Here is a 230,686-nt window from a genome sequence, read left to right on the forward strand (position 1 = left end):
AACTTGTGTCAGGGTCAACAAAGTCTCTATTATAGAGATTGAATTTTTCAAGTCCTATCATTCCGAGGAGAACCGTCCATGTCAGGTAGTACCGGCGAACGTCCTTTTGGCGATATCGTTACCAGTATTCGTTACTGGATTATCCATAGCATCACCATCCCCATGCTCTTTATCGCAGGTTGGTTATTCGTGAGTACCGGTTTAGCTTACGATGTTTTTGGCACTCCCCGTCCCGATGAGTATTACACTCAAGAGCGTCAAGAATTACCAATCATTAATGATCGCTTTGAGGCCAAAAATCAAATCGAGCAGTTTAATCAGTAGTTTACTTTAATTAAGGATAAAAACATGGCTAGTGGTAATCCCAATCAACCCATTTCTTACCCCATTTTCACCGTTCGCTGGTTGGCAGTTCATACCTTAGCGGTCCCCACTGTCTTCTTTATCGGTGCAATTGCGGCAATGCAGTTTATTCAACGCTAGGAGAACAATTATGGAAAGAACACCTAATCCGAATCGGCAAGCCGTCGAGTTAAATCGTACTTCTCTTTACCTAGGTTTACTCCTAGTTGCTGTCCTGGGAATTTTATTTTCCAGCTATTTCTTTAACTAATTAGTCCCGATTTATTGTCATCGCAATTAGAGAGGTGTTATTCATGTTCGCAGAAGGTCGTATTCCTTTGTGGTTAGTCGCCACCATCGCCGGTCTGGGCGTTATCGCCGTGCTTGGTCTTTTCTTCTACGGAGCTTACGCCGGTTTAGGTTCCTCTATGTAATTCCATATACGGGTAATTTCCCCGGGCAAAAAACCGTTAGTTATAGAAATAACTAGCGGTTTTTTCACTATTCGGTTTAAAGTAAAGCTCGATCGAACTTTAAAAACCCACACCCTACACCCCACTTTCCTATACCTTTTAAACAGGATTTAGTCTCACGTTTGCAGGAGAACTAATAATCAACAAAAAAAAGGAGTCAAAGACTTGACTCCTTTAGTTATATAGATGATTTAGCTAAAACTAAACTTCTTGTTTACGAGTGCTAAGATCACCCAATTTTTGGAATAAACCGAATTCCACTTGTTCTTCCAGATCTGGATCGACCCCGGCGAATACGTCGCGGTAGATGGTACGAGAACCGTGCCAGATGTGACCGAAGAAGAATAGTAAAGCAAAGACAGCATGACCGAAAGTAAACCAACCTCTCGGAGAAGTACGGAATACCCCGTCAGACTTCAGGGTTTCGGTGTCAAACTCGAAAGCTTCACCGAGTTGCGCTCTACGGGCAAATTTCTTCACATCAGCAGGATCGCTGAACACCTGACCATCGAGAGCGCCACCGTAGAAAGAAACGGTAACACCACTTTGTTCAATACTCAGTTTCGATTCCGCACGACGGAAAGGAATATCAGCGCGAACGATACCTTCCGAGTCAGTCAGGACAACGGGGAAGGTTTCAAAGAAGTTAGGCATCCGACGCACGCTCAGGACGCGACCTTCGCCATCTTTGAACACAGGGTGTCCTAACCAAGATTTAGCGATACCGTCACCGCTATCCATGGCACCAGTACGGAATAAACCACCTTTAGCGGGGCTATTACCGACATAATCATAGAAAGCCAGTTTTTCGGGAATTGCTTGGTAAGCTTCAGCGATGGTAGCCCCATTGGCAATGCTGGCCTCGACGCGACGCTCAATTTCTTCTTGGAAATAACCCTTATCCCATTGGTAACGGGTCGGGCCAAAGAGTTCGATCGGCGTGGTAGCATTACCGTACCACATGGTTCCAGCCACGACGAAAGCGGCAAAGAAAACGGCGGCGATACTGCTAGAAAGCACCGTTTCGATATTACCCATTCTCAGGGCTTTATAGAGTCTTTCGGGGGGACGAACGGTTAAATGGAATAAACCGGCGATAATCCCGACGATACCCGCGGCAATGTGGTGAGCTACCACACCCCCGGGGTTAAAGGGGTTAAAACCAGCAGGTCCCCATTCGGGAGCTACGGGTTGCACATGACCGGTTAAACCGTAGGCATCGGAAACCCACATACCGGGACCCCAAAGGCCTGTTTGATGGAAAGCACCGAAACCAAAGCAAAGTAAACCGGATAAGAACAGGTGAATACCGAACATTTTTGGCAAATCGAGGGCAGATTCGCCCGTGCGGGGATCGACGAATAATTCTAAATCCCAGAAAACCCAATGCCAAACCGCCGCTAGGAATAGCAGACCGGATAAGACGATATGAGCAGCGGCAACGCCTTCAAAAGACCAGAAACCGGGGTCAACACCGGTTTCGCCGGTGACGCTCCAGCCACCCCATGAACCAGTGACACCTAAACGGGCCATGAAGGGCAGCACGAACATTCCTTGCCGCCACATCGGGTTTAATACGGGGTCACTGGGGTCGAAAATAGCCAGCTCATAGAGGGCCATGGAGCCAGCCCAACCCGCTACCAGTGCGGTGTGCATCAGGTGAACGGAAATTAAACGGCCCGGGTCGTTGAGAACGACTGTGTGTACTCGATACCAAGGTAGTCCCATTGACTACGCTCCTCCTATTGACAATTTAGTGTCCACTTAGACGCTTTTTATATTCAGGGTCAAATATAAGCCCAACAATCTCGACGGTTAAGTGCAAGAGTTAGCTAACCTACATTATCCCTTGAAAAGTGTATCTATTCTAAAGAAGTGTAACTATTGTTAGAACAGATTTCAAGTCTTTGCGATCGGTCTTCGGCCAGAATAGTCCAAATTAAGGAAGCACCAGAGTGGGAAGCGGAAATTATGAATTATAAATTATCAATTATAAATTGGGGTGTGGGCTTCGGCCGTGAACTCAGCGTTCGATCGAGCGTTTGACAAAAGCTCACGCCGTTCGACTGAGCTCAGCTGAACCGCCGAACCACCGAACGGCAAAGGGGAATAAATAATCAGTTTTTAATAACCGGACTTAGTCTCAGACAAGCTACTAACCCCCAGACAGAACCCTGATTCCGTCGTTTTTACTTGCACATCGCGTCATATATGTTTTTTAGGAGGTTATTCGCTCCTCTGTACAAGGAAGCTCAACCACTAACATGAGCGTCCGTGTCTTTTTTATACCGCTCACGGGAGTTTTAACTTCAAGGAGGTTACCTTTGGTATGCTAACGTTCTAGTCTATTTACAATGCCATAGCAAGGCTATCTTACAACTGCGACTTTCCGAAGAGCAACTAGAAAAACTAAAATGGTATGCTCAACAAAAACAAATCTCTGCGGCAGAATTTGTTAGAGATTGGATAAAAAAGTTAAAGTAATCAACCCTACCCTCCACTCCGCTCAATGGCAGAGTTTTAAAGCCAAATTTTCAATAACCGCAAACAGTGGGCCTTTTCCTCCGTCGATCATCAAACACACAAATAAGCAAAAGTGTCTGTATATTTGGTTGCTAAATTAGGACAGGTTTGCCCTAGATGCAGCCCGAGGAAAAGCCAGTCAAAAACTAACCCATCAGGATCACCGTATCGATGACGTGGATCACACCATTATCCGCCTCGATATTACCCGCAACCACCGTGGCATTTTTCACCTCAAAACCTTCGCTACAATCGACGGGAATCGGTGAACCCTCTAGAGAAGTCACCACAGCCAATTTTGCCAAATCTTCCTGCATATATTTGCCCGCAACGACGTGATAGGTGAGAATTCGGGTTAATTGGGGGATATTCTGCACTAGGGTTGTAATCGTCCCAGGGGGCAATTTGGCAAAAGCTTCATCGGTGGGGGCAAAAACCGTGAAGGGGCCAGGACTTTTTAGGGCATCCACAAGATTAGCCGCTTGTACCGCCGTCACTAGAGTTTTAAAATTATCGGCACTGACCGCAATATCGACAATATCTGCCATAAACTTGACTCGATCCTGAAAAAAATCATCTATTTCAGATTTTAAACTTAATCTTGTCCCAAAGATCACTCTAGGGAAGTGGGAAGTGGGGAAGTGGGAAGTGGGGAAGTGGGGAAATTTCAACTAAAACCCTAACACCCCAACACCCCAAAACCCTATCACCCTATCACCCGACTCCTGACTTCTAACCCAATTTTGGACAAAGATAAGCAAAAGTTATTTATTGACTCCACAAACTTGAGAATATTTAAATTAACATTTTGCAATATTTACAAATTCTTAAGAATTAATTAAGAAAAATTTTTATTTAACAACGATGTTATGAAGGTTACAGCGATTTGATAAAATTTCATAGTGGGTTATTTTGTGCTTTTTTGAGCAGCAATGGTTAAAACCCTTGCTACATCTAGAAGGTAATCCTAATTAAGACGGGTAAATTAGTCAATTTCACCCATAACGATGATCTTTTTTTTGTGTAGTTTTATTGCAAAAAAAAAGTTTTTTTGACAAAAAGCACAAAGTATGATGTGGACGCTGTTGTATTTCTGGCTGCCAGTAGTTATTGCAGAGTTAGGTCAAAATCAGAAGATTTTCTGTTTTCAAGTGATGAAATACAGAAAAGCAGCAATTCGATCGAGAAATCGATAAAAACAGCCTAGACTAGAAAAAGAATCATCTATCCTGACAGCTATCCTGTGGAGATTACTTTTTTAGGAACCAGTTCTGGGGTTCCCACTCGGTCTCGTAATGTCTCTAGTATCGCCCTTCGTTTACCGCAAAGGGCGGAAGTATGGCTGTTTGACTGTGGAGAAGGAACTCAACACCAGTTACTGCGTAGCGACCTGAAAAGTTCCCAAATCCGACGCATTTTTATCACCCATATGCACGGGGATCATATCTTTGGTTTAATGGGACTGTTAGCCAGTATTGGATTAGCCGGTTCTGCTCAGGATATTGATATCTACGGCCCCCCCGGACTAGGGGACTATCTGCGTGCTTGTGCTAAGTATTCCTATACTAATTTAGCCAATCGGGTGCGTGTCCATGCCATTGCCCCCGGCATAATCTACGAAGATGAAGAATTTACCGTCTCCTGTCAGCTATTGAAACATCGTATTCCCGCCCACGGTTATCGTATCGCCGAAAAAGACCGCCCTGGACGTTTTGATGTGGAAAAAGCCAACGCTTTAGGTATTCCCCCCGGACCAATTTACGGCAAGCTGAAGAAGGGGGAAACTGTCACCCTCCCCGATGGCAGCAAAATTCGCGGTCAGTCCCTCTGCGGAGAAACGGAAATCGGCCGTAAAATAGCCTATTGTACTGATACTATTTTCTGTGAAGGATCGATCGAATTGGCACAGGATGCAGATGTATTAATTCATGAGGCGACTTTTGCACACCAAGATGCCGGATTAGCCTTTGAAAGTGTTCACTCCACTTCGACGATGGCAGCCCAGGTGGCCTTGGCAGCCCAGGTAAAATTGTTATTAATGACCCATTTTAGTCCCCGTTATCTACCGGGGAATTCTCTGGATATTTCCAATCTGTTAGAGGAAGCGCGGGCAATTTTTCCTAACACTAAATTAGCCTACGATTTCCTCACCTACGAAGTCCCCCGCAACCGTCAAGAAATGGTCTTAGGAGTTAAGTAATTATGCCAGCAGCAGTGGAAGAAAAAAGCATGGTTCCCACGGTTTTAGTGGGTATTGGTGGTACAGGTAACGAAATTTTATCGCGATTGCGTCGTTTAATCGAGGAAAGTTATGGCAGTTTGAGTAATTTTCCGATTGTCAGTTTTTTGGTGGTTGACACGGATAAGGATTATAAAATCAGTAATCCTGAAGCTGCCGGCAGTGCTTTTAAAGATAACGAAAAACACTGGGCTCGGGTGAGTGGAAAACAGGTACAGGAGATGGTATCTGACATGGATAGATATCCCTGGATTAATAGTTGGTTTCCCCCGGAATTAGAGAGAAATATTACTTCCCTGGAAGCGGGAGCGGGACAAATTCGCGCCTGCGGTCGTTTTGCTTTATTTTGTAATTATCATGATATCCAAAGAAAATTTCTAGATGCGGTGAGACGGGTAAAGGGACAAGAAAACTTTATGCTTGATCGCTATGGAATTAAAGTAAGTAATAGTGCTATTAATGTCTTTACCACGGGGTCTTTAAACGGTGGTACGGGTAGCGGAATGTTAATCGATCTAGGTTACTGTATTCGTAATTGGTTACGAGGAGAAAGTAGTCCTTTGAGTACGGCAATTGTTCCCACTCCTGAAGCATTTGCGGGGATTAGTGTCGGCGATCGAGTTTTGGCTAATGGTTACGCTGCCTTGATGGAATTAAATTATTTTTCTGACTACAGAACCGAATATCATCAACAGTTTAGCAGCGGTTTAGTCGATGAAGTGGTTAGTAAGTTACCCCCCTTTGATTTTACCTATTTAGTGGGGACAAAAAATGGCGAAGGTGATTTTAAACTCGGTCAAATTCGGGAAATGATCGCCCAAAATATTTTCCTAGATATGACCTCTGATTTTGCACCCCATAAGCGTTCCATTAGAGATAATATTAAGGGTTCTTGGGCGCAGGCTGACCCAGGTGGTCGCGGTTATCCTAAGCAATTTATGAGTTTTGGACTATCAACTATTGAAATTCCTATTGCCCAAATTCGTGCTTCCTTATCGGAACGTTTAGCCAAAGATTTAATTAATTGGTGGCTGAATGATTCCGTGATTTTACCCGCTCAAATGTTGGATTTAGTCAGAGGTGATATCCTCAAAAAAATGCGCTTGAGCGAAGGGGAATTAATTATGGATTTATGTGCTGACAAGGATCGCTCTTTAATTGCCATAATCTCCCAATGGACTAACGAAACTCGTCAGGAAATCAATCAAGATAATTGGCTATCTTGTACCAAACAGGGTGTTAATATTTTAGGCAATGAACAGGGTAAAATTCTGCAATTTATTAATGATTATTTGACACCAAGAGTCGAGGAATTTAAACGCAATCATTTACTAGAATTGAGTCCCGATGAACGGCTGCACGGCGATTACCTGAAAAAGATTTATAGTAACCGGGATGAAATTATTCAACGGGGTAAAAAATCCCTAGAAATGGAGTTTTATCATATCCTTGAAGATCGAAACCGTGGGGTAAAATTTGCCGAGAGTTTTATTCTTTTAGTACGACAAATCTTTACCGACATAGGAGAAAAATTCCGTCGCGATCAAGAACAGGTTTGGAGTCAAAACGAAAGTAAACGTCAACGGGAATACGACACAGCCTTAGCAGAAATTAATGATCTGAAAGATAAACTTCATATCTCAAAAAAAGATAAGATGGAAGAATATTGTGAACAAGCTTTAACGGGATTGGAAGGCTATTTAATGGCCAATATTCAACGAAAAACCAGAGGTGCAGGAGTAGAGGTTATTAATCGTTTACTGGAACATCTTAATCAATTAGAAAGCCGTTTTAATCGCTTTCGTCAGAAGTTAATTCAAAGTCGCGATATATTTAATCTCCAGTCTAATCAACAGATTGATAGTGCCGATGCTTTGTTAATTAATGGGATTAAATTATTTGACAGACAAGAATTAAATGGTCTTTATCAAGACTTTATCGAACAATTTGCTTCGGGGATTGCTGGTAACAAAAATGCCTACGATACGGGTATGGATAACCTTTGTTTACCCCTCTCAGAAGAGATTTTAAAGCAATCTAGTCCCCTCTGGAAAGAAACGCGCCGTGCCGACGAAAATATGCGTTTATTTGACATCACCGAGATTGCCGATATTCGTCAAGGAGATTTTCAAAAAGTTATCCTAAACCAAGCTAATCAACTACTACAAAATGCTCCCGCTAGTAGTCGCATTCAGAAGGAATTAGCCGCTTGTGATCGCTTGTTAAAAATTTATAACAACGATACTGATATTATCAATAATCTTCGCATTGCCTACCAAAAATCGCGACCCCTAATTATGCTCAATCCTGCGGTTTTGCGAGGAAAAGATGCGGGTTTTACACCCCAATTAAATCAAAATGTTGCCCTGATTGGGGGAAGAAACACCAGTAACCCGGCAGGTCAAAAAATTATTCCGAAACTGCGGGAATTTATTGCCAACGAAGACGATATTAAACCCTTGGGAGACGTGGAAAAATATCGTCTTGTCTTCGTGCAGGAAATTGGCGGTTTTTCCCTACGCTGTCTGGAGGGAATGCGAGATTTGCGGCAATCCTATCAGGACTGGAAAGGAGAATTTATTCTCGCTAAACGCGCCCAACAAATGGGGGAAAATCGCGATTTACCCATCCCCGTACATATCCAAAAGGAACCGCCTTTCTGGGATGTTTTTCCCGAAGATCCGAGTATTTATCAATTGGTGGTGACAGCCCGAGCTTTGAAAGTGCTTTTTCCAGAAGTCAATCGAGTCACTAATGAGAAAACGATTCGCTATGAAATTAAAACCGCAACGGGATTAAAAAAAGTCGATATCGCCACCAGTTGGGAAGATGCGGTACAGGTGTTAGAAGTAAAAGCTTGTCGCGAAGATAAGGAAAAAATTCAAAGTCAGGTGACAGCTAAGTTACAGGCTGCAGCCACTCTGGAGAAAAAACAAGCTTTGTATCGGACTTTCATTGAATATTTACAACAACGTTCCGATGAGTTAACAGGAGGAAAAGATAATACAGAATATAAACGGGAAGATGCAATTATTTTGCAGTTAATCCATAACTATAAGTTGGATAGCGGTGGAGAAATTCCTCTTTCTCCGGTGACGGAAGTGGTTAACCCAGCTTTAATTATCTGTGGTAATTGTGGACATAGAAATCCGCCCTCGTCTAATTTTTGTTCTAAGTGTGGGGCAAAATTAGTTAAGTAGAAATTAGATTTTGGGTTTGATCCCCCCTGCCCCCCCTTGATAAGCTATCCATTAGTCACATCTTTCTTAACATAAAATTTGACAAAAAGAGAAAAGTGTGCAAGATGGCTCAAGGGGTTTCTATGGGGGGACTAATTTGATGAGATAGTTTCCAAGTCTGGCTGATATCATGTAACCTTCGCAGTCCCAACCAAATAGTTTTAACACCAGGTTCACCGTTAACCCGTTCGGCAAAAGCTCACGGCCGAAGCCTGAGAGAAGCCGAAGGGTCGCCTTTTCTACCTAAAAACCCCCCAAGAGAAGCAATCATTCTGACCGCTTCCCTAAAGGAGGGCTGCTTTTCAGGTGGCGGACTCTTTTTATGAATAGTGGCACACAAAGATTGCCATTCATGTTCTTCCAAAAAACTTTCACAACTCTCCTCTCCGTGTAATACCAATTTTCAATAGTTGTGACTCACACCTGAAAGGGCAATCCCGCTCTGAGAGAGGAATTGCGTTTTGGAATGATCAACTAAGTCTGTCATTACTTTTGAAAAATGATATAAGCGTGCTTGATAAGTTAACCAGAGTAATCTCCAGGCTACAATTGAATAGGTAGCTAAAGCTATCTCAATTCTCCGACCCGTTTCTAATTGCAGTTTTTCTAGTCCACAACCACTTTTTAAAACAAAATGATAGCGTTCTATTAACCAGCGATAACTATACCAGCGCACACAGGTTATCGCTGATTCAAAGCTACTAATGTCTAGGCTAGTTAAGAGGAGCCAACTGATAGGATTAACTCCGGTATGCGGATTTTCTTCTTCAGCTAAAATTACCTATAATTTTACCGGTTGACGAGGGGTCGCTTTCGAGTGATGCTTAGGTACTTGTATTTCAAAACTGGCAAATCTAACTGTTAGTTTAGCTAGTCTAGCCTCGTGATTAGGATTGCGTTTTACTTGCACATCTAGGCTACCACAGGCTTTTATTTCTCTGATGGATTGATGTAAATATTTAGTCTCTGGATGCCCTGACCTTTGCTTATCTTCGAGATAGTTAACTTTTCGGTTATGAGTTCCTCGGATTAGTAAATGAGAGTTAGGACTTCTTGATTGGGCAAATAAATCAAATATGTCTGCCTCACAATCTCCGATTGTTACTAACTGAAATAATCTCAGATCTAGATTCTGGCATAAGGCTCCTCGAATGACCCGTTTGTTTATGGTTTTCTCGATTGGTTCTCGGACAAACTTATAGCGGAAATAAAAAGGCTTATATATATTTCGGCACGGATTCCCATCATACTAAAAAGTATAAGTCAAATCGAGGGATTTTGTCAAGTCTTTTTTGCCATTAATCTATAGAATTTTCGGGTTGCTTACCAGTCATCGTCCTGAAAAAAATTAGGTTCTTCGGTTTGTCAAACAAGCATATATGCAGCGGTTAACCGAGACAGCACAAGAGCCTCTCTTATTCTTTGTGTGATCTCGCGTAGCGAGCGCGTTGCGACCAGTTTAACTTATATAGAACCGATCAATCTTTGTGTTCTTTGTGTCTTTGTGGTTCGTTCCAGTCGCTCGCTGGCGGGAATATATCTTATAAAATACATTTTACCCACCAAACCCAAGAGAGCCGACAGGAGACAAAAACGAGTTATTGAACAGAAAGAGGCGATGGGATGTTATTATTTAAAATCGATTCCCCGGAAGCAGCCGAATCGATCATCGGGCAGCATCCCCTGATTGAAAATGGCTGTGTGGAGTATGAACTGCACGAATGGCGAATAGTAGTGGAATAGGCTATTAAAGGAGTGAACCCTGTGCAAATATTCACAACAATCCCCGGTTTACGCACTTTTTTGGCTGATTATCGCCATGATCATAGTATTGCTCTCGTGCCAACCATGGGCGCTCTCCATAAAGGTCATGCTAGTCTAATTCGACGCGCAGTAACGGAAGCGGAGGTAACTGTGGTCAGTATTTTTGTCAATCCTCTACAATTTGGCCCTACAGAGGATTTTTCTCGCTATCCCCGCACCTTTGACAGCGATCGCCAGTTGTGTGAATCCTTGGGAGTTGATGCTATTTTTGCTCCTAGCGTGGAAACTTTAGGAATTGGTGATTCTGACAGCATAACCGCAGTTTTTCCCCCGATTTCTCTGACTAGCGGTTTATGTGGTGCTTTTCGTCCTGGACATTTTCAGGGAGTAGCCACAATTGTCACGCGGTTGTTTAATATTATTGCACCGACGACCGCCTATTTTGGTGAAAAGGATGCCCAACAGTTAGCGATTATCCGGCAATTAGTCAGGGATTTAAATTTAGCGATCGAGATTCGCGCTTGTGCGACAGTGAGAGAAACATCGGGATTAGCATTTAGTTCTCGCAATCAGTATCTATCGCCCACAGAAAGGGAAAAAGCGACAATTATCCCCCAAAGTTTGCAATTAGCTCTCGAAAGTTTTCGTTTAGGGGAAAGACAAAGGGAAAAACTACTAGCTATTGTCCAAAAAAATCTCGACAGAGTACCAGATTTTCGCCCTCAGTATCTGGATTTAGTTCATCCCCAGAGTTTACAACCGATCGAGCAGATCGAAACAAGGGGCTTATTAGCGATCGCTGGCTCGATCGGTCAAACCCGTTTAATTGATAATATTATCTTGTGTCAACGTCGGGCAGTTATCGCTATTGATGGGCCTGCTGGAGCGGGAAAATCCACAGTAACGCGCTTAGTAGCGGAAAAATTGGGGTTAACCTATCTCGATACCGGTGCGATGTATCGTGCGGTGACATGGTTAGTGGTGAATTCCAGTCTGGATTTGTCCGCAGAAGCGGCCATCGCCGAGTTATTATCTTTAGCAAAGATAGAAATAATTCCAGCCGATAGTCCCGAAAATGTGACTATAGTGAAGATTAATGGGCAGGATGTGACTTTAGAGATTCGCTCTCCCGCAATTACCGCGCAGGTGTCCCGGATTGCCGCTCAAAAAGCGGTGCGACAACAGTTAGTCACCCTGCAAAGACAACTGGGAATGTCGGGGGGAATAGTTGTGGAAGGTCGAGATATTGGTACTAATGTTTTCCCAGAAGCGGAATTAAAGATTTTCTTGACAGCAACACCCCAAGAAAGAGCGAGAAGGAGATTAAAAGACTTAGAAGCGCAGGGAAATGGTGTTATTAGTCTTGCAGAATTAATCCAAGAGATTGAAAAAAGGGATTATTTGGATAGTAATCGCTCCCTAGCACCCCTGCGAAAAGCTGCCGATGCGATCGAAGTTAATAGCGATCATCTCAGTATTACAGAAGTCACGGAAAAAATCATTGCTCTTTATCATCAAGGAGAAGAAAATCAATGGAGAAGCCTCTAGTTTTTTTAGATACTGATGTTTTGATTTCTTATCTACGAGGAGATCTTGCCAGTGTGCATTTATTTGATCGAGAAATACTCGATCGCGTTTGTCTTGCTATTAATGCGATCGTTTTACAAGAGTTATTATTTTTGGCAGAAGTTCGTAATCATCCTGAAATAGTCGATCGGATTCAAGAAAAGGTGACTATCTTGGATTTTGATTTAGTAAAACTTGATCAATATTGGCAAAATGCTAGAGATATTCGCAATATTTTGGTACACTCGAATGATGTTTTAATTTTAAGTAGTGCCGCTAATTGTGATTATTTAGTTACCTATGATCAAAAACTTAAAAAAGCCTCTAGTTATCTATATAACTCTAAACCGATGGTAGTAACAACTGAAGAATTATTAGAGGTTATCTATCAAGAAAATATAGTCTCTTCCAGCCTCTCTTGCCAAGGATATAAATCGTCAAATTTTCCCTTAACTCAGGTAATTTAGGGGGATAATTATGAAGTTAAATTACCTGACTTTCTCATCTATCTGTTTAACGGTAACTTCCTTGATAATTCTTAGCAGTCCAGCTATATCTTTAGCCGATCATAGATCACCAATAACTTTAGCTTCTCGGTATTTATCAAACCAGCAACAGGGACGAACAATTATTCTTAATGGTCGTTCTTTGCCCGTTTTTTGGCGACAGTGGACAACAGCAAATAGTACCAGAATCGCCATGGGTGATACGGGAGCAAGACAATTATTCGGCATGGATTTTCTTAGCACAAATGATCCAAAAAAGCAACCGATCAACTGGTTTAATTTACAAACTTTATCAGCTAATTTGATCAATTCCGATCGCTGGCTAGATGTCACGGATATTTTACTAAAAATGGGGGCAACAACCAGTATTAATGGCGATAGTTTAACTATTAACTTTCCTGCTCCCCAGATTCAAGATATTCAGCTAGAAAATTATGGAGCAGTACAAAGGATTATTATTCAACTCGATCGCCCGACCTTTTGGCAAGTTAGTCAGGCAAAAAATCAAGCAGTGATTACCCTAGAAGGAAATGCCCAGCAATCGCTTATCTCTAGGTTTCAACCCAAAACTGTTAGTAACAGTAACCAAAATAACGATGAAGATGATCTAGGCAACTCCAATAATAACTTAGCCACTCAGATCACTTCCTTAGAAAATAATGGGGTGATCAGTCGTTTAAAAGTTAACCTTCCCACTGCCTACGGATTACAGATCAGCAGTGTGGATAATCCTCCCCGAATTATCATTGATTCTCGTCCCGATGCTATGGATGAAAAGCGCATTGTTTGGCAACCCGGGTTAATCTGGCATCAAAAATATATCCAGTTAGATCAAGATTGGTTCCCCGTGACTTGGTTAGAAATTGATCCTAGAAATCCTCAGATAACTATTAAACCAATCACCGCTAATTCCACCTCAATGCGCGGCACTAATCCCCTGATCACGATTAATAGCGAAAGTAACGCAGTAGCGATGATTAATGGTGGCTTTTTTAATCGTAATAATCAGTTACCTTTGGGGGCAATTCGTGTGGATGGCAAATGGTTATCCGGACCTATTTTAAACCGAGGAGCGATCGCATGGGATAATCGTGGTAAAATCAGAATTGATCGCCTCAGTTTAGAGGAAACTCTCATTACTGCTACCGGACAACGTTTTCCCCTAACCCAGTTAAATAGTGCCTTTGTAGCAGCCGGCTGCAGTCGTTATACTCGTGATTGGGGAAATAATTATCATCCCCTCACCGAGCGCGAAACCGGGTTAGTCGTGCAAGGCGATCGCATAACGGAGAAATTAAATAATCTTTTGCCACAGGATAGTATAGACATACCGGAAAATGGCTATTTAGTCATCTGCCGAAAGACAGATATTAATTTAAATATTGGTGAGACAGTCAACCTCGATAGCGTCACCCTACCGGGAGATTTTGCTAATTATCCCCAGATTTTAGGCGCTGGTCCCCTATTATTGCAGAATGGGCGCTTAGTTTTAGATGGAAATGCCGAAAAATTTAGTCCTGCATTCCAAAATCAACAAGCTTCCCGCAGTGCGATCGCAGTTAGCCAAGAAGGAAAAATTTTGCTAGTTGCTATCCATAATCGCGTCGGGGGAAGGGGGGCAACTTTAGGCGAATTAGCCCGAATTTTGCTGTTAATGGCGGCAAAAGACGGTTTAAACCTAGATGGGGGTAGTTCCACTGGAATAACCTTAGGGGGTTATCTGCTCGATCGCTCTGCCGTTACCGCTGCAAAAGTCCATAATGGAATAGGAATATTTTTATCCCCGTCTCCTTGAAAGGTGTGAAAACAATGGATAATAGCGACTGGATTAAACAATTGCTGCTGATGGGTATTGGCACTACTTCCATGGTGGCAGAAAAAATCAAAGAAGTGAGCGACGAATTAGTCAAAGACGGTAAAATCAATTCCGATCAGGCTAAAAACTTTGTTGATGATCTGATGACACAGATGAAGTCTGAACAGGGGAGCTTCGAGAATAACTTAGAACGCTATATTCGCCAGATTTTGCAGGATTTAGGGGTTCCCCGACAATCGGAAATGGACGAACTGCGGGGAAGGATTGATAGATTAGAACGACAGGTGAGAGACTTAGAGAATAAACTCTGGCGTTAGGGAACTATGAAATCAATGCGCGAAATCTTGCTCAGTTTTGCTATCATTGCGGTTTGTGGCTTATTTTTAATCGTTGCTTCCCTCTTTGGTGGGGGGGAAAAAACCAATGCGATCGCCGCAGAAATCGATCCACCCCCTATCACTCAAACTATCAGTAAGGAAATCATCTCTATGGATTTAGATCAAGCAGTTATCACCGATTCGGGACTAAAATACATCGATATAGTGGAAGGAACCGGAGAAAGTCCCGAAAAAGGTCAAAAAGTGACTGTTCACTACACGGGAACCCTGACAGACGGCAAAAAATTCGATAGTTCCAAGGATCGCAATCAACCTTTTACCTTTACCATTGGAGTGGGTCAAGTGATCAAAGGATGGGATGAGGGAGTCGCATCGATGAAAGTCGGTGGGCAGCGTACCTTAATTATCCCCCCAGAATTAGGTTATGGTGCACGGGGTGCTGGTGGGGTGATTCCTCCCAACGCGACTTTACTTTTCGATGTGGAATTGTTGGGAGTCAAATAAATAGGTTTTTCCTCTGATTTTTCACCTCTACCCGCATCGCTCCTGAATGCGGGTTTTTTGACAGATTGCTGGAAGCTAAGGGCAAAATCAGGAGGATTTAGTAAATTCTAGACCGTTTTCGCTGCCGTAACGCTCCATAAAACGCATAAAACGATCCCACTCTGCGGGAGAATTAAAAACCACCGTAGCTTCGATCGCCATGGGTTTACCGTTGATAAATTTGCCTTTTACTTCCCTGGTGACGATTTCTCCTTCCTCATCGATGAGATACATCCCGGTGATTTCCTCGGTTTGTTGATCTCCGAGGATAGTCGGTTGATCAAAATAAAATTTTGCCGATCCCTTCTCTCCCGTTTTCGTGCGACTTAAGCGGATATCGGGAACAACTGATTCTTTTAACCCCCTGGAAAACTGAATTTCTGCCATTACTTTTCTTTATCCTTCTCATAAAATAGACATTTCTAGATCATCTCACACCAAGTCGCAAGTAAAAAGCAGATGGGACAGCATAAACTCAAAATATCAATACCAGTACCATTTTTCCTGATTCGTAGCCGGCCTATCCATTGGTAACATCTTTCTTAACATAAAATTTGACAAACAGACAAAAGTGTGTAATCTGGCTCAAGTTGGTTCTCTGAGGGAACTAATTTGATGGAATGGTTTCGGGGTTGTCGTTGGTTGTTAATTTCCATGCCCTCTATAGTACATCCCCTGTCGGGGTTCTGGGTTTTGTCCCTTTTTAATAAAAACTTTTTATTGCGTGTGTTTTAGCTTACTTGTGTCCTTAAATACTTCCTTAGCTGCTTGAAATCACACCAGTCTTTCCATGAAGGCTGTAGCATCATAGTCAAAGTAAATCACATTTTTGCTATTGCTTACCGCTTCTCATCCACCCTGTGATGGGATTTGTCAAAGCTAATTGCAATAGTGTTTTTTTACTGCCAATAGTTTTTAAGTCTGTTAGCACGCTATGTCTAGTGTAAGTAAACAAGAACTTAAGCTAGAAACGCTCAACCTGGGCCAAAAACGTCCAAAAACGGCTTTCTAGGAGAAATTTTGGCTGTGAGTATAGTGAACCATCTCTGCCATTACTTTTAAAAGATGGTGTCACGTAGGAAATGCAGTTTACAGCCTTCTAATCCTTGCGGGTTAATCAAGTATTTTTGCTGCAAGAACAGAACTCATCTATCTGAGAAACGCTGTAACTTGAACAAATTATGAATAGATATGCAAACTATAACTTGAAAAAAATTGCCAGCTGCCTATCATGAAAAAACTGACCTATTCATTGCTCCCCCTGGGGATTGCTGTTGGACTTTGCCTAAATATTGCCCCTGCATCCGCTGGTTTGCTGGTACAAGAACTCATTCCCAACGCTGCCCTTTCTATTGACGGTTTTGGAAGTACCACTAATAGTGGAGTTATTCAAGCCAATATACCAGCAGGTTCTACGATTCAGAGGGCTTATCTCTATGCCACTTCCGTCTGGGATTTAAGTCCAGTTTACGGAGTAACTTTTAATGGGAATACACTTTCCCTAGGTTCAGCAACTACTCTTGGTCCCAATAGCAACCCAGCTACTACCGTCCGTTGGGATGTCACCAGTATCATCGCTTCTTCTTTTACGGGAGGACTCCAAAACTTTAATATCGTTGAGAATGGACCGGTCCCAACTAACGATGGTGCCGCTCTTGTTGTTGCCTACAGTAATCCTTCTACCCAAGGTTTTACCTCAGTTATCTTAGACGGCGAACTTTCTACGACGGGAGACACAGTTCAATTTGATTTTGCTAGTCCTTACAGTGGGGGAGATTTTCTGGTTTCCCTTGCCGCTAGTTTTAGTCTTCAGCCAGTCTTAGGGGGGTCGGGGCAGCAAGTTACTGTAATTGATGTAACTACTAACTCAACCAATAATCGACGTTTGACTACAAGTGCAGGGGGAGCGGATGACCGTACTACTGGTCAAACATCGGCAAATGGAAATTTGATAACTGTTGGGGGGATAGGCGATAATCCGGCCAATCCAAATCCGACGATTCAGCCTAATCCCTTTGGGGTTGGGAATCCAGACGACGAATACTATAACCTTGCTCTTGGCAATAGTGCTAGTGCCACTCCTTTTATCCAGCCTGGAGATACTTTCCTGCGCTTAACAACAAGGAACCCAAGTAATGATGATAATATTTTCGGACTGTTTATCACCAGTGCATTTCAGATCAGTTCCGCTAATATCACTTCTACCTCCATCCCCGAACCATCGATAACACTGGGTATTTTCGGTATCGGTACTATCGGTGCCTTACTATCTCGTCGTGACAAAAAACGTAACAGAGAATGAGCCTGGCAATTTAAGGCTGTAAATTGCGGTAAAAAGCGATAAAATGCTCGATTATAGTTTTTTATTGTCTTTTTTACCGCAAAATCACATTTACCTAGTTACAGGTTTTGATCGTTCCCAAATAAATTTTAGGGTTCAAACCTCAATCACCCCTTCAGGACTCTCGGAGTGCAATCAGTGGCAAAATCAAGGCATGATCGATCACTGATAACCAATAACTGAGATGAGATGGTTTTATTAGAAGCAACGGTTCATTCTTCTCTACGCGCTTTTTTACGGGAACAAGGGCGCTTTTACTGGCCTCATCATCTCACTATGGGGCGACTGGTGGCTAGAGCTTTACGCCTAAAACGTTCCTCTCTCATACAAACTGGAACTACTCTCACCCGTTATTGTCTCAGTTATCTCACCCCGGCTCTTTTAGGTGATACACCAGTTCTAATTGTTGCCCCCGAGTCAGAACTAAACCTACTGTTAGAAGTGGAAATCCCCCGTCTGCAAACATGGTTACAAACTCAGCGAGATATCCTCAAAAGCGATCGCTTTCCCGCTAATTTTACCGGTTTACTCCTCACCACACCCCAACAATGGTTAGAGGATAAATTAGGCAATCTCGGTCATTTTCCCCAGAATATCGCCACTATAATCGATCGAGCCGAAGATTTAGAAACTTGTCTAGTAGATTATCTCACCGTCACCATTACTCCCGAACAATGGTCTGTTTTAGGGTCAGCATATCCCCGGCATAGAGAGTATATAGACTTAATTAAAGCACAACTTAGCCAAAGTATTCTTGGTCATCCAATTAATCCCTATAATTGCTATCTTATTGATGCCAAGGAAAAAGAATATATAATTGCTCTACTGCAACGCTTGGATCAAGACTTAACCACTGACTCTGTTTGGCAACTTTTAGCGGCAAAAATCCCCGAGCTTAATTATCTCCTCTGGACATCAGTAGATCGAGAGCGAGAAGAATTTACCCTAAAAATCAGTCCTTTGGAGGTGGCTAGTTTTTTCAAACTGATTTGGCAGCAGCAACCCTTTGTTTTAATTGGCAGTTTTTTAGATAGCGAAAAATCCGCTAATTTATACCGTCAAAATCAGGGTATCGGAGATATTTTAACTTTAAAGTTTGCAGCCGATCGCGAAAGTGAATATATTCATTTATATCTACCCGATCGCATCAGCGCCCCCAATACCCCCGAATTTCAACCGATGTTATTAAAGCAAGTGCGCGAATTAGTTAGTGCTAATCATACCAGTGAACAACCGATAGTAATTCTGATTGAAGATGTTCCCCTCAAGGCACAAATTGCCACCCAAATCGCAGCCGATTACGGTTCGCGAGTGCAAGTGGAAAAAACCGAGATTAATAATAATACTATTCTGGTTTCTGGTTGGCAATTCTGGCAAACCCATCAAGAAAAATTTCTCACCCCCAGTTTATTAATTATCGCAACTTTACCCTTACCCTCCCCCGAAAATCCTCTCGTTGCTGGCAAAATTGCTTACTACAAACGACAACATCTCGACTGGTTTCGTGCCTATCTTTTACCCACAGCAGTGAGGGAAATTCAGCAATCTGTTCAGTCTCTCCGGGAGTGTCAGGGTTGTGTGGCTGTCCTCGATAATCGTGTCAATGCTCGCAGTTATGGCCGACAAATTCTCTCCGCTTTAGAACCCTATGCTAAAGTCAATTATCTCGATCAACAATTTTTTCAAGATAAAGATTAAATCAGTTATCAGTTATCAGTTATCAGTTATCAGTTTACTGATAAAATCTCCCCCAGAGCCATATTTCCAACTATCTAGATAACGATGATAAAGATATTTTTGCTTGTCGGGTAACTTTTCTAAAACAGGTTGTAAGTTGGCTGCCAAGGGATATAAACCACTATACAAAGCTAAATTAAAATAATGTCCCGTCCAATCGATAAAAGGACTGATACCCACTTGTGGAATCATCGGTAAAACCAATTGAGGATTAACCAACGGCAAAGTTTTCGAGAGAGAAGAAAACTGCACCACATCCTGTAAAAACGGTTTTAATACCTCATCTCCCAACTTGTCCATTACCCGAAAAACTCCACTCATTAAGTCATTAATTTGATTGGGATTAGGGTTAGCAGACATGGCGACACTCATGGTTTTTTGAAATAGCCACGTTACCGATATATTTGGTTGATAGGGTTGTAAAAGTGCTAAATCTTCTCGGTTTAAAGCATCAATTTGTAAAGCTTCCTCGATGGCGAAAGTTAGCCTTTTTAAATGCCTAACCATTGCCCCAAAACCACCAAAACTGACCGGAGATTGACTACCGCTACTATCTCCCACTGCCAGAATTCTTGACCAGGGCATCTTTAAAGGACTTTGACGATAGGCTGGGAAAAAACCCGCTAGAAAACGCTGAAACTTTACTGCTTCTAAATCCACCTTTTGATACTCCGGCAGTAATCTTAAATACTCCTCCATCAAAAATTCTAAACTAAAGCGATCGGGATGGGTATCAAGATAGGTAAATAAATAAGTTGTCCGACCATCTCTAGCGGGAAATGCTTCCCAAAAGTATTGACATTGGTGCAAGATTGGGGTAAAAGAATAAATCAAATCACCAGTTTCATTACTGGGAAAACCCTGACCGCAACTACCCACCACTAAACAAACTCCATCGGGTTTTTCTCCTTTTCTGGCCTGTTTTGCAATTGGCGAAAAATGACCCATGGCATCGATTAATAAACGGGTTTTTAAAGTTACTTCTCCCGTTTTAACCATTACCCCGTCAGGATGAATAATCCCCCCGCTAAACCCGGAATTTTCTAGTAACTTTCCTCCCGCTTGCAAAAACTTAGTTTTTAAAGTCTCTAGCAAATAAATTGGATCAACACCAATATTTAAAATATCTCTAACCCAAAGCTCATAACCTTGATAAAATCCCACCCTCCCAGGATTATATTCTGTCGCTATTGCTTGATTTAATTCTGCTTCGGTCAATAAATCTAACTCTAAAAAACTGCTTAGTTCTAAACGGGAAATATTCCACTCCTGTTCACGACCGCGCAGAATGCCTCTTTCTAATAATGCCACACGCCAGCCCCTAGTTTGCAAAGCAGCCCCGATAAAAATTCCCAAAGTTCCCCCCGCAATAACTAGATCAAAATCCGTCTCTCCTAAAGATTCTTGACTTTGATTAATTACCGTAGTAATAAGCGGATTTTCTAGACGCAAAGCTTGCCAAGTTCGATCGCTGGCTCGCAATTGTTGTAAACTCTGAGAAGATACTCGATCGAGTAAAGATGCAACTAAAGACATAATCTTATATCAGTTATCAGTTATCAGTTGTCAGTTGTCAGTTATCACCATATCCAGAGGAGAAAACTACTTAGATTGGAAAAACTTTTTCCCTTCTTCAATGAGTTTATTAATATCCTTGAGAGAAACTCCAAAAATCGCTAAAACTCCCGTAAAGACTAATAAAAAACCGATAAAACTATTCCGATCATAGAGAAACAAACCCACCAAAACGATAAAATAGGGAGAGAGAATTTTACTAATATTTTCAACTACAGTAACCACCTCTGGAGTAGGAGTCTCAACAAGATTAATATCAGCTTTATCCTGATCCGGTTCGAGATTTTGCTTAATCGAAAACATCACCTCCTGTAGGTCTTTTACCTCCGGTGGGTTCGGTTCCTTCGCTGGTTTGCCAAACATTGTTAAATCCCTCGCCAGTTTATCTATACCCTCTATGGTAGCCAAAAAAAGGGCAAGCCGGAAAAGCGCGAGCAAGTCGAGAAATTCTCAGGGCAATTTTCCTTAACAACCCCCTCGGCCTCGGCTGCTATAATCAGAGGAACAACTCCCAAGTTCGTTAACGGTACAAAAAAACTATGAATACCAGTCCAGACCGTGTGATTATCTTCGATACCACCCTTCGAGATGGGGAACAGTCCCCGGGTGCCGCTTTAAATGTGGATGAGAAGCTAACCATAGCCCGCGCACTGGCACGACTGGGAGTTGATGTCATTGAAGCAGGTTTTCCCCACGCTAGTCCGGGGGACTTTGAAGCTGTACAGAAAATTGCCGCCAGCGTCGGCAGCGAAGCTGATAGCCCGATTATTTGCGGATTAGCCCGCACTACCCAAAAAGATATCAAATCAGCCGCCGATGCGCTCAGATCCGCCGCCAAGCCCAGAATTCACACATTCCTAGCCACATCTGATATCCACCTCCAATACAAACTTAAGAAGACTCGTCAGGAAGTTCTTGAGATTGTGCCAGAAATGGTGGCCTATGCCAAATCCTTCCTTAATGATGTGGAATTTTCCCCCGAAGATGCCGGCCGCAGCGATCCGGAATTTCTCTATCAAGTCCTCGAAAGAGCGATCGCCGCAGGAGCTACCACCGTTAATATTCCCGATACCGTCGGTTACACCACCCCCAGCGAATTTGGGGCTTTAATCCGTGGTATTAAGGAAAATGTACCCAATATCGACCAAGCGATTATCTCCGTCCATGGTCACGATGATTTAGGGTTAGCGGTGGCTAATTTCCTCGAAGCAGTTAAAAATGGCGCTCGACAGTTGGAATGTACTATTAACGGTATCGGTGAGCGTGCCGGTAATGCTTCCCTAGAAGAATTGGTGATGGCCCTTCATGTCCGGCGCTCCTATTTTAATCCTTTCCTCGGTCGTCCCCCAGAGTCCACGGAACCTTTAACCAAGATCAACACCAAGGAAATCTATCGCACTTCTCGCCTAGTTTCTAATCTTACCGGCATGATCGTGCAACCGAATAAGGCGATCGTCGGTGCTAACGCTTTCGCACACGAGTCGGGAATCCATCAGGACGGGGTGTTAAAACATAAACTCACCTATGAGATTATGGACGCAGAATCGATCGGTTTGACTAATAATCAGATCGTTCTCGGTAAACTCTCCGGCCGCAACGCTTTTCGCTCTCGGTTACAGGAATTGGGTTTTGAGCTTTCGGAAACGGAACTTAATAACGCTTTCATCCAGTTTAAGGAAATGGCTGATCGCAAAAAGGAAATCACCGATCGCGATCTAGAAGCGATTGTTAACGATGAAATCGATACGGTTCCCGATCACTTCCGCCTTGAGTTAGTACAAGTGTCCTGTGGAAATAGTGCCAGACCCACGGCCACGGTAACGATTCGCACTCCCGACGGTAGCGAGTTATCCGATGCAGCCATTGGTACAGGTCCCGTAGATGCTCTCTGCAAAGCGATCAATCGAGTGGTGCAGATTCCTAACGAATTAATCTCTTTCTCGGTGCGAGAAGTAACCGAGGGAATCGATGCTTTAGGAGAAGTGACCATCCGTCTCCGTTACGCAGGACGCACCTATTCTGCTCGCGCAGCCGATACCGATATTATTGTCGCCTCCGCTCGTGCCTACGTCAGCGCCTTAAACCGTCTCCACGTCGCACTGCAGCAGAAGGAAAAAACCCCAGAAATGCTACAAGTCTAGATAGGGTGTTGGGGTGTTAGGGTTTTAGGGTTTTAGGGTTTTAGTTGAAATTTCCTCACACCCCACTTCCCCACTTCCCCACTTCCCCACTTCCCCACTTCCCCACTTCCCCACTTCCCCACTTCCCCACTTCATAATTGATAATTCATAATTCATAATTCCCACGTCGCTGTTGGAGAAAATCTTAAATTTGTCTCGCAAATTTCTAAAATGTTGCTAAGTTAATATTATGAGCTTGCGCTCTAACAATTTTAATACAAGTGTATTAAAATTGGATTCGCGTAAAAGCAATGAGGGATGAAATTTATCCGCAAGAATCCGATCAAATTCAATACAATGGCTAAGGACTAGAAAGAATTAGCAAAGGCATCTAGGGATGCTGTTCCCCTTGCTTAGTGGCAACAGTTAACCCGTGCGATAATTCCTTTGATCGTTAGCTATCTGGTCAACACCGCAGACAAACCGGCGATCGGATTCCAGTCCTCCAGCCATTTATCCAATTTTTGCAGGAGCCAGATTATGAGTTGACCGAGCTAAAACAGCATTCCGTGTCGCTAAAATCGCATCGACACAAGGGAATTTAAGCAAAAATCTTCTCCCATTTGTTGTAATTAAAGCTACAATCGGAAAAGTCTTTCCCCGTCTCGGATTTGAGACACAAATTTGTTCAGTATCACCTAGATTGAGATTCGATCTTCTAGTTTTGCACAGAAGGAGCAAGAGGAAAACGGCATGATGCAGGCCCACGATGTACTAACCCTTACCGAGCCGCCATTGGATTTAGATTTGATTGACCTAGACGAAGACTTCGATGATGAGGATATCGAGTTAGAGCTAGAAGAAACCAGCGATAGCAACGATGGCAAAAAAACCCGCCGCCTTGCCAGCGCTCGTCGTCGCGACGCCGCTAGAAAAAAACCCTATACAGAAGATTCGATTCGGATTTATCTGCAAGAAATCGGCAGGATTCGGTTATTGAGAGCGGAGGAGGAGATCGAATTAGCGAGAAAAATCGCCGATCTACTGAAATTAGAACGCATTCGCGAAGATTTTTGCCTCTATAGCGATGCTGAATGGGGAAAACAGGTTTTCCTGTTCGAGCGCATCGAAAAAATTATCGTTGAAAAATCGGAAAAAGAACCGAAACTATCGGATATTAAGGCTTATTTAGGTAAGACGGAGCTAACGGCTCCCCTGCTGGAAGAATGGCTGGCGAAATCAAAGGAATACTTATCGGCCTTTAAGCGTCGTTTGTACCATGGTCGTCGCGCTAAGGAAAAAATGGTACAATCGAACCTGCGTTTAGTGGTTTCGATCGCCAAGAAATACATGAATCGCGGTCTTTCCTTCCAAGATTTAATTCAAGAAGGTTCCCTCGGTTTGATCCGCGCCGCCGAAAAATTCGACCACGAAAAGGGTTATAAATTCTCCACCTATGCCACTTGGTGGATTCGTCAAGCCATCACCCGTGCGATCGCCGATCAATCCCGCACCATTCGTCTTCCCGTCCACCTCTACGAAACCATCTCCCGGATCAAAAAAACCACCAAGATTCTTTCTCAGGAAATGCGTCGCAAACCCACCGAGGAAGAAATCGCCACCAAGATGGAGATGACCATCGAGAAACTGCGTTTTATCGCCAAATCTGCCCAATTACCGATTTCTCTAGAGACTCCCATCGGTAAAGAAGAAGATTCCCGTTTAGGAGACTTTATCGAAGCGGATGGGGAAACCCCAGAAGATGAAGTTTCTAAAAATTTATTACGCGAGGATTTAGAAAATGTCCTCGATACCCTTAGTCCTCGCGAACGCGATGTGCTGCGGCTGCGCTACGGTTTAGATGACGGCCGGATGAAAACACTCGAAGAAATCGGCCAGATTTTCAACGTCACTCGCGAGCGCATTCGTCAAATAGAAGCCAAGGCCCTGCGGAAACTGCGTCACCCTAACCGTAATAGTATCCTCAAAGAGTACATTCGTTAACTTCCCGCCCTTAAAAACTCGAAACTGAGTCTCATCGAGGCTCAGTTTTGTTGTAATCTGCACTACCTTGATCGAATTGATCATTATACTAAATCCGTTGAGCATAGGCTACTTATAAGGAGAGGCAAAAGGCAAAGGGGGAATAAATAATCAGTTTTTAATAACCGAATTTACTATTAATCATCAAGATTCTCAGAGAAGGACAGCGGGGGGAGGTGGCAAATGGGGAGAAAAAGTCTGACGACTGAGGACGATGACTGATAACTGAGTGACTAAAGTTGAGAATTCCCTTAAGATAAAGTAAATAAGTGTAAAGAAACTGAAAGTTAGCCTACACCCTTACTTAAAAAATTCTCATTGTCTGCAAGTGCTATGCTCAATCGTTTTTGCCGAGGAATCTCGATCGCTCTTGTCATTGGTGTCATTAGCTGTCTGGGTTGGATTATCTGCCCAAATCAAGCTCTAGCGGTAAATAATCCCGAATTACTGCCCAATCAAGCCACTCCGATCGTTGATTTAGCCAATTATCTACCCGCAAAACAGGAAGAGGCATTAATCCGAGATATCGAGACATTTCAGGGGGAAACTGGCTGGAAAATGCGAGTTTTAACCCAATATGACCGCAGCCCTGGCCGAGCAGTGATTAATTTCTGGGGATTGGATGATAAAAGTATTCTCCTAGTGGCCGATGGTCGCGGCGGTAATCTACTATCTTTTAGTATTGGTGATGCCGTCTATGAATTTTTACCCCGCACTTTTTGGATCGAATTACAGGCCCGTTTCGGTAATATGTATTTTGTCCGGGAAAATGGCGAAAATAACGCGATTGTACAATCTTTGGATACGGTAAAAGGCTGTTTAGTTAAAGGTGGTTGTGCGGTAGTCCCCGGTTTACCGAGGGAACAGTGGATTTTAACTTTAATTACGTCAATTGTCGGCGGTTTAGTCTTCGGTTTTGCCGGTATTCCCCGCAAAGAAGGACAGGTTTTCGCTTGGCAATGGGTTTTAATTGTCTCTCCCCTCTGGTTTATTCTCTTTGTTGCTTTTGGCATCGGACCGGTGGTTACTCGCACCAGTGAATTACTGCCCCTTTTCCGCAATTTAATCGGTTTTGCCCTTGGAATTTTAGTCGCCTATCTTTCCCCTCGTTTTAATTCCCTCAACGCCTCAAAAACCTAAAAATTAGCGGCTTTTCAGGGATCAGTGATCAGTAATCAGTGAAAAGAAAGTAGCGAAGTTTTTACCTATAACTGATAGCTGACGGCAGCCCCTCATGGTTCGATCGATCTAGCTCTGTTACAATTAGAAACATTGTGGAGTGAGTGAGATAACGTTTATGTGGGTCAATACTCAAAGTGAGATTATTAGTAAGGTTTTGCCGCCAGCAGTACGTCTGTTCTTAAGAACGCAAGTAGAACAGATAGAAGATTTAGAAATGCAGCTGCAAGGTCATGATCGGCAAATTTTGCGCGGTTATATTCCCGGGGTATTTTTAGCCGTAGGAAAGGCGATTTATCAGGGTTTACATCTGGGTAAAGCGCAATTAAGAGGGGAAAATATTCGTCTTAATATCGGGCAGGTTTTGCGAGGGAAACCCCTAAAAATTTTGGAACCTATTCGGGTTAGCGGTGAAGTGGAAATTAACGAGCAGGATTTAAATAATTCGATCGCCTCGACTATTTTAATTAATGCTTTTGCCGATTTACTAATTTTTTCCCTAGAAAATAACGGAGTTGTTAACGCCAGAGAAATTATCTCACAACAGCAGTTTAACTGGAAAAATGTTCTCCTAAATCAGGGTTATTTCTCTCTTCTCGGCCACAGAGAAACAGGTGCAGAAGTAATTTTTAGCGCTGATATTACCCTAGAAGATGACCGCACTTTAGGGATTAATCCCCGACAATGGCAAGGTTTAGCCCCAGATTTATCTATTGATTTGCAACCTTTTACTGTCGATTTAGGCAAAGATGTGGAGATTAAATCTTTTATTCTTGACGATCAAACTCTTTTCTGTCAGGGAAGTTTTTTGATTTTACCTTAACAATAAACGGGATAATTCCGGTGGGTTAACTTAGTTTAACCCACCTAATTATTACGCCGGATTCTGTGCAATTAAAATAATTGTTTGTATTAGTCCAACTAGAAGACCGAGAATACCACCAAGATTAACAATTCCCTGTAATTCTTGTTTAACAATTCCTTGAATAGCATTTTCCAGATCAGCAGGGGAAGTGGCATTCACCCGATCGCGGATTACCTGATCGATGTTGAGAATTGGGATCATTTGGGCGACTAATTTCTCTAAATCTTCCTCTAGATAACGCTCTAAAATTAACGCTAACTCTTGACTAATTACCCCTAATGATGTAGTCATTGACCCCGAAGATTGCAGACGGTTAATAATTAAATTAGCGATTTGATCCCAGTCGATCGTTTGTCCAAAATCTTGCAGAAATTGTTCGCCACTTTCTTGAATATAAATTCGCACCGTGTCTCTAGTGGTTTTACGCAATTGTCTGACGGTGGAGATAGGTAAATTTTGTAAAGAGATACTTTGTAACCAGTTTTTCAGACGATTACGCATCTCTAAAGATAGTAATAATTCTTTGATTCTGGTATTAGCTAAATCCTTTTCATCAAGGCAAAAAGTGCGTAAGCGAGCCAGGGCATTGCGTAAACCGAATAAATTGGCTACTACCCAATAGGTTCCACTGGTTTTTTCCCGAAATCCTTCATCGATAACTTGAATATTGCGATCGGTTAAAAAATCGATTAAAGCTAGACGGATAACATCAGCAGGTAAGACGGTTTCTAATAGCCAATCGGAGAATTGTCGCGCCTGTTGTTCACTGAGAGAAAATTCTAAGACTAGGCGATCAAAAATTTGATTGATCTGTTTTTCTAAAAAGTCCTGTCGTCGGGCTAAAACTTTGAGTAATTTCGCTAAAGATTCCCCGAATAAATCGTGAAGAATCGCCGCCAAAATCTCGGCGGTTTTTGCTTGCCGATCGCCTTTGATTTGTTTTAAAGCTAATTGTAACAGCCAGAGTATCGCCCCCTGTACCCTTTCCGTGTCGAGGAGTCGTTTAGCCAGTTTTTGTAGTTCCGCGGGGGTTAACAGGGAACCCATGATCGTATCCGATACCCGGACAGCTAATCGATCTTGATTGCGAGGAATTAGTCCCGGTGTGAAGGGAAGAGGATGCTTACCGATATAAATCGCCTTGTAGGGACGAAATAGCATTTTTATGGCTACATCGTTGGTAAAATAGCCAATAATTGCCCCCGCGATCGGCGGTAATATCCATGTCCAAAGAGTAGGGAGATTCAATTTAGCAGCTAAAAATAAACAGAAATGTCAGTAGGTTATTTCTTCAAGACTAACACTCCCATCAGTCCTGCTAGGAGTGGATAGTGAACAGCGCTGGAAAATCCCGACTGATAGCCTAATTTTACCTGTTCTCGGCCCTGGGGAAAGCGATCGATACTGGGACTAATATAAGCGTACTGGTCAGTGAGACCATAACGCTCGGCAGCGGGAACGACGATATGATCGAGATACCAGTTTTGGAATAATTTGGCGATGGTTTCGGTGGGTTGATGGAAGTCCAGAATCGCCGCTTTAGCGCCCGGTTTCAAGACTCGGTATAATTCCCCCAGACATTGGGCAATATCGACCACATTGCGTAATCCATAGCCAATAGTGGCACAATCAAAGCTAGAATCGGCAAAGGGTAAATTGAGGGCATCCCCTTCCATCCAGTTAATATTAGTGGAGCTAAAACGTTGACGGGCGATTTTTAATTGTTGTGGGGAAAAATCTAGTCCGATCACTTGGCCGGTTTTACCCACTTGTTTTGATAATAGGTTAGTTAGGTCGCCGCTACCACAACAGATATCGAGGGCAAAATCCCCTTTTTCGGGTTGACACCACTTGACTGTCATTAATTTCCAGACGCGGTGTAATCCTAAACTTAATTCTTGATTAAGTCGGTCATATTTGGGAGCGATCTGATCAAAAATTGCTTGTATTTCTGTGGAGTTAGGTGAGGATTGATTGGACATTTCGATAATATAGCACCAGAGAAAATCCCAGATGAAGTTACACCATTCTATCCTATCTCCGCTCACGGGGATAAGCTGTTGACCATCTATCGGAGAACTTCTGGCTGCAGTTCGATCGAGAGGCCTTCCTGGGCGAGAATAGTTGCAGGGAAAATCTTTCTTGCCTCTTCCCCAATGCAATCGAGAAAATCGTCATTATGGGCGGGATTGTGATGAAATAGAACTAACTGCTTAACTTGCGCTGCCCTAGCGATTTTGACTGCCTGCTGCCAAGTGGAATGACCCCAACCCACCTTAGAATACTTAGGATCGTTGTATTCCTCATCGGTGTAGGTAGCATCAATAATCATCACATCCGCTTGCCGAGCTAAAGCCAAAACGTTATCATCAAGGCGATCGAGAAAATGTTCAGTATCGGTGATATAAGCTGCCGATAAACCCTGCCAATTTACCCGATAACCCACCGCTTCCCCTGGATGATTTAAAGGACGAGTTTCGACGGTGACATCCCCACAGTGGACGGTTTCGCCCATTTCTAGATTATAAAATTCTAAATCGGCCTCCATAATCTGCAAAGACACAGGAAAATTAGGATGTGACATCTGATCGTCTAATCTTTGCTTTAAGGTTGCCCCGTTGGGGGAAGGAACCGCGTAGATATTAAAAGTATTGCCCCTGATAAAAGCGGGGATAAAAAAAGGAAAACCCTGAATATGATCCCAATGGAAGTGACTGAAAAATAAATGGGCTTTCGCTGGACTTTCTGCCATCAAGGACTGTCCTAGGATGCGTAACCCTGTACCACCGTCAAAAATTAATCTTTCTCTACCGACTTGCATCTCCACACAGGAAGTATTACCACCATAACGAACGGTTTCCGAACCTGGACAGGGAATACTCCCCCGTACTCCCCAAAATTTGATCTGGAAGCAGTTGTAGGGCATATCAGAAGTTCCTCTACTGGTGCTAATGGGCTAATAGATCAGATTAGCACTCTTCCAAAATCGAGGCAGTGACTTCATCCCGAAGATAACGATCTATGATTAAGGGGTGAGGATCGTCACTTTTGCAAGAGCCAAGGTATGGATTTACAGAAATTCTTAGAAAAACTGCCCCAACAGTATCAGGATTGGGGATCGCCTCTAATGTCGCCTATTTCCGAGCAATTAACCCTTTTAAGCGAAAAAACCGCCTCCTATCCCGATCGCAATCTCTTTCCCCTGCTCAATCTAGCCGTTGACTGTCTGCAACCGGACGAGGTTTACTGTCAAATTGGTTGTTTTCGTCGCGGTAGTTTAGTCGCCGCTTTTTGCAATAATAGCGATCGCTGCGGTTATGGCGTAGAAGCTTTTTTTAAATACGATCCATCGGGAGAAAAACTAACTATATTATCTGAGGATTTGGAGGATTTTCAACTATCAGAACAGATATTTTTAAGCGATCAAGAAACGGAAAACTTTTTCGATGATCTGGAAGAACTAAACAGTGAAGAAAAGCTGGGAGTTTATTACTACGATGCCGCCGAAGACTATCGATCACTCTTGATCTCCCTACTTTTAGCCAAAAACTTCTGGTCTGATTCCGCTTTAATTATCATCAATAAATGTCAGCATCCCGCGCTCCAACAGGCCATAAAAGATTTTACTAAAACCCATCCCCAAGCTCAGATAATTTTAGATTATCAAGTCGCTGATCACGGTTTGCTTGGTTTCAAAAATATTTGTTTATTAGCTTGGAATGCTCCCCCAGGTATAACAGCGCTAAAATCCCCGAAAAAACTGGTTTTAAATGTGGGTTGTGGTCCCTATAATCCCGAAGCTCTACCCCAACTATTCCGCGATGGCAATTGGCAAGAAATTCGCCTCGATATTAATACCGCTGTTAACCCCGATATTTTAGGAACGATTACCGATTTAAGTGCCGTTCCCGATAACTGCGTTGATGGGGTTTTTTCTAGTCATAATCTAGAACATATTTATCATTACGAAGTTCCCATCGCACTGGAGGAATTTAAACGCATTCTTAAACCCGAAGGCTTTTTGATGATCGTAGTTCCCGATATGCAAACTGCCGCCGAATTTGTCGCTAGAGGCGATATGGAAAATGAACCTTTATATATTTCTCCCGGTGGTCCGGTGCGAGCTTTATGGATGTTTTACGGTATGGGAACAGAAGTCCCCGGAATGCCCTATATGGCTCATAAAACTGGTTTTACCTCCCAAAATCTCAACCAGAAATTACAAGAGGCAAATTTTGCCAGGGTCGAGGTAATTCGCACGGAATTTGAGTTAGTTGCTTTTGGGTATAAATCAGAGATTGGGGATAGGGAAATGGGGGGATAGGGAAATGGGGAAATGGGGAAATGGGGGGATAGGGAAATGGGGGGATAGGGAAATGGGGAAATTTTAACTAATCCCTCAAAACTCCAAAACCCTAAAACCCCAAAACCCCAAAACCCTAAAACCCAACACACAACACTCATGTTTACTTCACGGAAGCAGAGGAAAGATTAGCAAAAATTGCCCGCACTTGTGGGGAAATTCTTTCCCTTTGATTGATTAAATAAATACTAACGAGGGTTAAAGATACCCCCACCCACTGCAATACACTTAACATCTCACCGAGGAATAAATTCCCGAAACTGAGGGCAAAAACCGGAGTTAAAAAAGTTAAAGAACTTAAACTGGTTAAATTGCCCTTGGCAGCTAAATAAAAGAATACTCCGTATGCGATCGCACTCCCAAAAACCGTGGCATAACTTAAAGCTAACCAACCATTTAAATCTATATTTTGCCATTGATGGGATTCGGTGAAACCTGAAGCTAAAAATAGCGGCAATCCTCCTAAAATCATGTGCCATCCTGTAGCGCTGACGGGATCCGCATGACGACAGACAAACCGGATTAACACTGTTCCCACCGCCATGGATAGGGAAGCCAAAAGCATGAGCATTTCGCCGCTATTTAGTAATTCCTGCCAGCTAAATTCAATATTTAACGCTTTTTGTCCAAAAAAGTCATAAAACCATTGATCGGGCAAGCCAATTAAACTAATTCCCCCAATCCCTAAACCCAATCCCAACCATCCCCAGACACCGATAACTTCTTTAAATAGCCAACTGGACATTAAAGCCACCGCTAGGGGTTGCGAGTCAATAATTACCGATCCTAACCCTGCCCCGGTGCGATTTAATCCCAATGCCAGAAAACCTTGAAAAAGAGTGCCATCCATGAGAGCAAAAAGGGCAATCCATAGCCATGCTTGCAGGGTTTTGGGCTGAGGACGACCTAAAAACCAAGCTACCATTAAAACTAACATTCCGGCGGGAACAAGGCGAATTGCCGCCATAAATAGGGGGGTGGTGTGGGGGATAACACCTTTCATCGCTACCATCGCTGTTCCCCAGAGAAAAAACGGTGAGATAAGTAAGAGGGGCGAGGATTTCTTTAAATCTAAGTTTTCCATAGGTAGCGATCGAGTTTTGTAGATAACAAATTTCCCTAATTGTATAGTAGAGACTGGGGATCAGCCCTTAATTCTCCTGACTTTCTCCTAACTGATTTTCCTCTAAATCTGTTATTGGTTTTTCTTCACTCGATCCGATCCAGATCGCAATCATTCCAGCAATAGGAATGGAGAGAAAAATACCTAATAATCCCGCAATTCTTTCGCCGATAAAGAGGGATAAAAATAAAATTACTGGGTTTAATTCTAGGGCATTGCCCATAACTTTAGGGCGAATAATATTATCTTGAATTTGTACCAAGACAACACAGACAATAAAAGCTTTAACGGCAATTGTTAGTCCCTGGGAGGTAAAAGTCAAGATAGTTACCAACAAAATGCCCAGGGTTGCCCCGATACCCGGGATAGCATCGATAACACCAAGAACACCCGCCAAAACTAGCCCATATTGAATTCCCAATAGGGAAAAACTTAAGAAACTCGTCACCGATAAAAAGAGCATTAATAACAGTTGTCCGCGAATAAATCCCAGAAAACTTTGTCGAAAAGACGTGGCAAAACGCTCCCGGTATGCTAGGGGGAGAAGTTGCAAAAAACCTCGCCAAAGTTTATCACCGTCGATGAGCATATAAACACTGATCACCGCTCCGAAAACGCCGGTAAAGACACTGGAAAAAACTCCTTGTACGACTGATAAACCCGTGGCTAAACCGGTTTGTAAGGTTCCCACCATTTTATTCAAATCTAATCGATCGAGAAAGTCTTGAAAGGGTAAAAAATCTTTTTGACCCAGGGCATCGGTAAGATTGAATAGTAGTCCTTTCCCCTGACTAATTGCTTCTAACCCTATGCCTGTGACTAATCTAAATAGGAGGATAAAAGCTACTAAGGTGGTAATAGCAATGGCTAATCCTCTCGGTAGATAACGGGATAACCAAACCACAGGATAATTTAATAGGGCAGCCAGGATTGCTGAACCAGTAAAAATAGCGATCGTCCCGTAGAAATAGTTAATTAAGACAATCAGACTCCAGCCACAGCCAAATAATAATAGATAGCGCACTAGAATCGAGTTATTCAGAGTTTTCCAAAAGGAGCTAGAAGGGGGCATAAATCAAGCCAGAAATAGGATTTTAGCATTTAGAATTGTTTTAACAAAGCTTCCCTCATGACCGAGACGGGGACGGGTTGACCTAACCAGATTTCTAGTGCGATCGCTCCCTGATTAACTAACATTTCTAACCCATCAATAATTCTTATCCCTCTAGTCTGGGCCAACCGGAGAAATTTGGTCGGCCGGGGATTATAAATCAGATCGTAGGCGATCGCAGATGGTGGTAAAAGGTCTAATAATTCTAACTCAACTGGGGATTGTTCGCCCTGGGGAGACATTCCGATGGGGGTAGAATTAATCAGGAGTTCTGTGGTGCATAGCAGCCCCTCTAATTCGTCCCAGCTATGCACTTCTAGGAGGTCATAGAGGCTTGTATTCGCCCAACTTTCTTTAAAAGGATCTAATTTCTTTTGATTGCGTCCTACCACATGAATTTCGCCACAGCCCAACTGGGCGCAAGCCACCACTACCGCCCGGGCAGCGCCGCCATTGCCTAAAATAACTGGATTCACCTGACTCCAATCTTTGTCAAGGGATTTCAAGGGTGCGAGAAAGCCATCCACATCGGTATTCGTTCCCTGCCAGCCGGTTTCCGTGCGCCAGACGGTATTAACTGCGCCCACTAGCCTTGCTTTCTCCGTAATTTGCGATAATAAGGGAATAATTGCTAATTTATGGGGAATTGTGACGCTAAAACCCTGTAGATCGATGGCGGACAAGCCAGCGATCGCCGTTGTTAAATTTTCCGACGCGATCGGGAGGGGAAGATAAACATAATTTAGCCCCAAGGCATCGATAGCGGCATTGTGCATGGGGGGAGAAAGAGTATGGCCGATGGGATCGCCGATTACGCCTAATAACTTGGTTTTTCCGTTAATAATGGTCATAAAAAAGGTGGGCTTTCCCCACCAAAGTTTAATCTCAAGGGTAGCCAATGCTCACCTTACTATACTATTTCTTGATTTCGCGGGCCATTTTCAGGAAAGGATTGATATTGTCATCGTTAGCGCGACGAACGTTATCATTAGCATCGTTAGCCTTACTATTAGCCTCGGAAGTGGCCGATTTTGCCACAATACCGTTATCGGTGACTTTGCTGACTTCCATAGAAGAAATCTGTTTAATCGATTCGCCACCCTTTTTATTTGAGGCAGTTTTCGGGAAAGTACGTCGGATCGTGATCGGTGTCCGCATAAAGTCGATATTACCGAGAGTTTTAGCGTCATCGGGTTCCAAGTAAAAAGCCTCTTTCGGTTCCGGTGCGCTCATATCCATTGGTTCATCGACGTATTTCGTCTTATTGCCAAACAGGCCAAAGAATCCAGCCATTTTCTTGCTCTCCTAAATAAATATATCTACCATAAATTGCTGCTGATTGTTAAATAATATCAATATTTATGACAAAAAGCTAGGTAGGGTTGGCTGAATAATCGTAAAACCCTTTAAAAATAAAGCTTTTGACCTGTTAAAATCCGATGTTCATGCTGCGAAAATCGGATTGGGACTCTCAAAAACCTTGCATTATCCTTCTTGTAGTATATAAGTTAGTACAAAAAGAGAGGGCAACAAAGGCAAGGGGGGGGGTTAGATATGTGTAATTAATTTTGCTTAGGTACTTAATAATTTAAGAGTTACTAATAATTGCTGATTGTCGGTATTTCTGCAAATGTGAGATTCACTCCTGAGATTTCTGTCTTAGAATGGATTGGTGTCACCTTACCGCCGCAGGATTGCTGATGATGAAAAGAGGGTTTTGGTTTGTCGTCGGGTTAGTAGTAACAATAATTCTGCTTCCTTCCCTAGTTCTTTCTAATTCCATCGGTGAACAGGGAATTTATGCCGATCGCTTGCGGGCAGAACCCTATAATTTATTAGGGAGAAAAATTGCCATCGGTCAAGTGGAAATCGGCCGACCGGCTCAGTTCGGTTATGATAAAGTGGCAGCTTGGCAGCCTCCCTATAAATTAGCCGGTGTTTTTTTTCGCGATCAAATTGCCAAACCCAACACCTATCTAGATAATCACGCCGCTATGGTGGCAACGATGATGGTAAGTGATGATAAAAAAATCCCCGGAGTGGCCCCGAACGCGAGATTATATTCGGGGGCGGTGGGTTCTTTGCGACGCGGCGGACAACCAGAAGAATGTCTTACCAGTCAAAATATTGCCCGACAAAATAGCGGTGATGTCCGCGCAATTAACTTTAGTTTTGGGGAATCTTTGCAAAGAGATCAGCGACAGGAACCAAAATTAGATGGTCAAGCTTTATTAACTCAATGTGTTGATTGGTCATCGCGAGTTGATGATGTTCTTTATGTAATTGCCGGTAATCAAGGGAAGGGAGGAATTCCCATTCCCACCGATCATTTTAACGGCATTACTACCGCTTATACAGCCCAAAGAGAAGGAAAATTCACTAAAGTTGATTTTGCTAATATTAGTGCTTTGCCAGTGGGTATTGGCCGCAGTTTAATTAAACGGGAAATTAATGATGGTTCGCGGCGATCAATTAATTTAGTTGCCCCCGGTAATAAAATAGAGCTTTATGACCTCAAAGGTAAATTAAATACTGTTAGTGGCACCAGTTTCGCCGCTCCCCATATTACAGCATCCGTGGCACTTTTACAAGAATACGGCGATCAACAAATTAATCAAAAAAATCCCCATTGGAGTCTCGATTCTCGTCATCATCAAGTGATGAAGGCAATCATACTTAATTCTGCCGATAAAATTAAAGATAAGGGCGATGGGTTAAGGTTAGGGATGAGACGGACGGTTTTAACTAAAGACCAAAAAACTTGGTTAGACTCCGATGCGTATAAAGACCCGAAAATTCCTTTAGATATGCAGATGGGGACGGGCCATCTTAACACTTTTCGCGCCTACACACAGTTTAGTAATGGTCAATGGTCAGCCACAGAATCTATTCCTGCCATTGGTTGGGATTACGGTGCAGTTAACGCTAATGGTTATCAAGATTATGCCCTAGAGAAGCCATTAAAAGCTAATAGTTTTGTTTCGATAACTTTAGCTTGGGATCGTTTGGTAGAACTAATTGATACTAATCGCAATAATCTCTATGATCTCGATGAAAGTTTCCGAGATCGTGGACTGAATAATTTAGATGTTTATCTTTTACCTGTCCAAGAGGATAATAATGATAAATACACTTGTTCTTCCCTAAGTGATAGTGATAGTTTAGAGCATATTTTTTGTTCTATTCCCATCTCTGGAAAGTATAAAATTCGGGTTCAATATCGTCAACAAGTTAACAGTAAAGAACAACCTTTTGCTCTCGCTTGGTGGACGGTTCCCGAATAATAAATAATGATAGTAAGTAGGTAGGGTTTGCAGCAAAAAGTTTATTGGTGGGGTTAGGCTTCGGCCTCTTGCCTCTCCTCATAACTAGCCTGTACTCAACGGATTTAGTATTAGAATAACAGAATGACCTCGTACACCGGGAAGCGGAACCCTTTGTAATCGCCTCTGGAAAGTGCAAGGTTTTTGAGTCCCTCGGATCGATTTTTCAACCTTTATTTTTTGCACTTTTTTGGCTAAAAAAGTGCAAAACCTTTTTCTAGCAAAGCTTTCAATGATATTTAGTCAACCCTACTTACTTAATAAAGCTGACAGAAACGGCTAAAAATATTTCTGAGCTTATTTGAATTAATAGCAACTATAAATGATGAATTTAAATTACTGGCTAATGAAATCCGAACCCGATGTCTATAGTATCGAGGATTTAAAAAAAGATCGTCAAACTATTTGGGATGGAGTGCGAAATTATCAAGCGCGCAATTTTCTCCGTCAGATGAAACGGGGTGATTTAGCCTTTTTCTATCATTCTAATACAACCCCGCCGGGGATTGTCGGTTTAATGCGCGTAGTGGAAACCGATATGATCGATCCCACACAATTCGATCGCAATAGTCCCTACTATGATTCTAAATCCTCTCCAGATTCTCCGCGCTGGTGGACGGTTAAAGTTGAGTTCGATCGCCTTTTTCCCCAACTGCTGCCCCTGGGAATTTTAAAACAAAATTTTACCGCCGATGAATTATTATTAGTAAGGACAGGAAATCGTCTGTCAGTGATGCCTGTTAATCAAGCGATCGCAACAAAAATTCTCGCTTTAGTCGCTCGTCAAGGAGTATAAACTGTGAACCAGAAAGATGCTATTAATTTACTTTCCCTGATTGGGGGATTATTGGTCACTATTGTCATTTTAGCGGCCTTTAATGCCTATGTGATCATCACCCCTGGACAAGCGGGGGTTTTAAGTGTTTTAGGAAAGGCTAAAGATGGGGTTTTATTAGAGGGATTACACTTTAAACCTCCCTTTGTCTCTAGTGTCGATATCTACGATCTTACGGTGCAAAAATTTGAAGTTCCTGCCCAAAGTTCCACTAAAGATTTACAGGATCTATCCGCTAGTTTTGCAATTAATTTTCGTCTCGATCCAACTCAAGTAGTGGCCATTAGAAGAACCCAAGGAACCTTACAAAATATTGTTGCTAAAATTATTGCCCCTCAAACCCAAGAATCCTTTAAAATTGCCGCCGCTAAAAGAACCGTAGAGGAAGCAATTACCCGACGCAGTGAATTAAAAGAAGACTTTGATAATGCCCTATCAACTCGGTTAGAAAAGTATGGTATTCTAGTTTTAGATACCAGTGTGGTAGATTTGAATTTTTCTCCGGAATTTGCTCGGGCCGTTGAAGATAAACAAATCGCAGAACAACGCGCCCAAAGAGCCGTTTATATTACCCAAGAAGCAGAACAACAGGCCCAGGCAGAAATTAATCGCGCTAAAGGGAAAGCTGAGGCACAAAGACTATTAGCAGAAACTTTAAAGGAACAGGGAGGAGGATTAGTTTTACAGAAAGAAGCGATCGAAGCTTGGCGCGAAGGTGGAGCGCAAATGCCCCGGGTTTTAGTTATGGATGGAGCGGGAAAAAATAGCGTACCATTTTTATTTAATTATAGTGATTCTTTTTCAGAAAATACCCCCTAAATTCCGGTCTATTTAGCTGTATTATTTTCTCAAGATACAGTCTTTCCCATCAAGAGCAAGTGTAACCTTAATTTGGTATCGACGACCAGCGATCGGCTCCCGAAAACGAAAACTTTGTACCTCACCATTAAGATAACTGTTATCAGTTTTGTTGAGAAATGTGTAGAGTTGGAGCCGACCCTTGACTGGAACCCAAGCTCTCGTGATAACTTGTAAAGGAGTTATCGACAAGACACCATCAGCTAGACAACCCTCCCAGTTTCTCTATGTTTCATCCTAACCAATCGGAAACCCGTGAAGATATCCGCGAGTATGTAGCTCAACTACAACTTCACATGGCTTTACAAGCTCGTAATCTCGTCCCCAGTCTGACTAATACTAGCGATAGTCGCGAGAAACTGCTGCAGGATACCCAAGCAACCATCGAAAAAATCGTTTCCCGTCATTTCTAGTTAACCGATTTTACCCCAGTCACTTTTTTTATCATTTTAAAATTGAAAATTAACAGGGATAGGAAAGCCTTGTAAACGCACGATCATGGCTAAAATTGTCGGTGTTCATGGTATCGCGCAAGAATTTAGGGGTAGCCACACGATTTCTGCTGAGTGGTTGCCAAGTCTCAAGGATGGATTGAAGCTCGCGGGAACCGAGTTAGAGTCCGATACTGATTTTCGTTGCGCGTTTTACGGAGATATTTTTCGGGGAAAATCGAAAGCGATCGGTATCGCGAACTACGATGTTAATGATATCGATTCCGATTGGGAAAAAGAATTACTCCAGTCGTGGTGGCAAGAAACGGAACGAGTGGAAAATAATCATCCCAATGCAGATAGCCTTTTGAGAGAAAAATCTACCCCAAAAATTATCCAGAGAGCTTTGTCGGGGTTAAGTGAATCTCGGTTTTTCGGTAGCATTGCCGAGAAATTGGTTATTTTTTATCTTAAGCAAGTGGGGAGCTATTTACACGATCAAAAGCTAAAACAGCAGATTCAAAAGCGAGTGATAGAATCTATCGATGAAGATACGCGGGTACTTGTAGCTCATTCTCTCGGTTCGATCGTCTGTTACGAAACTTTATGTCAGCATCCAGAATGGCCGATTAAAGTCTTTGTCACCCTCGGTTCTCCTTTGGGGATAAGACAATTAATTTTCGATCGACTGCAACCATCCCCCCACAATAACCTGGGGTGCTGGCCCGGAAATGTGGAAAGATGGGTGAATATCGCGGACGATGGCGATGTGGTGGCGTTGACAAAGGAACTCAACCCTTTATTTGAGGGAACTGTCGAGGATAAGCTAGTTTATAATGGTAGCGAGGCTCATGATGCTAAAAGGTATCTGACGGCGGTTGAAACCGGCGAAGCGATTCGATCGGGGTTAATCGATTGATGGGTAATGGTATGGATGAAGAAATCAAGTATTATCTAATCGCTTGTGGGACAAAGGATTACAAGAACTTAGACCCTGACAAGCAATTACCCAGCGTCGAGACGGATTTAGAATTGGTAGTCGATCTGTTTACTCGTGATTTTGGATACCAGCGAGTGTTAACCGATTTAGATATTAATCCGAAAAAAGACGAAATTCCTCTCAAATTTGCTCAATGGCTTCAACAAAATTGCCGTGAAACCGATATTGTCATTTTTTATTATTCCGGTCACGGCGAGTATATACTGGGGGATAGACATTATCTTTTACTGGAGGATACCGATCCTAAACTAATTGGACAAACGGCTCTATCGACCGAAGATTTAGTTCGTCCTCTCAATAATGATGGGGTTCGGATAGCGCAGATACTGTATATTATCGATACCTGTTGCTCGCAAATGGGAGCGGTGGAAGTTACAAAATTCGCTGCTGGCTCGATCGGGATATATCGATCGAGCAAAGAAAAAAATATTGCCGTTCACACGATCGCCGCTTGTCGTGCCAAACAAGAGGCTAAAGAGAGTGTATTCTCTACCGTTTTGGCAGCAGTTTTGAAAGATTTTTGTCAACAGTCTCGTAATCGATATATTTCCCCCGGTGAAATTGTAGGCAAAGTTAATGAAAAAATTCCCGACTCAATGCCACAAGACGTTGTACATAACCTCACGGGATCTGAAACGGTTGCAAAATTTTTTCCAGTTATTCCTAAAACGATACGAACTTGGGAAGAAAAACGCCTTGAATTGACAGAAGAATTATTGAATGAATTTAAAAAACATTTATCAAAAAATTTACTTTTTATCAATTCATTTTTATTAAATAGTAAATTTTTAGAAGAGTTTATTCTGAACGATCTAGAACTTAAAGAACAATTAAAAAAATTATCAAACAAGCCGGTTATAGAGGGTATCTGTCCTCTCATAGCTTGTTCCGATTGGTGTCGAACTAGGTTATTAGAAGAAGATAGGATTAACCCGTCGATTGATGCTATCGAAGCTTGGCAGTCTAGGGTTATTAAGTATCGAGAAAATGCGGATTTAGATAAAATACAAAATGAAGTCAGGCAGTCCTGGGAAAAATTCAAGGAACGTATTAATCGAGAAGAGCTGAGACTTCAAATTGAAATAGAACAGGATCTCGATAAAGATAATAATACTGGAAGGGTGTTCAACTCATTTCACTTAAGAATGAATCTTTGGATTAAAAGTCAACATCGCCCCTTAGGAAGATTTGCTGAAAACGAAAAAATTGAATTAAATAGCGAAATAGAATCTTGTCCAGAAAGTCAGACATTTCTCGCTAATTTAATTCGCAAAGCTCGTTATAGTTTGCCGAACAAAGTAAAGCTAAATCTCGAAATTTTTCTGCCAATAAAAGTTTTAAAATACCCTCTGGAAGAATTTCAATTTAAGCGGGGTACAATGTGGAGATCCCTAGGATACGAGTATCCTGTTTTTATTAACTCCTTCGATCGCTATTTCGATGAAGATTTCCGAGAGATACGCGACGAGATCGAGGAGATCAAGAGAGCTTTATGGGAAAATAATAGCGATCTTGACTGGGAACATTACTACATCGGAACGGAACCATCGATCGACGATCTGGAATATATCGTGGAATCCCTGCCGATCGCCGTCTGGAGTCGAAACGCCAACCAACCGATGACAGATAACGATCTAAAACCCTCGGAATGGAGAAACTGGCCTGATAAGACCAAAGAATTACGCAGAAACAAGCGAAAAATCGCCCTTTTCTGGGACGATCTATACCCCAAACCCTCCCCGAGACCGAGACCTCTAAACACGAGAGTGGTGGAATCCAATGGCCAATAAACCAGTTACCAAACCAGAAGACCTTCGCATCTATCGGGGTTTGACCCTGAGTGCCGATAGTTTACCCACACCCAAAGAACAAAGAAAACACCTCGATCGCATCCCACCGCCACCTCCTTGGCGCAGTTTTAGCCTGTCCCCGGAAGAATGGACAAAAGCGGCGAAATCGCAGGAAATACCGCCCGAACAGGGAAAAATCGACCCTAGGGCTTTAGGATTCGTCGCGGATAGGAAAGCGGTGGAATTGGTAAACGCTGCCCTCTGTTTGCGTCGTCCCCTACTGATTGAGGGCAACCCCGGCGCCGGCAAGACTTCCCTGGCCTACGCAGTGGCGCGGGAATTGGGATTACCCGGCCCCTACCGTTGGTCGATCGTTTCTCGCACCACCCTTAAAGAGGGTCTTTATGCCTACGATGCGATCGGACGGTTACAGGAAGCTTCCCTACAAAGACAGAAAGTGGGAGAGGGGGGAGAGTACGAGGAACCAGATATCGGCAGCTATCTAAGATTAGGTCCCATGGGGATGGCTTTTAAACAATCCCTTCCCGGACGACCGGCGGTGCTGCTAATTGATGAGATCGATAAAAGCGACATCGATATGCCTAACGATCTCCTCCATATTTTCGAGGAGGGATTTTTTGAGATCCCAGAATTGACACGATTAAAAACCGGCGACCAATCGGTTCTTCCCTATCGCGGTCAACAGGAGGACAGCGAGGAAAAAATCCCGATCGATCGAGGTTGTGTGTCTTGTCAGGAGTTCCCCCTAGTATTCATGACCAGTAACGAGGCCCGGGAGTTTCCCCCCGCTTTCCTGCGTCGATGTTTGCGTTTAAGACTAGAACAACCCGATAACGAGGATGATTTCTATCGGATACTAGAGCAACGTTTCCCCCCGGAGAGCCTAAATCAATTGGACGAACCGGCCAGAAAACTAATCCGGGAATTTCTCGATCGAATCAAACGCAAAGACAAACTAGCCACCGATCAACTGCTCAACGCGGTCTATCTGTTACTACAGGGAAACGACCTCACCGCCACCGATCGCCAATCGCTGCTAGACACCCTCTTTAAATCCTTGCAAGGGTAGGGGGAGAGATGGAAGGGAAAAAAGCCATCTGGTGGGAAGACGAGAGGGAAATGGCAGAACTGATCTGGTGCGCTGCTTACCTCGATCGAATTATCGCGCCTTGGTCGATCGAGCAGTCTGAACATTCGGAAGCAACCTCATCTAATGATAAGGAAGATAACCGGTCATCCGGCAGCGGTGAAGAAACCCCTCCCCCCGGAGCGATCGAGTCAACGATTCCCGTTGTCCATCCCGAAAACATCGATCGCTCGATGCAGACCTCCCAGAAGCGCGATTCGGTCGAGAGCGATCGTTCTTCTCCCGTTCGCGTCCCCGATCCCTTTCCGATACCCGAACCCACCGCCATCAGTAAGGCAATTCTCCCCCTAGCGCGTCGCGTGCCTGGATTACGGGCCGACGAGTTGGATATCGAGGTTACAGTGGAACGGACGGCCGAAGCGGGGGGATTACCGATGCTCGTTTTCCGACCCCCCCTAGAACGTTGGTTAGAGGTTCACCTGTTGATCGATCGCTCTCCCCCGATGGAATTTTGGGGAGATCTAGCGGGGGGAATGACCACCCTCTTCCGTTGGCAAGGCTTTTTTAGGGATGTGCGGGTTTGGTGGTTCCAGACGGGTGAAAATGAAGCTCGTTTGCTTTCCGGTGCGGGGCAAATCGAACGGAACCCTCGCAGTCTGGTTGCACCCTCTGGAAACCGACTTTTTATCGTCCTAACCGATACTTTGGGGAAAGCTTGGCGATCGGGGTCTGCCTTTGCCACCCTAGCGGATCTGGGCAAAGAACACCCCGTCACCATTGCTCACATTTTCCCGCAGGAGCTATGGCAACGAACCGCTTTAGAGGGGGCGATCCTTCGGCCTTTGATTGCACCGGGGCCCGCTTCTGCCAATGCAATACTGCAAGTGGGGGAAAAACTCCGCACGAAGCAGATTCTCTATCGGTTCCCCATTTTCAATCTATCCCCTGCTCACTTTGCAACCTGGGCGAAATTTATCGCTGGGAGCGGTGGTAACTCGATTCAGGGGGTTTTAATGGGAGCAACCACTGCGGGGGTGAATATGGGTGAAACCGGAGAAGAAGAAGCAGCCGCTCCGGAAGCGGAATCCCCGGAAGAGTTATTGAGAGGCTTTTTAATCGATGCCAGTCCCTTGGCCCGAGAACTGGCTAAAGTGCTGGCGGCCGTTCCTCTGATTCCTCCGGTGATGCGATTGGCACAGCGGCGATTTTTACCCGATAGTAAACATTGGCATCTAGCGGAGGTCTTTTTTAGCGGACTGGTCGAAAAATCTACCTTTAGTCCGGAGGGAGCGACGGTTCCGGATGCTTGGTACGATTTTTACCCCGGCATTCGTCAGCTACTGTTGGCAGATAGTGCCGCTAGACGCACGATCGATATTTGGCGCGGCATCGGCGATTATATTCGCGACCATTACGGCGAATTTCGCGATTTTTCGGCTCTAATCCCCAATCCACAGGGTTCTCTAGCGGATGCAGTCAGCGATCGCTCTCTCTATTTCGCTGAGGTGGACGCGGCTGTTCTCCGCACTTGGGGGGGAGAGTACGCCGATATCGCCCAAAACATCGAGGAGAGAGTGAGGCAGCGAAAACAGGAAATCTTGACCCCGGAAAAACTCCTAAAATTCGCCTTCGAGACCCTATACGTCGATAAACGGGGAGAAATTACCAAAAGAGAATCCCGGGAGGCCTACTACTACCAAGAACCCCTAGGGGAGGGCATCGAACCCCTGACCATGGTTGCTATCCCGGGGGGAACTTTCCTGATGGGTTCACTGGGAGAAAAGTACGATTTGAAGTCTGAAAAACCCCAACACCTCGTGAGCGTCAGTGCTTTCTACCTGAGCCAGACTCTGATTACGCGGGCGCAATGGCGGTTCGTGGCCACCCTACCGAGGGAGGGAAAAGACCTCGATCCAGACCCCGCGCGCTTTAAGGAAAGTGATAACAACCCCGTCGAGTGCGTGAGTTGGTACGATGCGATCGAATTCTGCGCCCGTCTGTCCCGTCACACGGGAAAAAATTACCGTTTACCGAGCGAGGCCGAGTGGGAATACGCTTGTAGAGCGGGAACAACCACCCCCTTCCACTTTGGCGAGACGATCACGGCAGAACTGGCGAATTACAATAGTTCAGAGGTCTATCAACAAGAAAAGGCGAAAAAATCCCCAAAGAAAACCACCCCCGTCCGCTCCTATCCCCCCAACGCCTTTGGGCTGTACGATATGCACGGGAATGTTTGGGAGTGGTGTTTAGATCCGTGGCACGGTGATTATCAAGGCGCACCGCCTACAGACGGGAGCGTTTGGGACGAAAAAAATATTGATAATCGTTATCAAAATTTATTAAATAGTATAAATAAACTCTTGACGGATAACCGAGCTTCTGTATTGCGGGGCGGTTCTTGGTTCGACAATCCACCTTACTGCCGTTCTGCTTTCCGCCTCATCAGCAGCCGCCGCGTCAGCAACGTCGTTTTTCGGGTGGTGTGCGGTGCTGGGAGGACCCTGTAACCCTTTTCTCTTTTTTCCCTTTTTTCCCTCATTCCCTTTTCTGGAATTTTTTTGGGCAGGCTATGGTACAAGTGTATTAGTTTAGGGGTGGTTAATTATCTAGGGTTTGCTGTTCCCGGGTCCTGTAGTAACGCACAGAAAACGGGTTTCTCCGAGAAACCCGTTTTCTACTCATGCACTCATGCAAAAAGGGGAATAAATAATCAGTCTTTAATAACTGGATTTAAGTAGCTGGTTATAATTAAATTAAAAATGGATTTTAGGTTCGATCCCCCCTTAGGGACTTGCGTGGGAATAATATCCCAATCGATCGGAGGGCGCAAGCTTTGCTCTCGTAACTGTTTTACCGTCTCTTTTAGCCATTGATTATAATCAGTTTCGTAGGCAGTTGACGACATAATTTAACTCTCCATAGAAAATTACTTAAATGGCTCTCTAAGTAGGTAGGTGTTAAAAGTTCTCAGAAACCCCCCTTATCAAGGGGGGCAGGGGGGATCGAACCCACAATCCATCTTTAATTTAATTATAACCAGCTACTTATCTAGGGTTGGCTGAATAAATCTACTTTTCTTGCACAGGAGAATGACGGTCAGGAAATTCTAGCCAATATACTCTATCCCCGTCTATTAAGAAATATCACAAGAAACATGGGTAGATTAAGAAAGGTTAATCGGTGTATCCATTGATAGATAGGGGTTTTCGGCTTTAATAGTATATATATAATAAGTACCTAAGCAAAATTAATTACACATATCTAACCACCTCTTGCCTCTTGCCTCTTGCCTCTTGCCTATCTTCACTAGGAAATTAATTTTGCACGACTACTTAAGTGAATTCAGATATATATAAAAAACTGGCGATTACGATTCACGACGGTTTTAGTAATGTATAATGTAATGTATATACTTCAACCAGCTATGGTCAGCAAAATCCGCAAGCAAATTTATATCGAAGCCGAGCAGAATAATTTACTGAAAGAGAAAGCCCGACAGACGGGACTGAGTGAGGCCGAGATCATCCGACAGGCGATTGACCAACACATAATTTCCCTCAACGTTGACCCTGAGCGAAGCCGAAGGGTCAACTCTCCCACCCCGAATTTGAGCGCTTGGGAGCGAGAAAAGGCCTTTATCGCCAGTCTCGAAAACCGCCCATCACAACCGGGAAAAAGGGATTGGCGAAGGGAGGATCTCTATGAGCGATAGAGTCCTGCTCGATACCCGACACCCTGCCCCCACGAAAAACTTTTTGCCGCAAACCCTATCTAGGAGAAGCCGAATTTTGTTCAAAAGTTAACTCCTCTAAGACTTCCGCAACCAACTTGCCGTTGGCTAAACGCTTTAAACTTCTAATCTGAATATTTACTTGGGGAGTTTCTTCTAACTGTTGGATCAAAAAATCTGCATATTTGATTATTGCCTCACGCGCCGCATTTTTTTTAGTCCAAACTTGCGCCATTTCTAACATATTAGTAACTCCAATAAAGAATCACCCTCAAGATAACAAATCGAGCGCAATTGTCGATGATAGCTGAGATTCTATCACTTGATGACCGAGACTAACCGGCCGAGCATTTCCCTCTACTGGGGCGCAATAACGGGGAATTGGGCTAGAAACGAGGCTAATATGACGGTCACTCACCGCTAATCCATGGGTAGGATCATAACCTTTCCAGCCGCCCCCCGGCAAATACACCTCTACCCAAGCGTGTAAATGTCTTTCTTCTTGGTCTAAATCCCCTTCTTGATAGCCACTGACAAAACGGGAAGCCAATCCCACACAGCGACACACATCCATAAATAAAACCACAAAATCGCGACAGGAACCCTGCTTATTTTTCCAAGTGTTTCCGGGTAGGTAGGGTTCCCCGGTAAGACGAATAATTTGCTGACAATTTCGGTAAATTTTGTCATTGAGATTAAACAGGAAAGATAGCACCTGTCCCTCAGTTTCCTGCATAATTTCTTGGGCTAATGCTGCCATATCAGGGTCATTATTTAACCCATAAAATTGTCTATAGGGTTGTAATTGACTGTGGAGAGAAATGGGATAATCAAAGGGTAAACAGGTCGCCCAAGGTTCTAACAAATACTGGAAAGGATTAACCCCATGGGTTTCTACTTCACTGACCACATCAATCAATAATTCTTCCGTCGGTTGATTAAACCAAATTTGTAAACAAGAATTGCCATCGAGGTCGATAATATTAGTTATTGTTAAAGGTTCTGGGTTAATCTTGAGGGTAAACTCTCGCAAAGTTTGCCCACCATCGGATTTTGGTCGCAAGCGCAGCAGATGGGGCGATAAAATCACGGGTTGATTATAGAAATAGTTGGTTTGATGCCGAATGTGATAACGCATTAAGTTGTTAATTGGGATTGATATTGAAAGTTATTTACTGGCAGAGGTGGGGCAAGTTCGGGATTAAAAACAAAGAAAGTTTCTGTCATTTTTATTCCCACATCATTAACTCTTTTTTGAATATGGTCGAGGAATTCATGTAATCCCATTTCAATAATATCCTCGATAGTTAGATAACTCATTTCCGCACAAAGTCGCCCTAAACTTCTTTCTACGGAATTACCCCAAGTTCCTATGGGAGTCCCAGTAACTTGATGCAAACAGTGGTCTAATTCCCGCAGACAAAAGTGAATTGAACGAGGAAATTCTCGATTAAGAATTAAAAATTCGGCCACGTCACTAGGAGTAATCCGTCGTTGACATTTACGATACATTTCGTAGGCACTTACGGACCGCAGTAAAGCAATCCATTGAATTTGGTCTAGAGAAGTTCCCACCCATTGAGCGGAAGGCAAGAGATAATAGTATTTAACATCAAGAATTCTGGCGGTTTTATCGGCGCGTTCCTGTAATCTTCCCATAACGCCAAAATGCCAACCTTCATTATGAGTCATCGTCGCATCCATCACCCCCGCAAAACGGTGACTAGCCAATTTAACTTGAGTAAAAAAGTTAGGTAAAGTAGTTTGAGGATGGTAAGAGGAAGCATCTTTTACCATCAAGAAAAAACCATTAACCTGTTCCCACATTTCCGAAGAAATAATCTCGCGAACTGACCGAGCATTTTCTCGCGCCCAGCGCAAACAAGAGATAATTGAATTACTATATTCCGTGTCAAATGTCAAGAAATTGATCACATTTTCTGCGGTGGCTGTGCCGTAACGTTCCTTGAATTGTTCTAAATCTCCCGTGGTTAAAACCAAAGGTTCCCACTGTTGCAAAACACTGGTGGGAATATCTAACATTAAATTAAGATTAACATCCATAAACCTGGCGACATTTTCCGCCCGTTCAATATAGCGATTTAACCAATAAATTGAATCAGCAACTCTACTAAGCATAATTAACTGGGAAAAAGTGAAAAGGTAAGGGTGGGTTACTAACCCACCAAAATTTTGATTATTGTCCTTATTACCTGGTTAAAACCCAAGTGTCTTTACTGCCACCACCTTGAGAAGAATTAACCACTAAAGAACCCTTTTTCAAAGCTACGCGAGTTAACCCCCCGGGATGCACGTAAATTTCATCGCCACGATGGAGAATATAGGGACGTAAATCCACATGACGACCTTCAATCTCCGTGTCAATTAAAGTGGGAACCCTAGAAAGACTTAACACCGGTTGAGCGATATAATTGCGGGGATTAGCGGCAATGCGTGGGGCAAATTCTTCTCGTTCTTTCGAGGTAGCTTGGGAACCGACTAACATTCCATAACCTCCCGATTCATTGGCAGCTTTCACAACTAATTTATCGAGATTATTTAAGACATAATCTAAGTCCTTTTCTCGCCAACAAAGATAGGTAGGAACGTTATTTAAAATCGCTTCTTCTCCCAGATAATAACGAATCATATCGGGGACAAAAGCATAAATAACCTTATCATCAGCGACTCCCGTACCAGGGGCATTAGCTAAAGCGACGCGGCCTTCCTGAAAAACTTTTAATAATCCGGGTACACCTAACATCGAATCGGGACGAAAAACCGCCGGATCTAAAAAGTCATCATCGAGGCGACGATAGACCACATCTACCCGTCTTAATCCCTTGGTGGTTTTCATTTGTAGATAACCATCAAAGACGACTAAATCACGCCCTTCCACTAATTCTACCCCCATTTGTTGGGCGATAAAAGAATGTTCAAAGTAGGCAGAATTATAGGTTCCGGGGGTCAAAACCACCACGGTGGGATTAGGTAATTGGAGCGGGGCTAAATTAAGGAGAGTTTCCAACAGATGGGAAGGATAATCATCTACTGGTTTAACATTCATGGTCTGGAAAATATCGGGGAAAGTGCTTTTCATTACCCGACGATTTTCGAGGACATAGGAAATACCGGAAGGAACCCGCAAATTATCCTCTAAAACGTACCATCGACCATCTTTATCGCGGACTAAATCGGTTCCCGTGATGTGACACCAGATACCTCCAGCCGGTTTCAGTCCCAGACAGGGTTTCAGAAATCCCGTCGCCGAGGCGATTAATTCGGGGGGAATAATGCCATCTTTAATGATTAACTGGTCATTGTAGATATCGGAGAGAAAAAGATTGAGAGCTTTGATGCGTTGTTTCAGGCCTCTTTCTAAATAATCCCAGTCCTCAGCCGAGACAATTCGGGGAATAATATCAAAAGGAAAGATTTTTTCTACCCCTTGATTGTCGCTATAGACATTGAAAGTCACCCCCAATTCAAACAGGGCCGACTGGGCGGTTTCCCGGTGTTGTTGAAGTTCTTGGGGTGGCAGATTCTGCAACCATTTGATTAAAGGGGACGAGTGGGGACGAGGTTGACCATCATCTAAGAATAGTTCGTCGTAGAAGCCTTCGGGATCGTAGGTATTTAATAGCACGCTGACCTCATTTCATACCTTACCTATTCCCAGTGTCGGACAATTGGCCTGATTTTTTGTAGTCTAGGAGACATTTTAAGGGAAATTTTAGGAAGTTACGTTTTTTGAGGCTGGCGATCGCCGATTGATCCCCACCGGTGGAGAAACCTGACAAGAGCGAGAATTAGCCCTGAAAACTGTGTTACATTTTTTAAAGGTCACACCTTAAATCTTTCATTTTTCTTACTGGTTACGCGATGTTTACCAAACAAGTAACGGATTCTAAAGCCTATCAATGGTTTGAGGAACGCTTAGAAATTCAAGGGATCGCTGATGATATCAGCACCAAATACGTTCCCCCCCACGTTAATATCTTCTACTGTCTGGGTGGTATCACCCTTGTGTGCTTCGTGATCCAGTTTGCCACTGGTTTCGCCATGACCTTCTACTACAAACCCACCGTAGCAGAGGCCCTCTCCTCCGTACAGTACATCATGAACGAAGTTAACTTTGGCTGGTTAATTCGTTCTATCCATCGCTGGTCCGCCAGTATGATGGTCTTAATGATGATCCTGCACGTTTTCCGCGTCTATCTGACCGGTGGCTTCAAAAAACCGCGTGAATTAACCTGGGTGACAGGGGTTGTCTTGGCCGTGATCACCGTTAGCTTCGGTGTCACCGGTTACTCCTTACCCTGGGATCAGGTGGGTTACTGGGCGGTTAAAATTGTTTCCGGTGTACCTGCTGCTATTCCCGTCGTCGGTGATCAACTCGTCACCCTGATGCGCGGTAGCGAAAGCGTCGGTCAAGCAACTTTAACCCGTTTCTACAGCTTACATACTTTTGTACTACCTTGGTCGATCGCGGTCTTCATGTTGCTACATTTCTTGATGATCCGTAAACAAGGCATTTCTGGGCCTCTATAATTCAGAAAAATATCTCTGTCGATCCGAAATCATTTTTAGGAGACATTATCCATGTCCACATTAAAAAAGCCCGATCTCAGCGATCCCGCTCTCCGCGCTAAGTTGGCTAAAGGTATGGGTCACAACTACTACGGTGAACCCGCTTGGCCTAACGATCTGCTCTATGTCTTCCCGGTGGTTATCTTCGGTACGATCGGACTCTGCACTGGTTTAGCGATTATGGATCCCACCATGATTGGTGAACCTGCCGATCCTTTCGCTACTCCCCTAGAAATTCTGCCGGAGTGGTATCTTTATCCCGTTTTCCAAATTCTCCGTATTCTTCCTAACAAACTCTTAGGTATTGCTTGCATGGCTGGCGTTCCCCTAGGCTTGATGTTAGTTCCTTTTATTGAAAGCGTCAATAAATTCCAAAATCCTTTCCGTCGTCCCGTCGCTACCGCTATCTTCCTATTTGGTACTGTGGTCACGATTTGGTTAGGTATTGGTGCCACTTTCCCCATCGATACATCTTTAACTCTCGGTTTGTTCTAAGTTACTGAACTCTGGCAGTTTTTTGCCCACGCTTGTGATTCCTGACTTTGGAAGAGCGATCGTGGGCAATTTTAGTTTTGATTTGTTCTATCGGGTAATTTGTTGTACCAAAGCGATAACATCACTGCGACTGAGTTTTTCCTTACCTAATGCTAGGACTTCGAGAGTGCCATGGGCTAAAGCGAGGGGAATCTTACAAAAATCGAGTGCTGGCCCTTTCGGCAGCGATTGAGTGTAATAATCGGCTAATTTCAGATTACGACGGGCATAACTATGAATATCACTCATTGTCCAACCCTGGGGCAGAAAACTTACCCCCCGGCGCCGATCCTCCCCGTGGTTGCGAGCAATATTGACCGCTTGTAAACCCCGACCAAAACCGATGGCATAACTACGATTAGTTTCGGTCCCGTCGTACCAATTCCAGAGGTCAGACAGCAATAAACCCACAGCACCAGCCACACTAAAGGTATATTGATCTAATTGCACTTCTGTGCGAATATCCCAGTTATTGCTGGCCCAGTAGGCCATGCGATCGGCCATGGCCGCCGTGGCATCCCAAACCCGGGGGGCGATCGAATCCGGTGCTAACAGGGCCCATTCGCCAATTCTCAGGGTTACTTCTGGCAAAATCTCCCGATGGACTAAGCCAAAAGTAAAATCCTCTTCGGTAGAGTTTTCAGTACCTGCTTGTAAATTCAGGCTAATTTGTCTTAATATCTGAGATTTACTGAAGTTATCTAGGTCGGGATGGTCTTCTACTTCATCGATCGCCCTCATACAGAGATAAGCTGAGGCTACTGCCTCAAGCAGACGATCTGGTAAACGACTTATGGGAATATAAAAAGTTCGACTCGTTTCTTGCAGAATCGTTAAAGCATTATCGCGCAAATTCATTCAGTCCTCTCCTCACGCCAACTTAGGTAACTACGAGTTAAACCAATCAGATAGATCGGTTTAGGTGATCCCGATGTTCCTAAGACCAAGTTGCTGTCCATTGTAGTATGATTATTCAAAATTTCCCGATTATTCTCGAAAAAATCAACCTTTAGGGTCTTCTTGAGAATTTTTTGTTCTGGGATAGCTGAGGAACAATCACAGCAATTTTTCGAGATTACAAGCTTAAAAAGCTTTTTTTGCCCGTTTTTCAACAGTATTTTGCGTCTTCATGGCAGAGATTGAAAGGAGATCACTTGTAAAATTGGCCCGATCATGGCCAGAGTCATCACATCCGAGCGAATTTGACCTATAACTGTTACTTTTGCTTTTTTTTGAATTAATTCGGCGGGAGGTTCCATTAATTCGTAGGTTTGACCGTTATCGGCAATTAATGCCCAAGTTCCCGTACCTATTTCGATTCTTTTCACCTGACCGGTTACACTAATACTCATGCTTTAATTTCCTTGATCGAGGCGATCGCAGTTGCTGCCCCTGTCACAAGCATTCTATCGATATCTTTCCTCGGCATTGATTGTCAATTTTGGCAGAATTTAACCCCATAAATCAGTTTTTTTTATCTAAAAAGCGATTGACAGTTCCGCTACCACCGCTAAGAGGGAGGCCACAGCCGCTAAAATTATTATTTCTCGATCGGATTGTCTCATGGCTATCTGAGTATAAATTACTAATCCTAGTTTATAGCACAGCTAACCTAGAGTTAAATTGATATAAGCTATTTTATCCATAGATAAAAAGCTATAAAAGTGATCATTGCCCGGCAAAAAAGGCGAAATCTTTGTCCGGATTGCCCTGTATTATTTATTCAGCAAACCCTAATTATAGCAATTTCCCTAGTTGTGAGGTACAAAGTCTTAGGTTTTGAGGAGTCAGGAGTTAAGATTTGGGTGTACCTCATGAGATTGGAAAACGCTATAAGTCTAACTGTTAATAGCGTAATGATAGGCGCTACCATTAGATTCCATCGGTGTCAACCATTGGGAGATAGTTTCTAGTTGTTGACGGATTTGATCGAGATGATCCTGCACGGGTTGCAGGAAAGTTTCGTACTGTTGTACCTGGGTTTTTAAACGTACTAATGCCAGATTAGCATCGTGCCATTGTCGCTCCTGTTCTTCAAATTCACGAGTTTTTTGCTCTAAATCCGACCATTGAGCATCAATACTATCACTGTCTTTTTGTAAATCCTCTTGTAGTTGCTTGATTTCTGCTGCTAAAAGTTGACTTTCTTGAAGATTATTTTGATAATTATCGGCCAAGAGCATTAACAATGGTTCAAAGCCAGATTTTTGAGGATCTTCTGGGGATAAAATCCCCTGTCTCCGTTGCAGAATTTTCCGATGTTGAGAGCTAATAGCTTGCCTTTCCTGGAGATTCCGTCTTTGTCCGAACAAAGTTTCTGCCAGCATTCCTTTTTTTTCCTGTTCCTCGGTTAACTCCGCTTCTAAATTAGCTCGCTCAGATTGATCTATTGTGGCTATTCTTGCTTCTAATTCTGCCACGGTTTGAGATTGGAGGGTTAATTCTTCTTCTTGATCGTTGACAAAAATTTCCCAGCGATCGAGGTCTGTTTGTAAGTTGTTAACTAAACTCTCCAATTCTTCTAAAGGCATTTGTTCAAGAGATTCTAGGTCGATTTTACCATCAAAATCTAGTTCTTCCCCTCCGAGGAGACGAAGGAGCATTTGTCGAGTAGAATCAGTGGTTTGTAGGGTGAGATTCAGGCGCTCGAATAATTGCTGTTTTTGACTCAGAACAGTCTCTTGTATTTGTAGTTGTATTTTAGCTCCTTGCAAAGTACTGCGAATTGTCTGTAATTCCCTAGCTCTTTGTTCGAGATGATCGAGCATTTCATTGTTGGCAACTTGAAGATTTTCTACAGACTTTTTCTGCTCGTCTAAACTCTGCCAACAACTATTTAAAATAGTCTGTTGTCCCTGTACAGATTCAAGAGTGAAATGGAGAATGTTTGAGGGGGAATTGCCCCGATCATGATTATTAGCTAAACGCTCCATTAGAGAGCGAATAAATTGTTGTTGTTCTGGGGAAAGATTGGGGTAGGAGTTGTAATTTATTTGTCCTTCTTCCAGTTGTCGCTGTTGCTCGTTTAACTGTTGTTTTAGGGTTTTCAGTTCTTGTCTTTTCCGCTCTAAATAATCGAATTCTGCCTCTATTTGTTCCACTTGCTCGATTCTTGCCTCCATTTCCATTTTCTGGCGATTGAGAATCTCGCTTTGATAGGTGAGAGATTGTTTCCACTGCTCGATTTTCTCTTGATCTTTCTTGCTGCGCTCCATCAAACGGGAAATCTTTTGCAGTTGTCGCACCATCTCCAGTCCTGCTAATTCCGGGTTTCCTTGCAGTTGACGATTATTGCCCAAATTCACCAAGAGAAGCGCACCTTCACCCAGGGAGTTAGTTTCGTCATAGGTGAATATATCTTCCCCCGCTATGGAGCTCCACGTCTGATCTTTATGCTGACAGGCCAATAGTTTCAATTCGGTTTTGTAACCGCCGATAAAACCTCTAGTCTGTTTTTTTACTTCTGCAAGGTATAGCACGAGTAGTCGTCCTCTATAATAAAGGTTTTTGTCATCGGTTTTAGAGAGAGTTGGCGATCAAGGCTAGGAGCAGCCTGTCTATGGTTTCAGTGTAACCATCCGATCCCAAAAATTTTTTAATTTCTATCATTCGAGTTTTTCTTTTTTATCTATACATCTGTTCTCAATTTTTCCCCTTACCCACTAGAAAATTTGATGTTTTTTTGGTGCAAACGTACTGTTATAACCTCCAAATGATCGGTTAAGACGGCATGGGAGCGACAAGCCAAGACAGGAAGCTAGACCTTTTGTACTAAAAATCTCCAAGGCTAATTTCAATACAGTAAAGCTTACTGAAAAATATGTTACATAATTAGCTTATCAGATTTATTATTAGTGACAAGAGGAGGGAAAAGCGCGTTTCTGATCGAGAGGGAGTGGGACGAGATTGGGCATCATCTCTAAATCGCCAGTGATGGGTTGTTTCTCTGGTGCGCCGCAGCTGCGGCGCTCTGCAGTACCTCCATACCTGATCACACAGGATTTAATAAAGTAGGGGGAATTTCCACTAAAACCCTAAAACCCAACACCCTAAAACCTGACAACCAACCTCTAAACCGGCAAAAAAATCCTTGGCCAGTGGTTTTAACGTTGCAATTGGGAACTATAGAGATGAAACCTGAAAGGGTGAATCAAGTCCTTGTTTAGAGGGAAACTCCTGATAAATTTCAGATTGCATTGGGGGCAAAAATGGGAGCAATTTGGGAGCATCGGGGACTATTATCGGACATATTTTTCTATTGTTGTTCTTGGCAGCCTAGCTAGGAAGGGAGTTATGAGCGAAATATTGCTGGTAGAAGACAGCCAAACGCAACGGGAACTAATCTGTGATCTACTCCGCAATAGCGGCATTAAGGTCACAAGCGCCAAGGATGGGGTAGAAGCTCTCGAACATATTCAGAGAGCCAATCCCGATCTCGTCGTCCTCGATATTGTTATGCCCCGCATGAATGGTTATGAGGTGTGTCGTCGTCTTAAGTCGGATCCAAAAACCAAAAATCTACCGGTGGTTATCTGTTCCTCAAAAGGGGAAGTCTTTGATCGCTATTGGGCCATGAAAATTGGAGCCGATGCCTACATTGTCAAACCTTTTGAACCAATTGAGTTCATTTATACCATTAAACAACTGTTGCGCCAATAAAATTGTCCTCACCGGAGACAGTCTAGTTATGGTATTGGTGGAGACGGCTAAAAACACCGCCCGAATTATTAGTTGCAAGAGAACTAAACTCATGCTTAACAGCGCTGATTTTTTTACTGGTAAGGCTCCAAATAGCGCCCCTGACAATCAGGAATTACAAACTCCCGTCGGTGAACTCTACTTGCGGTTTTATCTACCCTCTGAGGACGAGTTTGCCCTTAGTGCCGTGGGCATTCGCGAGGTGATGCAGCAACCAATTGATCGCATTACTCCCATTCCCAATGCTTCACCCCTGCTCCTCGGCACAATCAATCTCCGGGGTCAAGTGATCTGGGTGGCGGATCTGGGGCAATTGTTGGGGGATAGCAGCCGCTTAAACACTAATCGAGCCGAAATTCCCGTGATTGTGATCGAAGAACAGGAAACCATCCTCGGTTTAGCGGTGGAAAGTTTGGGAGATATGGAATGGCTCGACCCGGATAAACTGGGTAATGCCGCCACTATTCCCGATCAGATCTCCCCATACGTGCAGGGAGAGTGGATTCTGGGCCAAGAATCAAAACAAACCTTAAGACTACTCGATCATCTGGCCATACTCCGTTCTAGCCGTTGGGCGGCTTAAAACCTGAAAAAAATAGCAAAATAGGATTTATAGCAATTATTTCTTGAAACTACTAACTACTTCACCACTTCGTCTTTACTAAGGGAGGGGCAAATGCCGTCAGGGACAGAATACGCAAAACTCTATGGAAAGGCTAACACTGCCTATTTCCAGGGCAACCTTGAGGATGCAGCCGTGATTGTCAAAGAGATGATCAGCAAGTATCCCGAGGATGCCAATGTCATGCTGTTACAGGGTCATATTTATCTAGGACTACAACAATACAGATTGGCCGAGGAAAATTACGAAAAAGTGCTACAATTGGCTAAAAATTCTCCCAATCACTCCGAGCTAGTCGATTATGCCCAACGAGGTCTTGATCAGATTCGGCAATTGTGTTTTGAAACCGAGGAGGCAGACTTTACGATCGCTGCTACGGAAAGCATTGCCTACAGCGAGGCAGCTTTCGATACAGGTCGAGGTTTGAGCAAGTCTCGGTCTAGGAATTCCCAAGGGACTGAACCTGATGAGCAAAATAAAGGCATGGATTGGAATAGTAGTCTTTTCAATGAGGAGGATGCCGGAGAGCTGACGTTAACTAAAGTCCATTCCCAGGAAGATGATTTTGAGGAATCGGAGGAAACTGGCTTTAGTCCCGTTACCCTGCCAAGTCCTGGCTATCACGGTTCCCAGTGGTCTGGCGATTCGGAGGAGGGGGAAACCCCTTTCCCCTTTGTAGAAGCATCAGAAATTGACTCGCTGCAGGAAGAATGGGGCGGTGGGTTAGGGTCAACGGGAGAAGCCACTTTTATGGTTTCCTCTGACTCTAGGGAAAATCACCTCACCGGTGGAGATGAGGAGTTATCCTATAGCGATTCTCTAGAAGAAAGCACTTTTGCTATTGACCCGGAATCGACCCACCCACAAGGGGCAAAAATTGGCCTTAATCAGGGTGAAGTCACTGAAGACAAGGACGAGGACGAAGACACTGGGGATTTTAGAAAACCAGAACTCAATGATGAGGATTTGGAGGGTTTTTCCCGACTGGCTCTGACGGATACGGTTCAAGGACTGGGGTACTCAGAGCTATTTACTCGTTCGGAGGGGGAAGCTTTAGGTGGTGGTTTTCTCCCCGGGCCGGGTGCGCGCCTTAATGCCAGTTCTGGTGCGGGAGAACCTAGTTTTCATACTTCTCGTCTAAACATCGCCAATGACAAAATAGATAGTCATCTTGCCCATGTTCCGGAGAGCTTACTCAAGCCAGTGGTGGAAGTCAATCCGGGCAAATTAGCCTTTTTTGTCAATGCTTCTTTAGGCAAAAAACAACTAATCTTAGCGACTTTAGCGGGTATTACTCCGGTGGTGTTAATTTTTGCTGTTAGTACCGCCTCTTGGCTATTTTCTCTATCGGCTGCCAAACTAGACCCAAATAGCAAGGAAAAAACCGAAAAGGTTGCCCCGAAACCAGCCTCCGCTAGTCTTTCTCCTTTCAGTCAACCGGCACTAACTATGATGTTATTAAGCGGGGTGGGAACCCTTGCCCTGACTTGGCTAGGTTTACAGTTGCTCATTAGTGAGATTAAGCGCAGTCTCAAGGATCTGCACAACCAATTCGAGCATCTCTCGGAAGGTGATTTTAACGCTCAAGCAACGATCTACTCGGAAGATGAATTCGGTCAACTGGCCAATCATTTCAATCAGATGGCCCGGGTGGTGTTAACTACCACCACGGAAGCCCAACGCCACGCCGCCGAAACGGAACGGGAACGGCAAAACCTACAACGGCAAGTGATTCGACTTCTCGATGATGTGGAAGGAGTGGCTCGGGGGGATCTCACTGTGGAAGCGGAGGTAAGTGCCGATGTTTTAGGGGCGGTGGCCGATGCTTTTAATTTGACGATCCAAAACCTGCGGGAAATTGTCCGACAGGTGAAAAAAGCGGCAAAACAGGTGAATCAGGGCAGTACCAATAGTGAATCGTTTGCCCGCAATCAGTCTAGCGATGCCCTGCGGATGGCCGAGGAATTGGCCGTCACCCTTAATTCGGTACAGATGATGACCGACTCAATTCAACGGGTGGCAGAAAACGCCAGAGAAGCCGAAGAAGTCGCCCGCACTTCCTCGATTACTGCCCTGAAGGGGGGAGATTCCGTGGAAAGAACCGTGGCGGGAATTCTACAAATCCGGGACGCAGTATCAGAAACGGCGCGAAAAGTCAAGCGTTTGGCGGAAGCTTCCCAAGAAATCTCGAAAATTGTCGCGGTGGTCTCTCAGATTGCCTCGCGGACTAATTTATTGGCTCTTAATGCCTCGATTCAAGCGGCGCGAGCAGGAGAGGCGGGCCGCGGTTTTGCGGTGGTGGCCGATGAGGTGCGTCAGTTGGCCGATAGGGCTGCTAAATCTCTTAAGGAAATTGAACAGATCGTTTTACAGATTCAATCAGAAACGAATTCGGTAATGACAGCGATGGAGGAGGGGATTCAACAGGTTATCGATGTCACCGAGCGCTCGGAACAGGCGAAGAAGTCCCTAGAAGATATTATCCAAGTTTCTAACCGCATTGATACGCTGGTGCGATCGATTACCGCCGATACGGTCAAACAAAGGGAAAATTCTCTCAATGTCGCCCAGGTTATGCAGTCGGTGGAGTTAACCGCGCAGGAAACTTCCCAAGAATCTCAACGGGTGGCGGGTTCTTTGCAAAAATTAGTGAGTATCTCTCGGGAGCTGCTTTCTTCGGTAGAAAGGTTTAAGATAGATTCGGAAGATAATTAATAATCGATGACTGGTAATCAGTGGGTTATTGATTAGCTGCTATTGCTCAAGATTAACCGCTAAAGTTAGTAAATTTCTACTAAGTGTGGTTATTAAAAACTGATTATTTATTCTTCCCTTTGCCTTTTGTCTGTTTTGATATGTAGCCTATACTCAACGGATTTAGTATTATGCCTAAACTTAGTCTCTGCATGATTGTCAAAAATGAAGCTGAAAATCTCCGGCGCTGTTTAGATAGCGTTAAAGAGGTGGTGGATGAGATGATCGTTATGGATACGGGTTCGACCGATGATACGATTGCTATTGCTCAAAGCTACGGTGCTATAGTTCCTAGTTACGATTGGCAGGGTAATTTTTCTGATGCCAGAAATGAGGCTTTAAAATATGTTACTGGCGATTGGGTTTTAGTCCTTGATGCTGATGAGGAATTAAATCTGTCCATCGTACCAAAAATGCGTCGAGCAATGGAAAAAGAGGAAAATTTGGTTATTAATTTAATTCGCCATGAAATCGGAGCCGTACAATCACCTTATTCTCTAATTTCGCGGCTATTTCGCCGACATCCTCAAGTCACTTTTACCCGTCCCTATCACTCAATTATTGATGATAATGTGGCTATTTTATTAAAAAAAGAGCCTAATTGGAAAATAGTTGAACTGCCAGAAATCGCTATCTTTCACTACGGTTACACCGTGGATAAAATAGCCAGCTTAGATAAGTTTGAACGGGCAAGAAAAGCGATGGAGGGTTTTTATCAGCAACATCCCCACGATCCCTATGTGTGTAGTAAATTGGGGGGATTATATCTCAATATTGGCAGGGATAAAGAGGGTTTTAAGCTGCTCAAACATGGTTTAAAATGCCATGGCTCTAATCCACATATTTTATACGAGTTATATTATCATCTCGCTAATTATTATTATTCAGTGGAGGAATTTAAGCAATCAGCCGATAATTTTATTAAAGCGATTAAGCAGCCAATTTTAGATAAATTAAAACTTGGTGCTTATAATAATTTAGGTGGGTTACTATACGAAGCAGAAAAATACGAAACTGCCTTATCTATCTTTGAGAAAACCATAGAAATTGATCCTAGCTATGCCGATGGTTACTATAATTTAGGACTGGTTCTCAAACAACTGCACCGGCTACCAGAATCGATTAAAGCTTATAAAAAAGCTCTCAAGTTAAACCCCGATAATCCCACTATTTACCAAAATCTAGGGGTTGCTTATATAGTTTTCGGTAGTTATAATGAGGCGATCGAGATTTGGCAAAAAGGCCTACAATTATTGAAAGATCAGGGTAATTTCTCTCGTGCTGAAATGCTACAAGAAACCTTAAAAGCTTTGGGAGCAAGTGTATTGAAGGATGAACAGTAACTGTTCAGAGTTGTTGGCAAGATTGGGAGCAGCCACTGTACTAAAATTGCCAATAGGCAGTTTAAATGCAGTACATCTGATTACCAAAACCCAGTCTAGTCAACTCCTGTGAGGATTTTTCCGAATTAATTGTTAATAGGATTATCGAGGATTTAGACGCTGAAGACTCAGGGGTTTTGATAGAAATTATCAACTATACTTTTGCAGTTTTTACTGTTTGCGAATAAGTAAGTACCTAAGCAAAATTAATTACACATATCTAACCCCCTCTTGCCTTTTGCCTCTTGCCTTTTGCCTATCTTTACTAGGAAATTAATTTTGCACTACTACTTAATAACTCACCGTTCGCTTAAATAAAAAAGCGATCGAGGACAAAAAAGGTTAAAATCCTTGTGTAGTAAAGGGTTTGGTTGAAGGAGTTAAGAAAATTCCCACACAGATAAAGTCAGAACGAATAGATGATCTCCCGGTGATTATTCATTGGTTAAAACAAATGAAAGTGGCAGAGATGATAGACGAGAATCTGGAAAAGCCTCACGGAAATCGCACAGGATTAAGCTATGGGGAACTAGCAGTATGATTACTGACCTATATCATCAGCGAAGGAGATCATAGAATGTGTTGTCTAGAAACGTGGGTAAATGAACATCAAAGAAGTCTGGAAGGGATAACGGGATGGAAAATAGGAGAAAAAGAAGCAACGGACGACCGTTGTGGAGAGTTATGAAGAACATTGGGTTCATCAGACAGTTTAGACCAGATAGAGAGAGAATTATGTCAATATCTGGTCAAAGCTTACGAATTACCGACCGAAAAAGCTCGCAGTGACACAACGAGTTTCTCAGTGCATCATCAAATTATAGAAGAGCAAAAAGAATCATCACTCTTAAAATTCGGATATAGTAAAGACAAACGACCAGCAATTCTCATTTTGAAACGATTTTGCGTTGTTTCAGCGATCTAGAGATTCGTTAAGAATTATGGTTCTTCGTTACTTGGTATGGTTCGATAGGGGGGCATAAATCGACTAAATCCTTATCTGGCAAGAGACTTAATTGATTAGTTCGCTCTAGAGCAAAAACAATTGACAAAAATCGCCAAATGTCTTTCTATATAAGGGTTCCATCTCTTATAACCTCCATTCATTGCATAACACAAACCGAAGAGCCAGAATTATTAACCCCTCTGGGTGCAAGGGTTTTAATGTCATGAAACCTTAAAATGAGAATTGCTGACAAACGACCCGATTTAAGGCAATATCGTCAAATGTTGGCTACATTAGACCAGGTAGGACTTCCCTTACTAGGAATGACTCTGGCAGGAAATGGAACAGATGAGAAGGATTATGTACCCACATGGCGAAAAATGACAGAAATACTCGGAAAAAAAGATTTCTTATATTTAGCCGACTCAAAAGCCTCAAGTTATGAGAATCGGGCAAAAATCCAAGCAGAAGGAGGAAATTACTGTTTTCCCTTGGCCATGAGTCAACCTCGCCCTAAACTGTTAGCTGATTGGCTAAGTAATCCCCCCAATGAAATGATTAAAATCGTGGAAACTGAAGTGGGATTAGGAGAGAAAGAAATCGGCTCTGGTTTTGAAGTTCCGTTGGGAAGTATATGGGTTGACCCAGAAAGTAAAAAACGTTATCAGTGGAATGAAAGATGGTTAGTAGTGAAATCAAATGCCTTAGCCTCCCGTCAGATAAAAGGCTTAGGAAGTCGTTTAATTAAAGGAGAAGAAAAATTATTATCTCTGTAAAAAAGACCTGGTAAGGATGAGAAAGTTTTAGAGCAAAAGGTACGAGAAGCTCTGCAAAAACTAGGATTAACTAGGTATATCACATACTCAATTGAGAAAACGCAGGCTCTTCGTTACCCTTTATGCTAAATCAACAAACAAGATGCCAAGATAACATACTTCTAACCCAAAAATTCCGAAAGTTTCTAAAGCCATAGCCTCTCCGTTTTATTAGTTTAAGTTTATTGTTGATTCCCTCGACCACCCCATTTGTTGTCCTTTGCTCGAAATAACTAATTATTTCTCCAAACCAGTTTCGGATTGTTTGACAACTCTTAGTAAAAACACTGGAGGATTTTGCCAACCATTCCGAGATGGATAGCATTCCCTCTGTCGGATTCTCTGAGGTTTCATAAATCTTTCTAAATTCTTCCTTTAATTCCTGCATCTTTTTCAAATTTGGAAAATTTTCTTTGATAGCTTCTAGTTTAATTTTTTGGGTTTCCGTTAAATCTTTTTCATTTTTTAACAAGCTATATTTACTTCGCTTTAAAACTTCTAGCTTCGCTTCTTTTTCCGCTTTCTGTTTTTTATTTTTCTGCGCTTCTACGGCTCTTTTTTCTGCTTTTCTCTGTTCGTCTAACTCTTGATTAATTTGTTTCATTACATGGAATCTATCGGCGACTACCTCGGCCGATGGCATCAATTCTTTCACCAAATTTTTATAGGGCAACCAAAGGTCTATGCTGACTTCTTCAATTTGCTCTAACACCTCTTTTCCCCACCCTGTAAGCGTTTCCCTCAACTCCTCTTGTGTTCGCTTCTCTAGAATAGCTATTAGTTTTCCCGTATCTAAATTTACTAAAACCGCACAGTAATTTTTTTGTCCTTTGACTAGAGCGATTTCATCAATTCCTAGTCTTTTTAATTTCGATAGGTCTGTCTCTGTAATTTCTTCAGCTATGTCCTCTATCATTCTTTGAATCTCTTCTTCCGTTACGTCATTTCTTCGGCTAACATTTAAAATATCTCCTTCTTTTAATTGTTCGAGTATATTCTCGGCTAGTCTTTTCGTATAGGTTCGTTTCTTGGCGACAAAATCTAACTCTTCGCTAAAGGGTTTCTGACAATTACCGCACTTAAATTGACGACGATTAACTTGTAGGTACACTGGTTGTCCTGAGATTGGTAAATCTTTGACTAAATGTCGATGATTTTGGTGGAGTTTATCGCTCTCTAACCCACAACGAGGACAGATTGCTTTTTGATTTTTCGATTCGACTGGTCAAACTATACCGATATTTTCTAGGTGTAGATAGCCTTGAATAGAGGTTCCTTCTAGGTTCAAAAATTTGTCAAGTATCATAAGTAAAATACTCTGGTTTTTGGCTATTATATCAAATCTTAACTCGATTGTCTATCTTTTTGTATTAACCAGTTTGTGCCTTAAACCTTTTCCTGTATGGGTTTCAGCTATTTTTGGGCGTAGGCTCTCTCATCGAATTTTATTTTAAGTTAATTATTTGCATAACAGTTACCGAAGAGCCATTAATTCTTAGTTACACTCGTTTAAACGCAGAAATTGAGGCTTTTAAGACGATAGTGGGTTGGCGTTTATATGTCACAAATACTAACAAAGAACAATTATCTTTGACAGAAGCGGTATCAGCTTATCAAGAACAATGGCAACCAGAAAGGGGATTTCATCGTTTAAAAAAAGGTCGCTTATCTGCCTTACCCATTTATTTTCGAGACGAAGATAAGATTAAGGGGTTGATGTTTTTGTTAACGATTGCTTTAAGGGTTTTTACTTTGATGGAATTTGTGGTGCGTCGTCAATTACGTCAATCTCAATCTAGTTTGGCTGGACTCTATGACGGAAACCCTAAACGCAGCACTGACCGTCCTACGGCTGAACAGATGTTAAAAGCGTGGCTCTTCTGGTTTCTGTGTGGAAACGGGGTCTATACTGATAGTTTCTTCAGCAAAATAGTCCTAAAAGTCTTTCCAGGTAAATATTTCACGATTCTATAAGCAAAAATTATCACACAAAGTCGAGAAGAGCCAAAGCGTTTAGAAATCTCACTTTATATATTGAGCGAGATGGAAAGACGGAAATCTCTTGTCTTAATGAGGTACAACAACAAATCTTGCGGTTAATGAATATTCCAGAATCCATTTATACGACTGACTTCTTTGCTGATGGATAAAAATGGGTCAGTAACGTTCGCTCAATCCTTTACGGGGTCAGCTTTTCAGCCATATTTTCGTTACCTGACCTCAAAAAATAAGCGAACGGTGAGTAATAATACTCATGGCATGACTTGATACGATAGCTGTATTTTATTCTTTGGAACGCTCTAATGATAAAGTAGGCTGTGGCTTCCTTTCGTTGAGTATTCTCAGTATGCAACAGTTTATTCCTCTAGAATTAATCAGCTATTTTTTGATGTTTCAGACCCATTTCTCAAAACCGAATTTCATTTATTTTCAAGGGTATTTATGGGGGCTGTTGCTGACTGGGGGACGAAAAACTATGAACAATATTGCTCACTGTTGTTTCTGGATTGACCGAAATTTATGTAGTTGGGAACGCTTTTTATCTGATAATTTATGGGACGTTAATGCAGTTAGAAATACTTTGGTTCAGATCCTAGTTCAGAAGTTAGAGTATAAATTAAAATTTCACGGTGCTTATTTGGCTTGTGTGTATACTTTATTAATTGCCAAAAATGGAACTAGAATGTTAGGAGTTCAGAAGTGGCATGATCACAGTGGAAATGCTGATAGAGGAGAAGAACTTAAAGGACACCACTGGGCAATTCTTGGGTTAATTAGTTATGAGAAAACCAGTCAGCGCTATTGGTGTTGGGTGACTAAATTGAGGTTGATATCTGGTAATTTAAATCCCTTCCAATTCATTGTTAACGAGGACGGAGTAACCCGTAGAGCCAATTTCTGGGATGGAGTTATCCCTTTGATTCTCGAATTAAAAAAGACACTTGGTTTAAATTCCTTGCGGGTTGTTGTAGATGCTTATTTTAGTAAAGCTCCTTTCTTATCTCCCTTAGTTAATAAACTAATTAATGTCATTACTCCTATGAGAAAAGATGCTGTTGCCTGGGATAATAGAATTGAAAATAAATCGAAGAAGTCTTTCATTTTGGATGGAAAATGGAAACTTGCACATCTACTTAAAGAGTTCAAACCTCAATCACTCTCAGTTAAAATTTATGGAAAATTTACCCAAGTCGAAGCTGTGGAGCGAGAAGTTTATATTCGTGGATTTCAACCAAAAGTCAAAGTTGTGGTAATGAAAGGAGCTAAAGAACCGATTATTTTAATGTCAACTGATATCACTTTAACTGCTATTCAAATTATTGAAATTTATGGCTCCCGTTTCTCTATTGAATTAGCCATTAGAGATTTAAAACAGCACTTTGGTTTGGGTGATTATCAGTGCTATTTAGGAATAGCTATTGACCGTTTTGTTCAATTAGCTTGCGTTGCTTATTGTTTATTCCGTTTATTTCAAATCAAAGAAATAGAACAAAGTTGGATGCCAAAAGTTTCGCCTTCATGTTCACTTTTCAGTTTTTTCCGCCTTCGTAGAGGACTTCAACACTTTGCCATTACCCAAGTGCTTTCTCAAAAGTCCGCTCCTGAAGCGGACTTGCCGTCACGCTCCCGTGAGTTAGACCAGATTCTTCGTTTGGCGGCTTAGTCCACCAGTTGCAACTTTTTATGGTTAGCCCAGGAGTTTTATTTCTGGGTCAATTTCTGCAAAAGTACAGAAAGGAATATGATTTTTCAAAAGGAAAACGAGGGGCGCTCATTTCCTCTACGGGAAAAACACGCATTACCATTTATCTAGATGATGAGATTCTAGCTTATTTTCGAGAACAGACTGAAACCGCAGGAATGGGTTATCAAACCCTAATTAATGAGGCTTTAAAACAATATATCCAATCTCCTTCTGAGCGATCACTCACTCAGTCCGATTTACGCCGTATTCTTCGGGAAGAATTATCAGCCCTCCAATAATGTTGCTTGTGATAGTTAAAAGTTAGGCGATCGCTGTGTTGTTCTGAGGAATAGCGATCGCTTTTTAATTTTTTCTGGTCAAAGTTTAGTTAAACGGTAAGAGGCGTAATTTTGTAAAGATGTGCTAAATGGGAAGCTTTTTGTAGATCACCTTGACGAAGGGCTTCCCGGACATCATCTAATTTTTGAGCGTCTTCTAATGATAAATAGGGCGACCATCCTTCGGGAGTCTCAATCAGTTCGACTTCCACTTCAGCCATGTACTCTCCAATGTGGATGAGTTTAATGTGAGACTTTTTTGTCATAGTTTTCTCCTTGTAAAATCACTTGACCAACGTGCTGGATCAGGTCTATAGGCAGTGACTAGAACAGCAGGCGATTCGGTATTCTTGGCTATACCCCAAACCACATGAACGGGTTTACCCTGACTATCTTTCTGTAAGACTAGCACACAACGCCCTTTAGGATATTCCGGGTAATCTTCGAGAATGTCAGCTTCTCTAATACCCGTTATCACATCCCTTACCAGAATACCGTCATTTGCTAGTTCATCGTAGCCATGGGCTGATATTTTGACTTGCCCACGGGAAAGTAAAGCCAGAACTAATTGGAAGGTTATACTCATCATCTAATCATAGCATCTCTTTATTCAAGGAAGAAGGCGATCGCTGTCTGTTTTCAAGAATTGCGATCACTTTTTTATGCTTTCTTTTCATTCTTTGAAAACGCTACCAATCAATTGATTGGGTTAAACTTGATATGACACTTTATAAAGCTTAACGAATGGAAGCAATTGAATTTAAGACGATTCTCCATCATGGTACAGTTGTCATTTCCCCTGAATATTCCTCTGAGTGGGAAGGTAAGTATATTTGTGTAGAAGATGCTAATGTCCGATAGGATTTTTCTCAATACGAATATCTTAATCCATGGATATTCTCAGGATGAGCCAGATAACCCAATCAACAAACCTCTTTATTAATTTTAGGCTAAGGAATAACTTCAAAAGATAGCTTGCCTTGAAATCGGTAGATATAGAAATCTGTATCTAAAGTAAAAATCAGCCTTTGATTAAGAGCTTCTGCTGCCGCTACTAAGGAAGCATCTGCTAAATCCATTGGTACATCTCGATATTGTTCCATCAAGAAACGCATTCTTTGAATGTCTGATGATTCAAAAGAATATAATGATAAATCTTGATTTTCTAAATAACTCCATAAAGCCTTTTGTCCGAGCCAACCCACATCCCTTCCCAGTAAATACATCCCTTCGACAAAGCATGGCCATGTGGTCATCAGAGGAGGTTGTAAAAAGGGTAAAACAGCAACACAGCGTTGATGGTTATTGTCGCTTCGACTTAGTAAGGCAATAAGCGCAGAAGCATCACACAAAATCAAGACAAGTCCCCTCTTTTTAGCTGTTTTTCCTGCATTAAATCGGCAAATTTTTCTCCTGTGTGGGTAGAAAGGTCTGGGGAAACCCCTTCAATGATACCCACTTTTCCCTTAAGGACTTCAGCGAGGGAGTTACTAGAGGGTATCTTTTCTTCGTCTGATACAGAATCAAGTACAGTTAGCCTAACTCTTCGCCCTTTTAATTCAGAAGCATAGGCGGCAATTTCTTCCCAAGTTCCTTCGTAAATTGATTGTGCCATGAGAATGATACTTGTTTAAACAGTAATACTCATCATCTAATCATAGCATTTCTTTATTCAAGGAAGAAGGCGATCGCTGTCTGTTTTCAAGAATTGCGATTGCTTTTTTGAGGCCTTCTTTTCATCCCCTAAAACCGCTACAAATCAGAGGGTAAAAGGGTTTTGATGATTTTAGTCGCCCGATTAATTCATTAGTTCTACTTTCAGGGATGAGGGAGTCATACCATAAAGTGACCCTTTAAATCTAATACAAATCTAATATATAGCGGTTCTCGCATCTGTGCGGCACACTTAAACCTTTGCTGATTAAGCTGTTCACAATCGTGAATGTACCTCTTGTAAATCAGAAACGCTATAAATATCATATAAAAGTTAATATTCTACTCAAAAAAACCTATTAGAAAAGTATTAATTTTAGAGATTGCCATTACCACAAATAAAACTTATTCTGGTATCAAAGGTGATTAAACAAATCACTTTTGACCCAAAAGACAAGACATTTTGCTTAAGGCACTATGGCTAATCTAAAAAATTCAGAAATGGATTTTTGAGAGTGTTTTAGCGGTGTAGAGACAAAAGACGGAAGTTGATTGATCATTAATTCAACTTAGAAGTCTAAAATTGTTTCTAAAAAATGAACTACCCCGCCGCAAGCGGACGGGGTATCAGAATCAAAATAGACTCAATTGTAGATTTTGGTGTAGCTGCAGGTATTCTTTATCTTGTTCTTTTACATATCTCGCTATCATACCTTCATCCCCATGCTTTCCTACCGTACTTGCGTAATATCCATCACTCCAAAACTCTCCTCCCCACAACTGCTTTTTCACTTGATGACACTTTTTGAAAATTTCTCTCGCCGTTATACTTTTAATCATTGTCACTATCCTTGTCACACTATACGTCGGTACTGATTGCACCAGAAAATCCACATGATCTTTATCCACTCCCATTTCTACAAACTTTATCTCGTATCGTTTTTCCATCTCTAGACAGACTTCTTTTAATAAGCTATCTACCTGTTCGTCGAAAACGGCTTTACGATATTTGGCTGGGAACACTAAATGATATAGCAAAACACTTACATTATGGCTCTTATGGATGTATTCACTCATTTTTCTATTGTACGCCGCGAGCGGCGGGGAATTAGACCCGAAGAGATTAAAACAAGCAGGCGTTTACTAATGCCAGAAAAGGCATAAAAGCCGTGTAATAAATTATTGCCAAACCTATGAAGTTATAAATACTTCTACTCTTTCTCTTCTAGGTTTGGTTTACTGTCCCAATTTACCCAGTTTCTTGAACCATACATTCTAGCTTCTCAATAGAAGTTAAAAAGCAAGAAGCCGAATCTAAAAGCTAAGACCATAGACTATCAATCATTTTGAACTGTAAATTAGGAGTAATTATGCGTGTCGTCACTTGGAATATGCAAGGAGCAACGGGAGGCGGTGAAAGTAAATGGAATGCAGATGTTAAACGACTCTTTCTGCAAGCAGGAGTTAACGTAGCTTGCTTACAAGAGTCTGGCAATCCTCCACCATCGGCTGTACCAGCAGCAGCACCAGGTTAGTTGCCCGGTTTTGCGCCCCCAGTCGGTTTGAACGGAGCTTATCTTTTGTGGAATCTTGGCACTTCTAGCCGACCTTTTAATGTCTATATTATCTGGATTGAAACAGATGCTACAGGACATCGAAATAATGTAGCTGTTGCCTCTGTATTGCCCCCTTTGAATTTAATCTATATTCCCAATCCACTGGGGGGTAGACCAGCCATTGGGATGCGCCTTTTGTATGGTCCAGCAGGAAACGCAGACATTTTTAGTCTTCACGCCTTTTCAGGTAATGGCAATGATGGACCTGGACTACTTGCTAATATAAATCTTACAGGTGGCTCTTGGTTTGCGGCTGGAGATTATAATTGTGACCCAACCCAATGGGGTCTGCCTGGAAGTGGCTCTCCTAAAATTGTTCCTCCTGGAACAGCTTATTGTCCTCATAATCCAGTTCCTACTCAGCAATTCTCATTTTGAAATAAATAGAGCATTAACCCCGATTTTGGCAGGGAAAATATAGTACGAAGCAACTATTTTCTAGAAGAGGCGAACAATAAAAAAAACAATTGGCTGGACAAATTAAGTATAAATACTCAAGCAATCAAAGAGGTTGGCTGAGAACGAACAGGGTTAAATCAGGAAGATAGTTCTGTTTTTAGAATAGAGAATTCAAGGGAAATAAAAATTTATAATTATTGTCAGCTAAGGTAAAATAGGTGAGATAGAAATCCACCAGCACGTCAAATTATTCCAAGATGGCTCAAAAAGCGGCAACCCTAGAAATTTCGGAATTAATGCAATTTTTACATCAAGAATTAGATGATTTACCCGATGAGAGGAAACCTGGAAATAATAGAAAATATGAGATAAAAGATGCCGTGATGGCTGCATTTTCAGTCTTTTTTACTCAGTCGCCGTCTTTTTTAGACCATCAACGTTTAATGAAAAGCAATAAGGGAAAAGATAATGCTGAAAGTTTATTTTCAATTAAAAAAATTCCTGGGGATAAGCTAAAACGCACTTAAACCACCTAAAATAGAAATAGTAACTTGAGAAAAATCCTACTTATGCCAGCCAAAGATTTCCTAGACTTAGAAGAAAAGAAAAACGGCTCTTCGGTAACTGTTATGCAAATAATTAACTTAAAATAAAATTCGATGAGAGAGCCTACGCCCAAAAATAGCTGAAACCCATACAGGAAAAGGTTTAAGGCACAAACTGGTTAATACAAAAAGATAGACAATCGAGTTAAGATTTGATATAATAGCCAAAAACCAGAGTATTTTACTTATGATACTTGACAAATTTTTGAACCTAGAAGGAACCTCTATTCAAGGCTATCTACACCTAGAAAATATCGGTATAGTTTGACCAGTCGAATCGAAAAATAAAAAAGCAGTCTGTCCTCGTTGTGGGTTAGAGAGCGATAAACTCCACCAAAATCATCGACATTTAGTCAAAGATTTACCGCTCTCAGGTCAACCAGTGTACCTACAAGTTAATCGTCGTCAATTTAAGTGCGGTAATTGTCAGAAACCCTTTAGCGAAGAGTTAGATTTTGTCGCCAAGAAACGAACCTATACGAAAAGACTAGCCGAGAATATACTCGAACAATTAAAATCAGGAGATATTTTAAATGTTAGCCGAAGAAATGACGTAACGGAAGAAGAGATTCAAAGAATGATAGAGGACATAGCTGAAGAAATTACAGAGACAGACCTATCGAAATTAAAAAGACTAGGAATTGACGAAATCGCTCTAGTCAAAGGACAAAAAAATTACTGTGCAGTTTTAGTAAATTTAGATACGAGAAAACTAATAGCTATTCTAGAGAAGCGAACACAAGAAGAATTGAGGGAAACGCTTACAGGGTGGGGAAAAGAGGTATTAGAGCAAATTGAAGAAGTCAGCATAGACCTTTGGTTGCCCTATAAAAATTTGGTGAAAGAATTGATGCCATCGGCCGAGGTAGTCGCCGATAGATTCCATGTAATGAAACAAATTAATCAAGAGTTAGACGAACAGAGAAAAGCAGAAAAAAGAGCGGTAGAAGCGCAGAAAAATAAAAAACAGAAAGCGGAAAAAGAAGCAAAGCTAGAAGTTTTAAAGCGAAGTAAATATAGCTTGTTAAAAAATGAAAAAGATTTAACGGAAACCCAAAAAATTAAACTAGAAGCTATCAAAGAAAATTTTCCAAATTTGAAAAAGATGCAGGAATTAAAGGAAGAATTTAGAAAGATTTATGAAACCTCAGAGAATCCGACAGAGGGAATGCTATCCATCTCGGAATGGTTGGCAAAATCCTCCAGTGTTTTTACTAAGAGTTGTCAAACAATCCGAAACTGGTTTGGAGAAATAATTAGTTATTTCGAGCAAAGGACAACAAATGGGGTGGTCGAGGGAATCAACAATAAACTTAAACTAATAAAACGGAGAGGCTATGGCTTTAGAAACTTTCGGAATTTTTGGGTTAGAAGTATGTTGTCTTGGCATCTTGTCTGTTGATTCAGCATAAAGGGTAACGAAGAGCCAGAAAAACTTACAAAAAGCTCTTAAAGAAGAAGAAAGAGCAGAGGTTAGGGAAAGAATTTTAATGTTTCTCTTGCTGAACGACGGAAAAACTCAACGTCTCGACTTCGCGGTTCGGCTGAGCTCACCGTCGAAGCCTCGACGTTGACCCGTTCGGCTGAGCTCACGGCCGAAGCCTGAGCGAAGCCGAAGGGTCAACGAGAAATAGCTGATTTTATTGGCTGTTCACTCAAAACGGTCGCCCATTGGTGTGTTCAGGGCGATCCTAACAATTTAGAAAGTCTAGAAGATGGGAGAAAAAATGGAAATCATAAAAAAGCCACAGAGGAATATATTAATTTACTATTGAAAATAGTTGATGAAGACCCGAAGGAATTTGGATATGAATTCGGGAGATGGACAGCGGCAAGATTAGCAGAGCATCTAGAAAAGGAAACAGGAATTAAACTGAGTGGCTCGCAAGTGAGAAGAATATTGAGAAGAAAAAAGTATGTGTATATCTGGGCGAAATATAGTCTGGAAGATAAGCAAGACAAGAAATTAAGAAAAGCATTTAAAGAAAAATTAGATGAATATTTAAAGTTGGCCAAAGAAAAGCCAGAGTCAATCCAGGTATGGTTTTGGGACGGGGCTTTCAAGGTGGCGACGCAGGTTCGCCACACAGCCCCTCATGAATGTGGATTTAGTTTGAGAGTAATAAGAAGGAGAGCTTGGACAAAAAAAGGAAAGCGAAAAAAAGTGAATGGACAAAGAAAAAGAGGAAGGGTGAATGTGATGGGAGCCTTAAGATATAATGACAAAAAACGAGTCTGTTTTATGATCAAAAAAGGAAATTCAGAAACTTTCCATGAACAATTAAAGAAACTTCATGAAGAGATTCGTCAAGAATGGATAAACTTGGGAAATCTGCCCGAAGATTTTCGAGAAAAGGGACCTAAGATTATCATTATATTAGACAATGCTAGTTATCACAAAAAGAAAGATGTTATTGAGCAGGTGGAAAAAGAGTTGCCCAATATTAGGCTAGAGTTTTTACCAGCTTATAGTCCAGATTACAACCTAATAGAATTAGTGTGGCATTCCGCTAAAGAATACATAGCTAATCGAGAATTTGAAAATAAAGAAGAACTGGAAAAAGTAGTCAATCAGCTTTTAAATGAAGGGGGATTGATTATTAAATGGAGTAGAAAACTTAAAAATAAGGGTAATGCTGTCAATGTAACTTAAATGCGTAAAAGCTTAATCAAATAAGAAATTTGTTAGATCCAGTGCCAGCATCTAATATCTCTAGGACTTTTCAAAAAGTCTATGAATGGTTAAAAGAAAAGGGAGTTTTGAAAAAGTTTCTCTACTTAGATGGAGAAATATTAGTGGCGTTAGATGGCACAGAATATTTCTCATCAAAGAAAATTAATTGCCCTCATTGTAACTGTCGTAATCATCGAAATGGAACTACAACTTATTTTCATGGCTGTGTCACACCGATAGTAGTTTCTCCTAAGCAAAAACAAGTAATTAATTTAGAGCCAGAATTCATTAAAAAACAAGATGGACATCAAAAACAAGACTGTGAAAATGCGGCCGTTAAAAGATGGTTAAATAGGAATCATAAAAATAAGTATGGTTATCCTGTAACTCTTTTAGGAGACGACTTATATTCTCACGAACCTGTTTGTAAATTAGCGGTAAAACAAGGTTATAATTTTATTTTTGTTTGTTTGGAAACGTCGCATAAAACTTTATATGAATGGCTAGAATTTTTAGAAAAAAGTGGCGAAGTTAGGACCGTTGAAAAGAAACAATGGGATGGACGAAAAAATCTAATTTATCGTTATCGTTATGCTTCTAGAGTTCCCTTAAGAGAGGGGGACTCAAGTCTCGAAGTTAATTGGTGTGAAGTGACTGTTATTAATGAAAAAACCCAGAAAACTATCTACCAAAATAATTGGATAACTAATCATAAAATCACGGAAAATAATGTCGAAGAAATTGTCAAAGCTGGACGTAGCAGATGGAAAGTTGAAAATGAAGGCAATAACGTTCTTAAAAATCACGGTTATAATTTAGAGCATAACTTTGGTCATGGTCAGAATCATTTGTGCGAGTTCTTATTGTCTTTGAATTTACTAGCTTTTTTATTTCATACCGTGTTGGATTTAGTTAATTACACCTATCAAAAGATTCGTGAGCTATTAGTAACTAGGACTTCTTTCTTTAATGATATTCGTACCCTATTAAAATTTATTTGGTTTAAGAATTGGTCGGAATTTTTCTCATTTATTCTAACCGAATATGTCCCATTTAAAAAAGTAAATTCTAGTTAAAAATGTCAGAACTCTTGAAGAAAAAAAAGAAAGTTGTTCATAAAAAAAACTAAAAATTTTGTTAGAATTTCATCCAGATTTATGAGTTGAAATCGATTTTTTGTGGACAAAGTTCTTAAAACCTGTCTATCTCCAGCTTTGGATGATAATTATCTGTCAAAAAATCATGCTTCTACACAAGTTCTCTATTTAAATAAGAGAATTTTATCTGATTTTTTTCAAAATGAGAATTGCTGGCCAAATACTAATTCACTTTTTCATGCGGTTCTATATAAACTCTATGTGATTATACATTTCTTCCGGTTCAAGAATTTCCCAGATTAAGAGTAGTCCTCGAATTATTTGACCAATAGATTTACTTTGTTGGGGACAGTAAGCAATTCCTGCATGAGTTATAGATGATTGATTGATTCTTAAAAAATCAGTATCTTGAGTAAAAATCACGCGACCATTGGCTAAAGCAAATTGCAATTGTATTTCATCAGATACCCCCAATAAATTTTCTTCTGGAGTGGTAGTAACATCAAGGCCTCGCTGGCGCAATCCAAGAGCAATGCTATAGCTTACATTTTCATCAAGGTGAAATTTAATTTTATTGCCCATTCATTTTTTTTAGTTTTTCTTGGACTAGAGAAGGTGTTTTAGCTTGCATTTCCTTGGCAAAGGTATCATCATCTGTGATTTGTTGTCTAATTTCTTCAAGGTGATCGTGATAGTAAGAAAGGGCCGCGTAAACATCAGCTAAAGTAATGCTGGGATAATGATAAACAATTTCATCGGGTGACATTCCCAGGCGTTCGTGCCAAATAACGACATCTTGGACTTTGATGCGATGACCTGCGATGCGCGGTTTACCGCCACAGGTTTCTGGGGTAATTTCAATGTGATTGATTAAAGTTGTTGTCATTGATAATAACGAATTTGTCCGATTATAGGGTCACAAGGAATCTGCGCCCAAATGTTATATATATTATATCACGTCAAGGTTTATAGAATAATTTTATTATGACAACTCTTATAAACTTGAAGCTAATTGAGGCGCGACAATAGTTTCGAGGGAAAAAGCATTCAGAGCCGTTAAGCTTCTGGCCTGTTCCAAGGTGATTGCACAAATGTTCCCATTTTTATCAAGATCTACCAAGGTATTTTCATTGATTTCTTGAGTCTCGACAATAGGATTGTTATTGAACTCTAAATATAGAGTGTCCGTATCTTGAAAGTAGGTGATTTTCATGGCTTAAAATTCCTCTACTTTAAATAAGTTGTAAGTCATCTTTTTCTAAGTCGTTAAGAGATTGATTCGTGATGAGAGAATAAAGAACATCGGGGTCTAAATCAGCCCCATTTTCCCAATAAATTGTTCCCCAATCAGGATTAATTTTGACAGTTTTAAAAAAGTCTAAGTCTTTGAGCGGTTGAAAAATGCCAACAAACTCGATAATTTCTTCAAGATTAATAATCCCCTCTTGATTATCTTCAAATTTAAGATAAAGTTGATAATTATTTAGAGGTTTCACTTCAATAATATCTTTTAGCATGGTTTATCCGTTTATTCTATTTAACTGGTTCTCAATCTGGCGAAATATTAGGGGAAGTAACGATAGAATTCTCGACGATGAAGAACACGAGCAAATGTAATTGTATCTTCTTCAATAAAAAAACCAATTCTATAGTCACCAATTCGGATACGATAGGCATTATATTCTCCTTTTAATTTTTTAAGGTTGTTAATTTCGCTTAGCTGCTTAACTGCTAAAATATCAGTAAAGACAAGGTTTTTTATGACTGAGTAAGGGGAGGTACTTTTTAAATCTTTAAGATCCTTGATAAAAGTAGGAAGATAGTTGATTTTCATTCTTTTTCTAATTCAATTAATGCTTCCTCAAGACTTAAGGGAGTTTCATCTTTAACGTCTATCATGGCGCGATAGAGTCCAGTATCTTCATAGGTTTCTATTATTTGTTGATAATCTTCAAAATTAATGATAACTTGCTGTATCTGACCTTGATTATCTGTAATCAAGTCTTGAGCAAAGGGATAATCTTTGATGTTCATAATTAATTGTTCCTCATTTTGTGGACGGTTTGCATTATTCACACTCCTTTGTTTCCAATTCTAATAGGATGGGAATTAAGTCTTTGGCAATATCAATGACGGCATCTATGGTATCAGCTTCAGTGACAAGTCCTTGTATATCGGGACTGGTGGCGACATAGTAATCTTGTCCGTTTTCTTGCAAGCGTTCAATAGTGAGGTTAATTGGGTTTTGCATGGGGAATCCATAGAGTTTATAGAATAATTTTATTATGACAACTCTTATAAACTTGAAGCTAATTCAGGCGCGACAATAGTTTCTAGGGAAAAAGCATTCAGATCCGTTAAGCTTCTGGCGTGTTCTAAGGTAATTGCACAAATGTTCCCATTTTTATCAAGATCGACTAAGGTATTTTCATTGATTTCTTGAGTCTCGACAATAGGATTGTTATTGAACTCTAAATATAGAGTATCCGTATCTTGAAAGTAGGTGATTTTCATGGCTTAAAATTCCTATCAAAAAAAGCATTGTGAACTGTGATACCATCTTCGAGTAAGACAACTCTCAACGCCTTGTTGTCTATTTCCTCAATTAATGCCCAGCGGCGAATTCGTCCATCATTTTGGTGAACTTCCAGAATAGGATTATTGATTGTGTATTCAATCCATTCCATTTTGATATTGGCTCGATCTGGTCGTTTTCTGGTGGCTAAAAAGTATTGAGTAAATTTCATTGAGGCGATTGAATTGTTTGCTTATAAGTATCAATGAAGTTAATTTTCATAGTTTTGCTTAATGGGAGTTAAGGATAATTTTATAGATTGTCTGCTACATCCCCCTGAATTTGCCCTAACAATTCCTCACACTCTTTAACCAAGGGAATACCCAATTCTTGGCATAATTTAAGTGCTTGTTGGCAATGCCTGAGGGCAAGTTCAGGGTGATTAGTTTGGTGGGCAATTTTCGCAAGGACTCTTAAACTATAGGCGATTAAATATTTATAACCAATAGCTTGAGAAATTACTAAGGATGCTTGAATTTTTCTTTCTGCTTCGCTGTAGTTTTCTAGTTTGAGCAATATACTCCCTATAGTATGTAGAGAAAATGCTACCCCTTGCCGATCGCCCATTGCTTCACTGATGTCGAGAGATTGCTGGTGATAGGCGATCGCTTTTTCATACTGTCCCAAGGAAAAATAACAATTGCTTAGATTACCGAAAGAAATTGCCACCCCTTGCCGAAAGCTGATTTTTTTACTGATGTCGTGATATTGCTGGTAGAGGTCGATCGCTTTTTCATACTGTACTAGGTCATAATAACAATTGCCTAAATTCCCGAGAGAAATTGCCACCCCTTGCCGATAGCCGATTTCTTCACTGATTTCGAGAGATTGCTGGTGATAGGCGATCGCTTTTTCATACTGTCCCAAGCAATTATAACAATTGCCTAAATTCCCGAGAGAAATTGCCACCTCTTGCCGATAGCCGATTTCTTCACTGATTTCGAGAGATTGCTGATGATAGGCGATCGCTTTTTCATACTGTCCCAAGCAATTATAACAATTGCCTAAATTCGCGAGAGAAATTGCCACCCCTTGCCGATAGCCGATTTCTTTACTGATTTCGAGAGATTGCTGGTGATAGGCGATCGCTTTTTCATACTGTCCCAAGCAATTATAACAATTGCCTAAATTCCCGAGAGAAATTGCCACCTCTTGCTGATCGCCCATTGCTTCACTGATTTCGAGAGATTGCTGGTGATAGGCGATCGCTTTTTCATACTGCCCCAAGGAATCATAGCAAAGGGCTAGACGGTTTAACGAGTTACGATAACAATCTTGTTGCCGTTGACTCCCTGCAATCACCTGTTCATAATGATCTGCTTGCTTACGATAAAATCCTTGTAAATCTAAAAAACTATGAACTGATTTATTTTTCCCTTCTCCACCTCGATCCTCATTCAAAATATTGTATGCTAACTGCCATTCTCCCAATGCTCCTGCATGGTAAAACGCCTCTAAATATTCCTTCAAATCTTCCAAGGATTCCCAGGGAGGGACAGGTAAATGAGCTAAATAATAATCTAAGGCTAATTGATGGGCGGATCGCAATGTTTCAGGATTTGCTTGATCTTGCACCACCATTGATATTAAAGGCAAAAACTCAAACCGTCGCGGTTTTCTCGCTTTGGGTTCGGGGGGAAATTCTTGTAATAAAGACAAACGAGCAAAATGTCGTAAATCTTGGTCAGTTATTTCTGGGGTTAATCCCTGCGCTAACCCTAAATCAAAACTCTCGCGCAATACCGATAACCGCGTTAAACTCTCCCTAAACTCTTTCGATAATCGCGCTAAACTGGCGGTAATCACTTCTCTGACACAGGTTTCCGTGTCGCGGTGATACCCTTCCACATCAAACAGATTTAAGCCCAAATTTTGCGACTCGGTGACAGAAACCCCTTTCCCAAACTTATCTTTCATCAAACTACAAACCAATTCCATTAAGAGGGGATGACCTCCCATTTTATCGACAAATTGGGCTAATTCTTCATCGCTTCCCGTTAAGCCGTGATCTTCGGTGACATAACGCATCGCATCCGCTTCTTTTAACCCTTTTAAAGGCCAAGAATAATAATAATCTTGCAAATTGACGGGGAATTTTAGCTGTTCTCGACTGGTGACTAATAGCTTACTGCTGCTTTCTGTGTTTAACCATTTTTGCAAGAATTGCTGATAAACCAAATTTACTGGGGCAGTTAGTACCGTTTCCAAATTATTCAACACTAATAAACAGGGTTTAGCGGTTAACCCTTTGCTGATTGCGTCTATTAATTGCCCATCATTCCATTTTTCATCATAATTTTGTTTTAACTCCTCTAATAACCACCGTCCGAACTGTGCCAAAGGGTAAGGCTGGTTAAAATTAACCCATAATACCGGCCAATCAGCAGTTAATTGATCTGTAAACTTTCTCGCCAGAGCAGTTTTACCATAACCTCCGGCGGCGGTAATCTCGATTAACCTTAGATGGTCATTCCCTAACGCTGTTTGGAGTTCTTGCAATTCTTCCCGTCGTCCTTGCCATCTACGCACGGGTGGGAGTTGCGTATCCACTAACCCAGAGGTGGTCAGGGGTTGGACCGCTTTTTTAGAGGGTTCAGACTGTTTTTTTTTAGATTCTTCAATCAGCGATCGCAATTTATCCTCAACGGATACGAAAACTTTTTCATATTCTGATTTCTTTAGATCACAGAGAGGATTGCTGGGAGAATTATTGCTAGGAGACTGAAATTGATGTAAGTAAAATCTTTGTTCTATTCCCTCTTCATTAGTGTATTTAAAAGAAACACTTTTCACAGTAGAATGTCTAAGAAATATAGGAATTATAACGACTCCTTCTTCTTCACGTCTTTTCAAAAGACGGGGTAATTCTTCATTCTTCACATAACGAGAATTAAGCAGGTCTTGGCTAACCAATACCATCGCAATTGTTACTTGTGATAAACTGTCTTTAATTTTTTCATCCCAAATATCCCCCGGTTGTATGTCCAGATCTGACCAGACTATTTCTTCCTCATCATTCAGAGGTTCGAGAAATTTTAACAGTCTGTCTCTCCATCCTTTGTCTTGGTGGGAATAACAAATAAAAATTGATGGCATATCTCTTTCCTCTGACATAACCACTTTTCTGTTATACCACATCTAACCCAGAAAACGGGTTTCTTTAAGAAACCCGTTTTCTAACTTAAGATTGGTCGATTTCAATCCTGGCTACTTCTTTCAAACATTTTGTAAATGGCACTGTTTGAAGCCCATCACGTTCCGCTCTATTTAAAAGCAGAACAGATCTTGATCATGGATAATTATACTTGTCTCCATTCTCGCCAATCCTACATTGATCCCAATCGCTCTCTTGAACGGGTAATGTTCGATGTTCCCTAACGGGAAATCGGGGTTAACTACTAGCTTTATAAGTAATGGCGGGAAGCGGATTTGAACCACTGACCTTCGGGTTATGAGCCCGACGAGCTACCAGACTGCTCTATCCCGCGTTGCTTTATTTAGTATAGAACTAAATCTCGGTAAATGCCAAGGAGTTTGTAAAATTACTTTACATTTACCGTCCGACCAGAGGTTAATACTTACGTTCCACGGGGGTGAAATCCTGAATCACTACGGGCATATAGTCGATATCGATGCCGGAGGGGGAATAATAGGCGAGGGTATGCTGAAGGAAATTTTGGTCATCCCGTTGGGGAAAATCCTCGCGGGAGTGGGCCCCTCGGCTTTCTTGACGATTGAGGGCAGAGGTGAGGATAATTTCCCCCACCACCATGAGACTTTGTAATTCCCAGGCCTCGATTAGTTCCGTATTCCAGCAATCCCCCCTATCATCCAGGTAAATCTGCTCGTATTTGCGCTTTAATTCGCCGATTTGTTTAATTCCCTCACGCATGGTCGCTTCGGTGCGAAAAACGCCGCAATGTTGGGTCATACAGTCTTGGAATTGCTGACGTAGTTGACCGATGCGAATCGTGCCTTTTTTGGTCAATAAAGCGGTGATTTCCTCTTTGGCATCCTGAAGGTAAATATCGGGATTAAATACGGGAAAAGCGCGTTTTTCGACGTATTTAGCGATCGATTTGCCGGTTCTTCTCCCATAGACCACACATTCTAACAGGGAATTACTGCCCAAACGATTGGCCCCGTGGACAGAGACACAGGAACATTCCCCGGCGGAGAAAAAGCCCTCGCTGAGGGTATCGGCACTTAAGCGAACGCGACCATCGGTATTAACGGGAATGCCGCCCATACAATAGTGAACCGTAGGACGTACAGGCATCGGTTCTTCTACCGCATCGACACCGACGAGACGGTGGGCCTCCTCCCAACAGAAGGGAATGCGACTCATAATTTTTTCCCGACCTAAATGGCGTAAATCCAGATAGACAAAGGGACCCCCGGCGCTACCGTCCAGATTTACCCCCCGGCCGGCGCGAATTTCTAGGGTAATGGCCCGGGAAGTGATGTCCCGGGGTGCCAATTCCATGCGCGAGGGGGCGTAGTCTTCCATAAAACGACGACCTTCGCTATTGATTAAATAAGCGCCTTCACCCCGGACTGCTTCTGAGATTAAAACACCGACGGGATAGAGTCCCGTGGGGTGAAATTGGACAAATTCCATGTCTTCTAGGGGAATACCCGCTTTTGCCGATAAAGCTAAACCGTCCCCCGTACAGGCGAAATCGTTGGAGGTGGTGTTATAAACGCGACCATAGCCCCCCGTCCCGAACATAATTGCTTTTGCCCGGAGGATTTCTAACTGTCCGGTGGCGATTTGGTACATAACCACGCCTTTGGCCGTACCTTCTTCGAGGATAAGGCGTAAAACGTACCATTCATCGTAGATTTTTACCTGATTACGGCGTAAATTGCTGACTAATTCGTGCAGCATGGCGTGACCGGTTTTATCGGCGGCGTAACAGGCCCGGTTATGGCTGTGACCGCCAAAGGCTCTTTGAGCAATGCGTCCATCTTCGAGACGGGAGAATAACACGCCTAGATGTTCCAATTCGATGATAACTTCGGGGGCTTCTTGGGTGAGGATATCCACCGCATCCTGGTCAGCTAGAAAATCGGAACCTTTGACGGTATCGTAGGCGTGGGCCTTGGGATTATCTTTGGGGTCAACGTTTTGCAGGGCGGCGGCGATACCTCCCTGGGCAGCGACGGAGTGGGAACGAATCGGGTGGGTTTTGGCAACGACAGCAACATCGATAGTCGGGTTGAGGCGTTTGATTTCTAAGGCGGCGCGGCATCCTGCTAACCCACCGCCCACTATAACGACATCGTGTTCTTTCATGGCTGATTTTCCTACGGGCTTCTGTTTCTATGGTGGGGTGAGAATTGCTCAGAGGTGAGTTTTTGTAACCGAGACTTTATATTTCACGAGACAGGAGAAGGGAGAAGGGAGAAGGGAGCAGAAGATTATTTTTATTGATTCTTCCCAATTCATAATTCATAATTCATAATTCATAATTCATAATTCCCAAAAAACAACCCGCGGCAGTTAACCGCGAGTTATTTTTGCTTAAAATCGGATCATTACTGAACGGTAATCGTTCCGACCATACCAGCACCGCGATGGGGTTCACAGTAGTAGGTGTAAGTACCCGGTTCGCTGAAAGTGCTTTCAAAGGACTCCCCGGCGGAAAAAGCCAGACCCTTGTGGGATAATTTGCTGGCTTGGGCTTCGGGAACTTTGGCACTATCGAAAACGATGTTATGGGGAGAAAGTTTGTTATTAACCCATTTCACCGTATCTCCTGCTTTAATGGTGAGGGTGGGGGGATCAAATTGTAGTGTGCCTGCATCACCGCCCATCTTAACCGTGAAGGTTTCCGCAGCAGCGGAGGCAGTGTTGAAGAAGAAGCTAGAGACGACTAGCGCCACGGTAGCGACCAATAAACCTAATTTTTTCATGCTTGTTAATCCTTTACACGAGGGGAGATGACAAGTTTGACAGCCTGTCTTTTGACAAAAAAGTAAAAGTTTGCTTTTAACTGTCCCATGAATTAATTCTACACGAAGTTTGACAGCTTGTCTTTTGACAAGAAAACCGTTTTTTTCTGACGATGGTTGGGGAATTTCTTAAGAAATAGAGGAGAACTTATCGTGAAAAGATTATTAATTTCCCTGTGCTTGCTCTTGGCCGTGGTTACTTTCGGTATGGCTCGTCCCGCTTTAGCTGATGGGGCTTCGATTTTCAGTGCTAACTGCGCTTCCTGCCACATGGGCGGTAAAAACGTGGTTAATGCCGCTAAAACCCTGAAAAAAGAAGATTTAGTGAAATACGGCAAAGATTCCGTTGAAGCTATCGTTACCCAAGTTACCAAAGGTATGGGTGCGATGCCCGCTTTCGGTGGTCGTCTCAGCGCTGAAGATATCGAAACTGTAGCTAACTATGTCCTCGCTCAAGCGGAAAAAGGCTGGTAAAAGTTAGTTAGGGTTTGCTGAAAAAATCTAAAAACCTTGTCGGGTAGAACTTTGAGACCTTTTGTCAATCAAAAAGTACCAGATATGGGAGTGATCGGGGCAAAATTTCAGGTACTTTTTCCCTGAAAATTAGGTAATTGACCCCCTTAAAATCGGTAAAACCCTACACCCCAGAGCCGTTTAGACCTCGGCGTGAGACTTCGGACGTTCGCTAAACGGAGTCAGGAGTCAGTAGCCGGTCGTCGGGAGGGGTATTTGTCTTATTTTTTAGTCATCAAAAAGAGGCTGTAAGGAAGGTTTAAACGCCTTCCTTTTTGTTAGCTAGGGGGCGATATGGTCTTATACTAAATCCGTTGAGTAACCCATAGAAAACGGGTTTATCGGAGAAGCCCGGGCTCTTCTAGGTTCTGTGTGATAAGTTTAACTTACATTATGATCGATCAATCTTTGTGTCCTTTGTGTCTTTGTGGTTCGTTCCACCCCCTCGCCAAGAAGACTGTATCTTAGAACACATTTTACCCACCAAACCCAAGAGAGCCAAGCCCGTTTTCTGCTCATGCAAAAGGTTTTGAAATTCCCAATCCTATTTTCTTGCACTAACATCGGACTTTAACAGGTCAAAAGCCTTATTTTAAAAGGGTTTTACCATTATTTAGCAAGCCCTATTTTAGACTAAATCCTGTTTAATAAGATATGGCAAATTGCCGAGCATCGGAGCAGGGAGAAACAATCCATAAGTAGTCGTGCAAAATTAATTTTCTAGTGAAGAAAGGCGAAAGGCAAAAGGCAAGAGGCAAGAGGTGGTTAGATGTATGTAATTAATTTTGCTTAGGTACTTATCTATTTCTGGCTGCTGATGGGTTATCCAATCAGAACTGAAAACTTTTAGGTTTTGGATTGTTTGTACCCGTTCTCTAATATCTTAAAAGTGGTTTGTGTTAACTAGATTTAGTATTGAGTATCAGCATAAATTTTAGGTTTAACTTACTCTCGATCGCTTTTTACCTGACTGATGCGACGAACGTTTAAAATATCGCTCATCAGCTTAATTTGACTAACACAGCGTTCAAATTGTTGCAGGTCTTTTACTTCAATTTTCAGGGAAATTAAAGCGGGTTTGCCGAAATTAGTCTTAACTCCGGCATTGCGAACGTTAATATTTTGGTCACTTAAACGAGAGAGAATATCTTTAAAAACCCCGACGCGATCAATCACTTCAATCTGAATATTTACCGGATAAGTTGGATAACGTCCCTGGTCATCTATGGGGTTCCAACTAACAGGAATTAACCGTTCAGCTTCGGCTCTTTCCACATTCGAGCAGCCTTGACGGTGAATAACAATACCTTCCCCCGCATGGGCAACTATGCCGGTAATATTTTCCCCCGGTAAAGGACAACAACAACCGGCCAAACGATAGACTAATCCCTCCACACCGGTGATCGGTGATTTACTGACGGGTAAAGCCCTTTGAACGGGAGAAGGTGGTAGAATCAATTGGGAATCAGTCAGGACATCGGGCGGATTTTTAACCGTTAAAATTTCCTGTTGATTTTTAACTGTTTCTTGCAGACGATTAACCACATTTTTTAGGGTAACTTCGCCGTAACCCAAAGCTGCCAATAAATCATCTACTGCCACATAATTGCACTGTTTAGCCACCGATTGCATTCGTTCCGATTTTAGCAGGGCATCGAAGCCAGTTTTACCCAATTCTTTCTCTAATAAATCACGACCCCGGCTAATATTTTCTTCTCGGCGCGATTTTTTGTACCATTGCCGGATGCGATTTCTGGCGCTAGGAGTAACGACAAAATTTAACCAATCTAAACTAGGGTGACTATTTTTGCTGGTGAGAATTTCCACCAGATCACCATTTTGCAAGGGAGCATCAAGAACTGACCATTTACCGTTAATTCTTGCCCCTTTCATCTGATTACCTACTTCGCTATGAATATGATAGGCAAAATCTACCGGTGTTGCACCTTGGGCTAGGGCCACCACATCACCTTTGGGGGTGAAAACATAGATATCTTCTTCAAAGAAATTATTTTTTAGGCCATCCATGTATTCTTGGCCATCTTTAAGGTCTTTTTGCCAGTCAAGCAGATTACGCAGCCAAGCAAATTTTTCATCCGCAGCGGTTAAAGTTGTCTGACTAGAACCGGTTTCTTTATACTTCCAATGGGCTGCAATACCGTATTCAGCAACATGGTGCATTTCTAGGGTGCGAATCTGCACTTCTAGGGGGCGGGCATTTAAACCGACAACGGTGGTATGGAGGGATTGATAACGGTTAGCTTTTGGTAAACCGATATAGTCTTTAAAACGGTTGGGAATCGGGGTAAATTGGTCGTGAACTACGGCTAAACAACGATAACATTCCTCTTTAGTTTCGACGATAATGCGGACGGCTGCGATATCATAAATCTGCTCGAATTCTTTACCCTGATTGTGCATTTTATGATAAATGCCGTAGAGATGTTTGGGGCGACCTTGTAAATCAAGAACTTTTATGCCAATTTCTTGCAATTTTTCCCGCAATGTGTTAGTAACGGTTTCGATGCGGGACTCTCGATCGATGCGTTTTTCCGATACCAATAACTGTACGGTGCGATAGGCATCGGGTTCGAGGTATTTAAAGCATAAATCCTCTAATTCCCATTTAAATCGCCCAATCCCTAAACGGTTAGCCAGAGGAGCAAAGATTTCTCTAGTTTCGAGGGCGATGCGTTGCTGCTGTTGCGGGTTGAGGTGTTCGAGGGTTTGCATATTGTGCAGGCGATCGGCTAATTTTACCACGATGACCCGGATATCTTGAGCCATCGCCAGGAACATTCGGCGAAAATTCTCCGCTTGCCTTTCAGTTTTGCTAGAAAAGTTGAATTTGGAGAGTTTTGTCACCGCTTCCACCAAATTACGCACCTCAACACCGAATCTATCCTCGATTTCTTCGGGGGTGACTTCCGTATCTTCCACCACATCGTGAAGGAATCCGGCCGCGATCATTGCCCCATCACCCCCCAGATCCCGCAGTAATCCCGCTACAGCTATAGGATGGGCGATATAGGGTTCCCCAGATTTGCGATACTGTCCCTCGTGGAGTTTATGGGCGAAATTAAAAGCCTGACAGATTAAATCGCTATCAGGATTTTGGGGGTCGTTTTCGTAGGTAATTAGGCATTCTTTCAGCCAATCGGGTAAAACTAAGGGTTTTTTCGGTTCCGTAGCCCGGGGAGGGGCAGTGAGGGTTTCCGGTTGGGTGGCAGTGATGGCGTTCATGGTTGGATCGGGGGGATAATAGGGGTGGTGGGGAGGGATAATCTAGAAAATTATTAGGCCGAAGGGATGCCAGATTACTTAATTCTCTAACACTGGAATCGGACTCATCGGCGAAAAGGACGCGATTCTTTTAAGTTTTTGTCTCTGGTTGGGAGGAGAGAGGACTTGCAACCGTGACGACAAATCGTTAATCTTATGTAACAAATTCTAACGCGCTTTGTATTGGATGCTACCGACAAATTACCATCAAGCCTACAAATCTTTGTTAAGAAAACTGGAGGATTTCAGTCTTACCCTTCTGGATGGGGATTCCTCCACGGGATCAAAATCTTTTCAAGCTTTACAAACCTGTCTAGAAGGGGAGATATTGTCACTAAATGATGACAATTGCAGCCCAGAGGTGGCTAATCGTTGGCGCACGGTCCAGACGGAACTATATCGATCCTGGCGATTGCTGGAGACGGATTGGTTATTTTTGGCCTCAGCGCGGCAAGGACGGGAGAAACGTTTACGGATAATTAGCGAGCGAGTGGCGACTTTAAAGGGGTATTGTCGGGTTTTGTTAGGGGAAGTTGTCGGTTAAGTAATTAAATGCTCGATCGCCGTTTGTGTGGCATACTTGACCCTAAGTCCTAACTTTTATCGTTACCGATCGCCTCATGTTGGAAATTAAAAACCTAAAAATTGCCTACCCGACCGAATTAAGTTCTCCCTCTTGGGCGATCAACGGGGTATCTTTTAGTATAGGCAAAGGGGAAACTCTGGGATTAGTGGGTGAATCCGGTTGTGGAAAATCGACTATCGGTAAGGCTATTTTAAGGTTATTACCCAATCACACTCACGTGGAAGGTGAGATTAACTTTGAAGGGCGATCGCTTTTATCTTTATCTAACAAACAATTAGAAAAGTTTCGCGGGGAAGCGGTGGGATTAGTCTTTCAAGATCCGATGACGCGACTAGATCCGCTGATGACTATTGGCGATCATTGTGTGGAAACTTTGCAAGCTCATCGAGGAAATTTAACCTATCGTCAAGCTAAAAGTCAAGCTTGTACTGTCCTAGAAAAAGTGAAAATTCCCGCTAATCGTTGGTCCCAATATCCTCACGAATTTAGCGGAGGAATGCGGCAAAGAGTGGCTATTGCTTTAGCTTTATTATTAAACCCTAAGTTAATTATTGCCGATGAACCCACCACCAGTTTAGATGTGACGGTTTCAGCGGAAATTCTGCGGGAATTAAAGCGTTTATGTAGCGAGGAACAGATGGGATTATTGTTAATTTCCCATGATTTAGCGCTGGTGGGAGAATATTGCGATCAATTAGCGGTGATGAAGGGGGGCAAAATTGTCGAATCGGGAGCGGTAAAAACAGTTTTTAATACACCTCAACACCCCTACACCCGTTCTCTTTTAGCCGCAGCTTTACACCTACAGTTACGGGAGGAAAAATCAACAGCAATTCAAGGCAAAGAAACGGTGTTAAAGGTGGATAATTTAAAACAGTATTATACCCTAGAAGGTAACTTTTTAGATAGTTTTTTCAAAAAAGAAAAGAAATTTATTAAAGCAGTGGATGAAGTCAATTTTGAACTGTATCGAGGGGAAATATTCGGTTTAGTTGGGGAGTCGGGGTGTGGGAAAAGTACCCTATCGCGAACCCTATTACAGTTAATTAAACCCACTGGGGGAAAAGTGGAATTTTTAGGAGAAGATTTAACCCCTTTATCGGGGGAAAAAATGCGTCCAAAACGGCGCTTAATGCAGATGATTTTTCAGGATCCCCTCGCTTGTCTCAATCCTTTAATGACGGTGGGAGAAAGTATCGCTGATCCGCTTTTGATCCATCAAAAAATTAATCTAGAAACGGCTAAAAAACAGGTTTTGGAAATGTTAGATCGAGTCGGTTTAACACCAACAGAGGAGTTTTATCGACGCTATCCTAGGGAGTTATCGGGAGGACAACAGCAAAGGGTAGCCATTGCTCGCGCTTTAATTACTCGTCCGGAATTAGTTATTTGTGATGAACCGGTTAGTATGCTCGATGCTAGTGTCCAGACACAGGTTTTAGAGTTAATGTTAGAGTTACAAAAGTTATTTAATCTCACTTATTTATTTATAACTCATGATCTTTGGTTAGCGAGATTCCTCTGCGATCGAATTGCGGTGATGACTGCGGGTAAAATAGTTGAAATGGGTGACACTGAACAGATTTTTAGCCATCCCCAACACCCCTACACCCAAAAATTAATCGCCGCAGCCCCGAGAATTTATCCCGACAGCAACTAAAATCGCTCTAGGGGTTTATAATTGTTATTGTCTAGATATGGTTAGGAAAGACAAAATGGCCAGACAACTTCAGATAACTCTCCCTGAAGATACCATGCAACTTCTTGATCGATGGTTGGCGAGTAGTGATTATCCTGAAAAAGAATATGATAATTTAATTAATGAAGCGATTAAATTATATATTATGGAACAACCGAGAAACTACCTCAAGTAACAATTAAAAGAAGGAGCTATTGTTAGAGCAGAAAGAGATTTAAATTTAGCACAAGATTGGTTTTCTCTAGAGGAGTATTTATGGTAATAATGATTATTTTCAAAGTTAAAAAACTGCTCAAAAAATTTGTCTTTAGTCTCCAGGAGGAAGGATGGAAACCAGCACTCAAAAAGACGAAACGAAAAATTATTAAAATTCTCACAGGAAAGAGTTCCTCTGAATTTGAAGAACAGGTGATCGAAAGTGCTAAACTAGCTGAACCGCGACCCCTAGAAATTGCCAGTAGTGATGATCCTTTCGTCTCGATTATTATTCCTGTTTATAACCAATTTGCCTACACCTTTAACTGTTTGGAATCCTTGAGTGTTAACTTAAGTTCTGATTTAGCTTATGAAGTAATCATTGTTAATGATGCTTCCACTGATGAAACTTTAGAACAATTAGCCACTTTAGTCACAGGAATTAAAGTATTAACTAATGCAGAAAACTCTGGTTTTATTCGTTCCTGTAATTATGGAGCTAGTCAAGCAAAAGGTCAATACCTATATTTTCTCAATAACGACACTAGAATTCTAGAAAATTGTCTAGAAAGTTTATTAAAATTAATCGTCAATAATCCCCAAGTTGGTGCGGTAGGTTCCAAGTTAATTTATGCTAATAGTAAACAACAAGAAGCGGGGGGAATTATCTGGAATTCTGCCGATGGTTGGAATTATGGACGTTTAGATAGTCCCGATGAACCGGAATATAATTATGTGCGTCCCGTGGACTATTGTTCGGGAGCAAGTTTATTAGTTCCTACGGACTTATTTAAGCAGTTAGGTGGTTTTTCTCAAGACTTTATCCCCGCATATTACGAAGATACAGACTTATGTTTTGCCATCCGAGAATTGGGTTATCAAGTCCTCTATCAACCCCAATCTAACGTTATTCACTACGAAGGAATCACCTCGGGAACAGACCTTTCCAGTGGGATTAAACAATATCAAGTTATTAATCAAACTAAGTTTCGAGAAAAATGGTCAAAGGTACTAACTAAACACCTAGATAACGATCCTAATAATGTACCGAAAGCTGCCCGACGTTTACAAGGAAAACCGACAATTTTAGTCATTGACTCCTACGTTCCACTATACGATCGAGAATCCGGCTGTGTGCGTTTATTAAATATTCTTAAGCTACTGCTCAATTTAGGCTATTCAGTGATTTTCTTTCCCGATAATGGCTATCCTGAACAACCCTATACTTCCGTCCTGCAACAGCTGGGAATTGAAGTTATTTATGGCACAGCGCAAAGATATAATCTAGAAGAAAAATTAATCAAATATTTACCCCTGATCGATGGAGTTTGGTTGTGTCGTCCTGAATTGTGCGATAAGTATATGGACTTAATTCGCTTAAAAACAAAAGCACCAATTATTTATGATACAATTGACCTGCATTTTCTGCGTTTAAAACGGCAAAAAGACTATCTCGATCCCAGTTACCAAAATACTAGCTGGAGTTGGGAAACCTATCAGAAATTAGAGTTAAACTATGCTAATCAAGCGGAAGCAACCGTGGTAGTAACGGAAGACGAAAAGCAGGTTTTATCCTCTTTAGGAGTGAAAAATGTTTGGGTAATCCCCAATATCCATGAAGAAATTTCCCTGTCAGAAAAAGTTGCTTTTGACCAGCGATCGGGTTTAGTATTTATTGGTAGCTACAATCACCCTCCTAATATTGATGCAGTTAAGTGGTTATGTTTAGAAATTATGCCCTTAGTTTGGGTATCCCGTCCTGACATTACTGTTAATTTATTAGGAAGTAACCTCAAGGATGAAGTAAAAGAATTGGCCAATGATCAAGTGATTGTCACCGGTTATGTACCCGAAGTAGAACCCTATTTTCAAAAGAGTCGGATTTTTGTTGCTCCCCTGCGATTTGGTGCGGGAATGAAGGGTAAAATTGGTCAAAGTCTTTCCCTCGGATTACCCACTATTACCACAAAAATTGGTGCGGAAGGTATGGGATTAATTGACCATCAGGATGTTTTAATTGCCGATACTGCCGAGGAATTTGCCCAAGCAGTGATCGAACTCTATGATAATATGCAATTGTGGCAAAAACTGGCCGATAATTCCCTAGAAACTATTAAGAGATATCAACCAGCTACTGTGCAAACTAATCTACAAACTTTGTTATCAAATTTAGGAATTATTGCTAAAGATAGTTAACAAGAAAAAAGCTCACTTCTCCTACAGGTCTATTTTATGTCACCGAAATCAACTCTAGAATCCGCAATTTTTCAGAATTAAAAACCTATTGAGAAAGTCGGAGTTTTCTAGAAGTAGTTCCTGACTACAACCCCCTCATTTCTCTCGAAAAAGTTGGCAAGAAAATCTAAAAAACTTGGCAATTAATACCAGTTTATTTCTGATTAACCTTTCCCCTTTCTCCTTGAAAAAATATGCCAAGTTATCCTGATATCTCCAGTCAAGCTTTTAAACATCCCCTAGATCAGCAAGCTGAACAAGCATTAAGATCAGTTCCGGGGTTTGACTTATTAGCGAAAAGTTTTTCCGAATATCTCTATGAACGTCCCCAGCAAATTTTATTAATGGGCAATGATCTAAAAGTCGGCCCGCGTCAATACACCACTTTATACGGTATATATCGCCAATGTCTGCGGGATTTAGATATGTCCCCAGAACCGAATCTTTATGTCAGTCAAAACCCCTTAGCTAATGCCTATTCTTTGGGTTCAGAACATCCCTATATAGTCTTTAATACTGCTCTTTTAGACCTCTTAGATGAAGAAGAAATTAGAGTAATTCTTGCCCACGAATTAGGTCATTTAAAATGCGAGCATAGTATTTTAATTCAACTTTCTTTTTGGGTGATGGGGGCGGCTAATTTGCTTGGGGACATCACTTTAGGACTAGGAAAAGCCATTACTACCGGTCTAGTTTATGCCTTTTATGAATGGCGCAGAAAAGCCGAATTATCAGCAGACAGAGCGGCTTTATTAGTAACCGATGATTTAAATTTAGTCCTGAGAACTCTAATGAAATGTGCAGGAGGAAGTCAAAAATATCTGAATGAATGCAACTTAGAAGAATTTATTCGCCAAGGGGAAGCCTACCGAAAATTAGATCAAGATAACCTAAACCAGATTTATAAATTTATCATTTATAATGGCGGTAATGGTTCCTTTTTAACCCATCCTTTTTCCGTAGAAAGAGTACATTATTTACAGGAATGGTTTAACTCGGAATCCTATCGTCAAATTCGCCGAGGAAACTATGCCAAAACAGGGGTAAAAAGCTCAATTAATGTTGATGTTAATGATAGCGAAAGCGCAAGATTACAGCGACAAATAGCAGAACTACAGGCAGAAATTGAACGGGCAAAAAGACAAAGAAACTATGAATAGTCTATAACAGCCTATAACTCAGCCAAATTAGCAAAAAAAAGTCGATTTTGGTGGGGTAGCAGTCCATAAGCCACCAAAATTACTAATGGGACTGGCTGAATAAATCTAAAACCCTTGTTGGCTAAGACTTTTAGACTTTTTACCCATCACATGGTATTTAAGTTAACTCGCAGGGAAAAATTTCTAATGTAGTATAATACACGGACAGTTAAAGCAAATTCCTGTACAAGTGTAAAGGACAACCGATTCGATCGAGCGATCATGCAAACTCTTTCTCGTTTACCTACTAAAGACAAAGCTCTAATCATGACCCATCCCCTCAAAATCGTCGCTTTAGGTGATAGCCTTGTGTATGGCTATGGCGACCCCGTAGGTGGTGGTTGGGCCGAGCGCTTACGTCGTTTGTGGATGGAAAGTGCCGGTCATGCCCTCTATAATTTGGGTATTCGCGGCGATCGAGTAGTACAAGTGTCCGAACGTTTAGAACAAGAATTTCGTCTCAGGGGTGAAATTCGCAATCGTCTCCCTGACCTGATTCTTCTCTCCGTCGGTGTTAATGATACAGCCCGTTTGGGCCGGCCCGATGGTCGCACCTACACCGATCACGATCTTTTTCAAACTCAAATCGAACATTTACTTGACCGGTCCCGTTCTCTTTGCCCGGTTTTGTTTATAGGTATGATTCCCGTGGATGAGCGAAAAATGCCCTTTTTAGACTGCTTTTACTTCAACCATGGCGATCAGTATCGTTTTAAGGAAACCACTAAACAAGCTTGTCTAGAGCAAAATATTCCCTATCTCGACTTATTTGATCTCTGGATCGACCGGGGTGATCTGTGGTGCCAAGAAAGATTAATGGAAGATGGACTTCATCCCAATGTGCAGGGCTATCAATCAATTTTAGAGGATATTTTAAACTGGTCGCCCCTCACTTCTTTTGTCGGTGTGGATGGTTTTATCCAACCCTTTACAGGAATTGCAGAAAAGTAATCTACTCCTGTTAAGCTGACGCTTTAACGGGAGCTTTCTGTTACCCTGAATCTATCGGACAAGACAATCAATGGTGAAACAGAAGACCCAGATAATTTCCTCTAATTAAAAAGAATACACGGCTGTTTTGATATTTTGGTAGTTATTATCTAGGTCTGATTCTAGGAGAATAATCGCAGTAATTCTCCTAGTCATCTCGCTTACTTCCTGCACTTCTGCGATAGTTAATCCCCGTCCTAATAATTTTTCCTCGCGATAACTTAGCCATTTTTTAATGACTTGATAACCCCCGATGGTATATTCCCACACTCGGACTGGTATATTTTGCCAATAGGCTCGATCATTGAGATAAATATCATAGGTTGTCGTTCCTAATAATTTTCGCATTTCTGGGCTAATTACGCTCATTTCTGCGGTTGTATATTGTCTGGCGATCGCTTTTCCTTTACCCGGCATTGTCACGCCATTTTTACCCCCATGTCCCCAACCGACGTTAATAATTAAATCCCCCTTATCTGGGTTTAAATTTCCCCCATCAGTGCAGGAAATCAAGGCGATTTTTTGCAGTGCAGGGGTCGGTTTTTTGGTGACTCCTATAACGGGGTTTTCTGTGTCTAAAAGAGAGGCGATCGCTTGTCCTAGTTCAGCAGATTTAATTAATAATTCTTGGCTATTGGAAAGGGGAATCCTTGGGAAGTCTTGACGAATACCGTCGGCATTTTCCCGAAGATACAAGGGAGAGTATCCAATCGCTAACGAGTGCAGCCAAATTAAGGAGGCATTCTCGATATTTTCATCAAGATTATTAATACCCAGTTGATTTAAGTATTGACGAGATTTTTCCGAGAGATTAGCTTTTATTGAAGGACTATTAAAGTTACTGGAATCGAATAATTTTCCTTGAGTATTATCTTCTGTATTCACCTTCTCTAAATTTTGACGTAATCGTATAGGAAAGTGATAAGCATGACCTCTAATAAAGTCAAAGTCTCCTAAACAGTTAGTAAAATAAAATGGTATTCCTTCGGGAGAGGCAACACCAGCAGGACGACTGACTAAAAAGGAATTACCTTGAAATTGATGAATAAATAGCGAAGGTCTAGACTCATTCCAAAGGGGTCTGATTTGAGTATAATAACACCATTTAACCTCATAGGGTCTGAGCAGATAAGGTAACAGCATTTTAGGATTAAATTTTTTGCGTAACTTTAAGACTTTATCTCTGGCTTTTTTGGCATCAAATCGAGCTGCATCTTTAGTTAAACCTGTATTAAGTGATGCTAATTCTTCCCATGAAACATTTTGATCAAAGTATTTACTTATTCTTTCCGAAAGAATAGTTTTATCACTATCAATAAAACTATAGCCGCGATTCTCTTTATAACCTGTAATTGGAGCTTCATCAGATAAATCTGTTAACTTTGGCCATGCTAAATAGTGAGAGGAAACATCGGAGGGACGGAAAGAATAACGATTAGATGTTTCTGGGTTAGAGACTTGATACAAAGAATCAAAATCTTGATTATTTAAGCTTTCTAAAAGTTGTGACCTTCTTTCAACTGCTTTAGCTGCATCAATATCATCTCGAAATAAGACTTTAGTTCCTTGCTGAGAACTATTTTTCAACCAAAGAGAAATCACCACTCCCTGTTGAATTCCTGCTGAGAATCCGGGTATTGAGAAAATTGTCTCACTGGTTCTACCATCGGGTGCATATTCAGAAATTTTGCGATTTCCGTGCATATTTTCGATCCAAAACTTATTGAAATTCTTTAATAGATTTTGTCTCAAGACAACAAAAGAAGGTTCACTAACCCAAGAATAGTTAGAAATATAACAAACAACCCCTTTACCGGTATTTTCTGAAATACATCTTTCTGCTAAACGAAAAAAGCGCACATATAACTCATCCAAATTAAACTTTTTAATCCCCCAATCGGAGATTAAACCCTGTTTATACAATTCCACTAAACCTGCTTCTTCTGCGGGACTGGTTCCAGCAAAAGCATTGTAGGGAGGATTACCGAGAATAACTAAAATCGGTTTACCGCGCTTAACTTCATCAGCTGCCTCTCGTTCCTTATTTAACTCTGGAAAACTCAATTGTAGCTGTTGAATTTTCTGTTTACTTTCCTCATCGGGAGGTTGCCAACCGGTTAAAGCATTAGTCAGATAAATCCCCACCCGTTCACTATCTTCTATTAAAGGTACACCCAAACTTTGCAGGAATAAACCTAATTGTAGATGAGCGACGACAAAAGGAGCGGTTAAAATCTCGAAACCGAAAATTCTTTCTATGGCTGCCTTTTTCACCAAAGCCATGGCTAAAGCACCCGCGCCATTTTCATGTAAAGTATCGGTAATATAGCGCAAAACCTCGACTAAATAAGCACCAGTGCCACAGCAAGGATCGAGAATATAAACATCGGGATTAGCTAAACCGTCCTCGATATTTAATTCTTCTCGTAAAACTCGATCGACTCGCGCTACCATATAGCGAACAATTTCCGGAGGAGTGTACCAAACTCCCAATTCTTTGCGTAAATCCGGATCAAAAGCTTGCAAAAATGGTTCATAGAAATACTGTACCGCTTGTCCCTCATCGAATTGACGAAAAAATTCCTCTCGTCGCACTCGATTTAGAGCTGCACCGGTCCAGTTCAAAACTTCTACTAATCCCAAAGATTTTAACTTACTCGGTGCGGCGATCTGCTCGAATAGGATCGCTAACATGGGAACATGGAGATGGTGGGCTGCGGATTTCCAATCGAAGTTATCCTCGCGATTGAGGTTTTCCTTGTGCCATAATACCCAAGCGGAGAATAAACCATAAAAGAGGGTTTGCACGAGGGTAGAACGAAAAAATTTATTTCCCTGTTCCCGTTCAAATTTGATACCGAGGGCATTTTCTAAAGCTTGACGAATATTGGCCAGAGCGGGAAGATCGGAATGATGTTCTAAGCGTGCTTTTGCGTCCCGCGCATAGGAAGCAAGAAACCAAGCAACATCGGCCGGTGAGGTGATAGGAGCCGCCTGTAAAAGCACTCTCTTTAGGTATTCTAAGAGGCTATCACCCTGTTCGGCGGCAAATTTGGATGGATTTGAGGTTTTTAGCCAAAACTCGGCTTCTGACGGGGCTAAACTATAGGCTTCTAATTCTACCAGTTGACCTTGGCCATTGCGACCAATGAGCAGAAAATCGCGATAATTGCTGACTAATACTTGACCGTATTTTTGCCAGTATTTTTGTACTTGTTCGCTGGCGGCGATTTTTTTGACATCTTCTTTGGTCCCCTTAATCTCGATCGCGCCTCTTTCGGGAAAAATCGCCGTAAAAGGTTCTAATTCTTGATTTTTGGGGAATTGATCGACGTTAAAAAGTCCCCCGTCCGGCAATCCCGCACCCTGATTTCTGAGGTTGATAATGCAGCGCACTCGCGGTTTTAGGGTTTTACCGATTTCGTTGAGGAGAGTTTCAAGAGTGCCGTAGTAGGAGGTTTCTTTTACCGCTGCTTGGGAGGAGTGGATTTCTTGCAGATTGCGAAAATAATTGACGAGGGGATTCATAAAAGTGGCAGGAACATCACCCAGTTAAGAATAATTACCCAGTTACGAACAGAGTGCTGAATATCTAATACATAGATTGCAAAGTTCTGTAATAATTGCTTTGATTTAATCCATAGATTTTTCGAAAAGATTTATGAATATAAAAACTATCTAATCCAGGAATCAACTTAACCCATACATATCCTTTTTCGATTAACAAGTTATGCAGAAATTCACTCGGCCTCTCGATAGTCATACTATTAAAAATATACTTGTTGAAGGGGAAATCTGCGAGAATTCTAGTTTCAGCACCTTCTACATCTATAGACAGGTAATCGATCACCTCAGGAGCTTCGTGTTCCTCTAAAATATTCGCTAAAGTTTTCGTTCTTAACCGTCTGACTTCTGCATTTTTAATGTTTTCTTTTTTTCTATTATCGGTATCTTCATCGATAATTCCTCCATGAAGATCGCTGCAAATAAAATCAATTTCTTTCTCTCGGTCATCCACACAAACATTCAAGCAAATAGCACTTCTATTTATTTTTAGCTGTTCAAAATATATCGGGTTTGCCTCAATACAAATGCCCGACCATTGATAGCATTTTTCTAATAAATAAGTGTTATTGATTTTTATCCCATCCGCAGAACCTATCTCGACAAAATAACCCTTCTCTTTGTGATCGAAGGCCTCATTAATGACCCAGTAGTCCTGTCCAGCTTGCGATAAACTTTTTCGACTGGTAAGTCGCTTCTCCCGTAAAATTTTATATAAAGAACTCTGGTTTAAAGAATCGATAATATTTTGCGGCAGTAACTTTTTAAAGCTATAGGCGTAATCCCCTAAAATCTTATTAATGTTTGGCATTTTGAGTTCTTACGGTTTTGCGTAAAGTATATCTAAAGTGTCTGGTAAATTCTACCATGGATTTTTCAAAAAGTCAAGGAGTATTTTACTCGGAGATACGGCACAAAATGTTCTTGTGCTTGGGTATAGCTAGTATAGGTGGTAGGGATGGGCAGCATGGCCATTAATCAACTCCGCAGTCAAAAAATTAATCATTGGATGGATTTGAAGTTTTTAGCCAAAACTCGGCTTCTGACGGGGCTAAACTATAGGCTTCTAATTCTACCGGTTGACCTTGGCTATTGCGACCGATGAGCAGAAAATCGCGATAATTGCTGACTAATACTTGACCGTATTTTTGCCAGTATTTTTGTACTTGCTCGCTGGCGGCAATTTTTTTGACATCTTCTTTGGTTCCCTTAATCTCGATCGCGCCTCTTTCGGGAAAAATCGCCGTAAAAGGCTCTAATTCTTGATTTTTGGGGAATTGATCGACGTTAAAAAGTCCCCCGTCCGGCAATCCCGCACCCTGATTTCTAAGGTTGATAATGCAGCGCACTCGCGGTTTTAGGGTTTTACCGATTTCGTTGAGGAGAGTTTCGAGAGTGCCGTAGTAGGAGGTTTCTTTTACCGCTGCTTGGGAGGAGTGGATTTCGTGCAGATTGCGAAAATAATTGACGTAAGAAAGGCTGTCACCAGAGATGGTATATTTTGGCCATAGTATAGCTCGCTAGTTTAGATTTGTTCAATTGGAGAAATAAGATTAGATAAAATTTCGTTCCATTTTAATTTATGAATAGTTTGTAATTCCGAATCTATTTCAATTAGATGGGAATAGCTATTGACAAATTCTTCTGGAGATGATATCAGTCTCAGATAATATTTAATTGTCGGTATAATACCATTGGTGATTATTTGACAACCATGATTGTTTTTGATAGTTTGAATCTCAGACATGATTAACTCCACTTCTGTGGGTTTAACATCAAACGATGATAGGATATAATATCTTCTCGGATTAAATTTAATAATTTTATCTTTGGCAATTCGGAGAATTTGTAAATCAATGTACTTATCATGCTTAATTTCAATAACTTCTACTAATTGTTTATTTTTATCAAAAATCTCAATATCTCCTGCACTACCAGAAGTTAGATCAGAAGCTGTGTGACTGCCTAGGGGTTTTAATGTGCAGGATTTGTATCTTTCTACTTCTATAATTAACCTTTGATAAATTGCATATAGGGCTAAAACAGGTAATTTGGAAGCTCCACGAGTTTGATAATTGAAACTAAAATGATTTTCCAAGCAACTGCTCAAAGTGTTGATGTCAAAAGGTTCAGGATTATCTATCTTCAAAATTTTAATCTTTTGGGTCTGGATAATCTGATTAACTTGATGAAGTAAAAGCCTTAAAATAACTTCAGCTTGTTGAGGATTAGTTTCAATAAAATCAATTAAACCCAGAAAAGCATCTTTGGTTTTTTGATTACTAATTTTACCTTGATAATCTAAAGTATAGGGAAAGGGTTGTTCTAAAGAACGAGTTAGCCAGCCACTTTCTGCCATAGCTGGTAATCCCAATTGTTTCAAGGTGGGAGTAATATACTGAGTATCAATAGTTCTTCCTGAAAATCCTCCAGGTAAATTAGTTTGATGGTATCTAATATCTTGATTAGGATAGAGAATTTTATGAACTAATAAAGTTATTAAAACCGTATAAAATCCCTTTTGTTTTGAGCAATTAGTAGCAATTTGTTGGATATAGTTTTGATAGGGTTGAGGGAGCAGTGGTTGCCGATCATCTAAATTTAAGGATTGGTCATAAATTTCTAATAACTTTTCTTTATGGTTCATAAAATTTAATCCGATAATTTCCAATTGAATATTCTGACGAGAAAGAGAAAACTCCTTTAAGGATACTCTAGAATTGGTTTCAAAAATATGTTTCTTAATGGCAATAGCCAACTCTTGAATCATGGGAATACAAACCGAATTACCCACCTGTTTATAAGACTCAGCTAAGTTAGGATGAATTTGAAAACTATCGGGAAACTTCATCAGTCGATAGCATTCTTGGATAGTTAATTTACGCACCTGATCTTGTTCGGGTATATAAATAAAAAAACGTCCAGATGTTTCCTGAGATGGTATAGTAGGATGTACTCCATCGATCGAATAAATTCGGTTAGGTTGATGATGAACCCGGGATAAATGTTCTGTATTTGGTCTGATACCTTTTTTCCAGATAGTTTTATTGCGATAACCGACAAAAATTAATCCTGATGGTTGTAAGGTAGGATTATCAATGAGAGTATATTCTTTTTTATCTAAGTATTCAAAATTGCCTTGAGGAGACAGAAAATCGCGTAACTTAGGTATTGGTGAAGTATATTTTAATGAGTTGAAATTAAATTTTTTATTTTGGGTAGCAATAATAATAATTCTTTCTCGATTTTGCGGCACACCAAAATCCTTGGCATTTAAGAGCTTATAATCAACTAAATAACCCAGTTCTTCCAAAGAATGCAAAATAATATCTAAGTTTTTGCCTTTGTCGAGGTGAATTAGGTGTTTAACATTTTCCAGAAGAATTATTTTCGGCTTTTTTAATTCGACTATTTCGCAGATGTGAAAAAATAGAGTTCCCCTTGTATCTCTAAATCCGGCTCGTTTTCCAGAAATGCTAAAGGGTTGACAGGGAAATCCTGCTGTCAACACTTCAAAATCAGGCAGGTCATGGATAGCAATTTTTCTAATATCTTGATCGGGAATTTCTTGAAAATTATTGAAATATACTTTTCGACAGTTTTCGTCTATTTCACAAGAATATACACAGTCATAACCAACGCTCTCGAAAGCTAATCTAAATCCTCCAATACCAGCAAAAAGATCGATAAATCTGAGTTTTTCGTTTGTCATTGCAAAATTATGACACCAAAGATAGCCAAAGTAAATAGGGTTGGCCGAAAAAGTTTTTCGTGGGGGCAGGCTTCCACGGCGAGACTTCGACAAAAGCTCACGTCGAGGTCTGAACCGCCGAACCGCCCTAGTCAACTACCTAATTTTCAGGGAAAAAGTACCTGAATTTTTCCCTTGATCACTCCCAGTCCGGTACTTTTTGATTTCCAAAAAGTCTAAAAGTGTTATCCAAAAAGGTTTTTAGATTTATTCAGCCAATCCTAATTAATTCTAGGCAGCGATTAAAGATTTGCTCAAAGGTTGCCACCGGAAATATCTTTCCCCACCCAATTCGAGGACAAATTTTAACCGAGGTTCCTGTTGACTAAGATTAATTAAGTATTGTTTTTCTTCCGAGGATAAAACAAAACTTTCAATAATCCAAATCACTAAACCTTTAGATTTGGGGGGTAAATTTTCCAATTGATAGGTAGCAATGGGAGGAATAAAATAAACCGGCCCGACAGCTGCTTCCCGACCAATATTTTTTTTACCTAAATGGGGGGGACGGACTCCATGAATGCCGGTAAGATAGGCACTCAAATCGCCCAGACCTCTAGCGGTGATATGCAGGACATTGTAACCAGTGGCCCGCAAACGTCTTTGATAGCGTCCCTCGTAACCCCCTTCTAAGGGTGCGTAAACACCTAAAGCACCGTATTGTTCCAGATCGCGAATAAATGGTTTTCCTGTGGTCAGTAGTGCCATAGCTAGTAAAAAAATCTTTTTCCCCATAATCGCACGTTTTGTTAAGTTGTGCGTCAGTGGAACAGAAAAAGACTTAAGATCGGAGTGTGAGAGAGAAACAATCGTTACTTTCTCCCGAGGAGGCAATATGTTTCACGATCTCCTTTATCCCAACGGACTGCTTTATATCCTGATTAAACTAACTGTTTTAGCTTTAGCAGTCTTTCTTTGGTTTATGATCGTTTCGGCCCCGGCTGTCTGAAAAAACCCTGCTCTTGTAACAGGTTAGCCTTGTCTTCTACAATTAGCGTTCTATGCAATGCCTAAATTTTGTCGATGACTCCTGTTAAATTGCCGATCGATCCTTTTCTGAAACCCAACCTAACCACTAAGCTCCTAGGGGTTGGGTTGGTATTGACAATTATTTTTATCCTGATTGCCCTGTTTTCGCCCCTTCTGCAAGCGATCGGACTGATTCAGGATCCAACCGACATTTTAAGCAATTATCCCCTACAACCCCCTAGTTCCGCCCATTGGTTCGGGACGAATGTGCGCGGTTATGATGTCTTTTCCCGCACCCTATTCGGGGCGCGAGCAGCCTTGTCCGTGGTATTTTTGGCCACAGGATTATCTGTAGTCATCGGGGTTCCTTTAGGACTAATTAGCGGTTACTTGGGAGGTAAAATCGATCGCGTTCTCCTCTTTCTCATGGATACCCTCTACACCTTGCCGGGGTTATTATTATCAGTGGCTCTGGCCTTCGTTTTGGGTCGTGGTATCCTCAATGTAGCGATCGCTGTTAGTATTGCCTATATTCCCCAATATTTTCGCGTAGTCAGAAATCAAACCGCCAGCGTTAAAAATGAGTTATTTATCGAAGCAGCCCGAGCGATCGGAGCTACACCGGGTCGTATATTATCAAAATATCTTTTCTTTAATGTCGTCCAGAGTGTCCCAGTTATTTTCACCCTCAACGCAGCAGATGCGATCCTAGTTTTAGGCGGTTTAGGCTTTTTAGGCTTAGGATTACCAGAAGAAGTCCCGGAATGGGGTCATGATCTCAAGGAAGCTTTGGCGGATTTATCTACGGGTATCTGGTGGACTACTTTATTCCCCGGATTAGCAATGACCACGATGGTGGTGGGTTTATCCCTCTTGGGAGAGGGGTTAAGTGAAATTTTAAACCCCCTGAGTCGTAAACGCTAAAAGCGAAGGCCAGAGTTCGAGGGAAATCATCTCAGGAACTTCCACACCCTCAGCCTCTCTGTCCGGTAACGATGTAAGATACCCTTTGGGCGATATTGGTGGCGTGATCGGCCATGCGTTCCAGATGACGGATGAGTAAAGCCATCAGCAAGATTGGTTCCACCACACCCTTGATATCTCTTTGATGGGCGAGAGTGTGATAGAGATAATCATAGGCTCGATCGACCGTATTATCTAGTTCTTTCACCTTTGGACCTGCTTCTTGATCGAGGTCGGCCAGAGCAACAAGGCTCGTGGCTAACATATACTGGGCATGGTGGGACATAGCCTCGATCTCACTCATACAATCGTGGGGAGTATAGGCGAATAATTTGAGTGCTATTTCGGCTAAATCCTTGGCATAATCGCCGATACGTTCCAAATCGCGCACTAACTGCATAAAAGCACTTAAAAGCCGCAAATCTTGGGCTACGGGAGCCTGTAGAGTCATGAGAGTGGCACAATCTAACTCGATTTGGCGATAGTAGCGATCGATTTCCTTGTCAAGGGGGGCGATTTTTTTCGCCGTTTCCAAATCCCTAGCAAAAAGGGATTGATGGCTAAGACGAAAGGATTCTTCGACCAAGGTTCCCATTCTCAGCACATCCTGTTCCAATCGCTGGAGAGAACGAGCGAAATAGGTACGATCGGGATGATTGGTTTCTTTGGATAGGCTCACGGTCGGATTGGCGTAACATAAAACTACTCTTTCTCTACAGTGATAACAAGAAAATTTTCGATTTTGTACAGTTGTCTGGAGAACTTGACAGATTTTTTTTCTCTCTAGCCATCAGACTTTTTCTCCCCACTCTCACCAACCGCCATCATCTGTCCAAGTTCTCTTGTTTTAACTTAAGTAATTCCGCTTCAATTTGTTTTTGTCCCTCTAAATCTTGAAATTGTCCCTCTAAAGGGTCTTTATACCGGATTAAATCAGCTTGGGATTCGGCTTCTAGGACTTTTGCTTCTAATTTCTCGAAAATAGTCCCCATCTGACTGCTGTTCAAACTGCCCATAATTTCCTGGGCTTTTTGACTGGCACTCGCTGATCGCAACCTAGCCAGATAAAGGCTTTTCTGTGCTTTCATCTCAGCATATTTGCGTTCAATTGTCAAGAGTTCTTTCTTTAACTTTTGTATAATAGCCGTTTGTTGTTGCAGGGAGGTTTCTAGGGGGGCGATCTGACTTTGATAGGTTTGCCATTGGCTGAGAGCTTGGCGGGCTAGTTCTTCGTTACCGTGATGTAGAGCTAATTGGGCGCGTTCGTGCCAAGTTTGCGCCCCTTTTTCCTGTTGTTGTCGTTGGCGCTCGGTGCGTTTCTGGGTGGCGACGGCTGCCGCCAGAGCTTGTCGCATTTGCATCAATTCCCCTTCCATCTCCAAGATCGCCTTTTCCAGCAGTTTTTCTGGATCTTGATTTTCCTGAATCAGACTATTGACTTGGGCGCGAATTGCTTGGCCCATGCGATCGAAAAAACCCATTACCGTCCTCCCGATAGTAACCCTAATAGTTTACTGAAGTGCCGCTCCTATCAATAATGATAGAACTAGGGACGGGGGACTGGGAGGGATCGGCTGTTTCTGAAGGTGCCGGACTACTGGGAGAAGGGGATGCTTGTAATTCTGGCGGTAACTGTTTCATTAACTCCGTGGCATCCTGTCGGTTTTGATTAGCCAGACGACGGGCTTTTTCCCGTTGAAAAAAGGGTAAATTAGCGGGTGATTCCTCTCTTTGGCGTAATTCCTCTAACATTCGTTCGTTAATGATCGCAGTCGAGGGGGCGGGGGTGACTTGGGGCGGTGGTGGCGGTGGTGCGGAAACTAGGGAAGATGCGGGCGGGGTACTGGGGTCCGGGGGGGCGACGGGTAAAGATTGCTTGATCTTACTGACGGGTAATTGATGGGCCGGCATTGGGGATGGTGGCGGATTCGGGGGTAAGAGGGCATTAGTCAGATTGATAGCGGTGGGGGGACTCTGAACCACTGGTGGGGCGGGAATGTTAGTTATCGGGCTAGTTTTAACGGGAGGAGCGGGAATATTAGCGATCGCACTGGTTTGAGGCGTTTTCTCTACTGGACGAGCGATCGCTATCAATCGATCGAGGTGGCGGGAGTTATTTTTGTGCTGATCCAGCAGCGAAGTCTCAGCTTTCCTCGGGGTGGGGGTGGTGTTGGTTAACCATTGATTGAGACTAAGGAGACTATTAGCAATTAAAAAGATCACCATTGCCCGGATGCCCCAAGAGGTAAAAAAGACATCTTTAGCTGGGGGATAGACGTTAATGACAGCAGCTTCTAAGTATTCTGGTTCCTGAGCGGGATCAATGGCTGAACTGGGTTGATGGACGATCGAGAGAGGCAAATCTTGGGAGGATGGGGATCGATCGGATTTCATGACGGTATTAAAGGTTATGCTGGAAGGTTAGCAGGTTTTTTCGTCCTAGTCTAACGTGGTAAGCTAAGACGCATTTAAACCGCTTATTCTTAGATTAGCCGAACCCCCCCAATCCCTTTACTGTTGCCTTTTGCCTCTTGCCTTTTGCCTCGTCTCAACAAGCAATTTAAATTACAAACAGCTTACTCTCTAGATTTTCCCCATGTCTTTACATTCTCTTGACAAAATTTTAGCGGTTATTACTCAACAGGTGGGTTGGGAAGAATATCGCCACTATGAGCAAGTGTTGCAATTGTGGCCAAAAATTATTAATCCCCGTCTGCTGGAGCAAACCCGGCCTTTTTCCCTCAATCGCGGGGTTTTATCGGTGGCTACCAGTAGCGCCGCTTTAGCCCAGGAATTGTCTTTACAGCGCTATAGCTTATTAAAACGGCTTAATAGTCAGTTAGAGACTCCCTTGGGCGATATCCGTTTTTCTGCTGCCCGTTGGCAGCAAGATAATCAGTTAATTCCTTTAGAAGCGATCGCACCTAAATCCCTGAGAGATCATCCTAGTTATGTTGTCCCAGAAAAACTGCCAGAAAATCCCCCGCAACCGCACAGTTTAGAGACTTGGAGCCAGAAAATAAGTCATAGAACCCGATCTTGGCCAATTTGTCCTCGTTGTCAGTCTCCCAGTCCCTCCGGAGAGCTTGAGCGTTGGCAATGTTGTGCTTTTTGTTTTGCCCAGTCCGGCGGGGTAAAAGATTCAATTTCTGAATAGTCTTGTGGAAAGAGTGCTTTTGAGTCGGGAATCAATAGGACTATCTTTTCTGTCTTAATTGACCCTGTATTCATCAATTCTATTCGGCTAAGGCTTGATCCCCGCTTTGTTATCGCCGATACTAGACCCAATAACCTCGACTACAACTGAGTTAAACTCTTCAGTTTTGAGACAGTGCTGCTTTTTGCAAAGCAACTATTAAAAGATTCTAAAAACAAAATTTTTTTTGGGGATCACTAGAAACTATATGGCATATCAGTTCTAGCTGTGCTAGTCAGAAAAATACCCTTGGCACAGGGTAGGACAATATTACACAGAGCAAAAAGAGAGTCATCCCTTGAGTTCCCTATAATCATCTTCCTTTTAAAGCCAACCCATGCAACCCGCAAACTTTCTTACTTCTTCCTGTCGATACTGCCGATACTATCAAACCCAAGGTCGGCGCGGTGGCACTTGTCAACAACTAGATGTTCCCGTCGAAGCTCATTGGAAAGCCTGCGCTCTAGCGATGCCTCCTTTTAGCACTGAATGGCAACAACTCAATCGGGTGGTTAGTTTAGAACAGTCTCTAGAATTAACCTGTGCAGTGTCGCCCACTCCCGTGGTGGTTTCCCCTCGTCGTCAAGCTCCCCGACAACCGATCGCAGTTTAGAAGATCTGGGGCCTAAACAGAAGCAAAAAATTGGCGTTGCCCATTCAAAATATGAATTCACCCTCCCACATCTTTCAGGGCGCTATTTTTGAGATAGTAGATGAGTTGATTACCAAGATAAAGCTAGGAAAAGCAAGAGGCAGTAGTCAGGAGGTTATTTTTATTTATTCTCCCCATCTCCCCCCGCAAGGCAGACGAAGTGGTCTCCCCACTCCCATCTCTCCAATTCATAATTCAGGTTCTTCGGTTTCTGTTATGCAATGGACAGGGCTTATAAGGGATGGAACCCTTATATAGAAAGGCGTTTAGTGATTTTTGTCAATTATTTTTGATCTAGAGCGAACTAATCAATTAAGTCTCTTGCCAGATAAGAATTTAGTCGATTTATGCTCCCATATCGAACCATACCAAGTCCCGAAGAGCCATAATTCATAATTTATAATTCATAATTCATAATTCATAATTCTCACTTCCCGATAATTAATGTCGCCAGAATGCCCCTGATGAGTTCTCATCGTCCCCTAAAAATTGGTATAGTTGGCACAGGGTTCGCCGCTCAACGTCGCGCTGAAAGCTTGCAAGCCGATGATCGCACCCAGCTTCTGTACTTTAGCGGTAATAGTCCCGAATCGATCGCTAATTTCTCGCAAAAATACCAAATTTCTGCCCTAGATTCGGCAGTAAGCCTGGCCAGTCATCCTGATCTCGATCTGATTGTCATTGCCAACGTTAATCAGGCCCATGCCTCGATCGCTCGTACTGCCTTAAAATCTGGTAAGCACGTTATCGCCGAGTATCCCCTGGCTTTCCACCCGGCAGCGGCAGCAGAATTAATCACCCTAGCCGAAACCGAAAACAAATTACTGCACGTCGAACATATTGAACTGTTGGGGGGACTCCATCAAACCCAACAGCAGTATTTAGCCAGCCTCGGCAATATCCACCTAGCCCGTTATACCACAATCGTCCCCGGCAGACCAGCACCCCGGCGCTGGACATTTCATCGGGATTTATTCGGTTTTCCTTTGATTGCTGCCCTTTCTCGTATCCATCGCTTTACTAATTTATTTGGGGAAGTGGAGTCCGTATCCTGTCATTGTCGTTATTGGAATGCTCCGGAATCCGATTATTTTCTGGCCTGTTTGTGTGAGGCGCAGTTATTATTTAAAAATGGCTTAATTGCTGAAGTTACCTACGGCAAAGGCGAAGTTTTTTGGCAAAATGAGCGAACTTTCACTATTCATGGTGAGGGGGGCAGCTTAATTTTTGAAGGGGAAAAAGGGCAGTTAATTAATAGTGAAGGTAGCCAAGTTTTAGAAGTTGAAACCCGTCGCGGTCTTTTTGCCAAAGATACCGCCATGGTGTTAGATTATCTGTTCGATCGGATTCCACTTTATGTTACTCCCCAAGCCAGTCTTTATGCCCTAGAAGTGGCCTACGCTGCCTATCAATCTTCCTTGTCGGGAAAAACAGTTTTTCTCGGGGCTAATTAAACCGAATTAGACTTTTTGAATCAACTTTCTACCTAGTAAACCCTGGGGACGAACTAACAACATAATAAAAAGAATAGCAAAAGCGATCGCTTCTCGATAACCGGAATATTCTGCTGGAACAAAAGCTTCGGCAATACCCAATAACAAACCACCGATAACCGCTCCGGGGATACTTCCCAATCCCCCTAAAACAATCACTCCTAAACCTTTTAATCCGAAAGCAATACCGAAATAGGGGCCAGCAATACTAACACTAGAACCGACTAAAGTTCCTGCTAAACCTGCCAAGGCACCACTAATAAAAAAGGTAATCACGATAAATTTTTCGGGATTGATCCCCAACAAACTGGCCGTGGTGACATCTTCAGCCACTGCTTGTAAAGCTTTGCCCATTTTGGTAAAATTAACCCAATAAGTTAGTAAAGCCACCATAACTGCTGAAACCAGAAAAATAATAATCTGAATTGTGCGAATTGCCACAGGGCGATCGGCTGTACCAAAATTAATTGCTGGGGGAAGATTACCATAAATATTATCGGGAAAAGTATAAATTTCTGCCCCGAATAAGTATTGAATGACATTAACAATCACCACGGCTGCCCCTAGGCTAGAAACCAAAGTTAAGAGAGAATCGGAACCCCTTACCCGGAGGGGTTTAAAGGCTAATCTTTCCAGAAGAACCGAGGTAAAACCTGAAAGGATACAGCCTAGCAAAAGTGCTAAAAAAAAGGGCAGGGAAAAGGGTAATTTGGCATTAGCTAATAAACCATTAAAACCGAAAACTCCCCCCGTGAGAGCGTAGGTAAAATAGGCACCGAGGGTAAAAATTGCGCCATGGGCAAAATTGATAATCCCTAAAATGGAAAAAATCAAAGTGTAACCAAGGGCAAAAATAGCATAGACACTACCGATCGATAAACCGTTTAAAACCTGTTGAAAAATTGTTACTAGATCCATGGTCGGGGTTAGCTAGGGTAACTTTTGATTATAACTGACGGTCGCCACCACATCCGGTAAAGGACGCTGCAGTTTATATAACCAGAATAAACCGAAAAGACCGACAGCGATCGCCGCTAAACTAATTATTTGTGCCATTTTCAGAGGACCAAACATTAAACTATCGGTGCGTAGTCCCTCGATCCAGAATCTACCTAGACTGTAGGCGATAAAATAGACTAGGGTAAGGGTGCCAATTTTTAATTTACTGGGGTGTTTTAAACCCCAGAAAAATAGATAGATGAGTAGGGCAAAAACTGCCAGATTCCAGAGAGATTCGTAGAGAAAGGTGGGGTGAAAATAATTGACGGTGATATATTCTAAAGGACGACTAGCGGGAGGAATAAACAACTTCCAAGGTAAATTAGTCGGACTGCCAAAAGCTTCCGAATTAAAAAAGTTACCCCAACGTCCAATCGCTTGACCGAGAATAACTGAAGGGGCCACCAGATCGAGTAATTGCCAAAGAGAAACCCGATTAATGCGGGCAAAGATTAGGGCTGCCAGCAAACCCCCGATAATTGCCCCGTGAATAGCGATACCTCCCTTCCAAATGGCGATAATATCAGCAGGATTTTGCGCGTATTCTTGCCACTGAAAAATAACATAGTACAAACGAGCTGCAGGTATGGCCCCTACTACTAACCAAATGGCCAAATCAGCGATTAAATCGGGATTGATCGCTCTTTTTTGGGCGAGGTACTGGGAGAGAGTTACACCCAACAATACCGCCATAGCGATGAGAAATCCATACCAGCGCACCGAAATCGGACCGATTTCCCAGAGGACGGGGCCGGGAGACTGAAAGACAAAACCTAAGAGCATGAAATTATTAAGAATAAAAAATTTTATCTTGCCTATAGTATCTTATGCTATGATCAGATTCGGTGACATATTTGCGGATGTGGCGGAATTGGTAGACGCGCTAGATTTAGGTTCTAGTGTCTTTGATGTGTGGGTTCGAGTCCCTCCATCCGCATTTGGTATTGACGAGCAACAACCGAAAAGGGGGACTTGTTAATTTCCCTTTTTGAGATTCCAATTCGAGGAATTGGTGTAACTATCCAAACTCTTTAAAATAGGGGAGATTTAACTATCTCCCCCACACCGCACCTCGATAAATCGCACAATTAACGCGCTTCAAACAAACGATTATCTGGTAAATTACTAATCGAGCGTTGGAGACTATTTAAGGATCTATTGTAATCGACGATCGCCTGTAGATAACGACTTCTAGCATCGGTTAAATCCCGTTGGGAATTAATTACATCCGTTTGGGTTCCCACACCCGCCTGAAAGCGTAAACGGGCTAATCGCAGACTTTCGGTGGCTGATTCAATGCTTTTTTGCGAGGTTTTAATGTTTTCTTGGTTAGAAATCAAACTATAGTAGGATTCCTCCACCTGAAGGCGAATTTCATTGCGACGGAGGGAGAATTCCGTATCGGCGCGATCGATACTTCTTTCCGCTTGACGGGCCTGAGCAAAAGCACGACCACCATCAAAGAAAGTCCAACGAATCCGGCCGCCGACGCTAAAACCATCGCCAAAACCAGCATTATCACTGAGGTCATTGAGGACATTATACTCGCCCAAAAGGTCCACTTGGGGAATCACCGCCGAAACAGCGATCGAGCGATCCTGTTGGCCGATTTCCCGTTGTAAGAGTTGTTGTTCTAATTCTGCGCGATTTTTATAGGCTAAAACGATACTATCATCAAGACTCAAGCCCCAAGTTCCCGCCTCACGAATCTCATCGGCAGCGGTCAACTCGACGTGCTGACCGACACTCAATATCTGTGCCAGTCGCCGTCGGGAAATACGCTGGTTAGAAATTGCCCGGGTTAAGTCTTGGTTAGCGTTGGCTAGGTCAACTTCCGCCTGTAGGACAGCAAATCGGGTTCCTAGTCCCGCTTGCTCCAATAATTGAGCATCCCGTAAACTTTGACTAGCATCTTCGATCGCAGCTTGGGCGATCGCTACTTGGGCATCACCCCTCTGTAATTCATAATAAGCATCAGTGGCATCAAAACGAGTTTGTTCCGAGACTCGCTCCACCTCTAATTCCCTTTGCCGGATGACTTTTTCGGCCCTTTTGATCTGGGCTGTCCGTTCCCCCCCGGTATAAACCCCATAGACAATCCGAACACTACCCTGAAAGGTGGTACTATCTTCCGGTGTAAGTGCTGGGATTCCCTGTTGACGAGCCAAATTATTCTGTCTTTGGGCGGCTGCCGATTGATCTTGAGTGAGACTGGTTTCCGCTTGGGCCGTGGGTAATAAGGCCGCCTGTTGTTCCTTTAATTGGGCGCGAGCGATTTCTAAATCGACCCGGGATGTCTGTAAGGTCTGATTATTTTTTAAAGCTAATTCGATCGCCTGATTTAAGGTGATCGGTTGTACTACCCTAATATTCACTTCATCTGGTTTGGTAGGAAAAATTAGGGGATTGCCACTAGGATTAAGATAATTAGGGGCTTTGGGATCCGCTTCCGTGGTTGCCGGTGCCGCCGAGGGAGCGGGTAATTGAGAAACTGGATTGGCAGTAGGTCGGGTTTTCTTCAATAAATCGGCTGCGGACTGAGTTTGTGCCTTAACCGAGGATTCAGCCAAGAAAATCAACCCAAGCACCGCACTCACGGTAATACCATAACGCAAGAGCAACATGAGTATCTCGAAAGTAAACAGTAAACGATAAGAAGTAAACAAGCTCACACCACTATGTTGGCCGATTACTAATTACCGATAGTAACACGGGAGCATGAAAGCCACCGTCTTTTAAGCACCAGCTAAAATCCGATGTCAATAAACTACCTCAACCCCTTAGGCTGAGGTTGAGGTTTTCTGTCGCCCTAAGAGGTCGGGGCTGCGATAAGCTGAAAAAGGAAAGATTGTCACTGAGCAGTTACGGTGTGTTATTCCTAGCTAACGCAGTTGACCCCCGATAAATGATACAGGAGTTATCTATGGAAACTATTTTTATCCCCCACCTCCTCAAATCTCCTGATCGACAAAGAGTGATCATCATCGATGATTTGATCCCCGGTCTAGAAACCTTGACACCGGTGCGGGGAAGCTTGCTGGTTAGACATGGGGGGAATTTTTTGGAAGTATCGGTGAAAGCGGAAACCATTGTCACTTTAACCTGCGATCGCTGTTTACAACAATATAATCATCGTCTGCAATTAAACACTTCCGAATTAATCTGGCTAGACAAAAATAAAGACTACGATAGTTCCTATCCTCTAGAGCGAGAAATAGCCTACGAAGACCTCTCGGAAACCCTCGATCCTAACGGGGATTTTGACCCGCAAATGTGGTTATACGAGCAGTTATGTCTAACTTTACCCCCCCGTCAACTCTGCGGAGCCAATTGTCAACCCCCCGATTTTCTTCTTCCGGAAAAGACTGCCATCGATGGTCGTTGGGCCTCCCTAGAATCCTTGAAAAGTCAGTTATCTCAATCGCAAAATTGAGCTTTGATGCTGATTTTTTTTTGGGTTTCGATCCCAGAGAAAAGCGATCGAAACCCGATTATTTATCGGCCCCAAATCTTTTTCAGGACAGTTTCGGGGGTAATATCAGCGACTTTTCCCGTATTAGCTTCAATATATCGATGTAGCTCTCCCCCACTCGGTAAAACTCTCTTAGACAACGAAGGAACCAGCAGAGATAGGCTATAGGTTCCCACGGCCACGGCTAACTGTAAAGGGACACTTTCGGTAGCTAATAATAAATTAGCACCGGCGATCATGGCGGCCATTTTACCGATATCGGCCGTTCTGGACACTTTTAAGTTATTATCCATGGCTTTGAGGGCTAAAACCCAAGCTTCATCCAGTTCTCCCTGGATTGCGACAATTGGCAAATCCGGTTGTTGATGGCGAATACCTTGGATAATTTCTAGCCAACTCTCTAGGGGATAAAGCGTTTCCAGTCCTTGGCTGATGCTGAGATCGCTACCGCCGGCGTAGAGGAGAATATAGCCGCTATCCTTGATGTTGAGGCGTTGCTGCTCCATTTGGGCCCAATCTATATCATCCCGATTTAAGGTTAATTTTAAAGGTGGACAGGGTGCGGCAATTTTTAACCCTTTGACCAGTGCGTGATAATTATCCGCTAGATAGCCTTCCGTTGGCCGGGGGACTTGTTGCGATAAGAACCAGCTGCCATTATTTTCATAGCCTATACGGTTAAGAACACCATTTAACCAGAGTAAAAGGTTGATAGCAGGACGATTGGTGAGACTAATGGCGATTTCGTACTCCCGGTCCCGAATTACTCCCAAAATATTTAAATAATCCGCTAATCCGTACTGATCTCGATAGTCAAATAAAAGCACTTCCCTAACCTGGGGACAGAGACGATAGGCAGCCTTTGCTCTAGGTTCGACCAAAACATCGATGCTGCTTTGGGGGTAAGTTTGCTGGAGGGTTTCTAGAGTGGGAAAAAACAGCAGTTGATTGCTAATTCCTCCCGGTACAAGGGTTAATATTCGCATTTTATCTAGATATACCTGAATCGATCAGCTTAATTTTAGCAGTGTCCCTCGTTATTCACTAAATCCGGGCAGCGATGTTTTTTCTCCACAGAATGCGATCGCAGACTCTCTGATTCCCCTTTTCCCTTAACTATTACCCGAAGGATTAGAACCGTACATAGCATTTAAAACCAAAGCGGGGTCAACGTATTGATTGCCGTACATCAGTCCCCAGTGCAAGTGTGGTCCGGTGGTGCGTCCTGTCATTCCCACTCTAGCCATGCGGGCCCCTGCCGGTATATCCTGACCGAGAGTAAGGACGATTCCCCCTGACCTGTCAATCAAAAAAGTACCGCGGCTATCGGATTGAACCGAACCCATGAGATGACAATAAATATGCGTCCACTGACCGGATTGCATCTTAATCATGGTGCCACAGCCTGTATGATCGGATAATTCGACGATTCTGCCAGTCCACCAATTGCGAATATAACTGCCTAAGGGTGCGGCCAGATCTAACCCGGCATGAAATTGTTGACTGCCATCCATGGGAGAGGAACGATAACCGAAACCAGAGGTATAGGTTTGAAAGTTTTCCACGGGGAAGGAGGCCCCGGCCCAAGCATTTTGAGCTATGAGGGTGGGATTAGCTTTAACGGGGTGTAAACGGTCAAATCCTAGACAAATTAGCGTGACAAGACAGCTAATCGCTAAAAAACGCAGTAATTTAACAGGCAGATACTTGAGCATGAGACTTACTCCAAACACCACAATTCAATATACCGCTAATTTTACCGGCAGCTTTTAACCGATATTTTAGTTAAGTTTTGAGTTATTATTGAGCATTGGTTAGGGATTGACAACATTTCCCCTCAGACTGCCAATTCCCCGACTCCCCTACTTAATTTTTACCTTTTACTGACTCGTAAGTAGGGAGGCACAATTATTTGTAGGATGGGTTAGCGGTAGCGTAACATGATCGGGCGTTGGGTTTCATGCTTCAACCGTTCGGCGGTTCGGCTGAGCTCACCGTCGAAGCCTGAGCTCACGGCCGAAGCCCAACCTACGTTCATCTTATATTTAATTCCACCCACCCACTTACCATGTTAGACCTAAAGCAAATTAGAGAAAATCCAGAGGAAGTACAGAAACGCTTAGACAGTCGGGGAGGTAGTTATGATATTGCCCCTATTCTCCAGTTAAATCAACAACAGAAGGCTTTAGAGTTAGAACGTAGCAGTTTACAGGCCCGGGGTAACGAAATCGGTAAACTGGTGGGACAAAAAGTTAAAAGTGGCAGCGATGTCAACAGTCCCGAAATTTTGGCAATGAAAACAGAAGGAAACGAGATTAAAAGTAAACTAGCTCAATTAGAACCGCAGGAAAAAGAGATTAAAGCGGCCATTGACCAAAAAATCTTAGATTTACCCAATTTACCCAGTGAAACCACTCCCATCGGTAAGGATGAACGGGAAAATGTCGAAGTCAAATGCTGGGGAGAGGAATATAAACCCACTAACCCGAATATTTTGCCTCACTGGGAAATTGGGGAAAAATTGGGCATTTTAGACTTTGAACGGGCAGTAAAGATCGCCCAGAGTCGTTTTGTTAATCTTATCGCCCTCGGGGCAGCCCTAGAAAGAGCTTTAATTAATTTTATGCTCGATCGCCATATTGTCGCCGGTTATACAGAAGTTTTACCGCCAATTTTAATTAATAGTGACTCCCTGCGCGGCACGGGACAACTGCCAAAATTTGCGGAAGAAAGCTTTAAATGTCGAGATGATGAGCTTTGGTTAGCACCAACGGCAGAAGTACCCGTAACTAACCTTTATCGCGACGAAATCCTCTCATCGGAGCAATTACCGATCAAACACTGTGCCTATACCCCTTGTTTTCGTCGAGAAGCGGGCAGCTATGGCAAAGACACGAGGGGTTTGATCCGTTTGCATCAATTTAATAAGGTGGAAATGGTCAAAATCGTCCATCCTGACGCTTCTGCTCAGGAACATGAAAGTTTACTTGCTAATGCAGAGGCAATCCTACAAGCTTTACAGTTGCCCTATCGGGTGATTGAATTGTGTAGCGGTGACTTGGGTTTTTCGGCGGCCAAATGTTATGACTTAGAAGTGTGGCTACCTTCGGCGAATACCTATCGGGAAATTTCCAGTTGTTCTAATTTTAGAGACTTTCAGGCACGACGGGCAAATATTCGCTTTAAAGAAAAAGGGCAAAAAGGCACTAATTTTGTCCACACTCTCAACGGTTCGGGATTAGCGATCGGTCGTACTATGGCCGCTGTCCTAGAAAATTATCAACAGGCAGACGGGACAGTAAAAGTGCCGGAAGTGCTGCAACCCTATCTAAAACGGGAAGTTATTTGTTAAATTTTCTAAAAATGCTTGACAAAATGTCTTTATAGTGCATTTGAAAGAATTGATCTTAACCCCACTCTAGAATTGCCTGTTTTAAGGCTCCTTCGGGCAAATTGGCGGGATCGAAAGACTCACCCGCTTCCACTCTCCCTAAAGCTTCAAAAAAAGCCCTCACACCACTGGCCGGTCCCGATGGGTGGTCCATAATTCCGGTTCCCGCATTGAGGATAACATTACGTCCGTAATCCCCAAGTACCTGGGGAACAATACCGGGACGAATACCGGCCGAGGGAACTGGAAAAACGTTTCTATCGCGCAAAATATCGCGAATTTTGCCTTCCTCCTGGGGATCGAAGGGTAAACTACCATAAGCGGCGGGATATAGCACCGCATCGGCTCCTGCGTGGGCCATCATCGTCCCCAAAACCACAGAATAGGCTAATCCCGTATCGCTACCAGCACACATCGCTCCAGCAAAGGCAGGATGGGCGAAAATAGGAACATCGATCGCTGGATCACTAGCTAAAGCTTCTAAAACGGAAAAACCGTAGGTAAGAACGTTTAATAACAGGGCATTAGCCCCATGTTTCACCAATAAACGGGCTTTTCTCTGCAATTCGTCCGCTTTTCCAGTGACATTGACCGCATAGAGAACATTTCTACCGGTTTGCTGCCGCACTTCCTCCAAAACCCGGCGACAACAATCTAGGCGCTCGTGGGTGGTAGCCACGGGAAGATCCGCCATGATTTCATCATCTTTAATCACGTCTAAGCCAGCAAAAGCCACTTCCCGCAGGATATCGGCGTGATCTTGGGCCGATAGTCCTAAAGCGGGTTTAAAAATTGCCATGACTAGAGGTCGATCATAAACCCCCAAACGTTGCCTAATTCCGGTGATTCCCACCTTGGCTTTTGTGCCGTAGCTTTCGGGTAGGTACACCCCCACCACTTTTCCTACTCCAGCCATGGAATATTTGCCGAAAATCATGGTTAAAAGACTGGCGATGTCATTTTCAACGTTTATCTCGGGAAAACGCACCCTAGCCACCTTATAACCGTCGGCTTCCTCCCTGATCTCCACCACTTCCCCTAGATGTTGTTGCAGCTGCTTTTGACGATGAATGTGGCGCTCGCTCCAAGTGCCGGCGGTTTGACCGATAGCGATCGTTTTTGCCTGTTTTTCGGCATTAATAGCGGGTGGAAAGCGATAATCGACAATGATAGTCATAAAAGGTAAAAAAGGGAGTGGGAATTATAAATTATAAATTATGAATTATGACTGTAGTTTAGACTAAAGGAAAAACCGAAGCAGAAAAAAAGGCAAGAATGAAGCCAAATAGAGAGAAAATAAAAGATGTAAGTGAATTTATCTTCTCTCTATGAGCAAATATAACAGATATAGCAGATTTCGCCAAGATACATACCAAAAGTTAGGTAATGCTAAAGATGCAACCTTTGACTTAATGGATAGCATCATGACCACCAGAAATGCCTATTGCATAGGAGATTTTTCACTGTCGCCCTTTTTTAGAAGAAAATGGCATAGTACATACGAAGCCGTTGATGACTGGGCAACTTTGGTTAGCCAAAGATTTAGTAACAGATTATCATCTTCCCTGGCAAAAACCACAAACAAATTTAACTCCTGAAAGAGTGGCACAATCCCTATTTTCACTTTTAGTGGAGATTAATTCACCTGCCCAACCACCCAAAACCAGAGGAAAGTCTCCTGGCTGGGAAAAAGGTCGCAAACGAAGTAAAAGAAATACCTATCCTACTGTAAAAAAACGATATTCTCCCCCTAAAAAATCGCAAAAGAAAGCATCCTAACTCTACTTTGTACTTCAAGATTTTTGATTTCAGCTATTTTCATAAAGCTGGATTATTTTCGGCTGACTTTTTTAGTCTAAACTACAGTTAAGTGATAGACCCGTGTTGTCAATAGGGTGTATCTTATGAGAGTGGGAAACACCATAATAGTATTTATAGACCAAGTTAGTCAGTTTTCGAGCAAGTTGCTTAATTTATATTCAACACAAATAGAACTGCCGATTTCTTCTATCACTAAATAGGGAACTTTAAGAGAATTAACTCGCATTCCAATTCTATACCTAGCATCAGGATAATAATTAGGAACTTCAATTACTTGTTCTTTCATATACCGTCTTCCTTGAGAGCCTTTCATCCACCAAATTTGTACGGGAAAAATCTGCTTATTGGCAATTAAATGACTTTCTTCAAAGATTGGTTCATCTAATCGTCTTAGAGGAGTTTCAGAATGAATTAAGGTAATTGGTATTTTTTTTGCTATTGTTTTTATATCAATCAATCCTTCAGTTACAAATTCATCAATAAAAACACCTAGACTATAACCAAAATTATCAGAGCTATTGTTTATGTCAATGTTATTTTTATTTGAAATTAAAGGCTCTTCGTTACTTGGTATGGTTCGATAGGGGGGCATAAATTGACTAAATCCTTATCTGGCAAAAGACTTAATTGATGAGTTCGCTCTAGATGAAAAACAATTGACAAAAATCGCCAAATGCCTTTCTATATAAGGGTTCCATCCCTTATAACCCCCGTCCATTGCATAAGACAAACCGAAGAGCCAAATTAAAGAATTTCTCTCAATAATCTCAGCGAATGATTCCTCAGAACTTAATGATTTTTTAGTTCCACAACGGGAACAAAAATTATCTTCTAAACTTAAAGACTTTCCACAGTTTTGACAAGTGATTGTCGTAGGAATTGTCTCAAATGTTGGATTGTTATAACCCAATCTTTTAATTTGTTTAAAACGATTTTGATTCGGTGTCAAAGAATTAGATGATATCATTGGACTTATCTTATTATTGAGGCTCTTCGGGAATTGTTATGCAAATAATTAACTTAAAATAAAATTCGATGAGAGAGCCTACGCCCAAAAATAGCTGAAACCCATACAGGAAAAGGTTTAAGGCACAAACTGGTTAATACAAAAAGATAGACAATCGAGTTAAGATTTGATATAATAGCCAAAAACCAGAGTATTTTACTTATGATACTTGACAAATTTTTGAACCTAGAAGGAACCTCTATTCAAGGCTATCTACACCTAGAAAATATCGGTATAGTTTGACCAGTCGAATCGAAAAATAAAAAAGCAGTCTGTCCTCGTTGTGGGTTAGAGAGCGATAAACTACACCAAAATCATCGACATTTAGTCAAAGATTTACCAATCTCAGGACAACCAGTGTACCTACAAATTAATCGTCGTCAATTTAAGTGCAATAATTGTCGAAAACCCTTTAGCGAAGAGTTAGATTTTGTCGCCAAGAAACGAACCTATACGAAAAGACTAGCCGAGAATATACTCGAACAATTAAAAGAAGGAGATATTTTAAATGTTAGCCGAAGAAATGACGTAACGGAAGAAGAGATTCAAAGAATGATAGAGGACATAGCTGAAGAAATTACAGAGACAGACCTATCGAAATTAAAAAGACTAGGAATTGACGAAATCGCTCTAGTCAAAGGACAAAAAAATTACTGTGCAGTTTTAGTAAATTTAGATACGAGAAAACTAATAGCTATTCTAGAGAAGCGAACACAAGAAGAATTGAGGGAAACGCTTACAGGGTGGGGAAAAGAGGTGTTAGAGCAAATTGAAGAAGTCAGCATAGACCTTTGGTTGCCCTATAAAAATTTGGTGAAAGAATTGATGCCATCGGCCGAGGTAGTCGCCGATAGATTCCATGTAATGAAACAAATTAATCAAGAGTTAGACGAACAAAGAAAAGCAGAAAAAAGAGCGGTAGAAGCGCAGAAAAATAAAAAACAGAAAGCGGAAAAAGAAGCAAAGCTAGAAGTTTTAAAGCGAAGTAAATATAGCTTGTTAAAAAATGAAAAAGATTTAACGGAAACCCAAAAAATTAAACTAGAAGCTATCAAAGAAAATTTTCCAAATTTGAAAAAGATGCAGGAATTAAAGGAAGAATTTAGAAAGATTTATGAAACCTCAGAGAATCCGACAGAGGGAATGCTATCCATCTCGGAATGGTTGGCAAAATCCTCCAGTGTTTTTACTAAGAGTTGTCAAACAATCCGAAACTGGTTTGGAGAAATAATTAGTTATTTCGAGCAAAGGACAACAAATGGGGTGGTCGAGGGAATCAACAATAAACTTAAACTAATAAAACGGAGAGCCTATGGCTTTAGAAACTTTCGGAATTTTTGGGTTAGAAGTATGTTATCTTGGCATCTTGTCTGTTGATTTAGCATAAAGGGTAACGAAGAGCCATTTATCTGGGTTGCAAAAAATCTATCAAGACCAAAAAAGAATAAGCATTTTACACAATAATTACAGGATAGATTTTGCTGATATTATCCCACCACCTGCCAAATTAATTGAGGAATTAGAGTTTATTTTCTATCCCGCAATTGCTCTCGGTTTACTAGAATACGATGAAAAAGATGATACTTATCAATTAGTCATCGAAGGCGATTTATTTAACAATAAGTCCATCATCGACATTAGCGATAATTGGCGACTTGCTTTAGAACAGTTTGCATCTCGTAAGGACATGATTAATGCTTTACAGATACTGCTTAATCAGACAAAAAATGAGATTTTGGCTAATCCTCCTCTATTATTTACTAACGAGGGTGATTATTTCCAGAACGTCAGCTATTTTGTCAACAATGTCAAAAATTTACCTGACCATCACCCTAATTATCGCTACAAAGATAAGGTAGCTGGACAAGATGGAAATGCTCAACAGGAGGCAAAAGAAGGAATTATCACCCGTTTTGTTAATCAACTGAAAATGGAACTAGAAAAACGTGCTGCTGAACAGAAAAAACTCGAAAGACAACAGCAAAAGCAACAAACTTTACTGGGAACAAATAATAACATTAGTCAACCCAGTTTACCCGCAGAAGTTAGCACTACTGATGAATGATAAAATTGAGGAATCTTAATGATGTTTCCCCAGCTATCTGAGGAAACATTCACCCCCCACTATCTCTATCAACCACAATTCGAGGTATCCAATAACTATCATGGCATTACTTAACCTTTTTCCTCCCTATCTGATTCTTTTAACTCTAGTCTTGGTTATTGTTCCCACCGTCTTAGCTGTGAGAATCCGGATTGCTCTTTATAAACATCTCCAAGAGTCAACTGTAAAAGTCAAGCGCTTAATTCGGGGAGAAAGTCGCGGGGTTCAACCTAAAATTATCTCTAATCTAGAGAACAGATTTAAGATAGCCAGTAGTCAACTAGATGATGTTAATACCGCAGCTTTGGTAGATGGTTTATACCATGAAGAACAATTTACTTTCATGTCTAAATCTCTTAGTTGCGAGAAATGGGATTATTTTGTAAGAGTGTTACCCAATCTCCTCCTCGCTTTTGGTTTGTTGGGAACTTTCTTCGGAATTACTCTCAATCTGACGGGAATCAGCACACTTATCGATATTAATAATGTCGATTTGCAAAGTTTAGGAGAAAAGCTCAAAACTCCCCTAGAAAGCATGGGAATTGCTTTTATCACTAGCTTAATTGGTTTAGCTTGTAGTTCTTTACTGACTGTGATTAACTTAATCTTTAATACCAACCTTGCTAAAGTAAATCTAATTAGTTCCCTAGAAGACTATTTAGATAACATCTTGCAGCCGACTGTAGAAGGGAATAGTCGCCTGGATAAAGCGGTTAATCGCATGGTGGATAAACAAGAGGAATTTCTTAAAAACTTTCATAAGAATGTGACGAGAGTATTAGAATCTTCTTTAGGAAAAGTTGCTCAAAAAATTGCTGATGGTAATCAGGAAACTGCTAAATTAGTCACCCAAGTTTGTGATAGATTAACTGAAACCGCAGGAACTTTATCTACTGGTGCATCAACTTTTAAGAGTTCTACCAATAGTTTTGAAGAAAATGTCAACAAACTATATAAGGCAATTCACCACGAAAACTTTGTTAAATATAGTCAAACTCTGAATGACTGCGTTAAGCTGTTCGTAATTTAAATTGCGTTAACAGAATTACCCTTGTTTTTCAACTTGCGATCCCACTTAATAATTAAACCTCCTTCATTTAAAAGTTGATGTAAAAGAGATTCTAACTCTTCAACTGATTTAAAAAGTCGATGAGCGATAAATTCTTTTGCCGAGTGCCAGACCAATTCAATAATATTTAAATCTGGGCTATAGGTGGGTAAATACTCTAAAATTAAGTTGGGCATATTTTCAGCAATTTTACCAACAACATCTGTTTTTTTGTGAATACTAGCATTATCGAGAATCAGGACAATCTTTGGACCCTTCTCTCGAAAATCCTCCTCTTTATTTCCCGCTTCCACCCATTCTTTTATGATTTCTGTATAAAAAACTTTTACCACTTCATAAAAAGTTTCTGAATTTCCTTTTTTTATGAATTCTACGAATCTTTTTTTATCGGAATATCTCACTCCTCCCATCGCATTTACTCGACCACTTCTTCTTTGTCCGCTAACTTTTTTTCTTTGGCTTTTTTTCCCCCATGTTTTTCTTCTAATCACTCTTAAACTGAATCCACTTTCGTCCCAAAACCATACCTGTAGCTTATTTGGCTCTTCTTTTGCTATTTTTAAGTATTCGGCTAATTTTTGTTTAAATTCTTTTCTTTTTTCAGGATCTTGTCGATCTTCTAAACTATATTTAGCCCAAATATAAACATACTTCTTTTTTTTTAAAATGTTCGTAACTTGAGAACTACTTAATTCTATACCTGTCTGTTCTGTCAGACTTCGGCGTGAGCTCAGTCGAACGCTAAGTGGCTAATCTTTTGGCTGTCCATCGGCCAAACTCATACCCCATTTCTTGAGGCTCTTTGTCAATTGTCTCTAACAATATTTTGATATACTCATCCGTCGCTTTTCGATAATTTTCCTCCATTCTCTTGTCTTTCAAGCTATCTAAATTATTGGCATCTCCATGAATACACCAATAAGAGACTGTTCGCAGTGAACACCCAATGAGTTTGGAGATTTGGACTTGAGTTTTCCCGTCATTTAACAACAACAATATCAAAACTCTTTCTCTAATGTAAGGATTTTCTTCTTTTTTTAGTGCTTTTTGTAACTTTTCTTTTTGTTCGGAATTCAAGTGATTAGGGGCTGGCATAGCTATTGATATTTGAATAGGTTACTGTTTCTATTATACGCTATTTAGATGCTGAACAGCTTAGTAACTTTAAATCGACAGTTGATAAATTAGTTAATAGTCAAGTTACTGATAATTTAGTCGCAACTTCTGAAAAGTTATATTCTACTCATGCTAAGTTATCTCTGACAGTGGAACATATAGACAGTTTAACTAAATTGATGAGTCAAGCAACAGATAGTGTTCATAATACTTTCAAAAGCTTGGTAAGCGTAGAAGCGGAAATTAAAAATTTAGGACAGTCTTCTCTATCAATTCATAAAGAAAGTCAAAATTTAAATATTGTTCTCAATGAAAGGACTGAACAACTACTTATTTCTCTTCAGTCAATCCAAAATAACTTATTAGAAACTACTCACAATATTAACAATAATTCAGTCCAATTAACTGTTTTAGCTGATCGGTTAAGTCGATTAATTTCTCAAGAAGTTGGCCGTAATAATTATCAAGGAGAAATTATTGCTGATAAAAGTCAGCAAACAGTCAGTTATCTCAGAGATATACAAGCCATCTTAACCCAAATTGTCAACCTTAGCAATCAACAGAAAAATTCTTTTTTATCTGAGATGGAAAAAGAAATCAATCAAGTATCTGATAGTATCAAAAAACCATTCTAAGCAATTATGTCTAGACGCACCTACTACCGAGATGAAGATAAATTGGTGGATGTTTATCCCACATTTACCGATTTAATGTCCAATGCTTTCATGATTCTGAGTTTATTTCTCCTCTTGGCACTTTTTCAGTCCTATAATCTCATCAGCAAACTGGAGGAAGCTAACCGAAAACTGCAAACAGCAACCCCGATAGTTATCGATGAAAAATCAGGAAAATTCAAATTTCAGTCGGGAAGTGCTGAATTAAACCCCGCTTTAAAAACCTATATTCGTCAGCGCATTATTCCCGCTATCGAAACCATTACCAAAGACAGAGAAATCGACTTTATTCAAGTAATTGGACACACCGATGGACAGGGAATACAACAGACAAGTAATCTCGATAAAAATATCGAATCGGTTGCCAGCAGAAAACAATCTGTTAAAATGCTAGTACCCGGTTCTAACACTGATTTAGGATTAATGCGCGCTTTAGCAGTAGTGCAAGAAATCGAAAGCACAGGTAAACTCAAAAACGTCAAATTTCGAGCTTTTTCCGCAGGACAGTTATACCTCCCATCGGGTAAATTAGCTGCGGTTAATCGTGACGCAGATGCAAGCAGACGCAGAATTGAAATCCGTTTTATTCCCCCCGGTAGAAAACAATAAGACAAAAAAATTCTAGAAATTTGTTTTTTTATCTTTTGCTTGTTACACTGAGGAAAGAACGAAATTCAAATCAATATCTATGGAACAAAACACTTTAGAGGGGACTTGGGAAGAAATTTTACAGCATAGTGCTAAATTAGCAGGTCAGCGAGTGAGATTGACCATTCTATCTAATCAATCTTCCAATTCTTCCACTCCAGAAACTCTAGACCAAAAATTAAAAGGACGAGTTGGACGAGTTTATTTTCAGCCATCAGATTTATCTGAGCGAGTAGAAGAAGTTTTTACAAATATTTTAGATGATAAAGACTAAACGGGATGGAAATCAACCTTTTGAGGTTGTACCTTAATTATTTTTCATTCCCTATAGGGTGACATCCTCGTATAAATCCCGAAAAGATGCCGTCAGATTAATACTCTGTAAACTAAAACTTTCTTCCTGATAGGTTTGCAGAATCCATAAACCCTGTTCACCCCGTCGAAAAGTTTCTACTCGTTGGTGTTTACTATTGACTAAGACATATTCCTCTAAACTTTCTAGAGTTTGATAATCATTAAATTTATCCCCCCTGTCAAAAGCTTCTGTGGAATCGGAGAGAACTTCGATAATCAATTTAGGAAAACTTTTGTAGGTAGCAGTTTCCCTATCTCTGTCATCACAGGTGACAAGAATATCAGGATAATAAAAGTGATTGCGTTTCTCTAATCTGACTTTCACATCGGCAAAATAAACCCGACAATCGGAACCCCGCAAATGATTACGAATAATTGTGTACATATTCCCCGCAACAATATTATGAGTATCCGTCGTCCCTGCCATGGCGTAAACTTGTCCATCGATATATTCATGTTTAATGGGACTGGTTTCTTCAAACTGAAGATATTCTTCTGGAGTGAGATTATTATAGTTAGATAAAGCAATCATCTTTTTTTCTCCTAACCACAACTATATTAAGTACCTAAGCAAAATTAATTATACATCTAAGCCGTTAGCCTTTTCCGTAATCAGTAAGCAGTATTAAGTAATAGTAGCATTCCCTGATTACTGTTCACCGATAACTGAAAAGTCTCCTCTCTCCGAGTCTCAACTAGGAAATCAACTTTGCAGGACAGATACCTGTTGAAATACTGTCTAGGAGAACCAGCAAAAAGAGCCTCGAATGGTTAATCTATATGCTATTACTCTTGTAACCCCCTATAACTACTGCTATGACAACCCTAATTGACTATTCAAATATTCAATCTTTACCCGAAGTTTGGTCAATAGTTGCCCAACGTTTCCCCAATATTATCGCCCTGCACGATCCCCACAGTAAACCGGAAGTAATTCTCACCTATCGGGAACTTTATCAACAAATTCAGCAATTTGCCGCCGCTTTGCAAGCATTAGGAGTCACAGAAACCGAAAATGTCGCTTTATTTGCCGATAATAGTCCCCGGTGGTTTATTGCCGACCAAGGTTCCATGGCAGCCGGGGCCGCCAATGCGGTACGATCTGCTCAAGCAGATGCCGAGGAATTAGCCTATATTCTCGCTGATAGTGACAGTCAGACGCTGATTGTCGAAAATAAGAAAACTTTAGGCAAATTGCTGGCGAAAATCCCTGAATTGCCCCTAAAATTAATCGTGCTGCTCACCGACGAAGACCCCGCTACTGGGGCGATTTCCGTGCAGACCTTAAATTTCAAGCAACTAATGGCGATCGGGGCTGAGAACACCCTTAAACCCATCACCAAGGGCGAAAATGATCTGGCTACCCTCATCTACACATCGGGGACGACGGGACAACCCAAAGGGGTGATGTTAAGTCACGGTAATCTACTCCATCAGGTACGCAACTTAAATGCTATCTTTCAACCGGATCCTGGGGATCGAGTTCTAAGCATACTACCTTCATGGCATTCCTACGAGCGCAGTTGTGAGTATTTCAGTTTAGCTCAAGGTTGCACCCAGATTTATACCAGTATTCGCACTTTTAAGAACGATTTAAAGCAATTTAGTCCCCAATTAATGGTGGGAGTTCCCCGTCTTTGGGAATCTCTTTACGAAGGTATCCAAAAACAATTTAGTCAACAACCGGCTAAAAAACAGAAATTGGTGCAATTTTTTCTAGAAAAGTCAGAAAAGTACGTTATTGCTAAACGCATCGCTGATAATCTCAGTCTAGATCACCTTCACGCTTCCCCCACAGAAAGACTCAAAGCAAGAATTCAATCTCTCTTACTCTATCCCCTCCATGCCATCGGTGACAAGCTAGTTTATGGCAAAATTCGCCAAGCAGTGGGAAATAAAGTTAAAATCTTCGTTAGTGGTGGTGGTTCCTTAGCTAGACATCTAGATACTTTCTATGAGATTGCGGGAATCCCGATTTTAGTTGGTTATGGACTGACAGAAACTTCTCCCGTCGCTACCGTCCGTCGTATCGATCATAACCTGCGCGGGTCTGCCGGTCGTCCCGTCTTTCAGACAGAAATCTGTATTGTCGATTTACAGAGCAAAGAAGTCTTACCCACAGAAAAACACGGTTTAGTTTTGATTCGTGGTCCGCAGGTGATGCAGGGATACTATAAAAAACCCGAAGCAACCGAAAAAGCGATTTCTCCCGATGGTTGGTTTGATAGCGGTGATATTGGTTGGTTAACCGCTGCTGGGGATTTAGTTTTAACCGGACGGGCCAAAGATACAATTGTTTTGAGCAATGGTGAAAATATCGAACCGCAACCGATTGAAGATGCTTGTTTACGCAGTCCCTTTATCTCCCAAATCATGCTAGTGGGACAGGATCAAAAAGCTTTGGGGGCTTTGATCGTGCCTAATCTTGATATACTGGCTAATTGGGCCCAAGAACAGAAACTATCCTTAAATTTACCCGATCTTCACAGCGATCGCTCAACGATTCTTTCTAGCGATCTCTACAGCAAAAAAGTCTTAGAACTCTACCAACAAGAATTAAAGCGCGAGGTCAGAAATCGGCCCAGTTATCGTACCGATGACCAGATTAAAACCTTCGAGTTAATTTTAGAGCCTTTTTCCCTAGAAAACGGCATGATGACCCAAACTTTAAAGATTAAACGGCCGGTAGTAACGCAACGCTATCGCGATATGATTAACGAGATGTTTGCCAAGTAAATATTTCTGGCAAATATTCTCCAAACCCTTGACAAAAAGACCTTTTTAGGATAAGCAAATCATGGATGACGCACAAACCAGTTTATTACTGAAGCGCCCGGTGACAATTAAAGTAATCGTGACCCCGCGCTGGAAAGAAGAAGCACAACAGCAATTACAAGCACAAATGGTGCAAATTGATGCACAAATTCAACAATTAGAAAGCCAAGGCCAAAGAGCGATCGCAGAAATTCAGCGTCAGAGTCTGATCCCCTTACCCCCTGCGGCTGCCCAACAGATTGATAATATTCAAATCCAAGTCAATCAACAGAAAAGTGAGTTTCTCGAACAAAAAAACCAGTATCTGCAACAATTGCAACAGGTACAACTCTTGGAACTCAATCAAGAAGTCGCCCAAGCACAACTAGAAAGCTTTTTCCGCGTCGAAAAAGGCGATAACTTAGTGGCCAAAATGAATGTAGAACTCCTTCTTAGAGATGGCATCGTCGAAGAGATTCGCGGCGAAATTTAAAGTTAGGGTGAGCAGTTACCCTTCACTGTCAACTTAACCGTTAAAATCGGCAATAGCAGGGGTTTTTATCCCTTGCTAACCGAGAAAACCATCCCCAGCTCACATCACCCCTGACAGGACTTGATCAGACCTGAAAAATATATTAAGATTCCTTATCGATCGCTAGGACAAACTCGCTTATATTGTTCTATAACTTCATCTCTCCATCGACTCACCCTTAATTAGATCCTATAGATATAGAATCTCTATGCTTTCTTTCTTACCCACTATTCTTTTAGCTCAGTCCGCCTCGGTTCTGCCCCAGATAGAGAGGAAATTCATCACCCAATATCAGGAAGTGCGTCAGTTGCCCGGTCAACTGAATGACGTTCTAGTTTTTAATAGCAATAGTCCCGAAATCGTAGAAAAAGAAGGAATTCTCCTTTCTACTTTCCCCGGTAAAGGAAAACGTTATCCCATAGCTCATCTCAATCACCCCCTACAAGGACGTTTTGACGTTTTCACCCACCACATCGCCCGTCAAACCGATCCCATTCGCGATCTACACCAAGGACTGATCGTTACTAATCCCACCTCCAAAAACCTCGTTATCCGCATCCTGCAAGGAGTCAGTTACGTCACCTCGGCCGATGCTCCTTTTGTCGATTTACCCTCTCTGGTGGAAGATCCCAATGGCAGGGTTTTTTCCGGTCCTGGTTCCCGTTTAGCCGGCGATATCATTCGTCGTCGCCATGATAGCCAATTTCCCACCCAGATCGTCATTCCTCCCGGCGAAAGTCGGATGCTCTTCGATCTAGTTATCCCCAGAAGCAGCGCTCGCTCGACTCTGCTGCGTCTCTACAGCGATGGCCCTATCTATATGGCTAATTTAGCCCTCTACGAAGTTCCCCAAAAAGTCAAAATCGAAGATCGGGAAATAGAAAGCTTTCGTCCCCCTACCCTAGAGGAATGGCGTACCCTATTAGTTAGAGGTGATTTAGCCGCTCCTCGCGATTTTCCCCCCACTCCCCCCGATCAATGGTCTCCCGGAAGAAGAAATTTTTATGGTCGCGTGGCTGGAATTTCTGTGGGTTCGGAATGGGCAACCCGCATTGTTGATCCCAAAGGGGGAATTAATCTCACCATTCCTCAACCCGGTCAAGCTTTTGCCTATCCTTTAAGTACGGTGACAGCAGCTACTTTCGGAACCAGACAAATTCAAAGCGCCCCCATGTTAGTGCGTTATCCCGATACGGCTTTCAAAGCCCACGGTAACTACGGTGTTCACTACTATCTGACTTTACCTCTGTATAACAACACTAGCAAAACCCAGGTGGTGGCTTTGACTATTCAAACCCCAATTAAAGAAGACAATTATCTCGATCGCTTGCTATTTGTTGAACCCGTCCAGGGACAGGTATTTTTCCGGGGGGCCGTGCGCGTTACCTATCGTAACGCAATGGGACGCACCGAGGAACGTTTTTTCCATCTCGTTCAACGGGAAGGACAACAGGGAGAAGCTTTAGTACAGATAGAACTTCCCCCCGGCGCCCGACGCGACGTTAATCTCGATTTTCTCTATCCCCCCGATGCCACCCCCCCCCAAGTTTTGAGCGTTAAAACTTTGGAATAGATGGGGTTTCTCGAACAGTTAACGGCTGATTGTCGGTAAAAATAAGTAAGATAAGTAGGTGGGTATTAAAAACTTTCAGATGCCCCCTTAATAAGGGGGATCCCCCCGCCTTCGGCTTCCCCCCTTAATAAGGGGGATCCCCCCGCCTTCGGCTTCCCCCCTTATCAAGGGGGGCTAGGGGGGATCGAACCTAAAATCCATTTTTAATTTAATTATAACCAGCTACTTACACTGATATTAATCTCTCTCTGGGAATTAGCCGATGGATATTAGCAAAACTTGCTTTATTTGCTGCTTATTATCTCAATTGTTGGGCAATGCGGCCGCGAGTTTAGCCGTGACTAAACTCGATTTTGATACCAGTCAACCCCTAAGAAATCAAGTGATTAAATCGGGGAAAATTAAGGTACAAGTTAGCTATCACCCCATCGACATAAACGAGAAAATTGATGACAATTCTGATATTAATAATGTTTCTTATCAAATCTTTTATAACGAGCAACTTTATCAGCAAAATAGCGAGTATAGTGCCTTTGGATCTGGCTATGTGGAATTAAGAGATTTAGATAATAATGGCATCGATGAGATTATCATCTCCACCTATAGCGGCGGCGCTCACTGCTGCACATCTTTGGTAATTTATACTTGGCAAAAAGATAAATTTATTAGAGAAGAAACGGGGTTTTTAGATGGTAGTGGTGGTTCCTTTGAAGATTTAGATGGAGATAATAATTATGAATTTGTCACCGTTGATAATGCTTTTTTATATGCTTTTAGTTCCTACGCCGCCTCTTTTCCTCCCTCGAGAATTTATACTTTTCAACAGGGTAAATTAGCAGATGTCACTAGAAAATATCCCCAAGAATTAAGGAAAACTTTAGCAGCAATGCTGAAAGCTTTTCAGTTAGCTAAAAAAGAAAAAGCTGAAGTTAATGGCATTTTGGCGGGTTATGTGGCACAGAAAATTCTCCTAGGAGAATACGAAGAAGCTTGGCAATTTCTTCTTACTAATTACGATAAAAACTCCGATTGGGGTCTCGATATCCATGGCGAAAATACAGTGATCGGAAAATATCCAGACTTTCCCACTGCTCTGAGAGCTTTTCTACTGAAAAATGGCTATTTATCTGAAAATAAAAACAATAAAAAATAGCAAACGCTGTGAACAACTATGTTAAAGAAAGTTAATTATCTGCGATCGCTATCTTGTTTCCTCGCTACAATCCTCTGGATTAGTCCTCTAGGGATTAACTCTAGTCTCGCTGTCAATGATAATTGTCAACTGTCCGAATCAGAAATCCAACAACAAGAAAATCTGCGTCAAACCTCGCCCCAAGAATATAACATTTTAGTACAGAAATATGCTGAACAATTGCGCTTTTGTCGTTCCCGACACTGGTTACAGGAACAAGCGATCTGGTTACGTCTCTACTCCTGTGATACCCGTCCCGGCTCGATCGAAAGTATCCTCGATCGCATCGTGGCCAAAGGTTATAATAGGGTTTATGTGGAAGTTTTTGCCGATGGTCAAGTCTTATTACCTCCTAACAATAATCCCACCGTTTGGGATAGCGTCATTAAAAATCCCAGTGTTGGAAATGTCGATTTATTAGCACAGGCAATCGAACAGGGACATAAACGCGGTTTAAAAGTTTATGCTTGGTTATTTAGCCTCAATTTTGGCTATGCCTATAGCTTAAAACCCTATCGACAGGAGGTGTTAGCACGCAATGGTAAAGAACAAGATAGCACCTCTTTTGTCGATGATCAATCCCAAACTTTTGTCGATCCCTACAGCAATCAAGCGCGACAGGATTATTTAATTCTCCTAGAAGCCATTTTACAACGTCGTCCCGATGGAGTTTTATTTGATTATATTCGCTATCCCAGAGGAACAGGAGTCGATTCCGTTGCTGATGATGTCAAAGATTTATGGATTTTTAGTCCCGCATCCCGACAAGCTTTAATTAATCGAGGATTGAATAATAAGGGCAAATTTTTAATTGATCGCTATCTGACTCGTGGCAAAATTTCCCCTGATGATATAGTTGAAGCCGATCGCCTTTATCCCCAAGAAACCGCCCCTCTTTGGCAGGGTAGAATCTCCTTAGAAGACGAGATGAAACAATCAGTTAAAAGTCGTTTTGATCGCCTCAAATTAGAACTTTGGTTCCTAGCGGTTGCCCATGCTGCCCAGGGTGTCATTGATTATATTAGTTATTTTTCTGCCCTGGTGGAACGTCAGGGAATTCCCGCCGGAGCAGTGTTTTTTCCCGATGGGAATCGTCTTGTGGGTAATCAAGGTTTTGATTCCCGTTTACAAGCTTGGGATAGTTTTCCCGCTTCCCTAGAATGGCATCCCATGTCCTACGCTAATTGTAACGATACTACCTGTGTAGTTAATCAGATCAAAAGAGTAGTAGAAAGCAGGGGAAATCAAACTCCTGTTATCCCAGCTTTAGCAGGTTTATGGGGACAAACCTATAACAATCGTCCCTCCTTAGAAGTGCAAATGGAAGCGATTCGCATCGCTTTTCCCACCATAGATAGTATCAGTCATTTTGCTTTTTCCTGGCAAGAACCACAATTCGATCGAGTCAGAAGATTTTGTCATAAGTAAGCCCATTTACACCTCCACTTTCACCTCCTCTGTCTCTGTTTGTTCCTGTAGTGGGGTAACTATTAAAGGGGGCAGTCCTGGTTCGGCGGTGTTGAGAGTTGGTGTAATATCGACGTAGTTAATCACCGCCCCTAAAATTTTCACTTCCGCTTCCATTAACTGGTCAGTTGCTTCACTCAAGAGACTAGAACGAGTTATAGCTGGACGAGTTACCAGAATAATCCCGTCTGCTAGTTCTTCTAAGAGCAGTGCATCATTACAACTAGACAGAGAAGGAGTATCGATAATTACTAGATCGAAACGGCCGCGAGAATCTTTGAGAGTTAATTGTAATTCGCTTGATTCAATGATAGCCGCCGCTTGTTTTTGCGGACCGGGACTAGGAAGAATGGAAAGGTTTTCAATATCTGGGGCCAGCCGGATCGATTTACTTTTCGCCCCGTAGTAAAGTAGGGGTTCTGAGAGAGAATTGGGATCAGGCTCGACTCCGATTTCTTCGGCCTTAGAAATACTTCTCAAATCTCCTTCTACTAATAGAGTCCGTCGGCCCGCTAAAGCCGCAGCGATCGCCAAATTGTAGGCAGTGGCGGTTTTTCCCTCTCCACCAGTAATACTGGTGACAATAACCACTTTCACCGTTTCGCCGCCGCCCACAAGTCGCAGGGTACTGCGTAAACGTTCGTAGTAGGGGAGATAATTGGCGTTAGCATCAGCGAGAATCGGATCGATTTCCTCGCCATCTAAATTGCGGACAATGGGCAATTGTCCCAAGAGAAGGATATCCCGACTGACCAAAGCTTCCCGCAATTCTTGGGGACTGTGCAGGCGATCATCAATCACTGCCAATAGGAGAATCGTACCCAATCCAGCTAAAGTTCCCAAACCAGCACCTGCCAAGAGAATCAAGGTACGATTCTTGCGGTTAAACACCTGTTCGATCTGTTGAGCAACCGGCGGTTGGGCAACGGTGAGACTACCCACGGTTTCCGCTTCTGCAGCCTGAGCATCCACCAGAGCATTGAGAATATTCTCGTAGATGCCCCGTTGAAAGGCGACAGCTTGGGTTAAACGAGCTTGCTGTAGCTGTTTATCGGGGAATTTCTCGTATTGGGAGCGTAGTTGCTGTTCCTGACTTACTAAGGATTCTAATTGTTTCATTAAACCCTCGCGCTGGGTTTGCAGGGCGACTAATTGGGCTGCCAGTTGTTGACGGGTGGCGTCGAGATTACTTTGCTGACGGATGCGACTGTTGGGAAGATCGGTCAGGATGCCATCTTTTCCGATCACCTCAGCCGCTCTTTTTTGCAAGAGAGATTCGTTAACTTGCTGTTCTTTGCGTAATTTAACGACGGTGGGATGTTCGGGACGTAAATCCTTCTGTAGTCGCTCCAATTGGGCTTCCGTGCCCAAGATCTGCGCTCGGATACTGGCAATAATCGGGTCAGCACTAAGGGCTGAGGAGGTGTAGGCTTGATCGGGGGTTAAATCGAGTTGTTTACTCAGACTATCAATTTGTCCTTGAATGCCTTGCAGCTCCAAGCGAATTTCTCGCTGTTGCTGTTGACTGCTGGTGATAGCGGCGAATAAACTCCCGTCTTGAATCGCCAATAAATCTGAACCCTGGGTACTAATGTAGCGATAAAATTTTTCTTCGGCTCTGGTTAAATCTTTTTGGACTTCGTTAAGTCGAACACTGAGAGCTTCTATGCGGGCGCGTAACTGGGAAGTATTAAGCCAGCGACTGTATTCCACCATTTCCTTCATCAAGGTTTCGAGAATTAACTCTGCCTTGGCCTGGGAGTCGGCTGTTAACTCTAAAAGTACCTCTTGGGGTTGGTTGCTATTATTTTTTTGTCCCTCTACTTCTCCGGGGAAGGTGATTTTTAAATCCCGATCGCGAATTTTAACCATCTGTCCTGGATTAAATTGCAGTTTTTGGGCTGTATTGACCAATACCCGGGGAGACAGCAGCAAATCGCGGTCAATAGCCCGCCCTTGTTCTTGCAGTTGGGTTCCTGTGCTGGTAAAAGCTGGCGGCGGCACCCGGTAGGCTAATTGTCCCACTGCCCGATAAAAGCTGGGGGGTTTCTCAGGATCGGGTAGGAGCGCAAAGATCACAGAACCGCCCAAACAGACGAAGAAGACGAATGTTCCCACAAATTTGTTCTGATCTAGCGAGATGAAAAATCGTTTAACAATTGGTAGAGCCATAGCTTTTTAATATATTCCCAGATTTTTTACATTTTAGCGGTCAAGAGTGATTCTCGCCCTTGAAATCCTAGCTTAGGAAGTGGTGTTAAGGAGCGAGTTGCCTGTGAATTATTGGAAGTTATCGAATTGATTGCTAATGTCGAGGATTGTATTGGTAAAACTGGTAATATCCCGGATAGGTTGGGTAATAATATTAAAAGCGGCGAAAATTTTCCCTAATAGTGTCCGAGTGACGATAATCACGTCCTGATCTTCTAAGGGAACATTTTGGGATATATCTCCCCTAACTGCCGCTATCGGACTCAAAGTTTGACTAACAATTCCCCCTTTGGCACTGTCAAAACGTAGTAGGGACACTTCATTGACATTAATCCGCAGGCGATCGGAAACTGGCAAGCTAGCCACCACATCGAGGAAGGTACTGCCATTAGGAATTGAAACATTTCTTAGGGCAATTCCCGAAGGAACTAGGGGAGCTAAAACCCTGATGGTGATATTCTGCTGAGTGAGGGTGGTTTTAGCCACCAGTGTGCGATTATATCCCGTTTCTTGGCCTACTTCTAACTTGGAAACAATCACGGCATCACCCCCTTGCAGACGCATATCTGGCAAGCGGTCTCCCTTAATCAAGGGAGTATAAAGGTCAAGTTTTTCCTCCAATACTGTACCATCGAATAAAACCCGACGGACAACGATCGAACGCAGATCGGCTCTGGAAGTGCCACCCCCTGCTGCTAAAAGTACCTGCGCTAGGGAAGTATTGGGAGCAATACTATAAAACCCCGGTCGCTGTACCTCTCCCATAATGGTTAACTGGACGGGACGAGCGCTAGTTAAAACAGCAATGACGTCCGGTTTCTCCCGCAGATATTTTCGACCCAATTCGAGGCTAATTTTAGTTTGCACTTCGTCTAAAGTCAAGCCGATCACCGGAATACGCCCTAAAATCGGTACTAGAAAATTACCATCTGGGTCCACCGGCCCTGCGGAATTAAATTCGGGAAAATCAGGAACCGAGACAGTAATTTGATCGCCTATGTCGAGTCGATAGGTCTGAATTTGTCGGGATTGGCGATTATTGGGAGAGTAAACTGGTGGACTGTAGCCAGCGGGGGGAATTGTGTTTTCGGGAAAGGTGGGATTAGGGGGTTGGGGGGGCAAAAATTCTAACCCGGCTCCGGGTTGAGTCTGGGGTATGGACAAAGGACCCTGAGCTTTGAGTCTCTCGGAGGGAATTACCCATAATAACCCTGTCAGACTCAACCCGGATAAGGTCATGGCCCCAGTTCTGAATAAACTAACTGGCAAAAACTTGTTGAGCATTGGTGGAATCATACAGATGTATCAATTTATTTTCTGAGAGTTATCTAGTGGGAGAGGAACAAAGAAGCTATTAAGAACTAGAAAATTGCCTTGAGCTAGTCTTTTTTTAATAGGTGGAAAAACTATTTTTCTTTTTTGGTCTCAGGCACAGAAGTTAATTGACTTAAGACATTTTTTTCTAAGTAACTTTGAACTTCTCCAGCGAGATTGAGAGCAAAGGGAGTGAGAGTTTGCAGTTCTTTTGTCGGATCCAGGGGAATCAGCAAGGAAACGGCTATCCAAGGTACTCTCTGTCTTTTTAATTGCGCCCATTGGTCAAGCCAATACCACACCGAGGGATCGTAATGACCACCACCTAGCCAAGCATACCACTGCACTACGGCAAAAGTGCTTTGTGTCCAAGCCTGATAGAATCTAGCCGTGACCTTTCCTCCTGACTGGGTGGGAATTGATAGCTCGGTTGTTTCCCCCTGATTCCAACGACTAATAGAACTGATATCTGACCATTCTACTCCCGGTTGATTTTTATAGTAAAGCTGTGGCCTTAAAAGGACGGTGATCTTCTTGCCATCAGGACTTTCCACCACCTGTATCGACCATGCTCCCTCACCGATTTGTCCTTGCTGCTGATCGATGGTTTTCAGATTAGAGAAGTTGATTCCCGATTCTTGTAGAGTCCGCATTTTTTGAATATTACCGATTCTTGGTTGATCCACCCAAGACCAATGGCCGGAAATTAAATTAGGTAAGATACCGCCTAAAATCAAGAACAGCAGCAGGCATAACAGCAGTAAGTAATTACCAGGTAGCTTTTTTTTGACTTTGTGTAACACTAAAGTTACCTCGTCTGGAATTTTTTGACTAATCATCCTGGCTACCTTCCTCTTGAGTTAGGGACTGTTTTTTGATCGCCTCGCGATACTGCATGATTTGGAAGACCAAAAAGATCAGTAACAACATCAAGACGGAGTATAAATCACCCCCCCAGCTATCGTGGAGTAATTTAAAGTTTTTCTCTTGTCCCGTACCGTGAAACCAAGCTAAAAGCGCGTTACGAACGATGTTAGCTCCAACACTAATTCCAAAGGCACTAAGGATCATAAAGCGGGTTTTACGGCCGTTTTCGATAGTATTAGTCCAATGGAGCAGCAGCAGCGTGACGTAAAGACTGGTAAATAACATTTTCAGCCCCGCACAGTAGGGAGCGATTTCCACCGTCCTACCTTCTACCGCCACATAAATACCGTCAACAGAGACATCTAGACCCGCTTGCTGGAGAATAAAACCAGCGCAAGCAGCAATAAAAACCTGTAGGGGTAGGGTGTAGGGAGCGATCAGGTATGGTATAGGATTAGGAGTCGCTAAAGCCGTTAAAAGTAGGGGAAATCCCTGTAATTTAAAACCTTCCGTTCCTTTTAACCAGAGACAGATTCCCGCTAAAATAATCGGGAAAGATATACTAACCCAAACAGAGGAACCGAGGAGATAGAAAATCGCTCCTAGAATTAACAAAAACGCTCCGAGGGGGTGGGAGCGATCTTCGAGGCGTTGCCATTTTTTACGATTCTGCCAGACAATATAGGCGGCGTAGGGAAGGCCGATCAATCCGTGGCTAAAGTATTCGTGTTCTATGCTGATCGATTTATTCAGCCAACCATCGTACCAGTGAAAGATCACTGGACCATAGATAACCGCCAAAAAACCGATAATCAGCCAAGATTGCCAATTTTTGCGGGATACGGTGGATAAGGAAGGACTAATACGCATAGGACAGGGCGATTTAGTAACAAATTCTAAACTTATGTTACCCGATGAGCGCAGTGATCTGTTCAACCACGATTTCAATCTGCTCCTCGCTGATACTGGGGTACATGGGGAGAGAGACAATTTCTTCACAGAGAGTCTCTGCATTGGGAAAGTCTCCCTGTTGATAACCCAGGTAGCGATAGGCCGGTTGTAGATGACAAGGAATCGGATAATGAATGCCAGTTTGAATACCGACGGCAGTTAATTGTTCTTGTAGTTGTTGGCGATCAACGAGACAATGGGGGAGGAGGCGAATAACGTAGAGATGATAGACATGACCAATCTCGGTTTCGTCTCTTATGGGTAAAATGCCCTTATTGCCTAAAGGAGCTAAAAGCTGATCATATTTTCTAGCCGCTCGCTGACGGGATTGATTCCAGCCTTCCAGATGGGGTAATTTAATGTTTAAAATAGCGGCTTGTATGCTGTCCAAACGGCTATTAGTGCCGATATCAGTGTGAAAATACTTGCTTGGTGCGCCATAATTTCTTAAACTGCGGGCTTTTTGGCTAATTTCGGGATCATTGCTCACTAACATTCCGCCATTGCCAAAAGCGCCTAAATTTTTACTGGGATAAAAACTAAACCCGGCCGCCACACCGACGCTGCCGGCGCGATAACCTTCTCTACTGGCTAAATGGGCCTGGGCTGCATCTTCAAAGATAGTCAGATTATGGCTGCGGGCAAAATCCTCTAATTGTTGAGGTGATACCATCTGTCCGTACAGATGTACTGGGAGAATGGCGCGGGTGTTGGGGGTAATTTTTCGGGCGGCCGCCGCCAGGTCAATTAAGGCCGTATCGAGGTGACAATCAACTAAAATCGGTTTGGCTCCCGCTTGAATAACACTCATGAGGGTGGCGACAAAGGTATTAGCGGGGACTAGCACTTCATCCCCGGCGCCGATGCCGTAAGCTTGTAAAGCTAGGGCAAGAGCAGCAGTGCCAGAAGCTACTCCCACAGCATACTCGACTCCGCAAGCTTGGGCAAAGGCGGTTTCAAATTCGGCTAAAGCTTGGCCTAAAACAAAATCTCCTCGGTCGATAACTGTTTGGATTGCCTCAGTAATTTTTGCTTGCAGAGGCTGATTTTGCCAAGTTAAATCAACAAAGGGAACTTTGATTAAATGGGAATTCATCTATTACTTGTTTAGGGAGACATTATCAATTGTCAAGAGACTAGCATAGGTTTGAGCAAGTTGCCTAGATTTTTAGGCTCTCTTGTTCTTTCTGTCTTGTTCTCCGTGTCCTTTGTGCCTCTGTGGTTTGTCCTTTATAACTGCTTATTATGACTGATTTTTCCGCTTTAACGGCGTTAATTCTGGCTGGTGGTCAAAGTTCCCGCATGGGACGAGATAAAGCTTTGTTATCTTTTCAGGGTCTCTCTTTTCTGGAGAACATCTGTTTAATTGCCCAAGATTGTGCAGTACAAGTGTCTGTGATTACGCCTTGGCCGGAACGTTATGAACTGATCATTCCCCAATATTGCCAAATAATCAAGGAACCTCTCCCCACTAGGGGGCCTTTATTGGCCTTTGCCTTGGGATTAACTTTTGTATCAACCGATTGGGTTTTATTACTCCCCTGCGATTTACCTTTACTCAGGTCTTCAATTATTCAAGAATGGTCAAGATTATTAGCCACTGTACCAGAAAATGCCATCGGTTTGGTTCCCCGCTGCGGCAATCGTTGGGAACCTCTCTGTGCTTTTTATCATCGTCGTTGTTTAGCATCTTTGCAGACTTATATTAAGCAGGGGGGAACTTCTTTTCAAAAATGGTTAAATGTCGCTGTGGTGGAGGAATTAATTATCGATAATTCCGAGATTTTATTTAACTGTAATACCCCAGAAGATTTAGAGATAATAATAAACTCCCCAGATATTAACCGTAAGAAAACCTAGCACAAAAGGGAGTAAAAGTAAAGATATCTGCGAAGAAATATTGGATAAATGGCGATAACTATAGTAGAGTATTCCGGTTAGATAACCCCCCGTTACACCGATAATTGCGCCAATAATATCACCATTTATGGATAAATAGGAGGTAAGCAAAATGACGAGGGAAAAGGGCAAAATTATTAAGCCAGCTAAAAATATATCGCCAGTAAAACTACCATATTTATTACTTAATTTTCTGCCTAACCAGCTAGATAAAGTCAGAGTAATAAAAGGAAATGCTGCCCAACCTAATAACAGTAAAAACTCAGATTTAACTGTCCAGTTTTGCCAAGTAAAAGCGATAAAAAAACTGCTGACGATTGCCGCCAATATCCCGGTAGCTAAAGCCTGATTACGGTCAAGCTTAAAAAAAGACTCTGCTAAACCAGTCCTGGGTTTGAGCAAAGATGAGTAAGAGATTGTCAGCAAATTAAAAATAATAAAAAGAGTTTTTGAACACTTAATTGATTGCTGTTGTCGATAACTTTTATGAACATATTTTAACTTATTAATAATGGCATGATAGCGGCGAAAATTTCCCTGCTGCTTAAATTTCTTGGCTGCTATTTGAAAATCTTTTCGTGCTGCTGGCAGTTCCGAGAGTTCCTCTAGAGCCAATCCTCTTTGATAATAGAATTGGGGATTATTTTGGTCAATGGCGATTGCTTTTCCATAAGCTTCTAGGGAAGATTGGGTGTAACCGAGTCGTTGACGAGATAAACCGAGGTAATAGTAAGCTTGGGAACAATCGGGTTTTAACTGCAAAACTTGCCGACAATCGCTTAAAACTTGCCGATCCTGTTGATTATGGTAGTAAACTTCCGCCCGTTGTAGATAGGCCTGCCAAAATCGCGGATTAATTGCGATCGCTTGCTGGTAAAATGCGATCGCTAATTGATAATTTTTCTCTTGAGCGTAGTGCCATCCCTGTTGATAAAAATCCTCGGCACTGCGGTCAAAAGTGGGTATTTCCGGGGATAAACTGCGATCATAATCTTTTCTTTTGTCTTTATCGCTCAAAACCCGATAAGCTTGTTCAATTTCCCGAAATTTTGTCACTGCCTCTGGATCATTGGGATTATAATCGGGGTGATATTGCCGGGCCAGACGACGAAAAGCAGTTTTTATCTGATTATTGCTGGCATTACGGGGAATTTGCAGGATTTCATAGTAATTTTTCATACTTGAATGGGGGTTGAATTTTCAACTACTGAAAATTGTTGCCAATGGCTCACCGAAACGACTATCATTGTCAATTAAATAGCTTTTATTGAGAGTTGATCGCTTATGTCTGCCTACACTGCTTCCTCCCTGAAAGCGGAACTAAATGCGCGGGGGTGGCGCTTAACTCCCCAGCGAGAGAAAATTCTGCACGTTTTCCAGAATTTACCGAAAGGAAATCATCTGAGTGCCGAAGAATTGCAGGAATTACTGGACAAACGGGGGGAAGGAATTAGTTTATCGACGATTTACCGCAGTGTTAAACTAATGTCGCGGATGGGGATTTTGCGGGAGTTAGAATTGGCCGAGGGTCATAAACACTACGAACTCAATCAACCCTATCCCCACCACCATCATCATTTGGTCTGTATTCAGTGTAATAAAACCATCGAATTTAACAATGATTCCATTCTCAAACACAGTCTCAAACAGTGTGAGAAAGAGGGTTTTCAGTTAATTGACTGTCAGTTAACGGTGATGGCCATCTGTCCAGAAGCTTTGCGGATGGGTTGGCCGTCGGGAATACCGAGTAATTGGAGCTGTACGCGTTCGCTGGTGGATACTCGTTTCCAAAACTGCGAGATTCCCGAATCAAAGGAACCGGAACCAGAAAACTAGACATCTAAGCGGACATTCCCAACTGAAAACCGAGAGCTTTTTTTTGCATTAACTGGAAGATATTATAAAATCCGTTGGCGCGGGAAGGAGTAAGGCTGACTTTTAAACCGGTTTCTTCGATAAAATCCGGGGTGACTTGCAGGATTTCTGTGGGAGTCAGTCCATTTAACCCCTCGATTAACAAAGCAACTAAACCCTTGACTAATTGCGCGTCGGAATCGCCTTTGTACCAAACCTGGCCATTTTCGATGTCGGCAGTGATATAAACTTGGGATACACAGCCATGTACTTTATTAGCGGGTATTTTGGCAGATTCTGGTATTGGTTCTAGTTTTTTAGCAAAACCTAGTAATTGTTCGTATTTTTGCTTAGGATCGGTACGACGTTTGAGGCGTTCGACGATGCGATCGAGATTAGACGGGAGCATATTGCGAGTTAAAATAGGAAAAAATTAGCCAATAGCTTTTTTATATTAGCATTCTCGCGGAAGTTGAGCGCTGTGGTTATCGGTGTAAGGACTGCCTTGGTCAAAGCGCATCGAGGCTATCTGCTAGAATTGGCATCAATCAAACACCACGCTTGCAGGGACATTCATCCGACATTTTAGGTAAATTCCAGAAAAAAAACCACCCTAAACCCCGCACTTGTCAAGTCTTTTACATAATTCTTAATATTTCTTGCCGTTTTGCTCTCCCGCTCTCGTCCGGCTTTTCGACGGAATCGCTAAAATAATTAGGGGTGTTTTAGAGGCAAGTCTATGAGTGAATCGGTAACTCTTGCGGATATTTATCAGCTATTCCGCACTTCCGCTGAGGAATATGATCGCCGGGCTGCCCAATCCAAGGCGGAATATGATCGCCGGGCTGCCCAATCCAAGGCGGAATATGATCGCCGGGCTGAGGAATACGATCGCCTGGTTGCCCAATCCAAGGCGGAATATGATCGCCATAGAGTCGAAATAGAGAACCTCCTGGCCGAATCTAAACTAGAAAGCGATCGCTCGATGGCAGAACTGAAACGCACCGTAGAACGAACCAGCAAAGCGGTAGATAGTCTCACCACTCGCTGGGGTCGATTTGTGGAAGAATTGGTAGAACCGGCGGTTTTACGGCTTTTTCAGGAGAAAGGCATTGATATTAAGGAAGTTTATCCCCGTGCCAGAGTCAAACGTCAAGGCATCGCCATGGAAATTGATATTCTAGCGGTGGATGATACCGATCTCGTGGTGGTGGAATGTAAATCTCGATTATCTCAAGATGATGTGGATGAATTTATTGAAAAATTGACTCGTTTTAAAATCGCTTTTCCCCATTATCAAAACTATCGAGCCTACGGTGCAGTGGCAGGAATTGAAATCAACGAAGGAATCGATCGCTATGCTTATAAAAAAGGTCTATTTGTGATTAAACCCTCCGGGGATACGGTGGCCATTATCAATGATGCCGACTTTCAACCGAATACTTGGTAATTTCCCTAGTCAAAACAATCGCTATGGTTAACCTTTCCTACAATAAAAATCGCCTTCTTCCCACTGCCGAAGAATTGCCCTGTTCTGACGAAACACCCGTGGATAACCAGTTACAGAACGATATTCCCAATCTATTACTTAGTTTATTAGCATTTATTTGGATGGAGCGGGATGATTGGTATTTTGGTGTCGATATGGGAGTTTATTATAATCCCGACGAACCAGCAATCATACCGGATGGGTTTTTGGCAGTGGGAGTCAAACACGATACTGGCGAAAGGGGAAGATTAAGCTATGTTCTCTGGGAAGAGGCTTATATTATGCCCATATTGGCCCTGGAAGTGATTTCCGAGAAATATAATGGGGAATATGAGGGAAAGTTAGCGGATTATCAAACCCTAGGCATTCTCTACTATGCAATTTATAATCCCTTGAGCGGTAGAAGGGGAAGATTTAAAAATAGAGAGAGATTAGAGGTTTATAAGCTTATAGCGGGGAAATACGAGCTTTTAGAGCCTGAAAATAAGCGGGTATGGTTGCCAGAAATCGGGTTAGCCTTGGGATATGAGCAGGGAGAACATATCGCTTGGGTGCGAGAATGGCTTTATTGGTATGATCAATCGGGAAATCGCTATTTAACCGCAGAGGAAAGGGCAATGAATGCGGAAGCGATCGCCCAACAAGAACGTTTGATCGCCGCTCAAGAACGTTTGAATGCCCAACAAGAACGTTTAGCCAAACAGGAAGCAGAAGCGATCGCCGCTCAAGCAGGTTTAGCCAAACAGGAAGCGGAACAAAAAGCCCAACGACTAGCGGAAAGACTAAGAGTACTGGGTATTAACCCCGATGAAGTTTAGGGGTTGCTCCCCAGCAATTTTAGGGGATTAATCGCGTAATAATTCCGGTTCGGTTAATTCGTCAGTCATTTCCATCAGGGCCCGTTGGACGGGTTTAATCATCGGGTCGTCGATATTTTCTACGGTATCGTAGCGGACGCGCTTGGCCCGTCTAGCGACTTGCACGACGATCGAGTAACGATTGCTGGCTGCATTCATTAGTTTATCGGTGAGATAAATCATCTCGGAGGAGTCGAATTTAAACCGTTTGGACATAGTTATACTTAACCTTCTCTGGTGAATTTGGCAGTTGTCACTGATAATAGGTTAGTGATCAGTTTTATTACTCAGTCCACCTTACCACATTTTGTCAACCTTAAGGATAGGGTGATCCTTGATCTCGATTGAATTTTGTCAACTACTTTTTACAAAACTTAAATCAATTTTATGCAGGTTTAAAAATATACAAAGACTACAATGCACAGTAAAGCAAAGGATTAAGCCGCCATCACTACTACCGAATCACCACCAATCTTTCTTAATATAAAGTTTGACAACGACTGTGGTATAATTACACAATAACTTGATATTATTATTACAATAGTCTCAAAAACAATGATCGAATTAAGTCCCGCCGCCGCTAGAGAAATTGAACGTTGGAGTCAAAGCCGTCGCCTGACTGGTTCCTATCTGCGTTTGGCAGTAAAAAACGGTGGTTGTTCGGGACTTCACTACCATCTCGAATTAACCGATATTGCGGCAGAAAATGATCGCTTTTATCAAAGTCAGGGTATTAATATTTTAGTCGATCTTGACAGCGATTGCTATCTACAAATTTTAAAATTAGACTATTCAGAAGATCTCATGGGTGGTGGTTTCCGTTTTACCAATACCAACGCCCAAAATACCTGCGGTTGTGGTCTTTCCTTTAGCGCTTAATTAACTGCTCCAAATAGCCAAGACAACTAAAAGCGCATTAACCAGATAAAAAGCTCCCACAATCTTGGTTTCTGTCCAACCACTTAATTCTAAATGATGATGAAAAGGAGCCATTTTTAATAATCTTTTTCCCTTGCCATCGGGTCCTTTTGTGGCTTTATAATAGATAACCTGAGCGATTACCGAAAGAGATTCCAGAAAGAACAGACCACTAATTAAAAATAATCCCCAGAGATGTCCAGTAATTAAACCCACCGCGGCTAAAGCACCTCCCAAAGCAAGGGAACCCGTATCACCCATGAACACTTTAGCAGGGTTGCGGTTGTGAAAAATGAAGCCTAGACAAGCACCACTAAAACAAGCGCAGAAAATCGCTAAATCTGGGTGACTAGGAGCGATAATAATGGCTAAACCCAAAAAAGCGATCGCAGCTGTTCCTCCTGCTAATCCATCCACCCCATCGGTGAGATTAGTAGCGTTGCTTTCAGCTACAAGGACAAATCCAGCCGAAATCCAGAATAAAAAGCCCAAAGGAATCACTAATCGACCCCAAAGGGTGATATCGGTACTCACCTGATTGACCAACATCCAGAGACAAAAAAGCACTGCCCCCGCTATCTGTAAAATTAACTTCATCCGGGGAGATAGGCCTTTATTCGACTTATAACGCAGAATTTGCCAATCATCTAACCAACCGATACCCATGTAAGCAAAAGTCAGCAATGCAACCGCCACCACATTAGGAGTCAATTTAGACCAGATTAAAGCGAAAATAAGGGCTACCGGCACAAAAAAGCTGCCTCCCATCGTCGGGGTTCCTGCTTTCTTTAAATGAGCTTGGGGACCATCCTCGCGCATAATCTGACCCATTTTCAAGCGCCGCAGCATCGGGACTACTTGACAACCAAGACCACCACTGATTAACGTTGTGGCAATCAAAGGCAGTAACAGGGAATTAGTGGACTGAAAAAAAACTACTAACAGAAATAGTAATCCCGTTAGTAGAATCAGGAGATGGGTTCCAGTGGGTTTTTTAAAGATAGGGGCGGAAAAAATGTTAGCGTTCACGACTAAAGCGTCAGATAAGGGTAAAATTTGCCAAAGAAGACGGGATTAATCTTCATCTAAGACTAATTCGTCCTCGTCGTCATCATAACCGATATCATCGACATCCATCAGTTCAGATAGTTCCACATCTTCTTCGAGAGTCAGATCTGGTTCCGCGACTTTATCCCGGGGAATCATGCGATTATTTTTTTCTAACCACTCGACAATGGAAGCGTCTTTTTTTAGGGGAATAACCGCAGCCGGTTCGTAGCGGGGTTCTTGACGAATAGAAGGATTAAGCATAATCACTCGACGATTAACAGCAGTCATTTCGAGTTTACCATGTCTTTTAAGGCTCTGATAATCTCTTGATTGGCCGCGGGGAAAGTGTAATGATCTAGCTCCTCGATAGTTACCCAGCGGATTTCTTCACATTCGATCGCTCTCGCTTGGCCGCTGAGATAACGACAGTTATATACTTGTAGATTAACCCGAAAATGACTATAGGTGTGATCGATAGTGATTAAATGACTATCAACCGCAATTTCGATGCCAATTTCTTCTAATATCTCCCGTTTAATACATTCTTGTACCGTTTCATTGCCTTCAATTTTGCCGCCGGGGAATTCCCAAAAACCGCCTAGGAGTCCCTTGGCCAGACGGCGATCGATTAAAATTAAATCTCGATCATCTCTAATTACGGCCACACCGATTTGTTTAGAAGCTAAAGAGTCTGTTTCGGGAATCATAGCGGTTATTGGCGAAAAAATAGAAAAAAATAGTTAAAAACTGACTTTTTGAAAATTGATTCAAAAGATGATATAATCGAGAATTGTACGATTAACGATTAACAATGACAGTCAGTTCCGAATCAAAGTTTATTTTAAAAGTATTGTGGTTAGATCAGAACGTAGCGATCGCTGTGGATCAGGTGGTCGGCAAAGGAACTAGCCCTCTCACCGCTTATTTTTTCTGGCCGCGCAATGATGCTTGGCAACAACTGCAAGAGGAGTTAGAAGCAAAACACTGGATTGATGAGTCCGATCGCGTTGAAGTTCTCAACAAAGCCACAGAAGTAATTAATTTTTGGCAAGAGTTACGCAATCAAAGCCGACAAATCCCCATGGCCGATGCACAGTTAAAATTCCCTGAAGTTGTTTTTAGTGGTAGCAATTAATTTATAGCAGTTATCTTAATGGGGAGCGACAAAATCTCCAGTTTTAGACAACGGAAAACAGGAAACTTTTTCAGTGATTACCGAGCAGGAGGAGAACAGCAACTTCTCAATAACAGTATTCAGACCTCAAATCTGATAACTGATAACTGATCACTGAAAAAGAATCGGGTAGGTTTAGATAAACCCACCCGATTTTGCTTTAATTTAATTTGATTTGGTTGGGTTTAAACCGATACTAAACCGCCAGCGGCCTGGTATCTAGCGCGAGCTTTGCGCCATGATTGTTGCGCTTGGATAGTTTTGCGACGGTCATCCCCTTTGCTGGCTTCATCGAGACGGGTTTGGGCCTGTTCGTATTCGGTGCGAGCTTTTTCCTTATCGATTTTTGAGCCTAATTCCGCCCCGTTAACGAGGACTTTGATCTCATTATTTTCGACTTCGGCAAAACCGCCCAAAACTGCGATATTTTCCCAGTCTTTCCCCGGTCGAATTCGCATTACGCCAATATTCAGGGCAGTTAATAAAGGAGCGTGACCGCTAAGAATACCTAATTGTCCTGTGGAACTGGGTAGGATTACTTCTTCAGCCACGTTATCCCAGACAATGCGATCGGGTGTAATAACCCGTACTGTAATGCTCATTGGTGATAATAACGATAATTTTGGCAGATTTCTGGGTTTAGTAACCGCGTTGAGCGGTTACTACTGACTTTTAATTAGCCTTTTTTGAGTTTTTCGCCTTTAGCGATCGCTTCATCGATACTGCCGACCATGTAGAACGCTTGTTCTGGTAAGCGATCGAGTTCACCTTTGAGGATCATCTGGAAGCCTTTGATCGTATCAGCGAGAGTAACGTATTTACCCGGGGAACCGGTGAACACTTCGGCCACGAAGAAAGGTTGCGAGAGGAAACGCTCAATTTTGCGAGCGCGGTCAACGGTGAGACGATCTTCTTCCGATAATTCGTCTAAACCGAGAATAGCGATGATGTCCTGTAACTCTTTATAGCGTTGCAGGGTAGATTGGACGGCGCGAGCGGTGCCGTAGTGTTCATCACCGACGATATCAGCTTGGAGCATGGTGCTGGTGGAACCGAGGGGATCTACCGCCGGATAGATACCTTTGGAAGCCAGACCACGGGATAGTACAGTAGTTCCGTCCAAGTGAGCGAAGGTGGTAGCAGGAGCGGGGTCAGTCAAGTCATCTGCGGGTACATAGACCGCTTGGATGGAAGTGATCGATCCCTCTTTGGTGGAGGTAATCCGCTCTTGCAGGTCGCCTACGTCCGTGCCGAGGGTGGGTTGGTATCCCACCGCAGAAGGCATCCGACCGAGGAGAGCCGATACTTCCGAACCAGCTTGGACGAAACGGAAGATATTATCAACAAATAAGAGTACGTCTTGCTTGTTGACATCGCGGAAATATTCGGCCATGGTCAAAGCGGAGAGACCGACGCGCATTCTCGCTCCGGGGGGTTCGTTCATCTGACCGTAAACGAGGGCGATTTTCGATTCTTCGGGGTTATCAGCGTTGATTACCTTCGATTCGATCATCTCGTTGTAGAGGTCGTTTCCTTCGCGGGTTCTTTCACCCACACCGCCAAAAACCGAGACACCACCGTGTTGGATGGCGATATTGTTGATTAATTCCATCATAATGACGGTTTTGCCCACACCAGCACCCCCAAAGAGGCCGATTTTGCCACCTTGACGGTAGGGGGTGAGCAGGTCAATTACCTTGATACCGGTTTCAAAAACCGTCGGTGTTACTTCAAGATCGACTAATTTGGGAGCGGGACGGTGAATAGGAGAGGTTTCGGTGACGTTAACCGGTCCTTTTTCGTCCACGGGTTCACCAAGAACGTTAAAAATCCGACCGAGGGTGCATTTACCCACGGGAACGCTAATCGCTGCGCCGGTATCGACGATATCCATACCGCGTACTAAACCATCGGTGGTACTCATGGCAACGGCGCGCACTTGGTTATCACCGAGTAACTGTTGTACTTCACAAGTAACGGATAAATTTTGACCGGCGGAGTTAGTTCCTTTTACGGTTAAGGCATTATAAATACGGGGCAGGTTGCCACTGGGAAATTCGGCATCGATGACAGGACCGATGATCTGGACGATTTTACCAACGTTAGTTTCTGTTGTCGCTACCATTGTTTATGTCTACTCTGGGTTTTAGCTGATAACTCCCACAAGGGGAAAGTCTTAATTTTTTGTAAAATTAGCCAATACTCAGCTTATCACGCTAGGGGATCAGATCAGTGATTTTCGCTATCAGCCCTCAGCAGTCGGTCGTCAGGAGACTCCGAGATAGGAGATTATTTTATTTGATCCTCCCACTTACCGCTCCCCACTTCCCACTCCCTGCTTAACAAACACCGGGGTTTGCCTTTAACAGAACCTAGAAGAGCCGTTGGATTAGGTAAAATCTTTGGGTTCTTCGTTACTTGCTATGGTTCAGCAATTCTCATTTTAAGGTTTCATGACATTAAAACCCTTGCACCTAGAGGGGTTAATAATTCTTAACGAATCTCTAGATCGCTGAAACAACGCAAAATCGTTTCAAAATGAGAATTGCTGCTCCTTGCCAGGGCGCACGGTTTGCCTCAATGAATTGACGTATAACCCTAGTTAAAGCAGGGCTTTCGGATACCTGGCACGCTGAGCAGGGGAGAGAGGGAGCGGGGGAGTACAGGTTTTTGCTCTTCTGTTGTCTCCCTTTTCCTTGGTTCACGAGTGCTAGAAGATTTAGATTCAGGGAGATGAACCCCTGCCAATAGCTTACTCCCCCAGTGGCATCGGGTAGCGGTGTTCTTCTCCTTGGGTTTGTATTTCTGGCAAAAGCCTTTGTACTTTCTGGCACATTCTTCTAAGCTGTCACCCAGTTTAAGAAAAGCAGGATGCCATTGAGTTAAGCCATCATCGGTTAAACGTTCATAACTGCCGTAGTTACTGAAATCGTAGAAAAAACCAGAACGCATTTTGGCGGCTTTCGGGTTGCCGTGAATGTAACGTAAGGTATTTAATGCTCTTTCTCTATCTGAAGGAGGGAAACCATCGCAAAAATAACGCTTTTCCCAAAAGTGTCCTGTCCTTCTGAGCATCGGATTAAAACACATCGCCGTGTACCAGTTGAGGAAGTGCATGATTTTGGGTAAATCTTCAGGTTGGGCAGGTTCAATGAGATAATGGACATGATTAGACATGATACAGAGAGCATAAAGCTTAAACTGGTGTTTGTCTAAAGCCTTCTTGATGGCATAAAGAAATACCTCCCGGCATTCCCGCTTGGATAATTTGAATTCTCGGTTATTGCAGCGTGTGGTGACGTGGTAGGAATAACCAGCTTGAAGATTTCGAGGTTTTCTAGGCATATTTAAATTCTGTAAAACGGAGTAAGTTTTATGTTAATCACAAAACCCCGCTTTCAAACCTTCGTTGAATATCTACATTATGAGGATAATTCAGAGGAACACTATGAATTATTTAACGGAGAATTGGTAGAAATGCCACCAGAATCAGGACTTAACTTTGAAATCGCTAACTTTCTTTTTCTCAAATTTGCCTCACTTGTTGGACATCGGAGAGTCAGAGGACATGGTTTAGAATTAGAAGTGAGAGGCGAACCGAAAAACCGTTACCCTGACTTAACCATTATTCGAGAAGAACATATTCAATTACTCTCCCAGAGAAATACGATTCTTCTTTCCATGTTACCCCCCTTATTAGTCATTGAAGTGGTTAGTCCCGGGGAAATCCAAAGAGAGAGAGATTACATCGCCAAAAGAAGCCAATATCAAGATTGTGGTATTCCCGAATACTGGATAGTTGATCCTCAAACTCAAACCATTTTAGTCTTAGAATTAAGAGAAAATACTTATACAGAAATTGGTAATTTTAGCAATGATGACTTAGTAAAATCTTCTACATTTGGTCAACTTAATTTAAAAGTTTTTCAAGTATTTAATCAAGAAAATTCAAACCAATGATTACTGTCGAACCTATTACCTTTTACAACAATCAAGAGAGGATAAATTATGATGACATTAGAACAAGCTCTTATGACAGTTAATGAACTACCTATTGAACAGAGAGAAATGTTAATAGAAATTGTCAAAAATCAAATGATAGAATCCTATCGAGACGAAATAGCCCGAAATGCTAAAGAAGCGAGGGAAGCTTTTCAAAGAGGGGAATTAAAACCGCAACCTTTAGAAGATATTATTGATGAATTAAAAACCTTATTAACAGAAGATGAATGAAAGAGATTATTGCAACAAAAAAGTTTATTTGAACTTATGATAGTTGCTGACATTCAAAAAAACTCCCTCAAACAACAGCGATCATTCTAAAAAGTGCCAAAAAAGATTAGAGAATTAAAACAAATGTTACAAAAAGCAGGATTTACACTATTACCTAAACGAGGAAAAGGCAGTCATTCCTATTGGGTACATCCTTTAATGTCAAATCCCATCGTTCTTTCCCAGCAATTCTCATTTTGAAATAAATAGAGCATTAACCCCGATTTTGGCAAGGAAAATATAGTACGAAGCAACTATTTTCTAGAAGAGGCGAACAATAAAAAAAACAATTGGCTAGACAAATTAAGTATAAATACTCAAGCAATCAAAGAGGTTGGCTGAGAACGAACGGGGTTAAATCAGGAAGATAGTTCTGTTTTTAGAATAGGGAATTCAAGGGAAATAAAAATTTATAATTATTGTCAGCTAAGGTAAAATGGGTGAGATAGAAATCCACCAGCACGTCAAATTATTCCAAGATGGCTCAAAAAGCGGCAACCCTAGAAATTTCGGAATTAATGCAATTTTTACATCAAGAATTAGATGATTTACCCGATGAGAGGAAACCTGGAAATAATAGAAAATATGAGATAAAAGATGCCGTGATGGCTGCATTTTCAGTCTTTTTTACTCAGTCGCCGTCTTTTTTAGACCATCAACGTTTAATGAAAAGCAATAAGGGAAAAGATAATGCTGAAAGTTTATTTTCAATTAAAAAAATTCCTGGGGATAATCAAATAAGAAATTTGCTAGATCCAGTGCCAGCATCTAATATCTCTAGGACTTTTCAAAAAGTCTATGAATGGTTAAAAGAAAAGGGAGTTTTGAAAAAGTTTCTCTACTTAGATGGAGAAATATTAGTGGCGTTAGATGGCACAGAATATTTCTCATCCAAGAAAATTAATTGCCCTCATTGTAACTGTCGTAATCATCGAAATGGAACTACAACTTATTTTCATGGCTGTGTCACACCGATAGTAGTTTCTCCTAAGCAAAAACAAGTAATTAATTTAGAGCCAGAATTCATTAAAAAACAAGATGGACATCAAAAACAAGACTGTGAAAATGCGGCCGTTAAAAGATGGTTAAATAGGAATCATAAAAATAAGTATGGTTATCCTGTAACTCTTTTAGGAGACGACTTATATTCTCACGAACCTGTTTGTGAATTAGCGATAAAACAAGGTTATAATTTTATTTTTGTTTGTTTGGAAACGTCGCATAAAACTTTATATGAATGGCTAGAATTTTTAGAAAAAAGTGGCGAAGTTAGGACCGTTGAAAAGAAACAATGGGATGGACGAAAAAATCTAATTTATCGTTATCGTTATGCTTCTAGAGTTCCCTTAAGAGAGGGGGACTCAAGTCTCGAAGTTAATTGGTGTGAAGTGACTGTTATCAATGAAAAAACCCAGAAAACTATCTACCAAAATAATTGGATAACTAATCATAAAATCACGGAAAATAATGTCGAAGAAATTGTCAAAGCTGGACGTAGCAGATGGAAAGTTGAAAATGAAGGCAATAACGTTCTTAAAAATCACGGTTATAATTTAGAGCATAACTTTGGTCACGGTCAGAATCATTTGTGCGAGTTCTTATTGTCTTTGAATTTACTAGCTTTTTTATTTCATACCGTGTTGGATTTAGTTAATTACACCTATCAAAAGATTCGTGAGCTATTAGTAACTAGGACTTCTTTCTTTAATGATATTCGTACCCTATTAAAATTTATTTGGTTTAAGAATTGGTCGGAATTTTTCTCATTTATTCTAACCGAATATGTCCCATTTAAAAAAGTAAATTCTAGTTAAAAATGTCAGAACTCTTGAAGGAGAAAAAGAAAATTGTTTATAAAAAAACTAAAAATTTTGTTAGAATTTCATCCAGATTTATGAGTTGAAATCGATTTTTCGTGGACAAAGTTCTTAAAACCTGTCTATCTCCAGCTTTGGATGATAATTATCTGTCAAAAAATCATGCTTCTACACAAGTTCTCTATTTAAATAAGAGAATTTTATCTGATTTTTTTCAAAATGAGAATTGCTGGTTCTTTCCGGTAAAGATGGTAAAGATGCCCAACCCTATCAAGAAAAGGATATTATGACAGCAATTAAAGAATTAGAACAATTAGAACAAGGAGATAATTAATCATGAAATATAGCATTTTAATTCAATGGTCTGAAGAAGATAATGCCTATATTGCCAGTTTACCCGAATGGGGAAAATACGCTCGAACTCACGGCAGCACCTATCAAGAAGCCCTTGATAATGCCCAAGAAGTTTTAGAAGATTTGGTAGATATATAGCGTTTCTGATTCACAAGAGGTACATTCCCGATCCTGAACAGCTTAATCAGCAAAGGTTTAAGTGTGCCGCACAGATGCGAGAACCGCTATATATACCCAAGAAAATAAACCTTTGCCCTCGCCAAAACTATTACAAATAGCTTAGAAAATTACTAATGACTAATCTCCCAACTATTCCAGGACTAAAAGAACTACAAAAACAAACCAAAGGTACATCAGAAATAACCATCGCCATTCTTGATGGTGTAGTTGATACCGACCATCCCTGCTTCAACGGGGCAGACCTAACCCGTTTATCCACCCTCGTCCAGCATCAAGCCACCGCGGGGCAAATGTCCACTCACGGAACCCATATTGCCAGCCTCATCTTTGCACAACCCAACAGCGAAATCCCTGGCATCGCCCCCCAGTGTCGAGGCCTACTCGTCCCCGTCTTCTCTGACGATAACCGCAAACTCTCCCAACTCGATTTAGCGAGGGCGATTGAACAAGCCGCCGAAAACGGAGCAAAAGTGATTAATATTAGCGGCGGGGCCCTCACTGATATGGGAGAAGCCGAAGATTGGCTAATTCGCGCCGTCGAGATGTGTAACGAGAGAAATATCAGCAATTCTCATTTTGAAAACAAAAGAAGATAAAGTTCTCTTGTTCACATAGAGAACTTCTGTCTAATTATCATTTTTTTTCAAGATAATCATCATAATTAGCTTCAAGAGACAGTTTTAAAATATCTGCCCATAAAAAACTTATCTCAACTCATAAATTTAGCTGAAATTCTGACCTAATTTGTGGTTTTTTCAATGAATAAAATAATCTTTCCTTCTCTCGAAAAATTGACATTTTTAACTAGAATTTACTTTTTTAAATGGGACATATTCGGTTAGAATAAATGAGAAAAATTCCGACCAATTCTTAAACCAAATAAATTTTAATAGGGTACGAATATCATTAAAGAAAGAAGTCCTAGTTACTAATAGCTCACGAATCTTTTGATAGGTGTAATTAACTAAATCCAACACGGTATGAAATAAAAAAGCTAGTAAATTTAAAGACAATAAGAACTCGCACAAATGATTCTGACCGTGACCAAAGTTATGCTCTAAATTATAACCGTGATTTTTAAGAACGTTATTGCCTTCATTTTCAACTTTCCATCTGCTACGTCCAGCTTTGACAATTTCTTCGACATTATTTTCCGTGATTTTATGATTAGTTATCCAATTATTTTGGTAGATAGTTTTCTGGGTTTTTTCATTAATAACAGTCACTTCACACCAATTAACTTCGAGACTTGAGTCCCCCTCTCTTAAGGGAACTCTAGAAGCATAACGATAACGATAAATTAGATTTTTTCGTCCATCCCATTGTTTCTTTTCAACGGTCCTAACTTCGCCACTTTTTTCTAAAAATTCTAGCCATTCATATAAAGTTTTATGCGACGTTTCCAAACAAACAAAAATAAAATTATAACCTTGTTTTATCGCTAATTCACAAACAGGTTCGTGAGAATATAAGTCGTCTCCTAAAAGAGTTACAGGATAACCATACTTATTTTTATGATTCCTATTTAACCATCTTTTAACGGCCGCATTTTCACAGTCTTGTTTTTGATGTCCATCTTGTTTTTTAATGAATTCTGGCTCTAAATTAATTACTTGTTTTTGCTTAGGAGAAACTACTATCGGTGTGACACAGCCATGAAAATAAGTTGTAGTTCCATTTCGATGATTACGACAGTTACAATGAGGGCAATTAATTTTCTTGGATGAGAAATATTCTGTGCCATCTAACGCCACTAATATTTCTCCATCTAAGTAGAGAAACTTTTTCAAAACTCCCTTTTCTTTTAACCATTCATAGACTTTTTGAAAAGTCCTAGAGATATTAGATGCTGGCACTGGATCTAGCAAATTTCTTATTTGATTATCCCCAGGAATTTTTTGGTTCTTCCGAACTTACAATGTAGAAAATTCCCCAAGCTCCCTCTCTGTCCAGCAATGCTCTAAAGTTGATAAATATCAATCTAACAAAAACTCAAAGCTTTACTATACAAGCTTTACAAGCATAAGTTGTTAATAGTTTTACATGACAGGTTCGGTAGAGCCAATTTTTTTAATTGAAAATAAACTTTCAGCATTATCTTTTCCCTTATTGCTTTTCATTAAACGTTGATGGTCTAAAAAAGACGGCGACTGAGTAAAAAAGACTGAAAATGCAGCCATCACGGCATCTTTTATCTCATATTTTCTATTATTTCCAGGTTTCCTCTCATCGGGTAAATCATCTAATTCTTGATGTAAAAATTGCATTAATTCCGAAATTTCTAGGGTTGCCGCTTTTTGAGCCATCTTGGAATAATTTGACGTGCTGGTGGATTTCTATCTCACCCATTTTACCTTAGCTGACAATAATTATAAATTTTTATTTCCCTTGAATTCTCTATTCTAAAAACAGAACTATCTTCCTGATTTAACCCCGTTCGTTCTCAGCCAACCTCTTTGATTGCTTGAGTATTTATACTTAATTTGTCTAGCCAATTGTTTTTTTTATTGTTCGCCTCTTCTAGAAAATAGTTGCTTCGTACTATATTTTCCCTGCCAAAATCGGGGTTAATGCTCTATTTATTTCAAAATGAGAATTGCTGGCTATGGTTCGATCAGGTGGCATAAATCCGCTGAATCCTTATCTGGTTGGCAAGAGATTTAATTGATTAGTTCGCTCTAGATCGAAAACAGTGGATAAAAATCGCCAAATGCCTTTCTCTATAAAAGTTTCATCCCTTATAACCCCGTCCATTGCATAGCACAAACCGAAGAGCCAATCTTTGTCAAAAATCACCTTAGTCGCATTTGTTTTACCGACTACGATCGAGTAATGAGCTTGGTGGTCGAGATTAATAACGATCAGACGGAAGAGCGAGAAATTATCGCTATAAGACGCTTAAATAAACTTCACGGCGTTAATGTGACGGAATTTGACCTATTAGTTAGGGATGACTATCAAGGTCAAGGAATTGGTACAGAATTACTATAGCTTTTGATCAGTATTGGCAAAAAGGAAGGATTAGAGGGAATTGAAGGGGAAATTTTAAGGGATAACCGCGCTATGCAGATGATAGCGGCTAAAGTGGGGTTTTCTCTCTATAAAACTGCCGATTTTGTCAAAGCGGAACTTGAATTATGAAGCCTTTTTGACCAGCTGATCACTAATTTTCTGGCTGAATTGTTCGAGCTAATCCTTGCTCTAAAGTAAAGGGAGGTTGCCAATTCAGGGTTTTTTGAATATAGCTAGAGTCAACGGCAAGAGAACCGAGCAAGCGATCGATATTATAGGTGTTAAAAGGGAGATTTTTCCCTGTTATAGATTCTACCCTATCACCCAGATAACCTAAGAATCTAAGTAGGGTAGTGGGGACGGGCAGCAATTGACAGGGTTGTTGAATTTGTTGAGCAATGAGTCGAATTAATTGAGGAGTAGAAACAGCTTGGTTATCGCTAATTAAAAAAATCTGATTAGCGGCCTTAGGATGGTCTAAACAGGTAATAATGGCAGCAACTAAGTTACCCACAAAGACAAAACTACGACGATTTTTGATCGCACCAAAAGGTAAGGGTAATCCCCGTTTAATTAGTTTCATCAAGCGCTCCATATTACCCAGATTACCCAATCCGTAAACTAGAGTAGGACGAAGGATCGTCCAAGTCATATTACTATCTTTTGCTAGTTGAATTAAAGCTTGTTCTGCTTGCAGTTTACTACGACCATAGGGACTATCGGGGTGACAGGGAGAATTTTCGTTAAGAATATCATCACTTTCGGCAGCCATAGCATGAATAGAACTGACAAAAATAAAGTGCTTAACTCCCGCTTTTAGCGACTGCTTCACTAGGTTAATAGTCCCCTTGGTGTTAACTTTTATAAATGCCGCTTCTGGATTGGATATAGTCTCATGAAGGATATGAGCGCGTCCTGCTAGATGAATAACGGTATCAATGCCTAGCAATGCTTCTCGCCAATCGGTCATATCATCAATTTCACACACCTGAATGGCCTTAATTGACAGGGATGCGGGAAACTCAAATTTCTGGCGAATTGCAGCTGTTATCTGGCAGTTATGTTGATGTAAAGTTGGCAGTAAGTGGCTGGCAATAAAGCCGGTAGAACCTGTAACTAAAACGTTTTTCATTATTAATTATTCAATTAAATTTAATAAAGTTTCCAACCATGTTTATTAAAAAAATACACAGCCGATTGAGCAAAAACTATTGCCAGTTTGGTAGAGTTGTGCGCTCCTCTTGCCCAATGATGATAAATATTTACATGGGGGTAAAGTATGGTTTTGTATTTTTTAGACATTCTAATGGTCAAATCATAATCTTCAAAATACATGAACATATTTTTATCAAAATAGCCAATATCATCTAAATATTTTCTGTTAAATAGCATAAAACAACCACTAATAATCGGTACTTCCATTATCTGGTTATAGCTGATATCTCGCATTTCATACCAGTCTAATCTCTTTTTGAAAAGAAATTGCATTTTTCGGGGAATAAAACGTCTAATAAATAAAGTCAAAACCGTAGGTTGACGCTTGCAAAGGTATTGGATATCCCCGTTAGGGTAAGATATTTTTGGAGTAATTAATCCCACATCTTGATGCTTATCAAGGTAGTGAATAAGCTCAGTTATCACATTATTATCAAAATAAACATCTGGATTGATAACTAAATGATAATCATAATTTTTAGCCCTAGTAATAGCTAAGTTATGTCCTTGACCAAAACCAACGTTATTACCATTATTAAAGTAATAATCTATATCGTATTCCTGAAAATTATCGAATATTGTTTTGAGTTCATCGGTGGGAGAGTTATCTACTACGGATAAATTAATTTCTATGGGTGTGCTGAACAGAGATTTAATTGCTTGAATAACTATCTCTGGATCATTTTTGTAAAGGACAAGGGAGGCCGTAAGTTGCATAATTCTGAAGTAATAAACTTAAACATTAGGGGTAAGGATATTTTTCAAGGATTGGGAAAATTGCTCGAAGCTAAAATTTTTAAGGGCTATTTCTCTGCAAAATGACCCCAAATAATGTAAATCATCATCGCTAATTTTGTCAAGGGTGGATAGTGCCTTTTCTATATCCTGTTCGGTGCTAATATCGAAGACTAATCTTTCACGTTCATGTTCAAAGAAGGGATAAATGTCCACTCCTGTAGAAATATACACTGGTAAACCAACTGAGGCGGCTTCAGCCACTGAAAAACCAAAGTTTTCTCGATGAGAAAATAAAACAAATAAATCTGAACCTGACAAGAACTTCCACTTATCTTGATCAAAAACTGGCCGAACAGAAATTTAATTGCTTGAATAACTATCGGCTCTTCGGGACTTGGTATGGTTCGATATGGGAGCATAAATCGACTAAATCCTTATCTGGCAAGAGACTTAATTGATTAGTTCGCTCTAGATCAAAAATAATTGACAAAAATCACTAAATGCTTTTCTATATAAGGGTTCCATCCCTTATAACCCCTGTCCATTGCATAACAGAAACCGAAGAACCTAACTATCTCTGGGTCATTTTTGTAAAGGACAAGGGAGGCCGTAAGATTCATAATTCTGAAGGAATAAAATTAAACATTAGGGATTCTGTATTACGACGCATTTACGGTCAGCAATTCTCATTTTGAAACGATTTTGAGTTGTTTCAGCGATCTAGAGATTCGTTAAGAATTATTAACCCCTCTAGGTGCAAGGGTTTTAATGTCATGAAACCTTAAAATGAGAATCGCTGATTTACGGTTCTTCGGCTTGTGTTATGCAATGGACGGGGTTTATAAGGGATGGAACCCTTATAGAGAAAGACATTTGGCGATTTTTATCAATTGTTTTTGCTCTAGAGCGAACTAATCAATTAAGTCTCTTGCCAGATAAGGATTTAGTCAATTTATGCCCCCCTATCGAACCATACCAAGTAACGAAGAACCGCATTTACTCACGTTTCATTTGTAAAGGCTATATCTATATCTAGTAAAACTTCAAGAGTTTCTCGGCTAACACGATCCCAAGAGTAAACATCTTGGTTTCGATATCCCAATGTTACAAGTTGTTCCGCAATCTCAGGATTTTCTATCTGAAACATTGCTTTAGCTATGTCGCTGACTGATGTTGGATCTACTAGGATACCGCCAGAACCAACTACTTCTGGCATTGAGCTGAGAGATGAAGTAACAACTGGACATCCTAATCCCTGTGCTTCTAAAATCGGTATTCCAAATCCTTCATAAAGAGTCGTAAATATTAATCCTGCACTATGACTATACAAAGCTACAAGTTCAGCGTCACTAACACGACCTGCAATGATAACACCAGGGATCTGTTTGGCAATATCAAGAGTTTCTAGACTCCATTGACTCAAAGCACCACCTACTAAAATGAGTTTTTTAGCTTGATCCTTTGCGGATTTATCGCGGTAATTTTGGTAAGCCTCAAGAATTCGTCTGGTATTCTTGATAGGAGCGTAAAAACCGACACAAAGAAAAAATGATTTGGATTTAAGCTTTAATTTATCCAGAATATTATTATCAGGAGAAATATCTCTAAGGTGCGATCCTGCCTCTGGTATCACTTTTATTTTGCTTTCATCAAGGTCACAAAAACGGCAAATGTCAGACGCTGTATTATGAGAAACTGCTATGATTCTTCTTGATTTTTTGAGAGAGGGAGGAATCAACAATTGCCAATAAAAAGTTTTAAAAAATCCCACTTCTTTCTGACAAATCCAAGCATAAGCATCATGAATGGTAACTATTTGAGGGACATTCGATAGTAAAGAGCCTACATAACCTATATGGAATAAAACATCTAATTCTTTATTTTTGCTTAACCGAGGAAGTATCAATTGTTCACAAAAAATTCGCAAGAGCAAATTCTTAGCGTTCGGAAGATGAACTAATATAAAGTTCGGTCGATTTCCATCCCACCATTCTGGTATAGTACTGCTAAACAAAACGAATTCACAATCTACCAAAGAATCTGCGTACCATCTCCTAACTATATTATCGAAGTACGTTTTCACTCCGAAACTTCCTTGACCTCGCATAGCGAGAGCGTTAATTCCGATTTTCATATTTCAAGTGCGTTTTGGTGGAATTTTCTATGTTTAAGTATCGATACGGAACGCGCACCAAAGAATATTTGTATAAAATTACCTCCATTCTACTGGACAAGAGAATCTCTAACATTTAACATCCATAGACTTAGTAATAGTTATCTTGCCCGCCAACAAAGATTGTCTTAAAAATCTCATTATGTAATGAGGTAAGTTATTTAATCTCCATTGTGTGAATACCATCCAGTCTTGTAATTGAGCCGCTTGAATGGGTGAATAAATTTGCTGTTTTTCAGCTTCCATAGCTTCTCTTTTCTTATTCGTCAATTGGTTTTCATGAATCCGAAAACAACTTATACTTTTACCAGAAAACCGAGAAAATTTTAAGTTCGATAACAAAGCTCTCAGGTAAAAATCCGCATCCGAACTTAAAGAATAGTCTTCTTTAAACCCCTTGAGCTTTTGGTAAACTCTATTCCGGAAAATCGCTGCTGGTTGAGCAAACCCAAATATACCGATTCGGAACAGTGAAAGCAATTGCTCGGCTCTAGCGGCGGACATAGAATAGACAAAACGACCATAACCATCAGTATAGTCACAACTTCCATACACTATATCTGCTTTGGTATGTTTTCCAAAAGTCGTTAGTCGATTCACGCTATCAGGGTATAACCAGTCATCTGAATTAACATAACCTAACCACTCAGTATCACATTCCTGTAGCCCCGTGTTAATAGCTCGATACATATTACCTGGTTCAGCATAAAGAGTTTTCACATCCCATCTTTTACAGATGTCTAGTGTACCATCGGTTGAGCCGCTGTCTACTACGATGACATCAACCTCTACGTCTTTCTGCGATCGCAAAGATAAGAGAGTCATATCCAGTGTAGCAGCACTGTTTAATGTTGGAATCACATAACTAATCTCACTTATTTGGCTCATTGTTACTTTTACTAAACTTGGGTATTTATTAACTGATCATTTAAAGTTGGCTTTGCGGATACTTTAACACGAATAATGTATGCGTGTACAGTACTTTACGAAACTGTGTCGGTAGTTTATCTACCAATTTAGTGTATATTAGGAAACAATAATTGCTCCTTGTCTTTTCCCTGAAGACTACTCAAACCCAGCAAATTATCCTGTTTTGGGCAAAAATAAGAGAAATCATTATCTAAGTCTAGTTCAGACTCCAACTTTTTGCTGATTTTGTAAAGGTCATCCCAAGATACCAAATAGTTTTTACTATGCCAAGGTAACGTTAGTTTTTGAAGTATCTTAATAAATGGAAGTTTTTTCTTGATAACGGACAAAAATCCATAATCATGAGAACCATGCTGAAAATCGAAAGGAAAAAGTCTATTTGGACCCATAACTAGGAGAATTCCCCCAGGTTTGAGTAATTTGATTTGATCCTCTATGAATTGAAAACGATAGTCTAGAAAATCAGAGGATAAACAAGCGTGACCGTCAATGGTTCCAACGTGTTCTATGACCCAAAATGACATTACTACATCAAATTTATCATTTTTATTACTTGCATTACTTGCAATTTTTTCATACTCGTCCGCATAGCAGTTATGTATGTATGGCCTCATTTCCGGTTCGATTTCGTTAAACCGACCACCTGGTTCTAAACCATAAGCATCGTATCCGATTTCACGCAATGTTCTTACCATGATACCTATCCCACATCCAATATCAAGAATTTTGGCTTGATGGTTAATCCCTAAATCTTGAAACAGCTTGGGTAAATAGTTTTGCGCTACGTGATGGCCTCCTAAAGCTTCAGTTGCTTTAAATTGCTTCTCTAGTTTAAAAGATGAATCCGCCCCTTTGTTAGTCATTTGGTTAACTCCCTTACACCAGCTAATAATACTATCGTTTATTACATAAGTACAAATTCAGGACTAGATGACTCTTATCTCCTTTTCATCCTGATCGGCCAGGATGAACATCATAATTGTAGTTTAGCAGCAGCTTTCGGGCATTGTAGCTCACTCCAACGCCTCTGTCAAGGATAGTAGGGAGGGGTGATCGACAAACTCATCAATAAACTCGTCAATTGAATTGGCAGCCAGCACCACAGCCATTGCTTCTTAGTAATTGTTATGGTTCTTCGTTACTTGGTATGGTTCTATAGGGGGGCATAAATTGACTAAATCGTTATCTGGCAAGAGACTTAATTGATTAGCAGCAGTTCTCATTTTAAGGTTTCATGACATTAAAACCCTTGCACCTAGAGGGGTTAATAATTCTTAACGAATCTCTAGATCGCTGAAACAACGCAAAATCGTTTCAAAATGAAAATTGCTGATTGATTAGTTCGTTCTAGATCAAAAACAATTGATCAAAATCGGAGCAATGTCTTTCTCTATAAGGATTTCATCCCCTATAACCCCGTCCATTGCATAGCACAAACCGAAGAACCCTTTGTTCTTAATCCCCCTTCTCCCTTGCGTTCTGGATTTGCTGGAGATAATATTGGATATTGTAGGGGAGCAGCGGAGTGACTTTCTATTTCTAGGAGTCCTTGAGTGAGTTTACGAGTCGTGGAAAAATTAAGTACCTAAGCAAAATTAATTACACATATCTAACCACCTCTTGCCTCCTGCCTCTTGCCTTTTGCCTATCTTGACTAGGAAATTAATTTTGCACGACTACTTATGATTAAGATTAATTATTTTCATGATTTTTTGGAGGCGAGTGATCTTCAAGCAATCATCCAGAAAGAACCGGGTAATCGATCTTTATTATAAGCATTGATATTCTCAAGAAACACAGAATTCTTATAATAAGATACCATAGATAAGGATGCCAACACTTCAAACTTTTTATTGAACTGTAGAAAAGTCTCTAAAAAGTATTGCTCGTTCCAGTATCGTGATTCTTTCAGATTCCATTCGATGGGATAATCATAGGGAAAAAATATATCGTGAATATGAACTAAGACTCCTGTTTCTAAACGGGGATAAATTTGAAGAAATTCAAACTCCACATCACTGCCAGACTTAAACACATGACTAGAATCAACGAACAGGATATCATTGGTTTGCAGGGATTCAAAAACAGACAAATCTACGGCTTCTACTTTTTGGGTAAGCAAACTAAATTCTAGAAAATCTTGACTAACATTAGCAAAGTCTTTTAAAAAATCTTGAGGATAAGGCTCGATCGAGATCAGTTGTGATTTTTGGGAATTTTCTATAAAATTCATTCTTAAAGCTGCGGCGATAATCTTAGTGCTACCACCTGAGCCAATTTCAATTACCCGATTAGGTTTTTTTTCTCTGACCATAGCATAGAGGACTTCCGCATCACCACTAATGAGACCAGAAGTATCTTCGGAATAACCAAATGCTGAAAAAATTTCTTTATTGTTAAATTCCAAACGATATTTTTCTAGTAAATACCTAACCATTTCAGTTTGCTTGTCTAGATGCCATTCAATTGAGCTAAGAGGTCTTTCTTTACCCGCGTATGTCATAATTTCCTGACGGTTGGGTATCGGCTGATAAAAATGGTCAGTAATTAGGGTGTAGCCGATATTTCTTAAGAGGGGATTGAATATTTGTCTGGCTAGAGCAAATTTAATATTTTTCCTTCCCTGTTCGGTTTGCATACGGTTAAGTAATTTTTTCAACATTGTCAACCTTTACACTGCTAATATTTACTATCATGTTTTGTCGTCAAAGCCAACTTGGAACTGGCATTCTTGATCAAACTATTACTAGCTGGTTGTTTCCCATTAAATCTCGACAAAGTACTGCTGCGGCAGCCTGTCACCCATAATGGGCAATTTAATTAACCGAACAGTTCAAGACCCAATTCAATAGGCATAAGTACCTAAGCAAAATTAATTACACATATCTAACCACCTCTTGCCTCCTGCCTCTTGCCTTTTGCCTATCTTGACTAGGAAATTAATTTTGCACGACTACTTACTGGCTACATCTTACCCGATGATCAACTTCTTGTCAAGAAAATTTTTGGCTCTTCGTTACTTGGTATGGTTCGATAGGGGGCATAAATCGACTAAATCCTTATCTGGCAAGGAATTTAATTGATTAGTTCGCTTTAGATCAAAAGCAATTGACAAAAATCGCCAAATGCCTTTGTATATAAGGGTTCCATCCCTTATAACCCCCGTCCATTGCATAAGACAAACCGAAGAACCAAATTTTTAATCAGCTAATACCAGAAAGCGAACAAGATTTTTCTAAGGTTATCGGTCTGTGCTTGATATTCCTATCCTATTAGCTTTCTGGAGAGTTATTGTACTTTAGCTGGTCAACATCTAGATTTATTCTGGCAAATCTCCAAAACGCTCTCGATAGCGTTGAAGCAATGCTTCCAAATCCTCAGCCCGCATTCTTTCCTGTTGGGCCCGCATTCTTTCCTGTTGGGCCCGCATTCTCTCTTGTTCAGCCCGCATTCTTTCCTGTTCAGTTAGCTCTGACTCCGTGGGCAGTAAATCGCCGGCAAAAGTCGCCCAACGCAGCCAAACTGCCTCGACTCCTTTATACTCACCTTGCCAGCGTACCAAGGACAAACCCAGCCTTTGACTGAAAAATCTTTCTCCCTCCTCTAGAGATAATGGCTCGTAGTTGCCGTCTCTAAGGATAAAACCCGCCCAGTCTTCAGGATTAAAGGGATCGTACCAGAAATATTCTGGCACTCGCAAACGGTCTTGATAGATTGCTTTCTTTTCAGTTTTATCCTGTGGAGCGGTACTTTCGGAAAGGAGTTCGATAACCACATCGGGAGCTTTCCCCTCTTCCCAAACTACCCAACTTTTTCTTTCCGCTTTGGGAACCCCCAGAACAGCAAAGAAATCTGGGCCGCGAAATTCCTCGCTTTTTAACTGTGCGGCACTGAAATAAACGAACATATTGCCGCCTACATACCCATCTTGCCTAGCAGCTAACCAGGGTAACAAGGCATCTATGAGGATATCCATCTGGAGTTTATGTCGTTGGGTTTCCATGGGAACGCCGTCATCGCAGGGCAATTCATCTTGGTTGGGCAGTGAAAGTCGAGAAGGGGCAATAGTTGAAGTCATCGGAGCTACGCTGGTGATTGGACTTAAGGAGCTTTTTCCTCTAGCATTGGGGAGAATATCTAGCCGCTAGAATTGAGATGGGGGCAAAATGTTATGGCAATTATAGCCTTCTTCTAGGAAATTAGAGTTTTTTAAGCACATATTATAGGCTTGAGCTGCCTTCAATTTTTGGTACAGCAAAGGACTCTTTTCTCTACAAGACTGTTGTAGTTGCTGAAACTCGGCTTCACCCTTTTTCAGATAGGCATCGACAAGCTCTCGATTGGCCAGATAAAAAGCGATCGCGCCATAAACCTGTTCGAGGGAAAGGAGTGGGAAATTTTGGGCAATGCTTTCGGGCGATTCTCCGTTCAAGAAAGAATAGACAACTGAATCAAGGGAGATAAGAGTTCCTTCAATCCAATATTCTTCTTCTCGTTGCTCGATGTACTGCTTTGTTGGGATAGAGGCTAATTTCATAGGAGCAATGTTGCTGTTTAGCTAAAAGGATAAGAAATCGCACTACCAAGTAGGAATATCATTGCTATGACTAAGGTATAGATTTTTGGCGATGTCTATTGCTCTTGCTCAAGATATCACTGTATAACTCTAAATATTTTTCTGCCTGTAACTCCCAAGTAAATTGCTGCTCCACTTTTTGCCTTGCCTGAATACACAATTTGTTATACCTTTCTCTATCTTCTAATACCCAATTAATTCCGCTTGCCAAGTCCTCCACCTCGAAGGGTTTGGCCAGATAACCATTTTGTTGATGTTCAACTATATCTTTGAGTCCAGTAGCATTAAAAGCCACTACTGGTGTCCCACAGGATAGGGATTCAGAGGCAGTTTGCCCAAAAGCTTCTTGGATTGATGGTACAATCATAACATCGGCAGCAGAATAAGTAATTGCTAGGGAAATATCATCATTTAATCGCCCTAGATAATGAATTTTAAAACCTACATCTATTGGCTCTTTTGGTTCTGATGCTCCAAAAATAACTAGCTCTAATTTTTCTTGTAGTATTGGAGATTGACTAAGTTTTTTTAAAGCTGGTCTAAGCAGATGAAATCCTTTTCGGTTATCGCTGGTAGGACTCATAGCCCCAAAGAGAATAAGCTGTTTATCTTGGGGTAATCCTAAGAGATGGCGAGCAGTGTTTTTCTCGATTGGTTTATACTTTTGAATATCTAAGCCATTGGCAATTACTTCTATCCGTAAATCCTGGAATAGAGAACTATTTCTAGCGCAATCTGCTAACCATTGACTGGGGGTAACAATAGTCAGATTTAGATTTTTCCAAGCTTGAGCTTTTCGCCACCAAACCCAACGAGAAATGTCCCCATCTTGCTGACTTTTTAATTGGGGACAATGACCACAGGATTGAGTATATTTATTGCATTCTCCACTGTAATGACAACCACCCGTAAAAGGCCACATATCGTGAGCCGTCCAAACAAGAGGTTGCTTAAATTTGGCTAGGGTTTCAATTTGTAAAAACCCGGCATTAATCCAGTGTAAGTTAATAATATCTGGACTAATTTGGGCTACTCTAGAAACAAGGCGATCGGGAAGCCATTGGATAGAATAAGGTGTTCTCTCTCTTTGAGAATATAATGACAAGGGCAAGTGATCAACCGCAGGTATTAGCTTTGTCCACCCCTTCATTAATTTACTTGCTGGCGATAAAACAGTATAGTCATCACGAGTTTTATCACCAACTAACAGAGTCGAATCTGTACCAGTTTCCCGCAAGCCTTGATGTAAACGATAAACGGCCGCATAGGCGCCTCCTCGACCATCAGAATTACTTAGTAAACATACTTTCATGACTTAAAAAATATCCCGTCCATTTGTAATAGTCTTCCAGTTTTTCTATCGGCAAAGTTCGGAACAATTGTGTATAGCTCGTAGCCAAGTTGTCTCATAAACTCTAGCATATCTTCAAAGAGTAATTGATGATCATATAGTGGCACTAAAGACATTTCTATTTGTATCCCTTTAACTAAAGGAAGAATCTGAAAAGCGCCTTCAATAACTTGCTTTTCAAATCCCTGCACATCGATCTTCAAAAATATTGATTTAGTATCCTCTGTAATGTAGTCTTTAGCTAAAGTATCTAGCCGTCTTAATTGTACTACTTCGGAACCACAATAAGCTGATTCAGGAGCAGCTTGCACATGAGCATCTAACATCGATAATACAGAGCTACTTTGACTATTCCCAGCAATATTAATGGTAATTTCACCTTCTTGATCTCCTAAAGCAGAGCGAGGAGCAATTTCCCACAAGTTATCTTTCTTGCTAAGAGTCAGTAATTGGGAGTAAGCACTGGATAAAGGTTCAAAGGATACTATTTTGCCTTGATAACCACAGTCTCGCAGAAAACTAGCATACTGTCCACAGTTAGCACCCACATCAAAAACTAGCTCTATCTGATGATATTCCAGTAACATTTCCATCAGAGCCACTTGTGAAGTATTAAGATTATATCTCTTGACTTCAAACCCTAGTTTTCTGAACAGTTTTTTAACGATATTTTTGGTCATCTTTTAGTTTCTTTAAAGTTTATCAATGTTTCACTGAAGAAAACTATCTCACTACACTGGATAAGATAATTTTTTATCACTCTCAGCTTATTTACATCTGCCAAAATATCTGAACTGACGTAAAAAGTATAGTAATTTGGTTCCAATTTTGTGCTTTATTTACCATAAATTGACCTGATCGTAACCAATCTCTGGTTTTGCTTTAAATTCACAAAAACAAGTGTAAGCATTATAGGAGAACTCTTGATTATATTGTTGAGACGCAAACAACCTGACAAGGTTTCTCTTGAGATTTGACAATTGCGCTTTGAAAATCCTCAAATCTTTATTAATAGATTTCTTAGAATGAGTGATCATAAACTTTTGAGCCTGCCAAGAAGTATTACTCAAATGCTCGCTAATAATAGAAAATCCTTCCGATTTTAACAAAAATCTAAATAGAGAAGGTGTGTATACGGAAATTGTTGAGTCAAATTGATGATCTTTAATAACTTTTAAAGTGTTGTGTAGACGAGAATAGGGACCTAGTTCAGTCCATTCCTTTTCAACGGTGCTATTAGATGCGTAGTGATGATCGTAAACCTTAACTATAGAAGTATCAGCTTGGGTCATATTGTCCATGTTTCAAAATCCTCCATAAAATCAATATTAACCTATCAGACAGCCATTCTTAACTCGGCGACCGCCGTACATATTATCGCATAAATAGTATTTTGTCAACCATTGCTTAAATTTACCAGCAATTCTCATTTTGAAAACAAAAGAAGATAAAGTTCTCTTGTTCACATAGAGAACTTCGGGAGCATCTCACCTTTGCAATAAGCATAAATACTTAGTAGAAAAATAGGCTTTTCGAGGGTAATTCTTGTTTTAATTCTCCATGTACGCGGTCTTTAAAAGCCTCTATTTCGTTCCAAGACACGATTAAGAGTGGCTTTTAGGCTAAGTATAATTACTCATCGCGTAAGTGAGATGCTCCCAGAACTTCTGTCTAATTATCATTTTTTTTCAAGATAATCATCATAATTAGCTTCAAGAGACAGTTTTAAAATATCTGCCCATAAAAAACTTATCTCAACTCATAAATTTAGCTGAAATTCTGACCTAATTTGTGGTTTTTTCAATGAATAAAATAATCTTTCCTTCTCTCGAAAAATTGACATTTTTAACTAGAATTTACTTTTTTAAATGGGACATATTCGGTTAGAATAAATGAGAAAAATTCCGACCAATTCTTAAACCAAATAAATTTTAATAGGGTACGAATATCATTAAAGAAAGAAGTCCTAGTTACTAATAGCTCACGAATCTTTTGATAGGTGTAATTAACTAAATCCAACACGGTATGAAATAAAAAAGCTAGTAAATTTAAAGACAATAAGAACTCGCACAAATGATTCTGACCGTGACCAAAGTTATGCTCTAAATTATAACCGTGATTTTTAAGAACGTTATTGCCTTCATTTTCAACTTTCCATCTGCTACGTCCAGCTTTGACAATTTCTTCGACATTATTTTCCGTGATTTTATGATTAGTTATCCAATTATTTTGGTAGATAGTTTTCTGGGTTTTTTCATTGATAACAGTCACTTCACACCAATTAACTTCGAGACTTGAGTCCCCCTCTCTTAAGGGAACTCTAGAAGCATAACGATAACGATAAATTAGATTTTTTCGTCCATCCCATTGTTTCTTTTCAACGGTCCTAACTTCGCCACTTTTTTCTAAAAATTCTAGCCATTCATATAAAGTTTTATGCGACGTTTCCAAACAAACAAAAATAAAATTATAACCTTGTTTTATCGCTAATTCACAAACAGGTTCGTGAGAATATAAGTCGTCTCCTAAAAGAGTTACAGGATAACCATACTTATTTTTATGATTCCTATTTAACCATCTTTTAACGGCCGCATTTTCACAGTCTTGTTTTTGATGTCCATCTTGTTTTTTAATGAATTCTGGCTCTAAATTAATTACTTGTTTTTGCTTAGGAGAAACTACTATCGGTGTGACACAGCCATGAAAATAAGTTGTAGTTCCATTTCGATGATTACGACAGTTACAATGAGGGCAATTAATTTTCTTGGATGAGAAATATTCTGTGCCATCTAACGCCACTAATATTTCTCCATCTAAGTAGAGAAACTTTTTCAAAACTCCCTTTTCTTTTAACCATTCATAGACTTTTTGAAAAGTCCTAGAGATATTAGATGCTGGCACTGGATCTAACAAATTTCTTATTTGATTATCCCCAGGAATTTTTTTAATTGAAAATAAACTTTCAGCATTATCTTTTCCCTTATTGCTTTTCATTAAACGTTGATGGTCTAAAAAAGACGGCGACTGAGTAAAAAAGACTGAAAATGCAGCCATCACGGCATCTTTTATCTCATATTTTCTATTATTTCCAGGTTTCCTCTCATCGGGTAAATCATCTAATTCTTGATGTAAAAATTGCGTTAATTCCGAAATTTCTAGGGTTGCCGCTTTTTGAGCCATCTTGGAATAATTTGACGTGCTGGTGGATTTCTATCTCACCCATTTTACCTTAGCTGACAATAATTATAAATTTTTATTTCCCTTGAATTCTCTATTCTAAAAACAGAACTATCTTCCTGATTTAACCCTGTTCGTTCTCAGCCAACCTCTTTGATTGCTTGGGTATTTATACTTAATTTGTCTAGCCAATTGTTTTTTTTATTGTTCGCCTCTTCTAGAAAATAGTTGCTTCGTACTATATTTTCCCTGCCAAAATCGGGGTTAATGCTCTATTTATTTCAAAATGAGAATTGCTGTTGCTATGGGAGAGTGCTTGAAAAATTGCAATCGGAGAAAGCAACTTTTGCGAGTGTATAAATCTGACACGAGCTGGGCAAGTCACTCAACGCCCACAAATAGGACATTTTAATTGATAACAATACAGGGGTTCTTTTTCTTATGAGCGATCCATTGCTTAAACCCTCTCTATCACCAACGGCGAGCAGAAGAAAAACATTTCTTTCCTGGCTGGCTGTTTTTGCTTTGGTTTACCTACTGCTTGTCGGTATTGGAGTTGTTAGCAGAGGCTTTAGAACCACTTTTGGCGATGAGGCACAGCAGCTTTTTGCCTTTGCCGAAAACCCATTTGTGGGGCTTGTGGTCGGGATTATTTCCACCGCCTTAGTGCAGTCCTCCAGTGCCACAACCTCAATTATTGTCGGTCTAGTCGCGGGCGGTTTGCCCGTCCCCATCGCAATTCCCATGATTATGGGTTCCAATATTGGTACCTCTATTACCAATGGCATTGCTAGTTTAGGCTTTGTAGGAGGCAGCAAGGAAGAGTTTAAACAAGCCTTTGCCGCATCCACTGTGCTGGATCTGTTCAATCTCCTTGCGGCGCTGATCTTTTTCCCCCTAGAGATCTTATTTCATCCCCTGGAATTCCTCAGTCGGGCTTCTGCCAACCTTTTCTTAGGCGACAGTGATCTAAGCGTGGACGATTTTGACCTGGTGGGTGCGATGATTCGACCTGTCCGCGATTCGATTCGGAGCGCTACAGGCTTTCTACCTGGGCCTTACAACGGCATTTTGCAAATTCTCATTGGCATTGGCTTAGTTTTTGCAGCAGTGTACTTCCTGGGCAAATTGCTCAAGCAATTGATGATGGGTCGAGCGAAAGATATCCTTCACACCGCTCTGGGCAGAGGGCCGATTGCTGGAATTTTGGCGGGTATATTTGTCACCATCTTGGTGCAATCTTCTTCGGCAACCACCAGTTTGATGATTCCCCTCGCCGGTGCCGGCGTGTTTGGACTCGATGTTATTTATCCCTTTACCCTCGGTGCGAATATCGGGACGACAGTGACTTCCCTGCTGGCGGCTACGGCTGTTACGGGGGAAAGGGCGTTGCCCGCTCTAGAGATTGCCAAGGTACACTTGTTTTTTAACCTGTTAGGAGTTTTGCTGATTTTTGGTATTCCCTACCTGCGTCCGTTGCCCGTGATTGGGGCAAAACGCTTGGCGACAGCAGCAAGTGAGAATAAGTTTATTGCCTTGGCTTACCTCATTGGCGTATTTTTTGTGATTCCCCTGATTCTAGTGGGGATTTCGATTGTTCTATAAGGGACTCGCACAGAAATAGAATACTAGCTATACAGTCGCTTTCTTTAAATTCTTCAAGGATTCGCCATATGATTGGGTACATTATTAGAGCCTAAGTCCTTTATCGAAAATTTCGGTTGAATGACCCGCAGCAATTCTCACTTTACCCATCTTCTGGTACTCTCCGAAAACCCTGACAATTTATAAATTTTGTAGCTCTTATCTAGGAGGTGATCTTGCTGCATAAATGTCCTAGCAATGCCATCTTGTTTTTTGATAAAAATTTGACCAAGTAATCAAAATCAAAAAATTAACAACAAACAACTCAATCTATTGATATTAAATGTTTTGAGAATCTTTTATTAATAAAAAAACTGGGAGTAACAGAGAATAGTACAAGTCATAAGGTTTCTCGGCACTTAAGGTATATTTTCTGATAAACCCCTTTAGTGGCAAGAATCTATAGGCAATCCACATTTGTGAGAAACGATACAGTACAAAATTAATCAAGCAAAAGATGATTTTTTAATCTTGTCTTATCTAGATGTTAAAGAAAGTCCTATAGCATTGTTTTCGGGTCTATTATTTTAAGCGCTTTTCCCATTAGAAATTTTTCAGACCCTATCACCGCAGGTCGTAGAAAAAAAGTCGGTATTCGATGAATACCACTCTATATTCGATGGAATCAGAAATTATTCGTCTGTTTCTACCTGTATTTTTAGACGCGCCGGACTTTTGCTCGATACTCCCCATCGTCACAGATAGACGAAATAAACGGAGCGAGTGTAGTTTATCCAGATACAAAGGACAAGAAAGCGATGATTACTTTTGACGACCAAGACACATACGATGATCCTTACGATATTTACAACGACCAGAACATAGCCGAGACAACCTTTTACGATCAGGACACAGCCGAGACAACCTTTTCGGAAATTCGCATCCGCGACATTCAAGGAACTGGATTAGTATCGGAAAAAGAAAGGACGCTGGTGAGCGGTGTAGTCGGAATCCTTACGGCGTTCAATACGAGAAGAGACAACACACAATCCAGTCCCACCTTTGGCCAACTGATAATAGATGGCTTTTACCTACAAGACCCCGATCCAGACAACGATCTGCGAACCTCGGAAGGTATCTTCGTCTTTACGGGATCGCAAAGATTCGAAGAACTTAATCGCAAATTTAATTTCACGGTCGGCGACTCGGTTAAAGTCAGTGGACAGGTGCAGGAAAATCGACCGAATGTTACTATAAACGGCGAAAGAGTACCCGACTTGACTGTTCTCAGTACCACACAAATTGCTGCCAATAGAGACAAGAACACAATCGACGTGTTAAGTTCGGGCAATCCCTTACCCGCCCCCATTCTCATCGGATCGGGAGGTCGCGTACCCCCCAACCAAATCATCGCGGGAGCGAACTTTTCCCCTGACACCTTCGACATTCCCTTAGATTTAAACACTGGGATCGGCTTCTATGAAAGCTTGGAAGGAATGCTGGTAACGGTACAGGATACCATGGCAGTCAGTCCAACGATTATCCGACCTACTAGCTCGGATTCAATATGGACGGTGGCGAATCAAGGGGCCGACGCTACCGGCATCAACAGTCGCGGTGGTATTGGCATCGCTCCAGATGATTTCAACCCCGAACGGATTCAAATCAGCGCCACAGACCTGCCACGAGTTGATGTGGGCGATCTCTTAGGGAATCTGACGGGGGTAGTTGATTACGCGTTCGGTGACTACCGGGTCTTAGTAACCGAACCGGTTCAAGCTACTCCTGGCGGATTGCAGCGGGAAGTGACGAATCTAATAGGCACGGCAGATAAGCTAACGATCGCCAGCTATAACGTGGAAAATCTCAATCCCACTGAATCGAACCCAGGTGGCCTCGAGAGATTCGGCGTACTCGCCAATCAAATCATCAATAACCTGAGATCTCCCGATATCATCGGACTTCAGGAAATTCAAGACAACAACGGCCCATTGCCGCCGAGCCAACCCGACCAAATCCCAATCTTAGATGGTGTGGTAGAGGCTGACTTAACCTATCAAACTTTAATCGACGCAATCACGGCCGCAGGCGGACCTACCTACCAGTTCCTGAATATCGATCCCATCAATGGTCGAAGTGGGGGTGCGCCTGGTGCTAATATTCGAGTTGGCTATCTTTATAACCCTAATCGCGTTAGCTTTGTAGAAGGTTCCCTCCGAGCGATCACCGACCCCAACGCCATATCCGATAATGATGGTGCTTTTAACAACAGTCGCAAGCCTCTAGTCGCCACCTTTACCTTTAACGGACAGGAAGTGACGGTAATTAACAATCACTTAAGCTCCAGACGCGGTGGCAATGGTTTATTTGGCAATGTTCAACCCCCCAATATTGGCGGTGCGGATGTACGAGCCAATCAAGCTACGGTTATCAATAGCGAAGTCAACGCAATTTTGGCGGACGATCCCAATGCTAACGTGGTGGTTTTAGGGGATTTTAACGGCTTTGATTTTGAAGAGTTCCAGCAAATTCTCAGTGGTGGGGTGCTAACCAATCTTTCTCAAACCCTGGATGTCAGAGATCGCGCCACCTTCAACTTCCAAGGTAACTCCCAAGCCTTAGACCATATTTTGATAACCAATAATCTCGCCAGTAAGGCCGAGTACGATATCGTTCGTGTCAACGTTGATTTTCTCGATCAGCCCGCTGATCATGAACCCATCCTTGCAACTCTCAACTTGCCGTTTACCCTACAAATTCTACAAGCCTCCGATCAAGAAGCGGGGATTCCGGCTTTTCAAGATATTCTGGGCTTCTCGGCGGTAATGAATGCCTTGGATAACAAGTACACCAATACGCTGAAATTAACTACGGGAGATGTTTACATTTCCAGTCCCTTCTTTAATGCCAGCCGCGATATTTACGATAACGCCACAACGGGTAATCCACAGGCCGATCAAGGGGGCATCGCCGACATCCTGATTAACAATGAATTAGGCTGGGATGTGGCCTCGGTGGGCAACCATGAATTTAGCGGTGGTGCTGGTTCTTTCCTCAACCTAGTTGCCCCGAATCCTAATTGGGTTAATGGGCAGAATGGCGGTGTCGGTATCGGACCTGGAGGCTATCCGGGAGCGGCATTCCCCTATTTAGCCAATAACCTCGATTACAGTCGGGCTACCCTTCCCAACGGTTTAGCCGTGGTCGCTAACGGGGGAGCGCCTTTACCCAATACCCTAACTGGAAGCGTGGTTAAGGACTTTAACGGCGAAAAAGTGGGAATTATCGGCATTGTTACCCCCTATCTCAAATCGATCGCCGATACGGGAGCGATCGAGGTAACAACCCGAGATATCAACGGCAACGTGATTACTGGAACGACTTCCGTGGATGTGCAAGTGGACTCCATCATCCGCAACATCACCCCCGAAGTCCAAGCTTTAAGCAATGCGGGCATCAATAAAATTATTTTGATGACTCACCTGCAAGAGTCCCGCATCGAAATCGCTCTGGCCGAGGAAATGGCAGCCCTCGGGTTAGGGGTTGATCTACTTTTTGGGGGTGGTTCTCACCAACAGATGTCTTCCAGTACCGGAGTTCCCCCCCTACGGGAAGATGAAACCCAACAAAATAACGGACAGTTATTGCAACCCTTTCCCCAAGTGTACGGGGGTGGAGATAACCGGGTTATTTACGTCAATTCAGCCGCAAATTATCGCTACTTGAATCAATTGGTCGTCACTTTTAATGATCGAGGTGTAATTACCACGATTGGAGATGATAGCGGTCCTTATGCCACTGATATTGCGGGAGTCGATCGCCTCTACGATGAATCGATTACTACTTTTGACCAAGTAAGAGCCAAAGCAGATCAAGATATAGTCGAAATTGTCGATGGGGTGCGAGGCTTCGTTGACATCCTAGACGGTACGATCTTCGGTCAAACCGATGTTTTTCTCAACGGGGTTCGGGGCGATGTGCGTACCCAAGAAACCAACTTGGGTAACTTGACCGCAGACGCTCAAGACTTCTACGCCGAAGCCTATTTGAATGAGCATAACCTACTTCCTGGCTTTAACCGGATCGATATTTCCTTCACCAATGGCGGCTCGATCCGCGATCAGATCGGACGGTTCGCGATCGGAGACTCGGGAATCATTCCCCTGCCCCCGCAAGCGAATCCCGATGTGGGCAAAGAGGAAGGGGATATCTCACAACTCGATATTTCTAATTCCTTACGCTTTGACGGCGATATCGTTGTCGGTACAGTGAACGCCACCGGATTCCTGCAACTGGCCGAACACATGATTTCTTCAGTGGAAACGGGGAACGGTCGTTTTGGTCAAATTGGTGGCTTTAACTTTAGTTATGACCCCAACGCTCCAACCAGTCAACGGATTCGCAGTCTTGCCTTAGCAGATGCAACGGGCAATAGTGTCCAAACCATTGTGGAAAATGGGGAATTAGTGGTTGCTTCTAACACCATTTTTAGTGTTGTCACGCAAGGTTTCCTGGCGAATGGCGGTGATAGTTATCCCGTTGTCCTCCAAAATATCCGTCGTTTGACTGATTTTGACGAACCCGATTCTCTGGGGAACGCCAATCTCCGACCCGGACGGATACAGGATGCCTTTGCCGAGTATCTTTCGGCTTTTTACAACAACGACAACCGACAACAGCCCTTTAACCAGGCCGACACTCCCCAATCAGAAGATCAACGGATTCAAAGCCTCGGTTTCCGTCAAGATACGGTTCTCGACGGTGTCGCACCTTTACCGACAACCGCCAACGGAACACTTGGCGATGATACCTTTGATGCCGCTTTGCGCGATGGCAGACAATTTATCGGCAATAATCAAATTCTCAATACGGGAAGTGGGAATGACACTGTAAACGTTCGCTTTGCTGTCGGTGGTAATAACATCCGTACCGCTTCGGGCAATGACACCGTTTACGCAGGAACCAATAACCGTATCGATACGGGTGTCGGGAATGATCTACTTTTCTTGGGGTCTGCTGGTGGTAATAATATCGTCACTGGGGGTAGCGGCCAGGATCTATTCTGGATTACAGAAAATGATGCGCTCTTACCGGCAAATGCCAACATTATCGCTGATTACAGAGCAAATCAAGGGGATCTGATTGGTTTCTTCTCTACTAGCTTAAATTTTGGTTCTCGCGGCACGAATTGGGATTATCGTCAAGCGGGTGCAAATACCATTATTGAAGCTTTTGGACGAGATGTGGCGATTCTCAATGGAATTAATGCTTCTACCTTGACTCAAGCTAATTTCATCTTTGGTTAGGCTCTCTAACTAACTAAATTGAGGGGCGCGACTCATCAAACGCGCACCTTTCAACCCTAATATTTTCAGCACATCTTATTGGATGAGGACAAAATGATCAATTCCTGGCAACGCAACGCAGTGATTACTTCTGGGGTAGTTTTAAGTCTAGCAGTTCAGCAAGTCAATCCCGCTCAAGCAGCTATCGTAAGTTACAATCTAGCTGGAACTATCCAAAATGGTTCATTGACAGGGCAAACTTTTTCGGGTACTTTTAGCTATGATAATTCGCCCTCAACCGGTTCAGGCTTTGAAAGTCTAGATGCGTCTCAAGTAAATTTGAACTTTTTAGGCTCGACTTTTACTGCTGTTAATGCGGACTCTAATCCTACTGTGGAATTTTTAGATGGTATCCTTCTAGGGTTGAATTTTTCAACGTCTAGTTTTACTCCAGAATTTTCTCTAATTCCCGCTTTTGGTAGTACTGAGGCTACTTTTTCCTATATTGGAATTAATGATAGCGGTTCAGGCCCCGTTCAATATGTCCTGATTCCTGAACCTTCAACCGTTCTAGGAATTATTGCTTTAGGTATCGGCGGTTTTTTGGTCGGTAGAAAACGATAGTATCATTAAAACTCGTGTTTTACTAATTTAAGCCACCTCCAGTAAGAGCAAATCAAGGATTTGCTAGGGGTTTTGAATTGAGTTATGTGGGAGCATCCGGCTCTTCTCGACTTTGTGTGATAATTTTTGCTTATAGAATCGTGAAATATTTACCTGGAAAGACTTTTAGGACTATTTTGCTGAAGAAACTATCAGTATAGACCCCGTTTCCACACAGAAACCAGAAGAGCCAGCATCCCACTTAGGCGATAAGTATTGGTACTTGTCGCCTATCAAGTGGGGCAGAAAATCAAAATAACACTAATACGTTGAGTATATGATACTTATAAGGACAGGCACTCCTGCAAAGGGGAATAAATAGGGTTTGCTGAAAAAGTTTATTGGTGGAGTCAGGAGTCGGTCGTTTCAGGTTTTGTTGCCCTCTCTTTTTATACTAACTTGTGTACTACACGAAGGATAATGCAAGGTTTTTGAAAGTCCCAATCCTATTTTCGCAGCATGAACATCGGACTTTAACAGGTCAAAAGCCTTATTTTAAAAAGGTTTTACCATTATTCAGCAGACTCTAAATAATCAGTTTTTAATAACCGGATTTAGTATCAGACATTATGAGCGCCAATTTCTATCTCTTATCTTATACGAATCTTGTGTGATAGTGGAGTAAAGAGTACAGTCTTGTTACCAGAGAAAGGCTGAAACCCTTGTTAGGTATAATGGGCGGAGTCGGACTCGAACCGACATGAGGGGCTGCCTCGCCACATTTTGAGTGTGGTGCGTCTACCAATTTCGCCATTCGCCCTTGGCATTAGTTTTATCATTATAACCCATTTTTGGCCCCTTTAACAAATTTTGATAATCGGGGGAACTGGCCCAACGATCGATTTCTCGCGCACGCAGGACGGGGAGGGGATGGGTTAACTGTTGGGTTTGCAAACCCTTTAACATTTCGCCCATTTCCGAGGCGCTGACGGCATCGTAGGACTTGGCCTGATCGATAAAAGCCTCTAAATTTAGTAAAGGTGCGAGACTGGGGGAACCTCCAGCTAACTTCATTAACACCGACATGACGATTTTGGGGTCTTGAACTGCCAATAAAGCCGCTCGATCGCAACTAAACTCAGCGCAGCGCACCCATGCTAACATTCTCTCCTGTAGGGATCGTGCTAACATTGTCCCCCAATTGGGCAGTAATCCCGCCGCTAGGACCATAATATTGGCTAAAGTCAGATAAACGCCGTGTTCACACTTGAGATGTCCTAATTCGTGGGCGATTACCGCTTGAATTTCCGCGGGAGTCAGCATTTCAATTAGGGAAGTGTGCATCACCATAAACGGTTTTTTGCCCCGCATGGCGAAGGTATAAGCGTTAGGGACGGGGTTTTGTTGAATGTATAATTGAGGTGGTTCTAAGTCAAGAACTCGGCAAGCTTCTAGGAGGAGATTATGCAGGTCGGGTAATTGTTTTTCCCCCACCAAAACACTAGCAGCAATATTATTTAAGTAAAAGAATTCCTCAGCGACGGAACCTAACAAACTTCTCACGGCTATATCTAAACCAGGCAACTGTTTAAGGGAGTTAGTCGCATCTAGGTCGATGGGATGCCGAAAATCATTGGCTTTTAAGCCTAGTAATAACTGTTTTGATAATGCCATATTCTTATTCATTTAACCAAGCTTTGACACGTTCTAAACTTTTCCAATCGGGTTTTCTAGCCAAACCATCGGCGATATTTTCATCCACTTCTTGGCGAACTTCTTTGTTTAAACTAACTAATTGTTGCACCAGTTCGATATGTTCTCTAACTCCGGCGGTTTTGGTTTCTAACATAGCTAAAACCAAATTGATCCGGTTTTGGGGGGAAACTTTATCGAGTTTAACGGCTTTTTGGGCGGCTTTTAGGGCTAATTCCGGTTTATCGGTGAGCATATATAACCAAGCTAAACAGGACCAAACGGCGGCATTTTTAGGACTGCGATCGCTTAATTGTTTAAATTCTGGCAATAAACTGGCGGCGTTTTCTCCCTGTTGGTAGCGTTCTAAACCTTGTTCGAGGGTAAAATTGGCGATTTCTGTCATTTTCAGCTAGGGGGTTAATCAAGGAGCAAATCTAACGGTGATCGGCGTATTACAATGTTCTAGTACAATTTGCCTTTATTTAGTATTCTAGCAAAATTTGTCCCCTTGTCAGCAAAATTTTAAAAGACGATGCTGCGTTCTCGCCAGATCATCAATAGGCCACTCATTGAAACGAATAACATCACTGCTTGTTTAAATTGTTGAGGACTCATTTTTTCTAAAACTTTTTGTCCTAACCAATTGCCCGGCCAGGCTGCTAATCCTAACAATAAACCGTAACCAAGAAAAGGCAGATGTAAAACTCCAAAGGCTGCGTAGGCGATTAATTTAGCCACATGAACTACGACCATGTGAACGGATTTCGTTGCCACCATTGGTTCTTTAACTAGCCCATAGTTAATATAAAACAGGTTCATCATCGGGCCGGTACTACCGACTAATCCTGACAGGAAAGCGTAGATAAATCCCGAGGGCATAAAATACCAAGTTTTAATCTCAAAAAAAGGATTTTCTTGTTGGGGAAATAATTGTTTAAGCGAGGATAAAACTAGAAAAATTCCCAAAACTAGCGGCAACCATTTGAATTGTAAATGGGCAAAGACAAAAGCGCCGAGGGTAGATCCCATAATTGCCCCGGGTAGATACCACACTGTCGAGGGCCAGTCAATGGCGCGCCAATACATTCCCATGCGTTGGACATTACCGATTAGCATCCCCGTGGTCAAAACTGGAGGAATGACGGCAGCATCGAGAAACCAACCTAAAACGGGGAGTAGAATCAGGGGGCTGCCCCCACCAGCAAGGGTACTAAAAAACCAAGCTAGACTACCTGCCAACATCAAGGTAACAATGATCATCGAGTTGTAAAGTTAATTCACAAAGAGTTACTTAATCTATTATGATATCTTCTTTGGGATCTTCGTCGGTATAATGCCATTCCACATTGGGCATAGCCTCGAAAGCTTGCCGGACGTAATCCTCCCAGAGTTTCCGCATTTTGGCTAGGTAGGGATCTCCTAGGCGCAATTGTAACTTATGACGTAGGCTTAGGCTATTAGCTTCATACATACTCAAATAGATAGGCGGTCCGACGGAAATATTCGATTTCATGGTCGAATCGATGGAAAGTAAGGCACATTTGGCCATTTCCTCTAGGGGTGTATCATAGGTAATGGTGCGATCTAGAATCGGTTTACCGTATTTAGTTTCACCTATCTGTAAAAAGGGCGTTTCTTTGGTGGCTTGAATATGATTTCCCTGGGAATAAATCAGGAATAATTGCGGTTCTTCTCCTTTAATTTGTCCCCCAAGAATAAAGTTACATTGAAAATCAATATTATCTTTTTCTAACCAAGTCCTTTCCCTAGCTTGCACTTGACGACTTTTATCACCGATATAGTGAGCGATATCGTAGAGATGATTGAGAGAATGAAGACTTTTATCCTCTTGATTGTGCAGATCTCTTTTTAGTTCGTGAATCACTCCTTGGCTAATCGATAAATTCCCCGATGTGCAGACCATAATTACCCTTTCTCCCGACACCGAAAAGTCAAATAATTTCCGATAGGCCGAGATATAATCGACTCCCGCATTCGTGCGAGAATCTGCCCCCATAACAATGCCAAAACGATTGATAATTCCTAAACAGTAAGTCATTTTCAGTGAACAGTAATCAGTAATCAGTAATCAGTAATCAGTGATACAGTAATCAGTAAACAGTAATCAGTAAACAGTAATCAGTAAACAGTAATCAGTAATCAGTAATCAGTGATACAGTAATCAGTAATCAGTAATCAGTAATCAGTAATCAGTAAACAGTAATCAGTAATTAGTAAACAGTAATCAGTAATTAGTAAACAGTAATCAGTAATTAGTAAACAGTAATCAGTAATTAGTGAAGATTGATCGGTGAATAATATCATTTAAAACTTAAAACTGTTAACTTAAAGCTTAAAACTGATAACTGATAACTGATAACTGAATTAAGCCATAACCATACCACCATCGACGTTAAAGACTTGACCGGTGATATAAATAGCGGCGGGATCGGCGGCTAAAAAACGCACCATTCCGGCGACTTCTTCTGGTTTTCCATAACGGGAGAGGGGGATATATTTGAGAATTTCATCTGCTTTGAGGTCATGAGTCATATCGGTTTCAATAAAGCCAGGGGCCACGGCATTAACGGTGATGCCTCGACTGGCAAATTCTTTGGCTAAAGTTTTTGTTAAACCGATAACACCAGCTTTAGCGGCACTGTAATTAGATTGACCCGGATTACCCATCAAACCGGATACAGAAGTGATGTTAATTATGCGGCCGCTTTTCTGTTTTAACATCAATTTACCGACGGCGCGAGTGCAGAGAAAAACCCCAGTTAAATTGAGATCGATAACCGCTTGCCAGTCTTCTAATTTCATTCTTAACATTAGGGTATCCCGGGTAATACCGGCATTATTAACTAAGACATCAATATGACCGAATTTTTCTTTGGTACTATCTACTAAATTATCCACTTCTTCGCTTTTAGCCACATCTGCTTGTAGTGCTATGGCCTTTCCCCCGGCTGCGGTAATTTCTTCAACAACGGCATCAGCAGCACTGCTAGATTTAGCATAGTTCACCACTACAGTAGCACCCTGGCTGGCTAATTCCAATGCGATCGCTTTACCGATCCCTCGCGAGGCCCCGGTTACTATGGTTACTTTGTCTTGTAAATGCTGGCATTCTGCGGGTAATAGTTTCATAATTTTCTGCATTCCCCAAATAATCGTCAAATCTCAATCTCAAGAGAAAACTCTGTACTGATAACTTTGCTCAAAACAATTTATTATCTCACAAGCGGGTTAATCTGACCGCAGCAATGCTCAAGTGCGATCGCTATGTCCCCACTTTCCTGTATAGTATCAGGGAGAATTGGCCACCACTAATTGATCGAGTTGTTGCTGCATCAAATAACAGACTTTCTCATAACATTCCCGTACATAACGGCGGTCCCGGGCCGCTTTTTTGCCGTAACGTTCAAAAATAATTGGGGGACAAACCCGCGTCTGTATCGCTACGGGTAGGGGAATATTCGGCAAGGGACCGATAGCTAGTCCCCAGGGTAAACCGAAATAGATGGGACAGGTACCGGGGTCAATACCGAAGGGCCAAGGCATACCCTGTTTATGTAATTCTTTTAATTGAGGATAAATATCGTCGAGGACAAACAGGGTCGAGTGAGCGCCGTGGGAAATGGCGGGAATAATCGGCACTTCGTACTGTAAAGCTAGTTTAACAAAAGCTTGATTACCGGCAAAATGAATTTTATTTCTTAAACTGTGGGGACGGAAAACATCCGTAGCACCTCCGGGATAAATTAGGACACTAGCGCCACTGTTCAAAGCGGCGATCGCCATTTTGGGATGTGCATGAACGGCCCCCATTTGGGTCGCTAGACCAGCTTGGGGTGGAAAAAATCGCCAGACTCGCGAATCCATCAAACCATAGACTAAGCGCTCGCTGCCAAAGCGTTGAAACCAATCATACATCATCATAAACATATCGGGAGCCGCTAAACCGCCGTTATGGGAGCCGATGAATAATACTTGTCCTGAGGGGGGAATATTTTCCCAACCATCGGTTTTAACGCGAAAATAATGGTGATAAAACCAATCCAGAAGGGGGACAAATTTTTCGATCACTTGCGGCTCCCGATCCTCTAATGACCAACCGGTGAGGGTATCAACAGGGGCCTTGGCTGCTTGTAGGGATAATTCGGCAAAAGTGGCCGTAGATGAGACAAAAGAGCTAAAAATCTGCATTGATGCCAAGTTGATAATTTAATCGCATCTTAATTATCGCAAATTTCGGTTAAAAAACCGGCTCTTCTCGACTTTGTGTGATAATTTTTGCTTATGAAATCGTGAAATGGTTACTGGGAAAGACCTTTAGGACTATTTTGTTAAATAAACTATCAGTATAGACCTCATCTCCACACAGAAACCAGAAGAGCCAAAAACCCATCGTTTGAGAACGGGTTTCCTTGATCAATAATACAGCACTTAAGAACTTGCAAGGGCGCACCTCCCACAGAAGAAATAAAATAACTAGGGGGATTAAAGAGCATCTTTCCCATCTGATTTAGGATCACCAGCTTGTCCATATCTGCGACTAGAAACGACTCTAAGACCGATAGTCTCTCAGCTAGGGAAAGGATGTTCCCATTCAATTAATTTATAAGCGCGAGTAGAGAGAAAATTGAATTAATCACTAAAGAGACAGTTTGCCTAGTTTCCATTCAATTAATTTCTAAGCGCAGGTAGAGAGAGCGTTGAAGTCGATCGCGATTGATGTGGACGAGGGGAAACTGGTGGTCTTGACCTGCTGGTGTAATCCGAAACCTTGTTATGGGGATGTGATTGTGAGTTGCGTTAACTAGATTATTGAACAGGGGATGGTGTGAGTGGCGATCACCCTGTTGCAATCTCTCATCGTCGCTAGGGGATAATTTCGTAAAGTTTTGTAACAATAGGTGTCCATCCTAGTAGGATTGTTTTTAGTATTAAGATGGTTTTAACTGCTAATCAGGTTTGCTCTATGGCAAAGATATCCAAAAATTAATAAACGGGGGAAGAGTCTAAGAACCATAACTACAGAGAGAAGTGTCTTCTAATCCCTAATATTCGCACTTAACCACTTTTTAAAAAATAAAGTGTATAAAGCTCTATGAATTTAGTATTATTAAATGGGTTCTTCGGTTTGTGTTATGCAATGGACTGGGGTTATAAGAGATGTAACCCTTATTTAGAAAGGCATTTGGCGATTTTTGTCAATTGTTTTTGATCTAGAGCGAACTCATCAATTAAGTCTCTTGCCAGAGAAGGATTTAGTCAATTTATGCCCCCCTATCGAACCATAACAAGTAACGAAGAGCCATTAAATGACATTAAAGATATTATTGAGAATGGATTAGTCAAAGACTTATTCCAAGCAGAAAGGGCTAATTATCTAATTCAAGCTATTAACGAGAGAGTCCAAGATGTTAATGATACCTCTCGGGGGAACTTTGGTATATTCTTTGGAACAATCCAAAGCTACACAATTAATGAACTTATTTTATCAATTTCTAGAATATATGACCAACGCAAAAAATCTTTTGAGACTCGCTGTTTAGATGCTTTGCTTCAAAAACTTGATATGATCAAAGAAAATCCTCCTAAAATTCAGCAATATAACCAACTTTATGAATATTTAGAAAGCAATAAAATATATGATTTGCTAATGTGTATAGATAACGATAAAGATTTTATAGCTGATTTATTTAACTATATAAGGGCAAATCATAATAACAATCAAAAGATCATTTGTAGCTTAAAAAGTTGGAGAGACAAAAAGATAGCTCACAATGATAAGTTTATTGTAAAAGAAGTCAGCAGTCTTACTTTAAAAGATTGTCATTTACTTTTAGAGTTTCCCAAAAAAGTTATTACGATTATTGGTTGGGCTTATCTTAACACTGGTTATGGAGTTAAAAATGATTATTTTTTATCATCTGATTCCAAGAGATCATCAATAGCCCTGAAGAGGCTAATATCCAAACTATACTAATTTTTACATATTGATCAAATATTAATAGAGGAGAGGATGTAAAATGTAAAAATTGTTGAATCTACTTCAATCATCTCTAATTTTGCTTGATTATCAAATTATTATTGTTTAAATTTTATCAATCGAATCATCATGACAATTATTTTTTGTGAAGACTGTAAAAATCCTATTTCTGACAAAGCGAAGCAATGTCCTCATTGTGGTTGTCCAGTTACTCAAGGAAATAAATTTATTTCATCTGTTCTTAATGTAGCTCGAAAGAAAATTGAGGAAAAAGCAGAAAAAGCTAATAAACAAAGTTCTATCCAGACAGTATTTGAATCCGTTTTAGGTATTATATTTTTACTTTTTGTATTTTCTAGTTGTGTTTACAGACTAGGCTATCCTTATACCTGTGAACAAGCAAAGCAACAATTAGCAGAAGCAGAGAGTAAATTAAGTCAACGTTTTAAAGAAAGTGAAAGGATCTCTGATTTGGTTGATATAACTAATAGCCCAGAAATGCTGGACAAAATAGATTCTGAAAGATCGGTTTATAAAAAGTGCTACAAGTGATTGTTTTGTACTTAGCCACAAGGGTAGAAAATTCTAAACAAAATCTGCTAAAATTGTTTCCATTCAATGAATTTCTCTAGTAGGTAGAGAGAGCGATAAAAAAATTTTTGAGGTTTAATTATGGGCGTGTTTCCATTCAATTAGTTTCTAAGCGCGAGTAGAGAAAGATTGAGAGACTGCTAGATTCTCCCAACCTAATCGTCTCCATTCAATTAATTTCTAAGCGCGAGTAGAGAGAATAATGGGAGTTCCCTTAATATAGACTTTACCGCAACATAAGTAGTCGTGCAAAATTAATTTCCTAGTAAAGATAGGCAAAAGGCAAGAGGCAAAAGTCAAGAGGGGGTTAGATATGTGTAATTAATTTTGCTTAGGTACTTACCAGAGGATCACTAACGATCATTTATTGACGTTGAGCTTTTCAATAATTTTATCATTTTTAATGTCTAATCTTCACAGTTGAACCAATTTTTATCTAATAACTGTTCTAAACTGTAAGGGCATTCTGAGGGAAAATCGCCAGAAAAACCAGTTTTTTGTTGAACATAATCGAAAGCATCCTGATAGATTATCGGTAATTCCTCAGCCAAATAATTCTGTAAATTCGTCGTTAAACATTTTCTTAATTGCGTGCGAAAACTGATAATTTCCGCTCGCCAATGATTCCGATTTATTTCTGCTTCTGTTGTCCAATATTGTAAAAGTAATAAATGCCTGATCACTTGTTCAAGTAAGCTACTGACTCGGTTTTTATCTCTTTTACTCAAGCTTTCTAATTCCTCAATTAAATGGATTACATCTAATTCATCTAAGCGATTTTCCTTGAGGATTTTTATTGTTTTATCCAACCAAAGATGTTGATCAATTTCGTAAAGTAGGGGAAGGGTTTCTCCTCCCTCTACTTGCCAGGGATTCTGATTTAAAGTTTTCATTGGGTTGTGGGCGGTTTTTAATAGGAAATAAGCACCCTCATATATATATTAGGCCACTTTCTCCTAATTTTGATAGTGACACTGGAAAAATCACCGTCCCGCCAATTCTCGTTCATAGTATCATTAGTGCATAGCCAATTTTGTAGGGTGCGTTAACGTAGTGTAACGCACGTCTTTACTGACTCAAGCTATTAAAATATGGCGTATAAATTAAAGATTGGGTTCAATTTATAACTCTACCCAATTCTCTAAACTTAATCCTTCAACCCTCAATAAATCACTGTCATTAGAAACAACAATTAAACTTTTAACTATAGCAGTAGCAGCAATTAAAATATCTTCTGTTTGTATGGGTAATCCTCTTAATCTAAGATCAGCATGAATTTCGGCTGCTTTTTCTAAAATAGCTAAATCATCTAATAAAATAATTTGATAATCCTGACAAAGTTGGTTAAATCTTTCTCTTTGTTTAGGTGCAGCAACTGCCAAAAATCTGCTCTTAATTTCAAAGTAAGTAATGCAACTGATAAAGATACTTTTTCTTTGAGATTTGACATCTTCAATTTTTTGATAAATTTCAAGATTACGCTTAATGATCAAAGAGACTATATTAGTATCTAACAAATAACTCATAATTACCTATTGACGCTTAATTGCTTCATCAAAAATAGCCATTTGTTCAGGAGTAAAATCGCCGCCAATTTTTGACAGGATTTCTGTGGACATAATAAAGCTACAATGCTCTTTCAATTCTGCCTCTGACATAGTGTTAAATTCCTCAAAAGGTAAATTTTTTTCAAATAATTCAACCAAATGTTCACTATTTCTGAATGATTAAGCTCCTCTTTAAAGAAAGGACGGTCTTCCATTAAAATAGAAACAACTTGCTCAATTCTCTTAATCATTGATTTTTGTCTGACATCAGTTGATAACATATTTATGCCTCCAGTAAATTTTCAATAATATTTATCAACTGCCAATATATCAAGTTTCTCGTGGTTATGCAACATCGTGAGTTCGATCTCGAATAGATCCCCGTAACGGTGTCTTGAGTGGGATGTACCGCCATTCTCATCGGATGGTGATTTCTGTCATGTCGAACCTGTTTGGGGTGAAGATGTCTTTATGGTTAAAAGATCGCAAGGGACGCACCTTGTCAGACGAGGACATATTACACTATCCTTATGATAGTATTAACCTTAGCCGAAACCATGAAGTTAATGAAGTTAATCGATACTGCTATACCCAGTTTCCCAATTGAGTAATGAGTAATTGGTGCTTTAACACTTTAGAGGAATTAGAATTCAAAGTAGATAAATTGTTTAAGAAGTAACACCCCGGAGGGTTGCTTCTCTCACGGAATTTACCTTCATCCTTGATGCTTTATCTGCTCTGAATACAATTTAATTTGGTATAAGCAGAAGTCCCATCGCTAAAAGCGAGGGACTTCTGCTGACACTCAGTTAAACACAGTAAGAGCTTATTGCCTTAAATCAGAGGATGTTACAGCACTATATTGGTAACAGGTAAACTATACACTCCAGCGACCGCTAATTGAAAGTCGCTGACTGCATCGCCGTTGGTATCCCCGCAAAGGAGGCCGCCGTCAAAGCGCAGTTGTCCCGCTTGACCTGAAAAATCCGAGGCACCAATAAACGTGAAACTCTCATTACCATCGTTGAGGGAGTTGGCATCAATACCAGAGATGTCAATAGTATCAAGATCAGTATTGAAATCGAGGATATTGTCTTGGTTTGCACCTTGACCGATTTCATCAACGGTGTTGAAGATAAAACTGTCCCGACCTTCACCTCCCGTTAGTTGATCTGACCCTAATCCTCCGATAAGAGTGTCCTCACCACTACCACCGTTCAGAATGTCGTCACCACCGCCACCAATAATGAGATCATTACCATTGCTACCGGTGATATTATCATTCCCCCAATAGCCGTTTATTTCGATATTGTCACCGACAAAAGCCGTATTAGAGAAGTCGAGGATATTGTCACTCCAATCACCGACGATGGTGACTTTTCCTGTTACTCCTGTCCCGTCGATGGTTTCAATGCCACTGTTGGCATCAAAACTCTTGAGACCGATATCAACATTACCTGTCCCTTTGGCGACGATGGTATCTGTACCAGTGGTTCCTGTATCCGTAATGGTGTCATAGTCTTCAAAGGTATTCCACTCATTACTTTGATAGCCTGTATAGAGGTAATTATCGGAACCACTACCACCGTTCAGAATGTCGTCACCACCGCCACCAATAATGAGATCATTACCATTGCTACCGGTGATATTATCGTTCCCCCAATAGCCGTTTATTTCGATATTGTCACCGACAAAAGCCGTATTAGAGAAGTCGAGGATATTGTCACTCCAATCACCGACGATGGTGACTTTTCCTGTTACTCCTGTCCCGTCGATGGTTTCAATGCCACTGTTGGCATCAAAACTCTTGAGACCAATGTCAACATTACCTGTCCCTTTGGCGACGATGGTATCTGTACCAGTGGTTCCTGTATCCGTAATGGTGTCATAGTCTTCAAAGGTATTCCACTCATTACTTTGATAGCCTGTATAGAGGTAATTATCGGAACCACTACCACCGTTCAGAATGTCGTCACCACCGCCACCAATAATGAGATCATTACCATTGCTACCGGTGATATTATCGTTCCCCCAATAGCCGTTTATTTCGATATTGTCACCGACAAAAGCCGTATTAGAGAAGTCGAGGATATTGTCACTCCAATCACCGACGATGGTGACTTTTCCTGTTACTCCTGTCCCGTCGATGGTTTCAATGCCACTGTTGGCATCAAAACTCTTGAGACCGATATCAACATTACCTGTCCCTTTGGCGACGATGGTATCTGTACCAGTGGTTCCTGTATCCGTAATGGTGTCATAGTCTTCAAAGGTATTCCACTCATTACTTTGATAGCCTGTATAGAGGTAATTATCGGAACCACTACCACCGTTCAGAATGTCGTCACCACCGCCACCAATAATGAGATCATTACCATTGCTACCGGTGATATTATCGTTCCCCCAATAGCCGTTTATTTCGATATTGTCACCGACAAAAGCCGTATTAGAGAAGTCGAGGATATTGTCACTCCAATCACCGACGATGGTGACTTTTCCTGTTACTCCTGTCCCGTCGATGGTTTCAATGCCACTGTTGGCATCAAAACTCTTGAGACCGATATCAACATTACCTGTCCCTTTGGCGACGATGGTATCTGTACCAGTGGTTCCTGTATCCGTAATGGTGTCATAGTCTTCAAAGGTATTCCACTCATTACTTTGATAGCCTGTATAGAGGTAATTATCGGAACCACTACCACCGTTCAGAATGTCGTCACCACCGCCACCAATAATGAGATCATTACCATTGCTACCGGTGATATTATCGTTCCCCCAATAGCCGTTTATTTCGATATTGTCACCGACAAAAGCCGTATTAGAGAAGTCGAGGATATTGTCACTCCAATCACCGACGATGGTGACTTTTCCTGTTACTCCTGTCCCGTCGATGGTTTCAATGCCACTGTTGGCGTTAAAACTCTTGAGACCGATATCAACATTACCTGTCCCTTTGGCGACGATGGTATCTGTACCAGTGGTTCCTGTATCCGTAATGGTGTCATAGCCTTCAAAGGTATTCCACTCATTACTTTGATAGCCTGTATAGAGGTAATTATCGGAACCACTACCACCGTTCAGAATGTCGTCACCACCGCCACCAATAATGAGATCATTACCATTGCTACCGGTGATATTATCATTCCCCCAATAGCCGTTTATTTCGATATTGTTACTGAGGAATTTGGTATTAGAGAAGTCGAGGATATTGTCACTCCAATCACCGACGATGGTGACTTTTCCTGTTACTCCTGTCCCGTCGATGGTTTCAATGCCACTGTTGGCGTTAAAACTCTTGAGACCGATATCAACATTACCTGTCCCTTTGGCGACGATGGTATCTGTACCACTTGTCCCTGTATCCGTAATGGTGTCATAGCCTTCAAAGGTATTCCACTCATTACTTTGATAGCCTGTATAGAGGTAATTATCGGAACCACTACCACCGTTCAGAATGTCGTCACCACCGCCACCAATAATGAGATCATTACCATTGCTACCGGTGATATTATCATTCCCCCAATAGCCGTTTATTTCGATATTGTTACTGAGGAATTTGGTATTAGAGAAGTCGAGGATATTGTCACTCCAATCACCGACGATGGTGACTTTTCCTGTTACTCCTGTCCCGTCGATGGTTTCAATGCCACTGTTGGCGTTAAAACTCTTGAGACCGATATCAACATTACCTGTCCCTTTGGCGACGATGGTATCTGTACCACTTGTCCCTGTATCCGTAATGGTGTCATAGCCTTCAAAGGTATTCCACTCATTACTTTGATAGCCTGTATAGAGGTAATTATCGGAACCACTACCACCGTTCAGAATGTCGTCACCACCGCCACCAATAATGAGATCATTACCATTGCTACCGGTTATATTATCATTCCCCCAATAGCCGTTTATTTCGATATTGTCACCGACAAAAGCCGTATTAGAGAAGTCGAGGATATTGTCACTCCAATCACCGACGATGGTGACTTTTCCTGTTACTCCTGTCCCGTCGATGGTTTCAATGCCACTGTTGGCGTTAAAACTCTTGAGACCGATATCAACATTACCTGTCCCTTTGGCGACGATGGTATCTGTACCAGTGGTTCCTGTATCCGTAATGGTGTCATAGCCTTCAAAGGTATTCCACTCATTACTTTGATAGCCTGTATAGAGGTAATTATCGGAACCACTACCACCGTTCAGAATGTCGTCACCACCGCCACCAATAATGAGATCATTACCATTGCTACCGGTGATATTATCATTCCCCCAATAGCCGTTTATTTCGATATTGTCACCGACAAAAGCCGTATTAGAGAAGTCGAGGATATTGTCACTCCAATCACCGACGATGGTGACTTTTCCTGTTACTCCTGTCCCGTCGATGGTTTCAATGCCACTGTTGGCATCAAAACTCTTGAGACCAATGTCAACATTACCTGTCCCTTTGGCGACGATGGTATCTGTACCAGTGGTTCCTGTATCCGTAATGGTGTCATAGCCTTCAAAGGTATTCCACTCATTACTTTGATAGCCTGTATAGAGGTAATTATCGGAACCACTACCACCGTTCAGAATGTCGTCACCACCGCCACCAATAATGAGATCATTACCATTGCTACCGGTGATATTATCGTTCCCCCAATAGCCGTTTATTTCGATATTGTCACCGACAAAAGCCGTATTAGAGAAGTCGAGGATATTGTCACTCCAATCACCGACGATGGTGACTTTTCCTGTTACTCCTGTCCCGTCGATGGTTTCAATGCCACTGTTGGCATCAAAACTCTTGAGACCGATATCAACATTACCTGTCCCTTTGGCGACGATGGTATCTGTACCAGTGGTTCCTGTATCCGTAATGGTGTCATAGCCTTCAAAGGTATTCCACTCATTACTTTGATAGCCTGTATAGAGGTAATTATCGGAACCACTACCACCGTTCAGAATGTCGTCACCACCGCCACCAATAATGAGATCATTACCATTGCTACCGGTGATATTATCGTTCCCCCAATAGCCGTTTATTTCGATATTGTCACCGACAAAAGCCGTATTAGAGAAGTCGAGGATATTGTCACTCCAATCACCGACGATGGTGACTTTTCCTGTTACTCCTGTCCCGTCGATGGTTTCAATGCCACTGTTGGCATCAAAACTCTTGAGACCGATATCAACATTACCTGTCCCTTTGGCGACGATGGTATCTGTACCAGTGGTTCCTGTATCCGTAATGGTGTCATAGTCTTCAAAGGTATTCCACTCATTACTTTGATAGCCTGTATAGAGGTAATTATCGGAACCACTACCACCGTTCAGAATGTCGTCACCACCGCCACCAATAATGAGATCATTACCATTGCTACCGGTGATATTATCGTTCCCCCAATAGCCGTTTATTTCGATATTGTCACCGACAAAAGCCGTATTAGAGAAGTCGAGGATATTGTCACTCCAATCACCGACGATGGTGACTTTTCCTGTTACTCCTGTCCCGTCGATGGTTTCAATGCCACTGTTGGCATCAAAACTCTTGAGACCGATATCAACATTACCTGTCCCTTTGGCGACGATGGTATCTGTACCAGTGGTTCCTGTATCCGTAATGGTGTCATAGTCTTCAAAGGTATTCCACTCATTACTTTGATAGCCTGTATAGAGGTAATTATCGGAACCACTACCACCGTTCAGAATGTCGTCACCACCGCCACCAATAATGAGATCATTACCATTGCTACCGGTGATATTATCGTTCCCCCAATAGCCGTTTATTTCGATATTGTCACCGACAAAAGCCGTATTAGAGAAGTCGAGGATATTGTCACTCCAATCACCGACGATGGTGACTTTTCCTGTTACTCCTGTCCCGTCGATGGTTTCAATGCCACTGTTGGCGTTAAAACTCTTGAGACCGATATCAACATTACCTGTCCCTTTGGCGACGATGGTATCTGTACCAGTGGTTCCTGTATCCGTAATGGTGTCATAGCCTTCAAAGGTATTCCACTCATTACTTTGATAGCCTGTATAGAGGTAATTATCGGAACCACTACCACCGTTCAGAATGTCGTCACCACCGCCACCAATAATGAGATCATTACCATTGCTACCGGTGATATTATCATTCCCCCAATAGCCGTTTATTTCGATATTGTTACTGAGGAATTTGGTATTAGAGAAGTCGAGGATATTGTCACTCCAATCACCGACGATGGTGACTTTTCCTGTTACTCCTGTCCCGTCGATGGTTTCAATGCCACTGTTGGCGTTAAAGGAAAGAATCCCCAGGTCCACGTCTCCTGTACCCAAAGCCACAATTTTATCCACCCCAGAGGTGCCGGTATCGGTGTAGATGTCGTAACCTTGGAAACTCGACCAGCCTCCTGCTAAATTACCGGAGACATAATAAGTGTCTGAGTCTTCACCTCCATCTAATTGGTCATTGTCTGCGCCGCCATAGAGGAAGTCATTACCAACCCCACCCGATAAATTGTCAGACCCCCAATCTCCATCGATTAGGTCATCGCCGCCGCCACCACTGAGAATATCATTTCCTCCGTAACCGATCAGGTGTTCAGCAAGATTCGTACCTGTAATCGTGTCGCTAGAATCATTGCCGTAAATAATGGTTTTCTGGAGATAGAAATAGTTGAGCCAACTGGAAACATCGTTAAGGCGAGCATTGGCATCACCATCTTCGTTGAGGAGACGATTGTCTTGGATGTTAAAGCCAATATGATAGAGTCCATCGGCTACGGTATTGACTAAATTTTTGCCGAAGTATTGGGTTGTCGCTCCGTCATTTTGCACCAGATGGTAGCCTGTTTCCTCATTTCCCTCATCGTCACCGTGGAGGAGGATAAATTCGTCATAGTGATTAGTGCGAACCCACTGATTGAGGGTGCGAATATCATCGTTGGTAATCCAGCCATCAGCAGCGATACCTGTAGCAGTAATGCCATCTACTAATAAATGGTTAAGTCCGTCGGCGGCGGCGGCTCCGGCGTTAATATCCCCCGCATTTGTCCACTTGGCTAAGCCAGTATCGATTTTGATGGTATCGACAATTTTGTCTAATCCTGTGCCAGTGGTGGACTGATCAACGTAAAAATAAGTTACCCAATCTGCTACGTCTTTAACTGTGGCATTAGCTGCACCATCTTCGTTGAGAAACCGCCCATTTTGAATCTCAAAACCAATATGATAGATTCCGTCGGCAACAGTATTAACTAGGTTTTTCGCAAAATATGTGGTCTGAGCGCCGTCATTTTGAACTAAATGGAAGCCAGTTTCTGTTGTGCCGTCATCATCCCCATGCAGAACAACAAAAGCGTTATAACGGGTGGCATCAGAGCGAATCCAATTGTTAATTTGTGCAATATCGCTTTCGGAAATTGAACCATCAGCAGCGAGATTGTAGTTGGTAATCGCTGTTTTTAATAAATCATTCAGTCCATTGGCAGCATCAGCACCGCCAGCAATTTCTTGCCAAGGTATATTTTGCGCTAAACCCTGATCGGCAATAATTAATTCCGTAATCCGATCAAGTCCGGTATTAGTTGTGGCCCGATCTGTATAAAATTGAGTTAGCCAATCCGCCACCTGAGCAACCGTGGCATTTGCGTTCCCATCTTCATTGAGAAAAGCACCATTTTCAATTAGAAAACCAATGTGATAAATGCCATCAAAAACCGTATCAACTAAATTTTGGTTGCGATACTGTTGAGTCGCTCCGTCATTTTGGACTAAATGAAACCCTGTTTCTGTTGTACCGTCGTCATCACCGTGGAGAGCAGTAAATTCTGCTAAACGGTTAGCACGAATCCAAGCATTAATCGCAATTACGTCACTGACAGTAAAAATGCCGTTAATAGCAACTCCAGTGGCTTGTTTGGCTTCTAAGATTAACTGATTTAATCCATTAGCTGCCGTCATTCCATCCGTAATATTTGTGCCGAGATTAGCACCAGCAAGTCCTGGATCTATGCCAATTCTTTCAACCGTTTGATCTAGTCCCGTTCCAGTCGTTCCAGTTGGGGAATTTTGCACCATCGAATAAGATTTGCTTGCCATAATTTTTAACCATAAAAAATAAGGTAGTTATTGAAATAGCAACAATTGTTAGACAAGTAACAACAAAACCACACTAAGGCAGGTTTATCCTCAATCCAGTTAGCAAAACCCCGTTATCATCGGGTCCCACTGAAGTGGTCAGATGGAACAAAAAGGCTTGTCCACTGCATCAGGGGGATTTGGTGTTACTATGACAATTGCGGATCGATATCCTCACCCATACCCGAAGTCGATCCCAACGATTGGACAGTCTCAGATGGTCAATAAGTTCTAACCGATTGTCTTGCCTCTGCTCAGACTATCGAACGAGGCTTTCCGATCTTGATAGTCCTGAGTCGGCGTTTGATCATCTAACCTTTGATGGAATCTTAGCTTATTGTAGCACTTTTTACAGATATATGACCTGCGATGCTCTTTCTCTCTTAGCGTTGCTCAAATAAAAATACCTGATCTTGCGCGTAACTGAATTTCCACCTAGGTGATCGATGCAAACCTCCGATCAGATGGTTGACAACCAACGGTAAACTCGCTCAACCGGGACGGTGCTGGTTGAGCAGAACAAATCAAACTGCTGCAAGTCAATCTCGGTGCTATCTACCCCAAAAGCATCCCAAAGGACTGACAAAAATTTGATCCCCCTAAATCCCCGGGCTGTTTCATTCTTCCATCAGAATAAGTAGTCGTGCAAAATTAATTTCCTAGCAAAGATAGGCAAAAGGCAAGAGGCAAAAGGCAAGAGGGGGTTAGATATGTGTAATTAATTTTGCTTAGGTACTTATCAAAAGTAAAAGCGATCACTGTCTTTATAAAATGAGAAGTGACCGCTAACCTTTAATACTAAATCCGTTGAGTACAGGCTAGTTATGAGGAGGGGCAAGAGGCAAAAGGGGGAATAAATAATCAGTTTTTAATAACCAGATTTAGTATAAAATATACGTTGAGCCTAATAGAAAAACTGAAACAAGTCAAGCACCTTCGGAAAAATAAAGGAAAAAAACACCTTTAGGGATAGTATTAGTAGTAATAATACTGGAAAAAATGCTAGGATACTTAGGCTTAGAGAGCTAGGAGAGGTTGCTAAAAATAACTTGCCCTGAGCCAAGTCGAAGGGTCAGCACAGTCTCAGTCGAGAATTTAACATAATTCTAGAAAGAGTCCTATCCTATTAAACAAGAAGAAACCTATTTTTCAACTGTATCATACTTATTTAAAATGACCATACCTATAGACTCTTAAACCATACTTTCAAGCTAATGAACCTTACTCCACCGTTACACTTTTGGCTAAATTGCGGGGTTGATCCACATCTAAACCGCGACGGGCTGCGATATGATAGGAGAGCAATTGTAGGGGAATAACTGTTAAAATCGGCGACAACAATTCCTCAATTTCTGGCACACACAACAAATCGTTAAAGACTTTTGATGCTTCCGTATCGCTGTCGGCAACTACTCCCAGTAATCGCGCATCTCTTGCTTTTGCTTCCTGTGCATTGGAGAGAACCTTATCATAAACTATCCCCGGCATAGCAATCGCTACTACGGGAACTTTTGCATCTAAAAGCGCAATTGGTCCGTGTTTCATTTCTCCGGCGGGATAGCCTTCCGCATGAATGTAACTGATTTCTTTGAGTTTTAAAGCCCCTTCTAAGGCAATAGGGAAATTAATCCCCCGTCCCAAGAAAATAAAGTCTTGGGTATCATTAAATTCATGGGCTAATTCTTCGATCGCTTTTTCCTGTGTTTCCAAGACAGTTTCGATAGATCTTGGCAGCGATCGCATTTGATTAATAATTTGCTCGATTCTCTCTAAAGACAAAGTTTGACGACGATAGGATAAATCCAAAGCCAAGAGATAAAAACCCAATAACTGGGCGGTAAAACTCTTAGTTGCCGCCACCCCAATCTCGATTCCTGCTTGGGTATTAATAATCTGATCGACCATTTGTGCTAGGGTACTTTCGGGGCGATTAGTAATCCCGATAATCCGGGCCTGATATTTTTTTTCTAATCCTAAACGACGCTGTTTTTCCGTTTCCAAAGCCGCTAAAGTATCGGCAGTTTCCCCCGATTGCGTCACTCCGATAGTTAAAGTATTGGGCATCAGGGGCGTGGGTGCATAGCGAAATTCCGAGGCGTACTGTACTCTTGTGGGAATACCTGCCAACTGCTCAATCAAGTATTTACCGATTAAACTAGCGTGCCAACTGGTTCCACATGCTAAAATCTGAATATGTTCTAAATTATCGTAAATTTCTTCAGAAAAATTAAGATTTATTGGGTTGACATTATCCTCATTTTGTGCCGTCCAATGGGGATGCAGATAGGTTCCCAAACAGTCGCGCACCACTCCTGGTTGTTCGTAGATTTCCTTGAGCATGAAGTGACGATAGCCCTGTTTTTCTACAGTGGTCGGACTCCAATCGAGGATTCTGGGGTTTTTACGGACTCTTTTGCCCTCAAAATTATAAATTTCTACTCCCAAGGGTGTTAACCGAGCGATTTCGCCATTATCAAGGGACAGCACCGCCCGGGTATGGGGAACCAAAGCGCTGACATCAGAGGCACAGAAAAACTCCCCTTGACCAAAACCGATGATTAAAGGGGCGTGTTGCCGCACGACAATCAATTCATCGGGATAATCGGGACTAATCACCGCTAGAGCAAAGGCCCCCTCTAAACGTTCAATTGCCGTCAAAACCGATTTGAGGAAAGGACTTACCCCCAAGGAGTCTTCATCGGTAGGTTTGGGTAGATAACTGGCGATTAGATGGGGAATAACTTCTGTGTCGGTTTCCGAGTCAAATGTACAGCCTTTTTCCCTTAATTCTGTTCTTAATACCTGAAAATTTTCGACAATGCCATTCTGTACCACTGCCACTCGTTGACTATTATCCGTGTGGGGATGGGCATTACTTTCTATAGGTTTGCCGTGGGTTGCCCAACGGGTGTGACCGATGCCAATTTGGGAGGGATTAACTTCCTGTTCTAATTTTTCCCGCAGATTGTAGAGTTTTCCCTGGGCGCGGACTCGATGTAATTCACCTTCGAGAATTGTGGCAATCCCTGCCGAATCATAACCCCGATATTCTAAACGTTCCAAACCAGCTAGGAGAATATCGATCGCTGTTTGGGTTCCGATATAGCCAACAATTCCGCACATTCTTTCGCTGACCCCATTTAGGCTAAGTCCGATCTATTCTATCGCAAGCGTGACACTTGTTTGCTTAGAAGCTAAAGACGCAGTGGTAAGGGCAAAGTTTCCTCTATTTTCCCTCTCCAGTCCCCCTTGAGCGAAAGATAGGGTGATGAGTGATCAGGTGATGGCTGAGGGCTAAAATAACCGATCATCGAACTACCTGAAGTATTGATCCCCATGGTGTGGTACTGTCAATTCAGTGTATTTATCTGCACTAGCTTAAGATTTGTCGCTATTGTCCTCCCCTTCTCCTGTCGCTGTTTTTGAGGCTTTCTATGACCGACATTCCTTTCACCCTAGACCAACTGAGAATTATCAAAGCGATCGCTGCCGAAGGAAGCTTCAAACGGGCAGCAGATACCTTGTATGTATCTCAGCCGGCGGTCAGTCTTCAGGTACAAAACCTCGAAAAACAGCTAAATGTGCCGTTATTTGACCGAGGCGGTCGGAAAGCCCAATTAACAGAAGCGGGACACCTACTATTAAGCTACGGCGAAAAAATTATCACTCTCTGTCAAGAAACCTGTCGGGCGATCGAAGATCTGCAAAATCTGCAAGGGGGAACCCTAATCGTTGGCGCTTCCCAAACCACGGGAACCTATCTTCTTCCCCGCATGATCGGGCTTTTTCGGCAAAAATACTCAGAAGTATCCGTACAGCTACAAGTTCATTCCACCCGTCGTACCTCTTGGGGTGTTTTTAACGGCCAAGTGGATTTAGCCATTATCGGGGGAGAAGTTCCCGCCGAATTACAAGAAACTCTACGGATTATCCCCTACGCAGAAGATGAATTGGCTTTAGTCCTGCCTATTTTTCATCCCCTGTCTAAGGTAGAAATGATTCAAAAAGAGGATTTATATCGACTAAAATTTATCACCCTTGATTCCCAATCGACGATTCGCAAAGTCATCGACAAGGTTTTAACTCGTTGCGATATCGATACCAAACGCTTAAAAGTGGAGATGGAACTTAACTCGATCGAGGCGATTAAAAATGCCGTACAATCTGGTTTAGGGGCAGCTTTTGTCTCGGTGACGGCGATCGAAAAAGAACTACAAATGGGAGTTATCCACGCTACCAGAATTAAAGATGTGGAAATACGACGCACTTTATCGGTAATTCTTAACCCGAATCGCTATCGATCAAAAGCCGCCGAAGCTTTTACCCTAGAAATACTACCCCAATTCTCTACCTATCCTGAATATCTGACTAACGCCGACAACTTTGAACCGATTCCTAATCCGCAAACCCCCGAAATTATTAGTAAATAGGGTTTTAGGCTTCGGCCGTGAGATCGGCGTTCAACAAAAGCTCACGCGGCGGTTCGACAGGCTCACCGTCCGCTCGACTGAGCTCGCCGAACGTCCGAAGTCTCGCCGAACGTCCGAAGTCTCGCCGAACGTCCAAAGTCCGAACGGGTCTAGGGTTTTACCGATTTTGAGGTAGTCAATTACCTAATTTTCAGGGAAAAAGTACCTGAATTTTACCCCCGATCACTCCAATGGTCGGCAATTTTTGAGGGAAAAAAAGTCTAAAAGTCTTAACCAACAAAGTTTTTAGATTTATTCAGCAAATCCTATTTATTCTAAATTGCATCAAAATATTTAGGATAAACGTAACGAAGTGAGTATCGAAATTATGCCTCTTCATAGTAATCACAGCAATATTCCTGAAAATTATCTGCTGGAAGATTATCAGAGTCCTGCTTTTTGTATTCAGTCAAATTCTCATAAGTAATAATTTCCCTAATAGCTTTGATCGCTTTTGTCAATCCTTTTTGAGTTATTGTTGATAATTCTTCACCAAATTCACAATTAATAGCAGGAATAAATATCCCCCAGGCCCTGGGAGTTTGTTGATAAATTGCTTGAGTTAATGCTAATAAAGAAGCGGGATTTTCTGCATGACCTAAATTATTCCATTCGGTAACGGCTGCTAATTTTTCTATCTGGATATTGGTTTGATTAGATAATACGGCATCAACAAAAATCACTAGGGAAGCATCAGCTATATCGGCTGCTAATTCAGGAGTCAATTGATGGGTAGCGATAACTTGCAGATTAGGCCAATTCTCCTCAGCGATAATTTCAGCTATTCTCACTCCCACTCCGTCATCATTTCTTAAATTATTACCGTAGCCGATGAGGAGTATTTTAAAATTATTCATGTTTATAGTCATGCTAAACCCGTTGAGTATAACTACCTCTTGCCTTTTGCATGAGTGCCTTTTTCCTATTTCCTATCCTAACCAAGAAGTTAATCTTGTGCCATTACTTATTATCCTACTTTTTTGGGGGATATTGAAGTAATGCTTGGGCAAGATAATGACCGGTGTAGGATTGTTCACATTTAGCCACGGTTTCCGGTGTTCCCACCGCGATTAATTCTCCTCCCTTGTCCCCTCCTTCCGGTCCCAAATCAATAATCCAATCGCTACAGCGAATCACGTCGAGATTATGTTCGATGACGATAATCGAATTACCTTTATCGACCAATCTTTGTAACACATCTAAGAGATGATGCACATCATAAAAAGATAAACCCGTAGTCGGTTCATCAATCAAATATAGGGTTTTTCCGGTGGCCCGTCGGGATAATTCGGCCGCTAATTTTACCCTTTGTGCTTCCCCACCAGATAAAGTGGGAGCGCTTTGACCGAGTTTACAGTATCCTAAACCCACATCCACAAGAGTTTGTAATCTGGTGGTGGCCCGGGGAACATTTTCAAAGACTTTTAATGCTTCCTCGATCGTCATATCTAAGACATCGGCGATCGAATAACCTTTATACTTAACCTGTAGGGTTTCCCGATTATAACGCGCCCCTTTACACACATCACACTGCACATAGACATCGGGGAGAAAATTCATCTCGATGACGTTTACCCCTTGACCTAAACAAGCTTCACAGCGTCCTCCCTTAACATTAAAAGAAAACTGCCCCGCTTTGTAACCCCTAGCTTTTGCTTCGATGGTTTCGGTGAAAATCTCGCGAATAATGTCAAAAACCCCCGTATAGGTGGCAGGATTAGACCGAGGGGTGCGTCCTATTGGTGATTGGTCAATGACAATTACTTTATCAACCGCGTCCAATCCTTCCACTTTCTCTAATTCTTTGGGGAAGGGAGTTAAACGGGTTAAATGATGTTGTAAAGCTGGATATAATAACTCATTAATTAGGGTGGATTTGCCTGAACCAGATACTCCTGTAATCGAGACTAATTTTCCTAAAGGAATCGTTACATCAATATTTCTTAGGTTATTCTGATGGCAATTTTTTAAAACTAAAGCGTTACCATTTCCCGCTCTTCTTTGGGGGGGAGTTTCAATAACTTTGCGTCCCGATAGGTAGGCTCCTGTTATCGATTTTTTTGACTTTAAAAGACTTTTAAAACTGCCTTGACAGATGATTTCTCCGCCATGAATCCCCGCTTTCGGACCGATATCGACCAAATAATCAGCTGCCCGAATCGTTTCTTCATCGTGTTCAACGACGATTAAAGTATTACCTAAATCTCGTAATCTTTGCAGGGTTTCTAACAGTTTACTATTATCTCTTTGGTGTAATCCGATGCTAGGTTCATCGAGAACGTATAATACTCCTGTTAATCCCGAACCAATTTGAGTAGCTAATCTAATTCGTTGGGATTCTCCCCCAGATAAAGTCATCGCTGGTCGATCAAGAGTAAGATAATCTAATCCCACATCGATTAAAAATTGTAGTCTCGCTTTGATTTCTTTGAGAGCTAATTCTCCAATTAATGCTTGTCTTGGGGTTAAATGACAATCATTAATTCTCTGCAAACAATCGCGAATCGGAACTCTAGTAAAATCCGTGACCGTATATTCTCCTAAACGTACCGATAAAGCTTCTGGTTTTAATCTTTTTCCCTGACAAACTTCACAGATTTGGTTAACAATATATTTCTCTAGTCTTTGTTTAATAACTTCCGAGGTGGTTTCTTGATAATTCCTATCTAAAATATTGATAACTCCCGCAAATTCTCGATAGTAACCGCGACCAGTATCGTAACGGTAATCATCTTCAAAATAGATCGGTTCTTTACTCCCATAGAGAATAATATCCTGCTGGGTTTTTGTTAGTTTTTGCCAAGGGGTTTGAATTTCAAAACCTAAAGCTTGCCCTAAACCGTAGAGGAGAGAAAGATAGTAGGAATTATCCTTATCTGACCAGGGGGCAATAGCAGAATATACTGGCTGTTTCGGGTCTGGAATGACTAAATCTGCCGAAAATTTCCGTAAACTGCCCAATCCGTGACAGTTGGGACAAGCACCGTAGGGAGAATTAAAAGAGAATAAACGGGGGGATAATTCCTCCATAACTGCCCCGTGTTCGGGACAGGCAAATTTTTCGGAAAAGACAATTTCTTTGGTAACTTCGGGATTATCTTCGTTATTCTCATCGAGAATTTCCACAATCGCTACACCGTCGGAATGCTTTAAACAAGTGGTTAAAGAATCCACTAATCTTTCCTGTAAACCCTCTTTTTTGATCAGGCGATCGATAACAATTTCAAGATCATGAAGATGTTTTTTATCTAACTCGATGCCCTCGGATAATTCTACTACCTTGCCGTCAATCCGCACCCGGGCAAAGCCTTGGGAGGCCAAACTAGAGATTAATTGCTTATGAGTGCCTTTTTTGCCGCGAATTACCGGGGCCAAGATTTGAAACCGGGTTTTATCGGCTAATTCCATCACTCGATCGCACATTTGATCGATAGTTTGGGGGGCAATATTGCGATCGCAATGGGGACAATGGGGTTCACCGGCACGACCGAACAATAAACGCAAGTAATCGTAAATTTCCGTAACAGTTCCCACACTAGAGCGGGGATTGTGGGAAGTGGATTTTTGGTCGATGGAAATAGCCGGACTTAAACCCTCGATCGCATCCACATCGGGTTTATCTAATTGTCCTAAAAATTGGCGCGCATAGGCGCTGAGGGACTCCACATAGCGGCGCTGTCCCTCGGCAAAAATAGTGTCGAAAGCGAGGGAAGATTTGCCCGACCCTGAAACTCCCGTAAAAACGATCAACTGATTGCGGGGTAATTCGAGATCAACATTTTTGAGATTGTGTTGTCGGGCGCCACGGATACGGATCGAGTCAGTTTGAGCCATCGGATGGTGCCAAGTAGTCCTTAACAATAATAGCTTTGACGAATGGATTTCAGCCACTAGAAAACCAGTCTTCTATCATATCAAAAGATTCTCGGGGTTAAACCGCCCGTTCGAGAAACTCGCGCATATCTTGCTCGGCCGCGGGACAACAGCTATGACTCGCTTCTTCTTCTAAATGAGCTAAAACTGGGCAATTAATTCGATAATCTGGTTCTTTTGACCGTTCTAGCTGCAATTCATACACTTGTTTTTCCAGTTGTTCAATGCGGTCCACCAGAGCGCGAATAGCCACCGCTTCCGAGTCGGGTAAATCACCGTGTTCGAGGGGTTGCACCCGCACTCCAGCGCGATAGATTAAACGACCGGGTACACCAACAACGGTACAATCGGCAGGAATATCTCGCAGCACCACAGAACCAGCGCCGACGCGAACGTTATTACCCAGATAAATATTACCTAAAACCTTAGCCCCGGCGCCGACGACCACATTTTCCCCTAGAGTCGGGTGACGTTTACCGCTTTCTTTCCCCGTCCCTCCTAAAGTAACTCCTTGATAGATAAGGGCATAATCACCGATAATGGCGGTCTCTCCGATGACAACTCCCATACCATGGTCGATAAAAACACCCTGACCAATTTGGGCGCCGGGGTGAATTTCGATACCGGTGAAAAAACGGGCAAGATGGGAAATTAAACGGGGAATAAAGGGAATCCCGATGTGATATAGCCAATGGGCGAAGCGATGGCACAGTAAAGCCTGTAATCCAGGATAACAAAATAGTACCTCTAACCAGTTGCGGGCAGCGGGGTCACGTTCAAAAATGATCTTGAAATCGGCTAGGAGAGTGGATAACACGAGTCTTGATTCCATATTGATCGAGCTTATACTAAACCATGTTATCACCCTGGTAAATGAGCCGTTCAACTAAAAAGCGATCGAGTCAGCTGTTTTCCTAGTTCGCTTTTACTGACCTTGGCCAAATTTTGAAGATATCCTTAATTTCTCTCTTGTTTAATCTTCCTTTAAGTACCTAAGCAAAATTAATTACACATATCTAACCCCCTCTTGCCTTTTGCCTCTTGCCTTTTGCCTATCTTTACTAGGAAATTAATTTTGCACGACTACTTAACTTGGGGCTGAAAAAATGCGATTGTTTGGCGTTTTCTTGCGGGTTTTCAGCTAAAAATATGATTCAGGCTATCGATCGTCACCATTGGAAATTTCTATTAACCTTGCTGTCAATTGCTGGCAGTATAAATATTGTTACTGAATCAGCCTCAGCTTTAAATATCACCCGATTAAGCAGTCTTGGCAATAGTACAAATGCTGCTAATAACTTCGGGGCAGAAATTCCCGCTTATGACTCCGCTAGTCGCAGATTATTCCTGACCGGTCCGAATAATCGTCTAGATATTGCCGATATCAGCAATCCCGCTAGTCCAATTCCCTTACCCTCGATCGATCTTAGCTCCTACGGTGCAGGGGTTAACAGCGTTGCCATCAAAAATGGTATCGTGGCCGTGGCTATGGAAGCTAGTACGATTACCAATAACGGCAGTGTGGTCTTTTTTAATACTAATGGTGTCTTTCAGAGTCAGGTGACTGTGGGCGCTTTACCAGATATGTTAACCTTTACTCCTGACGGTAATCGGGTTTTGGTCGCTAACGAGGGGGAAGCAGCTAATGGTGTCAATCCCGATGGTTCTATTAGTATTATTGACCTTAGTGCTGGTGTTCTCAATCCCACGGTCAACACTGCCACTTTTACCAGTTTTAATGGTCAAGAGAATGCTTTAAGAAATCAGGGAGTCCGCATTTTCCCCGGTCAAACGGTTTCCCAAGATGTGGAACCAGAATACATCACTGTTTCCGACGATGGAACCACTGCATGGGTAGCTTTACAGGAAAATAATGCTGTTGCCGTAGTCAATATTGTTAACGCTCAAGTCACCAGCATTTTACCCCTAGGAGCCAAAAATTTTAACGCACCGGGTAATGGTTTCGATCCTAGCGATCGAGATGGGGTAGTATTTGGAGGAGCGACTAATTCCCCAGCAGTCAGAATTAATAATTGGCCGGTTTTTGGCTTATACCAACCAGATACGATCGCTACCTTCACCATCGCCGGACAAACCTATTTAATTACTGCCAATGAAGGGGATACTAGAGATGAGGCCGGACGAGTTTCTACTCTAACCTTAGACCCCAATGTTTTCCCTAATGCGGCCGACTTGCAATTAGCCCGAAATCTTGGCCGTTTGGATGTTTCTACTATCGACGGACTTAACGCCCAAGGTGAGTATAGCCAACTTTTTGCCTATGGTGGTCGTTCTTTTTCGATTTGGAATGTCACTAATGGACTGTCCCAAGTCTTCGATAGTGGCGATGATTTTGAACAAATTCTAGCGGCTTTTTCGGCAACTCCCCTAACTCCTAGTATCTTTAATTCTCAAGGCGATCCTAGCAGTTTCGATGGTCGTAGCGATAATAAGGGGCCAGAACCGGAAGGGTTAGCATTGGGAACTGTGGGTAATCGTCTCTATAGTTTTATTGGTTTAGAACGGGCCGGCGGTTTTATGGTTTATGATATCACCGATCCCAATAATCCTTTCTTTACTGATTATATCAACGATTGGCAATTAGGCGATATCTCTCCCGAAGGATTATTATTTATTCCCGCTGCTGATAGTCCCAATGGTACTCCCCTGTTAATTGTGGCCAATGAAGTGAGTCGTAATGTAGCGATTTATTCCGTTGAACCTGTCCCAGAACCTAGCGCAGTTTTAGGATTGCTAACCCTCGGATTAGCTGGTTATAGTTTGAAAAAAAGAGGCAATTGCTAATCACATCCCGTAAAATGGTAGTGCCTCCGACCAATGGGGGCGTTTTCCCGTTTGCCAGTCCAAATAGGCTAAATCGAGGATATCGGGGGCATTTATGCCTAAATAACTGGGTGTAGCTAATCTTTGATAGGAAATGGTTAAGTTTCCTAATATCTGCTGCCATTGTTCCAAAGTCATCAGGCTATCAGCTAAATATACCCGATTACCCTGATAGATGCCCACATACAATTGTCCTCTAGTAGCGGGCATTTCTAGGGCTAGATAGGTATCGAGGGGGTAAAAATCCCGTTGTGACCAAGCAAAGGCCGCTAAACTGGAGACGGTAAAAATCGGTAGCTGTAATTGTTGTGCTAGGGTTCTAGCAGTGACTATACCGATGCGGGTACTGGTAAAGCTCCCTGGCCCCTTAGCAGTGGCTAGAAAGGCTAAATCAGACCATTTTTGCGGGGCTAGGAACTTTTTTAGATAGGGATGGAATAGGTTCGATAAGTCCCTGTCTAAGTCCCAAGTTTGTTGACGACTATCATCGCTGAAATTAGAGAGAGCCAGTCCTAGTTGGGGACTGCTGGTATGCAAAGCTAATCCATAGACAGGGGAAGACAAGTCAATCTTTATCAGTAAGTTTTTATGGGTCGCCTGGGATTCGAACCCAAGACCAATCGGTTAAAAGCCGAGTGCTCTACCGCTGAGCTAGCGACCCGTTTCGTGTTCTGCACACGATTTATCAATATAACATCTTATTTGGGCTAAGTCAAGGGGTAATTTAAATTTGATTGACTCGCATTTCCACGATCGCCTCGCGGCTGCTCTGGGGTTCTAAGTAGGTCAAATGTTCGCCTGTGTTGAGGGCGTTGCGGGGAGCGCTCCAGGGTTCGAGACAGATATAATTTTTATCTTTCAGGGTCCAAAAAACTATAGTTGTATAGAGATCGTCGTAACCGATAACAATTTGACGTTGATGATAGGAATCGCTAAAACTACTTTGATGGCGAGTAATTTGCAGAAAAGCGGCATCAATTTCTTCGAGATTAAAGTCAAAGTTGCCGGAGTAGGAATGGAGGGTTTTCGTGCTTTGGTCGAGGTATTGGGAGGAGGGAATATCAAAGGATAATCGGGTTTTATCTGTCACTTTAAAATAGGGATGAAACCCGATAGAAAAGGGCATTTTTTCGGGGGAAAGATTAATTACTTTTTGGTGAATTTTGAGGCTGTTTCCTTGCAATTGATAGGTAAAGATTAATTTAAAATCAAAAGGATAGACTTGACGAGTGCCTTCATTACTGTTTAATTCTAGGGTTAAACTAGCGGCAGTTTCGCTGCTTTGTTTGCTCACTTGCCAGGGTAAATCACGAGCAAATCCGTGTTGTTTCAGGGTATAGTTTCGGCCTTGGTGTTGATAGCTATTATCGGGTAAGTTGCCACAGATAGGAAATAAAATCGGTACTCCTCCGCGGACGCTGAGGTTAGGATCTTTGAATCTTTCTGTGTCCAGATAGAAAATATCTTCTCCGCAAATTTGCCAACGGGTGATGATTCCTCCTCTAGCGGGAACCACTTCCAGATAAGCGTCAGCTTCTTCATCCTTGAGACAATAGGTAAGGTATTGATTTTGGTTTTGAGTGATAGTAAAGGTCATATCAGTTATCAGTTATCAGTTATCAGTTACCAGTTATCAGTTATCAGTTATCAGTTATCAGTCATCAGTTATCAGTGAATATCATCGGTCTTCGGTAGCTTGAAAGCTGAGATAAACTAGCTTGAGATGAAAATTTGGGTAAGAAAATAGGCAATGGTGGCACTACCAATCGGTACAGTGAGATTATCTATACCTAGTTTCGAGAAAGTTTCTAGAATAGTAGCTCCGATCGCCGTTAATAAAGATACTAGAATAATTGACGGATTAATGCCATTAATAAAAGATAAAATAATCAAGCTGACTAAAAAGCTGATTCCCAACATAGTCAGGGAACCTTCCCAACTTTTGCCACTGCCGAAAATTTTGTAGGGATGTTGACCGAAATTTTGTCCGACTAGGGCTGCTAATCCGTCTCCTAAAGCCATAATTAAAATACCCATGGCTGCGTATTCGGGGTGAGAAATTGGCCAAAAATAAGCCACGAGAACACCGATACTAACAGCATAAAAAAAAGTTCCCCAACTGCGGCGGCCAACACTATTAAGACTGGGTAAAATGGGGAAAAAATAGGATAGGATAGCGATAGTTGCCGCTAGGATAGCGGCGCTTATTCCCACCCAAGCGGGGATATTTAACCACCAAGCAAAAAGGATAACGTTTCCTGTGCCAATGTGGACAACTTTGCGGGTAATTTCGCCATCGGTACTGAAAACACTTTTTAATTTTTCAGCGATCAGAATCAGAACAGCTAGGTAACAGGCGACTAAACCGATCGAAAATAGGAGAGAGTGGGATAGTTCCACGTGGCAAAAGCGAAAATTGACTATCTATTTAGTTTAGGCGATCGAGGTGACATTGATGAAAGGAATTTTTATTGGTTTAATTAAGGGATATCGACGGTTTATTTCGCCGCTATTTCCCCCTTCCTGTCGTTTTCAACCCACCTGTTCCCAGTATGCCATAGAAGCGATTGATCGCTTTGGTGTGCTGCGGGGTTCTTGGTTAGCAATTAAGCGCCTTCTCCGTTGTCATCCCTTTCACCCCGGAGGTTACGATCCTGTGCCTCCCTGTAGCCACAAGCACGATTAAAAGGCAAAAATCCTGCCTATTTTCTTTGGGGAAAACGCTCGATATCGGCGATACCATAAAAGATAATCTGTTTATCTTTTAAACGTAGTCGATCGACCCTTAATTGAGTACCATCGAGAGCAAATTTATCCAAATCCATGAGGTTGTTAACATGGCTGATTAAAGCTTCTCCTAAAGCTTTCGATCTTTCGTCCCCTTGGTAAACCACATCAACAAATTGAATTTTTCGCCGTTCTTCCACAACCACAGCAGTGGTCATTTCTAGCAGAATTGGTTCTTCTTCTGCCAATTTAATTAGACTTTTCAGAGTTAAAGTTTTATCGTCATTGAGAATTAATTCTGTATTCTGACAGTGAATTGATTTACCTTCGCACTCTAATCTTTGCAGTTTTTCGACAATAAAAGGTGTATTAAAAGAGGTGGTTAAGTCTTCTTCCGTTAAAACTACCCGCAAAGTGGCGCGCGTCGGTTGACGGAGTTTCACCTGTCCAGTAAAAATGGCACTAAAATCGATCGCCACCGCTTGCACATACAATTCCATGGCTTCGATGCGTAGGCCATTGTACATGAGCATCGACTGACCGATAAAGTCAAAACCGTCGATACTGCCTTGCAGTAATTTGGCTACGGGTTCGGCGCGGACAGTGGCTGTCAGCTTGCCTGTGCGTTTGAATAATGCAGCGATCGCAGCACTCACCACTTTACTGATGAGTTGATCGCCGCTCTGATTGGGAAAAGGTAAGCTACCAAACACGCCTGCTGTCATATCTCTCATAAGTGGAACTGCAACGATCTTAACATTATTTAAAGTTTCTTTACATATCGTTTTATTAATCAGGATGATAAGCAATCTGTATGATTCTGTAGAGGTTATAAATTTTTAGCGGTCTATCCCGTGCTAGGGGATAGGATAGAAAAGTGCTACTATCCCAGTGATATAGCGTTTTTCACTTAGAAAATCGGGGTTAAAAACGTGGTTGCCATTTCAGATCAACAACCGTTAGCCGCTACCCATAACCACAGCGATCGAGTGGCGGTATTATTGATGGGATACGGGGAAGTGGAGAGTTACGAGGACTTCGCCAACTATAATGAACAGGCCTTAAATTTGCTGACGGCTAAGTTCGCTCCTGTGCCGACTTGGGTTTATCCTCCCCTAGCGAAATTATTGGCTATATTTGACCTACACGAATGGCAGCACCAGCATAATCACTTTATTTCCCCCCATAACCACATTTTTGAGCATCAAAGACAGGAAATCGAGCGCAATTTACAGGCAAAATGGGGTAATCGGGTGGAGGTATTCAAAGCGTTTAACTTCTGTGCGCCTTTTTTACCAGCACAAGTATTAACGGAAATCCGCGAAGGGGGATTCGAGAAAATTTTGATCTATCCTCTCCTCGTGGTTGATTCTATCTTTACCAGTGGCATTGCGATCGAACAGGTTAACAAAGCTTTAGCTCAAGGACAAACGGGGGAACATTGGGTTAAAGGATTGCGCTATATTCCCTCGTTTTATAACCAACCCGCTTATATAGATCTAATGGCGCGGTTAGTGGAGGAAAAAATCGCTGCTGAGGTAGCTAGTAGCTGTCTTCCCTCGCAAATTGGCATTATTTTGATGAATCACGGTTGTCCCCACGAAGCTAAGGGATTTACGTCGGGAATCGATGAAAGTCAAGCTTTATACGAGTTAGTCCGGGAAAAATTAATCTATCGTTATCCCTTGATTTCTGTGGGTTGGTTAAACCACCAAACCCCTTTAATTAAATGGACGCAACCGAATGCAGAATTAGCGGCGAGGAATTTAATCGAATTAGGGGCAAAAGCCTTAATTTTTATGCCAATTGGCTTTGCTACGGAAAATCACGAAACTTTACTAGATGTGGAGCATATTATCGAAGCTTTACGCCGCAAACACGACCAAGTTAATTATGTGCAGATGGCCTGTGTCAACGATAACCCCGAATTTTGCCGGATGGCTGCCGATTGGGCCCGGGAACATATCGAAGCTTTGCTATCACAAGAGGCTTTATCTGTCAATAGTTCGGTAACAATTCCTCACATTCATTCCGATCACCATCATCACCACGGACACCACCACCATCATTAAGTTTGGACGGCGAAAATTAGTCATACCACTTGTCACTTTTGGAAGTATGATCTATAATTGTGCTTCCGTGGGTACGTAGCTCAATGGATAGAGCATCCGCCTTCTAAGCGGACGGTTGTAGGTTCGATCCCTACCGTACCCGTTATGATGGTAGTGTAGGTCTTGATCTAGAAAGTCCCTTTACAGGTTCTGGCAAGACAGGAAATAGTGGAGCAACGAATAGCGCATGGATTCTTAATTCTAATAGTGGGTTGGGAGCCAATTCCCTTCGATTCTATGGAATGCCCTCAGTCCTTACTGTCCCTGGTTCGCCAGTCAGTGTCCCCGAACCCTCTAGCCTTCTTAGTTTTATCACCCTAGGCGGCTTAATGCTAGGGGGTGCTGTTAGGCTTACTGGGGGCGGCAGTGACACTTAATACCAAATCCGTTGAGTATAGGATACATTAGATATCAGGACAGGCAAAAGGCAAGAGGCAAAAGGCAAAAGAGGGAATAGATAATCAGTTTGGCTCTACCGAACCTGTCATGTAAAACTATTAACAACTTATGCTTGTAAAGCTTGTATAGTAAAGCTTTGAGTTTTTGTTAGATTGATATTTATCAACTTTAGAGCATTGCTGGACAGAGAGGGAGCTTGGGGAATTTTCTACATTGTAAGTTCGGAAGAACCATCAGTTTTTAATAACCAGATTTAGTATAAGAAGACGGGTTTCTTTGAGAAACCCGTTTTCTGGAAGGGAGAGGAGGTGCGGGTTTCCTCTCTCTTTTTTTGGGGAGGTTTTTTGATACCTTGGAGAAGTCAGTCCCGACGAAAAAATTCTCACCCCCAGAGATGAAAGAGGTTTCCTTCCCTACACCCCACACCCTCTTTCAAGTCAGATACTACACTTCATCAGGGTTAATTCCAAGCGCTCTGAGCCTTTCAGCCAGCCGGATGGTTTTTTGTTCCGCCTCTTGTTTAGCCAGCCGTTCTTGAGTAGCGATCGCCTCTGCGTTCATCGCTCTTTCCTCAGCCGTTAGATAGCGATTTCCTGACTGGTCATACCAGTATAACCATTCCCGATACCAAGCAATATGTTCTCCTTTTTCGTAACCCAGCGCCAAGCCAATTTCAGGCAACCAAACTCGATTATTCTCACTTTCTAGAAGTTCATATTTTCCTGATATTAATTTATATACTTCTAATCTTTGTCGGTTTTTAAATCTTCCCCTTCTGCCACTGAAAGGATTGTATATTACATAATACAGAATCCCCAGGCTTTGATAATTTAGAAATTTTTCCTCATATTCACTATTATACTTCTCGGAAATTACCTCTAAAAACAAAATTGGTAATATATATTTTTCTCCCCACAAAACATAGCTTAACCGACCTCTTTCTCCCGTATCATGGTTGACTCCAACTGCTAAGAAACCGTCGGGGACAAAAGCTGGTTCGTCTGGGTTGTAATAAACAGCCATATCTACCCCAAAATACCAATCATCTCGACCAGACCAAATTAAGGATAATAAATTTAGCAGCAGATTGGGAAGATCATTCTGTAACTGATTGTCCACTGGAGTTTCATCGGAAGAGGGCAATTCTCCAGCGCTGGGAAGAGGGCGATTTTTGTTATAGGTGAGATTAACCATAGCTCCTGCAAGCGTGGTGTTTAATTACTGGTAATTCTAACAGAAAATTACGGTTTTACATTTCGCTGTTTTTGTGCAGTTTCTCAAAGCACTTTATCAAAACTTGGCTCAAGGTTTTCTTTAATTTCATCAACCTGATTAATTTCTTGGTTAGGAGGGTAAATTCAGCAGTTACCCCTAGGAGTTGCTTTAATGGTACTCACTACTCTCAAAGGAACCCAAGCAGCGGAAGAAGCTTGCTCTGCGGCTCCTTTCCCGTCACCTCGGTGAAGTGACCACTGAAATGCGATCGCAAATTCCATCTCTCTCAATTAATCAACTGGAAGCTTTAGGAGAAGCCTTGTTAGATTTTACCAAACCCGAAGATTTGGAGGAATGTTTGCGATCGCATCTTTAGGTGAACCTGCTGTTAAAACTATTTGGTGGAGACTGGGAGGGTGACGTGATATCAGCCAGACTTGGAAACTATCTGATCAAAATAGTTCCCCCATAGAACCCCCTTGAGCCAAATTGCACACTTTTCTCTCTTTGTCAAATTTTATGTTAACAAAGATGTGACTGATGGATAGGGGGAGAAGGGGAAAATCCAATCTAAGATTAACCCTGCACCATCACAGAGGCAGCCGCAGCCACACCAGCGCCGGGGGTAACACTTTCGACACCTAACTCGATTAAAGTCGCTTCAATGGCAGCGATAACCGTGAGGATATCCCTCTCACTGGCAAAACCTAAATGACCGATACGGAAGATTTTACCCTTGAGATGATCCTGACCACCAGCGAGAGCGATGTCGAACTTTTTATTGAGAGTCGAACGAATTTTTTCCGCATCCACCAGAGTGGGGGCCACCGCAGTAATCGCCGTGGAAGCCCAGGAATCCGCCGCGTAGAGGGGCAAATCCAGGGCGCGCATACCTGCCCGCGTCATCTGCGTTAAGCGTTGGTGACGGGCGAAAATTGCCGCTAATCCCTCTCTTCTCATCATTTGCAGAGAAGCTTGTAAACCGTACATCAGGTTAACTGGAGGGGTAAAGGGGGAACTATCCTCATCGGTGGCTTTTTTGTATTTGCCCAAATCTAGATAAAAACGGGGCAGTTTGGCGGTTTCGTAGGCTTTCCAAGCTTTTTGACTTACGGAAACAAAACCTAAACCGGGAGGAATCATATAACCTTTCTGGGAACCAGAACCGACCACATCTAAACCCCATTCATCGATGGGAATATGATAAGCTCCTAAACTGGTGACAGCATCGACGATAATTAAAGCTTCCCCGTGGTCTTTTACCGCTTTGTTAATGCTTTCCAAGTCATTGAGAACCCCGGTGGAAGTTTCTGAATGGGTGATAATTACCGCTTTGATGGCTTTTTCCTTGTCTTCGGTCAGTTTAGCGGTGAATGCTTCTGGATCTAGGGGTTTACCCCATTCTGCCTTAACTACATCCACATTTAAGCCGTAGGCTTTCGCCACTTTCGCCCAACGTTCCCCAAATTTACCATTATCCCCCACCAAAACTCGATCGCCGGGGCTGAGAAAATTAATAATTCCCGCTTCCATGACACCGGTTCCCGAAGCGGTTAACATTAAAACATCGCCACTGGTTTGATGCAACCATTTAAGATTTTCGGTTAATTCGGCGATTACCTTGCTAAAAGCACCCGTCCGATGACCTATCGGTGCTTTAGCCATAGCCAATAATACCGCTTCCGGCACTGGTGTGGGGCCGGGAATCATCAACATATTTTTATTTTCCATGGTTCGTCCTCTCTCGTTGGGCCATATTTAACAAAGATAAAAAACCAAATCTCGATCGCATCAATTCTGAGGGGATGATTTAAGATTCGGCAAACTCTGATTATATCCCGGCAGATAGCCTTGTCAGTTATCAGTGATCAGTAGTCGGGAATCAGGATTCAGGAGATAGGGTGATAGGGAATTGGGGTGATAGGGTGATGAGACAGCTTCCCCATCTCCCCAATTCCCCACTTCATAATTCATAATTTATAATTCATAATTCCCTCTCCCCACTTCCTAACTCCTATTCCCGATTTTCAAACAATTTCTGGATACCGACGGCAGCATCAGGCAGTTTTACCAAAGATTCGCCAATTAGAACCGCATTTGCTCCCGCTTGCTTCACTTTCGCCAGATCTGCGGCTGTGTGTAATCCCGATTCGCTGACGATTAGAATACCTTTTTCTCGCACCTTTTCGCCTCTGGCTTCTAGTAATTGGCGAGTATTGTCTAAATCGACTGTAAATGTCTCTAAATTGCGGTTATTGATGCCGATTAGTTCGATTCCCTCAATGGCTAACACTCGATCGAATTCGGCCAGACTATGCACCTCTACCAAAGCTGTCATCCCTAAACCCTTGACAATTTTGACAAAATATGCTAGGTCTTGATCGCTTAAAATAGCGGCAATTAAAAGGACGGCATCGGCTCCTTTAGAGCGAGCGTAGTAGATTTGATAGGGATAAAGGATAAATTCTTTGCATAATAGGGGTAAAGATACCGCTTGCCGGACGAGGCTAAGATTTTCGTAACTACCTTGAAAAAATTTACTATCGGTTAAAACCGATAAACAAGTGGCTCCTCCCTGTTCATAGGTACGGGCGATCGCTACAGGATCAAAATCTTCGCGGATGACTCCCTTGCTAGGAGAAGCTTTTTTCACTTCGGCAATCAAAGCGGGTTGGGTTTTACCCTGTTTTAAGGCGGCTAAAAAGTCGCAAGGTGGCGCAGTATTAGCTATTTTTTTGCGTAATTCTAATAAAGGCAACCTTTCACGCAATTTATCGACTTCGATCTCCTTATGCCAAACGATTTCTTCTAAAATATTTTGTGGTTGTGCCTCTGGCACTTTCACCACATAACTCAAACTCTCAACTTTAACGGCAGGATTGGGGTGTTTTCTTCGGATCTGCATTTTTTCACTGTCCAGAGCTTAACAGTGATTAGTGTAACAGTGATTAGTTATCGGGAATTGAAATAGAGACGGGGAAAACCACGTCTCTACAGACATTTATCTATACTTGTGTGGATATTGCCAATCTTCACCGAAAGGCTATTGCATAGCTTCGATCGAACGTTCTAAAATTTGGTCTTGACGTTTTTCTTCTTCTTGGCGATTTTCAGTTAATAAAACCCGCGCTTTCGCAGTTTCTGCCTCTCCTTCCCCTAAAAGCTCCTCTGTACGAGTTAAGACATTTTCTTCGAGCATTCCTTCTGCTTGTCGTTCTTGGGTTAAATTGAGACGAGCTTTTTCTTGAATATTCATAAATTTATCCTTGCCACAGGTGCGATCAACTTCTACCTTCAGTCTGACACAAATTTGCTATTCCGTATCATTAACTACAGAAAAATTTAGAATCTTACTGGCGAAACTGAGATTTAGGTATTTGTTCTCATTCCTTAAATAGACAGGGATCGATCGACCTCAAGCTATACAATAAAACCTATGGAACAATTCCCCAGCTTAATCAAGCTTGTATATCGGGGTAATAATACTAAATCCGTTGAGTAACGCACAGAAAACGGGTTTCTCGGAGAAACCCGTTTTCTACTCATGCACTCATGAAAAACGGAGAATAAATAATCAGTTTTTAATAACTGGATTTAGTATAATTATCGATTGCCTAAACCAAGAGATTTCTTGACAGTATCCGATTCTATCGTAATATCCTATTTGCACAGCTTATGACCAAAGGTAATTTAAACGATCTCATCCGTACAGAAGCTAATAAAGAGGTAGAATCCCAAACCTCTCCTTCTCCCAAACGTCCGAAGGAAACTAACACCACCCTACAGGCAAAAATTAACGACTTAACAACAGAGTTAGAAAAAACCGAGAAAAATCAGCAAACTCTCCAAGAAAAGGTTATTTCTCTGGAAAAAGAACTTCAAGAACATCTAGAACTATCTGTCAGTTTACAGCAGTTACAACAACAGACTGAGCATTTAGAATCTGTCCTCTCGGAAAAAACTACTTTGGTGGCACAATTATCGAGTCAATTAAGTAAGACAGAAACAGAACTGACTGAGAAAAAACAGTTAATTGAAAAACTATCGAGTCAATTAAGTAAAACAGAAACAGAACTAACTGAGAAAAAACAGTTAATTGAAAAATTATATAATCAAATTAAAACCCTAGAAAATAGTCCCCCCCCCTCCCCTGAACCCTCACCAATTACCAAACCTGTGGCGAAGAAACCCAGTCTTTATAACTTTGAAATGGCAACTTTAGCCCGTTATATTGCCCCCAATCCTACCCCCACAGAGTTAACGGATTCCGAAATCGGTTGGTTCGATTAATTATGGCTAGTAAAAATCAAGAACAACAACATCCACAGGAAAGACTAGATCGCCTGATTGTTGATCAGCTGCTGCAATCAGAACCCAATGATTTAAACTTAGCTGAATGCGCTCGTTTACGCATACGTTATCAAAACTTTCCGGGAGCAAGAGAAATCCAAAGAGATTTAGATTTAATCTTAGAAAAATGGCAGTTAGATGAAGCCAGTTTATGGGCAAAAACTCGACAACTGCACAGTCACGGACAAGTGTATCAAATTCGCCAAAGCGAGGAGCAACAGGATTGGAGTTAAATTAAGCTATAGGCTTGAAAAAAACACTTCTTCCCTTTCACCTTATCTCAGAAAATAATATTATTGTAGGGGCGAATTGCATTCGCCCTCTTTTAATAACTGCTGCTGTTCACCTACCTATATGTGAGAGAAAGTCACAAATAGGAGATGCACCAAAAATAAAACCTATAATTTGATTTTATCTAATAATCTCTGCAACGGATTTTTGGGTTTACTTGCTGGCGGATCTGCGGGGGGATTAGGATCATCTAGATAACGATAATATTTCCAGATATCCCAGTAAGGACATCCCGGTTCAATACGAATTCCTGCCCAATGTAAATATTTTAAGGGCTGATTTAATCTCGGATCGATTAAGATATTCCCCTGAGGTTGAAAATGAGAACTTCCCGCCCAATTTCCCGCTTGACAACCCGGGGCGCGGATAATATTAAATCGATTGGGAACTCGTTTGAGAATGGTATAATTAATAATCGGTTGATCGGAGGTTTTTTGAGAAAAATCAAAATATTCTGGATGAGCGGCACATTCTTGAAAAGCACCATATAATTCCTGTTCTGAGAACAGATTCTTTTTACTAGCCCAAAAACCACCGTTAAACATCCCGGTTAGATCATTTTCTGTGAAGATTCCCTGTTCTAAAACAATCGGATTAAAGACATCAGTAATCCCTTTTTTGTGTTGGTAATCACAGCAGAGAAAATCGTAGGTATCGAGGAAATTTAGATTATCTATTATTTTTTCAAAAACTACGATATCGGTATCGATATAAAGAAATTGATCTAGTTCTCCAAACCAACACACCTGCTTGCGAAATTGATTGGGACGAGCAAAGAATTTTTCTCCGAAAATATCATAGATTTTTTGTGCTAATTCTTCCACTAATTGCAGATCGGGATAGAGAATAACGCCATATTTTTCTGCTAATAAATCGGCAATTTTTTGATAATTATTGTCGTAGGGAATCAAGATGACAGGAGAATCGGGATCGTACAAACGAATACTATTCATTAATGCGATCGCTTGCTCAATAACTCGATCGTTAGCGGTAATGTAAATCCCTCGCTTCATAAATATCCTCGGGGTAAGAGTTAGAAATAATTATATAGCAGTTATCTTAATGGTGAAGTAGAAAGTTTTCCTTTTGGGGAGTCAGCCATCAGACTTCGGCGTGAGCTTTTGTCGAACGCTTTTTTCTCCCGATATCCCTGTTCACTGATAACTGATCACTGATAACTGATAACTGATAACTGATAACTGATAACTGAATAGCTGATCAGTCTTTCTCTGTCAATTCTTAAAGTTGGTGCGTTTTATTTTTGAATTGGCGAATAATTAAGGAAAGCTTACTGCTACTTAAACAGTTTTTTCTTAAGTTTAGCCAGAGAACTCTGCATCCATAATTTTTTAAGTCGCAGGGGTTCTAAACCTTCTATATCAGCCGGATAGCGTTTTTTAATATCAAAGAAATCATTAATTTCTCTTAAAATTGTTTCAAAACGTGGTAGTAATTTTTCGGTATGATAATCATCGAGAAAATTAGCCGGTAAAGAATTGACGGGAAAATTACGGGCATAATTAAGAATACGTTCCAGATCGTATTGAGTGGAATAGGCCCCGATTTTTTGACAATTGAAACCGGGATCGAGATAATCGGCTAGGGCGCTATTGACGCTAGAAAATACCGTACAACCACAGGCTAAAGCTTCCAGGGGCGGTAAGCCAAAACCCTCCGTTAAACCGTTTACAGCCCAATATTCAGCCGAATCGTAGAGATAAACCCGACTGCGATTGAATAATCCCACTAAATCCTCCACATAGCTATCTAAAACCTTAACGCGACAGTGGGGACGGAGGGCGGGAACTAGACGATTGAGAAGATACTTTGAGGATTTGCGCCCCTGTACTAGGACATCGATATCCCTTTCTAAGCCTAAATTGAGAAATTCCGAGCCGATTTGATTAGGAAGATAGTAAATCAAAGCATTAGGAGCTTTTTCTCCCCAATAACCCATAGTATTACGGCTAACGGTGATAATTGGTATTTGGGAGGGTAAACGGAAGCCGTAACCTGTACTATGGGCATGATAAATGATATTATGCGATCGCAATCTTGTCACCAATTTAGGAACATCAAAACCCCAGCTAACCACAAAAATACTGTCATCGGAGCTTATTTTCACAAGTATATCCTCTAAAAAAGGATAATTTAACTCTTTTTGACGATAAGTCACAATCTGAGCGCTACAAATTTGACTAGCCAAATTGACGGTTTTCATTTCTGCCCACAGTCCACCCCCACCAAAGGGAGAAGTAGTACCGGGCAAGAGAAAATAGAGGTTTCTCATCAGGATAATAGAAGTTTTGGTTAAGCGGTAGTTTGGAGACTTGGCTATTCTATACTTAATTATTAAGGTGTGAGGTATCTAAAAGCAATAGTCGATCGAGCATAGATATTATTAAATTATGTTTGCCACTGATAAATACTTAGAATTATTAAAGCAATACCCTCCTCGTCCTATTCACAATGAGGAAGACTTAGAAATGATGCAGGAGGTTATTAATCGCCTTTTAGACAAACCCCAATTAACGGTAGAAGAAAGGGAATATCTAAATGTTTTAGGGTCTTTAATTTATGAGTATGAGGAAAATCAAGAGCCAATACCTGATATTTATGGAATTGAATTGTTGAAATTCATATTAGAGGAAAGAAACCTACAAAAGCAAGATTTGCTATCTATCTTTGGCTAGTGGGGAGATAGGGAGGCCACTTCGTGCGCGTTGCGAGGGAGAATAAATAAAAGCTGTGTACTGGAAACAACACACCATGCTGATCAAGGATTTATGCGATCACCTGACGGAGTGATAATAGATAACACATCATTGGAGCGGACAGATGTGATATTTTGGGTTTGAATTGAGCATTAGAGGCGATCTCCTGCCGATCAATTCAGCCGTTAGCTTGCAGTAACGAACCTATGAAAATTGAGGATTTTGGCAATGTTCAGTTATCTTAAAGGCTTTTTAGTTAGCCATGCTTCGAAGCTAATTCTATCTTTGTTGGTCGGAGTACCAGTGATCACAACTGTGAGTATCATTATATCCAATCAAATCGCCAAAAAAGAACCTATAGATTTGCAACCCGAAGAAGTAGTACGCAGACTACAAGAAGATTATCCGGGTTGGCAAGATAAACTTTTTGCCTGTCCTTGTACTGAAGACGAGATTATTCAACAAAGGAAGATTAACGCAAAATCCTATCCATTGACACCATCAAATGCAGCCGAGCGTCAACTTGAAATGTCTTATCATCCAGGAGCTAAAGGTTTTTATCGTTCTGCTGCTCCTGACGAATATCGACCGGAAGGAAGGAACGATTTATACCCATTAAGGCCAGGTCAGCAATGTACTTACGATGAGAATGGTAGATTAATCACCCATGGACCAGCAGCCGGAACACCCGATGCCTATGGTTCCAATGCGACGGATTCCTATTTCTTTACGTCTATAGGTAAAGGTAAGATAAGTGGATTGCACAGAACATGGGATGTGGACACTTATAAAAAGTTGGGATGGCGAGAGTATCACAAAATTTGGAAGCCGAACAACGGTAATAGCTGCCTATTCAATCCTTCGCCAGAAAATGTACGCTCATTAGACAAACAAATTGCCCAAGCTGAGTTTGGAATTCCTCGGTTATTAAGCGAAGGAGTTTTAGTTACTAATATTAGACTTTTTAGAGAAGATATTAAAGATCTCCTAGATGGCTCTCCAAGACCATTATATGAAGTTATATACGAATCAGGAAGTAAAGATAATGTAAAGAGAAAGTGGAGAAGATGGGTTCAATGTTCAAATAATAATCCCTGGATAGCTTATTCTCTTAATGATTACGATAACTTAAAAGAATCGCAAAATTCTCTTATAATGATTCTCAATCTTTCTCCTGGTAACTTCCCTAGCTATGTTAGCGATTATCGTTTATATTGGGCTATTTGCCATAATGAGTGGAATGTCTCCCAATCTTTCATGGAATTTGAATATAAAAAGTATGGATATTCACCTCAATTAGAGTTCAATGCAAGACCAATTTCTGAAGCAGAATTTTTGGAGGCTTTATATGGTGATCGTTCTTTATAACCCCTGACCTTAACCTCTTGTCTGACGAATTAGTGTGATCGCCGATCTTGTATTACCGAACTAATTGCCAGCATAACCTATTGAATCATCGATGGCTATTGTCTTATAATGCTGGTCAGTGGATTACACTTTTACACTTGGGAGCATCTCACCTTTGTAACCCCTAAATCAGGTTTTATGTCAAGCTATTTTGAAAGCGTTGCTAGAAACCAGTTTTAGGGACAAGTATAATTACTCACTTGCATAAATGAGATGCTCCCATTACACTTTACACTTTGCTAATTCACCCCACTGGACTGAACATTTACCAAAGTTGCATCAATGAACCAGCAAATACACTTAAAACCACAATTTGTTCTTGGAGCCGCTTCAATGGCTAGTGGTGCAGCTTTAGTGGTTTCAGTTATAACTGACGCATCTCTGGCAACGATACTTATTTATTTAGGAGCTTTTGCTGGGTTTTTAGCTGTTTCAAAATGGCTACGTTCCTCGCATACTGAACGTAAGATCATTCGAGCTAAAGCTATAACTGGTATGTCCGCCGGTGTTATTGCTACAGGTGCTTATGATCTATCAAGACTATTAATTGTCAAATCATTCAATATTCCCCTCAATCCATTTAAGGCAATTCCTGTCTTTGGACAGCTAATTATAGGTGCTAATTCTTCTGAATCTGCTGTCTTAATTTGGGGAATTTTATATCATCTACTCAATGGAATCTTATTTGCAGTAGCCTACTGTTTTTTATTTGGTAATCGAAACTGGAAGTGGGGCATTGCCTGGGCAATGTGCCTTGAAATTGCTATGTTCAGTATTTATCCATCTTGGCTTCACTTACAAGCGGTGATGCAAGAATTTACTATTGTTTCAATTTCTGGACATTTGGTATATGGCTCTGTTTTAGGTTTATTCTGCAATAGGTTCTTAAAAATTAATATTGGGGGAAGTTATGGAAACTAAGTTAATTAATTTTTGGTGGCGTGATTTACCTCTAGCAGCTAGTAGAGTTTCTGGATTTCTGTCTGTTATTCTAGCTGATGGAATCTACCTGACACACTGGTCAAAAGTTGCCGCTTATGCCCCTGTTATCTCACTTGTGTTAGGTTTACTAATAGGTTGGTTTCATTTTGCTCCTGGGGAAACTTTTACCTTTTCGATTGCTGTGATGGCACTTTTGATGGCAATCAGCAGTTTTGGAACTGGACTTGGAAGCCATCTTCTTGTCGGTTATGCCTTCGGTGATTTTTTTCTGTTTCAACACCCAAAAATAGGCAATATATTTCAGACTTTTTTTGTCGTTCAGATTCCTTTGCTACTCTCTTATGCTCTTTTATCGATTCTCTTAATATCAATACCCCTAACAAGTCAAGGGTTACGTTTGCAAACAGTTCCTCGTCTCAAGACTTTAGGAACAATTGGCTTAGTCACAGAGGGATTACTCCAAGCATTAATACAAAGTACCCTCGTATTTGTCTGGACACAGGCAGTACCGATATTGATTCGTCCGGTATATACATGGCAAGGTATTACACCACCGGTAGCGGCAATTCAACCTCTTCAATATAATGGGCAAATGTTAGCTTTATTGGCAGGAATATTAGGTGCTGTGAGAATTTTCTTGGAGTTCAAAAGTTCATCAGATTCCCAAGTAAAGGAGCGAGGGGAAAAACTTCGAGAGGTTCTCCTCAGTAGGAAGATGCCTAATAATTCTCTACCCCCTGTAATTGGAGTATTTATCAAAGCTATTTGTTCTACTGCAATGCTTTCAGGAATGTTATCTAACTGGTTTGAGGCAATCATTCTAGGATTATCTATTACCGGAGTAATGTTACTTCGAGATAGTACACCTAAAAAGTTAATCGGATGGGCAAATATAGTTAATCGTTTTCCTATTTTACTGCGTCTAATTGCTGCGACATGGTTGAGTTATTTTTTGGCTTCAATGATTATCGAACTAATGTGGAGAGGTGATTCTTTTATATCAATCGTGATTTCTACAATGGTCGGAATTATGATTTTTGCTCTACTGATGCCTAACCCAAAACAAAAAGCATTAGAATAGAGGAATCCCTAATGAAAAAAAGCACTCTTGTCCTATTAGTTTTTTCTGTAGTTCTGCTCTTTTATTCAGAGCCAGCAATGGCTCATAACTGTAGTGGACTTCAAGATTGTTATCAGCAATCTAAGTTAGCGGCTCTCGCGGCTGCTTTAATTGCTCTTTTGTTGAGTTTATTGCTTGATTTTTCTCCTATTGGCTATTGGAAAGGCTTACTTGAGGCAATTACAGGGAGAGATATTTTAACTGGTGATAAGTTGGCTTGGTGGCAAAGAGCATTGAATCTTGTACCGGGTGGCAAGGGAGCTAGAACTGCTGCTAAGGCTGTTGATGAGATTAGCGATACTGCTAAGGCTGTTAACAAAGTTAGTGATGCCGCTAAAGTGGGTGAAGAAATTGGTGATAGTGCTAAGGCTGCTGGTAAAATGGAGGAAAGGGCTAAAGCTGTTAATGAAGTGGTTGAGGCTGCTAAGGCTGAGAGTAATGTTGCTAAAGCTGAGGGTGAAACCGCTAAAGCTGTTGATGAAGTGGATGATGTGACTAATGTGAATGACCCATATAATATTGCAAAACAAGGGGGTAAGCACTCTGGATTCTATAACGAATATGCCAAAAAGCCAGACTCTCAAATCAGAAAAGGAATTGAATCTATAAACAAGCAAATTTCTGAACATCAAAAAAAGATTGAAGCTCCCCAACAATTTATACCTGATTTTGATAATCTTGATCCTAGACAGCAAAAAGCTCTTCCCGATAAATGGCAAAGTGACATAAATCGGCAGAACGAGCAAAAGACTATACTAGAAGGCCTACTCAAGGAGAGAGGACTATGAATACAGAATCTGTTAACTTTATCAAAGATCATGCACTTCTTCTCAAAGAAAAGTATAATGAATCCCTCGCAAAAATTAACGAAGCTGACATAAAAGGAGAGGACTCTTCTTTCTATAAAGGACAAAGCCTTGCTTATTATGATGCTCTTGATTTGATCAAGTCTCAGGTAGAAGCATTTGGGTACAACTCGAAGGAAGTCAACCTGGTTGTTCCTGAATTTGGCAAACAAGCAACTTAGCTAGTAAGTTGGGTTGACGCAAGGAAACCCAACAATTCCCCTAAAACTTCCCGAAAACTCAATTATGCAAAATCGTCTTGTCAAAACATCTTACAAACTCATTAAAAGCAAACTTAATGAAGTTATTCTTCTTACTAAGGAAGTGATGCAAGAAACTCAGATAGAGTTTGTTCGCTCCTATATTGATGCAGGTGAGTGGAGATTAGCGATTGAGACTTTGTGTGACATCTTATACGAAGATGAACTACCTATTTCTGCAACAGCATACAGCTTAATTCAAGAAATTAGCTCTTCTCTAGATCTAAAAAATTCTGTATGGGAGATTTTAAAGCCTCAAGTTCTAATAACGGTTCCCTTCCCAACGAGATAAGTAATGGACTGACCCTGCTAAATAGACCTCTCCAATAATAATAATTGTCAAAATAAGAGATGAAGCCTTTACTAAGAGCTTATTTAAAAAAACTTTTCTGGAGAGGTATAATGGTGAAGAATCAACAGTATCGAGCAGTAGGTAAAGAAACTGGTCAAACTAATCCTATTGAAAGATTAAACAATACTCTTCGACAAAGAATTTCTAGATTGGTCAGACAGAGTCTATCGTTCTCCAAAAAAATGGATAATCATACGGGGCTATCTGGTATTTTATACACGACTACAATGCCCAATTAGCAAGGCATTAAGCGCCATCACTACTATCGAATCACCACCCACCTGATTTTCTTCGAGGAAATCCTTAAGCCAAAATTAACCGAGGAGTTGGCTTTGCAAATCGGTGTCGATTTGTTTAACGGCTGGATGAAAGAGAAGATTCAGGAAATAGAATACGAGTTAGGTAATTAATGGTGGACGGGGTGGGTTATGCTCACCCTGCAAACGGTCGGTTAAATATTTTTAAACTTAACGCTCATTTATAATTGAATGTGTGGTAACATTATATCATCCTTGATGAACAAAATTAAAACAAACATTATTTAATAACAACAAAGAGGATAGAGTTTGAATTTTGAGAACTTAATCTTTTCTAGTCACGCGATACGCCAGATGTTTTTTAGGCGTATCGGTGATCGAGAGATCAGACAAGCGATCGCCTATGGGGAAATTATCGAGGAAAATCTAGAGAATACACCGTTCCCTAGTTATCTAGTTTTAGATTTTATTGATGGTAGAGCGCTTCATGTAGTTGTATCCTATGATGAGAGTACAAGAACAGCGTATGTAGTGACCGCCTATATTCCTGATCGAGAGTTATGGACGGATAATTTTAGAAAAAGGAGATAAAAGATATGGAATGTGTCATCTGTAAGCGTGGAACAACTCGATCGGGTTTCGTAACTGTTACTTTAGAGAGAGATAATTGTATCGTGATTCTAAAACAAGTCCCCGCCGATATCTGTCAGAATTGCGGGGAGTATTATCTAAGCGAGTCGGTCACTGCGGAGGTTTTACAGAAGGCCGAGGATGCGGTTAACAAAGGTGCGGAAGTAGAGATTATCCGCTATGTCGCTTAAGCGCGTCTTGACAGAGGATAAAAATATAAAGTTATGACCAAGAAATGTAGCTATCACGAATTTCTCTACTGTGAAAACTTAAAATATAGCGGTGTGCAGTCGTATGAGGTACAGTGTCACGAGCTATAAACCATGCTAGGCAAAGCTTGGTTTGTATCTCACTCAAGCGCTTACCGCTATAGTTAATTACAAATTCTGCTAAGTAGTCGTGCAAAATTAATTTCCTAGTAAAGATAGGCAAAAGGCAAGAGGCAAAAGGCAAGAGGGGGTTAGATATGTGTAATTAATTTTGCTTAGGTACTTAATTAATAAATATTAATAAACCGCAACCAGCTAGATAACTGGAATTTCACGGGCAAGCCATTAAGCCTTAAAAGTATTGCTATGCAAGGATCGTAGCCGAAAAAGCAAAACTACGGGTTTCCCTGTGGATGCGGTTTATCAGAGAAATTAAAATACTTGACTAGAGGCTTCGCAGTTTCCTATACTAGCAAGCAAGAACAAAACACACAAGGGGATTATTTGTCATGAAAATAAAACTTAAAAGATTAATAAAAAATTATGCACATTATTACAAGAGCCACCTTAAGAAATTTTTGGGAAACTCATCCAGAGGCTCAGGCTGGTTTACGTTATTGGTACAAGCAAGTTAGTCAAGCAAAATGGCAAAGTTTCCAAGATATTCGTCAGGATTTTTCTTCAGCTGACTTAGTGGGTAATTTTATAGTATTCAACATTTGCGGCAACAACTATCGACTAATAACTTACGTTGATTTTCAACATGAAAAGGTTTTCATTAGAAAAGTACTAACCCATGCTCAATATAATAAAAACCAATGGAAAAAAGATTCGTGGTTCAATAAATATTGATCTAAATCTCTGAATCTCCAAATAAGTAGGGAGGAAAAATTATTTGTAGGATGGGTTAGCGGTAGCGTAACCCATGCGGGTGTTGGTTTTCATGCTTCAGCCGTTCGGCAAAAGCTCACGGCCGAAGCCCAACCTAACGTTCATCTTATATTTAATTCCACCCACCCACTTATGAAAACTATAAATTATTAACTAAAAATTTTGTATCTCCTTCAGTCACCCCTATTTAAACCATAAAATTAGAGTTATCTTTATGTTTGCCACTGATAAATACTTAGAATTATTAAAGCAATACCCTCCTCGTCCTATTCACAATGAGGAAGACTTAGACATGATGCAGGAGGTTATTAATCGCCTTTTAGACAAACCCCAATTAACGGTAGAAGAAAGGGAATATCTAAATGTTTTAGGGTCTTTAATTTATGAGTATGAGGAAAATCAAGAGCCAATACCTGATATTTATGGAATTGAATTGTTGAAATTCATATTAGAGGAAAGAAACCTACAAAAGCAAGATTTGCTATCTATCTTTGAAAGTAAGTCAACCCTGGATGATATTCTTGATGGGCAACAAGAGTTAACTCCTATCTACATTCAAAAATTAGCCAATTTTTTAAATATATCTCCTGATTTATTTTTTCCTAGTTAGTCACAAAAAATGCGTTAGACAGTTAGGCTTATTTCCTGTCTTAACGCATAGATTAACAGACTAAATTAAAGCCCGATAACGCCCCAAAGCCAGTAGAGGGAAATACTGCTGATAGAAATGATATTTCAGGTAAAAATGACAGGGAAAACCTGTACCGGTGAAGTAATCTTCATCCCATGTACCATTTTCTTTTTGGGTAACAAGAAGATAGTTAACGCCCTTTTCAATCACTTCTCGCTGATAATTGCCGGTGACTTTCCCGACCGCTAATAAACCGATTAATGCCCAAGCAGTTTGGGAAGCGGTACTATTTCCCTGTCCTTTAAATTTAGGGTTATTGTAACTAAAACAGGTTTCACCCCAACCACCATCAACATTTTGACAACCGCTTAACCAATTGGCTCCTTTTTGCAATTGATGATGATATTTATTCGCTTCCAGAAAAGCCAATGCAGATAACGCCCCACTGGTGCCATAAATATAATTTACACCCCAACGACCAAACCAACTACCATCGGCTTCCTGTTCTTTTTCCAGATAATCCAAAGCTTTTTTAACTCGATTTTCCTCCATGTTAACATCACAAGTGCCTAACATTTCTAGAACTCTGGCAGTCACATCAGCCGTATTAGGATCGATCATTGCTTTTAGATCGGCATAGGGCAAAGAATTAAGCCAGTTTTGATCGTTATCGATGTCAAAAGCTCCCCAACCACCAGCTTTACACTGCATAGTCGCCATCCAATTAACTGCCCGTTTCATCACACCTTTTTTAATATTTTCATCGGGCATTTTAATTAACTCTAAAGCCATCACCACCACTGCCGAATCGTCTAAATCCGGATACCAGCGATTGTCAAATTCAAAAGCCCAACCGCCGGGAGTTCCGATTTTATTTTTAATCGCCCAATCGCCATAATCAAGAATTTGTTGATCGATTAACCATTGTCCTGCTTTAATCATAGCTGGATGAGCAGGATTTAGCCCGGATTCAATTAGCGATCGAATTACCCAAGCGGTATCCCAAACCGGCGACACACAGGGCTGTACACAATAGGTATTATCTGTCTCAATGGCAAAATTATCCACGGCTTTTAA

Annotated in this window: 199 protein-coding genes, 5 tRNA genes and 27 pseudogenes (1 of these 231 running past the window's edge); 113 read left to right on the top strand and 118 right to left on the bottom strand. The window is 41.6% G+C overall.

Annotated elements, in window-relative coordinates; genetic code table 11:
• Positions 1–78: 78 nt before the first annotated feature.
• Genes psbE through ACE3JL_RS22440 form a run of 4 tightly spaced genes read left to right on the top strand, consistent with a single transcriptional unit; the run spans position 79 to position 776 of the window.
• Positions 79–324 (top strand): cytochrome b559 subunit alpha, encoded by a 246-nt coding sequence (gene psbE, locus ACE3JL_RS22425; protein ID WP_002749269.1) that lies wholly within the window; start codon positions 79–81, stop codon positions 322–324.
• A 24-nt stretch (positions 325–348) separates the two neighbouring features.
• Complete coding sequence (psbF, locus tag ACE3JL_RS22430; RefSeq protein ID WP_002736175.1) at positions 349–483, top strand: cytochrome b559 subunit beta; 135 nt, start codon at positions 349–351, stop codon at positions 481–483.
• Between the two features lie 10 nt (positions 484–493).
• Positions 494–613, top strand: a complete 120-nt coding sequence (locus ACE3JL_RS22435; RefSeq protein WP_002735805.1) for a photosystem II reaction center protein L — start codon at positions 494–496, stop codon at positions 611–613.
• A gap of 43 nt (positions 614–656) precedes the next feature.
• The gene (locus ACE3JL_RS22440) at positions 657–776 is read left to right on the top strand and encodes a photosystem II reaction center protein J (RefSeq protein ID WP_002736108.1); all 120 of its coding nucleotides are present in this window, start codon (positions 657–659) and stop codon (positions 774–776) included.
• Positions 777–1,016: 240 nt separating this feature from the next.
• Here the strand turns inward: ACE3JL_RS22440 and psbB are convergent, their stop codons facing one another.
• Complete coding sequence (gene psbB / locus ACE3JL_RS22445; protein WP_002749271.1) at positions 1,017–2,543, bottom strand: photosystem II chlorophyll-binding protein CP47; 1,527 nt, start codon at positions 2,541–2,543, stop codon at positions 1,017–1,019.
• A gap of 941 nt (positions 2,544–3,484) precedes the next feature.
• Positions 3,485–3,886, bottom strand: a complete 402-nt coding sequence (locus tag ACE3JL_RS22450) for a fasciclin domain-containing protein (RefSeq protein ID WP_002762406.1) — start codon at positions 3,884–3,886, stop codon at positions 3,485–3,487.
• A gap of 695 nt (positions 3,887–4,581) precedes the next feature.
• Here ACE3JL_RS22450 and ACE3JL_RS22455 point away from each other — a divergent pair.
• Together ACE3JL_RS22455 and ACE3JL_RS22460 are read left to right on the top strand one after the other, a co-directional pair.
• Positions 4,582–5,538, top strand: coding sequence for a ribonuclease Z (locus ACE3JL_RS22455; RefSeq protein ID WP_271988600.1), 957 nt, complete (start codon positions 4,582–4,584; stop codon positions 5,536–5,538).
• Between the two features lie 2 nt (positions 5,539–5,540).
• The gene (locus ACE3JL_RS22460; RefSeq protein ID WP_271988598.1) at positions 5,541–8,777 is read left to right on the top strand and encodes a tubulin-like doman-containing protein; all 3,237 of its coding nucleotides are present in this window, start codon (positions 5,541–5,543) and stop codon (positions 8,775–8,777) included.
• 109 nt (positions 8,778–8,886) lie between these two features.
• Here the strand turns inward: ACE3JL_RS22460 and ACE3JL_RS22465 are convergent.
• Positions 8,887–9,210: pseudogene (locus ACE3JL_RS22465) on the bottom strand (IS4 family transposase); the annotation flags it as partial.
• A gap of 114 nt (positions 9,211–9,324) precedes the next feature.
• A pseudogene (locus ACE3JL_RS22470) lies at positions 9,325–9,927 on the bottom strand (IS4 family transposase); the annotation flags it as partial.
• A 318-nt stretch (positions 9,928–10,245) separates the two neighbouring features.
• On the opposite strand from ACE3JL_RS22470, the pseudogene ACE3JL_RS22475 reads away from it, so the two are divergent.
• From ACE3JL_RS22475 to ACE3JL_RS22500, 6 genes and pseudogenes are all read left to right on the top strand, one after another.
• A pseudogene (locus tag ACE3JL_RS22475) lies at positions 10,246–10,559 on the top strand (hypothetical protein).
• Positions 10,560–10,580: 21 nt separating this feature from the next.
• Complete coding sequence (locus ACE3JL_RS22480) at positions 10,581–12,128, top strand: bifunctional pantoate--beta-alanine ligase/(d)CMP kinase (protein WP_271989989.1); 1,548 nt, start codon at positions 10,581–10,583, stop codon at positions 12,126–12,128.
• A complete protein-coding gene (locus ACE3JL_RS22485) occupies positions 12,113–12,613 on the top strand; it encodes a PIN domain-containing protein (protein ID WP_271989991.1) in 501 nt (166 codons plus the stop codon). The genes ACE3JL_RS22480 and ACE3JL_RS22485 overlap by 16 nt, the downstream gene beginning before the upstream one ends.
• 10 nt (positions 12,614–12,623) lie before the next feature.
• Positions 12,624–14,447, top strand: coding sequence for a phosphodiester glycosidase family protein (locus ACE3JL_RS22490; RefSeq protein WP_375328435.1), 1,824 nt, complete (start codon positions 12,624–12,626; stop codon positions 14,445–14,447).
• Between the two features lie 14 nt (positions 14,448–14,461).
• Positions 14,462–14,785 carry a phasin family protein gene (locus ACE3JL_RS22495; protein WP_002746237.1) on the top strand — a complete coding sequence of 108 codons (324 nt, stop codon included), beginning with the start codon at positions 14,462–14,464 and terminating at the stop codon, positions 14,783–14,785.
• 6 nt (positions 14,786–14,791) lie between these two features.
• Positions 14,792–15,310, top strand: coding sequence for an FKBP-type peptidyl-prolyl cis-trans isomerase (locus tag ACE3JL_RS22500; RefSeq protein WP_375328436.1), 519 nt, complete (start codon positions 14,792–14,794; stop codon positions 15,308–15,310).
• Positions 15,311–15,397: 87 nt separating this feature from the next.
• On the opposite strand, the gene psb28 is transcribed toward ACE3JL_RS22500, so the two are convergent.
• Positions 15,398–15,736, bottom strand: a complete 339-nt coding sequence (gene psb28, locus ACE3JL_RS22505; protein ID WP_150975318.1) for a photosystem II reaction center protein Psb28 — start codon at positions 15,734–15,736, stop codon at positions 15,398–15,400.
• Positions 15,737–16,580: 844 nt separating this feature from the next.
• Between psb28 and ACE3JL_RS22510 the strand changes: the two genes are divergently transcribed.
• Positions 16,581–17,651 (top strand): PEP-CTERM sorting domain-containing protein, encoded by a 1,071-nt coding sequence (locus tag ACE3JL_RS22510; protein WP_375328437.1) that lies wholly within the window; start codon positions 16,581–16,583, stop codon positions 17,649–17,651.
• A gap of 228 nt (positions 17,652–17,879) precedes the next feature.
• Positions 17,880–19,388 (top strand): helicase C-terminal domain-containing protein, encoded by a 1,509-nt coding sequence (locus ACE3JL_RS22515; protein WP_375328438.1) that lies wholly within the window; start codon positions 17,880–17,882, stop codon positions 19,386–19,388.
• 15 nt (positions 19,389–19,403) lie between these two features.
• Here ACE3JL_RS22515 and ACE3JL_RS22520 read toward each other — a convergent pair whose 3' ends face one another.
• On the bottom strand, positions 19,404–20,963 hold the full coding sequence (locus ACE3JL_RS22520; protein WP_375328439.1) for an FAD-dependent oxidoreductase: 1,560 nt from the start codon (positions 20,961–20,963) through the stop codon (positions 19,404–19,406).
• A gap of 66 nt (positions 20,964–21,029) precedes the next feature.
• Positions 21,030–21,365: a hypothetical protein gene (locus tag ACE3JL_RS22525; RefSeq protein WP_036402045.1), complete on the bottom strand. Its 336-nt coding sequence runs from the start codon at positions 21,363–21,365 to the stop codon at positions 21,030–21,032.
• A 176-nt stretch (positions 21,366–21,541) separates the two neighbouring features.
• Between ACE3JL_RS22525 and ACE3JL_RS22530 the strand changes: the two genes are divergently transcribed.
• A complete protein-coding gene (locus tag ACE3JL_RS22530) occupies positions 21,542–23,143 on the top strand; it encodes a 2-isopropylmalate synthase (RefSeq protein WP_375328440.1) in 1,602 nt (533 codons plus the stop codon).
• Between the two features lie 24 nt (positions 23,144–23,167).
• Here ACE3JL_RS22530 and ACE3JL_RS22535 read toward each other — a convergent pair whose 3' ends face one another.
• Complete coding sequence (locus tag ACE3JL_RS22535; RefSeq protein WP_375328441.1) at positions 23,168–23,299, bottom strand: hypothetical protein; 132 nt, start codon at positions 23,297–23,299, stop codon at positions 23,168–23,170.
• A gap of 576 nt (positions 23,300–23,875) precedes the next feature.
• Here ACE3JL_RS22535 and rpoD point away from each other — a divergent pair.
• From rpoD to ACE3JL_RS22550, 3 genes are all read left to right on the top strand, one after another.
• Complete coding sequence (gene rpoD, locus ACE3JL_RS22540; protein ID WP_002755984.1) at positions 23,876–25,126, top strand: RNA polymerase sigma factor RpoD; 1,251 nt, start codon at positions 23,876–23,878, stop codon at positions 25,124–25,126.
• 372 nt (positions 25,127–25,498) lie between these two features.
• Positions 25,499–26,305, top strand: coding sequence for a TPM domain-containing protein (locus ACE3JL_RS22545; RefSeq protein ID WP_271988119.1), 807 nt, complete (start codon positions 25,499–25,501; stop codon positions 26,303–26,305).
• 157 nt (positions 26,306–26,462) lie between these two features.
• A complete protein-coding gene (locus ACE3JL_RS22550; protein ID WP_271988098.1) occupies positions 26,463–27,167 on the top strand; it encodes a DUF2993 domain-containing protein in 705 nt (234 codons plus the stop codon).
• A 51-nt stretch (positions 27,168–27,218) separates the two neighbouring features.
• On the opposite strand, the gene ACE3JL_RS22555 is transcribed toward ACE3JL_RS22550, so the two are convergent.
• The 3 genes from ACE3JL_RS22555 to ACE3JL_RS22565 form a co-directional block, all read right to left on the bottom strand.
• Positions 27,219–28,457 carry a DUF445 domain-containing protein gene (locus ACE3JL_RS22555; protein ID WP_271988100.1) on the bottom strand — a complete coding sequence of 413 codons (1,239 nt, stop codon included), beginning with the start codon at positions 28,455–28,457 and terminating at the stop codon, positions 27,219–27,221.
• 35 nt (positions 28,458–28,492) lie between these two features.
• The gene (gene ubiE / locus ACE3JL_RS22560; protein ID WP_271988121.1) at positions 28,493–29,191 is read right to left on the bottom strand and encodes a bifunctional demethylmenaquinone methyltransferase/2-methoxy-6-polyprenyl-1,4-benzoquinol methylase UbiE; all 699 of its coding nucleotides are present in this window, start codon (positions 29,189–29,191) and stop codon (positions 28,493–28,495) included.
• 86 nt (positions 29,192–29,277) lie between these two features.
• Complete coding sequence (locus ACE3JL_RS22565; RefSeq protein WP_375328442.1) at positions 29,278–30,135, bottom strand: MBL fold metallo-hydrolase; 858 nt, start codon at positions 30,133–30,135, stop codon at positions 29,278–29,280.
• Positions 30,136–30,273: 138 nt separating this feature from the next.
• On the opposite strand from ACE3JL_RS22565, the gene ACE3JL_RS22570 reads away from it, so the two are divergent.
• Positions 30,274–31,533 carry a methyltransferase domain-containing protein gene (locus tag ACE3JL_RS22570; RefSeq protein ID WP_375328443.1) on the top strand — a complete coding sequence of 420 codons (1,260 nt, stop codon included), beginning with the start codon at positions 30,274–30,276 and terminating at the stop codon, positions 31,531–31,533.
• 142 nt (positions 31,534–31,675) lie between these two features.
• Here the strand turns inward: ACE3JL_RS22570 and ACE3JL_RS22575 are convergent, their stop codons facing one another.
• The 4 genes from ACE3JL_RS22575 to ACE3JL_RS22590 all read right to left on the bottom strand — a co-directional run bounded on the left by ACE3JL_RS22575 (position 31,676) and on the right by ACE3JL_RS22590 (position 35,099).
• A complete protein-coding gene (locus ACE3JL_RS22575; RefSeq protein WP_375328444.1) occupies positions 31,676–32,656 on the bottom strand; it encodes a DMT family transporter in 981 nt (326 codons plus the stop codon).
• Positions 32,657–32,723: 67 nt separating this feature from the next.
• Positions 32,724–33,767: an AI-2E family transporter gene (locus ACE3JL_RS22580; RefSeq protein ID WP_375328445.1), complete on the bottom strand. Its 1,044-nt coding sequence runs from the start codon at positions 33,765–33,767 to the stop codon at positions 32,724–32,726.
• A gap of 29 nt (positions 33,768–33,796) precedes the next feature.
• Positions 33,797–34,657 (bottom strand): shikimate dehydrogenase, encoded by an 861-nt coding sequence (locus tag ACE3JL_RS22585; RefSeq protein ID WP_150975304.1) that lies wholly within the window; start codon positions 34,655–34,657, stop codon positions 33,797–33,799.
• Between the two features lie 64 nt (positions 34,658–34,721).
• A complete protein-coding gene (locus ACE3JL_RS22590; RefSeq protein ID WP_271971217.1) occupies positions 34,722–35,099 on the bottom strand; it encodes a hypothetical protein in 378 nt (125 codons plus the stop codon).
• Between the two features lie 371 nt (positions 35,100–35,470).
• On the opposite strand from ACE3JL_RS22590, the gene ACE3JL_RS22595 reads away from it, so the two are divergent.
• From ACE3JL_RS22595 to ACE3JL_RS22630, 8 genes are all read left to right on the top strand, one after another.
• Complete coding sequence (locus ACE3JL_RS22595; RefSeq protein WP_271988112.1) at positions 35,471–37,090, top strand: S8 family serine peptidase; 1,620 nt, start codon at positions 35,471–35,473, stop codon at positions 37,088–37,090.
• Between the two features lie 361 nt (positions 37,091–37,451).
• Entirely contained in the window at positions 37,452–37,925 is a 474-nt protein-coding gene (locus tag ACE3JL_RS22600; RefSeq protein ID WP_271988114.1) for an EVE domain-containing protein, read from the top strand.
• Between the two features lie 3 nt (positions 37,926–37,928).
• Complete coding sequence (locus ACE3JL_RS22605) at positions 37,929–38,783, top strand: prohibitin family protein (RefSeq protein ID WP_271988117.1); 855 nt, start codon at positions 37,929–37,931, stop codon at positions 38,781–38,783.
• Positions 38,784–39,049: 266 nt separating this feature from the next.
• Complete coding sequence (locus ACE3JL_RS22610) at positions 39,050–39,235, top strand: hypothetical protein (RefSeq protein ID WP_002759041.1); 186 nt, start codon at positions 39,050–39,052, stop codon at positions 39,233–39,235.
• Between the two features lie 85 nt (positions 39,236–39,320).
• Positions 39,321–40,172, top strand: a complete 852-nt coding sequence (locus ACE3JL_RS22615) for a hypothetical protein (protein ID WP_375328446.1) — start codon at positions 39,321–39,323, stop codon at positions 40,170–40,172.
• A gap of 11 nt (positions 40,173–40,183) precedes the next feature.
• Positions 40,184–42,043 carry a caspase family protein gene (locus ACE3JL_RS22620; RefSeq protein ID WP_375328447.1) on the top strand — a complete coding sequence of 620 codons (1,860 nt, stop codon included), beginning with the start codon at positions 40,184–40,186 and terminating at the stop codon, positions 42,041–42,043.
• Complete coding sequence (locus tag ACE3JL_RS22625) at positions 42,033–43,133, top strand: AAA family ATPase (protein WP_375328448.1); 1,101 nt, start codon at positions 42,033–42,035, stop codon at positions 43,131–43,133. The genes ACE3JL_RS22620 and ACE3JL_RS22625 overlap by 11 nt, the downstream gene beginning before the upstream one ends.
• Before the next feature lie 8 nt (positions 43,134–43,141).
• Positions 43,142–45,661 (top strand): SAV_2336 N-terminal domain-related protein, encoded by a 2,520-nt coding sequence (locus ACE3JL_RS22630; protein ID WP_375328449.1) that lies wholly within the window; start codon positions 43,142–43,144, stop codon positions 45,659–45,661.
• A gap of 325 nt (positions 45,662–45,986) precedes the next feature.
• On the opposite strand, the pseudogene ACE3JL_RS22635 reads toward ACE3JL_RS22630, so the two are convergent.
• Positions 45,987–46,059, bottom strand: a pseudogene (locus ACE3JL_RS22635) (DUF29 domain-containing protein); the annotation flags it as partial.
• 519 nt (positions 46,060–46,578) lie between these two features.
• On the opposite strand from ACE3JL_RS22635, the gene ACE3JL_RS22640 reads away from it, so the two are divergent.
• The gene (locus ACE3JL_RS22640) at positions 46,579–46,866 is read left to right on the top strand and encodes a CopG family transcriptional regulator (RefSeq protein WP_375328450.1); all 288 of its coding nucleotides are present in this window, start codon (positions 46,579–46,581) and stop codon (positions 46,864–46,866) included.
• 55 nt (positions 46,867–46,921) lie between these two features.
• On the opposite strand, the gene ACE3JL_RS22645 is transcribed toward ACE3JL_RS22640, so the two are convergent.
• The 4 genes from ACE3JL_RS22645 to ACE3JL_RS22660 all read right to left on the bottom strand — a co-directional run bounded on the left by ACE3JL_RS22645 (position 46,922) and on the right by ACE3JL_RS22660 (position 50,530).
• Positions 46,922–47,128 carry a hypothetical protein gene (locus ACE3JL_RS22645; protein ID WP_271988289.1) on the bottom strand — a complete coding sequence of 69 codons (207 nt, stop codon included), beginning with the start codon at positions 47,126–47,128 and terminating at the stop codon, positions 46,922–46,924.
• A 27-nt stretch (positions 47,129–47,155) separates the two neighbouring features.
• On the bottom strand, positions 47,156–48,022 hold the full coding sequence (locus tag ACE3JL_RS22650) for a transglutaminase family protein (protein ID WP_002766712.1): 867 nt from the start codon (positions 48,020–48,022) through the stop codon (positions 47,156–47,158).
• On the bottom strand, positions 48,022–49,023 hold the full coding sequence (locus ACE3JL_RS22655; protein WP_271988288.1) for an alpha-E domain-containing protein: 1,002 nt from the start codon (positions 49,021–49,023) through the stop codon (positions 48,022–48,024). Before ACE3JL_RS22655 ends, ACE3JL_RS22650 begins: the two co-directional genes overlap by 1 nt.
• Before the next feature lie 70 nt (positions 49,024–49,093).
• Positions 49,094–50,530: a circularly permuted type 2 ATP-grasp protein gene (locus ACE3JL_RS22660; protein WP_271988287.1), complete on the bottom strand. Its 1,437-nt coding sequence runs from the start codon at positions 50,528–50,530 to the stop codon at positions 49,094–49,096.
• 236 nt (positions 50,531–50,766) lie between these two features.
• On the opposite strand from ACE3JL_RS22660, the gene petB reads away from it, so the two are divergent.
• Positions 50,767–51,435 carry a cytochrome b6 gene (gene petB, locus ACE3JL_RS22665; RefSeq protein WP_002738970.1) on the top strand — a complete coding sequence of 223 codons (669 nt, stop codon included), beginning with the start codon at positions 50,767–50,769 and terminating at the stop codon, positions 51,433–51,435.
• Between the two features lie 51 nt (positions 51,436–51,486).
• Positions 51,487–51,969 carry a cytochrome b6-f complex subunit IV gene (petD, locus tag ACE3JL_RS22670; protein WP_004267928.1) on the top strand — a complete coding sequence of 161 codons (483 nt, stop codon included), beginning with the start codon at positions 51,487–51,489 and terminating at the stop codon, positions 51,967–51,969.
• An 87-nt stretch (positions 51,970–52,056) separates the two neighbouring features.
• Here the strand turns inward: petD and ACE3JL_RS22675 are convergent, their stop codons facing one another.
• The 3 genes from ACE3JL_RS22675 to hmpF all read right to left on the bottom strand — a co-directional run bounded on the left by ACE3JL_RS22675 (position 52,057) and on the right by hmpF (position 55,487).
• Positions 52,057–52,866, bottom strand: a complete 810-nt coding sequence (locus ACE3JL_RS22675; RefSeq protein WP_271988285.1) for a phytoene/squalene synthase family protein — start codon at positions 52,864–52,866, stop codon at positions 52,057–52,059.
• A gap of 269 nt (positions 52,867–53,135) precedes the next feature.
• Positions 53,136–53,360, bottom strand: a complete 225-nt coding sequence (locus ACE3JL_RS22680) for a hypothetical protein (RefSeq protein WP_150975347.1) — start codon at positions 53,358–53,360, stop codon at positions 53,136–53,138.
• A 486-nt stretch (positions 53,361–53,846) separates the two neighbouring features.
• Positions 53,847–55,487 carry a pilus motility taxis protein HmpF gene (gene hmpF / locus ACE3JL_RS22685; protein ID WP_375328451.1) on the bottom strand — a complete coding sequence of 547 codons (1,641 nt, stop codon included), beginning with the start codon at positions 55,485–55,487 and terminating at the stop codon, positions 53,847–53,849.
• Between the two features lie 814 nt (positions 55,488–56,301).
• On the opposite strand from hmpF, the gene ACE3JL_RS22690 reads away from it, so the two are divergent.
• The 5 genes from ACE3JL_RS22690 (at position 56,302) to ACE3JL_RS22710 (ending at position 63,186) form a co-directional block, all read left to right on the top strand.
• A complete protein-coding gene (locus ACE3JL_RS22690) occupies positions 56,302–56,667 on the top strand; it encodes a response regulator transcription factor (protein WP_150975349.1) in 366 nt (121 codons plus the stop codon).
• Between the two features lie 91 nt (positions 56,668–56,758).
• Positions 56,759–57,289 carry a chemotaxis protein CheW gene (locus ACE3JL_RS22695; RefSeq protein ID WP_271988747.1) on the top strand — a complete coding sequence of 177 codons (531 nt, stop codon included), beginning with the start codon at positions 56,759–56,761 and terminating at the stop codon, positions 57,287–57,289.
• Between the two features lie 93 nt (positions 57,290–57,382).
• Positions 57,383–60,043 carry a methyl-accepting chemotaxis protein gene (locus tag ACE3JL_RS22700; RefSeq protein WP_375328452.1) on the top strand — a complete coding sequence of 887 codons (2,661 nt, stop codon included), beginning with the start codon at positions 57,383–57,385 and terminating at the stop codon, positions 60,041–60,043.
• 170 nt (positions 60,044–60,213) lie between these two features.
• Positions 60,214–61,425 (top strand): glycosyltransferase, encoded by a 1,212-nt coding sequence (locus ACE3JL_RS22705; protein WP_271988745.1) that lies wholly within the window; start codon positions 60,214–60,216, stop codon positions 61,423–61,425.
• A 1,221-nt stretch (positions 61,426–62,646) separates the two neighbouring features.
• Positions 62,647–63,186, top strand: coding sequence for a hypothetical protein (locus ACE3JL_RS22710; protein ID WP_375328453.1), 540 nt, complete (start codon positions 62,647–62,649; stop codon positions 63,184–63,186).
• 130 nt (positions 63,187–63,316) lie between these two features.
• On the opposite strand, the pseudogene ACE3JL_RS22715 reads toward ACE3JL_RS22710, so the two are convergent.
• Positions 63,317–64,531 (bottom strand): annotated as a pseudogene (locus ACE3JL_RS22715) (ISL3 family transposase).
• A 113-nt stretch (positions 64,532–64,644) separates the two neighbouring features.
• Between ACE3JL_RS22715 and ACE3JL_RS22720 the strand changes: the two are divergent.
• From ACE3JL_RS22720 to ACE3JL_RS22730, 3 genes are all read left to right on the top strand, one after another.
• Positions 64,645–65,199, top strand: coding sequence for a transposase (locus tag ACE3JL_RS22720; RefSeq protein ID WP_375328454.1), 555 nt, complete (start codon positions 64,645–64,647; stop codon positions 65,197–65,199).
• Positions 65,200–65,614: 415 nt separating this feature from the next.
• A complete protein-coding gene (locus ACE3JL_RS22725; RefSeq protein ID WP_375329649.1) occupies positions 65,615–66,889 on the top strand; it encodes a transposase in 1,275 nt (424 codons plus the stop codon).
• 20 nt (positions 66,890–66,909) lie between these two features.
• Positions 66,910–67,209 carry a BrnA antitoxin family protein gene (locus tag ACE3JL_RS22730; RefSeq protein WP_375328455.1) on the top strand — a complete coding sequence of 100 codons (300 nt, stop codon included), beginning with the start codon at positions 66,910–66,912 and terminating at the stop codon, positions 67,207–67,209.
• Between the two features lie 89 nt (positions 67,210–67,298).
• Here the strand turns inward: ACE3JL_RS22730 and ACE3JL_RS22735 are convergent, their stop codons facing one another.
• The 5 genes from ACE3JL_RS22735 to tnpA all read right to left on the bottom strand — a co-directional run bounded on the left by ACE3JL_RS22735 (position 67,299) and on the right by tnpA (position 69,978).
• On the bottom strand, positions 67,299–67,514 hold the full coding sequence (locus ACE3JL_RS22735) for a hypothetical protein (RefSeq protein ID WP_375328456.1): 216 nt from the start codon (positions 67,512–67,514) through the stop codon (positions 67,299–67,301).
• Complete coding sequence (locus ACE3JL_RS22740; protein WP_375328457.1) at positions 67,511–67,834, bottom strand: DUF4258 domain-containing protein; 324 nt, start codon at positions 67,832–67,834, stop codon at positions 67,511–67,513. Before ACE3JL_RS22740 ends, ACE3JL_RS22735 begins: the two co-directional genes overlap by 4 nt.
• Before the next feature lie 364 nt (positions 67,835–68,198).
• A complete protein-coding gene (locus ACE3JL_RS22745; protein ID WP_223211792.1) occupies positions 68,199–68,600 on the bottom strand; it encodes a type II toxin-antitoxin system VapC family toxin in 402 nt (133 codons plus the stop codon).
• Between the two features lie 2 nt (positions 68,601–68,602).
• Positions 68,603–68,863, bottom strand: coding sequence for a hypothetical protein (locus ACE3JL_RS22750; RefSeq protein WP_002766683.1), 261 nt, complete (start codon positions 68,861–68,863; stop codon positions 68,603–68,605).
• A 671-nt stretch (positions 68,864–69,534) separates the two neighbouring features.
• The gene (gene tnpA / locus ACE3JL_RS22755) at positions 69,535–69,978 is read right to left on the bottom strand and encodes an IS200/IS605 family transposase (protein WP_375328458.1); all 444 of its coding nucleotides are present in this window, start codon (positions 69,976–69,978) and stop codon (positions 69,535–69,537) included.
• 293 nt (positions 69,979–70,271) lie between these two features.
• On the opposite strand from tnpA, the gene ACE3JL_RS22760 reads away from it, so the two are divergent.
• From ACE3JL_RS22760 to ACE3JL_RS22785, 6 genes and pseudogenes are all read left to right on the top strand, one after another.
• Positions 70,272–70,436 (top strand): hypothetical protein, encoded by a 165-nt coding sequence (locus ACE3JL_RS22760; protein ID WP_375328459.1) that lies wholly within the window; start codon positions 70,272–70,274, stop codon positions 70,434–70,436.
• A 45-nt stretch (positions 70,437–70,481) separates the two neighbouring features.
• Positions 70,482–70,895: a hypothetical protein gene (locus tag ACE3JL_RS22765; RefSeq protein WP_375328460.1), complete on the top strand. Its 414-nt coding sequence runs from the start codon at positions 70,482–70,484 to the stop codon at positions 70,893–70,895.
• A 278-nt stretch (positions 70,896–71,173) separates the two neighbouring features.
• Positions 71,174–71,425, top strand: a pseudogene (locus ACE3JL_RS22770) (ISNCY family transposase); the annotation flags it as partial.
• Positions 71,426–71,708: 283 nt separating this feature from the next.
• A pseudogene (locus tag ACE3JL_RS22775) lies at positions 71,709–72,923 on the top strand (ISL3 family transposase).
• A gap of 88 nt (positions 72,924–73,011) precedes the next feature.
• Positions 73,012–74,174, top strand: a pseudogene (locus ACE3JL_RS22780) (IS630 family transposase).
• A gap of 14 nt (positions 74,175–74,188) precedes the next feature.
• Positions 74,189–75,185, top strand: a pseudogene (locus ACE3JL_RS22785) (ISNCY-like element ISMae2 family transposase); the annotation flags it as partial.
• Between the two features lie 353 nt (positions 75,186–75,538).
• On the opposite strand, the gene ACE3JL_RS22790 reads toward ACE3JL_RS22785, so the two are convergent.
• The 10 genes from ACE3JL_RS22790 to ACE3JL_RS22835 all read right to left on the bottom strand — a co-directional run bounded on the left by ACE3JL_RS22790 (position 75,539) and on the right by ACE3JL_RS22835 (position 81,005).
• Positions 75,539–75,874 (bottom strand): DUF5615 family PIN-like protein, encoded by a 336-nt coding sequence (locus tag ACE3JL_RS22790; protein WP_150975360.1) that lies wholly within the window; start codon positions 75,872–75,874, stop codon positions 75,539–75,541.
• Entirely contained in the window at positions 75,864–76,178 is a 315-nt protein-coding gene (locus ACE3JL_RS22795) for a DUF433 domain-containing protein (RefSeq protein WP_002753976.1), read from the bottom strand. The genes ACE3JL_RS22790 and ACE3JL_RS22795 overlap by 11 nt, the downstream gene beginning before the upstream one ends.
• A gap of 108 nt (positions 76,179–76,286) precedes the next feature.
• On the bottom strand, positions 76,287–76,505 hold the full coding sequence (locus ACE3JL_RS22800) for a DUF2283 domain-containing protein (protein WP_004162961.1): 219 nt from the start codon (positions 76,503–76,505) through the stop codon (positions 76,287–76,289).
• 19 nt (positions 76,506–76,524) lie between these two features.
• Positions 76,525–76,809, bottom strand: coding sequence for a DUF2442 domain-containing protein (locus tag ACE3JL_RS22805; RefSeq protein ID WP_002767949.1), 285 nt, complete (start codon positions 76,807–76,809; stop codon positions 76,525–76,527).
• A 47-nt stretch (positions 76,810–76,856) separates the two neighbouring features.
• Positions 76,857–77,126, bottom strand: a complete 270-nt coding sequence (locus ACE3JL_RS22810) for a type II toxin-antitoxin system RelE/ParE family toxin (RefSeq protein WP_072926116.1) — start codon at positions 77,124–77,126, stop codon at positions 76,857–76,859.
• Positions 77,123–77,326, bottom strand: a complete 204-nt coding sequence (locus tag ACE3JL_RS22815) for a hypothetical protein (protein ID WP_375328461.1) — start codon at positions 77,324–77,326, stop codon at positions 77,123–77,125. The genes ACE3JL_RS22810 and ACE3JL_RS22815 overlap by 4 nt, the downstream gene beginning before the upstream one ends.
• A gap of 34 nt (positions 77,327–77,360) precedes the next feature.
• Positions 77,361–77,543: a DUF1902 domain-containing protein gene (locus ACE3JL_RS22820; RefSeq protein WP_110579679.1), complete on the bottom strand. Its 183-nt coding sequence runs from the start codon at positions 77,541–77,543 to the stop codon at positions 77,361–77,363.
• Positions 77,544–77,587: 44 nt separating this feature from the next.
• Positions 77,588–77,806, bottom strand: coding sequence for a DUF2283 domain-containing protein (locus ACE3JL_RS22825; RefSeq protein WP_002762133.1), 219 nt, complete (start codon positions 77,804–77,806; stop codon positions 77,588–77,590).
• A complete protein-coding gene (locus ACE3JL_RS22830; protein ID WP_002762131.1) occupies positions 77,803–78,039 on the bottom strand; it encodes a DUF4258 domain-containing protein in 237 nt (78 codons plus the stop codon). The genes ACE3JL_RS22825 and ACE3JL_RS22830 overlap by 4 nt, the downstream gene beginning before the upstream one ends.
• 80 nt (positions 78,040–78,119) lie before the next feature.
• The gene (locus ACE3JL_RS22835; RefSeq protein WP_375328462.1) at positions 78,120–81,005 is read right to left on the bottom strand and encodes a tetratricopeptide repeat protein; all 2,886 of its coding nucleotides are present in this window, start codon (positions 81,003–81,005) and stop codon (positions 78,120–78,122) included.
• 93 nt (positions 81,006–81,098) lie between these two features.
• On the opposite strand from ACE3JL_RS22835, the gene ACE3JL_RS22840 reads away from it, so the two are divergent.
• A complete protein-coding gene (locus tag ACE3JL_RS22840) occupies positions 81,099–81,245 on the top strand; it encodes a hypothetical protein (RefSeq protein WP_375328463.1) in 147 nt (48 codons plus the stop codon).
• Positions 81,246–81,281: 36 nt separating this feature from the next.
• Here ACE3JL_RS22840 and ACE3JL_RS22845 read toward each other — a convergent pair.
• The 3 genes from ACE3JL_RS22845 to petE form a co-directional block, all read right to left on the bottom strand.
• A tRNA-Met gene (locus ACE3JL_RS22845) sits at positions 81,282–81,355 on the bottom strand.
• Positions 81,356–81,438: 83 nt separating this feature from the next.
• Positions 81,439–83,166, bottom strand: a complete 1,728-nt coding sequence (locus ACE3JL_RS22850; RefSeq protein ID WP_002782422.1) for a succinate dehydrogenase/fumarate reductase flavoprotein subunit — start codon at positions 83,164–83,166, stop codon at positions 81,439–81,441.
• Positions 83,167–83,408: 242 nt separating this feature from the next.
• Positions 83,409–83,786 (bottom strand): plastocyanin, encoded by a 378-nt coding sequence (petE, locus tag ACE3JL_RS22855; RefSeq protein WP_271988571.1) that lies wholly within the window; start codon positions 83,784–83,786, stop codon positions 83,409–83,411.
• 192 nt (positions 83,787–83,978) lie between these two features.
• On the opposite strand from petE, the gene petJ reads away from it, so the two are divergent.
• Together petJ and ACE3JL_RS22865 are read left to right on the top strand one after the other, a co-directional pair.
• Positions 83,979–84,299, top strand: a complete 321-nt coding sequence (gene petJ, locus ACE3JL_RS22860; protein WP_002796336.1) for a cytochrome c6 PetJ — start codon at positions 83,979–83,981, stop codon at positions 84,297–84,299.
• A 411-nt stretch (positions 84,300–84,710) separates the two neighbouring features.
• Positions 84,711–84,912: pseudogene (locus tag ACE3JL_RS22865) on the top strand (hypothetical protein).
• A 371-nt stretch (positions 84,913–85,283) separates the two neighbouring features.
• On the opposite strand, the gene ACE3JL_RS22870 reads toward ACE3JL_RS22865, so the two are convergent.
• Positions 85,284–87,581, bottom strand: coding sequence for a RelA/SpoT family protein (locus tag ACE3JL_RS22870; RefSeq protein ID WP_375328464.1), 2,298 nt, complete (start codon positions 87,579–87,581; stop codon positions 85,284–85,286).
• A 226-nt stretch (positions 87,582–87,807) separates the two neighbouring features.
• Here ACE3JL_RS22870 and patD point away from each other — a divergent pair, with 226 nt between their 5' ends.
• The 6 genes from patD (at position 87,808) to ACE3JL_RS22900 (ending at position 94,485) form a co-directional block, all read left to right on the top strand.
• Positions 87,808–88,164, top strand: coding sequence for a heterocyst frequency control protein PatD (gene patD, locus ACE3JL_RS22875; RefSeq protein ID WP_271988569.1), 357 nt, complete (start codon positions 87,808–87,810; stop codon positions 88,162–88,164).
• 76 nt (positions 88,165–88,240) lie between these two features.
• The gene (locus ACE3JL_RS22880) at positions 88,241–89,866 is read left to right on the top strand and encodes a dipeptide ABC transporter ATP-binding protein (protein WP_375328465.1); all 1,626 of its coding nucleotides are present in this window, start codon (positions 88,241–88,243) and stop codon (positions 89,864–89,866) included.
• A gap of 55 nt (positions 89,867–89,921) precedes the next feature.
• Positions 89,922–90,080 (top strand): hypothetical protein, encoded by a 159-nt coding sequence (locus tag ACE3JL_RS22885; RefSeq protein ID WP_271988567.1) that lies wholly within the window; start codon positions 89,922–89,924, stop codon positions 90,078–90,080.
• An 80-nt stretch (positions 90,081–90,160) separates the two neighbouring features.
• Positions 90,161–92,296 carry a glycosyltransferase gene (locus tag ACE3JL_RS22890; RefSeq protein WP_375328466.1) on the top strand — a complete coding sequence of 712 codons (2,136 nt, stop codon included), beginning with the start codon at positions 90,161–90,163 and terminating at the stop codon, positions 92,294–92,296.
• 233 nt (positions 92,297–92,529) lie between these two features.
• Positions 92,530–93,495: a M48 family metallopeptidase gene (locus ACE3JL_RS22895; protein ID WP_271988564.1), complete on the top strand. Its 966-nt coding sequence runs from the start codon at positions 92,530–92,532 to the stop codon at positions 93,493–93,495.
• 261 nt (positions 93,496–93,756) lie between these two features.
• A complete protein-coding gene (locus tag ACE3JL_RS22900) occupies positions 93,757–94,485 on the top strand; it encodes a GDSL-type esterase/lipase family protein (protein ID WP_375328467.1) in 729 nt (242 codons plus the stop codon).
• A 105-nt stretch (positions 94,486–94,590) separates the two neighbouring features.
• On the opposite strand, the gene ACE3JL_RS22905 is transcribed toward ACE3JL_RS22900, so the two are convergent.
• The 5 genes and pseudogenes from ACE3JL_RS22905 to ACE3JL_RS22925 form a co-directional block, all read right to left on the bottom strand.
• Positions 94,591–98,052: a type ISP restriction/modification enzyme gene (locus tag ACE3JL_RS22905; protein ID WP_375328468.1), complete on the bottom strand. Its 3,462-nt coding sequence runs from the start codon at positions 98,050–98,052 to the stop codon at positions 94,591–94,593.
• A gap of 64 nt (positions 98,053–98,116) precedes the next feature.
• The gene (locus ACE3JL_RS22910) at positions 98,117–98,899 is read right to left on the bottom strand and encodes an FkbM family methyltransferase (RefSeq protein ID WP_271988561.1); all 783 of its coding nucleotides are present in this window, start codon (positions 98,897–98,899) and stop codon (positions 98,117–98,119) included.
• Between the two features lie 196 nt (positions 98,900–99,095).
• Positions 99,096–99,581 (bottom strand): annotated as a pseudogene (locus ACE3JL_RS22915) (DNA methyltransferase); the annotation flags it as partial.
• Positions 99,582–99,613: 32 nt separating this feature from the next.
• Positions 99,614–101,800, bottom strand: a complete 2,187-nt coding sequence (locus ACE3JL_RS22920) for a DNA cytosine methyltransferase (RefSeq protein WP_375328469.1) — start codon at positions 101,798–101,800, stop codon at positions 99,614–99,616.
• A 270-nt stretch (positions 101,801–102,070) separates the two neighbouring features.
• Entirely contained in the window at positions 102,071–102,547 is a 477-nt protein-coding gene (locus tag ACE3JL_RS22925; protein WP_002747620.1) for an NAD(P)H-quinone oxidoreductase subunit N, read from the bottom strand.
• 315 nt (positions 102,548–102,862) lie between these two features.
• Here ACE3JL_RS22925 and ACE3JL_RS22930 point away from each other — a divergent pair, with 315 nt between their 5' ends.
• The gene (locus ACE3JL_RS22930) at positions 102,863–103,732 is read left to right on the top strand and encodes an ABC transporter permease (RefSeq protein ID WP_271991860.1); all 870 of its coding nucleotides are present in this window, start codon (positions 102,863–102,865) and stop codon (positions 103,730–103,732) included.
• Between the two features lie 49 nt (positions 103,733–103,781).
• Here the strand turns inward: ACE3JL_RS22930 and phoU are convergent, their stop codons facing one another.
• The 3 genes from phoU to ACE3JL_RS22945 all read right to left on the bottom strand — a co-directional run bounded on the left by phoU (position 103,782) and on the right by ACE3JL_RS22945 (position 106,165).
• Positions 103,782–104,450, bottom strand: a complete 669-nt coding sequence (phoU, locus tag ACE3JL_RS22935; RefSeq protein WP_271991863.1) for a phosphate signaling complex protein PhoU — start codon at positions 104,448–104,450, stop codon at positions 103,782–103,784.
• Between the two features lie 145 nt (positions 104,451–104,595).
• Entirely contained in the window at positions 104,596–105,252 is a 657-nt protein-coding gene (locus tag ACE3JL_RS22940) for a PspA/IM30 family protein (protein WP_271991866.1), read from the bottom strand.
• A gap of 22 nt (positions 105,253–105,274) precedes the next feature.
• The gene (locus tag ACE3JL_RS22945) at positions 105,275–106,165 is read right to left on the bottom strand and encodes a hypothetical protein (protein ID WP_375328470.1); all 891 of its coding nucleotides are present in this window, start codon (positions 106,163–106,165) and stop codon (positions 105,275–105,277) included.
• A 202-nt stretch (positions 106,166–106,367) separates the two neighbouring features.
• Between ACE3JL_RS22945 and ACE3JL_RS22950 the strand changes: the two genes are divergently transcribed.
• From ACE3JL_RS22950 to ACE3JL_RS22960, 3 genes are all read left to right on the top strand, one after another.
• Positions 106,368–106,928, top strand: a complete 561-nt coding sequence (locus tag ACE3JL_RS22950) for a DUF721 domain-containing protein (protein ID WP_271991870.1) — start codon at positions 106,368–106,370, stop codon at positions 106,926–106,928.
• Positions 106,929–107,304: 376 nt separating this feature from the next.
• Positions 107,305–107,580, top strand: a complete 276-nt coding sequence (locus tag ACE3JL_RS22955) for a hypothetical protein (protein ID WP_150975383.1) — start codon at positions 107,305–107,307, stop codon at positions 107,578–107,580.
• Positions 107,581–108,074: 494 nt separating this feature from the next.
• On the top strand, positions 108,075–109,073 hold the full coding sequence (locus ACE3JL_RS22960) for a Gfo/Idh/MocA family protein (RefSeq protein ID WP_271991883.1): 999 nt from the start codon (positions 108,075–108,077) through the stop codon (positions 109,071–109,073).
• A gap of 6 nt (positions 109,074–109,079) precedes the next feature.
• Here the strand turns inward: ACE3JL_RS22960 and ACE3JL_RS22965 are convergent, their stop codons facing one another.
• On the bottom strand, positions 109,080–110,030 hold the full coding sequence (locus ACE3JL_RS22965; RefSeq protein WP_271991874.1) for a branched-chain amino acid ABC transporter permease: 951 nt from the start codon (positions 110,028–110,030) through the stop codon (positions 109,080–109,082).
• A gap of 12 nt (positions 110,031–110,042) precedes the next feature.
• A complete protein-coding gene (lgt, locus tag ACE3JL_RS22970; protein WP_271991875.1) occupies positions 110,043–110,894 on the bottom strand; it encodes a prolipoprotein diacylglyceryl transferase in 852 nt (283 codons plus the stop codon).
• A gap of 73 nt (positions 110,895–110,967) precedes the next feature.
• On the opposite strand from lgt, the gene ACE3JL_RS22975 reads away from it, so the two are divergent.
• Positions 110,968–111,048 (top strand) — tRNA-Leu (locus ACE3JL_RS22975).
• A 151-nt stretch (positions 111,049–111,199) separates the two neighbouring features.
• On the opposite strand, the gene ACE3JL_RS22980 is transcribed toward ACE3JL_RS22975, so the two are convergent.
• Positions 111,200–112,735, bottom strand: coding sequence for a TolC family protein (locus tag ACE3JL_RS22980; RefSeq protein ID WP_271991876.1), 1,536 nt, complete (start codon positions 112,733–112,735; stop codon positions 111,200–111,202).
• Between the two features lie 299 nt (positions 112,736–113,034).
• On the opposite strand from ACE3JL_RS22980, the gene ACE3JL_RS22985 reads away from it, so the two are divergent.
• A complete protein-coding gene (locus tag ACE3JL_RS22985; protein ID WP_271991877.1) occupies positions 113,035–113,544 on the top strand; it encodes a DUF177 domain-containing protein in 510 nt (169 codons plus the stop codon).
• Between the two features lie 62 nt (positions 113,545–113,606).
• On the opposite strand, the gene ACE3JL_RS22990 is transcribed toward ACE3JL_RS22985, so the two are convergent.
• A complete protein-coding gene (locus ACE3JL_RS22990) occupies positions 113,607–114,569 on the bottom strand; it encodes a glycosyltransferase family 9 protein (RefSeq protein ID WP_375328471.1) in 963 nt (320 codons plus the stop codon).
• A 126-nt stretch (positions 114,570–114,695) separates the two neighbouring features.
• Entirely contained in the window at positions 114,696–115,298 is a 603-nt protein-coding gene (locus ACE3JL_RS22995) for a M23 family metallopeptidase (protein ID WP_271991879.1), read from the bottom strand.
• A gap of 353 nt (positions 115,299–115,651) precedes the next feature.
• Between ACE3JL_RS22995 and serS the strand changes: the two genes are divergently transcribed.
• Positions 115,652–116,935, top strand: a complete 1,284-nt coding sequence (serS, locus tag ACE3JL_RS23000; protein WP_375328472.1) for a serine--tRNA ligase — start codon at positions 115,652–115,654, stop codon at positions 116,933–116,935.
• A 55-nt stretch (positions 116,936–116,990) separates the two neighbouring features.
• Here the strand turns inward: serS and ACE3JL_RS23005 are convergent, their stop codons facing one another.
• On the bottom strand, positions 116,991–118,151 hold the full coding sequence (locus tag ACE3JL_RS23005) for a 2,3-diketo-5-methylthiopentyl-1-phosphate enolase (protein WP_375328473.1): 1,161 nt from the start codon (positions 118,149–118,151) through the stop codon (positions 116,991–116,993).
• 329 nt (positions 118,152–118,480) lie between these two features.
• Between ACE3JL_RS23005 and ACE3JL_RS23010 the strand changes: the two are divergent.
• A pseudogene (locus ACE3JL_RS23010) lies at positions 118,481–118,753 on the top strand (transposase); the annotation flags it as partial.
• Positions 118,754–118,922: 169 nt separating this feature from the next.
• On the opposite strand, the gene ACE3JL_RS23015 reads toward ACE3JL_RS23010, so the two are convergent.
• Positions 118,923–119,387: a hypothetical protein gene (locus ACE3JL_RS23015; protein WP_375328474.1), complete on the bottom strand. Its 465-nt coding sequence runs from the start codon at positions 119,385–119,387 to the stop codon at positions 118,923–118,925.
• A 15-nt stretch (positions 119,388–119,402) separates the two neighbouring features.
• Positions 119,403–119,762 carry a zinc-ribbon domain-containing protein gene (locus ACE3JL_RS23020; RefSeq protein WP_375328475.1) on the bottom strand — a complete coding sequence of 120 codons (360 nt, stop codon included), beginning with the start codon at positions 119,760–119,762 and terminating at the stop codon, positions 119,403–119,405.
• A gap of 201 nt (positions 119,763–119,963) precedes the next feature.
• On the opposite strand from ACE3JL_RS23020, the pseudogene ACE3JL_RS23025 reads away from it, so the two are divergent.
• The 3 pseudogenes from ACE3JL_RS23025 to ACE3JL_RS23035 all read left to right on the top strand — a co-directional run.
• Positions 119,964–121,178, top strand: a pseudogene (locus ACE3JL_RS23025) (ISL3 family transposase).
• Positions 121,179–121,206: 28 nt separating this feature from the next.
• Positions 121,207–121,866, top strand: a pseudogene (locus ACE3JL_RS23030) (hypothetical protein); the annotation flags it as partial.
• Positions 121,867–121,966: 100 nt separating this feature from the next.
• A pseudogene (locus ACE3JL_RS23035) lies at positions 121,967–122,825 on the top strand (methyl-accepting chemotaxis protein); the annotation flags it as partial.
• Positions 122,826–122,931: 106 nt separating this feature from the next.
• Here ACE3JL_RS23035 and ACE3JL_RS23040 read toward each other — a convergent pair.
• A pseudogene (locus ACE3JL_RS23040) lies at positions 122,932–124,069 on the bottom strand (IS630 family transposase).
• A gap of 200 nt (positions 124,070–124,269) precedes the next feature.
• Between ACE3JL_RS23040 and ACE3JL_RS23045 the strand changes: the two are divergent.
• The 3 genes from ACE3JL_RS23045 to ACE3JL_RS23055 all read left to right on the top strand — a co-directional run bounded on the left by ACE3JL_RS23045 (position 124,270) and on the right by ACE3JL_RS23055 (position 125,686).
• Positions 124,270–124,725 (top strand): hypothetical protein, encoded by a 456-nt coding sequence (locus tag ACE3JL_RS23045; protein WP_375328476.1) that lies wholly within the window; start codon positions 124,270–124,272, stop codon positions 124,723–124,725.
• 6 nt (positions 124,726–124,731) lie between these two features.
• Entirely contained in the window at positions 124,732–125,373 is a 642-nt protein-coding gene (locus ACE3JL_RS23050) for a hypothetical protein (RefSeq protein ID WP_375328477.1), read from the top strand.
• A 79-nt stretch (positions 125,374–125,452) separates the two neighbouring features.
• A complete protein-coding gene (locus ACE3JL_RS23055) occupies positions 125,453–125,686 on the top strand; it encodes a hypothetical protein (RefSeq protein ID WP_193959311.1) in 234 nt (77 codons plus the stop codon).
• Positions 125,687–125,737: 51 nt separating this feature from the next.
• Here the strand turns inward: ACE3JL_RS23055 and ACE3JL_RS23060 are convergent, their stop codons facing one another.
• Positions 125,738–126,298 carry a Uma2 family endonuclease gene (locus tag ACE3JL_RS23060; RefSeq protein ID WP_375328478.1) on the bottom strand — a complete coding sequence of 187 codons (561 nt, stop codon included), beginning with the start codon at positions 126,296–126,298 and terminating at the stop codon, positions 125,738–125,740.
• Positions 126,299–126,582: 284 nt separating this feature from the next.
• Here ACE3JL_RS23060 and ACE3JL_RS23065 point away from each other — a divergent pair, with 284 nt between their 5' ends.
• From ACE3JL_RS23065 to ACE3JL_RS23085, 5 genes are all read left to right on the top strand, one after another.
• Positions 126,583–128,502, top strand: coding sequence for a long-chain fatty acid--CoA ligase (locus tag ACE3JL_RS23065; protein WP_375328479.1), 1,920 nt, complete (start codon positions 126,583–126,585; stop codon positions 128,500–128,502).
• Positions 128,503–128,563: 61 nt separating this feature from the next.
• Positions 128,564–129,013, top strand: coding sequence for a YlqD family protein (locus tag ACE3JL_RS23070; RefSeq protein WP_271988586.1), 450 nt, complete (start codon positions 128,564–128,566; stop codon positions 129,011–129,013).
• 247 nt (positions 129,014–129,260) lie between these two features.
• Positions 129,261–130,625, top strand: coding sequence for a DUF3370 domain-containing protein (locus ACE3JL_RS23075; RefSeq protein WP_375328480.1), 1,365 nt, complete (start codon positions 129,261–129,263; stop codon positions 130,623–130,625).
• 262 nt (positions 130,626–130,887) lie between these two features.
• Positions 130,888–131,778 carry a hypothetical protein gene (locus ACE3JL_RS23080; RefSeq protein WP_375328481.1) on the top strand — a complete coding sequence of 297 codons (891 nt, stop codon included), beginning with the start codon at positions 130,888–130,890 and terminating at the stop codon, positions 131,776–131,778.
• An 18-nt stretch (positions 131,779–131,796) separates the two neighbouring features.
• A complete protein-coding gene (locus tag ACE3JL_RS23085; RefSeq protein ID WP_375328482.1) occupies positions 131,797–133,245 on the top strand; it encodes a family 10 glycosylhydrolase in 1,449 nt (482 codons plus the stop codon).
• Positions 133,246–133,251: 6 nt separating this feature from the next.
• Here ACE3JL_RS23085 and ACE3JL_RS23090 read toward each other — a convergent pair whose 3' ends face one another.
• From ACE3JL_RS23090 to ACE3JL_RS23110, 5 genes are all read right to left on the bottom strand, one after another.
• Complete coding sequence (locus ACE3JL_RS23090) at positions 133,252–135,456, bottom strand: tyrosine-protein kinase domain-containing protein (protein WP_271988581.1); 2,205 nt, start codon at positions 135,454–135,456, stop codon at positions 133,252–133,254.
• A gap of 108 nt (positions 135,457–135,564) precedes the next feature.
• Complete coding sequence (locus tag ACE3JL_RS23095) at positions 135,565–136,779, bottom strand: polysaccharide biosynthesis/export family protein (RefSeq protein ID WP_375328483.1); 1,215 nt, start codon at positions 136,777–136,779, stop codon at positions 135,565–135,567.
• Between the two features lie 122 nt (positions 136,780–136,901).
• Positions 136,902–137,648, bottom strand: coding sequence for a cyanoexosortase B system-associated protein (locus ACE3JL_RS23100; protein ID WP_271988580.1), 747 nt, complete (start codon positions 137,646–137,648; stop codon positions 136,902–136,904).
• Positions 137,641–138,546 carry a cyanoexosortase B gene (gene crtB / locus ACE3JL_RS23105; RefSeq protein WP_375328484.1) on the bottom strand — a complete coding sequence of 302 codons (906 nt, stop codon included), beginning with the start codon at positions 138,544–138,546 and terminating at the stop codon, positions 137,641–137,643. Before crtB ends, ACE3JL_RS23100 begins: the two co-directional genes overlap by 8 nt.
• A gap of 37 nt (positions 138,547–138,583) precedes the next feature.
• Positions 138,584–139,723, bottom strand: coding sequence for a DegT/DnrJ/EryC1/StrS aminotransferase family protein (locus ACE3JL_RS23110; protein WP_271988578.1), 1,140 nt, complete (start codon positions 139,721–139,723; stop codon positions 138,584–138,586).
• Between the two features lie 149 nt (positions 139,724–139,872).
• On the opposite strand from ACE3JL_RS23110, the gene ACE3JL_RS23115 reads away from it, so the two are divergent.
• Positions 139,873–140,487 carry a molybdenum cofactor guanylyltransferase gene (locus ACE3JL_RS23115; RefSeq protein WP_375328485.1) on the top strand — a complete coding sequence of 205 codons (615 nt, stop codon included), beginning with the start codon at positions 139,873–139,875 and terminating at the stop codon, positions 140,485–140,487.
• Here the strand turns inward: ACE3JL_RS23115 and ACE3JL_RS23120 are convergent.
• Positions 140,440–141,705, bottom strand: a complete 1,266-nt coding sequence (locus ACE3JL_RS23120; protein ID WP_271988576.1) for a DnaJ domain-containing protein — start codon at positions 141,703–141,705, stop codon at positions 140,440–140,442. The two genes, ACE3JL_RS23115 and ACE3JL_RS23120, sit on opposite strands and share 48 nt — an antisense overlap.
• A 105-nt stretch (positions 141,706–141,810) precedes the next feature.
• On the opposite strand from ACE3JL_RS23120, the gene ACE3JL_RS23125 reads away from it, so the two are divergent.
• On the top strand, positions 141,811–142,362 hold the full coding sequence (locus ACE3JL_RS23125) for a transcriptional repressor (RefSeq protein ID WP_149975670.1): 552 nt from the start codon (positions 141,811–141,813) through the stop codon (positions 142,360–142,362).
• Between the two features lie 4 nt (positions 142,363–142,366).
• Here the strand turns inward: ACE3JL_RS23125 and ACE3JL_RS23130 are convergent, their stop codons facing one another.
• Positions 142,367–142,789 (bottom strand): SufE family protein, encoded by a 423-nt coding sequence (locus ACE3JL_RS23130; protein ID WP_375328486.1) that lies wholly within the window; start codon positions 142,787–142,789, stop codon positions 142,367–142,369.
• 330 nt (positions 142,790–143,119) lie between these two features.
• On the opposite strand from ACE3JL_RS23130, the gene ACE3JL_RS23135 reads away from it, so the two are divergent.
• Entirely contained in the window at positions 143,120–143,830 is a 711-nt protein-coding gene (locus ACE3JL_RS23135) for a DUF3782 domain-containing protein (protein WP_375328487.1), read from the top strand.
• Positions 143,831–143,853: 23 nt separating this feature from the next.
• Entirely contained in the window at positions 143,854–144,687 is an 834-nt protein-coding gene (locus tag ACE3JL_RS23140) for a Uma2 family endonuclease (protein ID WP_271990132.1), read from the top strand.
• A gap of 27 nt (positions 144,688–144,714) precedes the next feature.
• On the opposite strand, the gene ACE3JL_RS23145 is transcribed toward ACE3JL_RS23140, so the two are convergent.
• Positions 144,715–144,942, bottom strand: a complete 228-nt coding sequence (locus ACE3JL_RS23145) for a DNA-directed RNA polymerase subunit omega (RefSeq protein WP_002761217.1) — start codon at positions 144,940–144,942, stop codon at positions 144,715–144,717.
• A gap of 339 nt (positions 144,943–145,281) precedes the next feature.
• Here ACE3JL_RS23145 and ACE3JL_RS23150 point away from each other — a divergent pair, with 339 nt between their 5' ends.
• Positions 145,282–145,605, top strand: a complete 324-nt coding sequence (locus ACE3JL_RS23150) for an iron-sulfur cluster assembly accessory protein (protein WP_271990128.1) — start codon at positions 145,282–145,284, stop codon at positions 145,603–145,605.
• On the opposite strand, the gene mraY is transcribed toward ACE3JL_RS23150, so the two are convergent.
• The 3 genes from mraY to mutT are packed head-to-tail and all read right to left on the bottom strand — an operon-like array spanning position 145,606 to position 147,401.
• Positions 145,606–146,673: a phospho-N-acetylmuramoyl-pentapeptide-transferase gene (mraY, locus tag ACE3JL_RS23155; RefSeq protein WP_375328488.1), complete on the bottom strand. Its 1,068-nt coding sequence runs from the start codon at positions 146,671–146,673 to the stop codon at positions 145,606–145,608.
• 45 nt (positions 146,674–146,718) lie between these two features.
• Complete coding sequence (locus tag ACE3JL_RS23160; protein ID WP_271990122.1) at positions 146,719–146,982, bottom strand: DUF3134 domain-containing protein; 264 nt, start codon at positions 146,980–146,982, stop codon at positions 146,719–146,721.
• Complete coding sequence (gene mutT / locus ACE3JL_RS23165; RefSeq protein ID WP_150976381.1) at positions 146,979–147,401, bottom strand: 8-oxo-dGTP diphosphatase MutT; 423 nt, start codon at positions 147,399–147,401, stop codon at positions 146,979–146,981. Before mutT ends, ACE3JL_RS23160 begins: the two co-directional genes overlap by 4 nt.
• Before the next feature lie 104 nt (positions 147,402–147,505).
• On the opposite strand from mutT, the gene ACE3JL_RS23170 reads away from it, so the two are divergent.
• Positions 147,506–147,829: a 30S ribosomal protein PSRP-3 gene (locus ACE3JL_RS23170; RefSeq protein WP_271990120.1), complete on the top strand. Its 324-nt coding sequence runs from the start codon at positions 147,506–147,508 to the stop codon at positions 147,827–147,829.
• A gap of 224 nt (positions 147,830–148,053) precedes the next feature.
• Here the strand turns inward: ACE3JL_RS23170 and atpC are convergent, their stop codons facing one another.
• From atpC to ACE3JL_RS23185, 3 genes are all read right to left on the bottom strand, one after another.
• The gene (atpC, locus tag ACE3JL_RS23175; RefSeq protein ID WP_185241173.1) at positions 148,054–148,470 is read right to left on the bottom strand and encodes an ATP synthase F1 subunit epsilon; all 417 of its coding nucleotides are present in this window, start codon (positions 148,468–148,470) and stop codon (positions 148,054–148,056) included.
• 74 nt (positions 148,471–148,544) lie between these two features.
• Positions 148,545–149,993 carry a F0F1 ATP synthase subunit beta gene (gene atpD, locus ACE3JL_RS23180; protein WP_002786548.1) on the bottom strand — a complete coding sequence of 483 codons (1,449 nt, stop codon included), beginning with the start codon at positions 149,991–149,993 and terminating at the stop codon, positions 148,545–148,547.
• Between the two features lie 473 nt (positions 149,994–150,466).
• On the bottom strand, positions 150,467–151,213 hold the full coding sequence (locus tag ACE3JL_RS23185; protein WP_375328489.1) for a transposase: 747 nt from the start codon (positions 151,211–151,213) through the stop codon (positions 150,467–150,469).
• Between the two features lie 30 nt (positions 151,214–151,243).
• On the opposite strand from ACE3JL_RS23185, the gene ACE3JL_RS23190 reads away from it, so the two are divergent.
• The 5 genes and pseudogenes from ACE3JL_RS23190 to ACE3JL_RS23210 all read left to right on the top strand — a co-directional run bounded on the left by ACE3JL_RS23190 (position 151,244) and on the right by ACE3JL_RS23210 (position 155,087).
• Positions 151,244–151,828 (top strand): Uma2 family endonuclease, encoded by a 585-nt coding sequence (locus ACE3JL_RS23190; protein WP_271992235.1) that lies wholly within the window; start codon positions 151,244–151,246, stop codon positions 151,826–151,828.
• 48 nt (positions 151,829–151,876) lie between these two features.
• Entirely contained in the window at positions 151,877–152,101 is a 225-nt protein-coding gene (locus ACE3JL_RS23195) for a hypothetical protein (RefSeq protein ID WP_002762738.1), read from the top strand.
• 518 nt (positions 152,102–152,619) lie between these two features.
• Positions 152,620–153,868 (top strand): annotated as a pseudogene (locus ACE3JL_RS23200) (ISNCY family transposase).
• A gap of 425 nt (positions 153,869–154,293) precedes the next feature.
• A complete protein-coding gene (locus tag ACE3JL_RS23205; protein ID WP_375328490.1) occupies positions 154,294–154,449 on the top strand; it encodes a type II toxin-antitoxin system HicB family antitoxin in 156 nt (51 codons plus the stop codon).
• A 155-nt stretch (positions 154,450–154,604) separates the two neighbouring features.
• Positions 154,605–155,087, top strand: a complete 483-nt coding sequence (locus ACE3JL_RS23210) for a S8 family serine peptidase (RefSeq protein WP_375328491.1) — start codon at positions 154,605–154,607, stop codon at positions 155,085–155,087.
• 290 nt (positions 155,088–155,377) lie between these two features.
• Here the strand turns inward: ACE3JL_RS23210 and ACE3JL_RS23215 are convergent.
• Together ACE3JL_RS23215 and ACE3JL_RS23220 are read right to left on the bottom strand one after the other, a co-directional pair.
• A pseudogene (locus ACE3JL_RS23215) lies at positions 155,378–156,389 on the bottom strand (ISNCY-like element ISMae2 family transposase); the annotation flags it as partial.
• Positions 156,390–156,558: 169 nt separating this feature from the next.
• Positions 156,559–156,797, bottom strand: a pseudogene (locus ACE3JL_RS23220) (ISNCY family transposase); the annotation flags it as partial.
• 490 nt (positions 156,798–157,287) lie between these two features.
• Here ACE3JL_RS23220 and ACE3JL_RS23225 point away from each other — a divergent pair.
• A pseudogene (locus ACE3JL_RS23225) lies at positions 157,288–157,632 on the top strand (GNAT family N-acetyltransferase); the annotation flags it as partial.
• A 22-nt stretch (positions 157,633–157,654) separates the two neighbouring features.
• On the opposite strand, the gene ACE3JL_RS23230 reads toward ACE3JL_RS23225, so the two are convergent.
• From ACE3JL_RS23230 to ACE3JL_RS23240, 3 genes are read right to left on the bottom strand one after another with little or no spacing between them, the layout of a single operon-like run.
• Positions 157,655–158,635 (bottom strand): NAD-dependent epimerase/dehydratase family protein, encoded by a 981-nt coding sequence (locus ACE3JL_RS23230; RefSeq protein ID WP_375328492.1) that lies wholly within the window; start codon positions 158,633–158,635, stop codon positions 157,655–157,657.
• 20 nt (positions 158,636–158,655) lie between these two features.
• Complete coding sequence (locus tag ACE3JL_RS23235; RefSeq protein ID WP_271990113.1) at positions 158,656–159,435, bottom strand: glycosyltransferase; 780 nt, start codon at positions 159,433–159,435, stop codon at positions 158,656–158,658.
• 18 nt (positions 159,436–159,453) lie between these two features.
• Positions 159,454–159,816 carry a glycosyltransferase gene (locus tag ACE3JL_RS23240; protein WP_375329650.1) on the bottom strand — a complete coding sequence of 121 codons (363 nt, stop codon included), beginning with the start codon at positions 159,814–159,816 and terminating at the stop codon, positions 159,454–159,456.
• A 463-nt stretch (positions 159,817–160,279) separates the two neighbouring features.
• On the opposite strand from ACE3JL_RS23240, the gene ACE3JL_RS23245 reads away from it, so the two are divergent.
• Positions 160,280–160,492 (top strand): hypothetical protein, encoded by a 213-nt coding sequence (locus tag ACE3JL_RS23245; protein WP_228051377.1) that lies wholly within the window; start codon positions 160,280–160,282, stop codon positions 160,490–160,492.
• Here the strand turns inward: ACE3JL_RS23245 and ACE3JL_RS23250 are convergent.
• The 11 genes and pseudogenes from ACE3JL_RS23250 to ACE3JL_RS23300 form a co-directional block, all read right to left on the bottom strand.
• The gene (locus tag ACE3JL_RS23250; protein ID WP_375328493.1) at positions 160,457–161,590 is read right to left on the bottom strand and encodes a glycosyltransferase family 4 protein; all 1,134 of its coding nucleotides are present in this window, start codon (positions 161,588–161,590) and stop codon (positions 160,457–160,459) included. The genes ACE3JL_RS23245 and ACE3JL_RS23250 overlap by 36 nt on opposite strands.
• Before the next feature lie 108 nt (positions 161,591–161,698).
• Positions 161,699–162,517 carry a glycosyltransferase gene (locus tag ACE3JL_RS23255; protein ID WP_375328494.1) on the bottom strand — a complete coding sequence of 273 codons (819 nt, stop codon included), beginning with the start codon at positions 162,515–162,517 and terminating at the stop codon, positions 161,699–161,701.
• Between the two features lie 128 nt (positions 162,518–162,645).
• A complete protein-coding gene (locus tag ACE3JL_RS23260; RefSeq protein ID WP_375328495.1) occupies positions 162,646–163,422 on the bottom strand; it encodes a class I SAM-dependent methyltransferase in 777 nt (258 codons plus the stop codon).
• An 866-nt stretch (positions 163,423–164,288) separates the two neighbouring features.
• Positions 164,289–165,221, bottom strand: a complete 933-nt coding sequence (locus ACE3JL_RS23265) for a class I SAM-dependent methyltransferase (RefSeq protein ID WP_375328496.1) — start codon at positions 165,219–165,221, stop codon at positions 164,289–164,291.
• A gap of 331 nt (positions 165,222–165,552) precedes the next feature.
• Positions 165,553–165,734, bottom strand: a pseudogene (locus tag ACE3JL_RS23270) (hypothetical protein).
• Between the two features lie 144 nt (positions 165,735–165,878).
• Positions 165,879–166,637: a Uma2 family endonuclease gene (locus ACE3JL_RS23275; protein WP_375328497.1), complete on the bottom strand. Its 759-nt coding sequence runs from the start codon at positions 166,635–166,637 to the stop codon at positions 165,879–165,881.
• Between the two features lie 66 nt (positions 166,638–166,703).
• Entirely contained in the window at positions 166,704–167,096 is a 393-nt protein-coding gene (locus ACE3JL_RS23280) for a DUF433 domain-containing protein (RefSeq protein ID WP_375328498.1), read from the bottom strand.
• Between the two features lie 70 nt (positions 167,097–167,166).
• Positions 167,167–168,447, bottom strand: coding sequence for a glycosyltransferase family 4 protein (locus ACE3JL_RS23285; protein WP_375328499.1), 1,281 nt, complete (start codon positions 168,445–168,447; stop codon positions 167,167–167,169).
• Complete coding sequence (locus tag ACE3JL_RS23290; RefSeq protein WP_375328500.1) at positions 168,444–169,166, bottom strand: FkbM family methyltransferase; 723 nt, start codon at positions 169,164–169,166, stop codon at positions 168,444–168,446. Before ACE3JL_RS23290 ends, ACE3JL_RS23285 begins: the two co-directional genes overlap by 4 nt.
• Positions 169,167–169,325: 159 nt before the next feature.
• Positions 169,326–169,787, bottom strand: a complete 462-nt coding sequence (locus ACE3JL_RS23295) for a hypothetical protein (protein WP_375328501.1) — start codon at positions 169,785–169,787, stop codon at positions 169,326–169,328.
• A gap of 630 nt (positions 169,788–170,417) precedes the next feature.
• A pseudogene (locus ACE3JL_RS23300) lies at positions 170,418–171,666 on the bottom strand (ISNCY family transposase).
• A 438-nt stretch (positions 171,667–172,104) separates the two neighbouring features.
• On the opposite strand from ACE3JL_RS23300, the gene ACE3JL_RS23305 reads away from it, so the two are divergent.
• The 4 genes and pseudogenes from ACE3JL_RS23305 (at position 172,105) to ACE3JL_RS23320 (ending at position 179,454) form a co-directional block, all read left to right on the top strand.
• Positions 172,105–173,268: a Na/Pi symporter gene (locus tag ACE3JL_RS23305; protein ID WP_375328502.1), complete on the top strand. Its 1,164-nt coding sequence runs from the start codon at positions 172,105–172,107 to the stop codon at positions 173,266–173,268.
• 797 nt (positions 173,269–174,065) lie between these two features.
• Positions 174,066–178,553 carry a 5'-nucleotidase C-terminal domain-containing protein gene (locus tag ACE3JL_RS23310; RefSeq protein ID WP_375328503.1) on the top strand — a complete coding sequence of 1,496 codons (4,488 nt, stop codon included), beginning with the start codon at positions 174,066–174,068 and terminating at the stop codon, positions 178,551–178,553.
• Between the two features lie 93 nt (positions 178,554–178,646).
• Positions 178,647–179,156 (top strand): PEP-CTERM sorting domain-containing protein, encoded by a 510-nt coding sequence (locus tag ACE3JL_RS23315; RefSeq protein ID WP_271993109.1) that lies wholly within the window; start codon positions 178,647–178,649, stop codon positions 179,154–179,156.
• Between the two features lie 94 nt (positions 179,157–179,250).
• A pseudogene (locus ACE3JL_RS23320) lies at positions 179,251–179,454 on the top strand (hypothetical protein).
• 416 nt (positions 179,455–179,870) lie between these two features.
• On the opposite strand, the gene ACE3JL_RS23325 reads toward ACE3JL_RS23320, so the two are convergent.
• The 7 genes from ACE3JL_RS23325 to ACE3JL_RS23355 form a co-directional block, all read right to left on the bottom strand.
• Positions 179,871–179,955: transfer RNA gene (locus ACE3JL_RS23325), tRNA-Leu, on the bottom strand.
• Positions 179,934–180,821 carry a M48 family metallopeptidase gene (locus ACE3JL_RS23330; protein WP_271993111.1) on the bottom strand — a complete coding sequence of 296 codons (888 nt, stop codon included), beginning with the start codon at positions 180,819–180,821 and terminating at the stop codon, positions 179,934–179,936. The genes ACE3JL_RS23325 and ACE3JL_RS23330 overlap by 22 nt, the downstream gene beginning before the upstream one ends.
• Positions 180,814–181,233, bottom strand: coding sequence for a M48 family metallopeptidase (locus ACE3JL_RS23335; RefSeq protein WP_150976391.1), 420 nt, complete (start codon positions 181,231–181,233; stop codon positions 180,814–180,816). Before ACE3JL_RS23335 ends, ACE3JL_RS23330 begins: the two co-directional genes overlap by 8 nt.
• A 119-nt stretch (positions 181,234–181,352) precedes the next feature.
• Complete coding sequence (locus ACE3JL_RS23340; protein WP_271993113.1) at positions 181,353–182,090, bottom strand: sulfite exporter TauE/SafE family protein; 738 nt, start codon at positions 182,088–182,090, stop codon at positions 181,353–181,355.
• Positions 182,091–182,121: 31 nt separating this feature from the next.
• Positions 182,122–182,889, bottom strand: coding sequence for a peptidase (locus ACE3JL_RS23345; RefSeq protein ID WP_271993114.1), 768 nt, complete (start codon positions 182,887–182,889; stop codon positions 182,122–182,124).
• Between the two features lie 326 nt (positions 182,890–183,215).
• Positions 183,216–183,992 carry a 3-oxoacyl-[acyl-carrier-protein] reductase gene (gene fabG, locus ACE3JL_RS23350; protein ID WP_375329651.1) on the bottom strand — a complete coding sequence of 259 codons (777 nt, stop codon included), beginning with the start codon at positions 183,990–183,992 and terminating at the stop codon, positions 183,216–183,218.
• A 147-nt stretch (positions 183,993–184,139) separates the two neighbouring features.
• Positions 184,140–185,039, bottom strand: a complete 900-nt coding sequence (locus tag ACE3JL_RS23355) for a lysophospholipid acyltransferase family protein (RefSeq protein WP_375328504.1) — start codon at positions 185,037–185,039, stop codon at positions 184,140–184,142.
• A 548-nt stretch (positions 185,040–185,587) separates the two neighbouring features.
• On the opposite strand from ACE3JL_RS23355, the gene ACE3JL_RS23360 reads away from it, so the two are divergent.
• The 3 genes from ACE3JL_RS23360 to ACE3JL_RS23370 all read left to right on the top strand — a co-directional run bounded on the left by ACE3JL_RS23360 (position 185,588) and on the right by ACE3JL_RS23370 (position 187,380).
• Positions 185,588–185,656 carry a DUF4326 domain-containing protein gene (locus ACE3JL_RS23360; RefSeq protein ID WP_353511590.1) on the top strand — a complete coding sequence of 23 codons (69 nt, stop codon included), beginning with the start codon at positions 185,588–185,590 and terminating at the stop codon, positions 185,654–185,656.
• Between the two features lie 458 nt (positions 185,657–186,114).
• On the top strand, positions 186,115–186,825 hold the full coding sequence (locus ACE3JL_RS23365) for a hypothetical protein (RefSeq protein ID WP_002782852.1): 711 nt from the start codon (positions 186,115–186,117) through the stop codon (positions 186,823–186,825).
• Between the two features lie 132 nt (positions 186,826–186,957).
• Positions 186,958–187,380: a hypothetical protein gene (locus tag ACE3JL_RS23370; RefSeq protein ID WP_190357141.1), complete on the top strand. Its 423-nt coding sequence runs from the start codon at positions 186,958–186,960 to the stop codon at positions 187,378–187,380.
• A gap of 446 nt (positions 187,381–187,826) precedes the next feature.
• Here ACE3JL_RS23370 and ACE3JL_RS23375 read toward each other — a convergent pair whose 3' ends face one another.
• The 4 genes and pseudogenes from ACE3JL_RS23375 to ACE3JL_RS23390 form a co-directional block, all read right to left on the bottom strand.
• Positions 187,827–188,312, bottom strand: coding sequence for a DUF29 domain-containing protein (locus ACE3JL_RS23375; RefSeq protein ID WP_002782854.1), 486 nt, complete (start codon positions 188,310–188,312; stop codon positions 187,827–187,829).
• A gap of 228 nt (positions 188,313–188,540) precedes the next feature.
• The gene (locus ACE3JL_RS23380) at positions 188,541–188,945 is read right to left on the bottom strand and encodes a type II toxin-antitoxin system VapC family toxin (protein WP_271993067.1); all 405 of its coding nucleotides are present in this window, start codon (positions 188,943–188,945) and stop codon (positions 188,541–188,543) included.
• A 6-nt stretch (positions 188,946–188,951) separates the two neighbouring features.
• A pseudogene (locus ACE3JL_RS23385) lies at positions 188,952–189,247 on the bottom strand (hypothetical protein).
• 568 nt (positions 189,248–189,815) lie between these two features.
• Positions 189,816–197,033, bottom strand: coding sequence for a M10 family metallopeptidase C-terminal domain-containing protein (locus ACE3JL_RS23390; RefSeq protein WP_375328505.1), 7,218 nt, complete (start codon positions 197,031–197,033; stop codon positions 189,816–189,818).
• A 937-nt stretch (positions 197,034–197,970) separates the two neighbouring features.
• On the opposite strand from ACE3JL_RS23390, the pseudogene ACE3JL_RS23395 reads away from it, so the two are divergent.
• Positions 197,971–198,199: pseudogene (locus ACE3JL_RS23395) on the top strand (hypothetical protein); the annotation flags it as partial.
• Between the two features lie 94 nt (positions 198,200–198,293).
• Here the strand turns inward: ACE3JL_RS23395 and glmS are convergent.
• Positions 198,294–200,195, bottom strand: coding sequence for a glutamine--fructose-6-phosphate transaminase (isomerizing) (gene glmS / locus ACE3JL_RS23400; protein ID WP_271989638.1), 1,902 nt, complete (start codon positions 200,193–200,195; stop codon positions 198,294–198,296).
• A 311-nt stretch (positions 200,196–200,506) separates the two neighbouring features.
• Between glmS and ACE3JL_RS23405 the strand changes: the two genes are divergently transcribed.
• Positions 200,507–201,502 (top strand): LysR family transcriptional regulator, encoded by a 996-nt coding sequence (locus ACE3JL_RS23405; protein ID WP_150976399.1) that lies wholly within the window; start codon positions 200,507–200,509, stop codon positions 201,500–201,502.
• 365 nt (positions 201,503–201,867) lie between these two features.
• Here ACE3JL_RS23405 and ACE3JL_RS23410 read toward each other — a convergent pair whose 3' ends face one another.
• The 3 genes from ACE3JL_RS23410 to cysE all read right to left on the bottom strand — a co-directional run bounded on the left by ACE3JL_RS23410 (position 201,868) and on the right by cysE (position 206,246).
• Positions 201,868–202,398 carry a hydrogenase maturation protease gene (locus tag ACE3JL_RS23410; protein WP_271989639.1) on the bottom strand — a complete coding sequence of 177 codons (531 nt, stop codon included), beginning with the start codon at positions 202,396–202,398 and terminating at the stop codon, positions 201,868–201,870.
• Positions 202,399–202,513: 115 nt separating this feature from the next.
• A complete protein-coding gene (uvrA, locus tag ACE3JL_RS23415; RefSeq protein WP_271989640.1) occupies positions 202,514–205,375 on the bottom strand; it encodes an excinuclease ABC subunit UvrA in 2,862 nt (953 codons plus the stop codon).
• A 97-nt stretch (positions 205,376–205,472) separates the two neighbouring features.
• Complete coding sequence (cysE, locus tag ACE3JL_RS23420) at positions 205,473–206,246, bottom strand: serine O-acetyltransferase (RefSeq protein ID WP_271989641.1); 774 nt, start codon at positions 206,244–206,246, stop codon at positions 205,473–205,475.
• A 317-nt stretch (positions 206,247–206,563) separates the two neighbouring features.
• Between cysE and ACE3JL_RS23425 the strand changes: the two genes are divergently transcribed.
• The gene (locus ACE3JL_RS23425; protein WP_375328506.1) at positions 206,564–208,219 is read left to right on the top strand and encodes a choice-of-anchor I family protein; all 1,656 of its coding nucleotides are present in this window, start codon (positions 206,564–206,566) and stop codon (positions 208,217–208,219) included.
• Here the strand turns inward: ACE3JL_RS23425 and tsaB are convergent, their stop codons facing one another.
• From tsaB to ACE3JL_RS23445, 4 genes are all read right to left on the bottom strand, one after another.
• A complete protein-coding gene (tsaB, locus tag ACE3JL_RS23430; protein WP_271989643.1) occupies positions 208,220–208,822 on the bottom strand; it encodes a tRNA (adenosine(37)-N6)-threonylcarbamoyltransferase complex dimerization subunit type 1 TsaB in 603 nt (200 codons plus the stop codon).
• Between the two features lie 25 nt (positions 208,823–208,847).
• Positions 208,848–208,919 (bottom strand) — tRNA-Lys (locus ACE3JL_RS23435).
• 63 nt (positions 208,920–208,982) lie between these two features.
• The gene (locus ACE3JL_RS23440; RefSeq protein ID WP_375328507.1) at positions 208,983–209,855 is read right to left on the bottom strand and encodes an aldose epimerase; all 873 of its coding nucleotides are present in this window, start codon (positions 209,853–209,855) and stop codon (positions 208,983–208,985) included.
• Between the two features lie 116 nt (positions 209,856–209,971).
• Positions 209,972–210,658, bottom strand: a complete 687-nt coding sequence (locus tag ACE3JL_RS23445) for a diacylglycerol/polyprenol kinase family protein (protein ID WP_375328508.1) — start codon at positions 210,656–210,658, stop codon at positions 209,972–209,974.
• A 55-nt stretch (positions 210,659–210,713) separates the two neighbouring features.
• Between ACE3JL_RS23445 and yidD the strand changes: the two genes are divergently transcribed.
• Positions 210,714–210,944, top strand: coding sequence for a membrane protein insertion efficiency factor YidD (yidD, locus tag ACE3JL_RS23450; protein ID WP_271989648.1), 231 nt, complete (start codon positions 210,714–210,716; stop codon positions 210,942–210,944).
• A 16-nt stretch (positions 210,945–210,960) separates the two neighbouring features.
• Here the strand turns inward: yidD and ACE3JL_RS23455 are convergent, their stop codons facing one another.
• A complete protein-coding gene (locus ACE3JL_RS23455; protein ID WP_271989649.1) occupies positions 210,961–211,719 on the bottom strand; it encodes a DUF2993 domain-containing protein in 759 nt (252 codons plus the stop codon).
• Between the two features lie 198 nt (positions 211,720–211,917).
• Here ACE3JL_RS23455 and ACE3JL_RS23460 point away from each other — a divergent pair, with 198 nt between their 5' ends.
• A complete protein-coding gene (locus tag ACE3JL_RS23460) occupies positions 211,918–213,057 on the top strand; it encodes a ferrochelatase (protein ID WP_271989650.1) in 1,140 nt (379 codons plus the stop codon).
• 69 nt (positions 213,058–213,126) lie between these two features.
• Positions 213,127–213,199, top strand: a tRNA-Arg gene (locus ACE3JL_RS23465).
• A gap of 740 nt (positions 213,200–213,939) precedes the next feature.
• On the opposite strand, the gene ACE3JL_RS23470 is transcribed toward ACE3JL_RS23465, so the two are convergent.
• Positions 213,940–214,689: a Uma2 family endonuclease gene (locus ACE3JL_RS23470; protein WP_150976411.1), complete on the bottom strand. Its 750-nt coding sequence runs from the start codon at positions 214,687–214,689 to the stop codon at positions 213,940–213,942.
• A gap of 271 nt (positions 214,690–214,960) precedes the next feature.
• On the opposite strand from ACE3JL_RS23470, the gene ACE3JL_RS23475 reads away from it, so the two are divergent.
• Complete coding sequence (locus ACE3JL_RS23475) at positions 214,961–215,086, top strand: DUF4351 domain-containing protein (RefSeq protein ID WP_334310895.1); 126 nt, start codon at positions 214,961–214,963, stop codon at positions 215,084–215,086.
• A 200-nt stretch (positions 215,087–215,286) separates the two neighbouring features.
• Here the strand turns inward: ACE3JL_RS23475 and ACE3JL_RS23480 are convergent, their stop codons facing one another.
• The 3 genes from ACE3JL_RS23480 to ACE3JL_RS23490 form a co-directional block, all read right to left on the bottom strand.
• Positions 215,287–216,441, bottom strand: a complete 1,155-nt coding sequence (locus ACE3JL_RS23480) for a pyridoxal-phosphate-dependent aminotransferase family protein (protein WP_375328509.1) — start codon at positions 216,439–216,441, stop codon at positions 215,287–215,289.
• Between the two features lie 283 nt (positions 216,442–216,724).
• Complete coding sequence (trpC, locus tag ACE3JL_RS23485) at positions 216,725–217,615, bottom strand: indole-3-glycerol phosphate synthase TrpC (RefSeq protein ID WP_375328510.1); 891 nt, start codon at positions 217,613–217,615, stop codon at positions 216,725–216,727.
• Positions 217,616–217,753: 138 nt separating this feature from the next.
• Positions 217,754–217,966 (bottom strand): hypothetical protein, encoded by a 213-nt coding sequence (locus ACE3JL_RS23490; RefSeq protein WP_108936364.1) that lies wholly within the window; start codon positions 217,964–217,966, stop codon positions 217,754–217,756.
• A gap of 419 nt (positions 217,967–218,385) precedes the next feature.
• Between ACE3JL_RS23490 and ACE3JL_RS23495 the strand changes: the two genes are divergently transcribed.
• Together ACE3JL_RS23495 and ACE3JL_RS23500 are read left to right on the top strand one after the other, a co-directional pair.
• On the top strand, positions 218,386–219,000 hold the full coding sequence (locus ACE3JL_RS23495; RefSeq protein ID WP_375328511.1) for a hypothetical protein: 615 nt from the start codon (positions 218,386–218,388) through the stop codon (positions 218,998–219,000).
• Between the two features lie 2 nt (positions 219,001–219,002).
• The gene (locus ACE3JL_RS23500) at positions 219,003–219,293 is read left to right on the top strand and encodes a DUF3288 family protein (protein ID WP_185239536.1); all 291 of its coding nucleotides are present in this window, start codon (positions 219,003–219,005) and stop codon (positions 219,291–219,293) included.
• 165 nt (positions 219,294–219,458) lie between these two features.
• On the opposite strand, the gene ACE3JL_RS23505 is transcribed toward ACE3JL_RS23500, so the two are convergent.
• Both ACE3JL_RS23505 and ACE3JL_RS23510 read right to left on the bottom strand, forming a co-directional pair.
• On the bottom strand, positions 219,459–220,364 hold the full coding sequence (locus tag ACE3JL_RS23505; RefSeq protein ID WP_271992750.1) for an Npun_R2821/Npun_R2822 family protein: 906 nt from the start codon (positions 220,362–220,364) through the stop codon (positions 219,459–219,461).
• A 281-nt stretch (positions 220,365–220,645) separates the two neighbouring features.
• Positions 220,646–221,641, bottom strand: a complete 996-nt coding sequence (locus tag ACE3JL_RS23510; RefSeq protein ID WP_271992752.1) for a glycosyltransferase — start codon at positions 221,639–221,641, stop codon at positions 220,646–220,648.
• A 118-nt stretch (positions 221,642–221,759) separates the two neighbouring features.
• Here ACE3JL_RS23510 and ACE3JL_RS23515 point away from each other — a divergent pair.
• The 12 genes and pseudogenes from ACE3JL_RS23515 to ACE3JL_RS23570 all read left to right on the top strand — a co-directional run.
• Positions 221,760–222,038, top strand: a pseudogene (locus ACE3JL_RS23515) (type II toxin-antitoxin system HigA family antitoxin); the annotation flags it as partial.
• Between the two features lie 255 nt (positions 222,039–222,293).
• Positions 222,294–223,433 carry a hypothetical protein gene (locus tag ACE3JL_RS23520; protein ID WP_375328512.1) on the top strand — a complete coding sequence of 380 codons (1,140 nt, stop codon included), beginning with the start codon at positions 222,294–222,296 and terminating at the stop codon, positions 223,431–223,433.
• Positions 223,434–223,754: 321 nt separating this feature from the next.
• Entirely contained in the window at positions 223,755–224,393 is a 639-nt protein-coding gene (locus tag ACE3JL_RS23525) for a DUF6789 family protein (protein WP_375328513.1), read from the top strand.
• Complete coding sequence (locus ACE3JL_RS23530) at positions 224,383–225,495, top strand: hypothetical protein (RefSeq protein ID WP_272078260.1); 1,113 nt, start codon at positions 224,383–224,385, stop codon at positions 225,493–225,495. Before ACE3JL_RS23525 ends, ACE3JL_RS23530 begins: the two co-directional genes overlap by 11 nt.
• An 11-nt stretch (positions 225,496–225,506) precedes the next feature.
• On the top strand, positions 225,507–226,322 hold the full coding sequence (locus tag ACE3JL_RS23535; protein ID WP_375328514.1) for a pre-toxin TG domain-containing protein: 816 nt from the start codon (positions 225,507–225,509) through the stop codon (positions 226,320–226,322).
• Positions 226,319–226,561, top strand: coding sequence for a hypothetical protein (locus ACE3JL_RS23540; protein WP_002749544.1), 243 nt, complete (start codon positions 226,319–226,321; stop codon positions 226,559–226,561). The genes ACE3JL_RS23535 and ACE3JL_RS23540 overlap by 4 nt, the downstream gene beginning before the upstream one ends.
• A gap of 64 nt (positions 226,562–226,625) precedes the next feature.
• Positions 226,626–226,931: a MafI family immunity protein gene (locus ACE3JL_RS23545; protein WP_375328515.1), complete on the top strand. Its 306-nt coding sequence runs from the start codon at positions 226,626–226,628 to the stop codon at positions 226,929–226,931.
• Positions 226,932–227,065: 134 nt separating this feature from the next.
• Positions 227,066–227,241, top strand: a pseudogene (locus ACE3JL_RS23550) (IS1 family transposase); the annotation flags it as partial.
• Positions 227,242–227,557: 316 nt separating this feature from the next.
• Positions 227,558–227,839, top strand: a complete 282-nt coding sequence (locus ACE3JL_RS23555) for a DUF4258 domain-containing protein (RefSeq protein ID WP_375328516.1) — start codon at positions 227,558–227,560, stop codon at positions 227,837–227,839.
• A 5-nt stretch (positions 227,840–227,844) separates the two neighbouring features.
• Positions 227,845–228,069, top strand: coding sequence for a type II toxin-antitoxin system MqsA family antitoxin (locus ACE3JL_RS23560; RefSeq protein WP_272078265.1), 225 nt, complete (start codon positions 227,845–227,847; stop codon positions 228,067–228,069).
• Between the two features lie 561 nt (positions 228,070–228,630).
• A complete protein-coding gene (locus ACE3JL_RS23565) occupies positions 228,631–228,939 on the top strand; it encodes a type II toxin-antitoxin system HigB family toxin (RefSeq protein WP_272078266.1) in 309 nt (102 codons plus the stop codon).
• A gap of 253 nt (positions 228,940–229,192) precedes the next feature.
• Positions 229,193–229,588: a type II toxin-antitoxin system HigA family antitoxin gene (locus ACE3JL_RS23570; protein ID WP_375328517.1), complete on the top strand. Its 396-nt coding sequence runs from the start codon at positions 229,193–229,195 to the stop codon at positions 229,586–229,588.
• Positions 229,589–229,648: 60 nt separating this feature from the next.
• On the opposite strand, the gene shc is transcribed toward ACE3JL_RS23570, so the two are convergent.
• Positions 229,649–230,686 carry the 3' portion of a squalene--hopene cyclase gene (shc, locus tag ACE3JL_RS23575; RefSeq protein WP_375329652.1) on the bottom strand. Its footprint extends 870 nt past the window's final position, so only the last 1,038 of its 1,908 coding nucleotides appear in the window; its start codon lies off the right edge, out of view; it ends in the stop codon at positions 229,649–229,651.

Source organism: Microcystis sp. BLCC-F210 (genome assembly GCF_042134685.1).
GTDB lineage: Bacteria > Cyanobacteriota > Cyanobacteriia > Cyanobacteriales > Microcystaceae > Microcystis > Microcystis aeruginosa_D.

Bases quoted from the DNA above. Each gene is read 5' to 3' on its own strand.
- lgt (WP_271991875.1), bottom strand. From the start codon at position 110,894: ATGCTCTTAGGTTTTGTCTTTCAGTCTCCCGGCCCCGTCCTCTGGGAA.
- ACE3JL_RS22905 (WP_375328468.1), bottom strand. From the start codon at position 98,052: ATGAATCCCCTCGTCAATTATTTTCGCAATCTGCAAGAAATCCACTCC.
- ACE3JL_RS23535 (WP_375328514.1), top strand. From the start codon at position 225,507: ATGAAAAAAAGCACTCTTGTCCTATTAGTTTTTTCTGTAGTTCTGCTC.
- ACE3JL_RS22630 (WP_375328449.1), top strand. From the start codon at position 43,142: ATGGAAGGGAAAAAAGCCATCTGGTGGGAAGACGAGAGGGAAATGGCA.
- ACE3JL_RS23110 (WP_271988578.1), bottom strand. From the start codon at position 139,723: ATGAATTCCCATTTAATCAAAGTTCCCTTTGTTGATTTAACTTGGCAA.
- ACE3JL_RS22735 (WP_375328456.1), bottom strand. From the start codon at position 67,514: ATGACAAAAAAGTCTCACATTAAACTCATCCACATTGGAGAGTACATG.
- atpC (WP_185241173.1), bottom strand. From the start codon at position 148,470: ATGAGCATTACAGTACGGGTTATTACACCCGATCGCATTGTCTGGGAT.
- ACE3JL_RS22895 (WP_271988564.1), top strand. From the start codon at position 92,530: ATGCCAAGTTATCCTGATATCTCCAGTCAAGCTTTTAAACATCCCCTA.
- ACE3JL_RS23075 (WP_375328480.1), top strand. From the start codon at position 129,261: ATGCTTTCTTTCTTACCCACTATTCTTTTAGCTCAGTCCGCCTCGGTT.
- ACE3JL_RS22550 (WP_271988098.1), top strand. From the start codon at position 26,463: ATGTGGGTCAATACTCAAAGTGAGATTATTAGTAAGGTTTTGCCGCCA.
- ACE3JL_RS22490 (WP_375328435.1), top strand. From the start codon at position 12,624: ATGAAGTTAAATTACCTGACTTTCTCATCTATCTGTTTAACGGTAACT.
- ACE3JL_RS22900 (WP_375328467.1), top strand. From the start codon at position 93,757: ATGCAAACTCTTTCTCGTTTACCTACTAAAGACAAAGCTCTAATCATG.
- ACE3JL_RS23275 (WP_375328497.1), bottom strand. From the start codon at position 166,637: ATGACTTCAACTATTGCCCCTTCTCGACTTTCACTGCCCAACCAAGAT.
- ACE3JL_RS23410 (WP_271989639.1), bottom strand. From the start codon at position 202,398: ATGAATAATTTTAAAATACTCCTCATCGGCTACGGTAATAATTTAAGA.
- ACE3JL_RS23260 (WP_375328495.1), bottom strand. From the start codon at position 163,422: ATGACTAACAAAGGGGCGGATTCATCTTTTAAACTAGAGAAGCAATTT.
- ACE3JL_RS23280 (WP_375328498.1), bottom strand. From the start codon at position 167,096: ATGAAATTAGCCTCTATCCCAACAAAGCAGTACATCGAGCAACGAGAA.
- ACE3JL_RS23230 (WP_375328492.1), bottom strand. From the start codon at position 158,635: ATGAAAAACGTTTTAGTTACAGGTTCTACCGGCTTTATTGCCAGCCAC.
- ACE3JL_RS23045 (WP_375328476.1), top strand. From the start codon at position 124,270: ATGAGTCAAGCAACAGATAGTGTTCATAATACTTTCAAAAGCTTGGTA.
- ACE3JL_RS23560 (WP_272078265.1), top strand. From the start codon at position 227,845: ATGGAATGTGTCATCTGTAAGCGTGGAACAACTCGATCGGGTTTCGTA.
- ACE3JL_RS23095 (WP_375328483.1), bottom strand. From the start codon at position 136,779: ATGCTCAACAAGTTTTTGCCAGTTAGTTTATTCAGAACTGGGGCCATG.
- ACE3JL_RS23405 (WP_150976399.1), top strand. From the start codon at position 200,507: ATGACCGACATTCCTTTCACCCTAGACCAACTGAGAATTATCAAAGCG.
- ACE3JL_RS22500 (WP_375328436.1), top strand. From the start codon at position 14,792: ATGAAATCAATGCGCGAAATCTTGCTCAGTTTTGCTATCATTGCGGTT.
- ACE3JL_RS23120 (WP_271988576.1), bottom strand. From the start codon at position 141,705: ATGAAAAATTACTATGAAATCCTGCAAATTCCCCGTAATGCCAGCAAT.
- ACE3JL_RS23020 (WP_375328475.1), bottom strand. From the start codon at position 119,762: ATGATATCATCTAATTCTTTGACACCGAATCAAAATCGTTTTAAACAA.
- tnpA (WP_375328458.1), bottom strand. From the start codon at position 69,978: ATGAGTGAATACATCCATAAGAGCCATAATGTAAGTGTTTTGCTATAT.
- ACE3JL_RS22675 (WP_271988285.1), bottom strand. From the start codon at position 52,866: ATGAATTTGCGCGATAATGCTTTAACGATTCTGCAAGAAACGAGTCGA.
- ACE3JL_RS23245 (WP_228051377.1), top strand. From the start codon at position 160,280: ATGCAATGGACGGGGTTTATAAGGGATGGAACCCTTATAGAGAAAGAC.
- ACE3JL_RS22585 (WP_150975304.1), bottom strand. From the start codon at position 34,657: ATGACCATTATTAACGGAAAAACCAAGTTATTAGGCGTAATCGGCGAT.
- ACE3JL_RS22985 (WP_271991877.1), top strand. From the start codon at position 113,035: ATGGAAACTATTTTTATCCCCCACCTCCTCAAATCTCCTGATCGACAA.
- ACE3JL_RS23255 (WP_375328494.1), bottom strand. From the start codon at position 162,517: ATGAGCCAAATAAGTGAGATTAGTTATGTGATTCCAACATTAAACAGT.
- ACE3JL_RS23205 (WP_375328490.1), top strand. From the start codon at position 154,294: ATGAAATATAGCATTTTAATTCAATGGTCTGAAGAAGATAATGCCTAT.
- ACE3JL_RS23305 (WP_375328502.1), top strand. From the start codon at position 172,105: ATGAGCGATCCATTGCTTAAACCCTCTCTATCACCAACGGCGAGCAGA.
- ACE3JL_RS22870 (WP_375328464.1), bottom strand. From the start codon at position 87,581: ATGAACGCCATCACTGCCACCCAACCGGAAACCCTCACTGCCCCTCCC.
- yidD (WP_271989648.1), top strand. From the start codon at position 210,714: ATGAAAGGAATTTTTATTGGTTTAATTAAGGGATATCGACGGTTTATT.
- ACE3JL_RS22615 (WP_375328446.1), top strand. From the start codon at position 39,321: ATGGCTAAAATTGTCGGTGTTCATGGTATCGCGCAAGAATTTAGGGGT.
- ACE3JL_RS22955 (WP_150975383.1), top strand. From the start codon at position 107,305: ATGCAACCCGCAAACTTTCTTACTTCTTCCTGTCGATACTGCCGATAC.
- ACE3JL_RS22655 (WP_271988288.1), bottom strand. From the start codon at position 49,023: ATGCTTAGTAGAGTTGCTGATTCAATTTATTGGTTAAATCGCTATATT.
- ACE3JL_RS23480 (WP_375328509.1), bottom strand. From the start codon at position 216,441: ATGGAAAATAAAAATATGTTGATGATTCCCGGCCCCACACCAGTGCCG.
- ACE3JL_RS22945 (WP_375328470.1), bottom strand. From the start codon at position 106,165: ATGAAATCCGATCGATCCCCATCCTCCCAAGATTTGCCTCTCTCGATC.
- ACE3JL_RS23265 (WP_375328496.1), bottom strand. From the start codon at position 165,221: ATGTTGAAAAAATTACTTAACCGTATGCAAACCGAACAGGGAAGGAAA.
- ACE3JL_RS23345 (WP_271993114.1), bottom strand. From the start codon at position 182,889: ATGACTTACTGTTTAGGAATTATCAATCGTTTTGGCATTGTTATGGGG.
- ACE3JL_RS22510 (WP_375328437.1), top strand. From the start codon at position 16,581: ATGAAAAAACTGACCTATTCATTGCTCCCCCTGGGGATTGCTGTTGGA.
- psbF (WP_002736175.1), top strand. From the start codon at position 349: ATGGCTAGTGGTAATCCCAATCAACCCATTTCTTACCCCATTTTCACC.
- ACE3JL_RS23100 (WP_271988580.1), bottom strand. From the start codon at position 137,648: ATGATTAGTCAAAAAATTCCAGACGAGGTAACTTTAGTGTTACACAAA.
- ACE3JL_RS22620 (WP_375328447.1), top strand. From the start codon at position 40,184: ATGGATGAAGAAATCAAGTATTATCTAATCGCTTGTGGGACAAAGGAT.
- ACE3JL_RS22835 (WP_375328462.1), bottom strand. From the start codon at position 81,005: ATGTGGTATAACAGAAAAGTGGTTATGTCAGAGGAAAGAGATATGCCA.
- ACE3JL_RS22460 (WP_271988598.1), top strand. From the start codon at position 5,541: ATGCCAGCAGCAGTGGAAGAAAAAAGCATGGTTCCCACGGTTTTAGTG.
- ACE3JL_RS23290 (WP_375328500.1), bottom strand. From the start codon at position 169,166: ATGACCAAAAATATCGTTAAAAAACTGTTCAGAAAACTAGGGTTTGAA.
- ACE3JL_RS23375 (WP_002782854.1), bottom strand. From the start codon at position 188,312: ATGAAAACTTTAAATCAGAATCCCTGGCAAGTAGAGGGAGGAGAAACC.
- ACE3JL_RS23250 (WP_375328493.1), bottom strand. From the start codon at position 161,590: ATGAAAATCGGAATTAACGCTCTCGCTATGCGAGGTCAAGGAAGTTTC.
- ACE3JL_RS22960 (WP_271991883.1), top strand. From the start codon at position 108,075: ATGCCCCTGATGAGTTCTCATCGTCCCCTAAAAATTGGTATAGTTGGC.
- glmS (WP_271989638.1), bottom strand. From the start codon at position 200,195: ATGTGCGGAATTGTTGGCTATATCGGAACCCAAACAGCGATCGATATT.
- ACE3JL_RS22625 (WP_375328448.1), top strand. From the start codon at position 42,033: ATGGCCAATAAACCAGTTACCAAACCAGAAGACCTTCGCATCTATCGG.
- ACE3JL_RS22815 (WP_375328461.1), bottom strand. From the start codon at position 77,326: ATGAACATCAAAGATTATCCCTTTGCTCAAGACTTGATTACAGATAAT.
- ACE3JL_RS23565 (WP_272078266.1), top strand. From the start codon at position 228,631: ATGCACATTATTACAAGAGCCACCTTAAGAAATTTTTGGGAAACTCAT.
- ACE3JL_RS22610 (WP_002759041.1), top strand. From the start codon at position 39,050: ATGTTTCATCCTAACCAATCGGAAACCCGTGAAGATATCCGCGAGTAT.
- ACE3JL_RS23370 (WP_190357141.1), top strand. From the start codon at position 186,958: ATGACAATTATTTTTTGTGAAGACTGTAAAAATCCTATTTCTGACAAA.
- ACE3JL_RS22435 (WP_002735805.1), top strand. From the start codon at position 494: ATGGAAAGAACACCTAATCCGAATCGGCAAGCCGTCGAGTTAAATCGT.
- ACE3JL_RS22645 (WP_271988289.1), bottom strand. From the start codon at position 47,128: ATGTTAGAAATGGCGCAAGTTTGGACTAAAAAAAATGCGGCGCGTGAG.
- ACE3JL_RS22830 (WP_002762131.1), bottom strand. From the start codon at position 78,039: ATGAAATTTACTCAATACTTTTTAGCCACCAGAAAACGACCAGATCGA.
- ACE3JL_RS22710 (WP_375328453.1), top strand. From the start codon at position 62,647: ATGAGAATTGCTGACAAACGACCCGATTTAAGGCAATATCGTCAAATG.
- ACE3JL_RS23520 (WP_375328512.1), top strand. From the start codon at position 222,294: ATGTTCAGTTATCTTAAAGGCTTTTTAGTTAGCCATGCTTCGAAGCTA.
- ACE3JL_RS22600 (WP_271988114.1), top strand. From the start codon at position 37,452: ATGATGAATTTAAATTACTGGCTAATGAAATCCGAACCCGATGTCTAT.
- ACE3JL_RS23295 (WP_375328501.1), bottom strand. From the start codon at position 169,787: ATGGACAATATGACCCAAGCTGATACTTCTATAGTTAAGGTTTACGAT.
- ACE3JL_RS23080 (WP_375328481.1), top strand. From the start codon at position 130,888: ATGGATATTAGCAAAACTTGCTTTATTTGCTGCTTATTATCTCAATTG.
- ACE3JL_RS23525 (WP_375328513.1), top strand. From the start codon at position 223,755: ATGAACCAGCAAATACACTTAAAACCACAATTTGTTCTTGGAGCCGCT.
- ACE3JL_RS23425 (WP_375328506.1), top strand. From the start codon at position 206,564: ATGATTCAGGCTATCGATCGTCACCATTGGAAATTTCTATTAACCTTG.
- ACE3JL_RS22890 (WP_375328466.1), top strand. From the start codon at position 90,161: ATGGTAATAATGATTATTTTCAAAGTTAAAAAACTGCTCAAAAAATTT.
- ACE3JL_RS22695 (WP_271988747.1), top strand. From the start codon at position 56,759: ATGCTTAACAGCGCTGATTTTTTTACTGGTAAGGCTCCAAATAGCGCC.
- ACE3JL_RS23130 (WP_375328486.1), bottom strand. From the start codon at position 142,789: ATGCTCCCGTCTAATCTCGATCGCATCGTCGAACGCCTCAAACGTCGT.
- ACE3JL_RS23540 (WP_002749544.1), top strand. From the start codon at position 226,319: ATGAATACAGAATCTGTTAACTTTATCAAAGATCATGCACTTCTTCTC.
- mutT (WP_150976381.1), bottom strand. From the start codon at position 147,401: ATGATTCCCGAAACAGACTCTTTAGCTTCTAAACAAATCGGTGTGGCC.
- ACE3JL_RS22805 (WP_002767949.1), bottom strand. From the start codon at position 76,809: ATGCTAAAAGATATTATTGAAGTGAAACCTCTAAATAATTATCAACTT.
- ACE3JL_RS23015 (WP_375328474.1), bottom strand. From the start codon at position 119,387: ATGCCCCCCTATCGAACCATACCAAGTAACGAAGAGCCTTTAATTTCA.
- ACE3JL_RS22825 (WP_002762133.1), bottom strand. From the start codon at position 77,806: ATGAAAATCACCTACTTTCAAGATACGGATACTCTATATTTAGAGTTC.
- ACE3JL_RS23160 (WP_271990122.1), bottom strand. From the start codon at position 146,982: ATGACTGCTGTTAATCGTCGAGTGATTATGCTTAATCCTTCTATTCGT.
- ACE3JL_RS22545 (WP_271988119.1), top strand. From the start codon at position 25,499: ATGCTCAATCGTTTTTGCCGAGGAATCTCGATCGCTCTTGTCATTGGT.
- ACE3JL_RS22440 (WP_002736108.1), top strand. From the start codon at position 657: ATGTTCGCAGAAGGTCGTATTCCTTTGTGGTTAGTCGCCACCATCGCC.
- ACE3JL_RS23335 (WP_150976391.1), bottom strand. From the start codon at position 181,233: ATGACAGAAATCGCCAATTTTACCCTCGAACAAGGTTTAGAACGCTAC.
- ACE3JL_RS22650 (WP_002766712.1), bottom strand. From the start codon at position 48,022: ATGCGTTATCACATTCGGCATCAAACCAACTATTTCTATAATCAACCC.
- ACE3JL_RS22820 (WP_110579679.1), bottom strand. From the start codon at position 77,543: ATGCAAAACCCAATTAACCTCACTATTGAACGCTTGCAAGAAAACGGA.
- ACE3JL_RS23340 (WP_271993113.1), bottom strand. From the start codon at position 182,090: ATGATCATTGTTACCTTGATGTTGGCAGGTAGTCTAGCTTGGTTTTTT.
- ACE3JL_RS23500 (WP_185239536.1), top strand. From the start codon at position 219,003: ATGGCTAGTAAAAATCAAGAACAACAACATCCACAGGAAAGACTAGAT.
- ACE3JL_RS22725 (WP_375329649.1), top strand. From the start codon at position 65,615: ATGTTTCAGACCCATTTCTCAAAACCGAATTTCATTTATTTTCAAGGG.
- ACE3JL_RS23440 (WP_375328507.1), bottom strand. From the start codon at position 209,855: ATGACCTTTACTATCACTCAAAACCAAAATCAATACCTTACCTATTGT.
- ACE3JL_RS22750 (WP_002766683.1), bottom strand. From the start codon at position 68,863: ATGGCACAATCAATTTACGAAGGAACTTGGGAAGAAATTGCCGCCTAT.
- psb28 (WP_150975318.1), bottom strand. From the start codon at position 15,736: ATGGCAGAAATTCAGTTTTCCAGGGGGTTAAAAGAATCAGTTGTTCCC.
- psbE (WP_002749269.1), top strand. From the start codon at position 79: ATGTCAGGTAGTACCGGCGAACGTCCTTTTGGCGATATCGTTACCAGT.
- uvrA (WP_271989640.1), bottom strand. From the start codon at position 205,375: ATGGCTCAAACTGACTCGATCCGTATCCGTGGCGCCCGACAACACAAT.
- ACE3JL_RS22910 (WP_271988561.1), bottom strand. From the start codon at position 98,899: ATGCCAAACATTAATAAGATTTTAGGGGATTACGCCTATAGCTTTAAA.
- ACE3JL_RS23505 (WP_271992750.1), bottom strand. From the start codon at position 220,364: ATGAAGCGAGGGATTTACATTACCGCTAACGATCGAGTTATTGAGCAA.
- ACE3JL_RS22810 (WP_072926116.1), bottom strand. From the start codon at position 77,126: ATGAAAATCAACTATCTTCCTACTTTTATCAAGGATCTTAAAGATTTA.
- ACE3JL_RS23185 (WP_375328489.1), bottom strand. From the start codon at position 151,213: ATGCCTAGAAAACCTCGAAATCTTCAAGCTGGTTATTCCTACCACGTC.
- crtB (WP_375328484.1), bottom strand. From the start codon at position 138,546: ATGCGTATTAGTCCTTCCTTATCCACCGTATCCCGCAAAAATTGGCAA.
- ACE3JL_RS23115 (WP_375328485.1), top strand. From the start codon at position 139,873: ATGACTGATTTTTCCGCTTTAACGGCGTTAATTCTGGCTGGTGGTCAA.
- ACE3JL_RS23070 (WP_271988586.1), top strand. From the start codon at position 128,564: ATGGATGACGCACAAACCAGTTTATTACTGAAGCGCCCGGTGACAATT.
- atpD (WP_002786548.1), bottom strand. From the start codon at position 149,993: ATGGTAGCGACAACAGAAACTAACGTTGGTAAAATCGTCCAGATCATC.
- psbB (WP_002749271.1), bottom strand. From the start codon at position 2,543: ATGGGACTACCTTGGTATCGAGTACACACAGTCGTTCTCAACGACCCG.
- ACE3JL_RS22840 (WP_375328463.1), top strand. From the start codon at position 81,099: ATGGCACTGTTTGAAGCCCATCACGTTCCGCTCTATTTAAAAGCAGAA.
- ACE3JL_RS23190 (WP_271992235.1), top strand. From the start codon at position 151,244: ATGTTAATCACAAAACCCCGCTTTCAAACCTTCGTTGAATATCTACAT.
- ACE3JL_RS23005 (WP_375328473.1), bottom strand. From the start codon at position 118,151: ATGACTATCATTGTCGATTATCGCTTTCCACCCGCTATTAATGCCGAA.
- ACE3JL_RS23365 (WP_002782852.1), top strand. From the start codon at position 186,115: ATGCCCCCCTATCGAACCATAACAAGTAACGAAGAGCCATTAAATGAC.
- ACE3JL_RS22520 (WP_375328439.1), bottom strand. From the start codon at position 20,963: ATGTCTTTAGTTGCATCTTTACTCGATCGAGTATCTTCTCAGAGTTTA.
- ACE3JL_RS23455 (WP_271989649.1), bottom strand. From the start codon at position 211,719: ATGAGAGATATGACAGCAGGCGTGTTTGGTAGCTTACCTTTTCCCAAT.
- ACE3JL_RS23355 (WP_375328504.1), bottom strand. From the start codon at position 185,039: ATGCAGATTTTTAGCTCTTTTGTCTCATCTACGGCCACTTTTGCCGAA.
- petB (WP_002738970.1), top strand. From the start codon at position 50,767: ATGTTTACCAAACAAGTAACGGATTCTAAAGCCTATCAATGGTTTGAG.
- ACE3JL_RS22800 (WP_004162961.1), bottom strand. From the start codon at position 76,505: ATGAAAATCACCTACTTTCAAGATACGGACACTCTATATTTAGAGTTC.
- ACE3JL_RS22940 (WP_271991866.1), bottom strand. From the start codon at position 105,252: ATGGGTTTTTTCGATCGCATGGGCCAAGCAATTCGCGCCCAAGTCAAT.
- patD (WP_271988569.1), top strand. From the start codon at position 87,808: ATGCTACCGACAAATTACCATCAAGCCTACAAATCTTTGTTAAGAAAA.
- trpC (WP_375328510.1), bottom strand. From the start codon at position 217,615: ATGCAGATCCGAAGAAAACACCCCAATCCTGCCGTTAAAGTTGAGAGT.
- ACE3JL_RS22980 (WP_271991876.1), bottom strand. From the start codon at position 112,735: ATGTTGCTCTTGCGTTATGGTATTACCGTGAGTGCGGTGCTTGGGTTG.
- ACE3JL_RS23050 (WP_375328477.1), top strand. From the start codon at position 124,732: ATGTCTAGACGCACCTACTACCGAGATGAAGATAAATTGGTGGATGTT.
- ACE3JL_RS22570 (WP_375328443.1), top strand. From the start codon at position 30,274: ATGGATTTACAGAAATTCTTAGAAAAACTGCCCCAACAGTATCAGGAT.
- ACE3JL_RS23150 (WP_271990128.1), top strand. From the start codon at position 145,282: ATGATCGAATTAAGTCCCGCCGCCGCTAGAGAAATTGAACGTTGGAGT.
- ACE3JL_RS22795 (WP_002753976.1), bottom strand. From the start codon at position 76,178: ATGACAACAACTTTAATCAATCACATTGAAATTACCCCAGAAACCTGT.
- ACE3JL_RS23310 (WP_375328503.1), top strand. From the start codon at position 174,066: ATGATTACTTTTGACGACCAAGACACATACGATGATCCTTACGATATT.
- fabG (WP_375329651.1), bottom strand. From the start codon at position 183,992: ATGCAGAAAATTATGAAACTATTACCCGCAGAATGCCAGCATTTACAA.
- ACE3JL_RS23065 (WP_375328479.1), top strand. From the start codon at position 126,583: ATGACAACCCTAATTGACTATTCAAATATTCAATCTTTACCCGAAGTT.
- ACE3JL_RS23060 (WP_375328478.1), bottom strand. From the start codon at position 126,298: ATGATTGCTTTATCTAACTATAATAATCTCACTCCAGAAGAATATCTT.
- ACE3JL_RS22530 (WP_375328440.1), top strand. From the start codon at position 21,542: ATGAATACCAGTCCAGACCGTGTGATTATCTTCGATACCACCCTTCGA.
- ACE3JL_RS23145 (WP_002761217.1), bottom strand. From the start codon at position 144,942: ATGTCCAAACGGTTTAAATTCGACTCCTCCGAGATGATTTATCTCACC.
- ACE3JL_RS22995 (WP_271991879.1), bottom strand. From the start codon at position 115,298: ATGCTCAAGTATCTGCCTGTTAAATTACTGCGTTTTTTAGCGATTAGC.
- ACE3JL_RS23390 (WP_375328505.1), bottom strand. From the start codon at position 197,033: ATGGCAAGCAAATCTTATTCGATGGTGCAAAATTCCCCAACTGGAACG.
- ACE3JL_RS22880 (WP_375328465.1), top strand. From the start codon at position 88,241: ATGTTGGAAATTAAAAACCTAAAAATTGCCTACCCGACCGAATTAAGT.
- ACE3JL_RS23510 (WP_271992752.1), bottom strand. From the start codon at position 221,641: ATGAGAAACCTCTATTTTCTCTTGCCCGGTACTACTTCTCCCTTTGGT.
- ACE3JL_RS23195 (WP_002762738.1), top strand. From the start codon at position 151,877: ATGATGACATTAGAACAAGCTCTTATGACAGTTAATGAACTACCTATT.
- ACE3JL_RS22990 (WP_375328471.1), bottom strand. From the start codon at position 114,569: ATGCGAATATTAACCCTTGTACCGGGAGGAATTAGCAATCAACTGCTG.
- ACE3JL_RS23315 (WP_271993109.1), top strand. From the start codon at position 178,647: ATGATCAATTCCTGGCAACGCAACGCAGTGATTACTTCTGGGGTAGTT.
- ACE3JL_RS22515 (WP_375328438.1), top strand. From the start codon at position 17,880: ATGGTTTTATTAGAAGCAACGGTTCATTCTTCTCTACGCGCTTTTTTA.
- ACE3JL_RS22640 (WP_375328450.1), top strand. From the start codon at position 46,579: ATGGTCAGCAAAATCCGCAAGCAAATTTATATCGAAGCCGAGCAGAAT.
- ACE3JL_RS23285 (WP_375328499.1), bottom strand. From the start codon at position 168,447: ATGAAAGTATGTTTACTAAGTAATTCTGATGGTCGAGGAGGCGCCTAT.
- ubiE (WP_271988121.1), bottom strand. From the start codon at position 29,191: ATGTCCAATCAATCCTCACCTAACTCCACAGAAATACAAGCAATTTTT.
- ACE3JL_RS23135 (WP_375328487.1), top strand. From the start codon at position 143,120: ATGAGTGAATCGGTAACTCTTGCGGATATTTATCAGCTATTCCGCACT.
- ACE3JL_RS23235 (WP_271990113.1), bottom strand. From the start codon at position 159,435: ATGCAACTTACGGCCTCCCTTGTCCTTTACAAAAATGATCCAGAGATA.
- ACE3JL_RS23125 (WP_149975670.1), top strand. From the start codon at position 141,811: ATGTCTGCCTACACTGCTTCCTCCCTGAAAGCGGAACTAAATGCGCGG.
- serS (WP_375328472.1), top strand. From the start codon at position 115,652: ATGTTAGACCTAAAGCAAATTAGAGAAAATCCAGAGGAAGTACAGAAA.
- ACE3JL_RS22535 (WP_375328441.1), bottom strand. From the start codon at position 23,299: ATGAATTATGAATTATCAATTATGAAGTGGGGAAGTGGGGAAGTGGGG.
- ACE3JL_RS22740 (WP_375328457.1), bottom strand. From the start codon at position 67,834: ATGAGTATAACCTTCCAATTAGTTCTGGCTTTACTTTCCCGTGGGCAA.
- ACE3JL_RS22485 (WP_271989991.1), top strand. From the start codon at position 12,113: ATGGAGAAGCCTCTAGTTTTTTTAGATACTGATGTTTTGATTTCTTAT.
- ACE3JL_RS22705 (WP_271988745.1), top strand. From the start codon at position 60,214: ATGCCTAAACTTAGTCTCTGCATGATTGTCAAAAATGAAGCTGAAAAT.
- ACE3JL_RS23210 (WP_375328491.1), top strand. From the start codon at position 154,605: ATGACTAATCTCCCAACTATTCCAGGACTAAAAGAACTACAAAAACAA.
- ACE3JL_RS23470 (WP_150976411.1), bottom strand. From the start codon at position 214,689: ATGGTTAATCTCACCTATAACAAAAATCGCCCTCTTCCCAGCGCTGGA.
- ACE3JL_RS23570 (WP_375328517.1), top strand. From the start codon at position 229,193: ATGTTTGCCACTGATAAATACTTAGAATTATTAAAGCAATACCCTCCT.
- ACE3JL_RS22700 (WP_375328452.1), top strand. From the start codon at position 57,383: ATGCCGTCAGGGACAGAATACGCAAAACTCTATGGAAAGGCTAACACT.
- ACE3JL_RS22920 (WP_375328469.1), bottom strand. From the start codon at position 101,800: ATGACAAACGAAAAACTCAGATTTATCGATCTTTTTGCTGGTATTGGA.
- rpoD (WP_002755984.1), top strand. From the start codon at position 23,876: ATGATGCAGGCCCACGATGTACTAACCCTTACCGAGCCGCCATTGGAT.
- ACE3JL_RS22925 (WP_002747620.1), bottom strand. From the start codon at position 102,547: ATGGCACTACTGACCACAGGAAAACCATTTATTCGCGATCTGGAACAA.
- ACE3JL_RS23055 (WP_193959311.1), top strand. From the start codon at position 125,453: ATGGAACAAAACACTTTAGAGGGGACTTGGGAAGAAATTTTACAGCAT.
- ACE3JL_RS23090 (WP_271988581.1), bottom strand. From the start codon at position 135,456: ATGGCTCTACCAATTGTTAAACGATTTTTCATCTCGCTAGATCAGAAC.
- ACE3JL_RS22495 (WP_002746237.1), top strand. From the start codon at position 14,462: ATGGATAATAGCGACTGGATTAAACAATTGCTGCTGATGGGTATTGGC.
- petD (WP_004267928.1), top strand. From the start codon at position 51,487: ATGTCCACATTAAAAAAGCCCGATCTCAGCGATCCCGCTCTCCGCGCT.
- ACE3JL_RS22450 (WP_002762406.1), bottom strand. From the start codon at position 3,886: ATGGCAGATATTGTCGATATTGCGGTCAGTGCCGATAATTTTAAAACT.
- ACE3JL_RS23330 (WP_271993111.1), bottom strand. From the start codon at position 180,821: ATGAATAAGAATATGGCATTATCAAAACAGTTATTACTAGGCTTAAAA.
- ACE3JL_RS23545 (WP_375328515.1), top strand. From the start codon at position 226,626: ATGCAAAATCGTCTTGTCAAAACATCTTACAAACTCATTAAAAGCAAA.
- ACE3JL_RS23085 (WP_375328482.1), top strand. From the start codon at position 131,797: ATGTTAAAGAAAGTTAATTATCTGCGATCGCTATCTTGTTTCCTCGCT.
- ACE3JL_RS22525 (WP_036402045.1), bottom strand. From the start codon at position 21,365: ATGTTTGGCAAACCAGCGAAGGAACCGAACCCACCGGAGGTAAAAGAC.
- ACE3JL_RS23380 (WP_271993067.1), bottom strand. From the start codon at position 188,945: ATGAGTTATTTGTTAGATACTAATATAGTCTCTTTGATCATTAAGCGT.
- petE (WP_271988571.1), bottom strand. From the start codon at position 83,786: ATGAAAAAATTAGGTTTATTGGTCGCTACCGTGGCGCTAGTCGTCTCT.
- ACE3JL_RS22580 (WP_375328445.1), bottom strand. From the start codon at position 33,767: ATGCCCCCTTCTAGCTCCTTTTGGAAAACTCTGAATAACTCGATTCTA.
- ACE3JL_RS23530 (WP_272078260.1), top strand. From the start codon at position 224,383: ATGGAAACTAAGTTAATTAATTTTTGGTGGCGTGATTTACCTCTAGCA.
- ACE3JL_RS22575 (WP_375328444.1), bottom strand. From the start codon at position 32,656: ATGGAAAACTTAGATTTAAAGAAATCCTCGCCCCTCTTACTTATCTCA.
- cysE (WP_271989641.1), bottom strand. From the start codon at position 206,246: ATGGAATCAAGACTCGTGTTATCCACTCTCCTAGCCGATTTCAAGATC.
- ACE3JL_RS22690 (WP_150975349.1), top strand. From the start codon at position 56,302: ATGAGCGAAATATTGCTGGTAGAAGACAGCCAAACGCAACGGGAACTA.
- ACE3JL_RS22760 (WP_375328459.1), top strand. From the start codon at position 70,272: ATGCGTGTCGTCACTTGGAATATGCAAGGAGCAACGGGAGGCGGTGAA.
- ACE3JL_RS23495 (WP_375328511.1), top strand. From the start codon at position 218,386: ATGACCAAAGGTAATTTAAACGATCTCATCCGTACAGAAGCTAATAAA.
- ACE3JL_RS22680 (WP_150975347.1), bottom strand. From the start codon at position 53,360: ATGAGTATTAGTGTAACCGGTCAGGTGAAAAGAATCGAAATAGGTACG.
- ACE3JL_RS22590 (WP_271971217.1), bottom strand. From the start codon at position 35,099: ATGGCTGGATTCTTTGGCCTGTTTGGCAATAAGACGAAATACGTCGAT.
- ACE3JL_RS22595 (WP_271988112.1), top strand. From the start codon at position 35,471: ATGGATTGGTGTCACCTTACCGCCGCAGGATTGCTGATGATGAAAAGA.
- ACE3JL_RS22730 (WP_375328455.1), top strand. From the start codon at position 66,910: ATGGTTAGCCCAGGAGTTTTATTTCTGGGTCAATTTCTGCAAAAGTAC.
- ACE3JL_RS23490 (WP_108936364.1), bottom strand. From the start codon at position 217,966: ATGAATATTCAAGAAAAAGCTCGTCTCAATTTAACCCAAGAACGACAA.
- ACE3JL_RS23170 (WP_271990120.1), top strand. From the start codon at position 147,506: ATGACAGTCAGTTCCGAATCAAAGTTTATTTTAAAAGTATTGTGGTTA.
- ACE3JL_RS22790 (WP_150975360.1), bottom strand. From the start codon at position 75,874: ATGGGCAATAAAATTAAATTTCACCTTGATGAAAATGTAAGCTATAGC.
- ACE3JL_RS23140 (WP_271990132.1), top strand. From the start codon at position 143,854: ATGGTTAACCTTTCCTACAATAAAAATCGCCTTCTTCCCACTGCCGAA.
- ACE3JL_RS22565 (WP_375328442.1), bottom strand. From the start codon at position 30,135: ATGCCCTACAACTGCTTCCAGATCAAATTTTGGGGAGTACGGGGGAGT.
- ACE3JL_RS22965 (WP_271991874.1), bottom strand. From the start codon at position 110,030: ATGGATCTAGTAACAATTTTTCAACAGGTTTTAAACGGTTTATCGATC.
- ACE3JL_RS22950 (WP_271991870.1), top strand. From the start codon at position 106,368: ATGTCTTTACATTCTCTTGACAAAATTTTAGCGGTTATTACTCAACAG.
- ACE3JL_RS22930 (WP_271991860.1), top strand. From the start codon at position 102,863: ATGACTCCTGTTAAATTGCCGATCGATCCTTTTCTGAAACCCAACCTA.
- ACE3JL_RS22885 (WP_271988567.1), top strand. From the start codon at position 89,922: ATGGCCAGACAACTTCAGATAACTCTCCCTGAAGATACCATGCAACTT.
- ACE3JL_RS22850 (WP_002782422.1), bottom strand. From the start codon at position 83,166: ATGAAAGAACACGATGTCGTTATAGTGGGCGGTGGGTTAGCAGGATGC.